The sequence below is a fragment of the Pseudomonas sp. Y24-6 genome (genome assembly GCF_020295325.1).
In the GTDB taxonomy this organism is placed as follows: Bacteria; Pseudomonadota; Gammaproteobacteria; order Pseudomonadales; family Pseudomonadaceae; genus Aquipseudomonas; species Aquipseudomonas gregormendelii.
In genome coordinates, this window is sequence record NZ_JACBXG010000010.1 from 57544 (window position 1) to 265169 (window position 207626).

A 207626-nucleotide genomic window follows, 5' to 3' on the forward strand; every position below is an offset into this window, starting at 1 on the left:
GACATTCTGGTGATTGCGCGGTTGTCCGATGGCTGCCTGCTGGAGGTCAACGAAGCGTTTGAGGAGCAGATCGGCCTCAGCGCCGAGGAAGTCATCGGCCAAACCGCCACTGACCTGAACATCTGGGGCATCCCCGGCGTCGGGCCGGGCCTGCTGCAGCGCTTGCAGGCAGGCAGCATCCGCAATCTCGAGATGCCCTTTCGCCGCAACAACGGCCAAGTGTTCACCGGCCTGATCTCCGCCGAACCCTTCGACCTGGATGCCACCCCGGCGCTGGTCGTTGTCGTTCGTGACATCAGCCAGCTCAAGGAGACCCAACAGCAGCTGCAAATCTCCGAGGAGAAATTCGCCAAGGCATTCCACGCTTCCCCGGACGGCTTGTTGCTGTCGCGCCAAAGCGATGGCCTGTTGATGGAGGTCAACGATGGCTTCAGCCGCATCACCGGCTTCAACAGCGCGATGTCGGTCGATCGCTCCTCCCTGGAACTGGGCATCTGGGTCAACCTCAACGAGCGCAAGCAGATGCTCGACCTGCTCAACCGCGATGGTTTTGTTCGCGACTTCAGTTGCCACATCCGCCGCAGCGATGGGCAGATTCGCCTTTGCGAAGTGTCCAGCCGGCCGCTGCCGATCGGCAATGAAGATTGCATGTTGACCATCGCCCGGGACATTACCGAACGCCACCTGATGCAGGAGAAGCTGCAACAGGCCGCTACCGTGTTCGAGAGCACCGCCGAGGGCGTGTTGATCACCGACACCCAGCAGCACATCAGCGCGGTTAATCGCGCGTTCACCGAAATCACCGGTTACAGCGAAAGCGAAGCACTGGGTCACACCCCTCGCCTGCTCGCATCAGGTCTGCATGACAGCGCGTTTTATGCCGCCATGTGGCATCAACTGACCGCCGAAGGCCATTGGCAAGGGGAGATTTCCAACCGCCGTAAAAATGGAGAGCTGTACCCCAGCTGGCTGACCATCAGTGCAGTGCGCAACCGCGATCGATTCATTACCCATTTTGTTGCCGTGTTCGCTGACATTTCCAGCCTCAAGCACGCCCAGGCCAAGCTCGACTACCAGGCGCACCACGACCCACTGACCGGCCTGCCAAACCGCACATTGTTCGAAAGCCGGCTGCTGACTGCGCTGAACAACCAGCAGGAAAACGGCGGCCAGGGCGCAGTACTGTTCCTCGACCTGGACCGCTTTAAACACATCAACGACAGCCTCGGCCATCCGGTCGGCGACCTGCTGCTCAAGGGCATTGCCGTGCGCCTCAAAGAGCAGCTGCGGGACATCGACACCGTGGCACGACTCGGCGGCGATGAATTCATCATTTTGCTTCCAGGCCTTCAACAACCCAGCGATGCCGACTACATCGCCAACAAGTTGCTCAATTGCTTCTCGGCGCCGTTCCAGGCCGGTGAACATGAGTTCTTCATCAGCGCCAGCATTGGCACCAGCCTCTATCCCCGTGACGGCAGTGACGTGGCCACGCTGGTCAAGAATGCCGACGCCGCGATGTACCGCTCCAAGGCCAAGGGCCGCAACCGCGTCGAAAGCTACACCCGCGACCTGACCGCCCAGGCCAGTGAGCGGGTAGCGCTGGAACACGAGTTGCGCCGCGCCATCGAGCGCAATGAACTACACCTGCACTACCAGCCGAAGATCAGCCTCGACGACCATCGCCTGGTCGGCGCCGAAGCACTGATCCGCTGGCACCACCCGACTTTCGGTGATGTGCCACCAGAGAGCTTCATTGCCCTGGCCGAAGAAAACGGCATGATCCTGCAAATCGGCGACTGGGTACTGGAAACCGCCTGCCGCCAGATGTTCGAGTGGAATCAGCTCTACCAAAGCATGGGCCCGCTGTCGGTAAACCTGGCAGGCGCCCAGCTGCGCCAGCCCAACCTGCTCGGGCGCATCGAACAACTGCTCAAGGACAACCGCCTCAGACCGGATCTACTGCAACTGGAAATTACCGAAAACTTCATCATGAGCCAGGCGGAAGAAGCGCTGGCAGTGCTGCACCAGCTCAAAAACCTGGGCGTGCAACTGGCCATCGATGACTTCGGTACAGGCTATTCATCCCTGAGCTACCTCAAGCGGCTCCCGCTGGACATCCTCAAAATCGACCAGTCTTTCGTCCGCGGCCTGCCGGACGACCCGCACGACGTGGCCATCGTTCGCGCAATCATCGCCCTGGGCCGCAGCATGCAATTTACCGTGATCGCCGAAGGCGTCGAGACCCAGGCCCAGCAACAATTCCTCGCTGCCGAAGGTTGCGACCAGATCCAGGGTTACATCGTCAGCCTGCCCCTGCCACCCGACGAATTCGCCGCGACATTTCTTCGTACAACAGTTTCAAGCTTTTCGGATAGCACAGCCGAGAAACCATCGTTATAATCCGCGACCTACTGAGGGCCTATAGCTCAGTTGGTTAGAGCAGAGGACTCATAATCCTTTGGTCCACGGTTCTTATGTTGACTTAGGTTTTCGTGCACGTATCCTAGCGACCCGTGCGCCGTAGCATCAGGGCCTCTAGCTCATGTTGGTTAGAGCAGCGGACTTAACGCTTCAAAGCCTAAACCCCTCGGGGCATGGTGATGAGGGAATGGGTTGCCTTGGGGTAAGTTCACTCTGCTCCTTGGTAGAATCGCTCAAATTCGGGGAAGCCTCTGCTTTGGCGTGGTAATCCCGAGCCAAGCCTTGAGTTATCAAGGAAGGTGTAGAGACTGTACGGGCGAGCCGAAAGGTAAGAGACAGTCCAGACCACAAACCTGAAAGGGGCAGTGAAAACTGAAGTGGTACGCATAATCCGTTGGTGCCCGGTTCGACTCCGGGGAGGCCCACCATTTTGAAAGCCAGACCACCCGGTCTGGCTTTTTCGTTATCGCCATTCCGGCTGCCACGCTTCTCATCCCCAGTCTCTGTACTCCGTCATATCGGCGCCATTACTGACCTACATCTGGCCACGGCGTACATGGCGATTCCGTTGCGATTGGTTCACGCTAAAGGAAGCCAGTGATAGCCTTCATACTCATCGCAGCTATTCCAAGGCGGCCCTCGGAGCACCAATGAACAACCTCCAGAGACTTATTGCCTGGCTCTTCCCTGACCGACGCCCTGAGTGGGAGAAAGCGCGTGAGCGCGAGTTCATCGCTGCAGTGAACGGGTTGAAGACCCTTTCGGTGACTGACCGAGGTGGCATGGCCATCGACCCCGAAGAGCTTCGCGAGCAAATAGTCGCCTCACGTGAGCAGTTGAAGCATCTTGTCCACAAACCAGGAGCGCCTAGCCAGCCATTTAAGGCCGTGGCAGACCTCCAGGTGGAACGAGAGGCGAGTCCCGCCGTAGAGGCTCCAGTCGGTGCCCTGGATTGTATTGAGGTGGTGGCTTGGCGTCGGCTTTCCAACGGAGCAACAGTGCGTTACGTTTGCCTTCAGTCTACGAGCACCGGTGGTTACGCTGTCGCGACGGCAAGCCTGTTCTTAGGTAGCACGGAGAGTCTCCCGCCTTGGGTCGACGCCAACACAAACAGGCAAGTCGCAAGTGCCCTACAGAGCCCTGTACCCCAGTGGTTTACGACTGTAAGAGAGGCGATGGATGCTTGGGATGCAGAGCTCTGATGGCTCAATTAGGAAAGACTCACTGGCACCAAGGCCCCCAGGTAGGTGGATTCTCGATGATATCGATGGATGTACTGAGCTCGTCCTGCATGTGCTCGAAAACCTTATCTAGGCTCGGATGAGCTTTCGATTCTCGCAACTCGGTTACAAGCTTCAGTAGCTCCCGCCCAACCGGGTCGATCCGATGCTCGCTTGAAGGAAACGCTCCCTCCAAGGCTGCGGGATATTGAGCTCCAAGACTATGTCGATGCCGGAACGGTGGCGTTCCACCGAGACAGAATAACGAACCTCATTGAGCTCAGGTGGCTTATCGTTATGGAGGGTATCGTTTCGCTCCTTGTGGTCGAGGTCATCAAGGATGGCTAGTGCTTCGGATGCCTTCGGATCGCCTGGGGGAAGGCTGGCAAGCAACCACAGTGCCTTTCGCCTAGTGGCCTCTAGCTCGCGGAGTTCATCCTGGGTCATTTCAGCTCCCTCCGGGTTGGTTTGAAGCTAGGCAGCGGTGATGGCGTGCCGCCGTTGGCGGAGGGCTGTCGTGAACCGAGCCGTGGCAAGCCACGTCTCGGCCCTACGGGCTACCATCCCGCACGCCTGCGCGCTCCGCTTGCATAGATCACCGGGGCTATCGCTCAATATCAGACACAACTGGAATAGAGGGGTGGTGGATGGGTTATCTTCTTACGGCAGCAGCTCCGTGATTCGTGGGTGGCACTGCCATAATGCCCCGTCACGTGATGTTTCTCTCAACCATCCTAGGGATGGCTTACTTAACACTCATGGAAGGCGCCAAGGTGTCCCAAGCAGGCTTATTCACCTCGCGATCCCAGCGTCGACTTTTCCTGACGTTAAGCTGCGCTCTCATACTCATTAGCCTCTGTGTGGCTCTTAGTATCGCGTATTGGGCGCAAGCTACCCCTTTCTGGGGCACGCTAAATAACTTCCTGATTTCCATTGTGGCCAGCGGCGCGTTCGCGGTGTTCTCAGTCCTATTCATCGATTTTTTCGCAGACCCCGTGCAGGAGCACGACAAGATTGTGGTGCTTCCCCAGGACATCGGTATGCATCTGTCCAGGATCGCAGGAGAAGCTACGGATTACCGAGTTTACGTACGCACTGGTCGCTATTTCCGATCCGCTGTCCTGCCAAAACTCCTTGACCGCGCCAGGACGAGCAGACGGAAGATACGAGTAGAAATAGTGCTTTTAGACTTCCGAAACGAAGAGGTATGCAAACGGTACAGCGAATACCGTAGTAGCGCGTCCTTCGACACCACTCTTTGGGGTATTGAATACATCCAGACTGAGATCTTGGCGACAGCACTGGGAATTGCCAAGCAGGCGATTGAGAATCCGACGCTGCTTGAAGCACACCTGTTTCTCAGTTGTCGTCTATCTACCACCCGTATAGAGGGCAGCGCGGATGAGATCTTGATCACCCGTGAAGATCCAAAAGACTTCGCCTACAGGTTTCATAAAAGCCACCGCGACCACTCAGCATACCTAACCGAGTTCGAGTGGATACGGGATAGCGCCTCCGCCATTGCCTTGCCTAAAGTACCTGTTAGCGGAAGCCTATGCGAAGCTGTGTTTGGTCAGGATGCACTCGCGCTACGATTGGAATCAGCTGCCATTGCCGCCGCGACATCAAAGCCTCCATATGGCCGCTAACCTTGAATCGCTGCTCCAAGCAGATCGTGCATGGGACGCCGGTGTCTCCGAGCTATTGACCGCTCTGCGGCAATGGATTGGGGAGACAGCTCCGCTATGCCTACGCCACCCCCACGGCTTTTATGTGCTGCCTTTAAAACTGATAGATGAAGAAGAGTGGCGTCTGCATCTGTGGCCGAATGGGAATCGTGAGATCAAAGGAATGCCTGCTCGGATTCACACCCATGACCGCCACATTGACAGTCGTATCCTGTTGGGGGGCTTGACCAATATTTGCTATGACGCCCATGCCGCAGACGTTGATGGCAAGCCCGTTTACACCGTTGCATACCACGGCGACAAATATCAGAAGACCACGACTAACCGCCTCCAGCGATCAGCTGAGACACTACATCTAGAAGAGGTGACGCGCAGAGTTCTTGTCGCTGGCGAGTGCTACAGAATTGAGCGTCATACCTTTCATGAGGCCCAGGTGTCGGAAGCACTGACCACATGCACGCTAATTCGCATGCATTCTTACGAACCCGGTGCCATTAGGGTCGTGGGGATCGAGGGGTACCCGGACGAGGTCGCGTTTGAGCGCGAACAATTTGAGGGCAAACTATTTCTTCACTTCATATGAATCCATCACTGCCAACGCCAAGCGCTAATCCCGATATTTCCAGGTAAACGAACACTCTCATGACCCAGCCGCTGTTTGATTTTGATCTCAAACGCGTGTCACGCCAGCAATACATGACCGGGATGTCCGGTAAGTGATTTACCGTGTCGGCGCTGATTGAAAACTGACCCACCCTGCCGATTGAAAATTGACCCAGGGCGGATTGCTGATTGTTGCATCAGCAATTGTGGATAAGCTTAGCAGCAGTGTCCCGCTGACATCGGCACTAAGCCCCACCGCATGCAGGCATGCGGCAGGGTATTCCCGGTGTAGATCAAAACGGTTCATCGTCCTCTGTACCGTCATTGTCCTTGCGCTTTCGCTCACGTAATTTGATCTTTGTCTGGGCGACCAAGCTGCTGTGTTGCAGACGGTAGGACTCGTTGCCTGTTTCGACGATATGGCAGTGGTGCGTCAGCCGATCCAGCAACGCCGTGGTCATCTTGGCGTCGCCGAACACACTCGACCATTCCGAGAAGCTGAGGTTGGTGGTGATGACCACGCTGGTGTGCTCGTACAGCTTGGACAGCAGGTGAAATAACAGGGCACCACCGCTCTGGCTGAAGGGCAAATACCCCAGTTCATCGAGTATCACCAGGTCTGTCCGTAGCAGCCCTTGAGCGATTCGGCCGGCCTTACCCTCGTACTTTTCGCGCTCCAGCAAATTGACCAGATCCACCGTGGAGTAGAAGCGCACGCGTTTGTTATGCGTCGTGATCCCGGACACGGCCAAGGCGGTGGCCAGGTGGGTTTTGCCGGTTCCAGGCCCGCCGATGAACACGACATTCTGCGCGGTATCGGTGAACGCCAGGTTGGACAGATCCCTGACCAAGCGGGCGTCTGCGGTGGAGGCGCTGAAGTCGAAGCCTGCCAGATCACGATGCATGGGGAGTTTGGCCATGTTCATCTGATGATTCACAGAGCGTACGGCGCGATCTGCATGTTCCTGTTGAAGCAGGTGTTCGAGCAGCCATTTCGACGACGCCGTCGAGGCTTCGCCTTGGGAGGCCAGTTCTTCCCATGCGCTGGCCATGCCATGCAGACGCAGTTCTTTGAGTTCCGCCATAAGATCACGCATTGCGAGTCTCCTCATCGGTGGCACGGAGCCGGTCGTAGCGCGCCGTATTGGCGACAGGCGCTACCTTGAGTCGAAGGCTGGTTTCGGCGGATGGAGGGGCTGCGGTCGATGTCAGTCGAGCCAGGACATTCAGGATGTGGTCGGCGCTCAGGCTGCCCGACTCAAGCACCAACTCCACCGCCACCAACACGGCATCGAGCCCGGCGATGGGCACCGCCGCCAGTACCTGCGTCATGACTCGGTCACCATTGCTGTGCCGTCTCAGACCGCGCTTGAGCAGCAGCAATGGCTTCGGCAGATCGGCAAACGGCGCGCCATTGCGCAGCGCTCCAGGCTTGCGTTCGATAAGCGGGATGTAATGCTGCCAGTCAAAACTGACCTGATCTCGATCAAAGAGGCGCTCGTGACTGGCAATCATCGTTTCATCGGCGATGACCACCACCCTGGAAGGATACAGACGGCTGCTGACCCACTGGCCGACCCGCTCACACGGCACCGAGTAGCGATTTCGCGCCACGCTGATCAGGCAGGTGCTGGAGACCCGCACGGTGCGCTCGACGTAGCCGTCAAAGGCCGTGGGCATCGGCATCATTTCCACCCGCTCTAGCTCCAAGACCTCTGCCACCGTCAGCCCGTTGTACTGCGGATGCAGCAGCTCGCTCCAGAGTGCACGACAACGCTGGCCAAGCCAGGCATTCAGTTCTTCGAAGGTGTGAAACATGCAGTCTTGAGCGTCGAGCCAGATGCGTCGCCGGCTGTCTTGGACGTTCTTTTCAACGATGCCCTTTTCCCAACCCGAGGCGACGTTGCAGAAGTCCGGATCGAACAGGTAGTGCGCGCACATCACGGAAAACCGGGCATTGACCGTGCGGCCTTTGCCCTTGCTGACCTTGTCGACAGCCGTTTTCATGTTGTCGTAGATGCCACGACGCGGCACCCCACCTAACGCACCAAACGAGCGGGTATGGGCATCGAACAGCATCTCGTGGCCTTGGCTGGGATACGCAACCAACCAGAACGCGCGACTGGCGCACAGCTTCATATGGGAGACCTGGATGCGTCGGAACAGGCCGCCGATCAGCAGACCTTCTTCGCTCCAGTCAAATTGAAAAGCCTCGCCGAGTGCGAACGTCAGCGGTACGAAGGCCCGTAAAGACTTTCCTTGCTCACCGCGCCACGCGCGGATGAAGGCGGTGAGCTGGCTGTAGCCGCCGTCGTAACCCTCGGCCTTGATCTGCTCGAAGAGTGCTTTGGCGCTCCTGCGGTTGTGCTTTGCCCGGAACGAATCGGCCTTAAGCGCCTGCTCCAGCGTCTGGTGAAACGGACTGAGTTTGTTGAAGGCTGCGCAGCGCTGGTACGCCGGTTGAGTGGCTTCGGGCGCTCTGACCCATTTTCGGATGGTGTTTCTCGACAGCCCGGTACGCTTGGCTATCTGATGCAGCGACAGCTTGTCGCGAAAATACATGCGCCGAATTTTGCCCATCATTTCCATGCTGATCACCCTGTGTTCTCCTGCTCAAAAATTGAGCAGAAGCAGTTGAACACCTGGGTCAGTTTTCAGTCGGCAGAACAGCCTTTACTGGGTCAGTTTTCGGTCAGAGGCAACATTCTAGTACGCCAGAGGAATCCTATCCACTCGATCTCGATACTTATCCAGGATTTTTGCAGACGTACTTTCCGCCGCGACGCCAAGCTCCTCCAGCTTGACGCGAACAGGAACAGACAATCAACGCCGGGTGTTTCCGCTTTACGAACACACAGCTCATCTCCCGGAGCTACTTCAGCTACGCTTTTCTTTCCACGGAGGAAATCGCGATGCCCAGTTCAGACCTGCTCCCATCTCTGCTATTCAAGATCAATCAAAACCAGTTAGCCCTCGAGGCCGCCATCATGGAACTGACGCTGTGGGTTGAGCAGCGCGGATCTGCAGAGGTAGCTAGCAACGTTCGAGGTGCGTTGGACACCATCAGCAAGAACGAAGAGTTCATCAGCATGACTCTCGCGGTGCTCATGACGCCAGAGTAACCAGCCACGATCTAGGAATAGGATCACCAATCGGGCTCTGGCTCTGTACCCAAATGAATCGACATAATCAGCGCACGCCGGTAGTGCAACGGGGTGGCGTTCAACTCGAGGGACAGAAGTCGGTCAGCCGCACCAACCAGGGCGTCAATCCGCTCGCGGGGCATTGCTATATACGCAAACAACCGTGTCCCGCTTGCTGTCATAGACCCTATTCCTTTGGGTGGGTCTATGTCTTGCATCAATCGAGGATCTGCGTAGAGCTGGCATTCAACCTCTGGGTATTTGAAGCTCTCCGGGTAGAGAACTTCGCCCTTCAGCGTCAGGATCAGATGTTCATGATAATGACCTTCGTTAGCCCTCAAATTATTGGGCTGGGCTAGGCTTAGCGACCACGTAAAATCCCACCCGGACAACTTGATTTGATAAAGGGCTCGTTGCGTTTCGCGCCGAGGTCGGCCTCGTTGAGTTTTAGGTTTTTGCTTGGCTGTAGGAGACATAGTGATATCCCTCAGAAACGGCCAGCCAATGGAAAGGACTAGCTCCCTACCGGGTTGACCTCAAAGCATAGTCGTAGCGAATACTGGGCTGCTGCTCCTAATTCTTAAAGGTGGTAAACGCCTGTTGGTCGCGAAAGCCTTTGATCAGGAATTTTGCGGGGCAACGGCGCGCCGATGGATCAGTGGATCTGCCGAGCAAGCACTACGATCTAGACTTCACCCGACCACTTGGGAGGGGAACATCCGCTCGCAAACCAATCAATGAATATCCAATGTCGGGCATACCCACGTGCTGCCATTACAGCATAATGCCGCCCAGTTTTACTCATAATCGTGCTCCGCACCGCGTCAGCAACCGCCAAGCACTGCAAGGAATTTCAAATAATGTCGCAAGCCTCCAACAACCTGGCCGCCTACATCTGGTCTTTAGCCGATTTACTCCGTGGTGACTTTAGACAAAGCCAGTACGGTCGTATCATTCTGCCGTTCACCTTGTTGCGTCGCCTCGAGTGCGTGTTGGAGGCGAGCAAGGCGGCGGTGCTGGCGGAGCATGCACGCGTCCAGCAACTTAATACCTCCGAAGAAGCCCAGGAAAAACTGCTCCTGCGTGCCAGCGGTGGGCTGTCGTTTTTCAATACCTCGAAAATGGATCTATCCAAGCTCGGTGAATCCGGTATCAAGGCCAACCTGGAGTCCTACCTGCAGGGCTTTTCCAAAGATGCACGGGAGATTTTCGAACACTTCAAATTCACCGAGTTTCTCGGACAGCTGAACGATGCCAACCTGCTCTACAAGGTTGTGCAGAAGGTACGGAATACGGACTTAAGCCCTGCTGCTGTTTCCAACCACGACATGGGCCTGGTGTTTGAAGAGTTGATTCGCCGATTTGCGGAAAGCTCGAATGACACCGCTGGGGAGCACTTTACCCCGCGCGACATCGTGCGGCTCACCACCTCCCTGGTGTTTATGGAAGACGATGATGCGTTGACCAAGCCCGGCATCATCCGAACCATTTACGACCCAACAGCGGGTACTGGAGGTTTTCTATCTTCAGGCATGGAATACGTACATGAGCTCAACCCACATGCGGTGATGCGCGCCTATGGCCAGGAACTCAACCCTGAGAGCTACGCCATCTGCAAAGCGGATATGCTGATCAAGGGGCAGGACGTCAGCAACATCAAGCTAGGCAATACCCTCTCGAACGACCAGCTTTACGCCACTGAATTTGACTACATGCTCTCCAACCCGCCCTTTGGCGTGGATTGGAAAAAGATCGAGCAAGAGATCAGTGAAGAGCACACGCAAAAAGGTTTCAGTGGACGTTTTGGCGCAGGTTTGCCACGGGTCAGCGATGGCTCCTTGTTGTTCCTAATGCACCTGCTCAGCAAGTTGCGCGATGGCTCCCAGGGTGGCGGGCGGATTGGCATCATTCTCAATGGATCACCGTTGTTTACCGGCGGTGCCGGCTCTGGAGAATCGGAAATCCGCCGCCACATTCTCGAAGCCGATTTGCTCGAAGCCATCGTCGCGCTGCCCACCGACATGTTCTACAACACCGGTATTTCAACCTATGTCTGGGTGCTATCGAACAAGAAAGCCCAGGAACGCAAGGGCAAGGTACAGCTGATCAATGGTGTGAACCTTTGCGGAAAAATGCGCAAATCCCTAGGCTCCAAGCGCAATGAAATGGATGAGCGAGATATCGCCACTGTGATCCGCGCCTTCGGAAGCTTTGCCGCAATCGATGCCTACGAGCTAGACAAACAAAACGCACAAAAAAGCAATCGCGGTCGCCAGTCAGCCAATCCCAAAGCCGAAGCGGCCAAAACCTTCGCCAGCAAGATTTTTAGTACCTTTGAATTCGGCTATCGGCGTATCAGCATTGAGCGCCCGTTGCGGCTGTCCTGGCAGTTCAGTGACGAACGGGTGGCCACCTGTCGTTTCGCTCCCGGCGCCCTCAACAGTGCCATGCAGTGGCTCTACCAAGAGTACAGCGCAGTAGAGGGTGAGAGCTGGGATGATAGTGATACCTGTAAGCGTTACGGTGATCTGAGCGCACACGAAGACGCTATTCGCCGTTACTTCAAGCTGCACTTCGCCGATCTAAAAGAGAAGCACATCAAGGATCTGCTCAACAGAACAACGTGGATGGATCAGAAGCGACTGTTGCTCAAAGCAAGAGGCCTGCAGGCAGTTATCGGTACTGCCCAGCACGACGACTTAAACATCTTTGACGACGCACTCAAGGCCGCCTGCAAAAAACAGGGTATTGCCTTGGACGCAAAAGAAAAAAAACAGATTATCGATGCTGTGAGCTGGAAGAACCCAGCCGCCGCCAAGGTCATCAAGAAGATTCACAAAACCAAAGCCAGTCCCCTATATGGCTTGTTTGCTGTCAACGGCGAGGTGCTGGAGTATCAGGCCGACAGCGACCTGCGCGACAACGAAAACGTAGCGCTCGATCCGACCCAATCCGTTGATGCCGTTAATGAGGCTTACTTCCTCAAAGACGTGCAACCATACGTGCCCGACGCTTGGATTGATGCCGGCAAAAAGGATGCTAAGGATCAACAAGTTGGTATAGTTGGTTATGAAATCCCTTTTAATCGACATTTTTATCAATATCAACCACCAAGGGATTTGTTGGAGATCGATGCGGATTTGGATGCCGTGTCAGCAGAGATTATGCAACTACTGCAAGAGGTGCATTCCTGATGGCGGGGCGATATAAACCGTATACAAAGTATAAAGACTCAAATATTGATTGGATAGGCCGCGTGCCAGAGCATTGGAGCGCTAGTTATCTAGGCTTCGAGTGTTCTGTCAAAGCAAGACTGGGCTGGAAAGGACTTAAGGCTGAAGAGTACGTCGATGATGGTTATGTTTTTTTAGCAACGCCAAACATCAAAGATAGTGAAATTGATTTTAGCAATGTCAACAGGATCACCAAAGAGCGCTACGATGAATCTCCAGAAATAATGCTAGAAAAAGGTGACGTGCTTGTCACCAAAGATGGCTCTACGACTGGAACAACGAACATTATAAAGATGCTTCCAGAGCCGGCGACTGTCAATAGTTCAATTGCAGTATTGCGTAGCAATGGAAATATAATAAGTGAATATTTGTACTATTTTTTTGTGTCTGAATACACACAGAATCTTATTAACAGAATGCGCGGCGGCATGGGTGTCCCCCATCTGTTTCAAGCGGATCTTCGAAAATTTGACATATTAATTCCTGCCAAACAAGAACAGAAAGTTATCGCGAATTTTCTCGATCACGAAACCGCCAAAATTGACACCTTGATCGAAAAGCAAAAACAGCTTATTCATCTACTTAAAGAAAAACGCCAGGCAGTAATTAGCCGCGCGGTCACTAAGGGATTGATTCCCAATATCGAAATGCGCGACTCAGGCGTTGAATGGATAGGCGAAGTCCCGAAGCATTGGAAAGTAAGTAAATTTGGTTATGTTTCAATGGTCGTAAGAGGAGGTTCTCCGAGGCCGGCGGGAGATCCTGCGTTATTCAATGGTGATTACTCCCCTTGGGTCACCGTTGCAGAAATAACTAAGGATGATGAAGTTTACCTGACTCAGACAGAAACATTTCTGACTAGGAAGGGCAGTGAGCAGTGCAGAGTTTTTTCCTCTGGCACACTACTGATATCAAATAGCGGGGCAACTCTCGGAGTACCAAAGATATTATCCATCGATGCGAATGCAAATGATGGAGTTGTCGGCTTTGAGAACCTGAAATTAGATCGCGAGTTTTGCTATTTTTACTTGTCTGTCTTGACCGAAGACCTCAGAGAAAGAATAAAGCAAGGTTCTGGCCAGCCAAATTTGAATACTGATATAGTTAAAAATGTCGCTATCCCTATTCCTCCGGAAAATGAAGTTACTGAGATAGTGGCGTTGATACGGAATACGCGAAACCAATACGCCAATTTGATGGCCAGAGCTAGCGCTGGCATTGAACTACTTCAAGAACGCCGTACCGCCTTAATATCTGCCGCAGTTACCGGAAAAATCGATGTAAGAAACTGGGTCGCACCAGAGGAAGCTCAAACCAACAAGGAGGTAGCCGCATGAGTTCATTGGGTGGTGGAAAGGCCAACGAGCTGACGTTCCAGAATAACATGCTCCAGCATCTACTGGTTAACGGCTGGCTGCTGGGCAAAATGGAAAACTACAACCGTGAACTGGCCTTGTACCCCGAAGACCTACTGGGTTTTGTCAAAGAAACCCAGGATGAACAGTGGCAAAAATTCTGCGCGCTCTACCCGAGCAACCCAGAGCACCACTTTCTTGAGCGTGTTGCCACCCAGCTGAATAAAACTGATCCCAATGCCGCCAGCAAAGAAATGCGCACCTTCGGCACGCTGGGAGTGTTGCGCCATGAACTGCGTCACCGTGGCACCCGGTTCAGTCTGTGCCAGTTCAGACCTGAACACGATCTAAACCCCGATACCTTGGCTCGCTACGCTAAGAACCGCTGCCGTGTCGTGCCTGAGGTGGTTTATTCACCCTGGGCAAGCAAAGAACATCTCGAACAGTCCGGCAGCAAGGCCAAAGCCTGGCGAATTGACTTGGTGCTGTTTGTAAATGGCTTGCCGGTCGCCACACTAGAGCTGAAGTCCGAATTCAAGCAGGCTGTGCACAGCGCCATTAAGCAATACAAAACCACACGCTTTGCGACAGATCCTGTCACTAAGAAGCCCGAGCCACTACTGACCTTCAAGCGTGGTGCTCTGGTGCATTTTGCCGTGAGCCAGTACGAGGTTTATATGGCCACGCGGCTGGAAGGCGCGGAGACGTTCTTCCTACCATTTAACAAGGGCACCACTGTCGGCGGTGCCGGTAATGATGTGCCAGCAGACATCAACCAGTACGCCACCGATTATCTGTGGAACGAGGTGCTGCTGCCCGGCAATCTGCTGTCGATTCTCGGGCACTTTGTGCATCTGCAAATCGAAGAGAAAGAAGACTGGGAAGGCCGTAAATACAAAAAAGAAAGCCTGATTTTCCCGCGTTATCACCAGTGGGATGTGGTGAGTAAACTGGTCACTGCCGCTCGCACCGAAGGCCCTGGCCATAAGTACCTGATCCAGCACAGCGCTGGCTCCGGTAAGTCCAACTCGATTGCCTGGATAGCGCATCAGCTGTCGGCGCTTTACGACGCGCATGGCTGCAAACAATTCAACTCCGTGATTGTGGTGACAGATCGCACGGTGCTGGATGATCAGTTGCAAGACACCATCAACCAGTTTGAACATGTCGATGGCGCGGTTGGCCGCATCAATAATCAGGAAGGCGACGGCTCGAAATCAGAGAAGCTGGCAGCCGCACTGGAAAACTCACAGCCGATTATTATCGTCACCATCCAGACCTTTCCCTATGTACTGCGCGCAATCGAGAATAGTGTCAGCCTGAAAGAGCGCAGCTACGCAATCATTGCCGACGAAGCCCACTCCTCGCAAACCGGCTCTACAGCGCGTCAGCTGAAAGAAGTGCTGATGATTGAGGCCAAGGCTGATGGTGAGGACGAACTCAACTCTGAGGACATCCTCGATGCCGCCGTGGCGTCACGCAAGGCGTCAAAAAACCTGAGTTACTTTGCCTTCACCGCCACGCCGAAAACCAAGACGCTGGAGCTGTTTGGCCGTTTGCCCAATCCGGAAGAGCAACCCTCTAAAACCAATAAGCCCGAGGCCTACCATGTGTACAGCATGCGTCAGGCCATTGAAGAGGGCTTTATTCTGGATGTGCTGAAGAACTACACCAACTACAAGGTGGCCTACAACCTGGCACAAAAAATCGATAAGGCGGATCAGGAAGTCGAAAGCAAAAAAGCCAAGGTCAAGCTCAATCAGTGGGTGCGCCTGCATGAGTACAATATCGCGCAGAAGGTGCAGGTAATCGTTGAGCACTTCCGAAGCAACGTCATGGGCCTGCTGGGTGGGCAAGCCAAAGCCATGGTGGTCACCAGTTCTCGCAAAGAAGCCGTGCGCTACAAGCTGTGTTTTGACAAATACATCGTCGACAAGAGCTACCAAAAAATCCATGCCATGGTGGCGTTCTCGGGTGAGGTGGAATTTACCGAGAAAGACCCGAACGCTGTCGCGCTACTCGGCACCAAATATACCGAGAGCAACATGAACCCTAACCTCAAGGGTCGCGACATGCGTAAAGCCTTTGATAGCGATGATTATCAGGTGATGATTGTTGCCAACAAATTTCAGACCGGCTTTGACCAGCCCAAGCTCTGCGCCATGTACGTGGACAAAAAGCTCGGCGGCGTGGAGTGTGTACAGACCCTGTCGCGCTTGAACCGGACTTATCCGGGCAAGGCGGAAGTCGGCACCTTCATCCTGGACTTCTTCAACGAGCCGCAGGAAATCCTCGACTCGTTCCAGCCGTATTTTCAGACGGCAGAGCTAGCGGATGTTTCCAATCCAGACTTGATCTTCGATCTGTTTGAGAAGCTCAACGCCGCTGGTATTTATAAATCGACTGAGGTTGAGCAGTTCTGCGCGGCCTTTTTCGTCAAAAACAAAAGCAATGCGGCGATTGCCAACATTTGCAAGCCAGCGGTCGAGCGCTGGACGAAAAGCTACAAGCAGGCGGTTGAGGCCTACGCGCACTCGAAAGAAATATTTGAGCGGATTAAAAAGACCCAAGATGCGGTGTTGATCGCCAACGCGGAAAACGACCTCAAGGAATGCAAGCAAGCCAAGGACGCCCTCGACATCTTCAAAAAGGATCTGGGCACCTTCGTGCGCTTCTATGAATTCATGTCGCAGATCGTCGATTACGATGACAAACAGTTGGAAAAGCTCAGCCTGTACGCGCGCAATCTAAGCCCGATGCTGCGCGAAACCGCTGTGGACGAGGATGATATTGACCTCAACAGTATCGTGCTCAGTCATTACCGCGTTTCAAAAATACGCCAGCAAGACCTGAAGCTCATAGAAGACGCGCCCGACTATAAATTGGTGCCAGGTGAGGGGCTTGGTTCCGGAACAGCAAAGGACATCAAGGAAGAGCTGCTTTCACAGATATTAGAACGGCTCAACGAGCTGTTTGTGACTGATCAGCTGACTGAGAAAGACATGGTGAATTACGCCTACACCATTCGTGACAAGGTCAGTGAAAACCAATTGGTCATGCAGCAACTGGCCAACAATACCGCCGAGCAAGCACTGCTGGGCAACTTTGCCAACGCGGTAGATGACGCAATTATGGACAGTGGCGATGCTCACCAGAATCAGATGATGCAATTGTTATCTGACCCGGCTAAAGCTAGTAAATTTGCGAAGGTGGTTTTTGATTTACTTAACTTGACGGCGTAATGACTGGCTGGCCAAGTCAGGCCCGTGAACTCATCGATGCCAGTCGAAAAGGGACTTTAAATGTCGATCCTGAATTTCAACGTGCACGCCAAGGGTGTTGCAGACAAACCCGGCGAAAGGCTATCCAAAACCAATATGAAAATGGCAATCCTACACAAAGGGGGGCTCTTCGCCCTGGCTATGAGTGCGTTTGCACCGTTGGCAATGGCAGATAACTACGAACTCAGCGTGACGAGGAAGAGTGCCAACCTTTATAAAGTGGATGGGAAAGAAATCTTTATTCGCACCCAATACTGCTACGAATACGCTTACGGTGAGACCGCAATCCTCGAAGCCTATGGGACAGTTGGCGATCTAAAATTTCTCGACTCAAGCTCTGAATGCCCAGTCAAAGCAATTTTTGGTAAATCAAAGCAGACCGCCGGGAAATACGTAGTCCAAGTTAGACAAGACAATGACGACTGGTATGAAGTCTATCGGCAAGGCGTCTACATCCATACCGACGGCTGTTTCAGCATGGCGATGACCGAAGATGCGATCCTCGATCTCTCTGCCGGAGGCTACGGATCCCTCATAATTGATGGCGAGCAATGTTCAGTGGAAGGCGTCTACTCGAAGCTGAAGCTCTAGATCGGTCTCGCGATTTCGAAGCAGGTCAGAACGTCCGCTACGAACCTCGTGCCGATTGCTGCCCTTGGTGAGCTGCAGAATTCGGCCAACAGTAGTTATAGCCATGCATTACAGTACATTTCCTGATGGGCATGGGGCACTTTGGTTTTGCTCCCGACTTATTCGACCTCTAGAAGGAAATCACCGCCGATACTGAAATCTGCTACCTTGGTTTTCTACACCAGACCGCCGAATGCGTTCTTGCTCCTGGACGTACAGAAGACACGGATGAATTCAACCTTGTCTATGTACCCTCTCGCAAACGAGCGCAGGGGTGGCGCAAACACAGGGGTTGCGAAAGGCCTCAAAGCCGGTCAACACCCTGGTGCGTGTGACAGCAAGAAATTTCCCTGACCCTCCAGACATTTGCCGCATCTGCATGTGGCACGCTCAGACGTGCTTAGCCTAACGGCTCTCCTTACGTCAGCAAACTAAGGAGCATCGAGGGTATGGCAGATATGACTTCATGGGTGTCAGGCTCGGATCCAACATCTAGCCAACTTTACCGGCTCTTCCTGAGATCGGATTCGAGGAAAGTTCGGCATTACCGTGCAGCACGATCCTGTGACTTACTGACAGCATCACGCCATCGGTAGTTGTTTTTACGAGCACGTAAGATCTCGCACTTCAGATTCTCCGCAGCCTTGAGTATCTCCGCGAGAGGTGCCGGCTGCCCAGGCTCCAGCTCCCTGCTCGGAAAGTTATTGCCTGTACAGGCAATGTTAAATTTACCAAGCGCCGAGAGAATCTGCCTCCCATTGAAACCTGTGTAATCTTTATTCAGGGCATCAATGGCGACATTCAGGCTGGAGCTCAAGCCGAGAATATAATTGGACTCCAGCTTAAGCTTATCGGAACCCTTTCGATAGCGCCCGCTTGGGAACGGACACGAATGCCTTTGACTGAAAAAAACTACCCATTTAGCCCATGCTGGTGCTTTCATGAAATTAGGATTTTCTACCTAGTCTTCACTAATATCAGTGAAATAAAGCCACAACGTCTACAGCAAAGAGGGTTTTTCTCGATGCTTGTCCCACCAACCCAGAATTTATTGCCTCATCATGTAAAATCAAACCAAAACGCTCACGCATGGCTTTATTGTTTTCATTCAAACTTCACCCTCATCGAAAGCGCCACTAACTGACCATCCTGCCGCGTACAAGATATGCTTATCCTTATCTTTTAAATACTTAGTATGCGCATCAACCACTACATCGCGACTTTTAACTTTCTTATTTTTATAGGAGCTCTCAAGCCCAAAACCGATTTGAGGTGATGATCTTTTTTGCGCAATAAATGTTTCCACACATGGAGTGGTACATGCAATCGACGGATACAATTTTTTGGCTATATTAATTTTTCGTCCTGGATGGAATGGATCTTCATAATCCACGCGAGAAGGCTCATAAATTTTATCAGGCGCGAAATTCTCTTCGAATTGTTTCATTCGTGCGATAAAATTTTTGATATGCAAATCGTATTTCTTCTCATCCCTCATATAAAAAATCAATGAATTGTAAGCATGCACAAGCTTTTGCCATGACACTGGTTTTCGCTCTGCAAGTAATGGAAGAAACCAAATATCACTTTTAAAATCGATCAATAAGCGAGCCGGCCTCAGACGAAATAGCTCTTTGAAATCAATCTTGTCCTGAACTTTTACTCCATTATAAGTCTTTTCAAGATCGCACATCACTTCTAGTAAACCTTCAACATCTGGCAATATCCAGTGATCAGAAAGTTCGGCCTGTCTAATTTCGCAATATCGGGCCAAAACCCAAAGTGTTTTTTTGTACGGCCAAGAGGTGAATCCTGGAAAACCAAGACCTTTAATAAATTCACTCAGCTTTGGAGGCAGTCCTTGTTTTTTCATAAACCACCGTAAATTGAGAAATTAGACTTAAGTATTCACCACCTAACGAATCGCTTGTACACATTGGAAACGGCCCACCGGGCCCTTGTACTCAATCTAGCATCACTTTGCCCATCAGCACGGGTAGATCAATCATTTCGGCTCGGCCTTCCACTTCCAATTGTCCATCTCCACCTCCTCAGGTGCATTTCCAGGTGAGTCAGCTGGCAATGGACTGACCCATTTCGAGCCTGCGCCATGTACTCAAGGACTCCAAACTGAAGGCTGCTGATAGCCGACTTCCCACGGGTTCGTGGTGCTCCGGACTTGCAGGGGCGGCATGAGTGGCTGGGCTTTCGTGGGTTGGTAACGCGCTCTAACTCGGTATGGCGAAAAGCGCCGGCGCGTAGAGGAGTGGCTGCAGAATAACGAGAGTTACGCTCTGACACGGCGTTCTCACTTGGGACGGAGGGAGAGTGTTTTTACGTTGATCCATTTTTAAAATCAAAGACTATGAAGGTCGTCCAGCCGCCCACATTAAGGACAGCCAAGTCGCATCGATTTCACATTTAAGAGTGGTCGGCCACACTAAGCACCCTACGCAAGCGGAGCACGCAGGCCGGTACGGCCAAAGGTGTGAAGGATGGAAGCCCGTAGGGACGGGACATGGCGGGACGCCGGGGCCCGGTTCACGACAGCCTGCTCGCACACAGCGGCACGCTTACCGGAGGAAACTGCGTCAGACCTGACTGTGCGGTTTAGTATTGCCATTGTGGGCCGAACACGGAGTGCTAACCCATCGCCCTCCCACTATTGCGGTGATCATCAGTTACACGGCTTTCATCGAAAAGGCAGCAGCCACGCTAGCTTCTTTTTTCTGACCTGCACCTAAGAGCAAGTAGACGGTGTCCTTGGTTTCAAAAAAACAGCCTTCCGTGAATGATTTTCCGAAGTTGCTGCGTGCCCACATGGTCGGCTCGAATCGACCCTTGCTGTCCAGGACTACTTCATGAGCGAAAAGTGTCGCAGGAAGCAGCCCGAGCTGCGTCAGTTTTTCCGTCTCTTCAGGCGTCACGATGAGGTCGATCAAAATCCACCGCCGGACGACGCAGAATGGTTTGCTTGGAAACGTCTTTGCTGCCAAAGAGATCAGGTCATCTTGCGTGCCTGTCCAGCCAGGAACCTCTTCCCCCGCGCCGTAAAAGAGCTGCGAGATTTCATCCAACGTCACCATTAAAAAATCCTCACGTTCATTGAGCGCGGCCAGCCACGCGAGCATGTCTATTGACCAATCACTGGCAATCAGAGGTCGATCAGTAAATTAGGATCAAAGCCGGCGCGCTGCGTCGGATACATCTGCAGATGTGAGAGGATGCTGGACTCCAATGCACAGACATAAAAAGCCTCAGTGGAGGTGCCTATCTTGAAACGCATCCCTAGAAGTCTTCTTCCTCTTCCCTAATGTCGACTTCGCCCAGCGCTCCCAAGTGAATTTTCCGACAAGGCAGCTTGGTGATGAATCCGCTTTCGAAAAGCATCCTAGGGATATTCCAAAGCAAGCTCGGCACTTCCCATCTCTCGGTGAGCGGCGTCGTTGCCTCTGCAACGAATGAGTCGAGGTCGAAGTCCTGCGTTGCGACAAATGGCCCAGCGCGGTCATACCCTTCAAATATGCCCGAGGCTATGCAAATGACTTCTCCAGCCTTCACGATCATGACGTTACCTTGAGATTATTCAGGAGGCTTCACCCTCGGCGAAGACGAACACGACTATCACTGCAAAACTCGCGGGGTTAGATGGTTCTGCCCTTGTGAAAGGCGCAGAAACTCACGGAGGCTCGAGCGCCCGTTCCCTCGCTGAAATGTCGCGATCACGTACCGTGAGTTCACCGTTGTCAGCACCCAAAATCGTCCCTCGCGTTCAGCCTTAATAACGTCTGAAGTTCGGAGTAAATGACCATCGCCGAACCGACCGTACTGGTCTTCGCGTTTGTGACCAAAAACTACGCCTATTCCAGTGCGCGCCCTGATTGCGACTCCACAGAGGTAAGCGGTGACTGGCTCCTCAAATCCTTGCTCCTGAGCTTTTATGATTCGCAGAAGTTCGAAATCTGTATGGCGCTTTACGTGAAAACTTACCTCAATCGTGTTCGGCATAATTGCGTTCCTTTGACCGCTCGTATGGCGTGACCAAGAATCCGACACGGAATCATCCAAGCTGATGCCGTGCCGAAAACCTGATGGATTTCAGGCTGCGCGGATCATGCTCGCTAGAAAAATCGGGTTGAGATTGGTCAGCATGTTGCTTTCGAAAGCAGGGTTGTGGGAGCTGTGGTATGTGGAGCCTGTATCTACTTCTACTAGACACACCACGCACTCGTTCTCGTCTTCACCAAGTGTCACCTTGGTCAAAGTTTCCATGCGCCAACCTTTTGTGCCATTCATGTGGGCGGGCGTGACTACCTGAACATCGGTGACGATTGTCTCGGCGTCTTGGGCAATCAAAATTTGCTGTAGCCGGTTTTCGTTGTCGACCATCAGCGCCGCTTCGGTGATTCTGTCTTGGTACTTTGCTTGGACGGTCACGTGATACCAATGGGTTCGTAGCACTCTGGATACCTTCTGCCAATGGCATTGGCCTTCACCGAACATACCAGGGAGGCCAATCATCTCGTTGTCATGGGTTCTGAACATTTTGTGTCTCTAAAGCTCAACGGGCTCGACGTGGGAACCAAGGTTAAAAGAAGGAGAAAGCGGTCTTCAGACTCGCGGGTTGCTCATGTCCTGGGCCAATCAAGACGTAAATCGTGTTTCTAGTTTCGAATACGGCACCGTCATCGAAACTGGTGCACATGCTCGAACGAACCCAGTCGCCTCGTTGGAAACGCCCTTGGCTGTCCTCGATTACATTGTGGGCAAATACGATCATCGGGAGCTGGCCGACTGCATGAACTTTGGTGAGCTCTTCGGGCGTGACATCGATGCGAAAAACTGTCCAGTCTTCAACCAGGCAGTACGCCTTGCCAGAAAAGTTTTTGGAGACGAGAGCTCGAGCTTCTGAACTGCTTGGCAGACCAATACGCGGGGTACGTGGCCTACCTGCAACGTCGGACTCTTCGACGTTATCCATAGAATTTCCTTTCACTAATTTTCGTCAAATTGACAATACGACCCTTCTGGCCGCCGTTCACGGTGGCCGGGCTGACCCACGCCAGCGATGTCCTGGCCTCATGGGTAAGGCCATTAAACCGTTACGAAAGCCGATAGGCAATCATAACGAACCTTTTAATGCGTGTTATGACGGATTGGTGTGTGGCCTTATCCTCAAATTTGCTTGGGGAAAATACCGATGGATGCGGCAGAAGCGCTGGCTGTCGTGGTTCGTGGGATTCGCAGAGGACAAGGCCTGTCTCAAGAGGACGTCAATAGCATCGGGCGCTCTCACCTCAGTCGGATCGAGCGGGGGGAATTAAGCATCACGCTTGACGTCCTGGTACGGCTCGCCGGGATCCTAGATCTCGAACCGGCTGCGCTGATTCTGATGGCAAGCTCGCTGCAAGCTCACGAGTCATTCAATGACGGTCTTAAACGTCTCTCGAAACAGCTGAACAGAATCAAGAAGGCTGGGATCGATCTAGAAATTGAATCACTTGTTCGGGCTGGGAAGCTACCTCCTGGTCGACCAGCCCGATCTGAGGCGGCGGCTAATGCGCTTGAGGCCATTCGATTGAAGAATGACGGAGTGCCCGTTGTGGAAATCGCGGAAAAATTAGGGCTGTCTGAAGCTACTGTTCGCAGATATTTGAAAAAAACCTTACCCGAGCAGCCGTGATTTGGTATGACCAGTAACTTTCACCCCATGACAATGGCGCACGCTGTAATCGATGCCGCTCACATACTCTGGCGTGCTCAGCCCCAAAAATGCGAATAGCGAAGGATGCCTAGCAAGATGGATAACCTTGATCACCTCGATACATTTTTTTTTGGCGGGGAGGCAGAAGCTGAGGCCGAGATCCGGAACGACATATTCGTCGAACCGGGCGCGATTGATGAGCTTTTGAGCTTCCGGAGATCGAGATATAAGGTATTGATTGCCCCCAAAGGAGTGGGAAAAACGATCCTGCTGTCGGTACTGCATGAGTCGATATTGGAGCATGATCAAATTTCATTGCTTCTAACGCCACGCGATTTGGACTGCAAAGATATCTTTGATAAAGCCGCACTTGCAGATCGCATTAGTTGTGCATATAAGCAGTTGCTAATCGCTGCTGCGAGTCACATTGGATCACTGAGTAAAGATATCGCAGTTTCAGACGCTCTTGTTAATTTGCAAAATTTAAGTGTTGATCAAGGTCGTATACGTGAGGATCTGAAATCCAGAGTTACTACCTTTCTAGCAGCTATTGCACCAAAAGGTAAAGATATAGCTGAGGCTGCAAGGGGTATTCAGCGCTTAAACAAATCAGTAAATATTCTTAAAGGCGACGTGCAGTCAGTGCTAAAGCGTAATAAAAACAAGCTTTGGTTGTTGATCGATGATATCGACCTAGCTGCTGTGGACGCTGGGGATAATTACGACTACTCAGCTTGTTGGGCCATCATAAGTGCCGCTATTGACTTGGCCAACGATTTCGACGGTGTGCGATGCTTAATATCGATCCGCTCTGATATATGGCATGTAATGACCAAGGTTAAGCGATTAGGTTCAGAGCGGCTTGATAAAATAAAAAAGAACACCGTGCATCTTGCTTTCGGAGAAGAGGAATTGCGGGAAATGTTTAATCGTCGCGTGGAGTTAGCCAGTCGGGCAGCAGGTGCAGACGCTATCGATATGGATTTGTTTTTCGCTAATCGCTGGCTCGTCCTTCCAGGCGTTAAGGAGGGAAAAAGACCTTGGGATCAATGGGTTGCTAAAAACTCTAGAGATAAACCGAGAGACATGGTTCAGCTTGTACAATCTCTTATAGAAGAAGCTCGGCGGCGCAAAGCGTCTAAGATTGGGGATGCCCACGCTCATGAGATTGTCCTGAGTTTTTCAAAGGATTTAGTGGGAAACATCTCGGCTGAATATCAGCAAATTTGCCCCCAGATTGAAGGCCTAATGAAGTTTGTTGCTCGAAAAACGCTTTTTGAATTCGAGGAAATAGTCGAGTTATTGAAAAAGGCACCTTCAGCACAAAGAATCGATGTAGATGGATTGCGGATGAAGCCGGACGATAAGGCAAATGCGTTGAAGTTACTTGGAATATTGCACATGGCAAACTTCATGAATCCGCGAGTTGAAGTTGATCAACGATATAACCATCTGTTGTTTTCTGCCGTCCCGGATTTTGTGAGTGAAGAGAACTGGAATGAGATGCAAAAAACAAAATGGGAGATACATCCTGCGTTCCATGCATTTGTCAATGAAACCAGATCAAAGAGAAAATGAACAAGCATGTTGATTTAATCCTACCTCCCTACTGTTAGCAGGAGTTCTGGCCCTTTGCTGACTTTTTGAGAAGGCCAATTATTGGTAGTTGCCTGCATCTTTTCCAGGGCAATCTTCGGCCAACAGAAGGCGCTCGCGAACGATTGCTTCTGCGCGTTGCGCACGTGTAACACCTAGCTTCGGCATCGCTAGGAGATAAAGTGAATCGATCTCAGGACTTCTTCATCTTATTCAGCGGGAGCGCTGGGCCACTCTGCCGTTCGTCCATTGGGCGTACGCTTTAAATCTGTTTGAATTTTAGGAAGACCGGAAATCCTATGGTTGCTGAATGCGCGGGGCAGGAAACCAAATGGTGATGGCTTATTGACGATGGCTTTTGGCCTCGATGCCGGCTAGATTTGGTGCTTTCTACGATCAAGGACGGATATGAGAAAGCTCATCGCAGTTATGGGGATGTGTGTCGCACTGGGCGGTTGCGCAACTTCGCACTTCACCGCAGGTCGAGACTTTCCTTCGGCCAATGTAGCGAGCATCACCAAAGGTAAAACCACGACTACAGAGTTGAAGTCGCTGTTCGGTGAGCCCTACGCCAAAAGCGCAGTCACCGAGACCGACGAGAAGTGGGTCTACACATACACCAACGGCTCAGCCCACGCCCAAAGCTATGTCGTCACTATGAAGGTAACGACTACTGGCACTCAGAAAACGCTCGACGTCCTGATCCGCAATGATGTGGTCATCAACTACACATTCAGTGAAGGCCCAGCGCCCGGCACAACCACTGCTACGAACTAAAATCACCACCTTGTCACTGGGCGATTAATCGCGCTCATTCAGATGCTGATGGAGCATGCCCATGGATAGAACGTATGCCTTCGTGGATGAATCCGGGAATTCCGACCTTGATACGTCAAAGAGTGGAAGCTCGGGCTTCTTCATCGTGTGCTCCATTCTAGTGGCAGAGAACGATCTGGATGCTGCCTATGCCCAAGCTGAAGCAATCCGGAAGCTTCATTTTCAAAAAGGTGAGATCAAATCCAGCAACCTGAAGCCCAAGGATTCTGATCGCCGTGCTCGGATCTTGAGCGAGCTGGCCGAGCTCCCATTCAAGCTCTATTTCACCGTCGTTGATAAGTCCCGAATCCACAAAGATGGTGGCCTCCGTATCAAGACGTCGTTCGTTAAATACGTGAACGGGTTGCTCTATGAACGACTATTCAGAGCACACCCTGATCTCCGGATGATCGTAGACGAGCATGGTGGACAGGAATTTCAGGAGAGCCTCAAAGGCTACGTTGTAGAACGGTTCATTGACGACCTGTTTGGCGATGAGGATGCCTTTCAGACGAAGTCCAGTAAGGACAACGTTTTGGTTCAGGTTGCAGATTTTTTCGCCGGCTCGGTGGCTCAGATCTACGAAGAGAAAGCATCGGAAGAAGCAGTTCTCGCCTACAAGAAGATCCTTCGCAGCCAGACTCTCGGCATGCTGGAGTGGCCATCCAAGTACCAGTCTCTTCTGCCGCCGCCGACGAATGAGTCTGGCTATGCAGACTACCAAATACACCAGGAAGCTCTTCGCCAGGCTGACAGTTTTAGCGAGCGGGTTGGTAAGCACTCTGATGAGGATGAGCGCCTGCAGCTAGGCATCTTGCGGTTCTTGAGATTTCAAAGCGAATTCGTCACCAAGGACTACGTGCTGACTACCGAAATCATCGCCCATCTAAAAGACAGTGGGTTCGGAGTGGTTGACGGCCAGAGAATTCGCTCCAGCGGCATTGCCAAGCTTCGCGATGCAGGGGTAATCATCTCTAGCGCGGTCAAGGGTTACAAGATTCCCCAAACGCGTGCGGACATTAACGACTTCCTGCAGCGAGCATCGGGCATCGTCGTCCCTCTTCTCGAGCGCGTTAAAAAGGCACGCGAGGTTTATCGGCTGAGCAGTCGAGGAGAATACGACATCGTCACTGCGGCCAACCTTACTGAGCTAGCCAAACTTCTCACCGCGCTTGAGGCGTTTGCAGATGACTGAGCTATGCAGCAGTACCAACGCGTCGCCGGACGCTGAAATGATCCAAAGAGAAGTCCTGGAGGTGCTGAGCGAGGCCAAGGTGCTCGCACGGAGGTTCTATCGACTGACCGGTAAACCGCTGGGGATTACTGGCGAGGTGGCCGAGTATGAAGCGGCTACGAAACTTGGACTCGAACTGCACCCTGCCAGACAAGCTGGTTATGACGCTACAGAAAGCAAAGACGATGGCGTCGCAAGAATTCAGATCAAAGGCCGATGCATTCTGAATCCGCTAAAGATCACTGGGCGCGTGGGCTCGATTGATTTGAGGCAACCTTTCGATTCCGTGCTGTTAGTGCTGCTTGATTCGGAATTCAATGCCTTTGCAATGTACGAGGCGGGTCGCGCAAAGGTGGAGGCAGCGCTGACCTTGCCAGGGTCGAAATCCAGAAATGAACGGGGAGCATTGGCCATTAGGCAATTCATGTCGATAGCTACGTTGCGCTGGGCTCGCCATGAACCCATCGAATCGTAGAATTCATGACTGCCCGTGGGTCGAATGCAAGGTAGAATTTAGCCCTTACGTTGGACTCTCTGGGGCGAACATGCTGGCAATGATACGGGCATCCAGGAGAGCGTGAGGTGGAAGTGGAATCCCGTCGTTTATGGCATCTAGAGTGGTTGCGTCAGTGGGGTAATTCCGGACATTCCTTGGCCATTTCCCATCGGCATATGCGAGTTCGCAGAAAAGCTCCCAGTCATACTGTGGAGCGTCTGTGACAATTTCCAAGGCTTCGTCGAACGACGCAAGAAACTCCAACAACGCTGATCTTGCCCCAATGATCGGTAGTGCATAGCTTCCGCCCCAGAGCTGCGGAAGGACGATCTTTACGACGAAGTCGCTGCAGTCTGATTCCCGCCATGTGTTGAGTAATTCCACGTAGAACTCGCGCCCATCCTCGGCCACCAATGCGAGCGATATAAGCTTCGCTGACGCTGAGAGCTGGGAAAACTCGCAATCAAGAAAGAGCCTCATGCTGTTAGCACTCCATAATGACTAGGGCTCGCCTACATATGGCGCAGGAAGGTCACCCATGGGAGATGGCCCTCGAGCATCTGGGCTCAGACGGGCTGCTTCAAGCGGTCATAGATATGTGGAGTCGCGCCGCCCCTCCGCCCAGACCAGTCGTTGAGCACCTATCCACCGACAAGGTGAGCCAGTAAGTCCTGAATATACTGAAAATTGCCCAGCGAGTCGGTGCCTTTGTACCAGATCGAATGCCGGTTACAGGCACGGTCACGTTGTACGCTCGTCACGCGAGTGACTTCGTTGATGGGCTCTTACACGACTGCCGAAGGAGTAGTTTTCGCGAGCTGTGAGAGGCTCGCGTACTGAAATCGAGCTGGGAATTTGACGTTCATGCAGGTTCTCCAAGGACACCAGTCAGCAACAATCCTAGTAGAATTTGTGGAGCTAAGTGCCGCCCCTTTGAGATGTTCTATGAACTCTGAGTTAACTGAAGAAGAAATGCGTCGTGCCCTGTTCGGTACGGCTCAGCCCGACGAACAGGTGCCTGCTCCTCTAGTACAGGAGCCTGTGCCAGAGACTGTTTTAACGAAGCCGGCAGCCGCGCCCGTAGCCAAGAAAAAGGTGGCGAAAGCGTTTACGCCTAGGCTCAGGGTCACGCTCCGGGTTGGGAACGAATTTGAGGGGAAGATGCACGAGGTGATTCATGAGGCCGACACGTTGAGCTCGCTGCTTGCCGAACAAGAGGCAGTCAAGGCTGCCAGGAAGAAATACAAGTATGTGGAAGTAGTCTCGGTCAAATCGATGTAGACGCCCTCGCTTCCTTGGTTGGGCGGCTGATCGTGTGTTCGTCAGGATCATTGATGGCGCCTGCAGTGAACTGCTGTCATAAACCGAGTCAATTGGCGATGGCAGGCGTCTTGGCGCTACAGGCTTTCATCCTTATCTGAGAGATGTGCTGACGCGGCTGCTGACCCAATTAGCAAGTGAGATTTGGAAATTTGCTGCCCCGTCAGTGGGTATCTACCTGGGCCATCTGAAGTGGCTTCGGCAGATGCTTCCACTGTTTTTGACCGTTTTCTGGCTGCTCTGGATTGTAGTTGCCGATGCACAGCAACCACCTATCACCTGATCTAGCGACAGAGTGACAACATCTTATTTTTTTACGGGGCAGTTTCTGGCGTCGTGGTTTCTGCCGTTGCAAATGCTGCAGCGACGAGCCTCTGGGCATGTTTGCGCGTTATGCCCAGTCTTATTGCAGACTGAGCAGCGATTAACATTTGGACAATTTCTTAGAGTGTGGTTTCCCGCACCACAAGCACTACAAGACATAGTTTTTCCTCATTAAAAATGATTGTATTAATCGAGTCCGTATTAATTCTTTGCCATGATAACTTTTTGAATCGACTCCTGATCATAACCTCGACTTTTAAGTTCATTATTGGCCGCGCCAGCTTTCATAGGGGAGGAGCTGCGCTCTTTCTTCAAAATCGCCAGGAGCTCATCATCCGCAAGAGTTGGCATTAGCTCTTTGTATTCCCGAGACCGATCCCCAGCGGCTTTTACCTCTTTCACCGCGTAGGCGCCGGCCTTCAACGCGAGTCCCCCTGCCTTATCCCAGAAGCCCATATCCATCTCCCTGTTGAAAAATGCGAACTGGATCCACAGCCCAGTAGCACAATGCTACTAGAGTGATGGCATTTTGACTACGCAAGGCAGCAAGCACAAGGTGTGTTCCCTGGCCGCTCAGCAAAAGATGACAGGCAGTTACGAGCTGCTGTCTGCAACCATTTGGGGCGTCCGTTCAGCCTGACAGGCGACGCCGTCCAGCTCCGCCCAATTCAGCATCGACAACTTCACTAAGATCCGACCCGGAATGCGAGGAGATCGGACGTCTTCTCTCAGGTACACTCCAATTTTTGAGATTGTGGAGCCAGGATGACAAGGGAATGGCGAGCATCCGCTTGGGGGCGGCTGCTGACGAAATCCGACACCTGGCGCCTCTGGGTCGAAGATGGATGCCTTTTGCTGAAGTTGCGCGAGGCCACTGTGAAGATAAACCCCCACAATCTCGCAAGTGTGGAGGTGAATCGGGGGGTGCTGTGGACGGACTTAACATTCTTCCAAGACCGCCAATACCATATAGATGGTTTGCCCAACTCCAAAGAACCCTCGCTGACCCAGGAATTGGGGAGATTGCTTCAGGTAGCCAGGCGCAACCAGTTTGAGGGCTGCTATTCATCCATAAAGGGCTGGTTGGACGAGGTCGCGTCGGCCATTACCACTGCAGATTCCCAGCACCACTGGTTAACCCACGAAAAACAGCAAGCTCTCATTGATGCCAAACCGACTCTTAGTATTGACGACCAGGCATTAACCAAGCTCTTCCAAACTTCCGATGTTCAATCTTCTCTCGGTGAACGTGCCGAAGTAGTCCACCAGAATCTCGACGCCTGGATGTGTGATTGGAAAGAATCGTGGACTGCACGAAATGACGCACACATGCTGCGGGAGTTGGATGGATGCAAGGAGCTACTCGCAAACGTCGAAAGCAAGCCACTAACCGATGAACAATCACGGGCGGTCATATGCTTTGACAACCGAGTCCAAGTCATCGCATCCGCAGGCTCGGGTAAAACATCGACCATGGTTGCCAAGGCAGTTTATGCCCTGCACCGCGAGCTAGTTTCGCCCAAATCGATTGTCATGCTTGCCTTTAACAAGGATGCAGCCAGCGAGCTGCAGGCGCGGGTCTCAGCATCACTGAACCGGCTCGGCATCGAAGACGTGGAAGTAGAGGCCAAGACTTTCCACGCTTTGGGGCTATCCATAATTGCTGAAGCCACAGGCCGCAAACCTCATGTCCCAAATTGGGCAGTGGAAAGCCAGCTTGGATTCCAGAAGCTTTTGAGCATAGTCGACGACCTGAAGGATCAGTCCGAATTGTTCAGGACACAGTGGGATCTGTTCCGCTTGGTGCTAGGACGAGATGTACCTGCGGCTGCGGAGGAGCAGTCGTTTGAGGCATGGGACAAAGAGGGACAAGGCCGACTCGTCTCATTGAGCGGCGAGCTTGTCGCAAGCCAAGAGGAGCGAATAATCGCTAACTGGTTGTTCTACAACGGTGTCGAATATCAGTATGAAAGGTGTTACGAGCACGACACTGCCACGGCGATGCACCGTCAATACTTTCCCGACTTTTATTACCCCGCCATCGATCTCTACCACGAACATTTCGCTCTAGATTCTCAGGGCAACCCTCCCGAGCATTTCAAGGACTATTCACAAGGCGTGGTCTGGAAGCGCGACACACACAAACGGTTGGGCACAGCCCTGATCGAGACGACCTCACATCAATTACAGATCGGGGAGATTTTTGATCATCTATCCAAGGAATTAACCGCTCGCGGTATTGCTCTCGATCCAAACCCAGATCGACCAATTCCTGCGAAGGGCATGGTACCGATGGAGCATGTCGACTTGGTCAAGCTGCTTCGCATGTTCATCACGCACTTCAAAAGTAACAGCCTGAGCATGGAGCAAATGTCAGATCGCATTCGAGATTTGCCGCCAGGGGCATTCAAATACCGTTTCGAAGCGTTCCTTGATCTTGCCGGCCCTGTGATCGACGGGTGGAACATGGTTCTGGCCCAAGAGCGGGGAATCGATTTCGAGGACATGATTAACATGGCGGCTGAACGGCTGGAGCAAGGACATCCGTCCCCATACAGCCTTGTAATGGCTGATGAATATCAGGACGCCTCAAGGGCCAGAGCTCGCCTGTGCCGCGCCCTAGTCGCGGAACCCGGTCGCCATTTGTTTGCTGTAGGGGACGACTGGCAATCGATCAACCGTTTTGCTGGGGCGGACATATCCGTAATGACAGGGTTCCGAGACTGGTTCGGTCACGGTCAAATCTACCGTCTCGCCACCACATTTCGGTGTCCGCAACAGATATGTGATGTGTCTAGCCGATTCGTCTCAAAGAACCCAGCTCAGCTGGAGAAGATGGTCACGTCAGTGACACCTGCTATTGGCCCTGCTATCCAGGCATTCCAGGTTCTCGACAGAAACCAGATCCAAGACACCATTAACCAGTACCTAAAAAACCTCTATCACAAGCTGATTGATGGTGAGATACCTCCGGGCAAAAATGGCAAGGTGAGTGTTTTCATTCTGGGGCGTTATAAAAACGACCGACAGTACGTTCCAGATAGCTGGCAGTATCATTTCGGCGACCGTATCGAGCTCAAATTTAAGACGATCCATGCCTCCAAAGGTGACGAGGCAGAATACGTTCTGCTCCCTGGTATGGTGGCTCGCGGATTCCCGAATCTAAAAAGCGATGACTCAGTGCTCGAACTGGTGATGCCAGCCGGCGACACATACCCACACAGCGAAGAGCGTCGTCTGTTCTATGTGGCTCTGACTCGGGCTCGTCGATCAGTCGCGATGTTCACTGTGATGGGAAAAAATTCGCCGTTCCTGGATGAGATGGTTAAAGAGGGTGCCATCAAGCTCACCAGTATTCGCGGAGAGCCCATCCATGAAGACAGGTGCCCCTTATGCAAACAAGGAGTGATCGTCTCTAAGGAAGGCCCATATGGCCAATTCCGCTCATGCTCAAGCTATCCGATGTGTAATTTCAAGCCTAAGCAACAGAAGAGACCTGCCGCGCGGAGTACCGGGGCTTCCGACAGGGGCCCTTGGTGATCCATTTGTTTAGGGTCTTCCGCTCGGAAAACGAGCTCAGGAAAACTGGGAATGGCTAACAGGTGGCTACGAGATCCAATTTTCACCTGCAGCCAACGGGTCTCTATATAAGTTGCGGAGGCTAGCGTTTTGAATGGCCAGCTCTCAAAGCCGGCCACCACCTGGTCAGCTTGTAAGCGCTCGCCCAACACACCTTGCGTGGTTAACGGGCGCCCACCTAATGCGGCACAACGCTGTAATTTCACTGGTTCGACAGACTATGATTAGCATTTCACTAAGCCCGTCCACCTATCTCAGCAGGGAGTATCTATTGAAAGCCGCTTTTTTGTAGCGGTGTGGCCGCGCTTTGGGCGACCACCACTGTGAAAATTGTTACTGATGTTGAAAGTTTCGAACTATTGCCGCATTCGTTCGGTAGTAGCTGAGTGATCTAGGTCTAGTGAAATTGTCTAGGCTGTTTGGCTAAATTATCTATTAATTAGGTGGCTTATGTTTTTTTTGAAGATGCTTTTATGGGGGATGGGTGCAGTTGGCGTTTTGGCTCTTCTGATTTCATCCATTACCTCGGCAATGAAGGCTAAGCCTGAGGATGGCACGTCTTCCTTTTGGATGATGATATTCATGATAGTGGTCTCCTGTCCACTCTACATCTATATCATGCCAGAGGATAAAGAGGTGGCGACGCCCAAGGTCTATGCTGCTCCTAAGGTTGAAGTTGATCCTCTATTGGAGGCCCGTCGAGAAAGGGCTAGGGAAATTGATCGAGAGAACAAGCGCATGGAGGAGTATGCCGATAAAGAGCACAAGGAACTCTCAGCAAGGTCTACTAGAGTCGCAGTGAATCCTTCCTCTGTGAATGGAATGGCTGAGTATCGTTACTATCTGAAGAGCGGGAAAGTTGTTTCTTGCTTGCGAGGTTTCGATGGCGATGTTTTAGCGTTCAATTGTACTAAGTATAATTTTGATTGATAGTAATGCAGCTGTGCCTATGGTGCCGGTGTGGGGGGGTGCTACCTGGGCCACGGAAAGCTAAGCTGGTCAGAGTAGTGGCTTAGTTTAAATTTGGTTATCAACTGCATTTCTGCGGTCGGGTCATGCGACACGGCCCTATTATCGCTTGAGACATGCGTAAGCGTGTTTCTCCTACCTCTCTATGCCAAGTAGGCCAGTCGTCGTGCCAGCGGCTGTCTGAGGGCTCTACCGGGGCTTTCAAGCGCTGCGACAGTCGTAGTTTCAACGGTCGAGCGAAGAGGTTGCTCTCTCAGCTCCTGTGGGCGTGGAAAGGCCCTCAGGGGCGTCCTGGGTGATTTCCAGTATAGTTAGTCCCGCCATTCTCCCTGAATACCAACGTTTAGCTTCACGCCTCAATTGAGCGGAGATGAAGGTCTTTTTCCCCGGTGGTGAATCATAAACGTAAGCAATGGGATGGACGCCCCCGCCCATAATCGTATCGCCGTGCCAGAGTGAGTGGTGTCTCCGCTGATGCACCTGCGCCGGTGAAGACAACAACATGCTGAGCCTTCCGCAATTGCTGAGCCAGGGTATTGGTGGTCATGAGCATGCCTTGAGGCCGGAATTCAGTTCAGGTTTCCACATTACTTAATCTACAGACACCGGCCTAGGGTATCCCAGGCATAGCCAAACCTGGGTAGAGAATTATTCCTGAGCTGCTGAACTCATTTGAGTTGGTAGGCATGGGCCAACCTGCATCTGACGTTGTCGCGTGACTAAAGGACTAATTCAATTGAGCAGTCTCCAAATACTACATGCGCACGTCAGCGCAGCGACTAGCCGGATACTTCAGTAGTAAGAGAAATTTCCGCCGGGTACGAATCGCCCCGAAGGAACGATCTGAATGCATGGACGCATAAACATGAAAATCTCTCAAGTGTCAATTTATGCAAAATTATTAGAGATCATTGATTTTAAAAGGTTTTTAATAGTATCACTAGACTGACATGAAACATTTTCAATGTGGTTGTACATAAACTTTTTTCGCTTTAGCCTACAAAAATATGGCGTTTTGGGGACTTGCGATGAAGCTCTTGACAAAGGTAGGAAGCAAAAGGACTTTGAAGCTTCTAAATGATAAGGGAGAGGAGCTTACGCTTTTTACTCAATTCAGAGATGAGTTATACAACATCAGCAAACTCGCGCCAAACACAATCGCTCAATATCTTGACCATGTAACTAGATTCATCGAATTCATTTTTGCCTGCGTTTTGCTGAAATCCAAATACGGGGCATCACTTAGTTATATTTTTCCAACATATGAAAAATATCTACTCGGAAATTCTCAGGACAATCCTGGAGTTTCGTCACTAGCACGAGCGCTTACCGGGCGAACGCGAAATGCTCAGCAATACAGCCTAGTGCCTATTGAGGCCGCACTAAAACGATTTCTCTGGTTCTCGAGTATTTCTTGTGACCGCTCGCTAGGACTCGAAAGTTATCTAGACGGTTGCCTCCGAACTCGTCCTTTCACCTTCAACGAAATAAAGAGTCAGCGCGCGAAAGCCGAAGCATATGGTCTGCAAAAGGCCAGAGCGGCTGCGATTTCCGGTGCCACACGTTATGAAAACCTGTTCCAGTGCACTAAGCAATTCGATGAAAATCACGACCAAAATACTTGGCAGCCTGCTAAGGCTATTGCGTCGGATAAAACGGATCTTTTTGTCGACAGCTTACCAACATATCGAGATAAGGCTATCGCATGCGCCAAGCTCGCTTTCGGCCTACGGGGCAGCGAAGTTCTAGGGCTGACGGATGCTGACATAAATGCTGATACTCGAGAAGTTCGCTGCGTTGACAACAGGTCACTGGCGAGGAGCGAAGCTGACGCTGACAAGTACGGATACAAAGGGAGGGATACGCCCGAAACAATGGGCCATGATCCGTGGCTAGGACAGTTTTTCAAGTTCCTGGAATTATACGAGCGCTTCGAACGCGTTCCCAACGTCGGGCATTCCTTTTGTTTCCAAATACTTCACGGAGAGAATCGGGGCAAGCCCTTATATACCGCGCACAGGTCATCAGCAAACAGAATATTCCATCGAGCGGCAAGGAAAGCAGGCGTCGAACTTCCACCAGGAATTGCCGAACACTCAATGCGTCATCACTATGGCGTATATACCCGCCACGATGCTCCTACTTTATCCGGAAACGGGTTCCCGGAATTAGTCACTCAAACCTACATGGGTCACAAAAAAGCAAGTTCTACCAGAAAATACACCAAGAAATCTCATAGAGAGTGGATAGACACTGCCAATGAAATTCAGAACTCCTCACGCCCCTCGGATCTTTTGGATAATAACTAATGCTTAATCTTACCAACAACATAGTCTTCAGAGATGCCGGCGCTGACCTATCGATAAAAATCAATGAAGCGCTTGCAGATACATGTCAGGTGCTATACAACAGCCTTTATCCGGACACAGATATTAAGTATTTTGACCTTAATAAAATCTCTGGAACGTCAAGAAACCCTAACATCAAGCTTTCATTCTTGCTGGATTTTTATGGCAAGAACTTTGAGTTCGATCATAGCTGGGTTGCGATGATTTTTGATGTGGTTGTGAATATACCATCGAAACATTGGGGTTCCGACAGCCACAGTATCTTAAAAAAGTTAGGCATAACTGAAATTCGTCGCTCACAAGGTATTGGCTTACATGTCATACGTGGCCTGCATGTATTCCTTATTGCTCTATGGGCAAGGGGGGCAATATTACTCCCGATGTCATTTTCACTGCCGAAAAACAGGAAGACTCACGGGCATGTAAATATTGACTCGCACAAAGTCGATAGCGCATACGACTTCTACCCACCCCTGCTGAAAATCATCCGACTGCCTTTCCAAGGCGGCATGGTAGACGATAGAGTTATCAACATAGGCAATTGCATTCCGACCACCTCCAGAACAAACTACAACTACACAGCGTGGCGGCCAATCATAGCAAGTAGCTGGCATGAAACCTCTGACATTAACCTTGAAGAGCTCCAGCAATTATTTACCTACATACTTAATAATAGAAAGTCTGAAACACACCAAGATTACAGGATTAGCGCGATTGCATGGGCGCGCCCGTTTTTCGAGTATGATGAAGCCCTCTTGGACTTCACGAAAGCGGAGCTACGTGAGGCAATGCGCTCAGACGACAATGTATCTGTCCTTGAGAACCATGAGTATTCCTTACAAAGAGATACGTGGAGCATCTGGATAGATACCTACGTTGATATGCTATACGAAACAGGTCGAGTAAAGGATACGACATCTATAGCAACAGCCTTGGGAAAGCTAACATCCTATTTCTTTGAATACACCGTAGGATTAGGGGTAGAACCACCACCTCTTGAGGAAGTTACCAGGGCACACATTGATGGATCCGGTGTTGCTGACCCGCTGAGGAGTTTTATAAAAACCCAAAGTGAAATGTCGAAAATCATTAATTTTTTTGAATACGTCTCTGCCATATTAGGCACACAAGGAATCACCTTCACCAACCCTCTTACAAGGTATGACAAAAAAGCTGAATCAAAGCCAACAAAAACCAACAAAAAGACAATGGCATTCAATTCTTTTCGCCTTTTTTATGCGCTTTCCTATTCCATCTTAAGCTTGATCTCTTATCTAAACTCAACCATCAAAAGCAAACAGTACGATGTCATTGAGAAAATCTTACTTTCAGCATCAATAAGAAACCCGATAATAGAAACTGAGCTGCTAGGTTACGTACCGGTTGTAAACTACATTGACATCCAGGGCAAGCGGCATGTCATCCCACTCAAGTACATTCCATTTAACCTCCTGTGCCTGGAACAACTGCCGGTAGGTAGAGACACAGCTAAAAAATTCAAAAGCATAGCAACGCCAGACAACATTGGTGCAGTGATAATTGCACTGGAAACATCCATTAGATTTATACACATACGCTGGCTTGATAAGTACCTTATAGCCAAGGACTTCCCAAAGCTCAAAGATGACTTTACAGCTATGCTAAGCACTTTGGGTTCAGACCCTTTCTTTCAATTTTTCGTAAATACCGACAAAAGCGGCGCCCCATGGATTCGCCCAACTAGCACTCGCGTACTTTACGTATGCTCTGTAGTAAATAGCTATAAAAAATTAGTCGCTCGTAACCATTACAAAAAAAAGCTGCAATATACGCACCATGATTTGACTCATTACCCATGGATTGCTCCAATATTCCACGACAATGATAGGGATACAGTGCTCACTGAAGACCAATATCGTCAACACTTCAAACAGCTGATCTATTTCTTCAACCAGATCAAGGTGATAGACAATCAATCACCAACCGACCCGCTACCATTCTCGGAGTTAGACTTTACTCAAAAGCAATCGTATGAGGTAGCTTACTCTCTTAACAACAAATTTAAGACCGAATATACACCACATGGGATAAGAGCAACGGTAATCTCACTGAGCTCAACCTTTCTAAGTGAGGAGCACATCGGGGAAAACATCAGCGGCCATAAGAAAGCATCAGTAAATAGATATTGCGTTGTAACTAAGGAACTGGTACAGGATGTACACCTTCTAGCATCAGCGACGATCATGAATTCGATGATGTGGACGAAAGCATCAGATGTACCTGTGCCATCGAGCGCTGAAAGGTTATTACAAACCTCGTTCGCACTCAAACCTCCAGAAGGCAATTCACTCACCAATAAGGAAATTCTCCAGAGCTTTCACCAACTCTCTATATTTCCAACTCACTTCTGCATGGTTAGTGGAGTTTGTCCCACAAAGATCATTGAAACCATAGGTGAATACAAATGTGGGCAGTGCTATCTAGGATTAAAATCACCAGGCCATATCAATGCTATTCTAGCGCTTTTGAGAAACATCGCTGCTGAAATTGATGAAAGCAAAAACCATCTTAAATATCTTAACACCGATAGTTTGTCTGACGGTGCCTTCAGCGCCCTTGAAAAGAAGCACCTTGATTTGATTAATGAATTCAGTGCATGGTCGCTGACAGCAGAGCATATCATTAAACATAAAGGCACCCTGGAAGGAAAATTCCTTACCATTGCCGACGAAGATACAGAAATAGCACTCCTCGAGATTCCTGAGAATAACGCCCTGTTAAACCTCATGGCTCGGGCTAATGATGCGATCAGGTACCCTAGCTTATCTAACTCTAGCCTAAAGAAAGATATCTTCAGGATGACCGCGCAACTCATGCGCATGGACAAAAGCTTTGTTGAAATTCTCAACTACGAAAGCACTGACGAGTTAATCTCAGAATTTCGTGGAAAGCTGGAAACCCTACTTATCGCGACAGGCTCGACGCTTGAAAACCTATCATCTAGGCTCAAAAGTGATAGCACGCCTCACATCCCTATTCTGAACATTTAGGTCGACCATGAATCTTACAATTCATTATCTAGCGCAGATTCTGGCTCTTGCCAAGGAACATAGCTTGGCATTCAAAAACCTTACAAGGTTATGCGAGTTCTGTGCGACATACATTAGCAGCCAGCGTGCCGACTCCCCCCCTATCAGCGTAACAACTCTAACTAGAAACCCTGTATATCGAGCCATGATCGATCAGTATTTAGAGAATATGACGGATGGAGAGTCCCATATTATCATCAGGCACCTGCAGATAGCTAACGCAAACCTTCGTAATGATATTAAACGGCTCAAAACATATGCACTCTCCCTTGAGGACAGTCGCAAAAGCCCCACTTTGGCACATTCACCAGAAATTGCTTCAACAGTTGATCTTGAAAAATCAAGCCTGGTCAAAACAGTTGATTTGTTGCTTGCCTATTTTGCGGATCATGTAGAAATTGACTCCAAGACGTCTACTATTATTTGTCCATATTTGAAGTCTAGCGAAAGATTGATTGTCCCAGCTGTGTGGGCAAAAGCCTACCTGCTGTTGAAAAGCATCGAACGCGTCCCTTCCGGGTAAAAATACATTCACCAGCATCAACTCTGCTGATCATCAGTCACTGGTATCTTGAAGCTTCTTACACGGTTGTCCTGCGGCATGTGCGCAGGCCAACACCGGCTGCTCGACTCTCTCCCGCACCTTTCAATCCGCCCTACCCGCTGGCTTCGCTCCTTCCAAGCTTTCAAAGCCATAGCCTTATGCGAAAAATTCTTGCATATTCCGATGCAGACCGGTAAACACTATAAAGTCATATAAAACAACAGGTTATCTAGATAAGACTCGTTGTAAAATGCGGCAAGTCAACATAAAGGTTCAAGTCCGTGTGGGCCCACCAAACAAAAAAAGCCGCGCTTTGCGCGGCTTTTGCGTTTTTCTCTTCCAGGCTTGATTCCAGTCAGAACCTCACCGCACACTTCAGTGTGGTGGTGCGGCCAGAACCAATGGAATACCCCGCACCAACCCCAACCGCTCCAGCGTCGCCGCAGGCAACACCACCTCATACGTATCCCCCGGGCGGCCCCACTGTTCCACGATAGCCATGCCATCCACCAGCACGCTTGCTAACCCGCAAATCGTTTCGGCCCGTTCTTCTACGATTTTCTGAGTCCGGACCCACAAGTCGTCTGTTATCACCTTGAGCTGCGCCGCTACCTGGTCGGATGACACTGGATGGGTATCAGGGCAGGCGATATTGCGCAGCAGATGCTGAAGCTCTTTGACTTTTGCGTAGTCCTGCTCAGCGCCCTGCGCACCCTTGAGAATGCTTACGGCTTGCGCCTTGTCGACCCGCCTGGCAATCGAATGAGTTGAAGACAAGGTCTGCCCCATGGCCCCAGCCAGAAGAACCATCAGCCTGGCCTCCAGATGCGTTTTCATCGCCTCCATGGAGGCAATCGGGCGCGACAGGGTGATCGAAGCACCGCCCTGGTGGCGCAAGTCCATGGTCACGGACAAGGTCACTCCACCTGTTGCAAACCCCAACGCTCGGGCCACCACGTAGTGCCCCATTTCGTGATGCGCAATCTGCAGTGCGCGTTCCCGGATGACCGGGGGCAACTTGCTGGTCATTTTTATCGCCTCGCATCCATGGACAGTGCATTCGACTACGAGCGACAGCAGCTGTCCATCCAGCAGGCCGGATTGGGTGGCCAGGGAGGCGCCCAGAGTGGGCACGCCGAGCCGGATCGGCAGGTGCATGCGAATGACCAGCGGGCCGGTGTGCTGCACCGTCTTCACCGGGACAGTGTTGAGCCTGGATGAAACATCCGCGATGTGTGGCGGGCCTGTAACATGCAGCCCCAATGATCCATGCCGCTGGAGACGCCCCTTGTCCGACATTCGCCCGCCTGTCCTTGACGAAATCGACCGCCAATTGATCGCCGCACTGCAGATCAACGCCCGCGAAAGCGTGGCCATGCTCGCCAGGCAACTGGGCATTGCCCGCACTACAGTGACTTCAAGGCTGGCACGGCTGGAGAAGGCCAAGGTCATCACCGGCTATGGCGTGCGTCTGGGCCAGCGTGTGGTTGACGGCGGACTTCAGGCGTATGTGGGGATCACCGTGCAACCGCGTTCAGGCAAGGAAGTGCTGCGCCGTCTCAGTGCGATGGCGCAGGTCCAGCAACTGTGTGCGGTCAGTGGTGAATTTGATTATGTGGCCTGGTTGCGGACGGATTCGCCGGAGCAGCTGGATCAGTTGCTGGATCAGATCGGCAGTGTGGATGGGGTGGAGAAAACCACGACTTCAATCATTTTGAGCAGCAAGATTGATCGCGGGCAGCCGGTATGAGTTTTAGAAGTGCGGCGATCCTGCTGGCCTCATCGCGGGCAAGCCTTGCTCCCACAGATGGTCGATATGAAGCTTTAGGTCGTCATAGTGATCTATAAACTATCAAAACGACGACACATTGCGTCTTATTAACGTATTCAACGCTCTCTAGAATGGCTGCATCTTTTCCTATACTCAGATGCGCATTGCGCGTCGGGTCGCCAGCAAGGTCAGCCATGAACAAGAACAATCGCCATCCTGCAGACGGTAAGAAACCAGTCACCATCTTTGGCCCGGATTTCCCGTTTGCCTTTGACGACTGGATCGAACATCCGGCCGGCCTGGGCAGCATTCCTGAACACAATCACGGTGCTGAGGTAGCGATCGTCGGTGCGGGCATCGCCGGCCTGGTGGCGGCCTATGAGCTGATGAAGCTGGGCCTCAAGCCCGTTGTCTATGAAGCCTCGAAAATGGGCGGGCGTTTGCGCTCCCAGGCGTTCAACGGCGCTGACGGCATCGTCGCCGAGCTGGGCGGCATGCGTTTTCCCGTGTCGTCCACGGCGTTCTACCACTATGTCGACAAGCTCGGCCTGCAGACCAAACCGTTCCCGAACCCGCTGACCCCGGCGTCAGGCAGCACGGTGATCGATCTGGAAGGCAAAACCCATTACGCGCAGAAACTCGCGGACCTTCCTGCACTGTTCCAGGAAGTGGCTGACGCCTGGGCGGATGCGCTGGAAGCCGGCTCGCAGTTTTCCGATATCCAGCAAGCCATCCGCGACCGCGACGTACCGCGCCTCAAGGAGCTGTGGAATACCCTGGTGCCACTGTGGGATGACCGCACCTTCTACGACTTCGTCGCCACTTCCAAGGCGTTCGCCAAACTGTCGTTCCACCACCGGGAAGTGTTTGGCCAGGTCGGCTTCGGGACAGGCGGCTGGGATTCGGACTTCCCCAACTCGATGCTGGAAATCTTCCGCGTGGTCATGACCAACTGCGACGACCACCAGCACCTGGTGGTGGGCGGCGTGGAACAGGTACCGCTGGGCATCTGGCGCCATGTGCCGGAACGCTGCGTGCACTGGCCCCAGGGCACCAGCCTCAGCTCACTGCACAGCGGCGCTCCGCGTTCGGGGGTGAAAAAGATTGCCCACGCGCCGAACGGGCGTTTCACCGTCACCGACAATTATGGCGACTCCCGCGAGTACGCAGCGGTGCTGACCACCTGCCAGAGCTGGCTGCTGACCACCCAGATCGAGTGCGACGAAAGCCTGTTCTCGCAGAAAATGTGGATGGCCCTGGACCGCACCCGCTACATGCAATCCTCGAAAACCTTTGTGATGGTCGACCGGCCATTCTGGAAGGACAAGGACCCGCAGACCGGTCGCGACCTGATGAGCATGACGCTCACCGATCGACTGACCCGCGGCACCTACCTGTTCGACAACGGCCAGTATGAAAATGGCGTCGACAAGCCTGGGGTGATTTGCCTCTCGTACTCATGGATGAGCGATGCCCTGAAGATGCTCCCGCACCCGGTGGAGAAGCGCGTGAAGCTGGCGCTGGACTCCCTGAAGAAGATCTACCCGAAAGTCGACATTGCCGCGCGCATCATTGGCGACCCGATTACCGTGTCCTGGGAAGCCGACCCGCATTTCCTCGGCGCATTCAAAGGCGCCCTGCCCGGTCACTACCGCTACAACCAGCGCATGTATGCCCATTTCATGCAGGACGACATGCCCCCTGAGCAGCGCGGAATCTTCATCGCCGGTGATGACGTGTCGTGGACGCCGGCGTGGGTCGAAGGGGCAGTGCAGACCTCGCTCAATGCGGTGTGGGGCATCATGAAACACTTCGGCGGTGAAACTCACGCCGAGAACCCGGGTCCAGGAGATGTGTTCAACGAGATCGGTCCGATCGCCCTGCCCGAGTAAAAGGAGTTCAAATGCGCGTAGCTCTATACCAATGCCCGCCACTGCCACTGGATGTCGCCGGCAACCTGCAGCGTCTGCATCAACTGGCACTGGAGGCCAAGGGTGCAGATTTGCTGGTACTGCCGGAGATGTTCCTGACCGGCTACAACATCGGCATTGATGCCGTCAGCGTACTGGCCGAAGTGCACAATGGTGAATCGGCGCAGCAAATCGCGCGCATCGCTAAAACCGCCGGCATTGCCATCCTGTATGGCTATCCCGAGCGCACTGAGGACGGGCAGATCTACAACTCGGTGCAATTGATCGACGCCCACGGCGAGCGCCTGTGCAACTACCGCAAGACGCACCTGTTCGGCGACCTCGATCACTCGATGTTCAATGCCGGCGGCAACGACTTCCCGGTGGTGGAGCTCAACGGCTGGAAGCTCGGCTTTCTGATCTGCTACGACCTGGAGTTCCCGGAAAATGCTCGCCGCCTGGCCCTGGCAGGTGCCGAGTTGATCCTGGTACCGACGGCGAACATGATTCCTTACGACTTCATCGCCGACGTCACGGTCCGCTCACGCGCCTACGAGAACCAGTGCTACGTGGCCTATGCCAATTACTGCGGGGCAGAAGGCGACATCCATTACTGCGGCCAGAGCAGCATTGCTGCGCCGGATGGTAGCCGCGTGGCCCAGGCCGGTCTGGATGAAGCCTTGATCGTCGGCGAGCTGGATCGCCAGTTGATGCTCCAATCCCGGGCGGCCAATCGATACCTGATCGATCGTCGTCCCGAGCTTTATGGCGACCTGAACAAGCGCTGATCCACCGTTATCCGCTAGCATTAGCGCTTCTCTGTACTGGAAGTGCTCATGCCTGCGTCGAATCCCTCCCGCCCCCACACTGAAACCCTTGCCAACGGCCTGCGGGTGACGCTGCGCCACGCGCCGCATCTCAAGCGCTGCGCCGCAGTGCTGCGGGTGAATGCGGGCAGTCACGACGTGCCACTGGCGTGGCCTGGGCTGGCGCATTTTCTCGAACACCTGCTTTTTCTGGGCACCGAGCGTTTTCCCGCAGGCCAGGGCTTGATGGCCTACGTGCAAGGGCATGGCGGCCAGGTCAATGCGCGCACCAACGAACGTACCACCGATTTTTTCGTCGAACTGCCGCCAGCACTTTTCAGCGGTGGGCTGGAGCGCCTGTCGGACATGCTCGCTCACCCGCGTATGAACCTGGACGAACAGTTGCGCGAACGCGAAGTGCTGCACGCAGAATATGTCGCCTGGTCCCAGGACGCGACGGCGCAACAACAACATGCGCTGTTCGAAGGACTGTCGGCCACTCACCCGTTGCGGGGATTCCATGCGGGCAATCGCGACAGCCTGGCGGTCGAGCGGCCCGAGTTTCAGCGCGCCCTGCAGGACTTCCATCAGCATTTCTACCAAGCCGGGCAAATGACATTGAGCCTGGCGGGGCCGCAAAGTCTCGAGGATTTGAAGGCGTTGGCCGAGGTGTTCGCCCAACCTGTTGCCAAAGGTGAAAAAGTCCCGCAAACAGCTCCTGCCGCCCTGATGCAATCGGCAAGCAACAGTTATCAACTGGCCGGTGACGGGCATGCAGATCTGCTGTTCGCGTTCGAGGCACTGCCTGGTTCGTCCCGCGAAGCGCTGGCGTTCCTGTGTCACTGGTTAAACGCGGTCAAACCCGCAGGGTTCCTCGCAGAGTTGCGCAAGGTTGGGCTGGCGGAACAATTGACCGCCAGGCCGCTGTATCAATTCGCCGGACAAGCGTTGCTGCACCTGGGCTTCACGACCACTCAACCGCACCAGGTGCTCGTGCTTCGCGAGCAACTGCAGGACTGGCTGGGCTTTTTTGCCGCCCAGCAGCATCAGCCGCAATGGCGCGACGAATTCAGCGCCCTGCTGCAACGCCAGCAGCGAATCAGCAGCGCCCTGCGCCTGGCGCAACTGGACAGCGAACAGGCCGGGACAAGCGACCACGAAGCGCTCGCGCTTGAGCAAATCCTCGCTCAAATCGGCGCTGTGGATAAGTTCAGCGGCCCATGGCAACTGCCACCTCCCAACCCGTTCCTGCACACAGAAACTGCAGCGCCCAGCGCCGGACTGATTCGTGGGCAGACCAGCAAGCATCGCGGCCTGCGTACCTTTGCCCAGGATCGCTTGCGCAGTCGCCGCGAACAATCGCCCATGCAGTTCAGCCAGGCGTTGCCGGACAATACGGATGAAGGCGCGATCCATCTGCGCTGGCGGCTGCCAGCCAGCCCTCGGCCTGAGCTTCAGGCAAACCTGGAACAGCGTCTTCTGACCTTGCGTGAAGACGCGCGCCAGGCGGGTGTGGATTGCTCCTTCAGTGCCTGCGGCAATCAATGGCTACTGAAAATGACCGGCCTGCAGGACCCCATGCCGATCATCCTCGAGCATGCGCTGAAAGAACTGACAAAGGCCGAGACCGATGTTCCACGGGAATTGCCCAAGCGCCTGGCGCTGATGCCTATTCGACAGTTGCTCGAGGCGTTGCCCGAGCAATGCCTGGAGCCAGTCGAGGAATCGGCAGATTTGCAGCACCTCTGGGCGGGAGCGCGCTGGGACGGGCTGGCCACCGGTCTTTCCAGCCAGACCCAGGCGGCAATGGGCCTGCCCTTGAGTCGCGTGCCAGGCGTGGCGGACACCCAATTGACCGCACCCGCTTCGATCAATACCCAGCACCTGTGGACAACGATCGATACAGCCTCCAGTGAACACGCTCTGCTGCTGTTCTGTCCGGTCGCTAACCGGCAGATCGCTGACGAGGCAGCCTGGCGCCTGCTCGGGCACCTGTGCCAGACGCCCTTCTACCAGCGGCTTCGCGTGGAACAGCAGCTGGGTTATGCGGTGTTCAGTGCGCTGCGGCAGCTGCATGGCCAGGTGGGCATCGTCTTCGGGGTGCAATCGCCGAGCGTCGTTGCGCATGAGCTGCTCAAGCACATCGAGACCTTCATCAGCGACCTGCCGGCGATGCTTGAAAGCATCGACGAGGCAGCCATCGACACCCAGCGCCAGGCCTTGGCGGCTCAGTTCGACATCACTGCACTGGAGCAGTCCCAAGCCAGCGAACTACTGTGGCAGGGCAAACTGGGCGGCCACTCGTCGGATTATCTGGTGCAGTTGCAACGGGCACTTTTAACTACAGACTTACAGGCCCTGCTAGATGCAGCCCGCCGTCTTGATGAGGCCACCGGCGGGTGGCGCTGCCTGGCCAGCGCTGTGTCTCCCGGCCTGCCCTGGCAAGTGGCAAAATGATCATTACCGAGGCTGCAAAGAGCTTTCTCAAAGTTTCACGGGCAAGAGTTCTGTAATTTTGAGTAACATAGCCACCTAACTATCTGAACATCTCCAGCTGGAGGTGGACTATATGTATAGATCTCAACCGTCCCAACCACCTGAAGGAGCACCCCCATGTCCTGGTCCAAGCCTGCTTACACCGACCTGCGTATCGGCTTTGAAGTCACCATGTACTTCGCCAGCCGCTAATAAGTTGTTCTCGCGGTTCAGCGCCTCGGTTCACCGGGGCGTTTTTATTTTTCGGATTTGAAATGTTGGAGCGGCCATGTTTGTCCAGATTCTAGGTTCCGCCGCTGGCGGTGGTTTCCCCCAGTGGAACTGCAACTGCGCGAACTGCGCAGGCTTTCGCGACGGCAGCCTGAAGGCCACCGCGCGTACCCAGTCGTCCATCGCGATATCCGATGACGGCGTCAATTGGGTGCTGTGCAATGCCTCGCCGGACATACGCGCCCAGCTCCAGAGCTTCGCCCCGATGCAACCGGGCCGCGCACTGCGCGATACGGGCATCAGCGCGATCATCCTGATGGACAGCCAGATCGACCACACCACCGGCCTGCTCAGCCTGCGCGAAGGTTGCCCGCACCAGGTGTGGTGCACGGACATGGTTCATGAGGACCTGAGCACAGGTTTTCCGTTGTTCACCATGCTGACCCACTGGAACGGAGGGTTGAGCTGGAACCGCATCGAGCTCGACCGCAGCTTCAGTATCCCCTCCAGCCCGAACCTGCGCTTCACTCCGCTGCCTTTGCGCAGTGCGGCACCGCCTTACTCGCCGCACCGCTTCGACCCGCATCCGGGTGACAACATCGGCCTGATCGTCGAAGACCTGAATACCGGCGGCAAGCTGTTCTATGCGCCAGGCCTGGGCAAGGTAGATGCGCCGTTGCTGGAGATCATGGCCTCCAGCGACTGCGTGCTGGTCGATGGCACGATGTGGGATGACGACGAGATGCAGCGTCGCGGCGTTGGTACTCGCACCGGTCGGGAAATGGGCCATCTGGCGCAAAACGGCCCGGGGGGCATGCTCGAAGTGCTGGAACAGCTGCCTGATCAGCGCAAGGTGCTTATCCACATCAACAACACCAACCCGATTCTCGATGAAGATTCGCCGCAGCGTGCGGAGCTGGTTCGGCGCAAGGTTGAAGTGGCCTATGACGGCATGAGTATTGTGCTGTAAGAAATCGAGACCGCTGCGCGGTCTATCGCCAGCAGGCTGGCTCCCACAGTTGATCGCATTCCCCTGTGGGAGCCAGCCTGCTGGCGATGAGGCCGGTACAGACGCTAAAACTCTACGGTGATGCCCCGGAGAACCGAAATGCCCGACACCCCGATGTCCCCCACCGAATTCGAAGCCGCCCTGCGCGCCAAGGGCGCCTACTACCACATCTACCACCCCTACCACGTGGCGATGTACGAAGGTCGCGCCAGCCGCGAGCAAATTCAGGGCTGGGTCGCCAACCGCTTCTACTACCAGGTGAACATCCCCCTGAAAGATGCGGCGATCCTCGCCAACTGTCCGGACCGCGAAATCCGCCGCGAGTGGATACAACGCCTGCTTGACCACGACGGCGCCCCCGGTGAAGACGGCGGGATCGAAGCCTGGTTGCGCCTGGGCCAGGCCGTTGGCCTCGATCCGGACCAGCTGCGCTCCCAGGAACTGGTGCTGCCCGGCGTGCGCTTCGCCGTGGACGCTTACGTCAATTTCGCCCGCCGGGCCAGTTGGCAGGAGGCCGCCAGCAGTTCCTTGACTGAACTGTTCGCACCGCAGATCCACCAGTCGCGCCTCGACAGCTGGCCGCAGCACTACCCGTGGATCGACCCTGCCGGCTACGAATATTTTCGTACCCGCCTGGGCCAGGCACGGCGCGATGTCGAGCACGGGCTGGCCATTACCCTGCAGCACTACACGACGCGGGAAGGCCAGGAGCGCATGCTGGAAATTCTCCAGTTCAAACTGGACATTCTTTGGAGCATGCTCGATGCCATGAGCATGGCCTACGAACTGAACCGTCCGCCATATCACAGCGTGACCGCACAACGGGTCTGGCATAAAGGAATCATCTTATGAGTTTTGATCGCAGCAAAACCCCCACCTGGCGCCCGGGCTACCGTTTCCAATATGAACCGGCGCAGAAAGGCCACGTGCTGCTTTACCCCGAAGGCATGATCAAACTCAACGACAGCGCCGCCCTGATTGGCGGCCTGATCGACGGCGAGCGCGACGTGGCAACGATCATCGCCGAGCTGGACGCACAGTTCCCGGGCGTGCCCGAGCTCAGTGAAGACATTGAGCAATTCATGGAGGTCGCCCGTGCTCAGCACTGGATCGAACTTGCCTGACAGCGTGTCGGACAAGTTACCGCCCAAGCCTGAAATCGGCCTGCCTCTCTGGCTCCTGGCCGAGCTGACCTATCGCTGCCCCCTGCAATGCCCCTACTGCTCCAATCCCCTGGATTTCGCCGAGCAGGGCAAAGAGCTGAGTACCGAGCAGTGGATCAAGGTATTTCGCGAGGCGCGGGAAATGGGCGCCGCTCAGCTGGGCTTTTCCGGCGGTGAACCCCTGGTGCGCCAGGACCTCGCCGAACTGATCGCCGAAGCGCGCAAACTGGGCTTCTACACCAACCTGATTACCTCAGGCATCGGGCTTACCGAGCAGAAAATCAGCGACTTCAAGAAGGCTGGCCTGGACCACATTCAGATCAGTTTCCAGGCCAGCGACGAGCAAGTGAACAACTTGCTGGCCGGCTCGAAAAAGGCCTTCGCGCAGAAGCTGGAAATGGCCCGGGCAGTGAAAGCCCATGGCTACCCGATGGTGCTGAACTTCGTGACCCATCGGCACAACATCGACAAGATCGACCGCATCATCGAGCTGTGCATCGCCCTCGAGGCCGATTTCGTCGAGCTCGCGACGTGCCAGTTCTACGGCTGGGCGCAGCTCAATCGGGTCGGCCTGTTGCCAACCAGGGAACAACTGGTGCGTGCCGAGCGCATCACCAACGAATACCGGGCCAAACTGGAGGCCGAAGGGCATCCGTGCAAGCTGATCTTCGTCACGCCGGACTACTACGAAGAACGTCCGAAAGCCTGCATGAACGGCTGGGGCAGTATCTTCCTGACGGTCACCCCGGACGGCACCGCCCTGCCCTGTCACGGCGCGCGACAAATGCCTGTACAGTTCCCCAACGTGCGCGATCACAGCATGCAGCACATCTGGTACGACTCGTTCGGCTTCAACCGTTTTCGCGGTTACGACTGGATGCCTGAACCGTGCCGCTCGTGCGACGAGAAAGAAAAGGACTTCGGCGGCTGCCGCTGCCAGGCCTTCATGCTCACCGGAGACGCGAGCAATGCCGACCCGGTTTGCAGCAAGTCGCAACACCACGGCGTGATTCTCAAGGCCCGCGAAGAAGCCGAGCACGCGACCCAGACCATTGAACAACTGGCCTTTCGCAATGAACGAAACTCACGCCTCATCGCCAAAAGTTGAGCCTTTCAGCGCCGCCAGGGCCGTCGCCGCCGGTGTCGACTTTGCTGAGCTGCAGCTTGGCTCCCAGGGTTTGTTCTGGAACGAGTACCGTCCCGAGGATGGCGCGTGTCGCATCTGGCATTGGCGCAATAGTCAGGCCCGCTGCCTGACGCCTGCCGGGTTCAGCGTGCGCAGTCGTGTCTACGAATATGGCGGCGGCGCGTTCTGCCTGACCGATGACGGGATTGTTTTCGTCAACGAGGCTGACCAGCAACTGTATCGACAGTCGCTGGCCGGTGAAACCCCGGTCGGGCTGACTTCAGGTGAATGCCGTTACGGTGACCTGCAGTTCGCCGATGGTCAGGTCCTGGCCGTCGAGGAGCACCGGGACCGCCATCGACTGGTCGCCATCGATATTGCCAACGGCAGCCGTCACCTGCTGGCGGAAGGTGCCGACTTCTACGCCGCGCCGACCCTGAGCAAAGGCGCCCGGCGCCTGGCGTGGATCGAATGGAGCCGACCGCATCAACCCTGGACGGCTACCCGATTGATGATCGCCGAGCGCGACAGTGATGGCGGTTTCAACACCCCGCGCTGCGTGGCCGGTCAGCGCAACGACGAATCACTCCAGCAACCGCGCTTCGATACCCGTGGTCGCCTCTCCTGCCTGACCGATCGCGCCGGCTACTGGCAGCCCTGGATCGAGGCCGAAGACGGGCTGCGCCCGCTTCCCGCAGCCGCTGCCGACCACGCCCCCGCGCCGTGGCAGCTCGGTGGCTGTACCTGGCTGCCCCTGGCCGACGACAGCTACCTGGCAAGCTGGACCGAAGAAGGTTTTGGCAAACTGGGCCTGGCAGGCAATCAAGATGAAGATTTCACAGGCGGCTACAGTCGCTTTCGGCATCTCGCCCTTGATGAGCAATTCATCTATTGCATCGCGGCTTCGCCGGTCAGCCCATCGGCCGTGATTGCCATCGATCGCGCCACCCGCGAGGTCAACGTGCTGGCCGGAGGCATCGCGCCGCTGCCTGCCGATCAGATCAGCACTGCGCAAACCCTGCGCTATCCCAGCGGATCGGGTGAAGCCCATGGCTTCTTCTATCCGGCGATGAGCGCTGAGGCGAAGCCGCCGCTGGTAGTGTTCATCCACGGCGGCCCAACTTCCGCCTGCTATCCGATGCTCGATCCGCGAATCCAGTACTGGACGCAACGCGGCTTCGCCGTGGCCGACCTGAATTATCGTGGCAGCAGCGGTTATGGCCGAGCCTATCGTCAGGCGCTGCACTTGAGTTGGGGCGAAGTGGACGTCGAAGACGCCTGTGCCGTCGTTTCCCATCTGGCCGACAGCGGGTTGATTGACGGTGACCAGGCATTCATCCGCGGCGGCAGCGCCGGTGGCTACACCACCCTGTGTGCGCTGGCTTTTCACCACGTCTTCCGCGCAGGCGCCAGTCTTTACGGCGTGAGCGACCCCGTGGCCCTTGGCCGCGCCACTCACAAGTTCGAAGGTGACTACCTCGATTGGCTGATCGGCGACCCGGTGCAGGATGCCGAACGCTACGCCGCACGAACCCCTTTGCTGCATGCGGGCAACATTGGTGTGCCGATGATTTTTTTCCAGGGTGAACTGGATGCCGTGGTGGTACCGCAGCAGACCCGTGACATGGTCAAGGCGTTGCAGGACAACGGCATTGCGGTGGAAGCGCATTACTACGCGGACGAGCGCCACGGTTTTCGCAAGGCGAGCAACCAGGCGCACGCGCTGGAGCAGGAGTGGTTGTTCTATCGGCGGGTGCTGGGGCTGGACAAGTGCTGACACCGCAGTGCCAGCATCGTCGCCAGCTAGCTCCTACACCTGCAGGAGCTGGCTGGCTGGCGATTGCAATCTAGCTGACGCAACACATCTCAACGCTTGGCGATGATATAAACCGCATGCACGATCCCTGGAATATACCCGCACAGCGTCAGCAGAATGTTCAGCCAGAATGCCCCGCCGAAACCGACCTGCAGGAACACACCCAGTGGCGGCAACAGAATGGCGATGATGATTCGAATGATATCCATGGGTCAGCTCCTGATTGAAGTAGGCTCCGGTGAGCCGCACACCTAATCGACCCGCGCCGTTCGTCAGGGTTCACTGCTTCCCACGTTTAGCGCATCCATACAGGCAAAAAAACGCCCCACGCCAAAAAAATCAGGCCTGGGGCGATGCGTTATACCGCGAGACGGTTCGGAAATTCCTGCAGGAAGGGTCTGGTCAGACGGCAATCCCTTTGCGGCACTGCAGTTGCGCGGTGCGCACGCGAGAGAACGCACGGGCCAGGCGCAGGAGCATCTCGTCGACGTTGGCTTTGCTCACCGTGAGTGCCGGGGTGAAGCGCAGGCAAGCCGGCTGCGGGGCGTCGATCAGCAAGCCTTCGTACAGCGCGGCTTTGACCACTGCCTCGGCCGAGTCGTCGGACAGATCCAACCCCCAAAGCAGCCCTTGCCCGCGCAGTTCGCCGTGGCCGTAACGGTGCGCCAGACGCGCCAGGCCTTCGCGCAAGTGCTGGCCGACCGTGGCGACATGCTCGAGAAATCCCCGGTCCTGCAGCGCATCCATTACTGCCAGGCCCGCAGCGCTCATCAGCGCATTACCGTGATGGGTCCCCGTCAGCTCACCCAGGTCGAAACAACAGGCAGTGCCCCGGGCGAGTAAAGCGGCCAGCGGTACTCCCCCGCCCAAGCCTTTGCCCAGCACGACGATATCGGCACGGACATCACAGGATTGTTCCACGAGTAGCTGGCCGCATCGGCCGAGACCGGTCTGCACTTCATCGAAGATCAGCAAAATACCCAGCTCGCGGCACAAACGCTCGACGCCCTTGAGGTAATTCGCGGTGGCCGGGATGACGCCTGCTTCGCTCTGGATCGGCTCAAGCATAATCGCCACCGTTCTGGCGTCGACAGCCGCATGCAGGGCCGCGAGGTCGTTGAACGGAACGTGACTGAAGCCTGGCAGTTGCGGTTCGAACCGATTGGTCAGCGTCGAGCTGTCCGACGCCGAAATAGTCGCGAGACTGCGGCCATGGCAAGCATTGCTGGCCACGATGATGCGCGAGGCTCCGGCACGGTGCCGCTGCCCCCATTTACGCGCCAGCTTGATTGCCGCTTCGCAGGCTTCGGTGCCGGTGTTGAGCAAGTACGTCTGGTCGCTACCGGTGAGCTGGCATAGTCGTGCGGCCAGGCTGAGCATGGCGCGGTTGTGCAAGGCAAAGCCGGGGTTGATCAGCGCCTGCGCCTGCTCGGCAATCGCACTTACAAGCGCTGAAGGGCTATGACCCAGGCTGTTGGCACCTCGCCCCTGGGTGAAATCCAGATACGCCCGGTCGGCGCTGTCCCACAGCCAGGAGCCCTGGCCGCGCACGAATACTTGCTGAGGGCGCTCGACGCTGGGCATCAGGTACTCGCGGGAGGGGTTAACCGTTGTAGATGGCGCAATCGCGTCCAGGGCGAGGTCGTCAAGGTCCGGGAGGCCATGACGCATTTTGAACAGATTCATCAGATTTCACCTCGGTGGAGGTTTTTTGCATTGCCTATGTAAATGACTTCGACGTAATCGGTGTTCATCGTCCGCGCGGGCCCTGTAAGCCTTCTGATTGCGGTTAGACTAGGCGGATGCGCGACATTCGACCATTTCGATTTAGCAGTATTTTCGATAAGAGTTACTTATGGATTTCAAGCAATTGCGTTATTTCGTCGCGGTCTACGAAGAAGGTCATGTGGGCCGGGCGGCAGAGCGTCTGGCTATCTCGCAGCCCGCACTGTCGCAGCAGATCCGCCACCTTGAGGAAAACCTCGACGTCAGCCTGTTCGAGCGCAGCAGCAAGCGCCTGCTGCCAACCCTGGCCGCTCACACTTTGTACAACCACGCCCTGCCCTTGCTAGATGGCTTGCAACGCGCGCGTGAAGCACTGGGCAGCTTCAAGGGCCAGGCCCTGCGCACCCTGGCCATCGGCGTATTGCAGACCGTCCACACCAGCCTGGTGCCGCAGATGCTCGAACGGGTGCGCAAGGCCCAACCGCACCTGGTGGTGCAGATCTATGAATTGACCGGCCTGGAAATCGAACGACGCTTGCTCAATGGATCGCTGGATATCGGCATCAGCTACCTGCCGCCCCGCCAGCCAGGTTTACACGGGGTGTTGCTGTACGAAGATGAACTGACGCTGGTCATCCCGGCGGATCACCCGTTGCGTGAATTCAAGAAAGTCTCGATGAGCCAGGCCGCCGAACTGCCAATGTTATTGCTGGGGGAGGAGTTTCAGGTGCGGCAGATCTGGCAGACACAGCTAGCCAATCTTGGACGGCGCCCGCAAGTGCAGGCGGAACTGAATAATATGGCGGGGATTCTCGACAGCCTGCCGCACACCCGCCTGGCCACGGTACTTCCGGGACGCTCACAGAAGGCCCTGGGCAACGACGAACTGCTATGGAAACCGCTGACCGAGCCGCGGGTGCCGTTGAAGGTAGGCTTGGTGTGTCGGGATGTACAGCGTCAACAAGCCTCGCTGGCCTTGTTGCGTACACTGCTGGAAGAGGTCATCAATGGTCCGGTCGAGCGTTAGGCGCGCAGCCCGGCATTTTCTTGCGGACAAAGAAAACCCCGCCGAAGCGGGGCTTTGCAGACTGTTTCCCTGACATCCATTTCGCTCCGCCGTCCTGGCAGAATCCTACGTGTCCGTGTTGTTGCTTTGCGCTTCCTGCGCGACGTCCATGTGAAGTAGATTAGCTCTGGATCCAATTTTCGCATAGGGCAGATCGGCAGCACGTCGTGTAAGCAAATGCTTACATGGCGTTACATCTCTAAAATTGTGCTGCATCCAGCAGGAACAGCGACTCGCTGCCGGCCTTCACCGAAGCGCTCAACGAATGAATACGCGGCAGCAGACGTGCGAAGTAGAAACGCGCAGTGCCCAGTTTGCTCGCGTAGAAATCATCCTGATTTTCCTTGCCGAACGCGGCCTTGGCCATCAGCGCCCACATATAGGCGTAGGCTACATAACCAAAGGCCTGCAGGTACTCGACCGAGGCGGCGCCAATTTCATTAGGGTTGCTTTTGGCACGATCCAGCAGCCAGGCAGTCAGCTCGTCGAGTGTTGTCACGGCATCGTTGAGCGGTTTGGTGAACTCCGCAAGGTCGGCGCTCGCCGTCGCGGTGAAGTGACGGATCTCGTCAGCGAACAGGTTATAAAACGCCCCGCCGCTGCCGACGATCTTGCGGCCGACCAGATCCAGTGCCTGGATGCCGTTAGTGCCTTCGTAGATCTGCGTGATCCGCACGTCGCGCACCAGTTGCTCCTGGCCCCATTCGCGAATGTAGCCATGGCCACCAAAGACCTGCTGGCCATGCACGGTAGTCTCCAGCCCCAGGTCGGTCAGGAACGCCTTGGCGACCGGGGTCAGCAGCGCCACCAGGTCTTCTGCGCGCTTGCGGGTGACCGCGTCTTCGCTGAACTTAGCCGTGTCGAGTTGCATCGCCACGTAGGTGGAGAACGCACGGCCGCCTTCGTTCGAGGCTTTCATGGTCAGCAGCATGCGCCGCACGTCCGGGTGGACGATGATCGGGTCAGCCACCTTGTCCTTGTTTTGCGCGCCTGTCGGCGAACGGCTCTGCAGGCGGTCGCGAGCGTATTCAACGGCGTTCTGGTAGGAGCGTTCGCCTGTGGCCAGCCCTTGAATGCCGACGCCCAGGCGCTCGTAGTTCATCATGGTAAACATCGCCGCCAGGCCTTTGTTCGGCTCGCCGACCAGATAACCCACGGCTTCGTCGAAGTTCATCACGCAGGTCGCGGAGGCCTGGATGCCCATCTTGTGTTCGATCGACCCGCAATTGGCCGGGTTGCGCGCGCCCAGGCTGCCATCGGCATTGACCATGAACTTGGGCACCAGGAACAGCGAAATACCCTTGGGCCCCGCAGGTGCGTCCGGCAGTTTGGCCAGCACCAGGTGGATGATGTTCTCGGTCAGGTCGTGTTCGCCACCGGTGATGAAGATCTTCGTGCCGCTGACCTTGTAGGAGCCGTCGGCCTGAGGCTCGGCCCTGGTGCGGATGATCCCCAGGTCGGTACCGGCGTGCGGTTCGGTCAGGCACATCGAGCCTGCCCAGATACCGGCGTACATGTTCGGCAGGTAGGCCGCCTTGAGCTCTTCGCTGGCATGGGCATTGATCGACAGGCAGGCGCCGGCGGTCAGCATCGGGTACAGCCCGAAGGACAGGCTGGCAGAGTTGACCATCTCTTCGACCTGAGCCGACACCGCCTTGGGCATGCCCATGCCACCATAGGCCGGATCACCGCCTACACCGACCCAACCGCCTTCGGCGTACGTCTGATAAGCCTGGGGGAAACCTGCCGGTGTGGTGACGGCACCGTCCGCCCAATGGCAACCTTCTTCATCGGCCGCGCGACTGAGCGGTGCGATACTTTTGCTGGTGACCTTGCCGGCTTCCTCGAGAATGGCCTCTACAGTCTGCGCGTCGACGGTGTCGGCCAGCGCAGGCAACTCGGCCCAGAGTTTGGCGACCTCGAACACTTCATTGAGAACGAAGCGCATATCGCGCAGGGGCGCTTTGTAGTCAGCCATGGCAAACCTCGCAGTATCTTTACAGTTGATTCACGGAAAATATTTCGGTTGAATCGAGTGTAACCCAACAACTTTTACGACACATAGCGTCAGCTTGTGACTGTTTTGTAATTTTTGGTCACTGAAAACAACATCGCAGACACCGCCTGCCCCCGCAGGACCTGCCGAAGACTGCGATCATTACGACTTATAGCGCAAACAATTGTGCCGGCAACTTCATCAGGCAGTCGCTACCCGCCTCGATAGCCGCCCGGTGAGCCGATGTTCGCGGCAGCAATCGCTTGAAGTAGAACTCGCTTGTGGCCAGTTTAGCCCGGCAGTAATCGGCATCGCCCCCGCCCTCGTCCAGCTGCGCCTGCGCGACCAGCGCCATGCGCAACCACAGATAGCCAAGGATGATGTAGCCGCTGTACATCAGGTAATCCACAGAGGCGGCGCCGACTTCGTCGGGGTTTTTCATGGCGGCCATGCCCACCTGGGTGGTCACCTCGCCCCATTGCCGGTTCAAATCGTTCAACTGCGCCACGTAGCTGGACAACTGAGGATGCGCGGCGTTGGCGACGCAGAACTTGTGCACGACCTTGGTGAAGCCCCGCAGCAACTTGCCTTGGCTGCCAAGCACTTTGCGCCCCAGCAGGTCCAGCGCCTGGATGCCGTTGGTGCCTTCATAGATCGGCGCAATGCGGCAGTCCCGCACCAACTGCTCCATGCCCCACTCGCGGATAAACCCGTGGCCGCCGTACACCTGCATGCCGAGGTTAGTCACCTCCAGGCCAGTATCGGTCATGAACGCTTTGCAGATGGGGGTCAGGAACGCCAGCAAGTCTTCGGCGTCCTGTCGCGCCGTTGCGTCCGCGCTCAAGTGCGCGACGTCCAGCAACTGCGCGGTGAAATAGGTGAGTGCCCGATTGCCTTCGTTGAAGGCCTTCATGGTCAGCAGCATGCGGCGTACATCGGGGTGCACGATGATCGGATCGGCGGGCTTGTCCGGTGCTTTCGGTCCGGTCAGCGAGCGCATCTGCAGACGATCGTTGGCGTACTTGATCGCCCCCTGAAAACTCGCTTCTCCCAGGCATAACCCCTGCATGCCGGTGCCTAGGCGGGCATGGTTCATCATGGTGAACATGCAGTTGAGGCCCTTGTTAGGTTCACCGATCAGGTAACCCGTGGCGCCATCGAAGTTCAGCACGCAGGTGGCCGAGGCCTTGATGCCCATCTTGTGCTCGATCGAACCGCAGGTGACACCGTTGCGCTCGCCGGCTTCGCCTTGGCTATCGGGCAGGAACTTGGGCACGATGAACAGCGAGATCCCTTTGGTGCCGGCGGGTGCATCCGGCAGCTTGGCCAGTACCAGGTGAATGATGTTGTCACTCAGGTCATGCTCGCCGGCTGAAATGAAGATCTTGCTGCCAGAGACGGCATAGCTGCCATCCGCCGCAGGCACGGCGCGGGTCTTGATGATGCCCAGGTCCGTGCCGCAGTGGGCTTCGGTCAGGCACATGGTGCCGGTCCACTGGCCTGCGGTGAGTTTGCTCAGGTAGGTCTGTTTCTGCTCTTGAGTGCCGTGGGCGTGGATCGCCGACATGGCGCCATGGGTCAGCCCCGGGTACATGCCCCAGGACGTATTGCTGGAACCGACCATCTCGCTGATCACCAGCCCCAGGGAGCTGGGCAAACCCTGGCCGCCATATGCCGGATCTGCCGCGAGGCCATGCCAGTCACCTTCAACATATTGCGCGAAAGCTTGCTTGAAGCCTGCCGGCGTGGTCACCACACCCTTGTCGAAATGACAGCCTTCTTCGTCACCGCTGCGGTTGAGCGGTGCGAGCACGTTCTCGCAGAATTTCGCGCCCTCTTCGAGGATCGCACTGACCATGTCCGGGCTGGCGTCGGTGGCGCCGAGGGCCGCGTAGTTGCTGTGAAAGTCGAAGACGTGGTCGATCAGAAAGCGCATGTCGCGCAGGGGAGCTTTGTACTCGGGCATGGTCATTTCTCCGGCAGCAGATCATTGCAACCTACTGCCGCCGAACCCGCCGGACAATCACAGTCCAGACGCTGAATGCGCCATCATCACTCAATCCGTAGCGGCTTCCATGCGCACCGCGCCCCGGCGGTTCTGCCCAAAGACCACGACGCAGTTGCGCCCCGCGCCCTTGGCGCTGTAAAGCGCTTCGTCCGCCGACTTGAGCACGCGATCTGGCGTGCGCTGCTCCAGCCGTTCGGCCACGCCGATGCTGACCGTCACCGACACACTCGACGTGCCCGCCCCCGCACGCCGCTGGCGTCCTTGTTGATCATCCTGGGGGCGGCTGTCCGGGTTACGCAGATGGATATTGTAGGTGGCGATGGATTCGCGGATGAGCTCCAGGTGCGGCAAACATTCCTCCAGGGTTTTCCCGGCGAACACCACGGCAAATTCCTCGCCACCATAGCGATACGCCCGCCCGCCACCGCCGACCCTCGACAGCTTGCTGGCCACCAGCCGCAGCACCTGATCGCCGACATCGTGGCCATGGGTATCGTTGAATTTCTTGAAGTGATCGACGTCGCTCATCGCCAGCACATAATTGCGCCCCAGGCGTTGCATGCGTTCGTTCAGGGCGCGCCGACCCGGCAGGCCGGTGAGCTCGTCGCGAAAGGCCATTTGATAGGCTTCATGGGCCACCGCCGTCGCGATCATCAGCATCACCTGGCTGCACATGATGTTCAGGGTGAACGGCAGGATGAACGTCTCCGGCAACATCCAGAACAGGCCGAGCAGGCCGACCAATTGCGCGGCATGCAGGGGCCTGGGATGACGCCAGTATTGCCACGCCAGCAGCAGGAAAGCCGCGATAAACACCGGATACGCCAACTGGATCAGGCTCATCCAGGCGCCGTGCACGGCGGGCCAGCGAATTTCCGCCAGCCACATTAGCAGGGCCTGGGGATAACTTTGCTCCAGCGCCAGCGCGACACTGCCAACGGCCAGTAACACCGCGAAGCGCGCCAGCATGTCCTGGAACAGATGAGTGCGCTCCTGCCACGCGGCGAATACTGCGAACAGCAGCGGCAGTAACAGGCAGCATAGATGAAACACCACCGCCGCATCATCGCGGACTTTGCCGTTGTCGCGGTAGTAGTCGGTCTGGGTGTCGAGCAGATAGTAGGCGATGTACACCGTCAACATCAGGAACAATTCGCGCTGGCGCCGATAGACCGCGCAATAGGCGCCGCCGAGCAGCAATACCAGGGTTGGCAACACATTGAACAGCGAAGTGAAAAAGACGTTGAGATCCTTGACGTAAGCAGCCGAGAGCCCCGCAATCAAGAGCAGCAATGAAGGCAGGAAATGGCTGAGACGTACAGCGGATGGACGCGGCAAGGGTAAGTTCCAGCCTGTTAAGGTTGATGGCAGTGCGCGTGAATGATTGCAGTAAAACACAGCGCCAAAAGGGATGTCATATGGCCATCTTCTATAACGGCCGCAAAGGTGTATTTCTTGATGGATCGGGGCAAATATTTATGCGTCCCTTGGCTGCTCCCGGCAAATGACAGGCATAAAAAAACCGCTGCTCCCGAGGAAGCAGCGGTTTTGTCAGACCCGCCCGAAGCTTAGTAGCCCAGCGCGAAGTTCTCTTCTTTCATGTCCATCAGGTTGCCAGCACCCGACAGCATGGTTGCCACGTGCGTACGAGTACGCGGCAGGATGCGCTGGAAGTAGAAGCGCGCGGTCTGCAGCTTGGCGGTGTAGAACGCCTCGTCGGAAGTGCCGGCAGCCAGTTTTTCGGCAGCCAGGCGCGCCATATCAGCCCAGAAGTAGGCCAGGCAGGCGTAACCGGAGTACATCAGGTAATCCACCGAAGCGGCGCCGACTTCTTCGCGGTCCTTCATGGCGGCCATGCCGACCTTCATGGTCAACTCGCCCCACTCTTTGTTCAGTGCAGCCAAAGGGGTGACGAACTCCTGAACGGCTTCGTTGCCTTCGTTGGTCTGGCAGAACTTGTGGACAATCTTGGTGAAACCTTTGAGGGCTTCGCCTTGGGTCATCAGCACTTTACGGCCCAGCAGGTCGAGGGCCTGGATACCGGTGGTGCCTTCGTACAGCATCGAAATGCGGCTGTCGCGAACGTTCTGCTCCATGCCCCACTCGGCGATGAAGCCGTGGCCGCCATAGATCTGTACGCCGTGGTTGGCCGATTCAAAGCCGACTTCAGTCATGAAGGCCTTGGCAATCGGGGTCATGAACGCCAGCAGTGCGTCGGCTTTCTTCTTCTCTTCTTCGTCTACGCCGTATTTGACGATGTCGACCTGTTTGGCAGTGAAGTAAACCATTGCACGGTTACCTTCAGCGAAAGCCTTCATGGTCAACAGCATGCGACGTACGTCAGGGTGCACGATGATCGGGTCCGCGGCTTTTTCCGGCGCTTTCGGGCCAGTCAGCGAGCGCATTTGCAAACGATCGCGAGCGTATTTCAGGCCGCCCTGGAAGCCGATCTCGGCGTGTGCCAGACCTTGCAGCGCGGTACCCAGGCGTGCGGTGTTCATAAAGGTGAACATGCAGTTCAGGCCTTTGTTCGCCGGGCCGATCAGGAAGCCGGTAGCCGCGTCGAAGTTCATTACGCAGGTGGCGTTACCGTGGATGCCCATCTTGTGTTCCAGGGAACCACAGGTCACAGCGTTGCGTTCGCCGATTGAACCGTCAGCGTTCGGCATGAACTTGGGAACGATGAACAGCGAAATGCCCTTGGTGCCAGCCGGTGCATCCGGCAGGCGTGCCAACACGATGTGGACGATGTTGTCGGCCATGTCGTGTTCGCCGGCCGAGATGAAAATCTTGGTGCCGGAGACTTTGTAGGAACCGTCGGCCTGAGGTTCGGCCTTGGTGCGCAGCATGCCCAGGTCAGTACCGCAGTGTGGTTCGGTCAGGCACATGGTACCGGTCCACTCGCCGGACACCAGCTTGGTCAGGTAAGCCTCTTGCTGCTCAGGCGTGCCGTGCTCGGAAATGGTGTTCATCGCGCCATGGGAAAGGCCAGGGTACATGCCCCACGACCAGTTCGCTTCGCCGACCATTTCGCTGACTGCCAGGCCCAGTGACTCCGGCAAGCCTTGGCCGCCGTGCTCCACGTCGTGAGCCAGACTCGGCCAGCCGCCTTCGACGAATTGCTTGTAAGCCTCTTTGAAGCCAGTCGGGGTCTTCACGCCGGACTCGCTCCAGGTGCAGCCTTCGGTGTCACCCACGCGGTTCAGCGGAGCCAGTACCTGCTCACAAAACTTGGCGCCCTCTTCGAGAATGGCGTCAACCATGTCCGGAGTCGCGTCTGCGCAAGCCGGAAGGCTCGAATAGTGCGCTTCGTAGCCGAGCAGCTCGTCACGAACGAAGCGAATATCACGCAAGGGGGCCTTGTAGTCAGGCATAGCGATAAACCTCTGCTGATGTAACCGGGGATGAACGACCGCGTTGATTTGTTGTGGCGGTCAAACAGTTGTTTGAAACATACGTTTACGACCAAAACTTGTCAAGCGCCGATCTTTTGCCGTTCGTCATCATGGCTACGACGTTTTCAACACGCAGCCGAACCCGGCCGCTGGCGCATTGCAGCGTGTTACATGAAAGATTAGTTGAGGGAGAAGGACTTACGCACAAATACGCCGCGCGCAGGCGCGGCGTCAAGCTTGTAGCAGGAGGGGGCGATTCAGGCGTAAGTATCGATCAACGTTCCGAGCATTTCATCGGAAGCCTTGGCCACCTTCATACCCAGTTCGGCTTGAAGCCTGCCTTGGGACATTTCGATCAGGTTGCTGGCCAGATCCGACTGCTGACTGCTATCGACCGAACGCAGGCGCCCGGCCTGGAGTTCGGAAGACTGACTGAGCGCCGACCGCTCGAGGCTGGTGTTGGCAATTTGCCCGGCAGCCTGGTCGATGCGGTTCTGCCCGGCTTGAACCGTACCCAGTCCGGCATAAAAAGCGCTGTTACCTGAGATTTCCATCGCAAAATCCGTCCTTGTGCAGGATCAACAACCCTCATTGAAGCAGACCTGCCGGCAAAAGACCCGACAAAAACACTAATGGCACAGTGCCTTGTCATAGGCAAAACCTAGTCCAGCAGATCCAGCTGCAGATGCTCGGCCACGGCTTCAGCGCTCACCAGCTTGAGTTTTGGGACCCGGCCGAGGCAAGGCGCAGGGATTCGCTCGGCCAGTGTCGCGAGATTTTCCTCCAGGCGCGAAGTCTTCGGATCGATGATATTGGCCACCCAGCCAGCCAGCTGCAGGCCGTCGCGGGCGATCGCTTCGGCTGTCAAAAGCGCGTGATTGATGCAGCCCAGGCGCACACCTACCACCAGGATCACCGGCAGGTTCAGCGCCTTCGCCAGGTCCGACAGGTTGTCCTGGTCTGCCAGCGGCACCCGCCAGCCGCCGGCGCCTTCGATCAAGGTGAAGTCCGCCTGCATGTCCAGAATCTGCCGCATGGGAATGAACAGCGATTGCACGGTCAACGCCACGCCCGCTTCGCGGGCGGCCAGGTGGGGGGCAATGGCGGGCTCGAACGCTACCGGGTTGACCTGCACATATGTCAACGGCATGGAGCATTCCGCCAGCAATGCCAGGGCATCGGCATTGCGCAACCCCTTGGGTGTCACATCACAGCCGGAGGCTACCGGCTTGCCCGCTGCCGTGCTCATGCCCGCCGACCGCGCGGCATGCAGCAAGCCTGCGGCTACGGTGGTCTTGCCCACATCGGTGTCCGTACCGGTAATGAAATAGGCTGCACTCATAAGGGTTTCTCCAGGACCGCGTAGACCACTTGATAAGTCGCCGGCAGACCTTCGGCCTGACGAAACTGCTCATAAGCCTCGATCAAGCCGAGGATCCGCGCCCGACCGGTCAAACCACCAGGCCGACCCGGATTGATATTGTGGGCACCCAACGCCTTGAGTTCATGGGTCAAGCTGCGCACATCCGGGTAATGCAGTACATGCGCACGGGTTTGCAAGCTCGCGACACGCAATCCACTGTCGGTGCACAAATGCTGATAGATGCCCAGTTCGCGGAAGCGATTGACGTGCACCATGCCGTCCACCCGGCGCCAGCTGTCGCGCAACTCGAACAACGTGCCCACACACAGACTAGCAAACGCGAAAACGCCCCCCGGTTTGAGCACCCGCCGCGCTTCACTGAGCACCGAGGCGAAGTCTGCGCACCACTGCACCGCCAGGCTGGAGAAGATCAGGTCACAGCTCGCATCCTGCAGCGGCAGGCACTCTGCGTCACCGGCGATGAAATGCGTTGCGCCACCCAGAGGCCGAGCGTGCGCGAGCATGCCCTCGGCGATGTCCAGCGCCACACCCTGCGCGCCGGTAAAGCGTTCGCCCAGTGCACGACTGAAGTAGCCAGTGCCGCAGCCCAGGTCCAACCAGCGACCCGCAGAAAAGTCTTCCGGCAAGCGGCGCAGTAACTCGCTACCAACATCGCGCTGCAATTCGGCCACGCTGTCGTAGGTGCCCGCGGCCCTGGAAAAGGAGGCCGCCACCTGGCGCTTGTCCGGCAAACCGCCGGACAGGTTGGGAAGGGACAAATCAGTCATCGCCGCTCTCATGCAAAAAGGCCTGGATCGCCCCGGCCACTCCGTGCGGGTCCTCCAGAAGAAAAGCGTGACCGGCCTGTTCAATCAGACCGATTTCCACATCCGGCAGCAGCGCCAGCAAGTCGCCTGCCGCTTCAGCGGGTACCAGCCCGTCCAGGCCAGCGAACAGGTGCAACTGCGGACCGCGAAAAGCTTGCAATGCCTGGCGGGTATCCAGTTGCGCCAGCAACTCCAGGCCGCTCATCAACACCGCTGGCGAGCTGTGCGGAGCACCGCCCAGCAACAGCCGTGACAGACCGCGCGAATCCTCGGCGCCCTGGGCGCACAGCAGCGAAAAACGCTTGAGGGTCGTTCGCGGATCGTCGCGGCAACCGGCCAAAAAAGCATCGAAGGTCTCACCGGGCATCGCACTGGGCCATTGTTCATGGGCAACGAACGAAGGATTGCTCGCCAGCGTCAGCAGGCCGCAACAGCGATCACCGCGCCTGGCGGCCAATTCGGCCGCCAGCATGCCGCCCAGCGACCAGCCGCCCAGCCAGGCGTCTTGAGGTACGGTGGAGTCGAGTTCATCCAGCCAGTCGTCGAGATCACTCGACTCCAGCTCCGGCAGCGGCTCGATCTCGACATTCAGGTGTTCATCCAGCCCGTGCAACGCCGCAGCCAACGGTTCCAGGGGCGAAATTCCGAGGCCCCAGCCTGGCAGCAGAATCAGTCGATTACGCATGGCTTGGCTCAGCTCCCAATTGTTGAAAACAATCTGCCAGTGCGTTTAACAATAGCTGCACCTGCGTTTCGCTGTGCGCAGCGGTCAGGGTCACCCGCAACCGGGCGCTGCCGGCAGGCACAGTGGGTGGGCGAATTGCAGTCACCATCAGGCCGCGCTCGCGCAGCATTTGTGACAGGCGAACCGCACGCCCGGCGTCACCGATCATGATCGGCTGGATGGGGGTGAAGCTGTCCATCAACTCCAGGCCGATCTGCTGCGCCCCCTGGCGGAACTGGCCGATCAACGTCTTCAAGTGCGCCCGCCGCCAGTGTTCGCTGCGCAGCAGCTCGAGGCTTTTGAGGGTGGCGCATGCCAGGGCGGGAGGCTGACTGGTGGTGTAAATATAGGGGCGCGCGAACTGGATCAGACTTTCGATGAGCTCATCGCTGCCGGCAACAAAGGCTCCCGCTGTGCCGAAGGCCTTGCCCAGCGTGCCGACGAGCACCGGAACATCCTCCTGGCTCAGGCCGAAATGCTCGACGATCCCACCGCCGTTGGCACCCAGCGGCCCAAAACCGTGGGCATCGTCGACCATCAACCACGCGCCCTTGGCCCGGGCTTCACGCGCCAGGGCAGGCAGGTCGGCGATATCGCCGTCCATGCTGAACACGCCGTCGGTGACCACCAGGGTATTGCCGGTGGCTTTTTCGAGCCGCCTGGCCAGGCTTGTCGGGTCGTTGTGCAGGTAACGATTGAAGCGCGCGCCGGACAGCAGGCCAGCGTCCAGCAATGACGCATGATTGAGGCGGTCTTGCAGCACTGTATCGCCCTGCCCCACCAACGCGGTCACTGCACCCAGGTTGGCCATGTAACCGGTGGTGAACAACAAGGCGCGGGGGCGACCAGTCAGGTCAGCCAAGGCTTCTTCGAGTGCGTGGTGCGGCCCGCTATGGCCGATCACCAGATGCGAGGCACCACCCCCCACGCCCCACTTGGACGCGCCAGCACGCCAGGCTTCAATCACTTGGGGGTGATTGGCCAGGCCAAGGTAGTCGTTGTTGCAGAAGGCGAGCAACGGCTGGCCATCAACCACCACTTGCGGGCCCTGGGGGCTTTCGAGCAGCGGGCGGAGGCGGTAGAGGTTTTCGGCACGACGGGCTGCCAGGCGTGCGGCGAGATCAAAAGACATGCAGGCCTCGAAGGTCAAATCCCATAAAACAATGTGAGCACGCCCCCTGTGGGAGCGAGCCTGCTCGCGATAAGGCCAGAACACTCGATATCGATGTCGACTGGGTGGTCTAACGTATCGCGAGCAGGCTCACTCCCACAGGGTTTGTATTCCAATCAGCGGCAGCGGGATCTTCAAACGGCCGCGTTATAGAACTGCTCGCTGCTCTTCTGCTCCACCAGCGCCTGCTCGATCGCCGCCTGATGCACCTCATCGGCATGCTCTTCACGCGCTTCCGGCAGAATCCCCAGGCGCGAGAACAACTGCATGTCCTTGTCAGCCTGCGGGTTGGCTGTGGTCAGTAGCTTGTCGCCGTAGAAAATCGAGTTGGCTCCGGCGAAAAATGCCAGGGCCTGCATCTGCTCGTTCATCGCCTCACGGCCTGCAGACAGGCGCACGTGGGATTGCGGCATGAGGATGCGCGCGACCGCCAGCATGCGGATGAAGTCGAAGGGGTCGATGTCCTCGGCATTTTCCAGCGGCGTGCCGGCGACTTTCACCAGCATGTTGATCGGCACCGACTCCGGATGCTCCGGCAGGTTGGCCAGCTGGATCAGCAGGTTGGCGCGGTCATCGAGGGACTCGCCCATGCCCAGGATTCCGCCGGAACAGATCTTCATCCCCGAATCACGCACATAGGCCAGGGTTTGCAGGCGCTCGCCGTAGGTGCGGGTGGTGATGATGCTGCCGTAGAACTCCGGCGACGTGTCGAGGTTGTGGTTGTAATAGTCCAGGCCCGCCTGGGCCAGCGCCTCGGTCTGGTCCTGATCGAGACGTCCCAGGGTCATGCAGGTTTCCAGGCCCATGGCTTTCACACCTTTGACCATCTCCAGCACATAGGGCATGTCCTTGGCCGAAGGATGCTTCCAGGCCGCGCCCATGCAGAATCGCGTCGATCCGATGGCCTTGGCGCGAGCGGCCTCTTCGAGGACCTTCTGCACTTCCATCAGCTTTTCTTTTTCCAGCCCGGTGTTGTAGTGACCCGACTGCGGACAATATTTGCAATCTTCCGGGCAGGCACCCGTCTTGATCGACAACAGCGTGGAAACCTGGACGCGATTGGCGTCGAAATGCGCGCGGTGCACCGTCTGCGCCTGGAACAGCAGGTCATTGAATGGCTGCACGAAGAGCGCTTTGACTTCGGCCAAAGACCAATCATGACGCAGGTTTGCAGTGGTGCTGGCGCTCATGGGCGTTTCCTTGTTTTATGCTTGGCAGGCGCCGGTTATGGAATAACCACAGGCGCGACACGGATGTTCGGCATATTTAAGGAAGAGCGATGCGCTGTCAACCACGTTACGATGGACCGGTTTACATCTGGTTAAAAAACAAACAGCCTTGTTTGCTGTGCCAGGAAGATGTCGAAGAGACCGCCCCGATCTGCATGGCCTGTGAAACCGAGCTGCCATGGCTGGGCGATCAATGCCAGACCTGCGCACTGCCTTTGTTCGCGCCAGGCATGACCTGCGGGCAGTGCCTGAAGCAACCGCCAGCCTTTCAACAGGTCGCTGTGCCCTGGCTCTACGACTTCCCGGTTGACAGCCTGATCACCCGCTTCAAACACAGCGCAAAATGGCCATATGGGCGCCTGCTCGGCGAACTTCTCGCACACTACCTGCAGCATCGCTTTGACGAAGGCTTGCCGCGCCCCGACTACCTGGTGCCCGTGCCCCTCGCCAGAAAACGCCTGCGTCAGCGCGGCTTTAACCAGGCGGGCATGCTGGCAAACTGGCTGGGCACGTTCTTGAGTCTGCCAGTCAACGAACAATTAATAACGAGAACCAAGGAAACACCTGCGCAGCAAGGCTTAAACGCCAAAGCCCGGAAGCATAACTTGCGCGGTGCATTCACCCTGGTCAACGCAGAGCAGGTCCAAGGCTGCCATGTAGCACTTATCGATGACGTCCTTACCACCGCCTCCACCGCTGAGGCTATCTCTCGTCTGTTGATCGAGGCCGGCGCGTGGCGGGTCGACGTGTATTGCTTGGGACGGACGGCGAAGCCAGAAGAATGATCATCAGGTGGTACCCGATGCTGGAGCGTTTTTTAATGCAGATATTAATTTCGAGACTTTTCCTACACCGCATGAAGAAAAGGATGTAGTCCCTTACTGTTTTTTCGAAAAAGTATTGCATCCGAATATTTAAAAACTACCATCGATACGGCAACACAAAGATATAACTACTTAAACAACGGAGAAACCCATGCTAATCAAAACCAACAAAAAACCCACCATCAAACCCATTCAGAAACTTTCAGCTGAAGCAAAAAAATTGTTGAGTCAACGCAATAACAATGGTGGTGGCGGTCACTGCCAAGGTGGCGGCGGCTGGTAAAATTTCATTAAACAGCTGCCAGTTAAATCTGGCAGCTCAAGATGATAAAACAAGGACCCGCAATGAACAATCAATACAAAAATATAGCGAAAACTTTACCGCACAGCATGGAGTCTCCAACGAACGACGCGAACCATCCGACATTGGAAGAAGCAGTAAACTACATAAATAATATTGACTTCTCTTCTATTGCTGAAAAACTGTGCTCGGCAGACCCACTGCTGTGCAGAAAATGGTCACCCGCAGAAGCAGAGGTAGCTCTTCAATATTACAAAAATTTTTTATTCTTAAATAAAAAATATCTTGATGAATTTCCAATTATTCCACCGATGCTCGAAGTCGATGAAATTTGGCACCATCACATACTGGACACCCGCCAATACATCAATGATTGCAACCAAATATTTGGCTACTACTTTCATCATTACCCATACTTCGGCACTAGAAATCACGCCGACACTGCAAATCTCGACACAGCTTTTCAATTAACCCAAAAACTTCACGAATCTGAATTCGGAAGCAAAATGTTGAATATATGGAGTGCCGAGCGTGAACTATAGTGAGGCAGTCAGGAAATCACTACTCGCGTTTACGGTAGGTCGTTTGACGCCCGCGATTGGAATTTCAACCGTCTTTGTGCTGATGGCGCATAAAAGCGCTGATGATTTACCAGTTTTTTCTTATGTGCTTGCTGCCGCTACGATAATATCAGTATTTTTCTCTTTAATACTGGCCACTATTGGTAATAGGGCAGCTTCTCTAGCGCACAATCTTGCGGCACAACGTGAAGTATTTACCGGCGGTTTTACACTTGCATTGATCATTGCAATGATAACGTATTTAGCGTGTTTTTCAGCAACTTTTTTCATCAGTCGAGCAGACGGACTACAAGGCTTGGACAAAGACGCTTACTGGACGCTCGCGCTTATCTATATAGCCTGTACTCCACTGTTAGTAATCAATACTTATCTACAGCTTTTCCTTGAAGCCATAGGACAGGCTTCAAGCTGCGCAAGAGCAAAAACCACCATAACTTTACTTGGATGCATTTTACTAACAACCCTTGTTACGATCATCAGCGACAGCAACTTTAAATACTATGCCACATCCTATTTTCTAGGCTCTGAACTACTTACTTCATTGTATCTAATAAGCCTGACTAAAGACCAAAATTATTACTCTTTAAACTCAGCAAAAAAAGTGTGGCGCTTTTTTTTGGGCACAGGCCTTCCGATCGCAGCAGGGTTGAGCGGGCAAAAACTATATTTTTACCTGCTGACTGAAAGACTGGCGCGAATCGATACGCAGCTCGTCGCCCAGCTATCCGTATTTATGACAGTAGTTGGGCTGCTCATCATTCCATCGCTGGCCCTCAGCCAAATTCATAGCCTGGAAGTCAGTCGGCAGGTTAAACATTCCTCACAATTCTATCGGGCTGGATTGAGTTGGATAATCGGGATGATGATACTAAGCGGCACCCTTTTGTATTTTTTTGCCAGCTATATATTTCTTGCCGTCGGAGGATCCATCTTCGATTACACCATGAAGCTTTACTTCACGTTATTGATGTTCCTCACCTGCAGTTCATTGCTGTCGCTGGCCATTTCCCACCTTCGAGCCCGGGGGGAGACCTTCCTCCCGCAATTATCGACGAATGCAATCATGCTGTTGATTTTGACGCCCATCCTCTACGGTTTTCATTACAACACTACAGACCTTGAGACGTTCTTGCTGCTTCAAAGCGCAGCGGCAGGCGCAGGTTTTCTATTGTTGAATATGAGGATTCTTTTTGTTCACCGGCGCGACAAAAAATTGGCTAGTGTCTTGTTGGCAATGGAGCAAGCAACGGAGTAACGCTTCAAGAGGGCAAGCGGCCTCCCACCAGTTTGTGGCGTCAGGTCTCGCGTTAGAAACATTTCACTTACACTCGACGTCAACGCCTTCCATGAAAAGATCACTCGATGTCTCTACCAACACTGTTATCCCAGCACATCGTCCGACGCCCGCAGCGCATCGCCCTGCTGCAGCACATTGCCGAACAGGGCTCGATCACCCGCGCGGCGAAAAGCGCCGGGCTCAGTTACAAGGCTGCCTGGGACGCCATCGATGAGCTGAACAACCTGGCGCAAAAACCCCTGGTGGAACGTAGCGTCGGCGGCAAGGGCGGTGGCGGCGCCAGGCTTTCCAGCGAAGGTGAGCGGGTGTTGCGCCTGTATCAGAAGCTCCAGGTCGTGCAGGCCCAGGTGCTGGAAACGGCTGAGGAAGCCAGCGACCTGAACCTGCTCGGTCGCCTGATGCTCAGGACCAGCGCGCGCAATCAACTGCACGGCAAAGTCGTTGCGATCACCGCCCAGGGGCGCAATGACCGGATCCGCCTGGAGTTGGCCGCAGGACTGGTCATCGACACGCAGATCACTCACGACAGCACCCTGCGCCTGGAACTGCAGACCGGCACCGAGGTGGTGGCGCTGATCAAGGCCGGCTGGCTTGATTTGCTGGGCATGAATCAACAGCCCACACCCGGCACCAACTGCCTGCAGGGCAGGATCGAAGCAATATTCGACGCCGAGGACGGCCCGAGTGAAGTGCGCATCAGCCTGCCCAACGGCCAGACCCTCTGCGCGCTGGCCGAGCCGCTGCACCTGCGAACACTGGGCCTGGTCGTCGGCAAACCGGTACAGGTGCAATTTGCTCCCTCCAACGTACTGCTGGGTACGCCGCTCTGAAACATTAGCGTCATTAATGCGCTTTAAGGTGGCTGCAAAATCCTGCAGGGAGCCCGATGTGAACCTACTAGAAGAAAACCAGCCCACTGACCTCGAAAAAATGGTCGGCCTCAGCCGCCGCGGCTTTATCAGCGCCGGCGCCCTCTGCGGCGCGGCCATGTTCATGGGCGGTAGCCTGCTGAGCCGCAGCGTCCTGGCCGCCAGCGTCAGCGCCGGCACCAGCCAGCTGCTGGGTTTCGAGAGCATCCCTGCCGCGACCAACGACGCCATCAGCCTGCCAGCGGGCTACCGCTCTTCGGTGCTGATCAGTTGGGGACAGCCACTGCACAAGGACGGACCGGCCTTCGATCCAAGCGGCAACGGCACCGCCGAGCAACAGGAAATGCAGTTCGGCGACAACAACGACGGCATGAGCCTGTTCGAGTTTCCAGGCGAAAAAGACCGCGCGCTGATGGCGATCAACAACGAATACACCAACTACCGCTATCTCTACCCCCACGGCGGTATGCCGCAATCGGCGGCCGACGTGCACAAAGCCCTGGCCTGCGAAGGCGTGTCGGTGATCGAAGTGCAGCGCAAGGGCGGCCAATGGCACTTCGTCCAGGGCTCGCGCTACAACCGGCGCATCCATGGCAACGCGCCCATCGACCTGAGCGGTCCTGCAGCCGGGCATGCGCTGGTGAAAACCAGCGCAGACCCACAGGGCAAACATGTCCTCGGTACTTTCCAGAACTGCGCCAACGGCAAGACGCCATGGGGCACTTACCTGACGTGCGAAGAAAACTTCACTGACTGCTTTGGCAGCAGCGATGCCGGGCAGCCGTTCGATGCCGCGCAAAAACGCTATGGCGTGGTCGCCGCCAGCAAGGAAATCAACTGGCACCCCCACGACCCGCGCTTCGACATGGCGAAGAATCCCAACGAGCTCAACCGTCACGGCTGGGTGGTGGAGATCGACCCGTTCGACCCCCAATCGACGCCGAAGAAGCGCACGGCCCTGGGCCGCTTCAAGCATGAAAACGCTGCGCTGGCAGAAACTGCCGACGGTCACGCCGTGGTCTACATGGGCGATGACGAGCGCGGCGAGTTCATCTACAAGTTCGTCAGCCGCGACAAGATCAATCATGCAGATGCCAAGGCCAACCGCGACTTGCTGGATCACGGCACCTTGTACGTCGCACGGTTCGACGCCGGCGACAGCCATGCAGATCATCCAAAAGGTCATGGTGAGTGGATCGAGTTGACCCACGGCAAGAACGGGATCGATGCCAGCAGCGGTTTTGCCGACCAGGCGCACGTGCTGATCCATGCACGCCTGGCTGCCAGCGTGGTCCATGCCACCCGCATGGACCGCCCGGAATGGATCGTCGTCAGCCCCAAGGACGGCCAGGTCTACTGCACCCTGACCAACAATGCCAAGCGTGGCGAAGAGGGCCAGCCGGTGGGCGGCCCTAACCCGCGGGAGAAGAATGTCTACGGGCAGATCCTGCGCTGGCGCACTGATCGCGATGATCACGGCGCCAACAGTTTTGCCTGGGACCTGTTCGTCGTTGCCGGCAATCCGGGCGTTCATGCCGGTACGCCAAAGGGTGGTTCGTCGAACATCACGCCGCAGAACATGTTCAACAGCCCGGACGGCCTGGGATTCGACGATGCCGGCCGGTTGTGGATTCTTACCGATGGCGACTCGAGCAATGCCGGCGACTTCGCGGGCATGGGCAACAACCAGATGCTCTGCGCCGACCCGGTGACGGGCGAAATCCGCCGGTTCATGGTGGGCCCGGTCGGCTGCGAAGTCACCGGGATCAGCTTCTCGCCAGACCATAAAACCCTGTTTGTCGGCATCCAGCATCCGGGGGAGAACGGCGGTTCGACCTTTCCCGAGCATCTGCCGAACGGCAAGCCACGGTCTTCGGTAATGGCTATCAGCCGTGAAGATGGCGGCGTAGTCGGCGCCTGATAAAACGTCATCGCGGGCAAGCCTTGCTCCCACAGTTCCATGCGTCACTTTAGAGTCGGCGCTTACCCTGTGGGCGCTGGCTTGCCCGCGATGGCGTCCGCCCGGACGACACACATCTCAACCCCACCCCCTAAACAAGCCCCGTCTGCGCTACCATGCTTGGCCGGACGCGGCAGCCTGCTGCGCGCAGGAGTCAGCATGGCCCACCCGTTTGCAACCCTCACCCCAGATCTTGTGCTCGATGCCGTCGAAAGCATCGGTTTTCTCAGCGACGCCCGCATCCTGGCCCTCAACAGCTACGAAAACCGTGTCTATCAAGTCGGCATCGAAGACGGTGAACCGCTGATCGCCAAGTTCTACCGCCCACAGCGCTGGACCAACGAAGCGATTCTTGAAGAGCACCAGTTCACCTTCGAGCTCGCCGAATGCGATGTGCCCGTGGTGGCGCCAATGATTCATAACGGTGCCAGCCTGCACGAGCACAACGGTTTTCGTTTCACCCTGTTTCCGCGCCGTGGGGGCCGCGCGCCGGAGCCGGGCAACCTCGATCAGCTGTACCGCCTGGGCCAATTGCTCGGGCGTCTGCACGCCGTGGGCGCGACCAAACCGTTCGAACATCGCGAAGCATTGGGCGTGCAGAACTTCGGCCATGCCTCGTTGGCGACGTTGCTTGAAGGTAATTTCATTCCCAAGAGCCTGCTGCCCGCCTATGAGTCAGTGGCCAGGGACCTGCTCAAGCGCGTTGAAGAGGTCTATAAGACCACTCCACACCAGAACATCCGCATGCACGGCGATTGCCACCCCGGCAACATGATGTGTCGAGACGAGATGTTTCACATCGTCGACCTCGATGATTGCCGCATGGGCCCTGCAGTGCAGGACATCTGGATGATGCTTGCCGGCGATCGCCAGGAATGCCTGGGCCAGTTGTCGGAACTGATGGACGGCTATAACGAGTTTCACGACTTCGACCCACGGGAACTGGCGCTGATCGAACCGTTGCGTGCGCTGCGCCTGATGCACTACAGCGCCTGGCTGGCCCGGCGCTGGGATGACCCGGCGTTCCCCCACAGCTTCCCGTGGTTCGGCACCGAGCGGTATTGGGGCGATCAGGTGTTGGCACTGCGTGAACAACTGTCGGCGCTCAACGAAGAACCGCTGAAGCTTTTTTGAGATCAAAAGATCGCAGCCTCTGGCAGCTGTAGGAGCTGCCGAAGGCTGCGATCTTTTTGTTTTCCGACACGACACATCTATACAACCGCCCTACAATCCCCTCTTTGTTAGCTGCCTAAGCAAGGATTCTGCATGCAAGCCGCCAACCCGCGTCGCGGGTACATCCTGGGCCTGAGTGCCTACATCATCTGGGGACTTTTCCCGCTCTACTTCAAAGCCATCGCCAGCGTCCCCGCCGTGGAGATCATCATCCACCGCGTGCTCTGGTCGGCGCTATTCGGCGCCTTGCTGCTGATGGTCTGGAAGCACCCGGGCTGGTGGCGCGAATTGCGTGACAACCCTAAACGGCTGGCGATACTGGCCTTGAGCGGTACGCTCATTGCGGCCAACTGGCTGACCTACGTGTGGTCGGTAAACAACGGGCGCATGCTCGAAGCCAGCCTGGGTTACTACATCAATCCGCTGGTAAACGTGCTGTTGGGCATGCTGATCCTCGGCGAGCGCTTGCGACGCATGCAGTGGCTGGCGGTGGGACTCGCGGCGGTTGGCGTGGCACAACAGGTATGGCAAGTCGGCAGCCTGCCCTGGGTGTCGCTGGTACTGGCATTGACCTTCGGTTTCTACGGCTTGATTCGCAAGCAGGCGCCGGTCAAGGCCCTGCCCGGCCTGGTGGTGGAAACCTGGATGCTGGTGCCAATCGCCGTTGCATGGCTGCTGTTCAACCCCGCGGCAAGCAGTGCGCAAGCACAGTTCTGGACCACGTCCGAAGCCTGGTGGCTGGTGGCTGCCGGGCCGGTGACGCTGATACCGCTGGTATGCTTCAACGCCGCCGCACGCCACTTGCCCTACACAACGTTGGGATTCCTGCAGTACCTGGCGCCAACGCTGGTGCTACTGCAGGCGGTACTGTTGTTTGATGAGCACCTGTCTTCCAGCACCCTGGTGGCCTTCATCTTTATCTGGGCAGGCCTGGCGGTTTACAGCGTCGATGCCGTGATAAATTTGCGCCGGCGCAGCTGATCAAAAAACACTCAAACCTCTGCAGGCCACGACGCTCGTGGCTTGCAACCAACTGCCCCAAGGTTATCCACAGCGTGATCCCCTGCGATTGTGCGCAAGTTATTGAAACTGCTGGTTTTTTGATCAACTCTTGAAGAGGCCCGGCCCGCCTGGGCTGGCGGGCTGTCTCTACAGGTTATCCACAGGCAGGTGCACGTTTAACTTGGATAACCTTCTCAAGCCTCACTGCGCAGAACCAGTTCCACCATCAGATCATCGGCCAACGTTTCCAGGCGCGACTGCAATACATCCAGCGACAGAGTGAGCGGCACCGCCAGAATCGCCTCGGCGTGGAACAGCGGTTCGCTGCTCATGGGTGCAGGACGTACCTCGGTAACCAGCCGCTCGAGATTCACGCCCTGCTCGCTGAGCAGGCGAGTGATGTCGCGCACGATCCCCGGACGATCATTGCCCACCAACTCCATGGCGATCGGCTTCCAGGTGCAGGACTGTTCAATGCCACTTTCGGCGATCAGCACACGGATCCCGTGGGCGGACAAAGCTTGCAGCGCATCGACCAATTCGTCATAGGCTTCGGCCGGCACCCCCACCCGCAGGATCCCGGCGAACTGCCCGGCCATCCGCGACATTCGGCTTTCCAGCCAGTTACCGCCGTGCTCGGCAATGCACTGGGCAATGCGCTCGACCTGCCCTGGCTTGTCCGGAGCGAAAACTGTGAGTACGAGGTGGTCCATGGCGCAGCCCTCTTTTGTTATAGAAAAGGAAGTATAGGCAAGGGGAGATTCTGTGTTGGATCGTCTGCCGTCATCGCGAGCAGGCTCACTCCCACCCGGATTGCGTCCTGTGGTAGCGAGCCTGCTCGCGATTGGGTCACCCTCGAAAAACCTGAAAAGCACAAATCGTGTACAACTTTTTATATTTAGCTGGAACAATCCATCACTTTTTTGAGAACATCCCGTTCCCCGTCGCGACCGCAATGCGTCATGGGGTCGCATAACGACGCAATTAGTCTAATTTTCACAACCGCAATTCATCATGTAGTATGCCGCAGCGCGCACTACATAACGTTGGATCGATGTCTGCCAAGGCGCAGTCGCAACCCCTGAAAGCCCCATCAGCAAGGCTTCAAGCCGTTGATTGGACCAACCCCAGCCGCCCGCAAGGGCATGTACTGGCGCCAGGGTTTGTGGTTTAAATGGCCAGAGGCTTCATTGTCATAATTGAAGAGCTGAAAAGCGAAATAGCTGAGCAGAGTGAGGCAAGCAATGACTGAACACGTTCAAGTCGGTGGCCTGCAGGTCGCCAAAGTCCTGTTCGACTTCGTGAACAACGAAGCCATTCCCGGTACCGGCCTCACCGCCGATAAGTTCTGGGCCGGTGCCGACAAGGTCATTCATGACCTGGCGCCGAAGAACAAAGCCCTACTCGCCAAACGCGATGATTTCCAGGCTCGTATCGATGGCTGGCACCAAGCGCGTGCCGGCCATGCACATGACGCCGTGGCCTATAAAGCCTTCTTGCAAGACATCGGTTATCTGCTGCCAGAAGCGGCCGATTTCCAGGCAACGACGCAAAACGTCGATGACGAAATCGCCCGCATGGCCGGCCCGCAACTCGTGGTGCCGGTGATGAACGCGCGCTTCGCGCTCAACGCCTCCAATGCCCGCTGGGGTTCGCTGTACGACGCGCTGTACGGCACTGATGCCATCAGCGAAGCCGACGGTGCGGAAAAAGGCCAAGGCTACAACAAGGTCCGCGGCAACAAGGTCATTGCCTTCGCCCGCGCCTTCCTCGACGAAGCGGCCCCCCTGGCTGCCGGCTCGCACGTAGACTCCACCAGCTACAAGATTGTTGACGGCAAACTGGTGGTCGCCCTCAAAGGCGGCAGTAATTCCGGACTGCGCGACGACGCTCAGCTCATCGGCTTCCACGGCGATGCCGGGGCACCCACCGCGATCCTGCTGAAGAACAACGGCCTGCATTTCGAAATCCAGGTCGATGCCAGCACCCCCGTCGGCCAGACGGACGCGGCCGGCGTCAAAGACATCCTGATGGAAGCCGCGTTGACGACCATCATGGACTGCGAAGACTCCGTGGCGGCTGTCGATGCTGACGACAAGGTGGTGATCTACCGCAACTGGCTCGGCCTGATGAAGGGCGACCTGGCGGAAGAAGTTGTCAAAGGCGGCAAGACTTTCACCCGCACCATGAACGCCGACCGCACCTACACCGGCGTCGACGGCAAGGAACTGAGCCTGCATGGCCGCTCCCTGTTGTTCGTGCGTAATGTGGGGCACCTGATGACGATCGACGCCATCCTCGACAAGGACGGCAACGAAGTGCCGGAAGGCATTCTCGACGGCCTGGTAACGTGCCTGGCCGCGATTCACAGCCTCAACGGCAACAATTCGCGCAAGAACAGCCGCACGGGCTCGGTTTATATCGTGAAGCCGAAGATGCACGGCCCGGAAGAAGCCGCGTTCACCAACGAGCTGTTCGGTCGCATCGAAGACGTGCTGGACCTGCCGCGCAACACCCTCAAGGTCGGGATCATGGACGAGGAGCGCCGCACCACGGTCAACCTCAAGGCATGCATCCAGGCAGCCGCCGAGCGCGTGGTGTTCATCAACACCGGCTTCCTCGATCGCACGGGCGATGAAATCCACACCTCCATGGAAGCCGGGCCGATGGTGCGCAAGGCCGACATGAAGGCTGAAAAATGGATCGGTGCCTACGAGAACTGGAACGTCGATATCGGCTTGAGCACCGGCCTGCAAGGTCGTGCGCAAATCGGTAAAGGCATGTGGGCAATGCCCGACCTGATGGCGGCGATGCTTGAACAGAAAGTCGCTCACCCTCTGGCCGGTGCAAACACCGCCTGGGTACCGTCACCAACCGCAGCGGCGTTGCACGCATTGCACTACCACAAGGTCGACGTGTTCGCTCGTCAGGTGGAATTGGCCAAGCGTGCCCGAGCTTCGGTGGACGACATCCTGACCATTCCGCTTGCCGTGAACCCGAGCTGGACTGCGGAGCAGATCAAGAACGAACTGGACAACAACGCCCAGGGCATTCTCGGCTACGTGGTGCGCTGGATCGATCAGGGCGTAGGTTGCTCCAAGGTGCCGGACATCAATGACGTCGGCCTGATGGAAGACCGTGCGACACTGCGTATCTCCAGCCAGCACATCGCCAACTGGCTGCGTCACGGCATCGTCACCGAAGAGCAAGTGATGGAAAGCCTCAAGCGCATGGCGCCGGTGGTTGACCGTCAGAACGCCAACGACCCGCTGTACCGCCCGCTGGCTCCGGACTTCGACAGCAACATCGCCTTCCAGGCGGCGGTCGAACTGGTGGTGGAAGGTACGAAGCAGCCGAACGGTTACACCGAGCCGGTCCTGCACCGTCGTCGCCGCGAGTTCAAGGCTGCCAATGGCCTCTGAGTAAACGCTAGCGGCGAACAAAAAAAGGCCCTGATCTTCGGATCAGGGCCTTTTTGCATATGAATGAGACAGTTTGTGGGAGTTGGCTATGGCTCCATCCCCAACTCGTGCTTCACCAAACCCAGCAGCTTCACGGTATCAATGGGCTTGAGCAGAAAGTCCACCACGCTCAGGTGCATCGCTGCGATGGCGTCTTTCACATCGGCATCGCCGGACACAATGATGATCGGCATCGCCGCCCGCACCGATTCACGAACCTGGCGGATCAGGTCCAGGCCATCGACATGCCCCATCCGCAAATCGGTGATCACCAGGCCAATCGAGGGTTTCTCGTCCAGCATCTTCAGTGCGGTTTCACCGCTGGCTGCGGTCAGGCAGCGAATACCATCCAGCGCCAGGATCTCCGACAATAATTCACGTGCATCTTTGTCATCATCGACGATCAACACACGCTGGGGCGGTAGATCGGGTTCGAGCATGACCGCACTTAGCGCCTCGCGCTCGGCGTCACTCAGGATATCTTGGTCGGACATGGCTTTCTCAAAGGTTACAAATCGTTCCTGGCCCACTCGTGAGACATCGCCAGCCAGCGGTTCAATGTGCACTTCGTCGGATTTATTTCCAATAGGTGTTGAGTGGGATTTTTCCCAACGTTGCGTCGGACTCTTCCGATAGGTAATCCGGTCGTTGCCTACCTAGACTTACGTCCAATGGGCACCCTGCGCCCATGGGCCGACCATGTTGAAGTCATCCGACAACAATAATTCCAAACGACTGCGGTAATGGTTATGAGTAAAGCGGACGCCTTCACCCAGGCAGGGAAGACCGCGGTGTTGCAAAACATCCAGGGCACTTTGCAGTTCCTTCAGCGCTTCCCGCCGTTCAATCACATGGAACACGCTCACCTGGCGTATCTGGTCGAGCAATGTCAGCTGCGCTTTTACGGACCCGGCGAGAGCATCATCAAGCCTGACGATGGCCCTGTTGAGCACTTCTACATCGTCAAACAAGGCCGCGTCGTGGGTGAGCGCCCGCACACTGCCAAAGGCGGCACCGAAACCACCTTCGAAATCACCACCGGCGAGTGCTTTCCCCTCGCAGCGTTGCTGGGTGAGCGGGCCACTCGTACCGAGCACCTGGCGGCTGAAGACACCTTCTGCCTGCAACTGAACAAGCTGGCGTTCATCAAACTGTTCGCGCTTTCCCACACCTTTCGCGATTTCGCCCTGCGTGGCGTCAGCAGCCTGCTGGATCAGGTCAACCAGCAAGTCCAGCAAAAAGCCGTGGAAACCCTGGGCACCCAATACTCGCTCAATACTCGCCTGGGCGAGTTGGCCATGCGTCATCCGGTGACCTGCAGCCCGGTCACGCCACTGCGCGAAGCCGTGACCCTGATGCATGAACAACAGGTCGGCAGCATTGTGGTGGTCGATGGCGATAAGGCCCCGCTGGGGATTTTCACCCTGCGCGACTTGCGGCACGTGGTGGCAGGCGGCACCAATGACTTCAATGAAGCCATAGAACGGCACATGACCCGCGCACCATTCTTTTTAACCCCGGACCACAGTGCATTTGATGCAGCGATCGCCATGACCGAGCGGCACATTGCCCACGTCTGCCTGGTCAAGGACCACCGCCTGTGCGGTGTAGTGTCGGAACGTGACCTGTTTTCCCTGCAGCGGGTCGATCTGGTGCACCTGGCGCGGACTATCCGCGGTGCCCAGCGCGTGGAAAGCCTGGTGGCGCTGCGCGGCGAGATCGGCCAACTGGTGGAGCGCATGCTGGCCCACGGCGCGTCTTCCACCCAGATCACCCATATCATCACCCTGCTTAACGATCACACGGTGTGCAGGGTGATCGAACTCACACTGGCCGAGAAAGGCGACCCGGGCGTGCCATTCAGTTGGCTATGTTTCGGCAGCGAAGGCCGTCGCGAGCAGACGCTGCACACCGACCAGGACAACGGCATTCTGTTCGAGGCGAGGGATGCCGCCCATGCGGCAGAAATTCGCGGCAAATTGCTGCCCATCGCCCAACAGATCAACCAGAGCCTGGCGCTGTGCGGGTTTACCCTGTGCAAGGGCAACATCATGGCCGGCAACCCCGAGCTGTGTTTGTCCCGCGCTGAATGGGCGCGACGTTTCTCGGCGTTCATCCGCGAGGCCACGCCGGAAAACCTGCTGGGTTCGAGTATCTATTTCGACCTGCGCGTGGTCTGGGGCGATGAGCAAGGCTGTGAACAATTGCGCAGGGGCATTCTCGACCAGGTCGCCGACAATCGTTTGTTCCAGCGCATGATGGCCGACAACGCCCTGCGCAACCGCCCACCTGTAGGACGCTTCCGCGAATTCGTGCTGGCACGCAAACATGGCGAGAAAGCTACGATGGATTTGAAAGTCCAGGGCCTTACGCCCTTCGTCGACGGCGCCCGGTTGCTGGCGCTGGCCAACGGAATCGAGACCAACAACACCCTGGAACGCTTTCGCCAACTGGTTGATAAAGAGGTCATCGACCGGCTGGACGGTGCGGCCTACGAAGAGGCCTATCATTTCATCCAGCAAACCCGCATGCAGCAGCATCAGCTACAGACCCGGGAGAACCTGCCCTACTCCAACCGGGTCGACCCCGACAGCCTCAATCAGCTGGATCGGCGAATCCTGCGTGAATCCCTGCGCCAGGCGCAGCGTCTGCAAAGCAGCCTCACACTGAGGTATCAGTTGTGAGCCTGTTTTCCTGGTTGCGCCCCGCCGGCCCGGCGCTGTCTGGCGAAATACTGCAACGTCTGGGTCACTTGCCGCCGGCGATCGGGCTGAGCGAATGCAGCCTTCGCGAACAACGCTGGGTGGTGCTGGACCTGGAAACCACGGGGCTTAACCTGAACAAGGATCGGGTGTTGTCGATTGGTGCGGTAGTGATCGAGGACGGGGCCATCGACTTCAGTCAGCAGTTCGAACGAACCCTGCAGTGCGCCGACATGAAACTGGCCCCCAGTGTGCTGATCCATGGCCTTGGCCCAAGCGCCATTGCGGCCGGCAGCGATCCGGCGCAGGCGTTGCTGGAGTTCATGGAGTTCCTGGGGGACAGCCCGGTGCTGGCTTTTCATGCTCCCTTCGATCAGCACATGCTCGGCCGGGCACTGAAGGATCATCTGGGGTACAAGTTGCAGAATACCTTTCTCGATGTGGCAGACATCGCCCCGCTGCTGTGCCCACAGGCGCCTATCCGCGAGGCCGGACTGGACGAGTGGATAGACTGGTTCAAACTCGAAGTGTTCGAGCGCCATAACGCCAGTGCCGACGCGCTGGCCACCGCCGAACTGGCACTGATCCTGTTCAGCCGGGCACGCCAGCAGCAGATTCACAGCCCGTTGAATCTGCAGCAGCGGCTGAGTCAGTGGAAGCGGCGGCAGCAGTCTCCCTCCTTCTGATAGACGGCGCCTGGCTAAACCACCCGACCAGCGCCAATTGCTTACCTCCCCCGCCTCTGCCACAATCGCGAACAATTCTCGTTAGTTAACTCTTCCCAATCGGTGATGCTGCGTGCCGTCAGTCCAAAGCCCCCACAGTGAGCTCGTCGGTGCGCTGTATCGCGACCATCGCAGCTGGCTATTGGCTTGGCTGCGCCGCAACGTCGCCTGCCCGCAACGGGCCGAAGACCTCAGCCAGGACACGTTCGTACGACTGCTGGGGCGTGGCGAACTGCACGAGCCCCGCGAACCCCGGGCGTTTCTGGTGGCAATCGCCAAGGGTCTGCTGTTCGACTACTTCCGCCGCGCCGCCCTGGAGCAGGCCTACCTGACCGAGCTGATGCTCATTCCCGAGGGCGAACACCCCTCGGTGGAAGAGCAGCAACTCATTCTCGAAGACCTGAAAAACATCGATCGCCTGCTCGGCAAACTGTCGAGCAAGGCGCGTGCGGCGTTTCTGTATAACCGTCTCGACGGCCTCAGCCACGCAGAAATCGCCCAGCGTCTCGGGGTGTCGGTACCCCGGGTCAGGCAATACCTGGCCCAAGGCATTCGCCAGTGCTACATCGCGCTGTACGGTGAGCCCGCATGAGCCCCGTGAGCTCCAAACCGGTCTCGGCCCAGGTACTGGACGCGGCGATTGCCTGGCAGCTGTCACTGGATTGCGCCAACCCGGTGGAGCGCGAAGAGTTCGCCAAATGGCACGCCGCCCACGAAGAGCACGCGCGCGCCTGGCGTCAATTGGGCATGCTTGACCAGCGTTTCAGTGTCGCCAGTGGCCCGGCCCGCGCCGCGTTGCTGCAATCGCGTGAGGGCATCCGCCGACGCGTGCGCAAGCTGGGCAGCGGCCTGGCCAGCATCGTGGCGGTGATTGGCCTGGCATTGTTTGCGGGCGAGCGTTACCTGCCGCTCGACTATTGGCTGGCCGATCAGCGCACGGCCACTGGCGAGCAGCGCACCTTGCGCCTGAGCGACGGCACCGTGATCAACCTCAATACCCACAGCGCCGTGGACGTGCGGTTTGACGAGACGCAGCGTCGGGTGATTCTCCAGGACGGCGAAATCCTCGTTGAAACCGGCCACGGCGATGCCCGGCCGTTTATCGTCGAAACTCGCGAAGGCAGCCTGCGCGCACTGGGAACGCGGTTCCTGGTCAAGCGCGAAGAGGATGGCACACGCCTGAGCGTGTTGAAGTCTGCAGTGGCCGCCCACCCGCAGGCGAGTCGCGACGAACAGATTCTGCGCGAAGGCCAGCAGGTGCTGATGCGCAACAACGGCCTGGGCCCGGTGGTCGCGCTCAAGCCCGGCGTCGACGCCTGGACTCGCGGCATGCTGGTGGTGGACAACGCGCGCCTGGAAGACCTGGTGCATGAACTGAGTCGTTACCGGCCGGGTTATCTGGGCGTAGCGTCCGAAATTGCAGACCTGCGGATCACCGGCAGTTTCCCGTTGAAGGATACCGACAAGGCCTTGCGCGCATTGCTGCCAACACTGCCAGTGCAGATTGAGCAGCACACGCCGTGGTGGGTGACGGTGGCGAAGGCTGAGGCGGAGCCTTGAAACCTGTGGGAGCAAGGCTTGCCCGCGATAAGGCCAGCCGATTCACCGGAAAACCTGAATCAACATTATTTTCACCTGGCCCTATCACTTTTGGATTTTCGTTCGGCACCTAGGCAATTGAGAAGTATTCCCTTTCAGGAGCCGCGTTATGTCCCTTACGCTAGACACCTTGTTGCGCCCCAGCCTGTTGGCCGTGGCCATTGCCCTCAGCGCCCCCATGGCCAGCGGCCCGGTATTGGCCGCCGAGCAGGCCTCCAGCGTGCGCGCCTACAACCTGCCGGCGGCTCCCCTGGCCAGCACCTTGAACCAGATCGCCAGCCAGGCGGGCCTTGCGCTGTCGCTGAACCCCTCGCTGGCCGCCGGTAAAACCTCGGCACCCGTCCAGGGCCAGTTCGACGCCACCGGCGCCTTGCGCGAAGCCTTGCGTGGCACCGGCTTGCAACTGGAGCAAAGCAGCGCGGGCACGTTCAGCCTGGTGGCCGTGCCTGAGGACGTGTTGGCCCTGCCGACGACCAATGTGACAGGGGTGGAAAACACCGAGAGCGCCTGGGGCCCGGTTGACGGCTACCTCGCCACTCGCACTGCTGCCGGCACCAAGACCGACACTGCCCTGGTGGAAGCACCGCGCTCGATCTCGGTCGCCACTCGCCAGCAGATGGACGACCGCAACGTACAGAACATTGATGACGCCGTGCGCTACATGCCCGGCATCGTCGCCAGCAGCTACGGCAGCGACACCCGTGCCGACTGGTTGCGTGTACGCGGCTTCGAACCGACCCAGTTCCTCGACGGCCTGCCGCTGCCAAAAGGCGTATACGCCAACCCGAAACAGGAAACCTGGAACCTCGATCGGCTCGCCCTGCTGCGCGGTCCGGCCTCCTCCGTGTATGGCCAGACCCCACCGGGCGGCATGCTGGACATGGTCAGCCGCCGCCCCAGCGCCGAGTCGAGCAGTGAAATCCAGGTGGAATATGGCAGTGACAATCATCGCCAGATCAACTTTGCCAGCACCGGCAAGATCGACGAAGACGGTCGGTTCCTCTACGGCCTAAGCGCAGTCGTACGCGACAGCGGCACGCAAATCGACCACGTCGATAACAAGCGCTACAACATTGCGCCTAGCCTGACCTGGAACATCGACGACGACACCAAATTTACCCTGCTGACGCAGTTCACCCGCGACGATACCGGCATCACCAGCCAGTTCCTGCCGATACAGGGCACCAAAATCCGCTCGCCACTGGGTGACATTTCCCATCACAAGAACCTCGGTGATCCAGACTGGGAATACTACGACCGCACCTACTACGCCTTGGGTTATGCCTTCGAGCATCGCCTGAACGATGTCTGGCAGTTCAAGCAGAACCTGCGCTACACCAAATCAGACCTGTCGTTCCAGGCGCTTACCCCCGGCGCCTACCCGTTCACCCAAGTGGACGCCCAAGGCAATGTCGGTCGTTCGAGCACCAGTGTCGACGAAGACATCAGCCAGTTCGCCGTGGACAACAACTTCCAGGCCGATTTCGCCACGGGTGATGTAGGTCACACCTTGTTGATCGGCCTCGATCACCAGCGCACCAACACCAACTACACCTCGATTTTCGGCGATGGCCTGACCACCAACGTCAACAATCCCATCTATGGACTGCCCATCGTGCGCCCGCCGCGTTCCGATGCCTTCTACGACTACGATCAGAAGACCTACCAGACCGGCCTGTATGTGCAGGACCAGATGTACATCGATCAATGGCGCCTGACGCTGGGCGGTCGTGAAGACTGGGTGCACACCGGTACCAAATTTTTCAACAAAGGTGATGCCACCAACACCGAGCGCGACAAGAAATTCAGCGCCAATGCGGCCATCAGCTACGTGTTCGACAACGGCATCGTGCCCTACCTGTCCTACGCCGAATCGTTCCAGCCAACCAGCAACGCCACGGCCTCGCCCACCGATTCGTTCAAGCCTACCGAAGGCGAGCAATGGGAGTTGGGTATCAAGTATCAACCGCCTGGGAGCAACACCCTGCTGACCGCTGCGGTGTATACCCTGACGCAGAAGAACGTCTCCGTCACCACCACCAACTCCAATAATGTCTCGATCACGAGCCAGACCGGCGAAGTGAAAGTCAAAGGGCTGGAACTGGAAGCCGTCTCCGACGTGACCGAAAACCTCAAGGTCATCGCGGCCTACACCTTGGCCAAATCCGAGGTACAGGACGGCGCGTTCAAGGGCAATCGCCTGCAACTGATGCCCAACCAGCAGGCTTCGCTGTGGACCGACTACACCTGGCACACCGGTGTGCTCGACGGCTTTGGCGTAGGCGGCGGCGTTCGCTACACCGGCAATACCTATGGCGACCAGGCCAACACCGAGCTGGGCAAGGCGGACGCTTTCACCGTGTTCGACGCCGCTGTCCACTACGATCTCGGCCGCCTGGACAACAGCCTCAAAGGCGCGTCCCTGGCACTGAACGCAACCAACTTGTTCGACAAGGACTACATCTCCACCTGTGACAGTTTCTATTGCTACTACGGCGACCAGCGCAGTGTCGTCGCCAGTGCGACCTACAAGTGGTAAACGCTTGACCTGACACACCCAACACCGGGCCGTCCTTCGAGGACGGCTTTGGTATTTCTGAAGGGCTGCAAATGAAGAGTAAAACGATCCGCCGCTGGTCCTTCGTCCATACCTGGACCAGCCTGATTTGCACGGTGTTCCTGCTGATGCTGGCAGTGACCGGCTTGCCATTGATTTTTCACCACGAGATCGACCATCTCCTGGGCGATGCACCCGAGCTCAAGGAAATGCCCGCCGGCACTGCGCGGCTGAACTTGCAGCAACTGGTGCTGGCGGCGGAAAAACATCGGCCGGGCGAAGTCATGCAGTACTTCGGTTTCGACGAAGAAGACCCCAATGCCGCGTTCGCGATCATGGCGGCTACTGCCGGAACCGAGCCGAATTCGTCCCATACCTTCATGCTCGACGCCCGCACCGGTGAAGCACTGGAAATGCCTTCGGCAAACGGCGGTTTCATGATGATCATGCTGCGACTGCACGTGGACATGTTCGCCGGCCTGCCGGGCAAGCTGTTCCTGGCGTTCATGGGCATTCTGTTCGTGGTAGCCATCGTGTCCGGTACAGTGCTGTACCTGCCGTTCATGCGCCGGTTGAAATTCGCCACCGTGCGCCAGGATAAATCCACCCGCCTGCGCTGGCTCGACCTGCATAACCTGATCGGCGTCGTGGCCCTGACCTGGATGCTGGTGGTCGGTGTCACCGGAGTGATCAGCGCCTGTGCCGACCTGCTGATTGCGGCCTGGCGCAATGAGGCCTTGGGCGCGATGATCGCGCCCTATGCCGACGCACCCGCGCTGACGCAGCTCGCGCCACCGACTCGCCTGCTGGACATCGCCAGCGAGGTCGCACCGGACATGCAACCCGACTTCATCGCCTTCCCCGGCACGCGGTTCTCCAGCGAGCACCATTACGCCGTATTCATGAAAGGCAACACGCACCTGACCTCCCACCTGCTGACGCCAGTGCTGATTGACGCCAGCACCCTGCAAGTCACCGCCGTGGCGGAGCGGCCGTGGTACATGGACGTCATGGGCATGTCGCAGCCCTTGCACTTTGGTGATTACGGCGGCATGCCGATGAAAATCCTGTGGGCGACCCTGGATGTGCTGACCATCATCGTGCTCGGCAGCGGGGTGTACCTGTGGGTCGTGCGGCGCAAAGCGGCAAAGCCTGTGCTTGAAACTGCGGAGGCTCAAGCATGAGGCCGCGCCAGTCGAATTTCTGGAAAGTCTTTGCCATTCCCACGGTCATCGGCCTGTTCACCGCCGCCGGGTTGTTCGCGGCGTTGCTGGGCGATGGCGTGTGGGATGCCCTGAGCTGGCTGGGCCTGGGCATTCCCGCCGCCTTCGCCCTGCGAGGCCTGCTGCAGCGCCGATAACGCGACGTCTCCGGTAGGAGCTGCCGCAGTCCGCCACCTGAAAACGCGCAACCTGGGGCGGCGGGCTTGCTCACGAAAGCGGCATATCCAAGGCATCCAAGTTGGCTGATACAACGATGGCGGTGCATCAGCCACATCAAATTCAGATGTGCTACCGTCATCGCGGGCAAGCCTTGCTCCCACAGTTGCCCGCCACCACCACTGAACGAGACGCCGCCATGTCCACCCCGACCATGACCCTCTACCATAACTCCCTCTCGCCTTTCGTACGCAAAGTCATGGTGCTGCTGCACGAAACCGGTCAACAGGACCGAGTCGCCCTGCAGAACTGCGTGCTCTCCCCAGTCGACCCAGACCCGAGCCTGATCAACGACAACCCCCTGAGCAAAATCCCCGCCCTGCGCCTGGCCGACGGCAACGTCATCCACGACAGCCGGGTGATCCTCGATTACCTCGATCACCAGCACGTCGGTAATCCGCTGATCCCCCGCGAAGGCTCGGCCCGCTGGCGCCGCCTGACTCTCGCCTCCATGGCCGACGGCATCATGGACGCCGCCGTGCTCACGCGCTACGAAGTCGCCCTGCGCGCCCCGGAGAAACACTGGGATGCCTGGCTGGACGGCCAGCGCGACAAAATCCGCCGCGCCCTCGCATTGCTTGAAACGGATGCCATCGCCGAGCTGACCAGTCATTTTGATGTGGCGGCGATCAGTGTGGCTTGTGCCCTCGGTTATCTGGATCTGCGCCATCCGGACCTGGCCTGGCGCGAGGCGAATCCGCAGCTGGCAGCGTGGTATTTCGAGGTGAGCCAGCGGCCTTCGATGTTGGCCACAATGCCCAAGGTTTGAATTTCAGTTCAAAGCAATGGCCTCAAAAAATCGTCCGATTGGGGGCTCAACGGTTTGTTGCAACGCGAATATCAGGGTATCGGTGATGGCGGCTTCGTCTTCGACAATCAGGATATGGGGCATGGCGTGCGAGCCCGTCAGTTAAGTGGGCGAACGGTGAACCATGGTGGATGACGTCAATCGGCAGCCAATGCTCAGCAATCAGGCTTATCCGCGGTAAAACGCCGAGCCGGATTCACCGCCGCACCAAACTCACGCAGCGCCTTTGCCCCAATCAACAACGGATAGTTAAAACTGCTGCGATCCGTCAAATTGACCTCGACCGTGCGCTTGACGTTACCCAGGCACAGCTCCAGATCCACCACCGGACGCTTGGTCGGCGCCGCCGACTCATCATCGTCCGCATCCTCTTCCGAGCGGGTCTTGATCTTGCTGATCCGCGCAATCTTGTGCTCGTAGACCTTGTTGCTCGCGTCCTTGGTCGCAAGGCGGAAACGCACCCACTCATCACCGTCACGGGTGAAGGTCTCGATGTCTTTGGCCGACAGCGACGCGGTCAGGGCGCCGGTGTCCATTTTGGCCTTGAGCACTTCGCCGCCGATTTCCGGCAGCGCGATGTATTCGTAGCGACCGTACAGGGTCGGCTCGGCGGCCATCACTGGCAGGGCCACCAAGGTCAGCAGGGCAAAGAGGGATTTCACGTAGTGGGCATCCTTGAAAAGTGGGCAGCGCAATTTTAGACAGCCAGTGGGCAATTCGTTCGTTCTTACGATCGCTTCGCGGGCAAGCCCGCACCCACAGGGTTTTGGGTGGTTCAAAAAATCTTGCACACCTCAATCTACTGTGGAAGCGGGATTGCCCGCGAAGAGGTCTGATCAATCACCACAAGACCTGAGGACCGTTATTGAGGTCAAGCATACCGCCAGCAAGGTGAAACATTTGTCATCGCCGATTTGGCCTCGAGTCCGAAGCTGCTTATCATGACGCGCCCAAATGATTTCAAGAGTGACTTATGCGCCGACTGCTCACCGGCTGTTTCGTTACCCTGCTGCTGTTGCTCAACACCCTGGTCCTGTTCGGGCCGCTGATGGTGTTTGCCTTGCTCAAGCTGGTACTGCCAGGGCGCCTGCGCGACTACGCGTCGGGGGCGGTGATGTGGATCGCCGAGACCTGGGCGGAAGTCGACAAGCTGATCTTCCGGCTGTGCATCCCCACGCAATGGGACATCCGTGGCGGCGATAACTTGCGCACTGACACGTCCTACCTGGTGATCAGCAATCATCAATCCTGGGTCGATATTCCGGCGCTGATTCAGACGCTGAACCGGCGCACGCCGTTCTTCAAGTTTTTCCTCAAGAAAGAACTGATCTGGGTGCCCTTCCTGGGGCTGGCGTGGTGGGCACTGGATTACCCGTTCATGAAGCGCTATACCAAAGCCTTCCTGGCGAAGAACCCGGAGCTGGCCGGCCAGGATCTGAAAATCACCAAGGCGGCCTGCGAGCTGTTCAAGCGCCAGCCGGTGACAGTGGTCAATTACCTGGAAGGTACCCGGTTCACTGCCGCGAAAAGCGCCCATCAGCAATCACCGTTCACCCACCTGCTCAAACCCAAGGCGGGCGGTGTGGCGTTTGTTCTGGCGGCGATGGGCGAGCAGCTGGATGCGATTCTCGACGTCACCGTGGTCTATCCGCAGCAGAAAATCCCGGGCTTCTGGGATCTGATCAGCGGCAACTTGCCGAGGGTCATCATTGACATCAACACCCGCGAACTCGACCCCGCGCTGTGGCAGGGCGATTACGAGAACGATCCGGTTTTTCGCGAAACAATCCAGAACTGGGTCAACCAGCTCTGGATCGAAAAAGATCAGCGCATCGACGCCTTGCGCGCCGGGCGCCGCTGAATCAAGTGCCGGTACCTGCGCCCCAGATGCCGCCGAGGCTTTGCAGCAGCGAACCACCCACGCCCTGTTGACCGAGGTATTGCAGGATCAAGGGGGCAAACTGGCCGATCATGCCGGTGTCCATGCCCAGTGCGCTGAACGCATTGTTCAAGTCGTTGGTGTCTTTGACGGTGCCCAGGGCATTGTCCAGCCCTGCCGCCTTGCCGTTCGAGCCGAGCAAACCGGCCAACGCGCCCAGCTCACCACCGCCCGACAACTTGTCGATCCCCGGAACGCTTTTGGCCAGTTCGGAATAGTCGGTCGAACTCAGCTGATTCTTCGCCAGGCCGAGCATCGCCGCGGTGCCGCCGACGGCTTGCTCGGGTTTTACATTCAACTGCGAAGTTAACGCGCCGAGCAGACCCGCCGTTTCCGAGGTCGGCGCCGCATTCGTGGCCGCATCACCGCCCTGCATGCTCGACGCCGCTTTGGTCAGATCGTCCAGGCTGAACCCGGCGAACACCGGGCTGGCCGCCAGGGTCATGAGCGAAGCCAGTGCAAAACCGCGTGAAATCTTCATCGAGACAACCTCTTTAGGCATAAACCGCCCACCCATGAACGGCGAAAAACTGTGCGTTCGACTGGATTCCCGGAGGATTGTTCCCGCATCTGTAAGCCTGTCGCAGCTTCTGTAGAAGCTGCCGAAGGCTGCGATCTTCTGATTTTCAGCGCATTCAAGCCCGCCCAAAATCAAGATCAAAAGATTGCAGGCTCCTGCAGGGTCCGGCGTTGTGCCTCTTAAAAATAGTTTCTTCGTGGTGCATCCAGTCTGGACCCCGCCGCGTATATCAAGCACGGACAGACATTCCTGGCCGATTCCATCCTCAAGGATCACTACCATGAAACGCACTTCGATGAAAACGCCGTTGATTGCCAGCCTGCTGACCCTGGCCCTTGGCGGCGGATCCGCCCTGAACATCGTGCAAGCGGCAACCATGAGCCATGACGCGGTGATGGTCGGCGGCCAAAGCATGCTGCCGAGCAAAGACATCGTCGATAACGCGGTGAACTCCTCAGACCACACCACGCTGGTCGCCGCCGTGAAAGCCGCCGGCCTCGTCGACACCCTCAAAGGCAAAGGCCCATTCACTGTGTTCGCACCGGTCAATTCGGCCTTCACCGCCCTGCCCGCCGGCACCGTCGATACTTTGCTCAAACCTGAAAACAAGGCCACCCTGACCAAAATCCTCACCTACCACGTCGTCGCCGGCAAACTCGACATGATGACCCTGACCGAGAAGATCAAGGCCGGTGGCGGCAAGACCGAACTCACCACCGTGGCGGGCGGCAAGCTCTGGGCGATGATGAACGGCCCGCACAACATCACCATCAAAGATGAAAAAGGTGATGTCGCCGACATCACCACCTACGACGTGTACCAGTCAAACGGCGTGATTCAGGTCATCGACAAAGTGCTGATGCCGAAAGGTTAAGTTGTACCGCCGGCCCTGCGCATCGGGGTCGGCGGATTTTTCCGAGGTGTCTGCCCGTGAATGGAACAACTGCGCGCCGTGAACTAACCTCTGCCTGCAACCGGCACCGCACGCAGCCTCACCTCACCACCTCGACTGATTGGAGAACCGTTATTTCCATTGCCGACACCGATCAGCTCAGGCAGCTTCTGGCCCAGTGTTCGCTGGGTGACCGCCGCGCATTCGAGACGCTTTACCGCAGTGTCGGCCCGCGTTTGCATGGTGTTGCCCTGCGATTCATGGGGCGTCAAGACCTGGCCGAAGAAGTGCTACAGGAAAGCTTCGTGCGCATCTGGAACAGCGCCTCGCGCTATGAATCGAACCTGTCGGCACCGCTGACCTGGATGATCAACATCACCCGCAATCAAGCCATCGACCAGTTGCGCAAACACCGCGACCGGCCGTTGACCGATCAGGAAGAACTGGCGCTCGTGGATGAAAGCCCATCCGCCCACGAATTATTGAACACCGCCCGCGAGGCCAACGCCTTGAACCGCTGCCTGGAAAGCCTCGAAGGCAGGCAGCGCCAATCGATTACCGTGGCGTACTTTCAAGGGCTGTCCTGCTCGGAACTGGCAGAACACCTGGCCGCGCCGCTGGGCTCGGTCAAATCCTGGATCCGCCGTGGCATGGAGCGCCTGCGCAGGTGCCTTGAATCATGAACTATCAAACCCCGAGCCTGCGCCGAACCCTCGCCGCCGACTACGCCATTGGCGTGATGCCCGCAGCAGCTCGTCGGCGCTTTGAACAGTTGCTGCTGGAAGACGCGGCATTACGCGCAGAACTGGCGCACTGGCAGGACAGTCTCGCCAGCCTGACCGAAGCGTTGCCCGAGCAACCGGTGCCGGAACGCGTGTGGCAAGGCATCACGGCGCGTATCGACCCACAAAAACTGCATGTGCCACAGAAGCGTTCCTTCTGGAACTGGATGCGGGTGACGGCGGCGTTGTGTTCGCTGGTGGTCATCGTGTTCCTGAGCGTGCTCTACAACCGTGATGAGGCGCGATACAGCGCGACATTGCTGACGGCCGATTCGCAACCGGCGCTAAGGGTTCTGGCCCACGACAACTATCTGCAAGTGGAGCCGCTGGCGTTGGCGGCGGTTGATCCGGAACGCAGCCTGGAGTTGTGGGCGATACCGGCGAACGGCAAACCGATGTCCCTCGGCGTGATTCCGGCGAGCGGCAAGGGCAAGGTTGAGCTGAGCGATGCGCAAAAGGTGCTGATCGGCAAACCGATTGCGTTGGCGGTGAGCCTGGAGCCCAAGGGTGGCTCGCCGACCGGACAGCCGACGGGGCCGGTGTTGTATCAAGGGTCGTTAGCGGTGTTGTGAGCAAACGAAAAGATCAAAAGATCGCAGCCTTCGGCAGCTCCTACAGGGTTACGCGTTCGGCATAGGAGCTGCCGAAGGCTGCGATCTTCTGATGTAAAAACGGCGACCCGGAGGTCGCCGTTTTGTTTTGCGTAACCGCTTACGCCGCGCTGAACAACTTGTGCGGATCGATCACAAACTTCTTCGGCACACCTGCATCAAACTCGCCGTAACCTTCCGGCGCCTGATCCAGGCTGATCACCTGCACGCCCACCACTTCGGCAATGTTGATACGGTCCCACATGATCGCCTGCATCAGCTGGCGGTTGTACTTCATCACAGGCGTCTGGCCGGTGTGGAAGCTGTGGGATTTGGCCCAGCCCAGACCAAAGCGAATGCTCAGGCTACCCATTTTCGCTGCGGCATCCACTGCACCGGGATCTTCGGTCACGTACAGGCCCGGAATACCGATTTTGCCGGCTACACGAACCACGCCCATCAACGAGTTGAGCACCGTGGCCGGGGCCTCGTGCTTGACCCCGTCGTGGCCATGACCGCGCGCTTCGAAGCCCACGGCGTCGACGGCGCAGTCCACTTCGGGCTCGCCCAGCAGTGCAGCGATCTGTTCATGCAGTGGGGTGTCCAGGGACAGGTCAGCGATTTCGAAGCCCTGGGCCTTGGCGTGTGCCAGGCGCACGGTGTTGACGTCGCCGATGATGACCACAGCGGCGCCCAGTAGACGAGCGGAAGCTGCAGCGGCCAGGCCGACTGGACCCGCGCCTGCAATGTACACGGTGCTGCCCGGGCCAACGCCGGCAGTGACTGCGCCGTGGTAACCGGTCGGCAGGATGTCGGAGAGGCAGGTCAGGTCGCGGATTTTTTCCATTGCGCGATCACGGTCTGGCAGTTTCAACAGGTTGAAGTCGGCGTAAGGCACCAAGGCGTATTCAGCCTGGCCGCCGGTCCAGTCGCCCATGTCGACATAACCGTAAGCACCGCCCGGACGTGCCGGGTTAACGCTGAGGCAGACACCGGTGTGCATTTCCTTGCAGGAACGGCAGCGCCCGCAAGCCACGTTGAACGGGACGGACACCAGGTCACCGATTTGCAGGTTCTCGACGTCGCTGCCCTTCTCGATCACTTCACCGGTGATTTCGTGCCCCAGCACCAGGCCGGTTTGAGCGGTGGTCCGACCGCGCACCATGTGCTGGTCGGAACCACAGATGTTGGTGGACACCACGCGCAGGATCACAGCGTGGTTGATCTTCCTGCCGCGCGGGTCCTGCATTTTCGGATAGTCAATTTTCTGTACTTCGACCTTGCCAGCGCCGAGATACACCACACCACGATTGCCAGACATGCTTTCACCTCGCTGTTGTTTTTATGTAGCACTCACGTCGCCTTTTAGCGGCGGCGCGTTGATTGCTCGGGTTATTGCCTGTGTGTCTTGTGTCTTGTGTTGTGTTTGAAGGCCTCATCGCGGGCAAGCCCGCTCCCACAAGGTCAGGGTCGTGCACATTTCCTGAGCGACCTCAGCCCTGTGGGAGCTGGCTTGCCAGCGATAGCGATTTAAAGAACGACGGTGCGATTGGCGTTCAGGAACACTCGCCGCTCAATGTGATAACCCACCGCTCGCGCCAAGGTCAGCCCTTCGATATCCCGGCCCTTGGCGATCAGGTCTTCCGGGTAGTGACTGTGATCCACGGCCTCCACGCCTTGGGCAATGATCGGCCCTTCGTCCAGGTCGTTGTTGATGTAGTGCGCCGTGGCGCCCACCAGTTTCACGCCCTTGTTATAGGCCTGGTGATACGGCTTGGCGCCCTTGAAACCGGGCAACAGGGAGTGATGGATATTGATCGCCTTGCCATCGAGCTTGCGGCACAGCTCCGGTGACAGGACCTGCATGTAGCGCGCAAGAATCACCAGCTCCGCACCGCACTCTTCGATCACTTGCCACACCTGACGCTCTTGCGATGGCTTGTCGTTCGGGTCGAGCGGGAAGTGGTAGTAAGGAATCTGGTGCCAGTCGGCCAGGGGCTTGAGGTCCGGATGATTGGAGACCACTGCGGCCACGTCCATGGACAGTTGGCCAATGCGTTGGCGATAAAGCAGATCGTTGAGGCAGTGATCGGCCTTGGACACCATGATCACCACTTTTGGCCGATAGTTCGGCGCAGTCAGTTCGAAGATCATGCCGAACGCTTCACCGCGCTCCTGCAAGCCGGCGCGGAATGACTGTTCATCGAACCCGTCAGGCTGACGGAATTCCACCCGGATGAAAAACCGTCCCGAGAGCCGATCATCGAAGGAGTGGTGCTCGGTGACGTAGCAGCCCTGCTCGAAAAGAAACCGCGTCACCGCGTCCACGGTGCCGAGGACGCTAGGGCAGTCGGCGGTCAGAATCCATGTGTCTGGGGCGCGGCTCATAGTGCAGTGACTCCTGAGGTATCGGTAAACGACGCTACCTCTGTAGGAGCGAGCTTGCTCGCGATGGGCGCCAACGATAACGCGTACTGCCTGGGTTAACGCGTCGTCCTCAAGTCCATCGCGAGCAAGCTCGTTCCTACAGGTGAGCGGTTGTGATCAAGCCTGGACGCTGAGGCCGTACTCGGCTGCGGCATCCTGCAACCACAACCACCAGTAATCGGAGAAACTGCGACGGATCAGCAGCTCCCAGGTGTCTTCGGCGGTATGGCGGATCACCAGTTGCGACTTGGCGAACACCGTGCCCACGGCCTTGCCCACGGGGAAGCTGTTGGGGTGCACGTCGTAGCTGGTCGATTTCATCAGGACCTGGCGCACATTCGGGCCGCTCAGTTCGAGGATCTGCTGGCCGCCGCTAACGTTGACGATCTGGATGTGCAAATCACCCAGCGCTGCACGCAGCTTTTGCTCGGCGGCAAATTCTTCACCGGTTGGCACGATCAGCAGCCATTCATCCGGTCCCATCCACTGCAGGCTGGTCTCGCCTTTGACGATCACGCTCAGAGCGCCCGGCAATTCAATGCCAAGGGCCTTGTGCACCCCTTCGGAAAACGCGGCATCGTGGCCATCGCCACGGATGGTCAGGTGGCCGAGGAGTTTCTTCTCACGCACGATCACGCCGGCATTCTTGCGACCCTTGCCTACCAGGCTGGCGAGGTCGGCATGATGCAACGACGACTCGGCCTTGGCGCCGGTGGTTGGGCGTTGTTGGTACACATTGGCTGCGGTCATAAAGCACCTGTTCCTGAATTCGTGTGCCCTGTGGGAGCGGGCTTGCCCGCGATGGGAGCGACGCGTTCTGCCTGAAGCACCGCGTTATCGTTCATCGCGGGCAGGCCACGCTCCCACAGGTACTGTGGTGTTACACGTTCTGACGATCCCCTTTCGGATCAAAGAACACCGAAGAAACGATTTCCGCCTCGATCACGCTGCCATCCGCCAGCGGGGCGAACACTCGCTCGCCCATGCGGTTCAGGCCGCCCTTGACCACGCCCATGGCAAACGAATAGCCCAGGGAGTTGTGCGCGTAGCTGGAGGTCACGTGGCCGACCATGCTCATCGGGATCGCCTGCTTGGTGTTGAACACCAGCTGCGCACCCTCAGGGAGCCATTTGGTCGGATCGATCGGTTTCAGGCCAACCAGCTGTTTGCGTTGATCGCGCACGCAGTCCTCACGGTTCATGCCGCGCCAGCCGATCCACGAGAACGGTTTGGTGCGACCGACACACCAGCCCATGTTCAGGTCATCCGGGGTCATCGAACCGTCGGTGTCCTGGCCGACGATGATGAAGCCCTTCTCGGCCCGCAGAACGTGCATGGTTTCAGTGCCATACGGGGTCAGGTTGTATTGCTTGCCCGCCTCGACAATTTTCTCCAGCACGCCCATCGCGTAGTCGGCTTGCACGTTGACTTCATACGACAGCTCGCCGGTGAACGAAATCCGGAACACCCGCGCCGGCACGCCGCCGACCACGCCTTCTTTCCAGGTCATGAACGGGAAGGCTTCGTTGCTCAAGTCGATGTCCGTGACCTGGCTGAGCAGCTTGCGGCTGTTCGGGCCGGACAGGGTCATGGTTGCCCAATGATCAGTCACTGAAGTGAAGTACACCTTCAGGTCTGGCCATTCGGTCTGCTGGTAAATTTCCAGCCATTGCAGTACCCGGGCGGCGCCGCCGGTGGTGGTGGTCATCACAAAATGGTTGTCGGCCAGGCAAGCGGTCACGCCGTCGTCGAACACCATGCCGTCTTCTTTGCACATCAGGCCGTAACGCGCCTTGCCCACATCGAGCTTGGTCCAGGCGTTGGTGTAGATGCGGTTGAGGAATTCGCGGGCGTCCGGGCCCTGGATGTCGATCTTGCCCAGGGTCGAAGCATCCAGCAGACCGACGCTGTCGCGTACGGCCTTGCATTCGCGCTTGACCGCGGCATGCAGGTCTTCACCGTTTTTCGGGAAATACCATGGGCGTTTCCATTGGCCGACGTCTTCAAACTCGGCGCCGTTTTTCACATGCCAGTGATGCAATGCAGTGAAACGCACAGGCTCGAAGATGTGCCCACAGTGACGACCGGCTACGGCACCGAAAGTCACCGGCGTGTAGTTGGGACGGAACATCGTGGTGCCCATCTGCGGGATGGTGACGTTCAGCGAGCGGGCGGCGATGGCCAGGCCGTTGACGTTACCCAGCTTGCCCTGATCGGTGCCGAAGCCCAGTGCGGTGTAGCGTTTGACGTGCTCCACCGACTCGAAACCTTCGCGGGTCGCCAGTTCGATGCCACCGGCGGTGACGTCGTTCTGGAAGTCGACGAATTGCTTGGGCGCACGGGCCGAATTCTTCTCGTGGGGCACCTGGAACAGCGCCAGGGTTGGCTCTTCGAGGCGGCTCAGGGCTTTAGGCAAAGTACCTTCGACCACCCCGAAACCGGCTTCGCTGGCGGCACGGGCGCCACCTTCAAAGCCATCGGCCAGGGAATCACCCAGACCGTAGACGCCATTGATACCGCCGACGCATACGCGTTTTTGCGGTGCCTCGCCCGGTACAAAACCGAGGATGTCTTCACGCCAGGTCGGCTTGCCTCCCAGGTGCGACGCCAGGTGCACCACCGGGCTGTAGCCGCCGGAGCTGACCACCAGGTCGCAGTCCAGCCATTCGCCGGGGCTGGTGACCTTGTGCCCTTTAACGTCAATGGCAGCAATGCGCGCGCCAGTCACGCGCTTGGTGCCGCGAGCCTCGATCACGGCACTGCCGGTCAGGATGCGAATGCCTTTGGCGCGCGCCTCTTCCACCAGCGCGCCGCGCGGATTGCTGCGCGCATCAGCGATAGCCACGACCTGCAGGCTGGCATCGAGCCAATCCAGCGCCACGCGATAGGCGTGGTCGTTGTTGGTGCTCAGGACAAGCTTTTTGCCCGGTGCGACGCCATACCGACGAACGTAAGTCGAGACGGCACCGGCAAGCATGTTGCCCGGCACGTCGTTGTTGCCGTAGACCAGCGGACGCTCGTGAGCACCGGTCGCCAGCACCACGCGCTTGGCGCGGACGCGATGAATGCGTTGACGCACCTGGCCGATCGGGGCGCGATCGCCGAGGTGATCGGTGAGGCGCTCGTGAATGGTCAGGAAGTTATGGTCGTGGTAACCGTTGACCGTGGCACGCGGCAACAGCAGCACGTCCGGGGTATTCTTCAGTTCGTCGATGACGCTGGCGATCCATTCCACGGCAGGCTTGCCGTCCAGGCTTTCGCGGGAATCGAGCAGGCTGCCGCCGAACTCTTCCTGTTCATCGGCCAGGATCACCCGGGCACCGCTGCGCGCAGCCGCCAGTGCCGCGGCCAGGCCAGCAGGGCCACCGCCAACGATCAGCACGTCGCAGTGCTGGTTCATGTAGTCGTAGGTGTCCGGATCGTTCTCGGTCGGCGAGCGACCAAGACCTGCGGCCTTACGAATGTACTTCTCGTAGGTCATCCAGAACGATTGCGGGTACATGAAGGTTTTGTAGTAAAAGCCCGGCGGCATCAGCTTGCCGCCGACCTTGCCCAGAATGCCCATCATGTCGTTGTTCACACTTGGCCAGCCGTTGGTGCTGGTGGCGACCAGGCCTTGATACAGCGCCTGTTGCGTGGCGCGTACGTTGGGGATCTGCGTGGCTTCGGTTGCGCCGATCTGCAGCACTGCGTTCGGCTCTTCAGCACCTGCGGCGAAGATGCCGCGTGGGCGGGAATACTTGAAGCTGCGACCGATGATATCCACGCCGTTGGCGATCAGCGCGGCGGCCAGGGAGTCACCTTCATAGCCCTTGTAGGTCTGGCCGTTGAACGTGAAGCTCAGCACTTTGTTGCGGTCGATGCGTCCGCCGTTGGACAGGCGATTGATCTGGCTCATACCTTCTCTCCCAGAGCCGTGGCGGCCGCTTTCGGGCTGTCGGTCTTGTCGGTGAATTGTGGCTTGGTGCCGATCTTGTAGGTTTCGAGAATTTCGTAGGTCACGGTGTCGCGGGTGGCGTTGAAGTACTGACGGCAACCGGCGGCGTGAATCCACAGCTCATGGTGCAGGCCGCGAGGGTTATCGCGGAAGAACATATAGTCGCCCCACTCCTCGTCGGTGCAGGAGGTCGGGTCCAGTGGACGCGGTATGTGCGCCTGGCCGGATGCGTGAAATTCCTCTTCGGAGCGCAGCTCGCCGCAGTGAGGACAGAAGATATGCAACATGGGTATTTCTCCTGTTAGTGGGCAACCGCAGCAGCGCCGTGTTCATCGATCAACGCACCGTTGTGGAAACGGTCGATGGAGAAAGGTGCAGCCAATGGGTGCATTTCACCCTTGGCCAGGCTCGCGGCAAATACGTTGCCCGAGCCGGGTGTTGCCTTGAAGCCACCGGTGCCCCAACCGCAGTTGAAGAACATGTTCGGCACCGGAGTTTTTGAAATGATCGGGCAGGCGTCCGGCGTGGTGTCGACGATGCCACCCCACTGCCGGTTCATGCGCACGCGGGACAACACCGGGAACATCTCGACGATGGCCTGGATGGTGTGCTCGATCACCGGGTACGAACCGCGCTGGCCGTAGCCGTTGTAGCCGTCGATACCGGCGCCGATCACCAGGTCGCCCTTGTCGGACTGGCTGATGTAACCGTGTACGGCGTTGGACATGATCACGCTGTCGATAATCGGCTTGATCGGCTCGGATACCAGCGCTTGCAGCGGGTGGGATTCGATCGGCAGACGGAAACCCGCCAGCTTTGCCATGTGTCCGGAGTTACCGGCTGTCACCACGCCAACGCGCTTGGCGCCGATGAAGCCCTTGTTGGTTTCCACGCCGATGCATACGCCGTTTTCCTTGCGGAAGCCGATCACTTCGGTCTGCTGGATCAGGTCCACACCCAGTGCATCGGCGGCACGGGCAAAGCCCCAGGCCACGGCATCGTGACGGGCCACGCCGCCGCGACGCTGGACAGTGGCGCCCATCACCGGGTAGCGAGTGTTTTTCGAGCAGTCGAGGTACGGAATCTCGTCGGCCACTTGCTTGGCATCGAGCAGTTCACCGTCCACGCCGTTGAGGCGGTTGGCGCTGACCCGACGCTCGGAATCACGGATGTCCTGCAGGGTGTGGCACAGGTTGTAGACGCCGCGCTGGGAGAACATCACGTTGTAGTTCAGGTCCTGTGACAGGCCTTCCCACAGTTTCATCGCGTGTTCGTACAGGTGCGCCGACTCGTCCCACAGGTAGTTGGAACGAACGATGGTGGTGTTGCGCGCGGTGTTACCGCCGCCCAGCCAGCCTTTCTCGACCACGGCCACATTGGTGATGCCGTGTTCCTTGGCGAGGTAGTAGGCGGTCGCGAGACCATGCCCGCCACCGCCGACGATGACCACGTCATAGACCTTTTTAGGGGTCGGCGTGCGCCACATTTTCTGCCAGTTTTCGTGATGGCTGAGGGAGTGTTTGAAGAGGCCGAAGCCCGAATACCGTTGCATAGTCATTTACTCCAAAACCGCGCTCAGCGATAAACCGGGAAGTCCGCGCACAGGGCCGTCACTTGCTGGGCAACATTTGCTTCTACGTCGGCGTCGCCGAGGTTGTCGAGGATGTCGCAGATCCAGCCGGCCAGCGTGACGCACTGCGTCACCTTGAAGCCGCGAGTCGTCACCGCCGGAGTGCCGATGCGCAGGCCAGAGGTCACGAACGGCGACTGTGGATCGTTCGGAACAGCGTTCTTGTTCACGGTGATGTGAGCGCGGCCGAGTGCTGCATCCGCTTCTTTGCCGGTTAGGCCCTGACGGATCAGGCTGACCAGGAACAGGTGGTTATCGGTGCCGCCGGACACTACATCGTAGCCGCGATTGATAAATACGCCGGCCATGGCCTGGGCGTTGTCGATCACTTGCTGCTGGTACGCCTTGAAACCTGGCTCCAGCGCTTCCTTGAAGCACACCGCCTTACCGGCGATCACGTGCATCAGCGGGCCGCCCTGGCCGCCGGGGAACACGGCAGCGTTGAATTTCTTTTCCAGCTCTTCGTTGGCCTTGGCCAGGATCAAGCCACCCCTTGGACCGCGCAGGGTCTTGTGGGTGGTGGTGGTGACCACGTCGGCGTATGGCAGAGGGTTCGGGTACAGCCCGGCAGCGACCAGACCGGCGACGTGCGCCATGTCGACGAAGAAGTAGGCACCGACTTTGTCAGCGATCTGGCGGAAGCGCGGGAAGTCCAGAGTCTTGGAGTAGGCGGAGAACCCGGCGATAATCATTTTCGGCTTGTGCTCGACCGCCAGGCGCTCGACTTCGTCGTAGTCGATCAGGCCGGTGGTGGTGTCGATGCCGTACTGCACGGCGTTGTAGAGCTTGCCGGAGAAGCTGACCTTGGCGCCGTGAGTCAGGTGACCGCCGTGGGCCAGGCTCATGCCCAGCACGGTATCGCCTGCGTTCAGCAGGGCCAGATAGACAGCGGCGTTAGCCTGGCTGCCGGAATGCGGCTGGACGTTGGCGTAATCGGCACCAAACAGTTGCTTGGCGCGCTCGATGGCCAGCGCTTCAACCTTGTCGACGTGCTCGCAGCCACCGTAGTAGCGCTTGCCTGGGTAGCCTTCGGCGTATTTGTTGGTCAGGCCGCTGCCTTGCGCTTGCATCACGCGCTTGCTGGTGTAGTTTTCGGACGCGATCAGCTCGATATGATCTTCCTGACGTTGCTCCTCGGCATTCATCGCCGCCAGCAGTGCATCGTCGTAACCCTGGATCTGGTCTTGCTTGCTGAACATCGCGTCTCTCCCAGCGGCATCTGTGCGCCATTCGTCTCGGTGAGGCACTGGTGTTGCGACAGTGCCCTTTGATGCGATGGTATGACCGGCGCAGACAGGCCAAATGCCTACGGACGCCACGCAAAGGTGCGTTTACGACATGGGCGCAAATGGCATGCCGAACACAATCCTCAAATCAACGAAAAACCCTGTGGGAGCTGGCTTCCCAGCGATGGCGGTGTGTCAGCCGCCATCAATGCTGGATGTGACGCCGCTATCGCTGGCAAGCCAGCTCCCACAGGGTTAAGCGATGATTTCGCGGACGAGTAACAGCACAAGGAAATGCAGCGGATACAACGCATACGCCCAGCGTCGCATTGGCACAGGCTTGAGATGTTTGGCATGTTGCAACAAGACCATCCCCAGCCATGGCGCGATCAGACAAGTGACAATGCCCCAGATGGCGGCGACATTGCCAAACTGCGCCGCCGGATATAGCACTTGCCATTGATTCGCCGCCAGGCCCACCACCCCTGGCAACAGGCTGTAATACCAGGGCCGCCTGATCACCAGCAGCATCGCCAGCGGCAACAGCACGCCGAAGAACCCGAACATCAGTCGTTCCGGGAACAATGCAGCCAGTACCAATGCACCCAGCGCGAGCAGACGCGATTCCAGCGTTTGCTGCTGCCAACCGCGCGCCACCAACAACCCCAGAACCAGCGTGGGCAGCACGTTCAGCGTGTCGGGCGCCGGCATGAACAGCCGATACGGGATCTCGCTGATGGCGCTGAACACCACCAACCACAGCAGATACCGCCACGGAGTGCCGGCGCGGGATACGCCCATGCGCGCCAGGTTCGCAGCCATTGCCAGGCAGAACCATGGGAACGCCAATCGCCCCGGCGCAAACAGGATATCAATGGAATAGCCGACATATCGCAGGTGATCGAGCACCATGCTCAAAAGCGCCAGCCACTTGAGCAGATCGAGTGCACCATCGCGCCGAGTCATGTGCATAATTGTCCGCCAACGCTGTATTTTTTCGAAAGCAGCATCCCGTGTGCTCCCCGGACGATCTTCGGTAAAGTGCGCACCATCATTGACCACGAATGCTCTTCACCATAAGAGCTTCGATCACGGAAGCCGGCCATGACCGACAAGAGCCAACAATTCGCCAGCGACAACTATTCCGGTATCTGCCCTGAAGCCTGGGCTGCCATGGAGCAGGCCAACCACGGCCACCAGCGTGCTTATGGCGACGATGAATGGACCGCACGCGCGTCCGATCAATTCCGCAAACTGTTCGAAACCGACTGCGAAGTGTTCTTCGCCTTCAACGGCACTGCTGCCAACTCCCTGGCCCTGTCGTCGCTGTGCCAGAGTTACCACAGCGTAATCTGCTCGGAAACCGCCCACGTCGAGACCGACGAATGCGGCGCGCCGGAATTCTTCTCCAACGGCTCCAAGCTGCTGGTTGCGCGCACCGAAAATGGCAAGCTGACCCCGGCATCCATTCGTGAAGTCGCTCTCAAGCGCCAGGATATTCACTACCCAAAACCCCGGGTCGTGACCCTGACCCAGGCCACTGAAGTCGGCAGCATCTACACCCCTGAAGAAATCCGTGCCATCAGCGCCACTTGCAAGGAGCTCGGCCTGAACCTGCACATGGACGGCGCGCGATTCTCCAACGCCTGCGCTTTTCTCGGCTGCTCTCCAGCGGACCTGACCTGGAAGGCCGGTGTCGACGTGCTGTGCTTTGGCGGTACGAAAAACGGCATGGCGGTGGGTGAAGCGATCCTGTTTTTCAACCACAAACTGGCCGAAGACTTCGACTACCGCTGCAAGCAGGCCGGGCAGTTGGCCTCGAAAATGCGCTTCCTCTCGGCCCCCTGGGTCGGGATCCTGGAAAACGACGCCTGGCTCAAATACGCCCGCCACGCCAACCATTGTGCGCAATTGCTGGCCGAGCTGGTCAGCGATATTCCAGGAGTGGAACTGATGTTCCCGGTGCAGGCCAACGGCGTGTTCCTGCAACTGTCGGAACCGGCCATCGCCGCACTGACCGCCAAGGGCTGGCGCTTCTACACCTTCATCGGCAACGGCGGCGCGCGCTTCATGTGCTCGTGGGACACCGAGGAGGAACGGGTACGTGAATTGGCGGCGGACATTCGCGAGGTCATGTCCCGCTAAGCTTTCCCTGTGCAGGCCTGCGGAGCTACTTGCTTGTGGACCTGCGCACCTGTAGGACCCGTAGGAGCTGCCGAGTGCAACGAGGCTGCGATCTTTTGATGTTGTTTTGAAGTCAAGATCAAAAGATCGCAGCCTCGTTGCACTCGGCAGCTCCTACAGGTTTCGTCACCCATGGTCCGCAGGGTCAATCAGCAGTCATCACCAATACCGATTAAAACTCAATGCGCACGTCCCCTTTCGGCACGCTGCAGCACGACAGGATGAACCCTTCCGCTTCGTCCTCTTCGGTAATTCCGCCGTTGTGGTCCATCTCCACCTCGCCCCCCAATTTCAACACCTTGCACGTACCGCAAATACCCATCCCGCAGGCCTTCGGAATCAGCAAACCGAGCTTGGCCGCCGCCGCATGCACGGTTTCACCGGGTGCCACACGAATGCTCTTGCCGGACGAGATAAATTCGACCTGATGCAGATCCGCCAAATCGACTTCCGGCGCGTCGGCAGCAATTTCCGCCTGCTCCACCGCATCCGCCCGGGCTTCCGGTGGCGTCGCGCCGAAGGATTCCTCGTGATAACGCGACATGTCGAAGCCGACCGCTTCAAGCATGCGCTTGACCGCATTCATGTACGGCGTCGGGCCGCAGCAGAACACCTCGCGCTCCATGAAGTCGGGTGCCATCAGTTCCAGCATCTTGTGGTTCAGGTAACCGCGATACCCCGCCCAAGGCTCACCCAGACCATGCTTCTCGCAAATCAGGTGCAGGCTGAAGTTGTCGATCCGCGACGCCATGTGTTCCAGCTCACGGTGGTAGATGATGTCCTTGGGTGAACGGGCGCTGTGAATGAACACCATGTCGACGTTGCCGTTGGTGTCGTAGAACCAGCGCGCCATGGACATCACTGGCGTGATGCCGACCCCACCGCTGAGGTACAAGACCTTTGGCGCGGTGAAGTCCATCGCGTTGAACAGCCCGACCGGACCGTGTACCGCAAGCTCCTGGCCTTCGTGCAGGGTGTCGTGCAACCAGTTCGACACCTTGCCCCCCGGCACGCGCTTGATGGTCACGGAAAAGCTGTACGGCACCGAGGGGGAACTGGAAATGGTGTACGAACGCATGATCGGCACGCCTTCGATTTCCAGCTCAAGGGTAACGAACTGCCCCGGCTTGAAAAAGAACAGGATCGGCTGGTCCGCCATAAAGCAGAAGGTGCGCACGTCCCAGGTTTCCTGGATGACTTTGACGCAACGCACGATGTGTCGACCATTGGCCCAGGTCTGCGTGGTTACCGGGTTCAGGAAGCTGTTGGACATGCTGTTCTCCACCGCCGATGGTCGGCCTTGTGTTGGCGATTCTGCGTATAGCGCGGAACACCCATTTACCTATCTGCGACATTCACATACTTATCGCGACCAGCCCTTGGTTACCGGGGGTTGCGCGTCGGGAACAGATTGGGCCATGTCGCCCATGGATAAGGTTCTGGGCAGCGCCGGCCCCACACTCGCTCCACACAAAGACAGATTCTTTACACCTTGCGTAGCAAACCCGCTAAACCGGCCACATAGCCACTTTCGCCGGCCACACAGAATGGCCTTGAGGATCAAATCGATGGACGTCACCGCAAAAATCAGCCTGGGCGATCCGCTGGAACCCGCACGCAAGGCCACCGCACAGATGCTGCAAGAGCGCGAGCGCACTTTCTCGCTGCCGCAGCCGTTTTACTCTGACGAGCGGCTGTTTGATATCGACATGCAGGAAATTTTCCAGAAGGAGTGGCTGATCGCCGGCATGACCTGCGAGATCCCGACCAAGGGCAACTACCTGACCCTGCAGATCGGCAAGAACCCGATCATCGTCATCCGCGGTGCCGAGGGTGTGGTGCATGCGTTCCACAACGTCTGCCGTCACCGGGGTTCGCGTTTGTGCACCAGCGAAAAAGGCAAGGTCGCCAAGCTGGTCTGTCACTACCACCAATGGACCTACGAGCTGGACGGTCGCCTGCTGTTCGCCGGCACCGAAATGGGTGCCGACTTCGACATGAAGCAGTACGGTCTCAAGCCGGTGAACGTGAAGACTGCGGGCGGCTACATCTTTATCAGCCTGGCGGAAAATCCGCCGGCCATCGATGACTTCCTGTCGACGCTGAATCACTACATGGAACCCTACGACATGGAGAACACCAAGGTGGCGATTACCACCACCCTGGTTGAAAAAGCCAACTGGAAGCTGGTGCTGGAAAACAATCGCGAGTGCTACCACTGCAACGCCTCGCACCCGGAACTGCTCAAAACCCTGCTGGAATGGGACGACGTCACCGACCCGCGCGCCGACCAGGGGTTCAAGGACCACGTGGCCGCCTCGGCCGCTGCCTGGGAAGCCGAGAAGATCCCTTATGCCCACGCCAGCTTCGGCCTGCGTAACCGCATCGTGCGCATGCCGCTGCTCAAGGGCACCGTCTCGATGACCCTGGACGGCAAACAGGGCTGCGCAAAACTCATGGGCCGCATCAAGAACCCCGATCTGGGATCGATGCGCATCCTGCACCTGCCGCACTCATGGAACCACTGCATGGGCGATCACATCATTGTGTTCACCGTGTGGCCGATCAGTGCCCAGGAAACCGTGGTCACCACCAAGTGGATCGTGCACAAGGACGCCGTTGAAGGCGTGGACTACGACGTTGATCGCATGCGCCAGGTCTGGGATGCCACCAACGACCAGGACCGTCGCCTGGCGGAAGAGAACCAGCGCGGGATCAACTCCACGGCTTACCAGCCTGGGCCGTATTCCAAGACCTATGAGTTCGGTGTGGTGAACTTTGTGGACTGGTACAGCGAACGCCTGCTGAACAATCTGGGGGCTGAGCCTGCGCCGTATCTCAAAGGCGTTCCCGTTCAAGGTTGATCAAAGTCAAAAGATCGCGGCCTGCGCCAGCGCTTGCAGTTTTGTTGTGTCCGATAAATTATCGGTGCACACGTCACTGCAGGCGCTGACACAGGCTGCGATATTTAACGACAACACCCGACCCAAGTTATAACTGTACGAAATATGATCAATTGCGTTCAGCGCTATACAGTGCGCAGCTCGTGGCCTTCCGCCAACAAGTTATCCACATCTCCACCCACAGCAATTGGGGACAACTGTGGATAGGCGCAAATCATCTGCGCATAAACTAAATAAAATCCGTGACTTATCCGAAACCTGCATTTCTCGAAGCAGCTGGTCGTTTTTTGATCTAATGCTTCAAAGCCACGCCCTGCGTGGCTCGCAGCGGATCGCAAACACCTTATCCACAGAAGCGCCAACAGACTTTGGGGGCAACTATTGGAGATCTGTGGAAAACCCGGGGCGACCGCGCCAAATCAGCGATTTCGAAGGATATTCAAGTGGACAATGACAGATTGGCTATTTTTTAATCAAACGCTTGAGAAGCCCGGTTTATGGCGCCCGTAGCCGACAGCAAACAACTTATCCACAAAAGCGCCAACAGCGATTGTGGGCAAGTAGCAAGCACCGGATTAACTGAATCGTTTGACGTATTGAAGCCACAGCATCCTCCGGCCCAGAGCTCGCGGCTCGCGAGGAATGGCTGGCAAGCCTTAGCGAACGACGCCTTCTTCGATCAACAACTTCAGGATCGCGTCGGCGCCGGCTTGCGCAGTCAATCCCTTCAAAACCTGCCCGCCCCCGCCACTGGCCTTGGCCGTCGCGGCCTTCATGCGATCAGCGCCACTTTTGGCCTTGATCACCTTCAAGCGTTTCGGCCGTGGCTTGGCCGGTTGCAGGGTCGCTACTGCGAGTAACTCATCGTCGAATACTTCGACTTCGTCCGCCTGCAACAAGCCGCGTCGCGCCGGGCCGTAGGCGCTTTGCCGTGGTTTTGGCGCAGCGTTATCCACAGTCGCCAGGAACGGCAGGCGAACCTTCAAGCGACGACGCTGGCCTCGCGGCAATGCCTGCAGCACCAGTGCGCAATTACCGTCGATGGATTCCACTTGTGCCAGCCCTACTACCAGCGGCCAACCAAGGCTTTCAGCCAGCAGGAACGGCAGCATGCCCGACCCTTCGCCGGTTTCCGCCTGGCTGCCGGTGAGTACCACTTGGGCGCCGGCTTCACGCAAGTAGGCGGTCAATGCGGGCAATGCATCGGCGCCCTGCGGTTGTTCCAGTACATGCAGTTGCTCAAGGCCCATACCCAGATAGGCACGTAAGGCAGGCTCGGCGACGTCGCCTGCGTGCAGGACTTGCAAGTTATCCCCAGCCAGTTGCAGGCCCAGTTCTACCGCGCGCGCATCCTGCTCAGCGCGACGTGGCCGGCCGGAGGTCGGGTGGGCGCCGATGGACACCAGGCTGATGATTTTCGTGCTCATGACCTTTTCCTTCCCTTAAGCCGCATCGCGCTTGGCGTCGTTCCGGTAAGCCGCTACCGCATCGATCAAGGCTTGTAGAATCTCGGCACTCTCGCCGATCACCGACAGGTCGGCCCGTTTGATCATGTCGCAACGGGGGTCGAGATTGATCGCCACCACCTTGTCACAGGCACCAATGCCTTGCAGGTGCTGGATCGCCCCGGAAATCCCCACCGCTACATAGACCCGTGCGGTGACCCAGGTGCCGGACGCACCGACCTGACGGTCGCGCGCCATGAAGCCGTCGTCCACCGCTACCCGCGATGCGCCTTCGGTAGCGCCCAACGCTTGGGCGGTACTGTGGAAAAGTCCCCAATCCTTGACGCCGTTCCCGCCAGAGAAGATGAATTCCGCTTCGGCCATGGGAATAGCTGCCGGATCGACAGCCACTGCGCCCAGATCTTCGATGCGCGAAAGGCTGCGCGCCACGGCTGTGGATAACTCCACCGGCAAGACTTCATGACGGCTTTCACTGACCGGTTCGGCACATTCGACGGCAGCCAGAATCAGGCGCGCAACCGGTCGGGCAAGATCCTGCAGGCCAGCACCGGCGCGGCCGATGCACTCCTGGTCCTTGACCTGCCAGACCCTTGTTGCGGGGCGTTCGCCCGAGGCTGCGGCAAAGCGACGGCCTAGTTCGCCACCACCGGTACGGCTGTCCGGCAACAACCAGTGACGCGGATTGAACTGGTTATCCACAGCCCGCAGGCCCTGCACTCGTTGTTCCGGTGCATAACCGCTGAATTCCTCGCCGTCCAGCACCAACAGGCGATCCACGCCAGCGGTGGCAAATGTGCTTTCCTTGTGTTCACCGAACACCACAGCCAATACCGCGCCGTCCGAGCCGGCCAATTGATGAGCCAGCCCCAGCAAGTCACGGTCGTGACTGCTCAGGCGGCCACCGACCATGTCCGGGACCACGCAAATATAGAACGCCGGCGCAGGCACCTGATGCAGCGGCAATTGTACTTCTACAGCGGCGGTACGCTTGGTCGCCCCACCTTGCTGGGCCCCGCTGCGGTCGATGCGCTTCAGCCCGTTGGGCCCGATAAAGCCGACGCCGTGGGGGTTCTTGCGGATGACCCCGTTAGGCCCCATCCAGCTGTGTTGCGCCGGTTGCATGGCCGCGTGCAGCGGGTGCAGGCGGTTGCGGGCGATCCATTCGGCGCGCGGATCGCGGCGGATAATGTCGCTCATCAGTGGGCCTCCGCAGGTTCTTCATGTTGCACCGGTGCATTGGGCTTGTTCGGCACCGCCTCTTCGAGCAGCGCGTCGGCCACCAGTTCAGCGATGTCCTTGATCAGCGGTCGCGGTTCGACCACGCCCTCAAGCATCGCGGTGCACTGTGGACAACCGACTGCCACCAGTTCGGCGCCGGTTTCGCGAATGTCTTCCATGCGCATGTCGGGGATTCGTTGCTTGCCCGGGATGTCGGTGATCGGCGCACCGCCACCGCCGCCGCAGCAACGGGAACGGAAACCTGAACGCTGCATCTCTTTGACTTCGATGCCAAGGGCACGCAGCACTTCACGGGGCGCTTCGTACTCGCCGTTGTATCGACCGAGGTAGCACGGGTCGTGATAGGTGACGCTGCTGCCTTTGTGCTGACCGAGGCTAAGGGCGCCGGCAGCAATTATTTCTGCCATGTAGGTGCTGTGGTGCTGCACGAGGTAGTTGCCGTCGAAGGCGCCGTACTCGTTCTTCAACACGTGGAAGCTATGGGGGTCACAGGTGACGATGCGGTTGAAGCTGTACCTGGCCAGGGTCTGGATATTGCGTTTGGCCAACAGCTGGAACGTCGCTTCGTCACCCAGTCGCCGTGCCACGTCTCCGCTGTCGCGTTCTTCAAGGCCCAAAACCGCGAAGTCGACCCTGGCCGCTTTCAGCACTTTGACAAACGCACGCAGGGTGCGCTGGTTGCGCATGTCGAAGGCACCGTCGCCGACCCAGAACAGCACGTCGACGGATTTTTTCTCGCTCATCAGATTGAGGTTCAAGTCCGCCGCCCAGTTCATCCGGCCTCCCGGGGCGAAGCCGCCGGGGTTGTCGGTGGCAATCAGGTTTTCCAGGACTTCGGCGCCCTTGTTCGGGGTCGCGCCTTTTTCCAGGGTCAGATGGCGGCGCATGTCGACGATGGCATCGACGTGCTCGATCATCATCGGGCACTCTTCAACGCAGGCGCGGCAAGTGGTACAGGACCATAGGGTTTCGGCGTCCACCAGACCGTTGACGATCGGTTGATGCGGATTGCCGGCGTGCTCACCGATGGGCTTGCCTGGGTATGGGCTGCCGGCAAACTTGGCATCGGTGCCACCGGCCAGGCCAACGACCATGTCCTGAATCAGTTTTTTCGGGTTCAACGGCTGGCCGGCAGCAAATGCCGGGCACGCAGCCTCGCACTTGCCACACTGTACGCAAGCGTCGAATCCGAGCAACTGGTTCCAGGTGAAATCCTTGGGCTTTTCCACACCCAGTGGCGCGGTCGGATCGTTCAGATCCAGCGGTTTCAAACCGGTGGAGCGACCGCCGCCAAAGCGCTCGGCGCGACGGTGCCAGGCCAGGTGCAGAGCACCGGCAAAGGCGTGCTTCATCGGGCCGCCCCAAGTCATGCCGAAGAACAACTCGCAGACGCCCCACAACACGCCGACAAACAGGATTGCCGCCAGGATCCAGCCGCCGAAATTTTCCGGGAGGATGCCTGCGACTGGCAGGGTCACCAGGAAAAACGAAGCGGAGAACGCCAGGAGACTTTTCGGCAGGCGCATCCACGGGCCTTTGGACAAACGGGCCGGAGGATTGCGTCGGCGCAGGTAGACGAAAATCGCCCCCACGAACATCACGGCAGTCATCAGCAGCAGTGCATACCCGAGGAAGCGGTTATGCAGGCCGAAACCGTGAACCAGGATCGCCAGCACGGCGGAAGCCACCGCACCACCGGCGGTGGCGACGTGGGTATTGGCGATGTATTTGTCCCGCGCCACCACGTGGTGCAAGTCGACCATGTAGCGCTTTGGCATGGCAAGCAGGCCGCCGATCAGGTCGACTTTGGAAGCCCGGCCCCGACGCCACATGGCCACCCGCCGCAACGCGCCAAGGACAGCCAGGCCCAAGGCGGCGAACAACAGGATTGGAAGAAGGGTGTTCAACATGGTGAAGCTCCCACCAGTACATCTTGGAGAAACGCGTTCGGCGTAGGAGCTGCCGCAGGCTGCGATCTTTTGATCTTGATCTTGAAAAACACGAGCAAAAGATCGCAGCCTGCGGCAGCTCCTACGCAGGTGACGTCAAAAACTTAGAAATCCTTGCACAACCGCAATGCGTCATAGATCGCCGCGTGCACGTTGCGCTGGGCTACGCAGTCGCCTATGCGGAACAGCAAGTAGCCATCGCCGCTCTGTTCCAGACAAGGCTGAGGCTTGATCGCGAACAGGGCTTCGACGTCGATCTGGCCCTTGTTGCGCGAACCTTCCTTCATCGCGTAATAGATTTCTTCGTCCGGGCGCACGCCGTTTTCCACGACTACCTGATCCACCACCCGCTCCTCCTTGGCGCCGGTGTATTCGTTCTCCAGCACCGCCACCAGCTTGTCGCCTTCGCGGTAGACCTTATCCAGCATCATGTCCCCGGTCATGATCACTTCTTTGGGGTACATGCTTCGGTAGTAGGTCGGGAACGATGTGCCGCCAATTGCCACGCCTGGCTTGATGTCGTCGGTAACGATCTCGACCTGGCTGCCTTTGTCCGCGAGGAAGTCGGCGGTCGACATGCCGGTAAACTCGCAAATGGTGTCGTACACCAGCACGTTCTTGCCCGGTGCAACCTTGCCATCGAGGATGTCCCAGCTACTGACCACCAGGCCTTCAGCCGCGCCCCAGTGCTCGTTCTGCTCCAGGAAGGGATGACCGCCGACGGCGAGCACGACAACGTCCGGGCGCAAATCCATAATGGTCGGCGCATCGGCCGCCACACCCAGGCGCAGGTCGACTTTCAAACGCGCCAGTTCCAGCTGATACCAGCGAGTAATGCCGGCGATCTGGTCGCGCTGCGGCGCTTTCGACGCCGTGGTGATTTGCCCGCCGATGAATTCCTTCTTCTCGAACAGGGTCACGTCGTGGCCGCGTTCGGCGGCCACGCGCGCTGCCTCCATACCGGCAGGCCCGGCACCCACTACTACGACCTTGCGTTTGAGCCCGGTAGTCTTTTCGATGATGTGCGGAACGCCCATGTATTCACGGGAAGTCGCTGCGTTCTGGATGCACAGCACATCCAGGCCCTGGTATTGCCGGTCGATGCAGTAGTTGGCACCGACGCACTGTTTGATCTGGTCGATCTGGCCCATCTTGATCTTGGCGATCAGGTGCGGGTCGGCGATGTGCGCGCGGGTCATGCCGACCATGTCGACGTAACCGCCTTCGAGAATGCGCGTCGCCTGGTTCGGGTCCTTGATGTTCTGCGCGTGCAGAACCGGGGCCTTGACCACTTCCTTGATACCGGCTGCCAGGTGCAGAAACGGCTCCGGTGGATAACTCATGTTCGGGATCACGTTGGCCAGGGTGTTGTGGGTGTCGCAACCCGAGCCCACCACGCCGATGAAGTCCAGCATGCCGGTGTCGTCGTAGTACTTGGCGATCTGCTTCATGTCCTCGTGGGACAAACCATCCGGATGGAATTCATCGCCGCAGAGGCGGATGCCGACGCAGAAATCGGGACCGACTTCGGCGCGCACGGCTTTCAATACTTCCAGGCCGAAACGCATGCGGTTCTCGAAGCTGCCACCCCACTCATCAGTTCGCTTGTTGACGCGCGGGCTCCAGAACTGGTCGATCATGTGCTGGTGCACGGCGGACAATTCGACGCCGTCCAGGCCACCGGCCTTGGCACGGCGTGCCGCTTGCGCGTAGTTGCCGATAACCCGCCAGATTTCTTCCGGCTCAATGGTTTTGCAAGTAGCACGGTGTACCGGCTCACGCACCCCGGACGGCGACATCAGGGTCGGCCAGTTGAAGCCGTCCCAGCGCGAACGCCGGCCCATGTGAGTAATCTGGATCATGATCTTGGCGCCGTGCTTGTGCATGGCGTCAGCGAGATTCTGGAAGTGCGGAATGATCCGGTCGGTGGACAGATTCACCGAGCTCCACCACTCCTGCGGGCTGTCGATGGCCACCACTGAAGAACCGCCGCAAATGGCCAGACCGATCCCGCCCTTGGCTTTCTCTTCGTAATACTTGACGTACCGGTCGGTGGTCATACCGCCGTCGGTCGCGTAGACCTCGGCGTGCGCGGTGCTGAGCACGCGGTTGCGGATGGTCAGTTTGCCGATCTGGATCGGCTGGAACATTGCTTCGAAAGCCATGGAGGGTTCCTCGACTTACAACGGCTTGACGGTGAACAAACCGTCGTCGTGGCCTTCTTCGGAGCCACCGTAGACTTGCTCGGCAACCGTGCGGATCTGGCTGCCGCGGGCTTGCAGAATCTGATCCATGGCACCGGCAAACCAGCCGGTGAACATGTAGTCGACCTTGCGCCCGACCTTGCCGTACACGTAGACGAAGGCGGAGTGCTCGAGCTTGACGCTGGCGGTGCCTTTATCGAGGTCGATGTCCTGGATTTTGAACAGGCCCCAGCCACGTTGCGACAGGCGCTTCATGTAGTGCTCAAACACCGCGACGCCTTCAAGGCCGTGGCATTCGGCTTCTTTTTCGCACCAGTGCCAGGCGGACTTGTAGCCGGCCTTGTAGAGGATTTCGGCATAGGCGTCGGCGCCCAGCACTTCCTCGATGCCCATGTGGTTGTTGACGAAGAAATGACGTGGCACGTACAGCATCGGCAGGGCATCGGAGGTCCAGACACCGGTTTCGCTGTCGACTTCGATAGGCAATTGCGGGGCGATCTTGGCCATGGAAACTTAACTCCAGAAAAATTGGGGTGTTGCCTGCGGCGCGGATGGCCCCAGGTAAGGATTCAGAAGTGCGGCGGCTTATTCGCCCCAGACGTCTTTGAGCACGTTGACCCAGTTCTCGCCCATGATCTTGCGCACCACGCGCTCGCTATGGCCGCGCTTGAGCAGGGTTTCGGTGAGGTTCGGGAACTCGCCGACAGTGCGGATGCCCAGCGGGTTGATGATCTTGCCGAAGCTGGTCAGGCGGCGGGCGTAACCCTTGTCATGGGTCAGGTACTCGAAGAAGTCCTGGCCGTGCCCCTGGGTAAAGTCGGTGCCGATGCCGATGGCGTCTTCGCCGACGATGTTCATGGTGTATTCGATGGCTTCGGCGTAGTCGTCGATGGTCGAATCGATGCCCTTGGCGAGGAACGGCGCGAACATGGTCACGCCGACAAAGCCGCCGTGATCCGCAATGAACTTGAGTTCTTCATCGGATTTGTTGCGCGGGTGAATCTTCAGGCCCGACGGCAGGCAGTGGGAGTAGCAGACGGGTTTCTTCGATTCGAGAATCACCTCTTCAGAGGTTTTCGATCCGACGTGGGACAGGTCGCACATCACGCCAACTCGGTTCATCTCGGCGACGATTTCACGACCGAAACCTGACAGGCCGCCATCGCGCTCGTAGCAACCGGTACCGACCAGGTTCTGGGTGTTGTAGCACATCTGCACAATACCGACACCGAGCTGCTTGAACACCTCGACATAGCCGATCTGGTCTTCAAAGGCGTGGGCATTCTGGAAGCCGAAGAGGATACCGGTCTTGCCCTGCTCCTTGGCCTTGCGGATGTCGGCGGTGGTGCGAACCGGAATGACCAGGTCGCTGTTTTCACGAATCAGCTTCTGACTGGCGGCGATGTTGTTGACAGTGGCCTGGAAGCCCTCCCACACCGACACGGTGCAGTTGGCCGCCGTCAGGCCGCCTTTGCGCATGTCCTCGAACAGCTCACGGTTCCACTTGGCGATAATCAGCCCGTCGATAACGATGCTGTCGGCGTGCAGTTCGGCTGGGCTCATCAGGCTGTCCCCTATTGTCGATTCATGCGCCGAATCGTGTGCCGGCGCTTTGGAGCCAGCATATGCCTGAGCACCGGGACAGCCGGGTGCAAAAACGACAGGGGAATTGCCGAAAGCGTCAATCCGCGACAAAGCGTCGTCGCCACCCCTGCTCGCCCGCCTGTTCAAGCCCGTCAGGTTGAGCCAGAATCCGCTGCACGACTGGATGCTTCACTGAGGTTCAACTGGAATGAGGGACGGCAGCGCAATGAAAATGATCTTTCTGGTTCTGGCATTGACCGCCACGGGCGTACACGCGCAAGAAGAATCCGAGACCACCCCCTGCGACGCTGTCGAAAACGACGTCCAGACCCTCGAATGCTCGGTTTATGGCCGAACCGCCGCCGAAGACCTGCTCAAGGACAACTACCAGACCCTGGCCGAGCGCATGCAAATACTCTACGGCAAGAACCCGACCCAGCTGGCAGACATCACCGCAAAAATCAAAGCGGCGCAGCACCAATGGCTGAAGACGCGAGACGCCGATTGCGCAGTCGAAGCGTTCCCGGCGACGAGTGGCAGCAAGGCGTTCACCATTGCGCAAAATGACTGCATTGCACGCATGAGTGATGAAAGGTCGGAGTTTTTGGAGTCGATCGGGCAGGAGTGAGTTAGAAATGCGGAAAGTGCCCATACAGCAGCGGTGCAGGAGCTGTGTAGGAGCTGTCGAGTGCAACGAGGCTGCGATCTTTTCCACCATTAAACCCCAGCATCAAACCCCAAAGCCAAGGGAGGCAGCCCCGCCTCCACTCAGCAAAAACCGCCCTACCCAGTCACGTCCAGAACCCTTCATGCGCGCGCGCAGCCTCTGCTTCCAACATCGGCCCGAATGTCGGAATCTGTCGCTGGCCGCGCGCGAACACTTCCCGGCACGGCAACGAGAACGTCGGGTTTTCCGGGTGGCCACCCGTGAGCCCCAGCAAGGCATGCTCGGACAGCGCGTAGACCACTCGGCCAATGCCCGTCCAGTAAATCGCCCCCGCACACATGCAGCAGGGTTCGGCACTGGTGTAGAGCGTGCATTGCGCCAGGTCTGCCGGGCTTAGCAGCTTGGCAGCCTGCGCGGCTGCAGCAAGTTCGGCATGCTGGGTGGGATCGCCTTCCGGCGGCATGGAATTATTGCCCGCCGCCGCAATGATGTTGCCGGCCCCATCCGCGACCAGTGCAGCAAACGGATGACGACCACGGGCTTTTGAGTCCTCTGCCAGTTCGAGTGAGCGGCGCAGCAGTTGCAGATCAAGTTCGGTGATGCCGGCAGGTAAAGCGCAAGTGAAGCTTGTCATGTGAAACTCCTTATTATTTTCAACTGTGCCCCTGACCGCGTCGCCCAGGGGCTAAACACCTGTCAGTCGGCCAGCTCGGCGGCTGGTGCCACCGGCTCGCGCCTGCTCTGCGGATTGAGCAGGATATTGAGCACGATTGCAGTGATCGCACCGAGGAAGATTCCGCTTTCCAGTACCAGTTTGAGAGTGCCGCTGGCGTGTTCGAACAGCGCCGGGAACGACATCGGCAGCACACCGACGCTGATCGATACGGCAACGATGATTGCGTTGCGAGTCCCCTCGAATGTCACCCGTGAGAGCTCCTGGATACCGGCCACCGTGGTCATGCCGAACATCACCACGGCGCAACCGCCCAACACCGGCGTCGGCACTGCTGCGATCAGCGCACCCAGCTTGGGGAACAGGCCCATCAGCACCATGATTGCCCCCGCCGAAGCCACGACATACCGGCTCTTGACGTTGGAGAGCGCAATAAGGCCGGTGTTTTGGGTAAAAGCGTTGTAGGGGAAGCTGTTGAACAACCCGCCGAGCATTGTTGATAGCCCATCGGCACGGAATGCATTGCCAAGGGTTGTTTGTGTGGTGGTCTTGCCGGTCAATTTGCCGATCGCCAGGCAGTTACCGGTGGTTTCGGCCATGATCACCAACATCGCCAACGTCATGACCAGTATCGGCATCAGGGAAAACTGCGGCATGCCGAATGCCATGGGCGGGCTCAGCTCGAACCAGGCTGCGCTGCTCACCTGCCCAAAGTGCGTCATGCCGAACGCTGCCGCTATCAGGCTGCCCACGAACAAGCCGATCAGTACGCTGAGGTTGCCAATGAAACCGGAAAACCTGGCATAGATCACCAATGTAACGATGACCGTGGCCAGCCCCAGCAGCAGGTTCGATGGCGCACCGAAATCTGCGGAATCAGGATTGCCGCCACCTAGCCAGATTGCCGCGGCAGGCATCAGGGAAATGCCGATGATGGTGATCAGGCTGCCGATCACCACGGGCGGAAAGAACCGCAGCAACCTACTGAACACGGGCGCCATGGCAATTGTGATCGCCCCCGCCGCGATCACCGCGCCGAACACTTCAGTGAGCCCGAACTCCTTGCCGATCATGATCATCGGTGCCAGCGCAATGAATGAGCAGCCCTGAATCAGCGGCAGGCGCGCCCCGAACTTCCAGAAGCCGAGGGTCTGAATCATCGTGGCGATGCCCGACGTCAGCAGATTCGCATTGATCAACGTCACTACCTGCGCCGACGTCAGCCCCAGTGCGCTGCCCAATATGAGTGGTACCGCCACCGCACCTGCATACATCACCAGCACATGCTGCAAACCGAATGTCACCAACTGGCGAACCGGCAGAATTTCGTCCACCGGATGAACCTGTGAATTGCTCATATCGAATGTCTCCTGAAGTGCTTTTTTCTTGTAGTCCTGGGAGGCGTCCACAGGCCAGGCACAGCGCAAATCGATGCAGCAGAAGAGCTCGTTTCAAGGCCGATATTCTCTGCTTGTAAACGATGGAGCAAATGAGCAACCATCGTTTTTAACGATAGCTATAGTCGCTTGAGGTCACCCCCATGCAGTTCTCTCTGGACCAGTTGCAAACATTCGTCCAGGCCGTGCACAGCGGGTCGTTCTCAGCGGCCGCGCGCAAGCTGGGCAAGACTCAGTCAACCGTGAGCGTGGCGATTTCCAATCTGGAACAGGACCTGGGCGTGGAACTGTTCGATCGCTCGAATCGAAACCCGGTGCTGACCCAGGCCGGCCAGAAAATGTTGTTGCAGGCGCAGTCGGTGCTGGAACGTTGCCTGACCCTCCAGGCCCATGCGGATTGCCTGTCCGACGCGATCGAACCCAGCGTGTCACTGGCCATTGAAACGCCCTACAACGCCGTCATGCCGGTGCTGCTGGAGTTCGAAGAGGCTTTCCCCTATGTCGATCTGGTGATCAGGCACCCCGTATATGGGGATGTCAGCGAACTCGTAGCTCAGGGCCAGGCCGTGCTGGGGATCGCCTTCTCCCAGCCGCAGTACCCGCCGCAGCTCGAATTCCAGCAGATGGGCAAGCTGATCATGCTGCACGTCTGTCACCCCGCACATGCGCTGGCGAAATTGAGCAGCGTGACTTTCGAAGACCTGCACGTGCACCGCCGCCTGGCGTTTAGCGCACACGCCGAAAAGCTGCCCAGCAGCGAGTACCTGCGTTCCACTCGGATCTGGCAGGCCGAAAACTACCTGGCGCTGCTGGAAATGGTCCGTGCCGGCCTCGGTTGGGCCACGTTGCCGCGCCAGTTGATCCAGCGTGAACTGGCCAATGGCGAACTGGTCGAACTGCAATTGGGTGCGTATCCCCACACCGACTGGCATGTGGGTGTTGACCTGCTCTGGGCCCGTACCCGCAAGATGGGCAAAGCCGAACGCTGGCTGAAGACGCGCCTGCAACAGAACAAAGTGTTTGAACTGGATCGTCGGGGGCAGTCCACCACCCTGTAACACTCATGCCGTGACTTCACCTCAAGGCTGCGCCACCATCACACTTTACCGACTTGGAAGCGCACGAAATGAAAATCTGTGGCATTGAAATCAAAGGCAGTGAAGCCATCATCGCCGTCGCGTCCCTCGACAATCAGGCGCTCAGCCACCTGCCCCTGGCCACCAAGAAAATCGCCCTGGACGATGACGACGAAGCGGCCAACGTCAAAGTGTTTGCCGCACAGGTGGCATCGTTCATTCGGGAGAACTCAATCGACCGGATCGTGATCAAGAAGCGCAGCAAGAAAGGCGAGTTTGCCGGTGGGCCGACCACCTTCAAGATCGAGGGGGTTTTTCAGTTGCTGGACAGTTGTGAGGTGACGCTGCTGTCGCCACAGACGATCAATGCCCAGGCCAAAAAGCACAATTTTGAACTGCCGGGGACGCTGAACAAATACCAGCATGAGGCCTACAAGGCGGCGTGTTCTGCGCTGATGAAGAAGTAATAGCGCACGCAGATCCTACATTTTCTGTGTTCATGCTTTTGCGGTACGTCGGTCTTCCCGCGGGCACCGCTCAAACTTCGCTCGATAGCTGCGAGTGAAGTACGACGGCGATTCAAACCCGCACGCAATGCTCACTTCAAGCACGCTCATGTCCGTCTGGCGCAACAGCTGCTGCGCCTTCTCCAGCCTCAACCGCAGATAGAAGTTGCTCGGTGTGTCATTCAAGTGCAAGCGAAACAGGCGCTCCAGCTGGCGCCGCGTCACTTTGATCGATTCGGCCAGGGCCAGCGTACTCAACGGCGGCTCACTGTGCTGTTCCATCTCGCCGATCACCTGCACCAGTTTCTTGTTGCGAATACCGTACCGACTGGCAACTTCCATGCGCTGGTGATCCTTGCGCGGACGGATGCGACCGAGTACGAATTGTTCGCTGACCTGAATCGCCAGTTCCGGTCCGTGGGCCTGGCCGATGAGGTCGAGCATCAGGTCAATTGACGCCGTGCCGCCCGCCGAGGTAATGCGTCTGCGGTCGATCTCGAAAAGCTCCTGGGTGACGCTGAGCAGCGGATAGTATTCCTTGAACGCGTCGATGGCTTCCCAGTGCAGGGTCAGGCGATGGCCCTCAAGCAACCCTGCCTCGGCGAGGACGAAGCTGCCGGTGTCGATGGCGCCCAGGGTCACGCCGTCGCTGTCCAGCCGGCGCAGCCAGTGCTCAAGCGCAGGCGTAGCGAATTTCAGCGGTTCGAAGCCGGCGACTACCAGCAACGTCGCCCCTTTGCCGAGCGGCTCCAGCGCGGCATCGGCGTTGACCGACATGCCGTTACTGGCCAGAACAGCACCGCCATCGGCGCTCAGCACATGCCAGCGATAGAGTTCACCGCGAAAGCGATTGGCCACCCGTAGAGGCTCGATGGCCGAGATAAACCCGATGGCCGAAAAACCCGGCATCAACAAGAAGTAGAAATCCTGGGACATGGAGCGCACTCGACTGGCAGGTAACGAGAGGGCGGGAAGCGTGTGGACGTTGATACGCCAGTTGCAAGCGGCATTCAAGGGGCAGGTCGCTCCAGTGCAAGAGCTGGTCGCCATAGTGCGTGTTGGCGGGGGCTTAGCTGCGTAACTTGGCATCACCGGTGCACATAGACACCGGAACCCACAATAACGTCTGCCGAGGAACCCGACATGAAACGACTCATCAGCAGCTGTGTTCTTGCACTGAGCGGTACCGCTTTCCTGAGCGCCAGCGTCATGGCGGCCGAACCCGCTTCTTGCCAGAACGTACGCATGGGCGTGGTGAACTGGACCGACGTGATCGCTACCAGCGCCATGACTCAGGTGCTGCTAGACGGCCTCGGCTACAACACCAAACAAACCAGCGCGTCCCAGCAAATCATCTTCGCCGGGATCCGCGACCAGCGCCTGGACTTGTTCCTGGGGTACTGGAACCCGCTGATGACCCAGACCATCACTCCTTTCGTCGACGCCAAACAGGTCAAGGTGCTTGATGCGCCAAGCCTCAAAGACGCCCGCGCGACCCTTGCCGTGCCGACCTACCTGGCAGACAAAGGCCTGAAGACTTTCGCCGACATCGCCAGGTTCGAGAAAGAACTGGGCGGCAAGATCTACGGGATCGAGCCAGGCTCGGGCGCCAATACCCAGATCAAGGCGATGATCGCCAAGAACCAGTTCGGCCTGGGCAAATTCCAGCTGGTCGAGTCCAGTGAGGCCGGTATGCTCGCGGCAGTAGATCGTGCCGTGCGGCGCAAGGAGGCCGTGGTGTTCTTCGGCTGGGCGCCGCATCCAATGAACGTTAATGTGCAGATGACCTATCTCACCGGCAGCGACGATGCGCTCGGCCCGAACGAAGGCATGGCCACCGTATGGACCGTTACCTCGCCGAACTATGCCCAGCAATGCCCGAACATCGGCCGCCTGCTCAGTAACCTGACCTACTCCGCCGAAGACGAGAGCCGGATGATGCAGCCGCTGCTGGATCACAAGGACGCGTTCGAATCGGCCAAACAGTGGCTCAATGATCACCCCCAGGACAAACAGCGCTGGCTCGAAGGCGTGACCACCTTCGACGGCAAACCGGCAGCTGAACACCTGAAACTGACCAGTAAATAAACCCTGACTGAACGCCGAATCGCAGCCCCCAACGGGCTGCGAACGGACTCATCACGCCCGCCATTCCCCTACAGAACAGGAACCTGCCTCATGAACCACGACGTCATCATCACCTGCGCACTTACCGGTGCTGGCGACACGACCGCCAAGAGCCCACACGTACCGGTCACCCCGAAGCAAATCGCAGCCGCTGCCGTGGAAGCCGCCAAGGCGGGCGCCACCGTGGTGCATTGCCATGTGCGCAATCCCGAAACCGGCAAGTTCAGCCGGGATGTGGCGCTGTACCGCGAAGTGATGGAGCGCATCCGCGAAGCGGACGTCGACATCATCGTCAACCTGACCGCCGGCATGGGCGGCGACCTGGAAATCGGCGCTGGCGAAAACCCGATGGAATTCGGCACCAACACTGACCTGGTCGGCCCCCTGACACGCCTGGCCCACGTCGAAGAGCTGCTGCCGGAAATCTGTACCCTGGATTGCGGCACGCTGAACTTCGGCGATGGCGACACCATTTACGTATCCACACCGGCGCAACTGCGCGCGGGCGCCAAGCGCATACAAGAGTTGGGCGTCAAGGCCGAGCTGGAAATCTTCGACACCGGGCACCTGTGGTTTGCCAAGCAGATGATCAAGGAAGGCTTGCTCGATGATCCGCTGTTCCAGCTGTGCCTGGGCATTCCGTGGGGCGCACCGGCCGATACCACCACCATGAAAGCCATGGTCGACAACCTTCCAGCCAACGCGGTCTGGGCCGGCTTTGGCATCGGACGCATGCAGATGCCGATGGCTGCGCAAGCGGTACTGCTCGGCGGCAATGTGCGGGTCGGCCTGGAAGACAACATCTGGCTGGACAAAGGCGTGTTGGCCACCAATGGCCAGCTGGTGGAGCGCGCCAGCGAAATCCTCAGCCGCCTCGGCGCCCGTGTCCTGACCCCAGCCGAAGGCCGGGCAAAAATGGGCCTGACCAAGCGCGGCTGAGCCCACACATATCCCCTGTAGGAGCTACCGAAGGCTGCTCCTACAGGGGATCACCGAATTTTTTTAGGAAGTCGCCATGACGTTCATCACCGAAATCAAAACCTTCGCCGCCCTGGGTAGCGGTGTCATCGGCAGCGGCTGGGTGTCCCGCGCCCTCGCCCACGGCCTCGACGTAGTGGCCTGGGACCCCGCGCCTGGTGCTGAAGCCGCCCTGCGCAAACGCGTCGCCAACGCCTGGGGCGCCCTGGAAAAACAAGGCCTGGCCCCGGGCGCTTCGCAGGATCGCCTGCGCTTTGTCGCGACCATCGAAGAGTGTGTGCGCGATGCCGATTTCATTCAGGAAAGCGCCCCCGAGCGCCTGGACCTGAAGCTCGAATTGCACAGCAAGATCAGTGCAGTAGCCAAACCCGACGCCTTGATCGGCTCCAGCACTTCGGGCCTGTTGCCCAGCGAGTTCTACGAGAGTTCGACCCATCCGGAACGCTGCGTTGTTGGCCACCCGTTCAACCCGGTTTACCTGCTGCCCCTGGTGGAAGTGGTGGGCGGTAAAAACACGGCGCCGGAAGCTGTTCAAGCGGCGATGAAAGTCTACGAATCCCTGGGCATGCGTCCGCTGCATGTGCGTAAGGAAGTACCTGGTTTTATCGCCGACCGATTGCTCGAAGCGCTGTGGCGTGAAGCGCTGCATCTGGTGAACGATGGTGTGGCGACCACCGGTGAAATCGATGATGCCATTCGCTTTGGCGCCGGTTTGCGCTGGTCGTTCATGGGCACGTTCTTAACCTATACCCTCGCGGGCGGCGACGCGGGCATGCGTCACTTCATGGCACAGTTCGGTCCGGCGTTGCAGTTGCCGTGGACCCATCTGCCGGCCCCGGAGCTGACCGGCAAGCTGATTGATGATGTGGTGGACGGCACCAGCGATCAGTTGGGCAAACACAGCATTTCGGCACTGGAGCGCTATCGTGATGATTGCCTGCTGGCGGTGCTGGAGGCGGTGAAGACCACCAAAGAGAAGCATGGGATGGCGTTCGCCGACTAAACCCCAGCGCTTTCTGTAGGAGCCAGCTTACTGGCGATCGGATAGACGCGGTGTTTCAGAGTGACCGCGTTATCGTTCATCGCCAGCAAGCTGGCTTCTACAGGTTCTCGTTATTTCAGGACTTGATGACATGCCTGCACTGACCACCTACCAAACCACAATCATCCCCGATTGGGTCGACTACAACGGCCACCTGCGCGACGCGTTTTACCTGCTGATTTTCAGCTACGCCACCGATGCGCTGATGGATCGGTTAGGCATGGACAGCAACAACCGCGAAGCCAGCGGCCATTCGCTGTTCACCCTCGAGCTGCACCTCAATTACCTGCATGAAGTGAAGCTCGATGCCGACGTTGAAGTGCACACCCAGATCATCGCTCACGACAACAAACGCCTGCACCTCTATCACAGCCTGCATCTGGCCGGTGACGACAAAGAGCTGGCGGGCAACGAACAAATGCTGCTGCACGTCGACCTTGCCGGTCCCCGCTCCGCGCCGTTCAGCGAAGAAACGCTTGGCAAGCTGCAAACCATCGTTGCGCAACAAACCGACCTGCCCACCCCGGACTACATGGGTCGAGTGATCGCGCTCCCCCCAAAAAAATAACAAGGAGATCGCCATGAACACCGCCGCCGCTTTTGCCGACTTCCGTACTTATCCGTTGATCAGCGCGCTGAGTGGCGTGCAGGCCCTGGCGGATCGCGTTCTTGTGACATGGGCTGATACCCGAGTCAGCCCTTTTCATCATCAATGGCTGCGGGACAACTGCCCGTGCCCGCAATGCGTCTACACAGTGACCCGTGAACAGGTGCTGGAAATCGTCGATGTTGCAGAGAACCTGACGGCGGCAAATGTGGGTGTCGATGCTGAAGGTTGCCTGTGTGTCGATTGGCAGGACGGTCACCGGAGTCGCTTCGATCCGGGCTGGTTGCGGGCCCACGCTTATGACGACGTCTCCCGCGCCGAACGCCAAGCCAGCAAGCCGAAATCCAGCCTGTGGAAAAGCGACTTGCCGCTGCCGGTGTTCGACTATCAGGCGCTGATGAATGACAACGACGCCTTGATGCAGTGGCTGCTGGCCGTGCGCGATATCGGCCTGACACAAGTGCGTGGCGTACCCACCGAACCCGGTTCGCTGAAACTGATCGCCCAGCGGATTTCCTTCATCCGCGAGAGCAATTTTGGCGTGCTGTTCAACGTGCAATCCAAGGCCGATGCCGACAGCAACGCCTACACCGCGTTCAACCTGCCATTGCACAGCGACCTGCCAACCCGTGAATTGCAACCGGGGCTGCAATTTCTACATTGCCTGGTCAATGACGCGGATGGCGGCGAGAGTATTTTTGTCGACGGTTTCGCGATTGCCCACGCGCTGCGCGAGGAAGATCCCGAGTCGTTCAAAGCCCTGTGTGAAATCCCCGTGGAGTTTCGCAACAAGGACCGTCACAGCGACTATCGCTGCCTCGCGCCGATCATCGCGTTGGATGCCTTGGGGCAGACATCTGAAATCCGCATGGCGAACTTTTTGCGCGGTCCGTTCGATGCGTCTGCAGAGGAGATGCCCAAGCTGTATCGCGCTTATCGGCGTTTTATTGCGATGACTCGCGAAGCGCGATTCCGGGTGATGACGCGGCTCAATCCGGGGGAGATGTGGTGTTTTGATAACCGCCGCACGCTCCATGCGCGCAATGCGTTCGATCCCGCCACGGGTGCCCGGCATTTCCAGGGATGCTATGTGGATCGGGATGAGTTGTTGTCGCGGATCCTCGTGCTCCAACGCTAGACCGCATCATCGTTCATCGCGGGCAAGCCACGCTCCCACAGGTTTGGCGTCGTTCGCCAAATCTGCGCCCCCACCCCAGTCCTGTGGGAGCTGGCTTGCCAGCGATGGCGGTCGCACAGGCAACACCCAATTCCCGCACTCACAGGCAAAAAAAACCCCGATCAAGCCGTGACAGGATCGAGGCAGAGGTGGGTACTGTTGAGGAGCCGTTGCGCGAGGGTGACCAACCTTCGTGAAGTCAGCTGTAACCAGTGTGCCCACTCCTCTGTGAACGCAATTAGCCGAAAACGACCTGTTCATAGGTATCGCGGCCATTACGACAGATCGCCCTTGCCGCCACCGCGCCCCCCGATGAGAATCGAGACACGACACCGTTCCCTGAAGAAGGATTGCGTCATGATGCACGCCGATTTGATTGACCAGGAAGACCTGCTGGGCCAGCTGAAATCATTGGGTTTTCAAGTACCCAGCGGCTCTACAGCCGAGCAGGCTTGCGAATGCGCGGTGCGCGGTTTGAACGATGAACGGGCGATAACGCTACGGACAATGGTCAAGCAGATGTACACCAGCAGCGCTACCATCCTGCCGGCTGTGCGCCAGGCGATCGACAGGCAATTGCTGCCGGCATTGGCGGCGTACCAGCAGAGCCGTAGCGCCTGAGCAAAAATCAAAAGATCGTCCGATCGGACGATCTTTTGAAGTCGACTCGGTTTAGAGCCTTACACTGGCAAAAGTCGACTCATTACGCGCCTGACTCAATGCCGACAACGGCCCTGACAATGGCGACAGCACCAGTGCCTGCGGCAGCGGCATCATTGCTACCTGCTGGGTGGTGTTGGACCCTACGCGCTCGTCACGCGGCGGAATGCCGAAGTATTCGCGATAGCACTTGGAAAAGTGCGGAGTGGACACGAAGCCACATACCGACGCCACTTCGATAATCGACATCGGTGTTTGCTTGAGCAACTGCCGGGCGCGGATCAGGCGCAGTTTCAGGTAGTAGCGCGACGGCGAACAATGCAGGTACTTCTGGAACAACCGCTCCAGCTGACGACGCGACACCGCGACGTATACCGCCAGCTCATCCAGGTCGATCGGCTCTTCCAGATTGGCCTCCATCAGTGCGACGATTTCCTGCAACTTCGGCTGGTTGGTGCCAAGCATGTGCTTGAGCGGCACACGCTGGTGATCCTGCTCATTGCGGATGCGCTCGTAGACAAACATTTCCGAGATCGCGGCCGACAGTTCGCGTCCGTGATCACGGCTGATCAGGTGCAGCATCATGTCCAGCGGCGCAGTGCCACCAGAGCTGGTGAAGCGATTACGGTCGAGGGTGAACAACCGGGTGCTCATGGCCACGCGCGGGAAAGCTTCCTGCATCGATGCCAGGCATTCCCAGTGCACGCTGCAATCAAAACCGTCCAGCAGCCCGGCGCACGCCAGGGCCCAGCTACCCGTGCACACTGCGCCGAGACGACGCGACTGGCGCGCCTGGCTCTGTAGCCACGAAACGTGTTCGCGGGTGACCGTGCGCTGGATACCGATACCACCGCAGACAATGATGGTGTCCAGCGCGGGAGCCTTGTGCATGGAGCAATCGGGGGTAATCTGCAGGCCGTCACTGGCCCAGACCTGCCCGCCATCGACGGTGAGTGTGGTCCAGCGATACAGCTCGCGACCGGACAACTGGTTGGCCATGCGCAGTGGTTCCACTGCGGACGCCAGAGAAATCAGCGTGAAATTGTCCAGCAGCAGAAAGCCGATGGATTGAGGCGCACGGTTCTGGGGTTGAGTCCCGGAGTTGAACGTCGTCATCGCAATATCTCCTCACACAAAGCGGGTGATGGCCTCAGGCGGAGGCTCTTGTTATTGCCATCGTTCTCGCGTGGGAGACGGGCTTTGTAATGACAGAGCAATTGCCATGCCTAAAATTGAATGCGCGTTCAATAACTCCTGAAAACGACGTCGGAATGTGTCTGTATATGACCGCGTAGAGTGGGGGGATATAAGTGCCATCAATAGCAGCAAGGGCTCTGTCCCTTAGCGTGTGAGCAAATCGGTAGCACTTGTGGGAACAGGGCTGCGGCGTGCATTGAAAGAGTGTCACCACAAGCACAGGTGACAGGCGGTCAGCGACGATTGGGATCCCTGATCCTGTCGAAGTCGCTTATCTGTAAGCGACGCGCCAAAAGGTGGCGTATCAGGGAAGGTGTGTTCACTTTGCGCGCAGTTTTGACTGATCTGGCAACATCGCGGGCAAGCCCGCTCCCACAGGGATTTGTGGTGTGCTCCACTTCTCGGTTGCACGACAAATCCTGTGGGAGCGGGCTTGCCCGCGATGGGATCAACCCGATATCAGCACTCCACCGCACTGACCGCTAATCCACCGCGCGAGGTTTCCTTATATTTGTCATGCATGTCCGCCCCGGTATCACGCATGGTCCGGATCACCCGGTCCAGCGAGATAAAGTGCTGCCCGTCACCGCGCAACGCCATCTGCGCCGCATTGATCGCCTTCACCGCAGCAATTGCATTACGCTCGATGCAAGGCACCTGCACCAGTCCGCCCACGGGGTCACACGTCAGCCCCAGGTTGTGTTCGAGTCCAATCTCAGCCGCGTTGCACAGCTGCTCCGGCGTGGCACCGAGGATCTCCGCCAACCCCGCCGCCGCCATGGCGCAGGCCGAACCGACCTCACCCTGGCAGCCGACTTCGGCCCCGGAGATGGAAGCGTTCTTCTTGCACAGGATCCCCACAGCCGCCGCGCTCAGGAAATAGTCGACGACATTGGCGTCAGTCACCGCTTCGCTGAACTTCATGAAGTAATGCAGCACCGCAGGAATGATCCCCGCCGCGCCGTTGGTCGGCGCCGTGACCATGCGCCCACCCGCCGCATTCTCTTCGTTGACGGCCAGGGCGAACAGGTTGACCCATTCCATGGCACTGAGCGTCGAGCCGATCACATTCGGCTTGCCCAGCTCCTGCAAGCTGCGGTGCAATCTGGCGGCGCGACGTCGCACATTCAGGCCACCGGGCAGGATGCCTTCATGCTTGAGGCCTTGCTCGACGCAGTCCTGCATGGCTCGCCAGAGCTTCATCAGGCCGGCACGAATTTCGTCTTCACTGCGCCAGACCTTTTCGTTGGCCATCATCAGTTCGGCAACTCGCAGGTTGTGCTTCTGGCACAAGCTCAACAACTCGACCGCGCTGGAAAAATCGTAAGGCAACTCGGTGCGATCCATGTCCACCACGCCGCTACTGGCCTGCGCCTGATCCACGACAAAACCGCCACCCACTGAATAGTAGGTATCGCGGTGCATTTCTCCCGCATCACCTTCAACCATCAACGTCATGGCATTGGGATGGAACGGCAGGTTTTCATCGATCAGGCGCATGTCCCGGGCCCAGATGAACGGCACCGGCAGATGACCATCGAGCAATAACTCGTCGGTTTCGCGCAGGGTGGCGATACGAATGCCGATTTGCGACGGATCGATCGCGTCCGGCCACTCACCCATCAGGCCCATGATCACCGCATTGTCGCTACCGTGACCGATGCCGGTGGCCGACAGCGAACCATACAGCTGCACTTCGACGCGCCGGACCTGATCCAGCAGCCCCTTTTCTCGCAGGCCCTGCACAAACAGTGCGGCTGCACGCATAGGCCCCACCGTGTGCGAACTGGAAGGGCCGATGCCGATTTTGAACAGGTCGAAAACGCTGATAGCCATTACTGCCGAACTCCTGGATATGCCCAACTCCAGACGCAAAAGCGCCCAGTGACGGAGCTGCTACGCTCAAGCTGCAATCCGCCGATATGGCTGCATCATCAGGCTTTTACCCGGTCGTTCGACGTCTCGAACCGACGCACTCTTGTCCACCAACGCCGCGAGTCGCCAACGCTATGGTTCCGCCGTTTTTTTACGGCGCAGAGGGACAAACAGGGCAGAAAAAAGCTGTAAACGACGTCACCGACACTGGATGCGACCATCCCTGTACTGGTTACGACGCACCCTGTAGGCGTCAGATTTTCACTGGTACATGATCGTATCGACTCGATTGCAAGGCGCCGTGGTAGAGCTGTCTGAAAACGCCATCCAACCGCAACCTATAAGTGCGGTGGTCCAGTCGGAACACTGCCGAAAAAAACACCAAGGAGTCAGTCAATGAAAGGTTCCCCGTCGTTGTTGTTGGCCGCCATGCTTAGTCTGCCGGTTCTGGCGCAAGCTGCAGAACCGGCCCAGTGCAGCACTGTAAACTTCTCCGATGTCGGCTGGACCGACATCACCGTCACCACCGCTACCACCAGCGTCGTGCTCGACGCACTGGGGTACAAGACCAAAACTACAATGATCTCCGTGCCGGTGACCTATAAGTCGCTGGCAGATGGCAAGAACATGGACGTGTTCCTGGGCAACTGGATGCCGACCATGGAGAACGACATCAAGGCCTATCGTGATGCCGGTACCGTGGAAACCCTGCGCGCCAACCTGGAAAACGCGAAATACACCCTCGCCGTTCCCGAAGAGTTGTATAACAAGGGGCTGAAAGATTTCGCCGACATCGCCAAGTTCAAGAAAGAGCTCGATGGCAAGATCTACGGCATCGAACCTGGCAACGACGGCAATCGTCTGATCCAGAGCATGATCGACAAGAACGCCTTCGGCCTCAAGGAAGCCGGCTTCAAGGTCGTCGAGTCCAGCGAGGCAGGCATGCTCTCGCAAGTCGATCGCGCGCAGCGGCGCAATACCGCCGTGGTATTCCTGGGCTGGGAACCACACCCGATGAACACGCGCTTCAAGATGAAGTACCTGACCGGCGGCGACGATTACTTCGGCCCCAACTTCGGCCAGGCGACCATCTTCACCAACACCCGCAAGGGCTACGCCCAGGAATGCAGCAACGTTGGTCAGCTGCTCAAGAACCTGGTGTTCAGCCTCGACATGGAAAGCACGCTGATGGGCAACGTCCTGGACGACAAGATGAAGCCTGACGCGGCTGCCAGGGCGTGGCTGAAAAAGAATCCACAGGTGCTCGATACCTGGCTCGCTGGCGTAACCACCATTGACGGTAAACCAGGCCTGGAGGCCGTGAAAGCCAAGCTCGCGCAGCCTTGAGTTCAGGAGCATCGTTTATGCCGGGTGAGCGTGCTCACCCGGGCTGTTATTTCCTTGCATGCGGACGTTCAATACCATGCTGATTGATCAGAAAATCCCTTTAGGCCAGTACATTGCGGGCTTCGTCGAATGGTTGACGCAACATGGCGCCAACACCTTCGACGCCATCGCCGTGTCTCTGGAAACGATGATCCACGGCGTGACTTTTGCGCTGACCTGGTTCAACCCGCTGGCATTGATCGGCCTTATCGCACTACTTGCGCATTTCATTCAACGAAAGTGGGGACTGACAGTTTTCGTCATCGCCTCCTTCCTGCTGATCCTCAACCTGGGATACTGGCAGGAAACCATGGAAACCCTCGCCCAGGTGTTGTTCGCCACCCTGGTCTGCGTGGTCATCGGCGTGCCGCTGGGCATTGTTGCCGCGCATAAGCCGATGTTCTACACCATGATGCGTCCGGTGCTCGATCTGATGCAGACCGTGCCGACCTTCGTCTACCTCATTCCTACCCTGACCCTCTTCGGGCTGGGCGTGGTGCCGGGGCTGATCTCCACGGTGGTGTTCGCGATCGCCGCGCCCATCCGCCTGACTTACCTGGGTATCCGGGATGTTCCACAGGAACTGATGGACGCCGGCAAAGCCTTCGGCTGCTCGCGTCGTCAATTGCTCTCACGGATTGAACTGCCCCACGCGATGCCAAGCATTGCGGCCGGTATCACCCAGTGCATCATGCTGTCGTTGTCGATGGTGGTGATTGCCGCACTGGTGGGCGCCGATGGCCTGGGCAAACCCGTGGTCAACGCACTGAACACTGCTGATATCGCCCTGGGCTTCGAAGCGGGCCTGGCGATCGTATTGCTGGCGATCATGCTCGACCGTATCTGCAAACAACCCGACGCTAAAGTAGGGGGTGACGCATGAGCATTATTCGCTTCGAAGACGTCGATGTAATCTTTTCCAAGGACCCGCGCGAGGCGCTCAAGCTGCTCGATCAGGGCATGACCCGCGACCAGATCCTGAAAAAAACCGGGCAAATTGTCGGCGTGGAAAAAGCCAGCCTGGATGTCGATAAAGGTGAAATCTGCGTATTGATGGGCCTGTCCGGTTCCGGCAAATCCAGCCTGCTGCGTTGCATCAACGGCCTCAATACCGTGAGCCGTGGCAAGCTGTTCGTCGAACACGAAGGCAAGCAGATCGACATCGCTTCCTGTACCCCGGCAGAGCTGAAGATGATGCGCACCAAGCGCATCGCCATGGTGTTCCAGAAGTTCGCCCTGATGCCTTGGCTGACGGTGCGGGAAAACATCAGCTTCGGCCTGGAAATGCAGGGGCGTCCGGAGAAGGAGCGCAAGAAGCTGGTCGATGAAAAACTCGAGCTGGTCGGCCTGACCCAGTGGCGCAATAAAAAGCCCGACGAGCTATCCGGCGGCATGCAGCAACGCGTCGGCCTGGCGCGCGCGCTGGCCATGGACGCCGACATTCTGCTAATGGACGAACCCTTCTCGGCCCTCGACCCGCTGATTCGCCAGGGCTTGCAAGATGAATTGCTGGAACTGCAGAGCAAGCTCAGCAAGACCATCGTCTTCGTGAGTCATGACCTTGATGAGGCCCTGAAGCTGGGCAGTCGCATCGCGATCATGAAAGACGGCCGGATCATCCAGTACAGCAAGCCGGAAGAGATCGTGTTGAACCCTGCGGACGATTACGTGCGCACCTTCGTCGCCCACACCAACCCGCTGAACGTGCTGTGCGGCCGCAGCCTGATGCGCACCCTGGACAAGTGCAAACGCATTAACGGTTCGGTCTGCCTCGACCCGGGCGGCGATTCATGGCTGGACCTGGCCGAAGGCAACACCATCAAGGGCGCCCGCCAGAACGGTGCGAGCCTGGATCTGCAGAACTGGGCACCCGGGCAGGCAGTGGACGGCCTGGGTCGTCGGCCGACCCTGGTGGACTCCAATATCGGCATGCGCGATGCGCTGCAGATTCGCTACCAGACCGGCAACAAACTGGTGCTGCATGACAACAACAAAGTGGTAGGGATCCTCGGTGACAGCGAGCTATACCACGCGCTGCTCGGCAAGAACCTGGGGTAACACAACAGACACAAAAACGCCGCGAGAGGATCGCGGCGTTTTCGTTTATGGGATATCGGGTGATGCAGTCGTTGAAGTAGAAGCCCCCATCGCCAGCAGGCTGGCTCCCACATTGGAATGCATGCTCTTGTGGGAGCCAGCCTGCTGGCGATAAAGCCGATGCGGTGCTTCAGACAGCAACACCGCTTACTTGACTACTCAGCTATAGACCCGGCCAAGGAGCTGCCGATGGCTTTCAAACTGATCGAGCACGTCACGGGTGATCTGATCCTGAGTGAAACCCATCAGATCGTAATCCTGGCTGCCATTGTGCAGGTAAACCTCGGCGCGGTAGTAGCGTGCCCGGGGCTCATCGACACTTTCAGCCGAGACCGTCTCGCTTGCCGCCGCCAGGTAGCCATCCAGGCTCACTTCGTAGACAAACGGGTTACCCTCTTCCATCTCGATCCGCAGGCCCATGCAGCGCTTGGCCTTGCCCAGCAATGTCTGCACATCCAGGCCCTGGCCACGCAACAGAACCGCCGCCTCTTCCAGCGCCGGGGTCACCTGTTTGTCCATGAAACGTTGAACGATCGACTGGTTCGGTTGCAGGTCCAGCTGGGTCAGGCGCTCGCTGAAACCGCGCCGACCACGGGCTGCCAGCTCCGCCTGCTCCTGTTCGATTTGCACGTCCTGGCGCATGGCCTTGTGCAAGCCGAACATGAAGAACACCAGCACCACCGAGAACGGCAGGCCAGCCAGCACCACCATGGTTTGCATGGCTTCGAAGTTACCGGCGAACAGCAGGCCGATGGTCACCAGCGTGATCACCGCAGACCAGAAGATCCGCAACCAGTGCGGCGCATCTTCATCAACGTTGCCACCCTTGCACGACAGGTTCGCCATCATCACCGCGCCGGAATCCGCCGGCGTCAGGAACAGCACAAAACCAACAAAGATCGACACGCCGATCACCACTTTCGACGCCGGGTAATGCTCCAGAAGCTGGTAGATCGCCATGGACGGCTGTTCCAGCGCGGTCTTGCCGAGTTCCACTGCACCATGATTCATCACCAGGTCCAGGGCCGAGTTACCGAAGATCGACAGCCACGCCAGGGTGAAGCCCAGGGGAATCAGCAATACGCCGGCCACCAGTTCACGCACCGTGCGCCCACGGGAAATACGCGCGATGAACATGCCCACGAACGGTGCCCAGGAGATCCACCAGGCCCAATAGAACAGGGTCCACAGGCCCATCCAGCGCTCGGTCTTGTCAGCGTCGCCCTCATACACATAGAGGTCGAAGGTCTTCAGCACCACGCCGTTGAGGTAGTCGCCAATGTTCTGCACAAAACCGTTGAGCAGGTGCAGCGTCGGGCCGAACAGCAGGACGAAGATCAACAGGCCGCTGAACAGGATGATGTTCAGGTTGGACAGCCGACGAATGCCATTCTCCACACCCGACACGGCAGCAATGGTCGCCACGGTGCTCATCACGATGATCACAATCAGCAGGTTGGTGTTGCTGTGCTCCATGCCGAACAGGTTTTCCAGTCCCGACGACACTTGCAGCGACCCGATCCCCAGATTGGTCACCAGGCCCAGCAGGGTCACGAACATCCCGAAGCCATCCACCGCATGACCGGCCGCGCCCTTGACCCAGCGCTCGCCCACCAGTGGATACAGCGCCGAACGCAGCGCCAGCGGCTGGTTATGACGGTAGGCGAAGTACGCCACGGCAAGGCCGACCAGCGCATAAATCGCCCAGCCATGCAGGCCCCAGTGCAGGAACGTCAGCTGTACCGCCTGACGTGCAGCCATGTTGCTGCCGGCCACGCCTTCCGGCGGGTTGAAGTAGTGATCCAGCGGTTCAGAAGCGCCGAAGTACAACAGCGAGATGCCAATACCCGACGAGAACAGCATGCCCGCCCAGGCGCCATAGCTGAAGTCCGGGGTGTCGTCCTTGCTGCCCAGTTTGAGTTTGCCGTAGGACGAGAACGCCAGGCCGATGACAAACACCAGGTAAGCGGCAATCACCACCATGTAGTACCAGCCGAAGCTGCGGGACAACCAGGCCTGGGCGACGCCGAGCACTCTGCCGGCCTCTTGCGGGGCAATGATCAGAATGGCGGTCAACAACAGGATCAGCGCGGTAGAGGTGTAGAACACCCAACCGTTGACCGTCACCTTCTCGGGTGGGGTCTTTATAAGAGAGGCAGAACTCATGGCACAGATGCTCCGGGCAGTGCGAGAGAAGAACACAAGGCAAAGCGGTACCCGACCAATCGGTTAGTTGGCAGCCGACCAGCGGGTGATATAAAGACACCCCGAAAATGCCTGAAAGTCCGCAAGCACCGGGGCGCACAGGTTTCGAGCGATTTTGGATGTCGGTTTATCGCCATTTACACGCAGGCAAAAAACTGTAAATAGCGACGATTTGTCGCAGAGCTTATTCTTTATTGATTGAACGTTCAATCAAAACAAAATAGACTGGCCTTCAATCCGATAGACGTTCCACGTCTGCCGGAAGGCCTAAGGAGATGTGCAAGATGCCCAAGGTCGGTATGCAACCCATCCGCCGTCAGCAGTTGATCGAAGCCACTTTGCAGGCTGTCGATCAGGTTGGAATGGGGGACGCCAGCATTGCGCTGATCGCCCGTTTGGCCGGTGTCTCGAACGGCATCATCAGTCACTATTTTCAGGACAAGAACGGCCTGATCGCTGCCACGGCGCAGTATCTGATGAGTGTCCTCAGCGAGAACGTCACCGCGCGCCGTCAGGCGCTGGCAGATGACAGCCCGCGGGCACATCTGCAGGTGATCATCGAAGGCAACTTCGACGCCAGCCAGGTCAATGGCCCGGCAATGAAAACCTGGCTGGCCTTCTGGGCCACCAGCATGCACCACCCGTCATTGCACAGGTTGCAGCGGATCAACGATCACCGCCTGTATTCCAACCTGTGTTGCCAGTTCCGCCGCGTACTGCCGCTGGATGACGCGCGCAGTGCAGCCCGCGGCCTGGCGGCGCTCATTGACGGTTTGTGGTTGCGCGGTGCGTTGTCCGGAGATGCTTTCGACACTGCCCAGGCGCACCAGATCGCTTACGAATACATGGATTTCCAATTGGCCAAGCAGGTGAGTTAGAGCACACATAAACGCTCAACCCCTGAACTGCTACTGACCGGTGTTGCCACAACCTTAGGGAACTGGCTACACCAGCGGTGGTTACCGCCAACCCACTTATGCTCTTGCGAGGACTTTATGGCCCGTTTCGAACTGCAAAAACTCTACATTGATGGCGGCTACAGCGATGCCAGCAGCGACGCCACCTTCGAAGCCATCAACCCGGCTAACGGTGAAGTCCTCGCAAACGTGCAGCGCGCGACCAAGGAAGACGTGGAACGCGCCGTGGTCAGCGCCGAAAAGGGCCAGAAAATCTGGGCCGCGATGACCGCCATGGAGCGTTCGCGCATCCTGCGTCGCGCCGTCGACATCCTGCGCGAGCGCAACGATGAACTGGCGGCCCTGGAAACCCTCGACACCGGCAAATCGTTCTCCGAAACCAAGTACGTCGACATCGTCACCGGTGCGGACGTGCTGGAATACTACGCAGGCCTGGTACCGGCCATCGAAGGCGAGCAGATCCCGCTGCGCGACACTTCCTTCGTGTACACCCGTCGCGAGCCGTTGGGCGTAGTGGCCGGTATTGGCGCGTGGAACTACCCGATCCAGATCGCCCTGTGGAAGTCTGCCCCTGCCCTGGCAGCCGGCAATGCAATGATCTTCAAGCCAAGTGAAGTCACTTCCCTGACGACCCTCAAACTGGCCGAAATCTACACTGAAGCCGGCGTTCCGGCTGGCGTGTTCAACGTTCTGACCGGCAGCGGCCGTGAAGTCGGCACCTGGCTGACCGAGCACCCGCGCATTGAGAAAGTGTCCTTCACCGGCGGCACTGACACCGGCAAGAAAGTCATGGCCAGCGCTTCGAGCTCGTCGCTCAAGGAAGTGACCATGGAGCTGGGCGGCAAATCGCCCTTGATCATTTTCGACGACGCCGACCTCGATCGCGCCGCCGACACCGCGATGATGGCCAACTTCTACAGCTCCGGCCAGGTCTGCACCAACGGCACTCGCGTGTTCGTACCGACCCATCTGAAAGCTGCGTTCGAAGCCAAGATCGCCGAGCGTGTGGCGCGCATCCGCATCGGCAATCCGGAAGACGAGAACACCAACTTTGGCCCGCTGGTCAGCTTCGCCCACATGGAAAGCGTGTTGGGTTACATCGCCAAGGGCAAAGAAGAAGGTGCTCGCGTTCTGTGCGGCGGCAGCCGTCTGACCGAAGGCGAATTCGCCAAAGGCGCCTTCGTGGCACCGACCGTGTTCACCGACTGCACCGACGAGATGACCATCGTTCGCGAAGAAATCTTCGGGCCGGTGATGGCGATCCTGACCTACGACAGCGAAGAAGAAGTGATCCGTCGTGCCAACGACACCGACTTCGGCCTGGCCGCCGGCATCGTCACCAAGGACCTGAACCGCGCTCACCGCGTGATTCATCAACTGGAAGCGGGTATCTGCTGGATCAACGCCTGGGGCGAGTCCGACGCGAAGATGCCGGTGGGTGGCTACAAGCAGTCGGGTGTTGGTCGTGAGAACGGCATCAGCTCGCTGAACAACTTCACACGCATCAAATCGGTACAGGTCGAACTGGGCGATTACGCCTCGGTGTTCTAAGGCGGCATCTGCTTCGCCTGCGAGGCCGTCATCGCCAGCAGGCTGGCTCCCACAGGAGTACGCATTCCAATGTGGGAGCCAGCCTGCTGGCGATCGAGTGCGCAGCACTCGCAACGGTCTGACCTGACCTACTTCAAAGAGGGTGCATTCAATGTCCCAAGAATTCGATTACATCATCATCGGTGCCGGCTCTGCCGGTAACACCCTGGCGACCCGTCTGACTGAAGACGAAGGCGTCACCGTCCTGCTGCTCGAAGCCGGTGGCCCGGATTACCGTCTGGACTTCCGCACGCAGATGCCAGCCGCCCTGGCGTTTCCGCTGCAAGGCCGTCGCTACAACTGGGCCTACGAAACCGATCCTGAACCACACATGGACGGTCGCCGGATGGAATGCGGTCGCGGCAAGGGCCTGGGTGGCTCTTCGTTGATCAACGGCATGTGCTACATCCGCGGCAACGCCATGGATTACGACAACTGGGCCAAGCTGCCTGGCCTGGAAGACTGGGATTACTTGAACTGCCTGCCGTATTTCCGCAAGGCGGAAACCCGTGACATCGGCCCGAACGACTACCACGGTGGCGATGGCCCGGTCAGCGTGACCACGCCAAAGGCCGGCAACAACCCGCTGTTCCACGCGATGGTTGAAGCAGGCGTGCAAGCCGGTTACCCGCGCACCGAAGACCTGAACGGTTACCAGCAGGAAGGCTTCGGCCCGATGGACCGCACCGTCACGCCGAACGGTCGTCGCGCCAGCACCGCTCGCGGCTACCTGGACACGGCCAAGAAGCGTTCGACCCTGACCATCGTCACCCACGCCCTGACCGACAAGATCCTGTTCGAAGGCAAGCGTGCGGTCGGCGTGCGTTACCTGATCGGCGCCGCCGAAGAGCGCGTTGAAGCCCGTGCCCGCAAGGAAGTGCTGCTGTGCTCCGGCGCCATCGCCTCGCCGCAAATCCTGCAACGCTCCGGCGTCGGCCCGGCCGAACTGCTGAACAAGCTCGACATCCCGGTGGTCCACGACCTGCCAGGCGTTGGCGAAAACCTGCAGGATCACCTCGAGCTGTACTTGCAGTACGCTTGCACTCAACCGGTTTCGCTGTACCCATCGCTGCTCTGGTACAACCAGCCAGCCATCGGTGCCGAGTGGCTGTTCAACGGCACCGGCATCGGCGCCAGCAACCAGTTCGAAGCCGGCGGTTTCATTCGTACCCGCGAAGATTTCGATTGGCCGAACATCCAGTATCACTTCCTGCCGGTGGCGATTAACTACAACGGCAGCAACGGTGTGAAAGAGCACGGTTTCCAGGCACACATGGGTTCCATGCGTTCGCCGAGCCGCGGTCGCATCCAGGCCAAGTCCAAGGATCCGCGCGAGTACCCGAGCATTCTGTTCAACTACATGGCCACCGAGCAGGACTGGCAGGAATTTCGCGACGGCATTCGCCTGACCCGTGAAATCATGCAACAGCCGGCGCTGGACCAGTACCGTGGCCGCGAAATCAGCCCGGGCATCGAAGTGCAAACCGATGAGCAGCTCGACAAGTTCATCCGCGAACACGCTGAAACCGCGTTCCATCCGTCCTGCTCGTGCAAGATGGGCACCGACGAAATGGCTGTGGTCGATGGCGAAGGCCGCGTGCATGGCATGCAGGGTCTGCGAGTGGTCGATGCCTCGATCATGCCGATCATCACCACCGGTAACCTGAATGCGCCAACGATCATGATCGCCGAGAAAATCGCCGACAAGATCCGCGGCCGCCAGCCTCTGCCGCGCAGCACGGCGGATTACTATGTGGCCGGCGATGCTCCGGTACGTGGCAAGCCGATGCGGGATGTGAGCCTGACTGCTCAGTAAGACAGTCAGACTGCGGCGCGGCCATCGCGGGCAAGTCGAACGTCGCACCGCCGCTCCCACAGGGATCTCGGGTGTTCACATAATCTGTGCTCACTGAATATCCAATGTGGGAGCGGCGGTGCGACGTTCCACTTGCTCGCGAAAGGGCCCGGCCCAACCACCCATCTGCACCCTGATACACCCGGCAACCCCTGCCCTCTGCGCCCCCGCCCTTGATCTACCCCAGGCCCAGGCCTAATCTAGCGCCACGCAAACGTTTCACCCCCTTCGCGACACCGCGTCACCGCCACTCCATCCAGGGAGGTTCCCGAATGTTCGATTTCCACCCCCAGCTCAAGCAGCGTTTTGCTGCCTTGCGCACGGGCGCCGAGTTCTTTTCGCTACGCTATGTGCGCGAGTCCGGCCAGTACCTGTCAGTGCGCAAGAACGTCGCCGAACCGCCGAGCCTGAGCCGTGACGAAGGGGCGATGCTGACGGTGCGGGTCAATGGCGTTGAAGCCTATGCGGCGACCAACGACCTGTCGCAACCAGGCCTGCAAGCAGCACTCGAAAAAGCCGAGCAACAGGCCCGACTATTCAAGCCCCATGCCTTGCTCGACCTTCGCGAGCAGGCCGTTTCCAGTGATCGCGCCGACTATTTTTCGCCCAATCTCGACCAGCCCTTCCCCTCGCTCAGTGATTGCTATCAGTTGCTCGGCGCCGAATCCGCCGCTGTGCCCAAGGATGAGCGGCTGGTGAACTGGCAGGTCAGCATCGGCGTCACCCACGTCGAGCAGATCTACCTCAACAGCGCCGGCGCCGAGTTGCGCCAGGCCCAGCGCTTCGTCTACCCGGGCCTCGACGTCACTGCCTACGATGGGAACGACAGCCAGACCCGCAGCCTGGGCCGCGAGAACTTTGGCCAGCAGGGCAGTGCCGACGTGATCAGCCGCTGCGGACTGGTCGGCGCCGGTCCGCAAGTAGCAGATCAGGCCCTGCAGTTGCTGCTGGCACCCAACACCCCGCAAGGCCCGCGTGACCTGCTATTGATGCCCGACCAGATGATGCTGCAAATCCACGAGTCCATCGGTCACCCCCTGGAACTGGACCGCATCCTGGGCGATGAACGCAATTACGCGGGCACCAGCTTCGTCAAGGCGCAAGACTTCGGTCAACTGCAGTACGGCTCGCACCTGCTCAACGTGACCTTCGACCCGGACATTCCCGAACAACTCGCAAGCTACGGGCATGACGACGATGGCAGCGCCGCCAGCAAGCAGTTTCTGATCAAGCAAGGTTTGTTGCTGCGGCCATTGGGTGGTGCTCTCTCGCAGTTTCGTGCGGGCATGGAGGGCGTGGCCAACAGTCGCGCCTGTAGCTGGAACCGTCCGCCGATCGATCGCATGGCCAACCTGAACATTGAGCCTGGGGATCAACCGCTGGAGCAACTCATCGGCACTATCGAGCACGGCATCCTGATGAGCACCAACCGCTCCTGGTCGATCGACGATGCACGCAACAAATTCCAGTTCGGCTGCGAGTGGGGCCAGTTGATCGAGAATGGCGAACTCAAGGGCGTGGTGAAAAACCCTAATTACCGGGCAATCTCCGCACAGTTCTGGAAAAACCTCAGCGCCGTCGGCGACGCCAGCACCTTCAAGGTATTAGGCACACCGAACTGCGGCAAAGGTGAACCGAATCAGGTGATCCGCGTAGGCCATGCCTCGCCCGCCTGTGTATTCAGCAACGTGGATGTATTCGGGGGAGACGCCTGATGAGTATTCCAGTCAATCAGGCCGAGTCGTTCAGGGCACTGGTGTCCTGGCTGCAGGGCGCCATTCGCGAGCCGGAACAGTTCACCCTGAGCTACGCCGCCGAGTCCTCGGCTTTCGTGCGCTTCAACCATGGCAAGGTGCGCCAGGCCGGACAGGTGCAGCAGGCCAGTATCGGCTTCAAGCTGATCGACCAGGGGCGCCACGCCGACCTGGACATCACCCTGTCGGATGACCCCCGGACAGATATCCAGCGTCTGGCCGAGGGCCTGCAGCAGCTGCGCGAGACCCTGCCGCTGTTGCCCGAAGACCCGTACCTGCTGCTCAACTTCAACGACTGGCAGAGCCAGAACGTGCAGGATCATCCGCTACCGGAGACCACACAGGCCGTGGCTGAAATCACCCGTGCGGCGGCAGGCCTGGACCTTGTGGGCTTTTATGCAGCGGGTCCGATCAGCCGCGGTTTCGCCAGCTCTTCGGGAGCGTTCGGCTGGCATCAGGCGAACAGTTTCAATTTCGATTTCAGCCTGTTTCACGAAAACGGCCAGGCGGTAAAAGCCAGCTATGCCGGGCATGAGTGGAACAGCGAGGGTTTTGCCAAACGCTTCGAGCAAGCCCGCGAGCAACTTGAATTTCTCGGCCGCCCGCTACGCACCCTGGCGCCGGGTCAGTACCGCGCCTACCTCGCACCTGCTGCGCTGGAAGAAATCATCGGCATGCTGTGCTGGGGCGGGTTTTCCGCGCAGTCGATTGCCAGCAAGAGCAGCCCGCTGCAGAAGCTCTATGCCGGCGACCAGGCATTCAGTGCGCTAGTGTCGCTGGATGAACACGTGAGCGGTTCGTTGAGCCCGGCGTTTTCCGGCGAAGGTTATCCGCGCAGCGACCTGAAGCTGATCGTCGAAGGCCGGGCGGGCGAGCAGTTGGTGGGCTCACGCAGCGCCGCCGAATATGGCCTGGCCGCCAACGGCGCCGGCAGCGGTGAATCGCCCAGCGCCGTGAACATGGCGGCAGGGTCGTTGCCGGACGCCGACATTCTCAAGCAATTGGGGACCGGCCTGTACATCAGCAACCTGTGGTATCTGAATTACTCGGACCAGCCAGGTGCCCGCATGACCGGCATGACACGGTTCGCCACCTTCTGGGTCGAGAACGGCGAGATACAGGCACCGGTGAGCACCATGCGCTTTGATGACACGGCCTACAGCTTGCTCGGCTCTCAGTTGGAAGCGTTGACGCAGGAGCGGGAACTCCTGCTGTCCGCCAGCACCTATAGTCAGCGGGCAACGGCCTCGGCGTTGTTGCCGGGCGCGCTGATCAGTCGGTTAACCCTGACCCTGTAAATCCACAAATCCTTGTAGGAGCGAGCTTGCTCGCGAAAAACCGGAGAGCGCTGAGGGGCATCAGATGCCCCGCGTTATCGTTGACAACCATTGCGAGCAAGCTCGCTTCTACAGGTGCGTTGTTCCAATTGACAAGAGGTCCCATGCCCAATCGCCCGCCTCTGGATCCCGTCACCGCCCGCTGGCTGCCTTGGGTGGTGGCCATCGCTTTTTTCATGCAGTCCCTCGATGGGACCATCCTCAACACCGCACTGCCGGCCATGGCCCGCGATCTGGCGGAAGATCCGTTGCGCATGCAAGGCGTGATCATTGCCTACATGCTCACCGTCGCCCTGCTGATCCCGGCTTCGGGCTGGATCGCCGATCGTTTTGGCACCCGCAAGATATTCTTCGGCGCCATCCTGCTGTTCAGCATCGGTTCGTTGCTGTGCGCACTGTCCAATAGCCTGGGCATGCTGATCGGCGCCCGGGTCATCCAGGGCCTGGGCGGCGCGCTGATGCTGCCGGTCGGACGCCTGGTAGTGCTGCGCGCCTATCCGCGGTCAGAGCTGGTGCGGATCATGGGCTTTATCACCATCCCCGGTTTGCTCGGCCCACTGCTGGGCCCCACCACTGGCGGCTGGATGGTTGAGTATTTGTCCTGGCACTGGATCTTCCTGCTCAACCTGCCGGTGGGTGTCATCGGTTGCTACGCCGTGTGGAAATTCATTCCCGACCTGCGCGGCACCGAGCGTACCCGCTTCGACAGCCTTGGCTTCCTGCTGTTTGGCGCCGCGATGGTGCTGATCACCATCGCCATGGAAGGCCTGGGCGAGCTGCACCTGCCGCACCTGCGCGTGATGTTGCTGCTGTTCGCCGGCATGGCCTGCCTCGCTGCGTATTGGCTAAGAGCCGGGCACATCGATAATCCGCTGTTTGCGCCTTCGCTGTTCAAGACCCGGACCTTCGCCGTGGGCATCCTCGGCAATCTGTTCGCCCGCCTCGGCAGCGGCGCCTTGCCGTTCCTTGTACCGCTGCTGCTGCAAGTGGCGCTGGGCTACTCGCCCTCCCAGGCCGGCATGAGCATGTTGCCACTGGCCGCCGCAGCCATGGTGGCCAAGTCGGTGGCTCGGCCGCTGATCGAACGCCTGGGTTATCGCATCGTGCTGACCGGCAACACCCTGGCTCTGGGGGTGATGCTCGCGAGCATGGGCCTGGTCAGCGAGCAGACGCCCTATTGGCTGCTGTTGGGCATGCTGGCGATCCTGGGTGCAATCAACTCGCTGCAATTCACTGCAATGAACACCGTGACCCTGATCGACCTGGACGATGCCAGCGCCAGCAGCGGCAACAGCTTGCTGTCCGTGGTTGCGCAATTGTCCCTGAGCCTGGGAGTTGCTTGCGCCGGCGCTTTGCTCGGCGGCTTCACCGCCGAAGTCGGCAATGACGGCGTGGACACAGTGCTGGGCGCCTTCCAGCTGACCTTCGTCACCGTGGGAATCATGGCGATGCTGGCGGCTGCCATCTTCTCGCAGCTATCAAAGGAAGACGGACGGCGTGTCAAACGTCCAGAGGAGCACATCGAACCTTAGTTTGCGGACGACAAGTGGCTGCGCCTGGCGACTTTCCGTCCGGAAAATACAGGCCAGTAGCCACGGGACTGATACACTACGCGACATTTTGTTTTGCAGGCCAGTCCCGTGACCACCATCGCCACCGCTTTTAATACTTTGCCGCTGTCCGCCGCCATGCTGGCTAACCTCGACTCCCTCGGTTATGCCCAGATGACGCCGATCCAGGCGCAAAGCTTGCCGGTGATCCTCAAGGGGATGGACCTGATCGCCCAGGCCAAGACCGGCAGCGGCAAGACCGCAGCCTTCGGTATCGGCCTGTTGAACCCGATCAATCCGCGCTTCTTCGGTTGCCAGGCACTGGTCATTTGCCCGACTCGCGAGCTGGCCGACCAGGTGGCCAAGGAAATCCGTCGCCTGGCCCGTGCCGAAGACAACATCAAAGTCCTGACCTTGTGCGGCGGCGTGGCTTTCGGCCCGCAGATCGGCTCGCTGGAGCACGGCGCGCACATCATCGTCGGCACACCGGGTCGCATCCAGCAGCACCTGCGCAAGGGCTCGCTGGTGCTGCATGGCCTGAATACGCTGATTCTCGACGAAGCCGACCGCATGCTGGACATGGGTTTCTACGATTCCATCGAAGAAATCATCATGCAGGCCCCGGAACGTCGCCAGACCCTGCTGTTCTCGGCTACCTACCCGGTCGGCATCAAGCAGCTGGCGTCCAAGTTCATGCGCAACCCTCAGCAAGTGAAGGCCGAGGCATTCCACGACGACACGCAGATCGAGCAGCGCTTTTACGAAATCTCCCCGGAAGAGCGTATGGACGCGGTCGTCAAAGTCCTCGCGCATCACCGTCCGGCTTCCTGCGTAGCCTTCTGCTTCACCAAGCAGCAAGTTCAGGAAACGGTTGATCACCTGACCTCCAAAGGTATCTCCGCCGTCGGCCTGCACGGCGACCTGGAACAGCGCGATCGCGACCAGGTATTGGCGATGTTCGCCAATCGCAGCACTTCGGTACTGGTTGCCACCGACGTCGCCGCACGCGGCCTGGACATCGATGCACTGGACATGGTGATCAACGTCGAGCTGGCACGTGACTCGGAAATCCACATTCACCGTGTTGGCCGTACCGGTCGTGCTGGCGAGAAGGGTATCGCAATCAGCCTGGTCGCTCCGTCCGAAGCGCACCGCGCCCAGGCCATCGAACAACTGCAGAAATCGCCGTTGAGCTGGGATCAGCTGGACAACCTCAAATCCCAGGGCGGCGCCCCACTGCTGCCGGTGATGAGCACGCTGGTGATTGGCGCAGGCCGTAAAGACAAAGTTCGCCCTGGTGACATTCTGGGCGCACTGACAGGCGACGCCGGCATCCCCGGCGCCCAGGTCGGCAAGATCGCCATTTTCGATTTCCAGGCCTACGTGGCAGTGGAACGAGGCATTGCCAAGCAGGCTTTGCAGCGCTTGAACGACGGCAAGATCAAAGGCCGCTCGCTGCGCGTGCGTATCTTGTAAGAGATCATCTGCCCAACGAATATCCCCTGTGGGAGCGAGCTTGCTCGCGATGAGGCCAGCACATTCAGCATCAATGTTGTCTGTCAGTCCGCCATCGCGAGCAAGCTCGCTCCCACAGTTTGTTTTGTGGTGACACATCTAGAGGACACCGTTTTGCGCTCTACCGAAGTCGTGATCATTGGCGCTGGCGCCGCAGGTTTAATGTGTGCGCTGACCGCCGCCGGGCGCGGGCGCAAAGTGATGTTGCTGGACCACGCGAACAAGGCCGGCAAGAAAATCCTGATGTCGGGCGGTGGTCGCTGCAATTTCACCAACATGTACACGGAACCGGGCAATTTCCTGTCCCAGAATCCCCATTTTTGCAAATCCGCACTGGCGCGTTACACCCAGTGGGATTTCATCGCCATGGTCGCCAAGCACGGCGTGCCGTACCACGAGAAAAAGCTCGGCCAGCTGTTCTGCGATAACAAATCCAGTGACATCCTCGAGATGCTGCTCAACGAGTGCGACCAGGTCGGCGTCAGCCTGCACCTGGACACCTCGATCCAGACCATCGAGAAAATCGAAAGCGGCTATCTGCTGGACACCACGCTGGGCCAGTTGAGCTGCCAGTCCCTGGTCATCGCCACGGGCGGCCTGTCGATTCCGACGCTGGGTGCTACCGGTTTCGGTTATCAGGTGGCCAGGCAATTCGGCCACGAATTACTGCCTACCCGCGCCGGCCTGGTGCCCTTCACCATCACCGATCAGCTCAAGGAGTTGTGCACCGAGCTTTCCGGCACGTCGGTGGATTGCCTGGTGAGCTGCAACGAGCAAAGCTTTCGCGAGAACATCCTGTTCACCCATCGCGGCCTCAGCGGGCCGGCGATTTTGCAGATTTCCTCGTTCTGGGAGTCTGGCGACGCCGTCGAGATCAACTTGATGCCCGACCATGATGTACCGGCCTGGTTGCAGCAACAGCAAGCCGAACGCCCGAACAGTGAGCTGAAGACCTTGCTGGGGGAAATCTTCACCAAGAAGATGGCCAACCTGCTGGCCGACAACTGGTTCGTCTCCAAGCCGATGAAGCAGTACACCCATGGAGAATTGGCCGAGATTGCCGAGAAACTGGCCAGCTGGAAGGTGGTACCGGCAGGGACCGAAGGGTATCGAACGGCAGAGGTGACTCTGGGCGGCGTCGACACCCACGAGGTGTCGTCGAAGACCATGGAATCACTGAAAAGCCCTGGGCTGTATTTCATCGGTGAAGTGCTGGATGTCACCGGCCACCTGGGCGGCTTCAACTTCCAGTGGGCCTGGGCTTCAGGCTACGCCGCCGCGCAGTACGTCTGAAACACCGCGCGACGCACCCTGCAGGAGCTGCGTAGGAGCTGCGTAGGAGCTGTCGAGTGAAACGAGGCTGCGATCTTTTGATCTTCAAGATCAAGATCAAGATCAAAAGATCGCAGCCTTCGGCAGCTCCTACGGTCCCGTGTTCTGCCGGACACGGGACCGTGTTCTGCCGGACAAGGAACAGATTTTGCTGTCAGATGTGATCGACGCCATTGCGTCTACGTCATTACTGGCTCAATTTAGCGTCATTGCCTCGGAAGGCCTTCGCACTTCATGCCATCAAGTTCATTTCGTCAGTCTCTGCGCCGCCTCTGGGCATTGGATAAATTCAGCTACAGCGTGCGGGTGTTCATTGCCCTGACCGGCAGCATGGCACTGTGCTGGTATCAGGATGAAATGGGCCTACTGATTCCGCTGTTCCTGGGGATCATCGCCAGCGCCCTGGCCGAGACCGACGACAGTTGGCAAGGCCGCCTCAATGCCCTGGCGGTTACGCTGGTGTGCTTCAGTGTTGCCGCACTCTCGGTCGAGCTGCTGTTCCCCTATCCCATCGTCTTTGTCATCGCCCTGGCCCTCGCCAGCTTCGGCCTGACCATGCTCGGCGCTCTGGGCGAACGCTATGGGGCGATTGCCTCGGCGACCCTGATTCTGTCGGTCTACACCATGATCGGCGTGGACCAGCGCGGGGGCGCGGTCACCGATTTCTGGCATGAACCGCTGCTGCTGGTGGCCGGTGCGGCATGGTACGGCCTGCTCTCGGTGCTGTGGCAGGCGATGTTTTCCAATCAGCCGGTGCAACAGAGCCTGGCGCGACTGTTCCGTGAACTGGGTTTCTACCTGAAGCTGAAATCTTCGCTGTTCGAACCGATACGGCAAATGGACGTGGAAGCTCGTCGCCTGGAGCTGGCACAGCAGAATGGTCGGGTGGTCGCCGCCCTCAATGCCGCCAAGGAAATCATCCTGCATCGGGTCGGCAATGGTCGCCCCGGCTCGAAAGTCAGTCGCTACCTGAAGCTGTACTTCCTCGCGCAGGACATCCACGAGCGCGCCAGTTCCTCGCATTATCCCTACAACGCCCTGGCGGACGCGTTCTTCCACAGCGACGTGCTGTTCCGTTGCCAGCGTCTGCTGCGCCAGCAAGGCAAAGCCTGCCGCGCCCTGGCCGAGTCGATCCAGATGCGCCAGCCGTTCGTCTACGACGCCAGTTTCGCCGAGGCCCTGAGCGACCTGCACGCTTCTCTCGAACACCTGCGAGTGCAGAGCAACCCGGCCTGGCGCGGCCTGCTGCGCTCGCTGCGGGCGTTGGCGGCCAATCTCGGCACCCTCGACCGCCTGCTCAGCGACGCGAGTAATCCCGACGCCCTGGCCGACGCCACCGACAGCAGCCTGCTCGACCGTTCGCCCCGCAGCCTCAAGGATGTCTGGATTCGCCTGCGCACGCAGCTGACACCCACCTCGTTGCTGTTCCGCCACGCCTTGCGATTGCCCCTGGCCTTGAGTATCGGCTACGGCATGGTGCATTTGATCCACCCGTCCCAGGGTTACTGGATCATCCTCACGACACTGTTTGTCTGCCAGCCCAACTATGGCGCCACCCGGCGCAAGCTCGGCCAGCGGATTATCGGCACTGCCATTGGCCTCACCGTAGCCTGGGCGCTGTTCGACCTGTTCCCCAACCCGCTGGTGCAGTCGTGCTTCGCGATCGCCGCAGGCGTGGTGTTCTTTATCAACCGCACCACCCGCTACACCCTGGCAACCGCCGCGATCACCCTGATGGTGTTGTTCTGCTTCAATCAGGTCGGCGACGGTTACGGTTTGTTCCTGCCCCGGCTGTTCGATACCTTGCTGGGCAGCCTGATCGCCGGCCTGGCGGTGTTCCTGTTCCTGCCGGACTGGCAGGGTCGACGCCTGAACAAAGTCCTGGCCAACACTCTCACCTGCAACAGCATCTATCTGCGTCAGATCATGCAGCAGTATGCCGCCGGCAAGAGCGATGACCTGGCCTATCGCCTGGCCCGACGCAATGCCCACAACGCCGATGCGGCCCTGTCCACGACATTGGCCAATATGCTGATGGAGCCTGGGCATTTCCGGAAGGAGGCCGATGTCGGCTTCCGCTTCCTGGTGCTCTCGCACACCTTGCTCAGTTATCTGTCCGGCCTCGGCGCCCACCGCGAGACGCAGTTGCCGGCGCAGATGCGCGAGTACTTGATCGAGGGCGCCGGCATCAAGCTGGCCGCCAGCATCGACGAAATCGCCCAGGGTCTGGCAAGCAAGACGCCCATCGCTATTCAAAGCGATGAAGAAGAGGCGCTGGCCAATGAGCTCGAACAGATGCCGGACGAGATCGATGAAGGGCAGCGCCTGGTGCAGACTCAATTGGCACTGATCTGCCGTCAGCTCGGGCCGTTACGGACCCTGGCGGCGCATTTGATCAAGGACGGCAGCGAAGTTTAAAGCCTGGAGCGGCTTCCCCCTTCACATCCCATGCTGCTTGAACAGCCGCGCATAGCTTCCATCCGCCTTCATTGCCGCAATCTCCCGATCGAATCCCGCGACGATTTGCTCATGCTGGGGGTTCTTCAGGCTGACCAGGATATGCAGGCTGTTCTCGCTCAAAGGCTTGGGCAGGAACTCCACTGAGTTGCGTACCTTGGCGGATTCGCGCGACAGGTAGTAACGTGCCACGAATTCATCTTCCAGCGTGAGTTTTACCCGGTCGGCAACGAGCATCCGCACCGCCATGGCAAAGCTGTGCACCGGGACTTTCTGCAACGACACATCGTCGTCGAATGCCGTGGAATAGGCGTAACCCCGCACCACCGCGATCGGGTAGGTGTGAAGCTGCTGCAGGTTGTTGTATTCGATGGGGGCGTCTTTGCGCTTGATGAAGCGCACCCGGTTCAACAGATACTCACCGGAGAATTGCCCGATCCGGGTGCGTTCCTCGTTGTACCAGGCATTGACCAGCACGTCATAACGCCCCTCGCCAACCCCGAGCATGGCCCGCGCCCACGGCACCTGCTCGAAGTCGCTGGCATAACCGGCGCGCGCCAGTGCAGTGCTGACAATGTCTGTGGCCAAGCCGCCATTGATCAGCGTGGCATCGGTAAACGGCGGCCAGGCATCCGCCACCAGCCGCAGCTTTTCCGCCTGAGCATTCTGAAACAACAACAGCAATCCGATCAGAGCAAAGGCATGAGGCACTCGCGGCATGCTGGAAAATCCTTGGCGGGCGGGCTGTCATCGAAGATTACACAAAGAAGAGTGAGCCGCACGAATTGAATGATGGCATTTTGGCCTTTGTCACAGAATTCTGCGTCATCAAGACATCTTCCCTCGGGGCGCTTAGTATCAGAGCAATGTTGAACAAGGAATTTGAAGATGACAGTTGAATGGGTCTGCAAACACCACAGCGATCTGGGTAAAGAGCAGCTGTACGCCATCTTGCAACTGCGGGCGGAAGTCTTCGTGGTCGAGCAGAAGTGTGTGTACCAGGACATCGATGGCCAGGACCTTGAAGGCGACACCCGCCATCTGATGGCCTGGAGCGAGGACCGACTGGTGGCCTATCTGCGCCTGCTCGACCCGGAGCTGCAGGGCGGCGATGTAGTGATCGGGCGAGTGATCATTGCACCTCAGGTGCGCGGCACCGGGCTGGGTCATGACCTGATGGCCCAGGCGCTGAAACAGGCAGAAAAGCATTGGCCGGATGTGCCGATCTATCTGTCGGCCCAGGCGCATTTGCAGGGGTATTACGGGCGGTACGGGTTTGTGGTGGCAGGTGAAGAATACCTGGAGGATGACATTCCACACATAGGCATGCGTCGTCCTTAGGATAGTCGCGAGCAAGCCCGCTCCCACAGTTTTTTGCCAGAGTTCGGGATCTGCGGCGTTGCGCACATCATTTTGGGAGCGGGCTTGCTCGCGAAGAGTTCAGCACCAGCACCGCACAATCAGGGATACTCAAGCACCGCCTTGACCTGCTGCAAATTGCGCTCAATCCACCCCCGATCAATCGCCCCCCAATCGCGAATGCGATAGCGGCCGGCATGATTGCGCGCGCCCTCCTCCTGCTCGAACTCGCAGACGATATCCAGGTCGGCCAGCGCTGCGATGGTGTCCTGCGCCGTACGCCGGGGCATGCCTGTTGACTCGGTCAGCGCCGGAACGCTGCTGGCGAGTCCGCTGTCGATCAGGTAGGCCACATACAGGCGGCGGTAGAAACTGGTTTTGGTCTTGCTCACGTTCGGTCCTTGTTGTTAGAAGATCAGAGAATCGCAGCCTTCGGCAGCTCCTACAGCATATCCCGCCAAGTCAGGTACACCCGCAGGTCAAACTCCACCTGGTGATACCCTGGCAACATGTGTTCGCACAACTTGTAGAAAGCCTTGTTGTGATCCGATTCCTTGAAGTGCGCCAGTTCGTGCACCACGATCATCTTCAGGAACTCGGACGGAGCCTCCTTGAACAACGAAGCCACCCGGATCTCTTTCTTCGCCTTGAGCTTGCCGCCCTGCACCCGGGAAATGGTGGTGTGCAGACCGAGGGCGCGATGGGTCAGGTCCAGACGGTTGTCGAACAGCACCTTGTCGATGGAAGGGGCGTTACGCAGGTATTCCTGTTTGAGGTCCAGCGCATAGGTGTACAGCGCCTTGTCGCTCTGCACACCATGTTTGTCCGGATAGCGCCGGGTCAGGTACTCGCCCAGCCGCTTCTCGGCGATCAGCTGGCGAACCTGATCCTGCAGCGCGGCGGGATAGGCCTGGAGGTATTTCAACGCGGTCATGAAAAGGGCAACATCAATGACGAACAGGCCGCCAGTGTAGCGAATTCACGATGCCAGCGTGTTCCAGTCGAACGGCAGGACAAATTCGCCGACGTCCTCGGCCACCATCGGTCGCGCTACCAGGAAGCCCTGCACATATTCGCAACCGTGCGCCTGCAGCCATTCATATTGCGCAACGGTTTCCACGCCTTCGGCGATGACCAGAATCCCGTACTGGCGGCACAAATCAATCACATTACTCACCAATGCCGCATCCCGGGACGACTGCGGCAACCGGGCGATCAGGTGCCTGTCGATTTTCAAGGTGTCCAGCTCCAGGTCGCGCAGATGCGACAACGAACAAGCTCCGGAGCCGAAGTCATCCAAAGCGACCCGCACCCCCAGGTTGCGCAGCAAGCGCAGTTGCTTGCGAGTTTCCTCGGGGTTTTGTGCCAACGCCGCCTCGGTGATTTCGACTTCCAGATGGCGAGGCTTGAGCCCATGACGCTCCAGCACCTGGCGCAACTCGGTGGCCAGGTTCGGCATGCCGAACTGGGTACTGCTCAAACTCACGCCCAGTACCAAGTCCTCGGCAAACAAGGTTTCCCACGCCTTGCGCTGTCCCGCACCGCACTGGTAGATCCAGCTGCCCAGGCGACTGATCAGCCGCGCTTCTTCCAGCAACGGCAAAAACAGCCCCGGCGGCACGTCACCAACGCTGGGGTGCTGCCAGCGCAACAGGGCTTCGAACCCGCGAATCTGCCCACCGTTAATGGCCACCTGGGGCTGGTAGACCAGGTTGAAATCACGGTTCTCGATGGCATCGCGCACGCTCTCCTCAAGCATCAATCGTGAGCGCGCGCGGCCGTTCATTTCATGGTCATAAAAGCGGTACTGCTGGCGACCGGCACGCTTGGCTTCGTACATGGCGATGTCCGCCGCACGCAACAAACCATCAAGGTTGGAACCGCAGTCCGGGAACGTGGCGATGCCGATACTGGCACCCAGCGCGACGTCCAGTCCATCAATCTGCTGACAGACCGAGACCCGCTCGATCAGCTTTTCGGCAATCCGCGCTGCCTGCTCGGGAAACTCCAGGTCCAGCAGCGCGGTGAACTCGTCGCCGCCCATGCGGGCGAGAATATCCAAGGGTTGCAAACAGGCCTTCAATTGCTCGGAAACCCAGCGCAGCACCCTGTCCCCGGCATCATGACCGAGCGAATCGTTCACCCGCTTGAAGCCATCAAGGTCCAGGTACAACAACACCCAGGCGCTGTCGGAGCGCTCACCGCGCAGCAGCAGATTCTCAACCGTCTGATAGAAACCTCGACGATTAAGCAGCCCGGTAAGGGGGTCGGTAATGGCCTGGAACTCCAGTTGCTTATGCAGATGGCGCACCACTGACATGTCGAGCACCGTCACCACCATAGCGCGCTGTTCAGGAGGCAATGGTGCACAGGACAGCGCAACCGGCACCTGCTGATTGGGGGCTGTTCGCAGCAGCGCATCGTGCAGACGCAGGGTTTCACCGCGCCTGTAGCCGGCCAGCAGTTCGGAGTCGGCCCAGAGGGGAATATGCGGTTTTTGCAGGAAATCCAGAAACTCCTTGCCCTCCAGTTCCTGCACAGTAGCACTGAGCATCCGCGACATCGCCGGATTGGCAAAGCGAATCAGCCCCCCCTCATCGACCACCAGAATGCCTTCGGCGGCGTTATCCAGCACCGACGCATTAAACGCGCGAGCGAGCTCCAGATCATGGCTCAGGCGTTGCAGCGCCCGGCGATTGCGTTGATGCTCGAGTAGCGCCTGAACTTTTGGCTTGAGGATCTGCGGGTCGAAGGGTTTAAACAGGTAATCCACCGCGCCGCTGGCATAGCCCTTGAGCACGGCGTCCTGAGACTGTTCGTTAGCCGTGAGGAAGATGATCGGGGTAAGACGGGTTCGCTGACTGCCCCGCATCAACTGCGCGACCTCAAAACCGTCCATGCCTGGCATCTGCACATCCAGCAGCACCAGGTCGACATCATGCTCCAGCATCAACCCCAATGCCTCGAAACCCGAGGTGGCGGTCATGACCTGCCAATCCTCACGTTCGAGCAAGGCCCGCATGCTAATCAGATTTTCCGGGTAATCATCGACGATTAACAGAATCGAATTGCCTTCACCTGGCGTAAGTGGCCCGCATTCCATGCTGCTTCTCTTCGTTCGGGGAGTCAGGCCGGTTGTTTTTGGAAAAACCGGACAAATACTAAGCCCTCACTCTAGACCTGGATCCAACAAAGCAGTAGCTGTCAGAGCGCCATCATCTAACTAAAGCGTTAATTCACCGACTAACGGTCACGGCTGTAGCCCGCTGAAACCGGGGAAGATGGCTTTTTGACAGGATTTTGACGTCACCCATCTGTCAGCTTTGCGTTAACAAGGAGGGCTTACGCGCTTATAAAGACCCACCTCCGAGCTGCGTGCCAGAGCGTCTGGTACGTGCGTGCAAGAAAACTGTGGAAGCTTTGTCTATGATCGATCTCGCAACCTGGAACCTGAGTGTTCCTGTCGGCAATCCGCCCTACACCGTTGAAACAGCCAAATTGGTGAAGGGGTTCAAGGATCAATACTTCCACTCCGACACCGGCACATTATTTTTCTGGTCCCCGGTGACCGGTTCACGCACCGAAAATGCCAAATACCCGCGCACTGAACTTCGTGAAACCTATAGCAATGGCACGCTTCGCAACTGGTACTACCCCGACGCCGACAACTCCCTGCGCGCAACCCTGGCGGTCAATCAGGTGCCCAGCTCAGGCAAAGTGGTCATCGGTCAGATCCATGCCTACGAAAGCCAGAAACCCATGGTGAAACTCGAATACCAGTACAAGACCAAGACGCAAACCGGGAATATCGTTGCCAAAGTGCGCATGCACCCGGATGACGGCGAAGGCCGGGTCATTACCCTGGCGACCGGCATCAAGCTCGACCGGCAGTTTTCCTACCTGATTCACCTCAGCCCCGGCGGCGCATTGGGTATCAGTGCTGCGGGATATCAATGGGACACCAACATCAGCGCCACCTGGCGCGACAAGCCGCTGTATTTCAAGGCGGGTGTTTATGTCCAGGACAATACGGGATACACCAGCGAAGGTGCCAAGGTGACGTTCAGCAAACTGGATATCGATCACGACAAGTAGCGCGAACACATTCTGTGTTGTGCCGGCGGCCTTGCGTGCGCTGGAGTGCAGGACATCCCGGAACCTCGGAACGACAGGCAAAAAAAACCCGCATCGCTGCGGGTTTTTCAATGCTGACTGAAGCCGGACTCAGTTGACCTTGGCGTTCAACTCGCCCTTCAGGTAACGCTGGTACATACCTTCCAGGGAGATCGGCTTGATCTTCGAAGCGTTGCCGGCAGTGCCGAAGGCTTCGTAGCGCGCGATGCACACGTCGCGCATGGCGGTGACGGTAGCGCCGAAGAATTTACGCGGGTCGAACTCGCTTGGGTTGGTAGCCATCAGGCGACGCATCGCACCGGTGGAAGCCAGGCGCAGGTCGGTGTCGATGTTGACCTTGCGCACGCCGTGCTTGATGCCTTCGACGATTTCTTCAACCGGTACGCCGTAGGTTTCTTTAATGTCGCCACCGTACTGGTTGATGATCGCCAGCCAGTCCTGAGGCACCGAAGACGAGCCGTGCATCACCAGGTGAGTGTTGGGGATGCGTTTGTGGATCTCTTTGATACGGTCGATCGCCAGCACGTCGCCGGTAGGCGGCTTGGTGAACTTGTAGGCGCCGTGGCTGGTGCCGATGGCAATTGCCAAGGCGTCGACCTGAGTGCGCTTGACGAAGTCAGCAGCTTCTTCCGGGTCGGTCAGCATCTGGCTGTGATCCAGTACGCCTTCGGCCCCGATGCCGTCTTCTTCACCGGCCATGCCGGTTTCCAGGGAGCCCAGGCAACCCAACTCGCCCTCAACCGAAACACCGCAGGCGTGAGCCATGGCAACGGTTTGCTGGGTGACCCGAATGTTGTAGTCGTAGTCAGTTGGGGTCTTGCCGTCTTCGCCGAGGGAGCCGTCCATCATCACCGAGCTGAAGCCCAGCTGGATCGAGCGCTGGCAGACGTCAGGGCTGGTGCCGTGGTCCTGGTGCATGCACACCGGGATGTGCGGGAATTCTTCGATAGCCGCCAGGATCAGGTGACGCAGGAACGGCGCGCCGGCGTATTTGCGAGCACCGGCCGAAGCCTGGACGATCACCGGGGAGTCAGTCTTGTCAGCGGCTTCCATGATGGCGCGCATCTGCTCAAGGTTGTTGACGTTGAAGGCTGGAACGCCGTAGCCGAACTCGGCTGCGTGGTCCAACATCTGGCGCATGCTGATAAGTGCCATTGTGTGTGTCTCTCCCGGTTTGGGTCGTTAATCGTGCCAGCCTGCCGTAGCGGCGGCGGCTATTCAAGTTATTGCAGATCGGGGGTTGGCCCTGCCTGCGAATTCGGTGTTGCATCGGCCCCCTGTAGAAGCGAGCTTGCTCGCGAAGATGGCCCAGACAGCGCGGGCACTCAGGCACCCAGCGTTATCGTTAACGACCATCGCGAGCAAGCTCGCTCCTACAGATGGCAACCGCGGCCAATCAAATCATTGGTGGCGACCCAGTACACCAGGCCTTCCTCACCTTTCATGTGAAACGCCAGCATGTCGTTGCTGTACAGCGCACCCGAGGCGCCCTGTTCCTGCTTCAGGCGATAGACCTGATCGGCCCCGCCGAGGCGCACATCCACCGCCTCACGGCTGGCATCGGTATAGCGCCACAGCACCTTGGCCTGGCTGTCACAGGTCCAGCTCGTCCAGCTGTCAGTCGGTTCGGCAGGCGTGAACAGGTTGAAGTTCGAGCAACCTGCCAGCAGTGCCAATGCCGTAACGGCGATAAAACCTTTCATCCATGTTCCTCGACTGGCGGCACGCGCCGCCAGCGCTGGGTAAAGAGTCAGACCCGTCAAGGGCAACCATGTTCCTTGGCCGGGGTCCGGGTCTCATATTTCTCCAGGCCATCAGGCCCGGAACGCTTGTTGATCACCGGGTTGGTCTCGGCCTGCCAGTCAGCCTGGTAACAGCCTTTTTCCACCTCGGACGGTGCAGGCTCCGGCTTGGCCTTGGGATTACTCCCGCAGGCGGCCAGCGATGCCACGACGACCAACAGCGCCAGTGTCTTGACCATCTGAACACTCCCTTTCCTGGTCAACAGAGCAGACCTCAGGCCTTGGCCCGGCTTTCCAGGACTTCAACCGCCGGCAGCACTTTGCCTTCGACGAATTCGAGGAACGCACCGCCGCCGGTAGAAATGTAGGAGATCTGGTCGGCAACGCCATATTTATCGATAGCGGCCAGGGTATCTCCGCCACCGGCGATGGAGAAGGCCGAGCTTTCGGCGATGGCCTGGGCCAGGACCTTGGTGCCGTTGCCGAACTGGTCGAACTCGAACACGCCCACCGGGCCGTTCCACAGGATGGTTTTGGACGATTTCAGCAACTCGGCGAAATTCGCCGCGGTCTGCGGGCCGATGTCCAGAATCATGTCATCGGCGGCCACGTCGGCGATCAGCTTGACGGTGGCGGTCGCACTTTCGGCGAACTCCTTGGCCACCACCACGTCTACCGGCAGCGGCACGCTTACCTTGGCGGCGATTGCGCGAGCGGTGTCCAGCAGGTCCGGCTCGTACAGGGATTTACCAACCGGATGGCCGGCTGCGGCCAGGAACGTGTTGGCAATGCCGCCGCCGACGATCAGCTGGTTGCAGATCTGGCTCAGGCTGTTGAGTACGTCGAGCTTGGTCGACACCTTCGAGCCGGCGACGATGGCGGCCATTGGCTGGGCCGGTGCACCCAGGGCTTTGCCCAGAGCGTCCAGTTCAGCCGCGAGCAGCGGACCTGCAGCGGCGACTTTGGCGAATTTGGCCACGCCATGGGTCGAGCCTTCGGCGCGGTGAGCGGTGCCGAAGGCGTCCATCACGAACACGTCGCACAGTGCGGCGTATTGCTGGGCCAGTTCGTCAGCGTTCTTTTTCTCGCCCTTGTTGAAGCGCACGTTTTCGAACAACACGATGTCGCCGGCCTTGACGTCAACGCCGCCCAGGTAATCGGCAACCAGTGGCACTTCGCGGCCCAGGGCCTTGCTCAGGTAATCGGCGACTGGCTTGAGGCTGTTCTCGGCCGAGAACTCGCCTTCGGTCGGACGGCCAAGGTGCGAGCAGACCATCACGGCTGCACCTTTCTCCAGGGCCAGCTTGATGGTCGGCAGCGAAGCCAGGATTCGCGCATCGCTGGTGACAACACCGTCCTTGACTGGGACGTTGAGGTCTTCGCGAATCAGTACGCGCTTACCTTGCAGATCGAGGTCGGTCATCTTCAACACGGTCATGGGTCGCATTTCCTGAGTTACGGCTTTTGAGAAGCAGAGAGTGGAGAAGCTGCTTGCAGATAGTGCTCTGCAACGTCCAGCATTCGGTTGGCAAAACCCCATTCGTTGTCGAACCAGGCCAGGATGTTCACCAGCTTGGGGCCGGAGACCCGAGTCTGACTGGCATCGACGATGGCAGAATGTGGGTCGTGGTTGAAATCACAGCTTGCGTGAGGCAACTCGGTATAGGCGAGCAAGCCCTTGAGCGGACCGCTGGTGGCCGCCTCCCGCAGGATCCGGTTGATCTCGGTGGCATCAGTAGCGGTAGCGGTCTGCATCGTAATGTCGAGGCAGGAGACGTTTACCGTCGGCACCCGCACGGCTTTGGCCTGAATTCTGCCGGCAAGTTCCGGCAACAGGCGTTCGATGCCACGCGCCAGACCAGTGGACACCGGAATCACCGACTGAAACGCCGAACGGGTGCGGCGCAGGTCTTCGTGGTGATAGGCGTCGATCACTGGCTGATCGTTCATCGCCGAGTGAATGGTGGTGATCGACACGTAATCCAGGCCGATGGCCTTGTCCAGCAGGCGCAACAGCGGCACGCCGCAGTTGGTGGTGCAGGACGCGTTGGACACCAGCAGCTCGGCGCCGGTCAGGCAATCCTGGTTCACACCGTAGACGATAGTGGCGTCAACGTCGGCCTCGCTGGCCATCGGCTGGGAAAACAGCACTCGCGGCGCGCCGGCATTGAGGAAACGCTGGCCATCCTCGCGGGTGTGGTAGGCACCAGAGCATTCGAGCACCAGATCGACGTCCAGTGCCGCCCAATCGATGCCTTCGGGCGTAGCACTGCGCAGGACCTTCACGCAGTTGCCATTAATATGCAGACAATCGCCGTCGACTTTCACTTCGCCGGGAAAACGCCCGTGCGTGGAGTCGAAGCGTGTCAGGTATTCGATGCTGGCCATGTCGGCCAGATCGTTGATCGCGACAATCTCAAACCCGGCCTTGTCGCCTCGCTCGAACAACGCACGCAAGACGCAACGACCAATCCGGCCGTAGCCGTTGAGTGCAACTTTGTAAGGACGCGGTTGGGGCATGGGGTTCTCGATTACTGTGGTGAATCCTTTCATTGCACCGTTGCCTGATCGACCGCTATCGCGGGCAAGCCCGCTCCCACAGGACCGATGGAGATCCTTGTGGGAGCGGGCTTGCCCGCGATGGCGTCAGAACAGGCAATACATCACCTGCACTCAGTCTTCCAGCAGCTCTTCAGCCTGACCCAGGATGTTTTCCAGGGTAAAACCGAACTCTTCGAACAAGGCAGGGGCAGGCGCCGACTCGCCGTAGGTGGTCATGCCGATGACGCGGCCTTCCAGGCCCACGTACTTGTACCAGTAGTCCGCATGCGCGGCTTCGATGGCGATACGGGCGCTGACCTGCAACGGCAATACCGATTGCTTGTAGTCGGCATCCTGGGCATCGAACACGCTGGTGCAAGGCATAGACACCACACGCACATTGCGACCTTGCGCAGTCAGCTTGTCGTACGCCTGAACAGCCAGGCCCACTTCCGAACCAGTGGAAATCAGGATCAGCTCAGGCTCGCCCACGCAGTCCTTCAACACGTAGCCGCCACGGGCGATGTCGGCGATCTGGCCGGCATCACGATCCTGATGCTGCAGGTTCTGACGCGAGAAGATCAGCGCCGAAGGGCCGTCCTTGCGCTCGATTGCCAGTTTCCAGCAAACCGCCGATTCAACGGCATCCGCTGGACGCCAGGTATCGAGGTTCGGGGTGCTGCGCAGGCTGGTCAGTTGCTCGATTGGCTGGTGAGTCGGGCCATCTTCCCCCAGGCCGATGGAGTCGTGGGTGTAGACGAACACCACGCGCTTTTTCATCAGCGACGCCATGCGCACTGCGTTGCGTGCGTATTCCATGAACATCAGGAAGGTCGCGCCGTAAGGCACCAGGCCGCCGTGCAGGGCGACGCCGTTCATGATCGCGCTCATGCCGAACTCACGAACGCCGTAGTACATGTAGTTGCCGCTGGCGTCTTCGCCGGTGACACCTTTGCAACCTTTCCACAGGGTCAGGTTGGAACCGGCCAGGTCAGCGGAGCCGCCCAGCAGTTCAGGCAACAGCGGACCGTAGGCATTCAGGGCGTTCTGGCTGGCCTTGCGGCTGGCGATGGTCTCGCCTTTGGCCGCGACTTCAGCAATATAGGCAGAGGCTTTTTCGGCGAAGTCAGCTGGCAATTCACCGCTCAGGCGACGAACCAGTTCGTTGGCCAGGTCAGGGAAGGCAGCGGAATAGGCGGCAAAACGCTGATCCCACTCGGCTTCAGCGGCAAGACCGGCTTCCTTGGCATCCCACTCGGCGTAGATGTCAGCCGGGATTTCGAACGGACCGTGGTTCCAGTTCAGCGCGGTGCGGGTCAGAGCGATTTCCGCATCACCCAGCGGGGCACCGTGGCAGTCTTCTTTACCCTGCTTGTTCGGCGAACCGAAGCCGATCGTGGTCTTGCAGCAGATCAGCGTCGGCTGGTCGCTTTTGCGAGCGGTGTCGATGGCCGTCTTGATTTCTTCAGGGTCGTGACCATCGACGTTGCGGATCACCTGCCAGTTGTAGGCTTCGAAACGCTTTGGCGTGTCGTCGGTGAACCAGCCTTCGACTTCGCCGTCGATGGAAATACCGTTGTCATCGTAGAAGGCGATCAGCTTACCGAGGCCCAAAGTACCGGCCAGGGAGCCGACTTCGTGGGAAATGCCTTCCATCATGCAGCCATCACCCAGGAATACGTAGGTGTGGTGATCAACAACGTTGTGGCCCGGACGGTTGAATTGCGCCGCCAGGACTTTTTCTGCCAGGGCGAAACCAACGGCATTGGCCAGGCCTTGGCCCAGTGGACCGGTGGTGGTTTCAACGCCAGGGGTGTAGCCGAATTCCGGGTGGCCCGGGGTGCGGCTGTGCAGTTGGCGGAAGTTTTTCAGGTCATCGATCGACAGGTCGTAGCCGGTCAGGTGCAGCAGCGAGTAGATCAACATCGAGCCATGGCCGTTGGACAGCACGAAGCGGTCACGGTCAGCGAACGATGGATTGCTCGGGTTGTGCTTCAGGTAGTCACGCCAAAGTACTTCGGCGATATCCGCCATACCCATAGGGGCACCGGGATGGCCGCTGTTGGCTTTTTGCACGGCATCCATGCTGAGGGCACGAATGGCGTTGGCACGCTCACGACGGCTGGGCATCGCTGTTCTCCTGCGGATATTGAATCGAGAGTGAATAAAACGAATCGGAAAAAAGGCGAGCATTTTCCCTCACCGACCGGCCTCGGGGCAATGACAGATAGTCATATGAGGACGTTTTTCCCATGACAGGCGGCGGTTTCGCTTGGTGAAACCTTTCCGCTGTACGTTTGTAGAGTAAAGCAGGCGCCGGGAAGTGCCATCTATCGAGCAATATCAAAACTTTTTGATATTGCTCTTGCGGTGTTTTCGACCCGTGACTAGACTGCCGGCCTTATGAATTTACGCGTGCCATCCATTCAACATGACGACTGCGACGAGCTGGCGGCCCTTTGCAAGGCCGGCGGCGATCCTTTGCGCCTGAATGTGTTGCGCGTGCTGGCCAACGATTCGTTTGGCGTACTGGAACTGGCGCAGATTTTCGGCATGGGTCAGTCGGGCATGAGTCACCACCTCAAAGTACTGGCCCAGGCCGAACTGGTGGCGACTCGCCGTGAAGGCAATGCGATTTTCTATCGTCGCGCCCTGCCCCACACTGAACTGCTGGGCGGCAAGCTGCATGCCGCCCTGCTCGAAGAAGTGGATAACCTGACCCTGCCTGCCGATGTGCAGTCGCGGATCGGTCAGGTCCATGGGCAACGAGCAGCTGCCAGCCAGGACTTCTTCTCGCGGGTCGCAGAAAAATTTCGCGCCCAGCAGGACCTGATTGCCGGCTTGCCGCAGTACCGCGACAGCGTGGTGGCACTGCTCGACAAGCTGGGTTTCGGCGAGAGCGCCACGGCGATCGAAGTGGGCCCCGGTGACGGCGCCTTCCTGCCGGAACTGGCGCGGCGTTTCATGCACGTAACGGCACTGGATAACAGCCCGGCCATGCTTGAACTGGCACGCCAGGTCTGTGAACGCGAAGCCCTGGGCAATGTCAGCCTGCAGCTCGCCGATGCGTTGAACGGCGTCAGCCTCACGGCTGATTGCGTTGTATTGAACATGGTACTGCACCATTTTGCCGCACCGGCTGATGCCCTGAGGCACATGGCCGTTTTGCTGAAACCAGGCGGTAGCCTGTTAGTGACAGAGTTATGTAGCCACAACCAGAGTTGGGCCAAGGAGGCCTGCGGTGATCTCTGGTTGGGGTTTGAACAGGACGATCTGGCCCGTTGGGCCACCGCTGCGGGACTCGTTCCCGGGGAAAGCCTCTATGTAGGCTTACGTAATGGTTTCCAGATTCAGGTCCGCCACTTTCAGCGGCCGGCTGGCGACACTCACCATCGGTAAATTCAGGAAAACATCGAGATGAGCGAATACTCCCTCTTCACCTCCGAGTCCGTGTCTGAAGGGCATCCGGACAAAATCGCCGACCAGATTTCTGATGCGGTGCTGGACGCAATCATTGCTGAAGACAAGTTCGCCCGCGTGGCGTGCGAGACGCTGGTGAAAACGGGCGTGGCGATCATCGCCGGCGAAGTCACCACCTCGGCCTGGGTTGACCTGGAGCAGATCGTTCGTGATGTGATCACCGACATCGGCTACACCAGCTCCGACGTTGGTTTTGACGGTGCGACCTGCGGCGTGATGAACATCATCGGCAAGCAGTCCCCTGACATCAACCAGGGTGTCGACCGTGCCAAGCCTGAAGATCAGGGCGCCGGCGACCAGGGCCTGATGTTCGGCTACGCCAGCAACGAGACCGACGTGCTGATGCCGGCACCAATCACCTTTTCTCACCAGCTGGTACAGCGTCAGGCTGAAGCGCGCAAATCCGGCCTGCTGCCGTGGCTGCGCCCGGACGCCAAGTCTCAGGTCACCTGCCGTTACGAAAACGGCAAAGTCGTGGGCATCGATGCCGTGGTCCTGTCGACCCAGCACAACCCTGAAGTGTCGTACAAAGACCTGCGCGAAGGCGTGATGGAGCTGATCGTCAAGCATGTACTGCCTGCCGAGCTGCTGCACAAGGACACCCAGTTCCACATCAACCCGACTGGCCAGTTCATCATTGGTGGCCCGGTTGGCGACTGCGGCCTGACCGGTCGCAAGATCATCGTCGACACCTACGGCGGCATGGCTCGTCACGGTGGCGGTGCGTTCTCCGGCAAGGATCCTTCCAAGGTTGACCGTTCGGCCGCCTACGCCGGTCGTTACGTGGCCAAGAACATTGTGGCTGCTGGCCTGGCCGAACGTTGCGAGATTCAGGTTTCCTACGCAATCGGCGTGGCCCAGCCTACGTCGATCTCGCTGAACACCTTCGGCACCGGCAAGATCAGCGATGAGAAAATCATCAACCTGGTGCGTGAAGTGTTCGACCTGCGTCCTTACGCCATCACCACCATGCTCGACCTGCTGCACCCGATGTACCAGGAGACCGCCGCTTACGGCCACTTCGGCCGTACCCCGGAAACCAAGACCGTGGGCGAAGACACCTTCACCACGTTCACCTGGGAAAAAACCGACCGCGCCGACGCCCTGCGTTCCGCTGCTGGTTTGTAAGACTTCCCCGGCGGTACCCAAAGCCCCGCACGGTTCGCCGTGCGGGGCTTTTTTTGGCTGTGTCTCAAGCTCAGCACTGTGGGAGCGAGCCTGCTCGCGATGGGGCAGGCCCATTCACCGCGGGAAATACCAGGCAAAACACTCACCCTCCGGGCCTGGCAATACTGACTAATCTTCAACAACCCCCAATGAGCAAGGACGCTCACGATGCGCTTGTTGATCGCTATTCTCCTGACCTTCCTCTCGCTCTCCGTCCACGCAGCCCAATGCCCCGACTGGCCCCCCGGGCGAGGCCAGGAAGAAATCAGCGCCCTGCAAAAACAGATCGACCTGTGGGACGACAGCTACCATCGCCAAGGCCAGTCCATGGTCGCCGACGAACTTTACGATCAAGCCCGCGCTCAACTGACCAACTGGCAGCAATGCTTCAATCTGGACGCGCCGGCAGATCCACTACGCACCGCTGGCGGCTCGATTACCCATCCCATCCCGCACACCGGCCTGGCCAAACTCATTGATGGCGCAGCCATTGAAGACTGGCTGAAAAATCGTAACGAAGTCTGGGTTCAACCCAAGGTCGATGGCGTGGCAGTGAGCCTGGTGTATGAGAAAGGTGTACTGGTGCGCGCGATCAGTCGCGGCAACGGGGTGCAGGGCAAGGACTGGACCGCATCGGCGCGGCGGATTGGCGGCATCCCGCAACAGCTTTCGCAACCCCGGGACCTGGTGGTGCAAGGTGAATTGTATTGGCGCCTGGATGGCCACGTTCAAGCCAGTGCCGGCAGCCTCAATGCTCGGGGCAACGTCGCCGGGCTGATGGCGCGCAAGCAACTAAGCGCGCAGGACGCCGCAGGCATCGGCCTGTTCGTGTGGGAATGGCCAGAAGGCCCAGCCAGTCTTTCCGCGCGCATTGCCGCCCTGGACGCATTGGGATTCGATAGCACCGCGCCCTTGAGCCACCCGATCGCGGAACTGGCCGACGTCGTGCGCTGGCGTGAGCATTGGTACCGCTCACCCCTGCCTTTCGCCAGCGATGGCATTGTCCTGCGCCAGGACGAGCGCACCTCTGCCGATCGCTGGCAAGCCAAGGCGCCCTACTGGATCGCGGCCTGGAAATACCCTTTCGCCCAGGCGCTGGCCGAAGTTCGCAAGGTCCATTTCAACATCGGACGCACTGGCCGGATCACTCCAGTGCTGGATGTATCGCCGATATGGCTCGATGATCGCCAGATCAAGCGCGTCAGCGTCAGTTCCCTGCCACGCTGGCAAGCGCTGGATATCCGCCCTGGCGACCAGGTGTCCATCAGCCTGGCCGGCCTGACCATTCCAAGGCTGGACGGCGTCATACTGCGTAGCGTCGAGCGCGTTCACATGGAGGTTCCAGAAGCTGCGGATTTTCATCAGCTCAGTTGCTGGCAACCCACTCAGGGCTGTCAAAGCCAGTTTCTCGCGCGACTGACCTGGCTCAGCGGCAAGCAAGGGCTGGACATGCCAAACATCGGCCCGGGCACCTGGGAGAAACTTCTGGAAACAGGCCGACTGAAGGGACTGCTGGATTGGTTGACCCTCGATGCTCAAGAGCTTGCTAACATTAACGGTTTCGGCGAGCGCAGCACGGCTCAGCTTTTAAACAGCTTCAACAGCGCCCGACAACGTCCGTTCGCACGCTGGCTCAATGCGTTGGGCATGCCGCCAATCGGTCAGGCACAGCTTGCTGATTCGTGGCGGGAACTGGCGCAACGTGAAACCGAACAATGGCAGGCCCAGGCCGGTATAGGCCCGGGACGCGCGGCGCAATTAAGCGCGTTTTTCCGTGACCCGCAGGTCCTGGCCTTGAGCGAAACATTACGTATGGCGGGAGTTGACGGTTTTTAGCGGCCGGCAATACCGTGCATACGGGAACCCATAGGTGCCGATCCGGCTCAAACGGCCCGTCGTCACACCGACACGATTGCCTTTACACATGGAGCTTTTATGAAATTTCTTTCTCCACTCGCCCTGTTGACGCTTTGCAGCGTCATGGCCGCTCCACTGATGGCCGCTGAAGAGGCTCCCGGCCTGACCGGTTGCGCGGCCAAGAAACAGGGCATCATGAACCAGATCGAACTGGCCAAGTCCCACGGTAATGCTGATCAACAGGCCGGCCTGGAAAAAGCCCTGAGCGAAGTCACCACCCACTGCACCGACGCATCGCTGCAGAAAGAACGGGAAAACAAGGTGCTGGACGCCAAGCATGAAGTCAGCAAGCGCCAGGCAGACCTGGACAAGGCCATGAAGAAAGGCGACCCGGAGAAGATCAACAAACGCAAAGACAAGCTCGCCGAGTCCCGCAAGGAATTGCAGGAAGCGCTGGATGAGCTGGATAAATAAATATAAAGAATGACCGAAGCTTTCGGTTGCTCTGACTGGCCTCTTCGCGATCAAGTCGAATCGTCAGCCAGAGCGCTGCAAATCAATGATCCCGAAATTCTTTATGGCACGCACTGCAGGCATCTTCGACTTTCTGCACCGCCGGCCCCAGGTTGCTGGCCTTGTAGGGTTGAACCTTGCTGGCAACCACCAATTCACCGGTGGCGGCTTCAAGCGTGCGAGCCATTTCCTGGAAGCGTGCCTGTTTCTGCCAGACATCATCTTTGGCGCTGGTGTGATCTTCTTCGCGCACCTGCGGGAAATGTTTCCAGGGCTCATGGGACAAGGCATCGAGCTTCACGGCACCGTCAGCGAACTTCGCGCCATCGAATGCAATGCGACCCCGCAACATGCCACCCAGGTCTTCAGCGGTCTTGAGCATCTGTTTGAAAATCGCCTTGCGCTGGCCCAGCGGCGAATCCGGGTCGACGCCGCCACAAGCAGTCAACGTCAGGCAGGCGAGCAATACAACGGAAAGTCTTTTAAGAGTCATGGTGGCTTCAGGTCACGGGAACGGCGGCCAGTATCCTCGCGTCATCCGTAAAGACCAATAGCCCTATTATCAATATGGGTTGTTCGAGCGCATGGAGCACTCAGGCAACCGGCAAAGGAATTACTCCATGATCAGCTGCATCAAGGCATGGCGCCCTCGCCTGTCCTGGACTCTCCCGATAGTCGCCGTGCTCGCCGGCTGCACCGGGGGCGAAAACACCCCACCCAAAACCCACGCGCTGGCGACTTACTCCAGCGCCACCTGGGAAGCGTTGCCAACGGTGTCGGACAACGACCTGATCGCCGGCTTCGGTTCGTGGCGCAGCGCCTGTAACCGACTCAAGGCCGACGCGGTCTGGGGCGCCACTTGTGCGGCCTCCGCCAACGTCCCGGCAACCGCCAACGAAATCCGCGGATTCCTCAAGCAACACCTGGACGTCTACGGCTTGCGCGCTGCCAATGACAACCCCAACGGCCTGATCACCGGTTATTACGAACCGGTCTACCCTGGCAGCCTGACTCAGACTGCAGTGGCGAATATTCCGGTGTACGGCGTGCCGGAGGACATGATCATTGTCTCGCTGGACAGCATCTACCCGGAACTCAAAGGCAAACGCCTGCGCGGAAGGCTCGAAGGTCGCGTACTCAAGCCCTACGACGATGCAGCCACCATCGAAACCAAAGGGGTGAAGGCACCCGTCGTGGCCTGGCTGACCGACCCGATGAATCTGCAATTCCTGCAGATCCAGGGTTCGGGTCGCATCCAGCTCGATGATGGCCGTCAGTTGCGCATTGCTTACGCCGATCAAAACGGCCACCCCTATCGACCGATCGGCCGCTGGCTGGTGGAACAGGGCGAGCTGAAAAAAGAAGATGTGACGATGGGCGCCATCAGTGATTGGGCCAAGGCCAATCCGGCTCGCATACCGGAGCTACTTGGCAGCAACCCGAGCTACGTGTTTTTCACCCGCAATCCGGACAGCAACGAAGGCCCTCGCGGGTCGCTCAACGTACCGCTCACCGCCGGCTACAGCGCGGCGGTTGATCGCAAGGTGATCCCGCTGGGCAGCCTGTTGTGGCTTTCCACCACCCGACCTGACGGAACGGCGCTGGTTCGACCGGTAGCGGCACAGGATACTGGCGGAGCGATTGCCGGCGAAGTACGCGCGGACCTGTTCTGGGGCACCGGTGAAGCTGCCGGGCAGTTGGCCGGGGATATGAAACAGCAGGGTCAGATCTGGATGTTATGGCCCAAGGGCGCGGCGTTGCCGCAGGTGCCTCAGGTGGCTGACAAACTCTAGACGATGACAAAGATCGCAGCCTCGTTGCACTCGACAGCTCCTACACAGCTCCTGCAGGGATCTGCGTAGGAGCTGTCGAGGGCAACGAGGCTGCGATCTCCTGATCTTACGCCGACACCACAAACAAACTGATAATCAGGCCCATCCCCACAAACCACACCAACGACCGCAAGATCGCCCAATCTGCCAGGTAGCAGATGATGTAGAGCAAGCGGCTGGTGATAAACAACACCGACAGCACATTGATCGTCACCAGTTCCGCATTGCCGGCCAGGTGCGCCACGATCACCGCAGCTGCAAACGCTGGGGTCACTTCGAAGCTGTTCAGTTGCGCCGCATGCGCGCGTCGACCAAACCCATTCAACGATTCAAGAAAGTCCCGAGGGTCGTGGTTGTCTTTCAACCTGTACCCACCACTGATCTTGGCCACGCCGACGCAGACGTAGGGCAGAAATATCGCGATCAAGATGCACCACAGAGCAACCGTCATAAAGCAGTCCCTTTTCAAGTTCCAGAATTGTTATCAGCGTTAAAACTTCATCACCAGCATGCCGATCAGTACCAGCCCACAGGCTAAGAGCCGCGGCCGGCCGAAAGGTTCTTTCAGGTAGCGCATGCCGAACAGCACCACCAGGATCACACTGATCTCGCGCAACGCCGCCGCTTCGGCAATCGAGCCCAGCTGCATGGCCCACAGCACCAGAGCGTAGCTGAACAATACGCAGAATCCGACAGCCAATCCCAGCCGCCATTGTTCGCGCCAGAACAGCATGAACGTCGGTCGCTTGCGCACCAGTGCCAGCAATGGAAAAGGCCAGGCGCTGATCAGCGTCACCCACACCAGGTAATCCAATGGATGTGACCAGCGCCGCAAAGCCTGGCCGTCGATAAAGGTGTAGCAGCCAATACACAGGCCGATCAACGCCACCACCGGCAACATCGACCACGGCAGCCGCGCCCCGCCTCCGCCTTGCCACAGCAGGCACAGCATGCCGAGCGGGATCAGCAAGATGCCGAAGATCTGCTGATGGGTCAGTACCTCTCCGGCGAAAATCAGTGTCAGCGCCAGCACCACCAACGGCGACAATCCGCGCATCAGTGGATACACCAGCCCGAGGTCACCGACCCTGTACGCCTGGATCAGCAGATAACGATAGAGCAACTCGAAGGCCGCCGACGCAAGAATCCAAGGCCAGATCTCCTGCGGCGGCCACTCCACGAAAGGCAACATGACGGCCACGAACAACAGGGCCACGCTGTCCATACAGGCAACTACCAGCAGCCGTTCGGCGCTGAATTTGATCAATGTATTCCACGCCGCGTGCAACAGCGCCGCCACTAACACCAAAGCCGTTGCAAGCACGGCATGCTCCTTTCGTTACCCACTCCCCTGTAGGAGCGAGCTCGCGATGGACGTCAACGATAACGCGCGCCTTCTGGATCAACGCATCGCCATCATTTTTTTTGCGAGCAAGCCTCTCCCAAGGGAAACGGGAGAATTGATTCGCCATATGTCAGCAGCTGTTTATACTGCAAGCGACCACGCCGCACTCAGTTGCGCACAGACTAATTCCAATAATTTTTGCCCGCGCCCCACTCTGTTCCAGAGCGGTCTCTGGCATGCGTATGCCTGATCACAGCGTCAAGACTACCGACAGAGAACTTGCGCATGCCACTCGCCTTATTCGCCCTCGCTGTTGCCGCATTCGGCATCGGCACCACTGAATTCGTCATCATGGGGCTGCTGCCCGACGTCGCCCGCGACCTTGCAGTAAGCATCCCTCACGCCGGCCTGCTGATCACCGGGTACGCCCTGGGTGTGGTGTTCGGCGCGCCGATCCTCGCGATCGGCACCGCCAACATGCCGCGCAAGGCGACGCTGCTGGGCATGACGCTGATGTTCATCCTCGGCAACATTCTGTGTGCCCTGGCGCCGAACTACGCGACGCTGATGGCCGCTCGCGTGGTCACGGCCCTGTGCCACGGGGCGTTTTTCGGCATTGGTTCGGTGGTCGCCGCCGGCCTGGTAGCACCGAACAAACGCGCCCAGGCGATTGCCATGATGTTTACCGGCCTGACTCTGGCCAATGTGCTGGGGGTACCACTGGGCACCGCCCTCGGACAATACGCCGGCTGGCGTTCGACGTTCTGGGCAGTCTCGGTGATTGGTGTGATTGCGGCCATCGCCCAGTGGGCTTGGCTGCCTAAGGACATCGCCATGGACAAGGCCAACCTTGCCAGCGAGTTCAAGGTGCTGGGCAAGGCCAATGTGTTGATGGCGCTGGGCATGAGCGTGCTGGCGTCAACCAGTCTGTTCAGTGTGTTCACCTACATTGCGCCGATCCTGCAGGACATTACTGGCGTCAGCCCCCATGGCGTGACCATCATGCTGCTGTTGTTTGGCGTCGGCCTCACGGCAGGCAGCATGCTCGGCGGCCGGCTGGCGGACAGCCGCCTGCTGCCGTCATTGGTGGGCATGGCACTGGCGGTAGTGGTGGTGCTTGCAGCTTTCACGCAGACCAGCCACTCGGTCATCCCGGCAGCCATCACGCTGGTGTTGTGGGGCATTTTCGCTTTCGCGCTGTGCCCGATCCTGCAACTGCTGATCATCGACCAGGCTCATGAGGCACCGAACCTGGGTTCGACCCTGAACCAGAGCGCATTTAACCTGGGCAACGCCGCCGGCGCCTGGATCGGCGGGCTGGTGGTCGCCAGCGGCGCCGACCTTGCCGACCTGCCCTGGACCGGCGCGCTGGTCAGTGGCCTGACAGTGGTGATGGCGCTGTACTTCATCTATCGGCAACGACGTGAAGTCCGGCTGGCCAACGCCACCAGCTGATAACGGGAGTCTTCAGCCGAACAAATCCCTGCACGAACTCACCGAAAAACCGACTACCGCCCAGCGCTCGACTCAGCCAACGCGGCCGCCACCTGCCGCTCGATGTCCCGCTCATCGAGCCCGCGGCCGAAATGCTTGAGGTAGCGGCCCTGGCTGTCCAGCAGAAACAGGATGGTCGAGTGGTCCATCATGTACTGGTCCGGTTTATCGCCAGACGGCACTTTCTTGTAGTAGACGTGGTAGGCGTCGGTGATTTTTGCGATCTGCTGCGACGTTCCGGTCAGGCCGACAAAGTCATTGGCAAAATATTTCACGTACACCTTGAGCTTGTCCGGCGTGTCGCGCTCCGGATCCACCGTCACGAAAACAGGGCGCACCTTGATGCCCTGCTCCTGCTGCAGCTGCCGACTGATACGCGCCATTTTCGCCAGATCGGTAGGGCAAATGGCCGGGCAGGTCATAAATCCGAAGTAGAGCAGTACCGGCGCCCCAAAGCTCTTTTCGGTGACCCGCTGGCCATTTTGATTGGTCAGTTGAAAGGGCCCGCCGATGTCGGTTCGGGCTGCGGCAACTACATCGGCCGTGAGCCCCATCAGCAGCAGGACGCCGGCCGCCATTAACAGCTTCATTGATCAGAACCCTCCCGAATAAGTCAGCGCCAGGCCCACCAGTTCGGACATTTCACCGTCCTGTTTCTGCGTGCCGGCGGACAACCCGAGCTTGATCTGGCCGGTGATGTCGTAGGTCACGCTCAGTTCGTTGAGGTAATCCTGGCGACTCGCGCCGCCCGTGGAAGGCCGATGCTTATCGGTGCGCGTCGCACCCACCGCCCAGTCGCCGAAATCGAAGGTCAGGGAAGTGGTCAGGTAGCGCGTGTCATTGCCCTCGATCGCGTCTTCGTTATCGACGTCGGCAAACTCGATGAAGGGCACGATATCGAAGTAGCGACCGGCCAGCGTCGGTGCCAGCTCGGTGCTCGGCGCATAGGCCCAGATGTAGCGAGCGGAGGCGATCTTGATTTTCTCATCCGCCGCACCGCCAAAGGGTGGCGAGGTTTGCTCCACGTCATCCCCGGCCTTGTTGAGCATGTAGCCAACCTGCATTTCCAGGAACGGGATAGCCGGTATCGCCAGCCAGTTTACCGACACGGCATACGAATCGAGCTTGCCGGTGTTCGAGGGACCGCCGTCAGAACGCTGCAGCTTCTCATCATGGCGCAGGTAGGGTCGCCCGAGAAACGAATTGTCAGCGGTATAGAGGCTGACATTGGGCTCGATCATCCCCAGTTGCTGATCGAAGAAACGATAGGCCACTGTGCCACCGAGCATGCCGTCCAGGTCGTAGGTGCTGACGAAATCCTCGGTGTAGAGGCCTGGCGCCTGGTCCTGGGCGCGACCGAACGGCACGTGGTATTTGCCGATCATGAACGCGCAATTGGCATTGTTCTGGTAGTAGTTGAGGTCATTGATGACCAAGCCCACGTCCTCGAAAAAACGCTTTTGACCTGGCTCGGGCCCCTGGACCGGATTGATCTCGGTGGACAGCTGGATCTGCTGGTCATGGGTCAAGCGAAAGTAAAACGTGCTGTTGATATCCGGGTAGGCATCCGTGCTGTTGCGATTGCCACCCTGGGGCGAGTCGCCATGTACATGGTCATATTGGAAGGTTGCGTCGTAATCCATGCCAACATTGGGATACTGCCCGTCATCGGCCGACACCAGATCGCCGCCGCACACCGACCCCAGCAGCACGACAGCCAATCGATAGTTACTCATGGCGCCCCCTCTTATTTAGCTGACGGGACCAGCGGGCTGGACGTTTTCGGGTCCTGTCCGGTGTTGCGCAGGTAGGTGCACAACTGGTTGTTTTCACCATAAAGTCCGCCCAGGGGTTCGAGCTTGACCGCCTGCTCATAATCCACCGGCCTGACCACCTGAATCGCCTGCATCATGCCGCCGTCTTCATGCTCGAGGATGTGGCAGTGGTAGACGAACTTGCCAAGAATCACCGGGTCCCGGAACGGAATGCGCACGGTGATTGAGCCGGTCGCCGGGATGAAAACATTGTCCCGGTAGCCGCTGAACTGCACTGGCTTGCCGTTGATCTCGGTGACCTGGAAGTCCACCTGGTGGATATGGAACTGATGCAGTTCCTGGGACGGATTGAGCAGTCGCCACTCTTCGACGTCACCGAGTTTCACCGTGGTATTGACCCGATCCAGCTCGAAGCGGGTGCCATTGATCAGGAACGCGCTGGAGTCTGTGGCGGAGTCCTGGAACACGAACTGCCGGGTCTTGTTCACCGCCTGTTTGCTGAAGTCTTCGGCAGGCGGATAGGCGCTGGTGATCTGGCGGGTGGCGACCGGCTGCCCGCTGGAGCGCAGGATGGCCAGTCTGGCTGCGGGATAGCTATCACCCGCTGGCCCGGTGTCAGCGTCGCCCGACTCAATATTGTAGGAACCCGCCGGCGGCCCGACCACCAGCACACTGAAACGCGCCGAGGGCCCAATCAGTACTTCGTCATCATCCACGCGGCGGGTCACGGTATTGCCGTCCCGGGACAGGATCTGCATGGTCTGGCCATTGATACGAATGCGGAAATACTGGTTGGCGGCGATATTGATGAAATGCCAGAGCTGGGTTTCGCCCGGCTTGATGTCGATGGTGGGCACTTCCTGGCCGTTGACCGTGCGGATCGAGGGGGCGCTGGTGATGATTTCGCTCGCTACCTTGCCAGTCAGGGTTTTCTGGAAGTTGCGCAGCACCAGCACCTGTTCCTTGATGCCTTTGAGTTCGGGAAACGGATCGAGCATGCCGTCCACCAGAATGGGCCCCGCGATACCCGCCGAGACCTGACGCTGGGAGCCGCCGTGAAAATGACTGTGGTACCAATACGCCCCGGGGCTGTGGGCCATCGGCAGCTTGACGTTGTATTCGCCGACCTGATGCGGCCTGGTGATGCGGAAGATGTTGTCGCCAGTGTCCAGGGGCGAAACCTGCATGCCATGGAAATGCAGGTTGGTGATCTCGTCCATGCGGTTATCCAGGCGGATCGCCATGGTTCCGCCCGGTCGCGTGCGAATCAGCGGTGAATCGTAATCGCCGTTGAACACCAGTGACACGTAGCGCTCATTGCCCACATTGACCTGCTGCTCAGCCGCCGTCAGCGTCGCGTGGGTGACGCCGCTGGCATCGTAGGAAAACTCCGGATTTTTGCGTAGCGGCTGGGAGACTGGTTCGTTTTCACTGTGGTTCGCACAACCGGCCAACGCCAGGACAACCAGGCTCGCGTAAAGCGAAAAGGGACGGACGCTGGTGGCTCGAGGCATGATCGCGACCTTCAGTGGCGTGGCTGGGATGACACATGTAATTCAATCCGCCTGCGCGTTACCGAAGATGACAGGGCACATCCCTAACCGCTCAAAGCCAAGCTCTACAGGGCTTTCGGTCATTTTCGTGCAACTTTTGGAGTTTAGGACAGGTCTAGTTGCGCGCAAGTTTTCGGATCCAGGAACGCCATCCAGGCGATAATCGGTCTGATTTCGATCACGCTTTCCTTTTAAACAGTCTTTCCACCTCCTGCCAAAGGACCCCGGATGCTTGAGCTTGTCGCTGCATTTATCTGCCTTACCTCGCTGCTCACCTACGTCAATTTCCGCTTTATCGGCCTGCCACCCACCATCGGTGTCATGGTCACCGCCCTACTGTTTTCCCTGCTCCTGCAGGGACTGAGCTTCCTGGGTTATCCCGGTCTTGAAGAACGCATTCAACAACTGATTGGACAGATCGACTTCGGCGATCTGCTGATGAACTGGATGCTGTCATTCCTGCTGTTTGCCGGCGCCCTGCACGTCAATCTCAATGACCTGCGCAGCTATCGCTGGCCCATTGGCCTGCTCGCGACTTTCGGCGTCCTGATTGCCACCGCAGTGATCGGTAGCCTGGCCTATTACATCTTTGCCCTGTTCGGCTGGCACGTGAGCTTCCTGTACTGCCTGCTGTTCGGCGCGCTGATTTCGCCGACAGATCCAATCGCGGTGCTTGGCGTATTACGGACGGCCAACGCCTCCAAGCCGCTGAAAACAACAATCGTCGGCGAGTCGCTATTCAACGACGGCACGGCGGTGGTGGTGTTCACCGTACTGTTGGGTATCGCGCAACTGGGTGAGACGCCAACCGTCGGCGCAACCGCCATGCTGTTCGCGCATGAAGCTGTTGGCGGTGTGCTGTTTGGCGGGCTGATCGGTTATCTGGTGTACCTGATGATCAAGAGCATCGAGCAGCATCAGATCGAAGTAATGCTGACGTTGGCGCTGGTGATCGGTGGTTCGGCGATGGCCTCGGAGTTGCACGTGTCCGCGCCGATCGCGATGGTGGTTGCCGGCCTGATCATCGGCAACCTGGGCCGCAACCTGGCGATGAACGACATGACCCGCAAGTACCTGGACGGTTTTTGGGTTTTCCCAAAGGCGCCAAAAAGGCCTGCATCTTTGTCACATTGAAGGCGGCTACGCAGCGCCACTGAAAGCTGAGATGCGCCTCTGTTCCTGCCGAGCTATCTATTCTGGTCGCTCCCCTTTATCAGAATCCACATCATCAAGACATCAAGGTGTGGGCATACCACCCGCGTCTAGGATTCAACACGCCCACCAGTGAGCCTTCCATCGGACAATTGATCCTGGATGGGGCAAACGGCAGCCAACCGCTTTCTCTATGTGTATATTCATACAGTAATTCGCATGCTACGCCCTGTGGGGGGACGCTAGGCATAACGCTGAAAAGGTGCTTACATCAATGCTTAATGTCATGTCGCCACCAGCAAGGATGAGGATTTAACTTGGCCACTCTTACGGATAAAGAAATCGAAGCCCTGAAAATCGAGAATTTCATTTTTCACGTGGTGCATCATCGAGCCGATGATCCGATCCTGTTTGACGACACCCCCTTAAGCACCTTCGAGCCGTTCTTCATTGACCGCATCAAAGAAACCCTCAAGGGCAATAAATTTTCTTTCGCTGAAATATCTCAAGTAAAGGCTAAATTGAATAGTTGGGAGAAGGGCGAGTCGAATTTTGTCGATATCTCCAAGAGTTTGGCTCGACAGTTCCATCGCCTTGGCGACAAACGTATGAAGTCAGGCGTATTGATCGTAATTGGTTTAGTTACAGGTGCTAAAAAGTTTTATTCGTTAATTAAGTATGACTCTGAAAAAGTCGTTACATTTGAAACTAAGGGCGCCCAGGCAATACTTCAGGCAGTTACCAACAACTTTACTGAATCACCAAAAGCGCTCCAGAAATCAGCTCTTATTGATTTGGATTCCAAAGACTCAGAAGTAGTGATCATTGATAAAATGAGCCGCTCAGGAATCAGTGATTTCTTCAAAGAATTCCTGGGAGTAGAGCGCCTCCGAAATTCAAAGGAAATGACGGTAGATTTGGTTAAGGCAATCAAAAAAACTGTAAGGACACACCTGGGTGATCTGCCGCCGGCTATCACATCGAAGGTCGCTGAGAAAGTCGTTGAGATTGCGAAAAAGCGTAAAGACTTTGAAGTCGACGAATTCTTCACAGATTTTTTCGGCATCAATGGCCAAGATGAAATCCGGGCGACCTTCGACAAAGAATTGGAAAGCCTAAATTTGACTGGTGAGGTGTTCTCCTACGATGAGGAAGAGCTACCTACCAATGAGGCAAAGAAATACGTAACAAGTGAAGGCATAACCATAAATATGCCTGCGCGGGCAAAGGGAAGCTTAACTATTGAAAATGGAAAGGATGAAACTGTTATTACTATTCGTACAAGTCGCTTGCGTGAATCATGAAACAGATAGCGCTGGAACTTCGCAACTTCTTTGAGCGACTTACGGCGTCGGGTGGTTCTGCGCAGGTTGAAACTACGCATATTTTTCGAATTGATGAAGTGAGCGTTACATCTTCCGGGTTTGTTCGAGAATTGAAAGATCTTGCCCAGCGTGTTTGTTCTATGGGCATCGGAAAGATAGAGCTTTTTGGAGAAGTTTCCGACAGCATCGAGATCAAGGATTTCGATTTGGAGGATGTGGAAAATGACAGACTAACAGTCATCTTGGAGAAGCCAGCGGATGATGGTTGGTGTTATTTCCTAACTTTAAAAGGTTTCGAAAACTGGTTGAGAACAAACCAATTTTCAGCACAGAACTCACAGAAAAAAATGTGCGTGTGGGTTGCAAGTGAAACCTTTGAATTTTCCACTCATCAGTTTCTAGTGAAAGAAATGGGTGGAGATAAAAATTTACCGACCGCCACTCAACATCCTGAAAAACCTTGGAAAATGGTACGGGATCTTACCCACTCCCTTACCCCTCCGTCGCTTGAGCCATGGCTGCTGACTGCTGAGCCAATTGCTGAAAGCGAATCTTTTACAGCCTGGAAACGCGTGGCTGTGGAAAAGCTTTCCTTTTGCTTGCCTGCCGAGATTCGCAAGGAAGATGATGAGACTCATGTAATATTTCGAGGCGGGCGCTCACTCCCCATAGCTATAGACCAGCCTATTAACTGGGCTGATATCAATTTTGAAACACTCCACGACACCTGCCAGTGGATCTACTCCACCCCTAGGGAGTGTGAAACGAAATTCCAACTTTTCAACAACCACATTGCTATCAACTGGAACAGTGGGACGACGTGGCCCTCTGGCTCAACGCCACTCTTAAAAAATAGCCTCTCGGGGGCCAAGGAAGCGTTCGCCTTTCATCTCCAAGATCAGAGCAAGGAGGCTGTCAAAAGCCTGGGAGATCTGCGCAAGGGTTTGCAGGACGAGGTTAATAAGACACAAACTGCGACAAGGGATTTAATATCAGCTCTCTGGCGTGATTTCGCGGTGGCGGGTGTTGTCTTAGCTCTCAAGACTCCGATAGCGACTACAGGCGTAGCCGATACAGCCACCACGATTCTGTATCTTGGTGTTTCTGTGCTTCTCATATTGAGCCTAGTTATCAACACTCTTTCAACCTTGCGTTTTAACAGTCTTGCTGACAGCAGTAGAGAAGGATGGCGGAAGAAGATCTACAACTTTATGTCATCCGACGACTGGAGGCGATTGGTTGAAAAACCTATATCGTCCGGACGCACCGTTTACTGGCTTGCTTGGACTGTGTGCTTCTGTCTATACGCAGCCATTGTCCACTACTTCCTATCGCTCGCGGCACCTAGCTTCGTGGCGAACCACATTGATTATTATTTTTTCTGCGCGTGGAACTACATCACCGCCTTTCTTTTATAAACTATAAGTCTAACTACCATTGAATCTTTATGGCGCAGTGTTACTACACAGATATTTAGAAACTATGCCGAAAACCATCAGGGCTTTGCTTACACAACAGAAGCCGGTCTGGCTGAGGTAGGGGCTATAGCCATCATTGTCCGCATTCCGTTGCTCAGCGTAATGTACCCAAATACGGCCATTAAGCCTAAAAGTGATGGTTAATGTGCCGTATTGGGGACATTAAATATGCATCTCAGAGCAACGTACCACCAGCGTTCAATTCTAGGAGGGTAGTTGACTCTCGGATTCGCTGGCCTCATGGCGAGCCCAGCGCAACGCAGCTATCGACATGAATTGCCTAATCGCCAGCGCTCCCCTTTCATTTCTAGCTTTGGAGCCTGGCAAGGTCAAAGCTGCCTCAACCTTGGCACGGCTAGCTTCGTACATTGCAAATGCGTTGAACTCAGAATCAAGCAGCACCAAGAGCACAATATCGAAGGGTTGTCGTAGATCAATTGCACCCATACGGCCCGTAATCTTTTGCGAGTTCAGGATACATCGCCCCTTGATCTGGATTCTCGCGACGCCATCTTCCAGCGTCTCTGTAGCGTCGTAACCTGCCTGCCTTGCAGGATGTAGTACCAGGCCGAGTCGAGTAGCAGCTTCGTACTCTGCCACCTCGCCGGTCACGCCCAGCGGCTTGCCGGTCAGGCGATAGAATCTACGCGCGAGCACCTTGGCTTCTTTCAGAATCTCTAGGATTTCATCCTGGATCAATGCAGCCTGGTGAGGTTCCTGGCCATGACTGAGTTCAGTCATCTGCAAATGCCTCGAGCGCAGCGAGCAGCTTGGCTAGTTCAGCCAAGTTGGCCGCCGTCACGATGTCATATTCTCCTCGACTGCTCAGCCGATATACCTCTCGAGCCTTTTTGACCCGTTCCAGTAGAGGAACAACAATGCCTGACGCTCTTTCAAGAAATTCGTTAATGTCTGCCCGTGTTTGAGGGATCTTGTAGCCTTTGGCCGCGCTTGTGATGATGACGTCCGCATCCCGAAGCTTGGCGATGCCACTTGATCGGATTCTCTGGCCGTTGACCTCTCCAAGTCCGCTGTCTTTTAGATGCGCCATGATCTCCGTAGTCAGCACGTAATCCTTGGTGACGAATTCGCTTTGAAATCTTAAGAACCGCAGGATACTCAATTGCAGGCGCTCATCCTCATCAGGGTGTTCGCCAGCCCGCTCGCTAAAACGATCAGCCTGGCGGAGTGCTTCTTGGTGTACTTGGTAGTCTGCATACCCAGACTCATCCGTCGGCGGTGGCAGAAGAGACTGGTACTTGGATGGCCACTCAAGCATTCCAAGAGTCAGGCTGCGTAGGATTTTTTTGTAGGCAAGGACTGCTTCTTCCGAAGCTTTCTCTTCGTAGATCTGAGCGACTGATCCAGCAAAAAAATCTGCAACCTGAACCAAAACGTTGTCCTTACTGGCCATCGTCTGGAACGCATCCTTATCGCCAAATAGGTCGTCCACGAATCGTTCTGCAACGTAGCTTTTGAGGCTCTCCTGAAATTCCTGGCCACCATGCTCGTCAACGATCATCTGGAGGTCAGGGTATGCGCGGAACAAGCGTTCATAGAGCAACCCGTTCACGTATTTTATGAACGAGGTCTTGATACGGAGGCCGCCGTCTTTGTGAATTCGGGACTTATCAACGACGGTGAAATAGAGCTTGAAAGGCAGCTCAGCTAGCTCGTTGAGGATTCGGGAACGGCGATCTGAATCCTTCGGCTTCAGATTGCTGGATTTGATCTCGCCTGTTTGAAAGTGACGCATGCGGAGTGCTTCAGCTTGGGCATAAGCAGCTTCCAGGTCTTTCTCTGCCACCAGAATGGAGCACACGATGAAGAAGCCCGAGCTCCCTCCCTTTGACGTATCAAGGTCGGAATTCCCGGACTCATCCACGAAGGCATAGGTTCTGTCCATGAGCTTGCTCCATCAACAACGTACTGAGCGCGGTGGGTCGCCCAATGGCAAGGTGGCGAACTTAGTTCGTCGCAGTGGTAGTGCCTGGAGCGGGGCCTTCGCTGAACGTGTAGTTGATGACCACGTCATTACGGATCAAAACGTCGAGCGTTTTCTGAATGCCCGTAGTCGTCACCTTCATGGTGACCACGTAGCTCTGGGCATGGGCTGAGCCGTTGGTGTAGGTGTAGATCCACTTTTCGTCAGTCTCGCTGACAGCACTCTTGGCGTAGGGCTCACCAAACAGGGACTTCAACTCAATAGTCGTCGTTTTGCCTTTGGTGATGCTCGCTACACTGGCCGACGGAAAGTCTCGCCCTGCGGTGTAGTGGGACGTAGCGCAACCGCCAAGTGCGACACAGATCCCCATTACTGCGATGAGCTTTTTCATATCCATCCTTGATCGTAGAAAGCTCCAAATCTAGCTGGCATCGAGGCTAAAAGCCATCACCAAGGTGATCAGCTACTTTCGTGCATTCGCAGATAATGCCTTGCACATGTAGCAAGCCGAGCCAGGGTAAAGCCCCCTGAACTGCTCCGTCTGAGAAATAAGAGGTGGGGCAGAGCCTCGTTGATTTACTGCATAGCCCTGCTGCTCAAAAAAGCCTGACGCAGTTGTTGTCAGCAAATGAAATCGAGCGATTCCCTGCTCGGCGGCTTTCGCTTCAATGATCTTAAGCACCGTGACACCGATCCCTTTCGATCTGTATGTCGAGACTACGACCAGGGAACGCAGCAACCCGTCCGTACCATGCGTTTCGAAACCTCCCCATGCGACCGTCTCACTATCCTGTGTGAACTCAAAAAAGGTTCGGCCTGGAAGATCAATACCGTCTCCTAGAAGGTCAGCAGATTTCAGTGCATCGCGAAAGCGCTGCCATTGACCTCCGGCTATTTCCGTTGCCTGGATCATCATCTCTTTGCCCATCCCCTTATCTCCTTTGTGCCGCTTTGTAAGAACTGTCACGGCTCAAGCCGAAGCAGCAGTCATCATATTCGCTTTACCGCATATTCGCTAAAGCGTATATTCGATTTTCCATATGCATCGAGTTTAACCATGAGCCTTGCTATCAAAGTGCTTTTCGTGTGCGTTGCCAACTCAGCCCGATCCCTGCTTGCAGAGGCTTTGCTGCGTCACACCGATCAGCGCTTCGAGGCCTTCAGCGCAGGGTCTGAACCGTCTGAGGTTGATCCGCGCACAACTCAGGCATTGGAGGCTGTTGGAGTCGATGCAACGGGCCTGCGCAGCAAGTCCATCAGCGAGTCTCAAGCTGATCGATTCGATTACGTAATCACTCTTTGTGATAAATCCGCAAGCGAGTGCCTACCAATGCCCAATGCAGGTGAAATCATTGCCTGGGATTTTCCTGACCCAGTAACTAGCGATGATCCTGGCGCATTTCGCCACACGCTCCACGACATCCACGAGCGCATCAAGCTCTTCGTTTTGGTCAAGACCAAACACCTGGAGGATCTATGACAGAACCCTTGAACCCCACCACCTTATTCAAGTGCCTGGCGGATGACACCCGAGCAAAAATTTCGCTGCTTGTCGTCAGTGAAGGTGAGCTGTGTGTATGCGAGCTAACGGCAGCACTCGACCTGAGTCAGCCGAAGATTTCTCGTCATTTGGCGCTGCTGCGCTCTGCCGGTTTGTTGTTGGATCGTCGCCAAGGCCAATGGGTGTACTACCGACTGAATCCTGATTTGCCCGCGTGGGTGACTGCAGTTTTGAAGGAAGTGGTAGACGCCAATCAGCAATGGCTGGAAACCGAGGCTAAGCGCCTCTGCGGCATGAACGACCGTCCGATCAACCAAGCCGTGTGTAGCTGATTCACGCCCAACCGGATTAATTAAATGCTGATTGCCGTATTGATCTTTATCGCCACCATTGTCCTTGTCATCTGGCAGCCCAAGGGGCTTGGGGTTGGCTGGAGTGCGATGTTCGGTGCCATCGTGGCGTTGCTGGCAGGTGTCGTTACCCTTGCCGACATACCAGAGGTTTGGCGCATTGTCTGGAATGCCACTGGGACTTTCATCGCGGTCATCATCATTAGTCTGCTGCTTGATGAGGCAGGTTTTTTCAAGTGGGCTGCGCTGCATGTGGCCCGATGGGGAGGCGGGAGCACCCGCAAGCTGTTCGCATTTATCGTCCTGCTGGGCGCAGCGGTGTCGGCCCTGTTCGCTAATGACGGAGCAGCATTGATCCTCACACCCATTGTGATCGCGATGTTGTTGGCGTTGCGTTTTTCTCCTGCGGCTACTTTGGCATTCGTCATGGCAGCCGGTTTTATCGCCGATACGGCGAGCTTACCGCTGGTGGTTTCCAACCTGGTAAACATCGTTTCTGCCGACTACTTCGATATCGGCTTCAACGAATATGCTTCGATCATGGTGCCGGTAAACATCGTCAGCGTGGCGGCGACATTAGCCATGTTGCTGTGGTTTTTCCGCAAAGATCTACCAAAGACCTATGACCTCAATCAACTGGACAATCCGGACGAGGCAATCCACGACCGGGCCACTTTTGTAGCTGGTTGGTGGGTGTTGGCACTACTGCTGATCGGCTTCTTTGTCATTGAGCCATTGGGGGTGCCAATCAGCGCCATTGCAGCAGTTTGTGCATTCATTCTTTACGTCATCGCGGCTCGTGGTCACGCCATCAACACAGGCAAGGTGCTCAAAGAGGCGCCATGGCAGGTGGTGATTTTTTCTTTGGGTATGTACCTGGTTGTATATGGCCTGAAGAACGCCGGCCTGACCGACCACATCGCGCAGATCCTGAACGTGTTCGCCGGTTATGGCGTTTGGGGCGCGTCCCTTGGTACAGGGCTGCTAACAGCGTTGCTGTCTTCGATCATGAACAACATGCCCACCGTTTTGGTAGGCGCCTTATCCATTCATGCCGCCGAAGTCGATGGTGTAGTCCAGCAAGCGATGGTTTACGCCAACATCATCGGCTGCGACTTGGGCCCGAAGATCACCCCAATTGGGAGCTTGGCAACTCTGTTGTGGCTGCACGTGCTCGCCCGGAAAAACATAACGATCAGCTGGGGTTACTACTTCAAGACCGGGATCGTGCTGACCGTGCCCATCCTCGTCGCCACATTGTCCGCCCTGGCACTGCGCCTCAGTTTCTGAATCAAGGAATCGTCTGATGAAAGTCTTGTTCATGTGCACTCACAACAGCTGCCGCAGCATTCTGTCCGAGGCGCTTTTCAACCATTTGGCGCCCGAGGGTGTAGAAGCAGTCAGCTCAGGAAGCTTTCCTAGTGGCCGGGTGAATCAACGGGCATTGCAAACGCTGGAGGCGGAGGGTATCTCCACTGTGGGCTTGAGCAGCAAGGCTTCGGATGCTTTTGAAGGCTCGCCTCCAGACATCGTGATCACTGTCTGCGACCGGGCAGCGGGTGAAGCGTGCCCAATCTTCTTTGGGCCAGCTTTGAAGGCGCATTGGGGGCTGGCCGACCCGTCTGAGGCTAGCGGGTCGGAAGCCGAGATCACCGCAGCGTTTGAAGCCACACTGGCCAAAATTCACGAGCGGGTGAGTGCGTTTCTTATGCTGCCGCTCAAGACCATGAGCCCTGACCAGCTCAAAGCTGAACTGAACCGCATCGGTTCGCTTTAAAGATCAACCGAGGCGGCGTCCTAGCCGGCGCCGTGGTAGGAGTTTATATGCAAGACACATTGCCGAACGTACACACCGACCTAATCGACATTCCGTCGCTGGAGCAACTGGAGCCGCGTATACCGTCACTCCATAAGCCTCGAATTCTGCTTTTGTACGGATCGACGCGAGAGCGCTCTTTCAGCCGTATGGTAACTCAGGAAGCAGCCCGTTTGCTGGAGAAGTTTGGCGCCGAAACCAAAACCTTCGACCCCTCGGGTTTGCCGCTTCCGGATGACGCTCCCGATACACATCCCAAGGTCACTGAGCTGCGCGAGCTGATGCAATGGTCTGAGGGACAGGTGTGGTGCTCCCCTGAGCGTCACGGCTCCATGAGTGCAGTATTCAAAGCCCAAATTGACTGGGTTCCGCTTGCGATAGGTGCTGTACGACCTACGCAAGGAAAGACCCTTGCAGTGATGCAGGTCTGTGGCGGTTCCCAATCCTTCAACGTGGTTAACCAACTGCGGGTACTTGGACGGTGGATGCGGATGTTTACCATCCCTAACCAGTCTTCCGTGGCCAAGGCGTTCACCGAGTTCGATGAAGCAGGCCGTATGAAACCTTCCTCGTACTACGACCGTCTCGTGGACGTGATGGAAGAACTGATGAAGTTCACCCTGCTGTTGCGGGATCGCCAGGATTATTTGGTTGATCGGTACTCCGAGCGTAAAGAGTCCGCCGAAGAGCTGTCCAAACGCGTCAACCAGCGCTCCATCTAACGTCAGCACGAGGAAGCGATATGAGCCAGATCACGATCTACCACAACCCCGAATGCGGCACTTCTCGCAATACCTTGGAGCTGATCCGTAATAGCGGGGAAGAACCGACGGTTATCGAGTACCTGAAGACCCCGCCTGATCGCACCACACTTGCCAGGCTCATCGGGGATATGGGTATCGGGGTGCGGGCTCTTTTGCGTATCAAAGGAACTCCGTACGAAGAGCTGGGATTGGGTGATGCATCGCTGACGGACGAAAAGCTCATCGATGCCATGATGGCTCACCCTATCCTGATCAATCGCCCCATCGTCGTGGCGCCTTTGGGGACACGCTTGTGTCGTCCCTCAGAGGCAGTCCTCGACCTGTTACCGCAAGAGCAGCGTGGGAGTTTCGTCAAAGAGGATGGCCAAGTGGTCATTGATGAGCACGGTCGCAGAGTCTGATACGACGACGGTGAGGTGCCGCGATTGAGCCTGGAGGATGCTGGTGATTCAGAATTCGAAACTTGATGTTGTGGTTATCGGCGGTGGTCAATCCGCGCTGACAGTCGCCTATTTTTTGAAGCGGACAAGCTTGTCTTACGTGCTGCTCGATGCGGAGTCGGCACCAGGAGGAGCCTGGCGGCATGGCTGGGATTCGTTGCGACTCTTCTCTCCATCGGCATGGAGCTCGATTGCAGGCTGGCCGATGCCTGCCGTATCAGAAGAAACGCCTCACCGTGATGATGTTATCGACTATCTGACTCTGTACGAGCGTCGATATGACTTCCCCATCATGCGATCCACCAGGGTGACCCGTGTCGAGAAAATCGAAGAAGGATTACGGGTTGTCTCCGGGGATAGAAACTGGGATGCCAAAGCGGTTATCAGTGCAACAGGCACCTGGAGCCGCCCATTTACCCCGAGCTATCCCGGACAGGAGTTGTTCGTAGGGCAGCAGCTTCATTCCGCTCATTACGTTGGGCCGGATGAGTTTGAGGGGAAAGCCGTCCTTGTCGTGGGTGGTGGCAACTCGGGAGCCCAGATTTACGCCGAGGTTTCTAAAGTGGGTCAGGCAACCTGGGTAACTCAAGAGGCCCCAAAGTTTCTACCTGATGAGGTTGATGGGCGTGTCCTGTTCGAACGAGCTACTGCTCGATTGAAGGCGCAACAGGATGGCGTGGAGCCTGAAAACCCCGCTGGGGGGCTGGGCGACATCGTAATGGTGCCATCGGTGAAGGACGCTCGTGAACGCGGTGTATTGAGCGCAGTACGGCCATTCACGCACTTCACTTCAACAGGCGTTGTCTGGTCATCAGGAGACGAAACAGCGGTGGATGTCGTCATCTGGTGCACTGGGTTTTCTCCAGCGCTCGACCACCTGAACAGCCTGGGCATTGTAGGCCAGGATGGCAAAGTGGCTGTGAACGAAAACCGGAGTGTTGCTTCACCCAGTCTGTGGCTGGTGGGTTACGGCGATTGGACGGGGCTCGCCTCTGCGACATTGATCGGAGTAACCCGCACCGCTCGAGATGTAGTCAACCAAGTCCAAAGCTATCTCACTAGCGAATCCTGATGGCTCGCGACGCAAATCGAGTGTACCTACTGTGATGCGGCTTCAAGCTCAGGAAAGAGGATAGGCTCCAGTGGCGGAGTTGCCTGGCACAGCCCGAGCCGCCAGTAGCCGACGTCGTGCCATTTCCCAAGCTTGAAGCCTACCTCCGGATATGTGCCGATATGGACGAATCCCAGCGACTCGTGCAGCCCCACACTGCCTTCATTGGGCTGTGCGATTCCGGCATAAGCTGCACGAAAGCACTGTTTTTCAAGGATCGGAAGCAAGGTCTCATAGAGTTCACGGCCAACACCCTGACGGCGAGCCGATTCGGCTATGTACACCGTTACGTCAACGGCCCATCGGTATGCCGGACGTGCACGGTGTTGGCTGGCATAGGCGTAGCCCTTGATCTCCCCACCTTCTTCGGCCACCAGGTAGGGATATGTCTGAAGTGTCGTCGCTATTCGCTGAGCGATTTCCTCAGCGCTTGGCGGAATCTCTTCGAACGAGATCGCCGTTGTCGAAACGATGGGAGCGTAAATACGCTGGATAGCTTGTGCATCTGCAACAACTGCAGCGCGAATTGTGACTGGCATGTAAGTCGTCCATGAATAAGAATTTGAACATTACCTTTCCCGGATCAGTTTTCGCCATTAGCCCATTTGAAAAAAATGCGCAGTCTGAAATCTGAGTACCTCACCTGGGGACTTCTCTTTCGTCTAGTTCTAGCTCAGACCGTAGAAGGCTAATCGCGAAATTCAGGTCGCAATGCATGTTCTCAGTTCTGCCCCCTTCGGCTCATCAAATCCATCGGCTGCATCAACAACTCAGCACACTGTAAGCGTGCGCTAAACAACCCGTCCTGACGGAATCGCTTAGTCGACCTCAAAACTCAATGCCGAGTAACCATCCGAGGAGACCTCCCGCCAGGACGACCAACCATGGAGGAGCCTTCCAGAACATCAAAGCCACAAGCGCTATCAGCGCTAAGCCAAAGTCTGCAGGAATCAATATGGCGCTCGTCCAGACTGGGTTATACAAGGCCGCCAGGAGAAGGCCCACAACTGCTGCGTTTACGCCTGAAAGTGCAGCTTGGGTGCGTAAGCTTTTCCGCAGTTGCTCCCAAAATGGCAGCACGCCGATTACGAGCAAGAACGAAGGAGCAAAAATAGCAATGACGCAGGCAGTAGCCCCGAGCCAACCAGAAGGTTGGGCACTCATGGACGCGCCAAGAAATGCTGCGAAGGTAAAAAGCGGGCCTGGTACGGCCTGTGCTAAACCATATCCGGCAAGAAACGTGTCATTGGCTACCCATCCGTTCGGTACGGTCGCCGACTGAAGCAACGGCAGCACAACATGCCCACCTCCGAAAACTAATGACCCAGCGCGGAAGAAGGCGTTTACCACAGCTAATGCTTGTGAGGGCCACAGCTGAACCAGCAATGGCAGACCAACTAACAAGCCGAGGAACACCAGCAAAGACACCACACCGACTTTCCTACTCACCGATACCGGCAAAGACTCCGTAGCCTGGTTCTGATCGGTTCTGAAGAGGATCAATCCTATGATGGCGCCGAAGAAAATCACGCCGATCTGTCCCCAGGCATGCGGCCAAAGGAGTGCAGCATAAGCAGCAAACACGGCGATAGTTATTCGAGGCGCGTCAGTGCAAAGACTACGGCCCATACCCCAGACGGCTTGAGCAACGACAGCCACCGCGACAATTTTAAGACCGTGCAAAAGACCGCTCGGAAACGCGCCTCCCCACGCGGACATACCCTGAGCGAATAAAACCAGGATTATTGCCGAAGGCAATGTGAAACCTGCCCACGCAGCGACTGCTCCAAGAAACCCGGCGCGAGATAGTCCTAAACCTATGCCAACCTGGCTACTGGCGGGCCCCGGCAAGAACTGGCATAGGGCAATCAAATCCCCATAACTGCGCTCGCTCAGCCATTGGCGTCGAGCAACGAATTCTTCGCGAAAGTAAGCTAGATGCGCAATCGGGCCTCCAAAAGAGGTGAGTCCTAGTCGCAGGAACACCAGAAAAACCGTCCAAGGGGAGTCAGTCTTGACCACCGTTGCACTACCTTCGGCTGACAATATTCACCCCTCCCAAAATGATTGCGGTACGAAACCAAATACTATGGAGCCAACTAAACATGGGCTAAACGATGGCCTTCCTTAGACATACGAGGCTAACCCTGCGAGTGAATGTGAACTTGGTTTCATAATGTACCAACCTAATCGAAAAGCCAGCTAGAGACCTAAGCGGGTCTCGCGAGATACTTAAGGCTATCCCCTCGCATCACTCGCAAACTTTGCTCAAAAACCTGCTCTTCAGCTAGCTCTCTTTCAGCATTCAATGCTCGTGGAGCTTGACACGGAGTCGCAATCAACGGCGGCTTCAATGTATACTGACGGTTCTGCATACCCTTTGAGCTACAGGAACATCAGCATGACTGTACTCCAAACGATCTACTGGCAGCCTACGCCGCCTTAGCGCTACGCCCCCTCGCAACACCTTGCTTCCGCTAGCTTCGCTCGCGGGTGCGCACTGCTGTACGCCCGGTTTTACACCTAAAGCACACAGCGAAAAAATCCTCAAAATTTGAATTTGTATCGATTCGCTCGCCGTCCGTTTGGCGTGCGCGATGCTTTGCCTTGGATATTTCTATGCTGCAAAAAATTAAACAAACGTGGTTTTCCAACGTTCGCGGAGACGTGCTCGCGGGAATCGTAGTCGCACTCGCGCTGATTCCGGAAGCTATTGCCTTTTCCATCATCGCCGGCGTCGACCCTAAGGTCGGCCTCTACGCATCCTTCTGTATCTGTGCCGTGATTGCCTTCATCGGCGGTCGCCCTGGCATGATCTCGGCGGCTACCGGTGCCATGGCACTGCTCATGGTTACCTTGGTAAAAGATCACGGGCTTCAGTATCTGCTGGCCGCAACCTTGCTCTGTGGGGTTCTTCAGATACTTGCTGGATATCTCAAGCTGGGCTCACTGATGCGCTTTGTCTCGCGCTCAGTAGTCACAGGCTTTGTGAATGCACTGGCGATTCTGATTTTCATGGCGCAGCTGCCCGAACTCACCAACGTAACCTGGCACGTCTACGCCATGACCGCAGCGGGCCTCGGAATCATCTACCTGTTTCCGTATATACCGAAGATCGGCAAGCTGATTCCTTCGCCGCTGGTGTGCATCCTGACACTGACCGCTATCGCGATTTACCTGGGGTTGGATATCCGCACCGTAGGTGACATGGGCCAATTGCCGGACACGCTGCCGATTTTCCTGTGGCCTGAAGTCCCGCTGAACTTTGAGACTCTGCGGATCATCTTCCCGTACTCAGCAGCGCTTGCCGTTGTAGGCCTACTGGAGTCCATGATGACCGCGACCATCGTCGATGACCTGACCGATACCACCAGTAACAAAAACCGGGAGTGCAAAGGCCAGGGCGTTGCCAATATCGCAGCAGGGATGCTCGGTGGTATGGCCGGCTGCGCCATGATTGGCCAGTCGATCATCAACGTGAAGTCTGGTGGCCGCACCCGTCTCTCGACATTGTGTGCCGGCGTTTTTCTGCTGCTGATGGTGGTGTTCCTTGGCGAATGGCTCTCCAAAATCCCCATGGCGGCACTCGTCGCTGTGATGATAATGGTGTCCATCGGCACCTTCAGCTGGGATTCCTTGCGCAATCTGAAAGAGCATCCGCTGTCGACCAACCTTGTCATGGTGGCGACCGTCGTGGTCGTCGTGGCCACTCACAACCTTGCATACGGCGTACTGGTAGGTGTGCTGCTGGCCTCCCTCTTCTTTGCCAATAAGGCCGGGCACTACCTGGATATCAAGAGCACTCTGGAAGAGACGGAATCACATCGCACTTACCATGTTGTGGGCCAAGTGTTCTTCAGCTCAGCAGACAAATTCACCAACGTTTTTGACTTCAAGGAAGCCCTGAACAAAGTCACCATCGACCTGACCCAAGCCCATTTCTGGGATATCACTTCGGTTGCAGCGCTGGATAAGGTGGTTATCAAATTCCGCCGCGAAGGCGCAGAGGTTGAAGTGCTCGGTCTCAATGAAGCCAGCGCAACAATCGTCGACCGCTTCGGCGTGCATGACAAACCCGATGCCATCTACAAGCTCATGAGCCACTAAGGAGAACGACAATGACCCACGTAATGGCCTGCATTGATAACTCACAATCCTCATTGGCGGTCTGCGACTACGCAGCATGGGCGTCGCAACAACTTAACGCGCCCCTTACCTTGCTGCATGTATTGGATGAGGAGAAATACCCCGCATCTGCAGACCTGAGCGGTAATATCGGCCTTGGCAGTCGAGAGCATCTGCTGGAGGAGCTGGCTACATTGGATGCCCAGCGCGCCAGGCTTGCTCTGGAGCAAGGTCAACACATGCTTGAAAAGGCCAGGGAGCGAACGGTCATTTGCGGAGCTGCATTTCCTGAGCTAAAGCAGCGCCACGGACACTTGATAGAAAGCCTGGTTGATCTTCAGGACGATATTCGACTCTTGGTCATTGGACGAGTGGGTGAGGACAGCACACGTAGAGTGCACAGCCTTGGCAGCCAAATTGAAGCTGTCGTGCGCACAATTCACCGTCCAATTTTGATCACGAGCAGCAGCTATAAAAAGCCAGAAAAAGTAATGCTCGCTTTTGACGGCAGCCCCACAGCCCACAAAACCGTTGAGCTGCTTGCCGCCAGCCAGCTCTGCAAAAATCTACCAATTCATCTCGTTATGGTTGGCGCTGACTCGGAAGGCAACCGAGAAGCGTTGGAGAAAGCCCAGAGCACGCTCATGAGTGCTGGCTTTGTCGTCCAAGCTCAGATCGTAAAGGGGGAAGTGGAAGCGGCGCTCCACGTGTATCAGGCCGAGCACGGAATTGATCTGCTAGTCATGGGGGCCTACGGCCACTCGCGCATCAGACAATTTCTGGTAGGTAGCACAACTACAACCATGCTCCGCACAGCTACCATGCCGGTATTGCTGCTCCGCTGAATTGACTCGCCTGACCGCAGTGTTTCCAACACTCTGGAAACACTGCGGTCATCCTAGTTAATGAATATCTGAACATGTCCTGTTGAGACCTCATGCAACTCATTACTGAAATCCTTCACCCGGATCTGAAATCTATACAAGGGAAAGTATTCCGTCGTCATGCCGCACGCGGAATCGTGTTGCGGAACGAACAGATCCTGTTGCTGTTCACTGAGCGCTATAACGACTTTAGCTTTCCTGGGGGCGGCCTTGATGCTGGCGAGGACATTATCGTAGGTCTTAAGCGTGAGCTTGAGGAAGAGACTGGTGCACGCGAGATTCGGGTGCTCCAGCACTACGGTTACATCGAGGAGTACCGGCCCTATTGGAAGCCACAGTACGATCTGATGCACATGACCTCGCATTTTTATCAATGCGAAGTCGCGCCCCAGCTAGCGCCCGTGAGAATGGAAAGCCACGAAATCGCTAATGGTATGCGGCCTGTCTGGATCAACCTGCATGAAGCCATAACGCATAATGAAGCCGTGATGCAGCGTCAGGAGTCATCGATGGGGCAGTCCATTCAGCGCGAAACGTTCATGCTGAAAAAAGTCGCGTCCGAGTTGCTGATGTCAACCAGCCGATGAGAAGACGTCTCGGCAGCCTTTGTTGCGACGTCCGCAGACCACAATGACCAGTAGATTCAGAAAAGGAGGCCATATGAACCTCCTTTTTGAATTTTATAAGTCCTTATGCAACTGTCTTTGCGTGAGTCTCATTCGACTGATACGGAGATGATCTCAACGGCTCTGAGGGACTTAAGCTACTCACCGCATCAAGCTTGCAAACCTGTTCGTGTGAAAGGCGTACGTCTAAAGCACCGAGGTTATCGGTAAGTTGCTGCTCTGAGCGTGGCCCTATGATCGGTACCGCCCCATGTGTGCCAGCCCAAGCAATAGCAATCTGACTAGCACTCACGCCTAATTCGCTCGCAATCTCCAAAACAGTGTCCAGTATCAATGTGCGCTGTGCTGAATTTTCTGCCTGAAATACTTTTCCACCAAAACCTTCGGCGCGTCCTTTTTCACCTTGGCGATATTTACCGGTCAGCATGCCGCCTCCCAACGGAGACCAAGTGACTATGCCGAGACCCAGGGCGTTTGACGCCTGGAAGAGGTCTGCTTCGGGCTCACGATGCACCAAGCTGTGTTCAAACTGAGCCGCTGCAATAGGCAGCGCGTTGGTGAGTTCGGCCAGTGTGACCGCGCGGGAAAGTCGCCATGCTGGGAAATTAGAGAGTCCTGCGTAAAGGATTTTCCCTGCACGTGCCAGATCTTCAAAGCCTCTGACGATTTCCTCGACCGGCGTCACGCCATCTGGGTGATGCGCCCAGTAGATATCTATCCGGTCTGTCTTCAGGCGCCTCAGGCTGGCTTCTACCGATGTCACCAAAGCCCTACGACTGTTACCTGTGGCGAGCCGATTAGCGTTGGCTGCTGCTCCGTTGGTAAATTTTGTGGCGAGGACGAACTCATCGCGTCGTCCTTGGAGTAGAGTTCCGAGCAACTCCTCGGACTGACCAAATTGATAAGCGTCTGCCGTGTCAATGAAGTTACCACCTGCTTCAGCGTAAGCATTAAATATTGCCTTGCTGGAGTCGGGATCTGCTCCATAACCCCAGCCAGTGCCGAAGTTGCCTGTGCCGAGCGCGAGTTCCGAAACGCTGAGCCCGGTACTGCCGAACGATTTGTAGTTCATATCTATCTCCACATAGAACGCTATGTTGATTGAGTCCAAGATCAAAGCAGTTGGTACTTAGCTGTTACGGATCGAGCATTAAACTGCGCCACACAATGTTGACCGGATTTTGGAGGCTGCTGGAAACAGGATTCTCCTGAGCGCCCGAAGGTTGTTCCAGTGGCGCATTCGTCACATTTCCTTTTAACGCTTCTAGTTTTTCATCGTCAGCATTTAATGCTTGCTGTCGATTGGTTGAGTCGTCGTTGGGCAATATAGGGGCACTGGTCAACAAATCGGTTGCAGAGATTTCCATGAGCGCATCCTCAGGGCGTATGCACCCTTCCGGAGATTTCTCCCCAGTAGTTAGAACAACGGCCAAGCCCTTTTCTTTAAAGTTTTTATGTCCCATTTACTGTCTTACCCAAGGGCGGGTTACGCGACGGTGATGACTACTTTTCCCTTTGATCGCCCTTGTTCTAAGTACGTGAGTGCATCAGCGGTTGAGGCGAATGGATAGACTTTATCGATAATCGGTTTGATTGCGCCCGATTCGACCAATGCAGTAATTTCACTTAGTTGTGCGCCGTCTGAGCGCATGAAAACGAATGAGTATTTCACCCCGGTTTTGCGAGACGCTCTACGGATGCCAAGGCTAAGCAAACGTAGGATTGGCTTGACGGCCCAAGACAGCCCCTGCGCCTCTCCGAACTCAGGCGTCGGCGGGCCAGAGATGGATATGAGCTGACCTCCAGGCTTGAGGCACTGCAGTGATTTTTTGAGAGTGTCTGCATTCAGGCTGTTAAGTACGACGTCGTAGCCGTCTAGGACAGTCTCGAAATTCTGTTTTTTATAATCAATTACTATGTCTGCCCCAAGCGCTTTTACCCACTCAACGTTCGACGTGCTTGTGGTAGTAGCAACGAAAGCGCCCAGGTGCTTGGCAAGTTGAATAGCAATGCTCCCCACACCTCCCGAGCCCGCGTGAATCAGCACCTTTTGGCCCTTCTTCAAGTGGGCACATTCCACTAGAACCTGCCATGCCGTCAGCGCTACCAAGGGTAGCGAGGCCGCTTGTTCCATACTGACGTTCCGAGGTTTCAGCGCTAAAGATTTCTGATTTACAGAAATAAACTCGGCAAAAGTCCCAATACGATTCTGCGGAGGCCGCGCATACACTTCGTCGCCGGCTTTGAACTGGCGAACACCAGGCCCGACGCGAACCACAACGCCGGCCAAATCATTCCCCAATATCAAAGGAAATTTGTAAGGAAGAATTTGTTTGAATTCTCCTGTTCTGATCTTGGAGTCCAGAAGATTGACGCTTGTGGCCTTTATTTGAACCAAAACGTCGTTGGTGCCTACAACCGGATCAGGTAATTCACCGATACGTCCACCGCTCTTACCATATCGTTCGATAAAAAAAGCTTTCATGATGATGTAACTCTTAAAAGATGAGCGTGGGCGTGGAAGCTGGCGATACCTAACTGCCTTGAGGTTCTTATTCAGGAGTCTAGGAATGCCAAGGCTTTGGTGACGAAGTCAGCGTGGTACTGAAAAATTCCGCCATGCCCAGCGTCCTCGTAGATAATCAGCTTCGAGTTTGGGATGCGTCGCGCCAACTCAGTCGAGTTCACAGTGGGCACCATGATGTCGCTGTCACCGTTGGCAATCAGTGTTGGAGTCTTTATGAGACTGAGATCTTGGGGCATCTGGCGACCCCATGCGGTGATTGCCTTGAGTTGTCGCAAGAAAGCTGATGGGGTTGGGCCTTTATCACGCTCTTTTTTTCGCTCTTTCAGCCGCTTCAAAAACGCGTGCGCGGCTTTCTGACCATTAGCCGACTGAGTGAAGAAAAGATAAAACTTAGGATCGCGAAATGTAATAAGCCCCTTCAGCATCAAAAGCCACGAGACAGACCACACTTTGTCGATGCCTTGGCCGCCCGCTGGCCCTGTTCCGGTCAGAATGAGCTTTCGCACTAGCTCGGGGGCTTTCAATGCAATTTCCTGTGCCACGAACCCGCCCAGTGAAAAGCCCAGAAGGTCGACTTTCTGAAATCCTAGCGTGCGTATTAAGGCGATTGCGTCGCTTGCCATTTCACTGATGGTCAAAGGGGCAGTGCCACCAGAAGCGCCGATTCCTCGATAGTCGATGGCAATGATGCGTCGGTTATGAGCCAAACCATCAACGATGCGAGGGTCGAAGTTATCCAAGACTGCGCCCCAGTGATTCAACAGAACAAGTGGCGCACCTTCTCTAGGCCCCACGTCCCGGTAGGCAAATGTTGTTCCTTCGACATTGACCCACAGATTCGCGGTACGGGTGTACAGCGTTTGCGATTCAGTGGGACGAGTTTTGGCTTCAGTGATCATGTGCACACCGTGCCCGGGGGCAGATAGGTGAGTAAAGAAAGTGCGCAACAAACACTCTTGGTTTCAGAACAGCAGATGAGCGTCTGTTGCATGACAAATCACACCTCTGCTTTATAGCGTTCGGCTACTGGCGGATTGGCGGATCTCTGACAGCAACGCTTGGCGAGCAGTCTGCAAAGCATCCCAGTGAGCGGCTTCTTGTAGGGGCGGAATAGTCACCGGCTCGCTACGATCAAAACCGACCAGTGCGGCATCGACCAGATCGCCCACGTCCATAATTTCGCTCAAGGTGTTGATGTCGATGCCTGCACGTTCCCAGATTTCAGTGCGGGTGGCCGCAGGGAGCACAGCTTGCACGTAGACACCTTTAGGTGAGAGTTCTAGGCTTAGTCCTTGCGAAAGAAACAGGACAAAAGCCTTTGTCGCGCCGTAGACGCTCATCCCGAATTCCGGTGCCAGGCCTACGACCGAGCCAATATTGATAATTGAGCCATTACCCGCCAGCGCCAAGCGCGGCGCGATGGCGCTGGCGAGTCGCACCAACGCAGTCGTGTTAAGTGCGACCAGGTTTGCAACGCTGTCCGTGGATTGCTCAATAAAGGTGCCTGATTGAGCGGCTCCGGCATTGTTCACAAGGATGCCGATACTGGCGTCATCGCGAAGGCGAGCTTCGACCGTCGTTAAATCGTTGGCTTGAGTCAGGTCAGCCTGGATCACGTCAATGGCAACACCGTGTTGCTCGCGCAGGCTTGAGGACAAAGCTTCTAGACGGCTTTTGTCACGGGCGACCAAAACAAGGTTGTGCCCGCGCCGGGCAAAACGCTCGGCGTAAGTCGCACCAATGCCAGTAGATGCGCCAGTAATCAGTACGGTTTCAGGGAGGCTCATAAAATGATGCTCTTCAATGGATGTCGATAGACGATTCAGTCTCAGCCATGTACAGAGCTGGAGTCGGCGAGCGTTGGATAGTCGGTATAGCCCGCTGCACCGCCGCCATACAGAGTAGTAGGGTCGAATGCAGACAAGGTGGAGTTGCTCTTGAGGCGCTCTACCAAATCAGGGTTGCCAATAAACGGACGTCCGAAAGCGATCAAGTCAGCTTTGTCTTCGTTGAGTTGGGAGGTGGCTAGATTCAGGTCGTAGCCGTTGTTGGCAATGTAGGTATGTTTGAAGCGCTGGCGTAGGGAACCAAAATCGAAAGGGACGACGTCGCGTGGCCCGCCAGTCGCACCTTCAACCACATGCAGATAAACCAGGTTCAGAGCATTGAGCTGGTCGACGACGTACTCAAACTGTTGCTGCGGATCGCTGCTGGAAACGCCGTTGGCAGGAGAGACTGGGGAAATACGAACTCCCGTTCGATCAGCACCGATCTCGTCCACGACAGCAGCACTGACCTCAAGCAGTAATCGAGCACGGTTTTCAATCGAGCCACCGTATGCATCCGTGCGAATGTTGGAGCCGTCCTTGAGGAACTGATCAAGTAAATAGCCGTTTGCGCCGTGGATCTCTACACCGTCGAAACCAGCTGCAATTGCGTTCGCCGCAGCCAGACGGAAGTCGTTAACAATTCCTGGCAGCTCGCTGATATCGAGGGCTCGCGGTTCTGATACATCCTCGAAGCTATTGTTAACGAATACCTTTGTCGCAGGGCGTAAGGCAGAAGGTGCTACCGGAGCAGCACCGTTTTGCTGAAGGTCGACGTGGGAAACACGTCCGACATGCCATAGCTGCAGGAAGATGTGTCCGCCTTTCGCATGAACGGCTTCAGTTACTGCACGCCATCCCTCTACCTGCGCCTGGGTGTAAATCTCTGGCGTGTCTTGATATCCCTGACCTTGCTGCGAGATCTGGGTCGCCTCGGAAATCAACAAGCCTGCGGATGCTCTCTGACTGTAATAAGTTGCGGCCAATTCGCTCGGCACAAAACCCAACCCAGCACGGTTTCGTGTCAGCGGTGCCATTACGATTTTGTTAGAAAGTGTCAGCGAGCCGAGCGTGCAGGGCTCAAACAAGGTCTTTTCGGGCATATCGATTCCATAGTCGTTTATCAATGACTGCCATCTGCGAATTCGCAGCAATGACGCCTGCATGGAATTAATGATGTCGATCATAATCAAAGGTGTCAACTGTTTTGATTGTGATCGACATCAGAGTATAGTCCGGGCATTGTCTACCATGCCTAGGAGTAAGGAATGAAGGTCACCAAGGCGCAATCAATCGCCAATCGAGCTCATATCGTGGAGACAGCTTCAGAGCTATTTCGTGAGCGTGGCTACGATGGCGTGGGTGTTGCGGAACTGATGGCCACTGCCGGTTTTACTCATGGAGGGTTTTACAAACACTTTGCTTCCAAGTCTGATTTGATGGCCGAAGCAGCTCAAAATAGCTTGGCAAAATCCTTATCTAGTACCTGCGATCTCGACGTTGCGGATTTTGTGAATCTTTACGTGTCGAGGGATCACAGAGATGGGAGAGGAATGGGCTGTACCATGGCAGCGCTTTGTGGTGACGCGGCCCGTCAGTCAGATGATCTGAAGGCTACTTTCGCCAATGGTGTTGAAAACACGCTTTCAGCCCTCGAGGAAAAGTACCAAACGTGCCTGGGTGTGACGAAGCAAGAAGCCCGAGCGAAGATGATCGACCTGCTAGCGCATGCAATCGGTGCGGTCATGTTGTCGCGGGCTTGCCCGGATGACTCTCCTCTCGCTGATGAAATACTCGATACTTGTCGCACCGAAATAGTTACTTCGCTGCCTTCATCTGCGGCGAAAAATAAGCAGCTGAGCGGTTAGACCTAAGCCTACGGATACGAATGTTGCCTGCTGCCTCGTAGCGATTTACAAGCACTCTCGTGGAGGAGATGCAAGATGAGCATTGATTGGATCAACTTCACACCTTGGGCTTCATTAGGCGGAGGCGTCCTGATTGGGTTGGCTGCGAGCTTGTTCGTTCTCGCAAATGGTCGCATCGCAGGCATCAGTGGTTTGATTGGAAGCGTGATGCAATTTGGCAGTGAGGGTTGGAGCGAAAAGGCGCTATTTCTTCTTGGTCTGTTGCTTGCGCCATTGTTATGGGGAGCATTTAACGTTTTGCCGCAAATCGAGATTAGGGCTGAGTGGCCCACTCTGATTATTGCGGGGCTGCTCGTAGGCGTTGGAACTCGTTACGGCTCTGGCTGTACTAGCGGTCATGGAGTTTGTGGGATCTCTCGACTGTCAGCCCGATCCATCACGGCAACGATGTGCTTTATGTTCGCCGGCTTTGCAACGGTGTACGTCATTCGTCACGTGGTGGGAGCATGAACTTGATCAAGTTGGCCGCATTTTTATCTGGCTTGATCTTCGGCCTTGGCCTTCTCTTGGCAGGCATGGCGAACCCCGAAAAAGTATTGGCTTTTCTTGATGTGGCCGGGGCTTGGGATCCGTCACTCGCACTGGTGATGGGAGGGGCTATCGCAGTGGCGGTTATCCCACTGAATTGGGCGCGTAATAACAAGCAGTCCTTGCTAGGTGCCCCCATCCAGTTACCGATGAAGAGGGAGTTGGATGCCCGCTTGATTGGCGGCAGCCTGGTGTTCGGTATAGGTTGGGGAATTGCGGGGATCTGCCCTGGGCCTGCCGTCGCTATTCTGCTTACGGGGCACGGAAAGATCATCATATTCGCATTGGCCATGTTGGCCGGTATGTACTTGTTCTCTCTATTAGAGCATCGGCGCAAACCATCCAAGTAATCCTCCCACCAAAACAACCAACCATGGAGGAGCCTTCCAGAACATCAAAGCCACAAGCGCTATCAGCGCCAAGCCAAAGTCTGCAGGAATCAATATCGCGCTCGTCCAGACTGGGTTATACAAGGCCGCCAGAAGAAGGCCAACAACTGCTGCGTTTACGCCTGAAAGTGCAGCTTGGGTGCGTAAGCTCTTCCGCAGTTGCTCCCAAAATGGCAACACGCCGATTACGAGCAAGAACGAAGGAGCAAAAATTGCAACGACGCACGCGGTAGCCCCGAGCCAACCAGAAGGTTGGGCATTCATGGACGCGCCAAGAAATGCTGCGAAGGTAAAAAGTGGGCCTGGTACGGCCTGTGCTAAGCCATATCCGGCAAGAAACGTGTCATTGGCTACCCATCCGTTCGGCACGGTCGCCGACTGAAGCAACGGCAGCACAACATGCCCACCTCCGAAAACTAATGACCCGGCGCGGAAAAAGGCATTTACCACAGCTAACGCTTGTGAGGGCCACAACTGAACCAGCAATGGCAGGCCAGCTAACAGGCCGAAGAACAGCAGCAACGACACCACACCGACTTTCCTGCTCACCGGTATCGGCAAAGACTCAGTAGTCTGGCTTTGATCGGTTTTGAAGAGCATTAGTCCTATGACGGCACCGAAGAAAATCACGCCGATCTGCCCCCAGGCATGCGGCCAAAGCAGTGCAGCATAAGCCGCAAACACAGCGATGGTTATTCGAGGGGCATCATTGCAAAGACTACGGCCCATTCCCCAGACGGCTTGAGCAACGACAGCCACCGCGACAATTTTAAGACCGTGTAAAAGACCGCTGGGAAGCGCGCCTCCCCAGGCGGACATACCTTGTGCTAATAAAACCAGGATTATTGCTGAAGGTAATGTGAANTAAAAGACCGCTGGGAAGCGCGCCTCCCCAGGCGGACATACCTTGTGCTAATAAAACCAGGATTATTGCTGAAGGTAATGTGAAACCTGCCCACGCAGCGACTGCTCCTGGAAACCCGGCACGGGATAGCCCTAAACCTATGCCAACCTGGCTACTTGCGGGGCCCGGCAAGAACTGGCACAGGGCAATCAAATCCCCATAACTGCGCTCGCTCAGCCATTGCCGTCGAGCAACGAACTCTTCGCGAAAGTAAGCTAGATGTGCAATCGGGCCTCCGAAAGAAGTGAGACCTAGGCGCAGGAATACCAGAAATACCATCCATGGGGACTCAGTCGTAACACCCTTTGAACGTCCCTCGGCTGACAAGATTCGTTACTCCCCACATGACTGCTATAGAAAACCAAATACGACAGCCTCCCTCACCGGCATATCTCGGCTTCGATATGCCGTCGCACACTGTATCTTGATCTTAACGACAAAATGATGGCACTTCGTTAGACGGTGCTCCTACAGCAGAAATTCTGATGGAGAGAAATTCTGCTGTCAGCTCATTTCTGATCACCTCGATAGAGTGGCTGTGGCAACGGCAGGCGCAGCGCTGCGACGCAAAATCAGGACTCCACCGATTGCAGCCAAGGTCGAACCGATCAACACGCCGACTTTTACCTCGTCAATCAGGTGAGCTGATCCAGCAAACGCCAGGTTTCCGATGAACAGGCTCATGGTGAAGCCGATGCCACACAAGAGCGCAACGCCGTAAAGCTGTGCCCAATTGCTGCCTTCCGGCAGTTTGGCCAAGCCCATACGAATGGCCAGAGCAGCCAATAGGAAGATGCCAATCTGCTTGCCCACCAACAAGCCGAGCGCAACACCCAGCGGAACCGGATCGACTAGGTTTTCCATCGAAATACCGGCCAATGAAACACCCGCATTGGCGAAGCCAAAAATCGGCACCACAGCGAACGCTACCCACATATGCAGCTTTTCTTCTAGGAACAGCAGTGGAGACCGGGCTTCCTCTTCAGGCTTACCCATTGGAACGCACAGCGCTACAGCGACACCCGCAAGGGTGGCGTGCACTCCCGATTGCAGTACGAAGAACCACAGCACACCACCTACCAGCAGATACGGGAACAATCGTCTGACACCCAATCGATTCATTGCGATCAGAATGGCCAGCGTTGCGAGCGATGCCAGCAACATGGGCATGGAAAGACCAGTGGTGTAGAAAAAGGCAATGATGACTACAGCACCTAGGTCGTCAATGATCGCCAAGGCGGCGAGGAAGACCTTAAGCGACTTAGGGACTCGCTTACCTAGGAGCGACAAGACGCCCAGGGCGAACGCGATGTCGGTAGCGGCTGGGATAGCCCACCCCTTCAAGGTCTCAGAATTACCCCAATTGATTGCGATGTAGATCAACGCAGGCACAACCATGCCGCCTAAAGCACCAAATCCAGGCAAAGCACGCTGGCCCCAAGTGGAGAGCCCCCCGGCCAGAACCTCTCTTTTGATCTCGAGTCCGACCATCAAGAAGAAGATCGCCATCAGGCCATCATTGACCCAATGCTCGACAGACATGCCCAACCAAACGCTATGCAAGGCTGCAAAATAACCTTGAGAGAGAGGCGAATTGGCCACAATCAGAGCCGCGAGTGCTGCGCCCATCAGTACAAGACCGCCAGCGGATTCCGAAGACAGGAAGCGAGCTAAAATTGCAGCTGCTCTTGGGGTTTCTGCAGGAGTTCTATTGTCGGTCATCAGTGTCCTAGCGCTTCGATCTAAAGAGAATATTTTAACATCCGAGGTATACCACTGCGGGTGTCCAAATAGCCTGTAACGATTATTGTCACAGGCGAAAATCAGCCTACAGCCTGTTCACTAAGCCCATGGCGCGGACTTTTTCACGAGATTTAGGAGCACGCCCAAGCGGATAAAGCCTCACTTTTATATCTCCTCAGCGAGTACCAATCATTTGGTAGGACAGAAGCCCGGCAGCGGTCATCGCTAACGAGCCTGCAACGTGCAACGAAATTGAGCCAAGCGCCCAGACCAGTCTGCCCTCCTGAATCAAGGCAACTGTTTCGGCTGAAAATGTAGAGAAGGTGGTAAGCCCACCACAGAAACCCGTGATGATCAGGAGACGCCACTCTGGACTGAGGGTAGGAGAAGCAGCCAAGAAGGCGATGGCCAGGCCGATGATGTAGCCCCCAACCATGTTCGCGACCACAGTACCTGGAGGAATCGTAGGAAAAAGAGCATTCAGCTTCATGCCCAACAGCCAGCGCAACCAGGCTCCAAGTGAAGCGCCAACGGCAATGACGATTAATGACTTCAGCACGGAGAGTCCTCCTCATCAGATCTGAGTGGACTAACTGGCAAGCGGCTCGCGCTGAAGGAAAAGGGAAACTCGAAGGGTAAGATCATAGCCTGTCCTAAATTGGAGGACAGGGAGACACACCTACGCACCCTGTCCAGGGTTCACGTAGGCATCATCAGCACGAAGGCGGTTAAAGGAGGAATGCCATCTCCTGTTCTGATCCTATAGCATCAGCGCCAATGGCATCAAGAGCAGCTACACGCGAGCGATCTGGAGGCCCCTTCGGCCAGGCAAGATGGTTGATCAATGATCCAGGCAGGGGTCGCCCCTTCGCCCAACCAGATTAGTTGGCGCGTCTACATCGATTTAACCGATACCACTTCCACATACTTGTACTTTTTCCTAGCAGCCTTCACAGCCTCCTGCTCAGCAAGCAACGAGCTCAACGTATCAGCCTCGTGAATCAGCTCGACCATTTTCCCTTCAAACTCGTTTCCAACCCGTAACGTAACCCTCAGCCTGGGCGTAAAAGCTTTCGCTTTCTTCTTGGCTGCTGGAGCAACCACCGGTTTCGCGGGCACAACTTCTTCCACAGGCTCTTTTACTAGAGGTGCGGGCACCTGCTCTTCGGGCTGAGGCGTACCGAATAGGGCACGACGCATTTCTTCTTCAGTTAATTCAGAGCTCATAGAACATCTCAACGGGACGCATTTCGCTGGGCAAGTGTTAATAAGATTGTTGCTGACTGGTATTCGTGGAGCCTGTGCGGACGTCAAATCCCCAGTTCGATTTCAAGACAAGAGCCTCGTAAGGCTTGCGAAAGCTTCACCTTTGGCAGCAGTGTAATGAGCCCATCAACTAAGTTGCTAGCGTGACGAGCGTACAGCGTGACTGTGCCTGCATCAGGCGTTCGACCTGGCACGATGGCCCCTACCCGCTGCTGGGCAATTTTCAGTATGCTCAAGACGTCCTGACTCACCTCATTGGTGGACAGGTGTTCAACCAATGGTCTGGGTGGAGGGGCGGCGCGGCTCCACAAATTTACAACCACCTGAAGCAGTCCGTCTGAGCCAAGATGTTCAAGAGCTATCTCCCACAGCTGGCCTTCCTGCGCCATATCCAGGCGAGCCCTAGTCATAACGGAGTTCCAGCAAAATGAGGCTCTTTCTTGATTGCGAGTTCACCAAGCTCTCAGCCACAGCGAAGCTGATATCACTCGCACTGGTAGCTGAAAATGGACGCGAATTCTACGTGGAATTGCTCGACACATGGCGAGAGGAAGATTGCAGCGACTTCGTCATAGAGATCGTTCTTCCGCAGCTCTGGGGCGGTGGCAATGCACAACCCATTATCAGGGCAAGAACTGCACTGCTCGATTACCTAGCCTCGTTCGACGAAGTCCTGGAGATTGTCACAGACGCTCCACAGTACGACTGGGAGCTTTTCTGCGAACTCGCATATGACAATGGTACATGGCCAAGGAACGTTCGGAATTACCCCACCGATGCAACCACTCTAGATGCCTCAAGTGACGGGGCTCCGCTTCCGCATCACGCTCTTCTTGACGCCCGTATCATCGCTAGCATGTTCACCGAAAGCGATCTGAAGAAAGGGTAATGAAGTCCTAAGAGGCCAAGGTGAGCTAAAGCTGTCTTTCACAGCAAACCTTCCTGAGGCATTTTCAACCTGGTGCTGGTCATTCAAAAATCAGGCCTGTTCGGACTTGCTGGTCAAATACCTACGAATAGTAGTTTTAGACAGACCCAACGCTTCCGATATCTCAGTCACTGACACTCCCTCACTGTTCAGGCGATTTGCCTCTGCGGCTTTCTGCGCTGCTCCGGATCGCGCCGGTCGACCAGGAGGAAGCTTCCCTGCACTTACCAACGACTCCATCTCAATATCTACGCTGTCCTTTTTTATCCTATTTAGTTGCTTATTCAGACGCTTCAGCCCCTCCCTAAGCGGCTCGTTGGACTGTAGACACGTCGCCATGAGAATCAATGAGGCCGGCTCAACCTCAAGCAGCGCTGCGAGACGAATGAGCACATCAATCGTGATGTTCACCTCCCCACGCTCAATCCGGCCCCAATAGGAACGGTCAATAGTGATCAGGTTTTCTTGCGTAAGACCTTTTTTTCTACGCAGTGCTCGCACCACTACAGCTAGGGCTTCTGCGGCCTCCATGACATTTCCCCACGCAAATCGAGGATAAGGCCATATTGCGACGCACCATAACACGGGCTATGATCCGTATTACGGCGCTATCAGCGTTTTTGAGGCCTGCTTTTCGATGCATATACATCCGTAAGCGGAGCTAAGCACCTTGCTTGCGGCAGCCATCTGCTCGAGTGCGAGCGACAACAAGCGGGATTGAATTGTCAATTTCCCGGTTATTAATGAAAGGAAGCCCTATGGCTAGCGTCGAAGAACCCGACTTCATGAATGCGCCACGGACACCACTTGAGGGCCTGTCGAGCACCTCTGCAGCTCGAGCTTTAGCAGTCGAACGCTTTCCTAAAAAGCCTTACTGCCTAGTCCGCGACTGGACAATATTTCGCATTGAAGTCACCCGCGACGAACTCTTCAAATGTCATGCAGCGGGCCAGCTCCCGATGATCCTGTTTGCTCACAACGTGGCCGAGGACAGCCAAGGCCGTTTCGAACGCGGCGATTGGGTTCGTTCAAGCATGTGCACCGGTCTCCACGACGGTGTTGCGTTCGAGACCAGAAACTCTGTTTACGTATTGATTGGCCCTGGTCATGAACAGCTCGCAAGCCTGAAAGACGTTTTCTCCCTCTTCTAACCTGCGCTCTGTATCGGAGCCCCTTCAGGCCAAGGACATACGATGTTTAGAACACACGACGCCGACATGCTGGGCCTACCGGGCATGTTCGGTGAGGGTCAATACCAATGGCAACAGGTATCCAAAGTGCTTCGTAATCACTGGTATCACGTAACTGTCCAAGCCATGTACGAGGACAGAACTTCAGAGGCGGTTCTGATGATCGACAGCGAACCACGGCTTCAGCAACTGCTGATTGCCCAGGACTCGGAGACGATCATCACAGAGGTGCAAGTTGTCACACCTGCCCACATGAATGGCACGGGAGTTTGGCGCATGGAGAAGCTGACCAAAGTGACGCTTGGTGAAGACCAAAACGAGTGTGTTGTGTGCCTGCTAGAGGTGGAGACCGGCTCCAAATACCACAGCTCTCACCAACCTAGCTTCAACACTGATGTGCTGAGCAACCTTCGTCCGATCTATCACGCAAACATGATTCGTACAGCCTGAGATTTACCAAGATTTCTGCACGATACCAGCACAGATGGTTGCGTGTGGAATTCCTGGTTACGCCGTATATACCGCCAACGGAGTGCAACAATGCTGAACATGATTGGCTTGGATTTTTATGGGAAGCGCCACACAGAATTCGACCTAATACGAATCAAAAAAGCTCAGGCGCAAGGCTTCGATAGACCGATCACAGCGTATCTTTGCAGCGCCTCCATCAAAGCCCGAACGGGCATAGGCGTAGTGTTTGGTCACAACCGTAAAGACCAGTATGGGCGGTTCGGCGACGGCCATTTGATCCGCACTTCTGATGTGATCAAAGTCGAGCGTGAAGGCAGGTTTTGGGTGATGACGACGGAGAATAGTCGTTACGTCTTGGCGACGTTCCAGAGGGGTAATGGACGTGCAAGCCTGCGTGAGTTTCTGCGGCTTTCACGGGGGATGCACCACTTCACCCCGCGAGGGTTACAGTAATGGTCGTGGTCTTCTTCCACTGGCGAACCCTCCTGAATGGCTTCGAGGTGGTGTCATGATCGTCAAGGCAGGCGAAGTCATCTGCATTGCCTCGGGCATTTTTGAGAATTACGACCGCGCTGGGCCCTTTGTTGCAACGCAGGACTTCGACCTCGATTCATTAATAGCAGAGGCAGTGAAGCCGCTCACAGAGAAATGGGAAGTGTCGAGTTTGTTTGGCGATATACCCAGGATGCTTTTCGAAAACGGGCTTATCACCAAGCTTCCTTGTCGCAAAATTTACCTAGGAGCGATGGGCGAAGTCGACATTCGGGAAGAGCAGGATGACCTTTGATGACGACGCTTCAAGCATTTTACTAAAGCGTCATGATGGTAGCGATAGAGCTGAGATGGTTTGCCTTGCAGTAGCCGCAGTTAGGATCGCGGTAAACGTCGATGACTTCAGCGGCTTGTGCCGCTCCGGTCATGGGTAGTGTCGTGAACGCGGCAATTCGCAGACTGGCATTCATGCGAGTTCTCCAGTTTATTACTAATTCTTACCGGCAGCAGCAACCGCCGCCGTTCCCGCCACAGCCCGAGTTTTTCTTACTCGCTACGCTTTCCACTGTCGCCAGCTGTGCTGGATAGCCCGCGTTCTCCAGGGCTGTAAGCAGCGCATGGCTGTGCGAATCGCCGCTGACCTTCACCCGTCCGGCTTTTAAATCCACCGATACGTAACTCACGCCTTCAACTGGGCGCAGCGCTTCGGTGACATGTTTGACACATGAACCACAGCTCATGCCTTGGACTTGCAGTTCAACAATTTTCATTGGTGACTCCTCACAACAAAGTTGATCATGGAAAGACTAACGCATGAGGCTTTTTTGCGGCGTTGGCTTATCCTCAACCTTGCCGCCATGGCAAGGTCAAGCGGTCGTTGTCACTCAATCAATGGAAGCCTGGCGCAGACGTAAGGCGTTGAATACTACCGACGCCGAGCTCACGCTCATGGCCAGTGCGGCAATGAGCGGTGACAGAAGGTGACCGGTAAG

186 protein-coding genes, 5 pseudogenes and 1 riboswitch (1 of these 192 running past the window's edge) are annotated in these 207626 nt (G+C 57.3%); of the genes and pseudogenes, 104 read left to right on the top strand and 87 right to left on the bottom strand.

Features of this window, described 5'->3' with window-relative positions; translation table 11 throughout:
* Window positions 1-2403 carry the 3' portion of an EAL domain-containing protein gene (locus tag HYI44_RS19305; protein WP_225570216.1) on the top strand. The gene continues 1341 nt to the left of window position 1, outside the view, so only the last 2403 of its 3744 coding nucleotides appear in the window; the start codon falls outside the window, past its left edge; its stop codon occupies window positions 2401-2403.
* Window positions 2404-3779: 1376 nt separating this feature from the next.
* Here HYI44_RS19305 and HYI44_RS19320 read toward each other — a convergent pair.
* The gene (locus HYI44_RS19320) at window positions 3780-4091 is read right to left on the bottom strand and encodes a hypothetical protein (RefSeq protein WP_225570283.1); all 312 of its coding nucleotides are present in this window, start codon (window positions 4089-4091) and stop codon (window positions 3780-3782) included.
* 254 nt (window positions 4092-4345) lie between these two features.
* Between HYI44_RS19320 and HYI44_RS19325 the strand changes: the two genes are divergently transcribed.
* A complete protein-coding gene (locus HYI44_RS19325) occupies window positions 4346-5293 on the top strand; it encodes a hypothetical protein (RefSeq protein ID WP_225570219.1) in 948 nt (315 codons plus the stop codon).
* Window positions 5283-5915, top strand: a complete 633-nt coding sequence (locus HYI44_RS19330; RefSeq protein ID WP_225570220.1) for a hypothetical protein — start codon at window positions 5283-5285, stop codon at window positions 5913-5915. Before HYI44_RS19325 ends, HYI44_RS19330 begins: the two co-directional genes overlap by 11 nt.
* Window positions 5916-6228: 313 nt before the next feature.
* Here HYI44_RS19330 and istB read toward each other — a convergent pair whose 3' ends face one another.
* Both istB and istA read right to left on the bottom strand, forming a co-directional pair.
* Window positions 6229-7032 (bottom strand): IS21-like element helper ATPase IstB, encoded by an 804-nt coding sequence (gene istB, locus HYI44_RS19335; RefSeq protein WP_225570221.1) that lies wholly within the window; start codon window positions 7030-7032, stop codon window positions 6229-6231.
* Window positions 7025-8524, bottom strand: coding sequence for an IS21 family transposase (gene istA / locus HYI44_RS19340; RefSeq protein WP_225570281.1), 1500 nt, complete (start codon window positions 8522-8524; stop codon window positions 7025-7027). The genes istB and istA overlap by 8 nt, the downstream gene beginning before the upstream one ends.
* Before the next feature lie 323 nt (window positions 8525-8847).
* On the opposite strand from istA, the gene HYI44_RS19345 reads away from it, so the two are divergent.
* The 5 genes from HYI44_RS19345 (at window position 8848) to HYI44_RS19365 (ending at window position 17538) form a co-directional block, all read left to right on the top strand.
* Window positions 8848-9057 (top strand): hypothetical protein, encoded by a 210-nt coding sequence (locus HYI44_RS19345; RefSeq protein ID WP_225570222.1) that lies wholly within the window; start codon window positions 8848-8850, stop codon window positions 9055-9057.
* Between the two features lie 878 nt (window positions 9058-9935).
* The gene (locus HYI44_RS19350) at window positions 9936-12272 is read left to right on the top strand and encodes a type I restriction-modification system subunit M (RefSeq protein ID WP_412548500.1); all 2337 of its coding nucleotides are present in this window, start codon (window positions 9936-9938) and stop codon (window positions 12270-12272) included.
* A gap of 62 nt (window positions 12273-12334) precedes the next feature.
* Window positions 12335-13648: a restriction endonuclease subunit S gene (locus HYI44_RS19355; protein WP_225570224.1), complete on the top strand. Its 1314-nt coding sequence runs from the start codon at window positions 12335-12337 to the stop codon at window positions 13646-13648.
* The gene (locus HYI44_RS19360; RefSeq protein WP_225570225.1) at window positions 13645-16908 is read left to right on the top strand and encodes a type I restriction endonuclease subunit R; all 3264 of its coding nucleotides are present in this window, start codon (window positions 13645-13647) and stop codon (window positions 16906-16908) included. The genes HYI44_RS19355 and HYI44_RS19360 overlap by 4 nt, the downstream gene beginning before the upstream one ends.
* A 60-nt stretch (window positions 16909-16968) precedes the next feature.
* On the top strand, window positions 16969-17538 hold the full coding sequence (locus tag HYI44_RS19365) for a hypothetical protein (protein ID WP_225570226.1): 570 nt from the start codon (window positions 16969-16971) through the stop codon (window positions 17536-17538).
* Window positions 17539-18554: 1016 nt separating this feature from the next.
* On the opposite strand, the gene HYI44_RS29315 is transcribed toward HYI44_RS19365, so the two are convergent.
* From HYI44_RS29315 to HYI44_RS19395, 7 genes are all read right to left on the bottom strand, one after another.
* Window positions 18555-18689 carry a hypothetical protein gene (locus HYI44_RS29315; RefSeq protein ID WP_263868765.1) on the bottom strand — a complete coding sequence of 45 codons (135 nt, stop codon included), beginning with the start codon at window positions 18687-18689 and terminating at the stop codon, window positions 18555-18557.
* Window positions 18686-19450, bottom strand: a complete 765-nt coding sequence (locus tag HYI44_RS19370; protein ID WP_225570227.1) for a hypothetical protein — start codon at window positions 19448-19450, stop codon at window positions 18686-18688. The genes HYI44_RS29315 and HYI44_RS19370 overlap by 4 nt, the downstream gene beginning before the upstream one ends.
* An 808-nt stretch (window positions 19451-20258) precedes the next feature.
* Window positions 20259-20708 carry a DUF6957 family protein gene (locus tag HYI44_RS19375; RefSeq protein WP_225570228.1) on the bottom strand — a complete coding sequence of 150 codons (450 nt, stop codon included), beginning with the start codon at window positions 20706-20708 and terminating at the stop codon, window positions 20259-20261.
* Window positions 20709-20865: 157 nt separating this feature from the next.
* Complete coding sequence (locus HYI44_RS19380) at window positions 20866-21144, bottom strand: hypothetical protein (RefSeq protein ID WP_225570229.1); 279 nt, start codon at window positions 21142-21144, stop codon at window positions 20866-20868.
* Window positions 21145-21201: 57 nt separating this feature from the next.
* Entirely contained in the window at window positions 21202-21585 is a 384-nt protein-coding gene (locus HYI44_RS19385) for a hypothetical protein (protein ID WP_225570230.1), read from the bottom strand.
* Window positions 21586-21675: 90 nt separating this feature from the next.
* The gene (locus HYI44_RS19390) at window positions 21676-22122 is read right to left on the bottom strand and encodes a hypothetical protein (protein WP_225570231.1); all 447 of its coding nucleotides are present in this window, start codon (window positions 22120-22122) and stop codon (window positions 21676-21678) included.
* Between the two features lie 43 nt (window positions 22123-22165).
* Window positions 22166-22558, bottom strand: coding sequence for a DUF6957 family protein (locus HYI44_RS19395; RefSeq protein WP_225570232.1), 393 nt, complete (start codon window positions 22556-22558; stop codon window positions 22166-22168).
* Between the two features lie 219 nt (window positions 22559-22777).
* On the opposite strand from HYI44_RS19395, the gene HYI44_RS19400 reads away from it, so the two are divergent.
* From HYI44_RS19400 to HYI44_RS19420, 5 genes are all read left to right on the top strand, one after another.
* Window positions 22778-23260, top strand: a complete 483-nt coding sequence (locus tag HYI44_RS19400; RefSeq protein WP_225570233.1) for a helix-turn-helix domain-containing protein — start codon at window positions 22778-22780, stop codon at window positions 23258-23260.
* A gap of 117 nt (window positions 23261-23377) precedes the next feature.
* Window positions 23378-24859, top strand: a complete 1482-nt coding sequence (locus HYI44_RS19405; protein ID WP_225570235.1) for a P-loop ATPase, Sll1717 family — start codon at window positions 23378-23380, stop codon at window positions 24857-24859.
* A gap of 426 nt (window positions 24860-25285) precedes the next feature.
* Window positions 25286-25654, top strand: coding sequence for a hypothetical protein (locus HYI44_RS19410; protein ID WP_225570237.1), 369 nt, complete (start codon window positions 25286-25288; stop codon window positions 25652-25654).
* Between the two features lie 61 nt (window positions 25655-25715).
* Window positions 25716-26888, top strand: a complete 1173-nt coding sequence (locus HYI44_RS19415; RefSeq protein WP_225570238.1) for a DUF3800 domain-containing protein — start codon at window positions 25716-25718, stop codon at window positions 26886-26888.
* Complete coding sequence (locus tag HYI44_RS19420) at window positions 26881-27402, top strand: hypothetical protein (RefSeq protein ID WP_225570239.1); 522 nt, start codon at window positions 26881-26883, stop codon at window positions 27400-27402. The genes HYI44_RS19415 and HYI44_RS19420 overlap by 8 nt, the downstream gene beginning before the upstream one ends.
* 45 nt (window positions 27403-27447) lie before the next feature.
* On the opposite strand, the gene HYI44_RS19425 is transcribed toward HYI44_RS19420, so the two are convergent.
* A complete protein-coding gene (locus HYI44_RS19425; protein WP_225570240.1) occupies window positions 27448-27903 on the bottom strand; it encodes a 3'-5' exoribonuclease in 456 nt (151 codons plus the stop codon).
* Window positions 27904-28368: 465 nt separating this feature from the next.
* Between HYI44_RS19425 and HYI44_RS19430 the strand changes: the two genes are divergently transcribed.
* Window positions 28369-28704, top strand: a complete 336-nt coding sequence (locus HYI44_RS19430) for a hypothetical protein (RefSeq protein WP_225570241.1) — start codon at window positions 28369-28371, stop codon at window positions 28702-28704.
* A 564-nt stretch (window positions 28705-29268) separates the two neighbouring features.
* On the opposite strand, the gene HYI44_RS19435 is transcribed toward HYI44_RS19430, so the two are convergent.
* Window positions 29269-29523, bottom strand: coding sequence for a hypothetical protein (locus tag HYI44_RS19435; protein WP_225570242.1), 255 nt, complete (start codon window positions 29521-29523; stop codon window positions 29269-29271).
* 309 nt (window positions 29524-29832) lie between these two features.
* Between HYI44_RS19435 and HYI44_RS19440 the strand changes: the two genes are divergently transcribed.
* From HYI44_RS19440 to HYI44_RS19460, 5 genes are all read left to right on the top strand, one after another.
* On the top strand, window positions 29833-32607 hold the full coding sequence (locus HYI44_RS19440) for a UvrD-helicase domain-containing protein (protein ID WP_225570243.1): 2775 nt from the start codon (window positions 29833-29835) through the stop codon (window positions 32605-32607).
* Window positions 32608-33096: 489 nt separating this feature from the next.
* The gene (locus HYI44_RS19445; RefSeq protein ID WP_225570244.1) at window positions 33097-33576 is read left to right on the top strand and encodes a hypothetical protein; all 480 of its coding nucleotides are present in this window, start codon (window positions 33097-33099) and stop codon (window positions 33574-33576) included.
* Between the two features lie 1067 nt (window positions 33577-34643).
* The gene (locus HYI44_RS19450; RefSeq protein ID WP_225570245.1) at window positions 34644-35924 is read left to right on the top strand and encodes a site-specific integrase; all 1281 of its coding nucleotides are present in this window, start codon (window positions 34644-34646) and stop codon (window positions 35922-35924) included.
* The gene (locus tag HYI44_RS19455; RefSeq protein WP_225570246.1) at window positions 35924-38992 is read left to right on the top strand and encodes a hypothetical protein; all 3069 of its coding nucleotides are present in this window, start codon (window positions 35924-35926) and stop codon (window positions 38990-38992) included. The genes HYI44_RS19450 and HYI44_RS19455 overlap by 1 nt, the downstream gene beginning before the upstream one ends.
* Before the next feature lie 7 nt (window positions 38993-38999).
* Window positions 39000-39554, top strand: a complete 555-nt coding sequence (locus HYI44_RS19460; protein ID WP_225570247.1) for a hypothetical protein — start codon at window positions 39000-39002, stop codon at window positions 39552-39554.
* A gap of 396 nt (window positions 39555-39950) precedes the next feature.
* On the opposite strand, the gene HYI44_RS19465 is transcribed toward HYI44_RS19460, so the two are convergent.
* Window positions 39951-40604: a peptidase M41 gene (locus HYI44_RS19465; RefSeq protein ID WP_122841288.1), complete on the bottom strand. Its 654-nt coding sequence runs from the start codon at window positions 40602-40604 to the stop codon at window positions 39951-39953.
* 259 nt (window positions 40605-40863) lie between these two features.
* Here HYI44_RS19465 and HYI44_RS19470 point away from each other — a divergent pair, with 259 nt between their 5' ends.
* From HYI44_RS19470 to HYI44_RS19515, 10 genes are all read left to right on the top strand, one after another.
* Window positions 40864-41325: an Lrp/AsnC family transcriptional regulator gene (locus tag HYI44_RS19470; RefSeq protein WP_122841248.1), complete on the top strand. Its 462-nt coding sequence runs from the start codon at window positions 40864-40866 to the stop codon at window positions 41323-41325.
* A gap of 215 nt (window positions 41326-41540) precedes the next feature.
* Window positions 41541-43238 (top strand): flavin monoamine oxidase family protein, encoded by a 1698-nt coding sequence (locus HYI44_RS19475; RefSeq protein WP_122841247.1) that lies wholly within the window; start codon window positions 41541-41543, stop codon window positions 43236-43238.
* Between the two features lie 11 nt (window positions 43239-43249).
* Window positions 43250-44044: a carbon-nitrogen hydrolase family protein gene (locus HYI44_RS19480; RefSeq protein WP_045059952.1), complete on the top strand. Its 795-nt coding sequence runs from the start codon at window positions 43250-43252 to the stop codon at window positions 44042-44044.
* 48 nt (window positions 44045-44092) lie between these two features.
* The gene (pqqF, locus tag HYI44_RS19485; RefSeq protein WP_225570248.1) at window positions 44093-46519 is read left to right on the top strand and encodes a pyrroloquinoline quinone biosynthesis protein PqqF; all 2427 of its coding nucleotides are present in this window, start codon (window positions 44093-44095) and stop codon (window positions 46517-46519) included.
* A gap of 156 nt (window positions 46520-46675) precedes the next feature.
* Window positions 46676-46750: a pyrroloquinoline quinone precursor peptide PqqA gene (pqqA, locus tag HYI44_RS19490; RefSeq protein ID WP_009045898.1), complete on the top strand. Its 75-nt coding sequence runs from the start codon at window positions 46676-46678 to the stop codon at window positions 46748-46750.
* A 76-nt stretch (window positions 46751-46826) separates the two neighbouring features.
* A complete protein-coding gene (gene pqqB / locus HYI44_RS19495) occupies window positions 46827-47738 on the top strand; it encodes a pyrroloquinoline quinone biosynthesis protein PqqB (protein ID WP_122841245.1) in 912 nt (303 codons plus the stop codon).
* A gap of 138 nt (window positions 47739-47876) precedes the next feature.
* Window positions 47877-48629 carry a pyrroloquinoline-quinone synthase PqqC gene (gene pqqC / locus HYI44_RS19500; protein ID WP_122841244.1) on the top strand — a complete coding sequence of 251 codons (753 nt, stop codon included), beginning with the start codon at window positions 47877-47879 and terminating at the stop codon, window positions 48627-48629.
* On the top strand, window positions 48626-48901 hold the full coding sequence (pqqD, locus tag HYI44_RS19505; RefSeq protein ID WP_045059948.1) for a pyrroloquinoline quinone biosynthesis peptide chaperone PqqD: 276 nt from the start codon (window positions 48626-48628) through the stop codon (window positions 48899-48901). Before pqqC ends, pqqD begins: the two co-directional genes overlap by 4 nt.
* Before the next feature lie 4 nt (window positions 48902-48905).
* Entirely contained in the window at window positions 48906-50048 is a 1143-nt protein-coding gene (pqqE, locus tag HYI44_RS19510; protein ID WP_163019526.1) for a pyrroloquinoline quinone biosynthesis protein PqqE, read from the top strand.
* Window positions 50014-51843, top strand: a complete 1830-nt coding sequence (locus HYI44_RS19515; protein WP_225570249.1) for an alpha/beta hydrolase family protein — start codon at window positions 50014-50016, stop codon at window positions 51841-51843. The genes pqqE and HYI44_RS19515 overlap by 35 nt, the downstream gene beginning before the upstream one ends.
* 89 nt (window positions 51844-51932) lie before the next feature.
* Here HYI44_RS19515 and HYI44_RS19520 read toward each other — a convergent pair whose 3' ends face one another.
* Together HYI44_RS19520 and HYI44_RS19525 are read right to left on the bottom strand one after the other, a co-directional pair.
* Window positions 51933-52091, bottom strand: coding sequence for a YqaE/Pmp3 family membrane protein (locus HYI44_RS19520; RefSeq protein ID WP_033050408.1), 159 nt, complete (start codon window positions 52089-52091; stop codon window positions 51933-51935).
* 193 nt (window positions 52092-52284) lie between these two features.
* Window positions 52285-53568: an aspartate aminotransferase family protein gene (locus HYI44_RS19525; protein WP_225570250.1), complete on the bottom strand. Its 1284-nt coding sequence runs from the start codon at window positions 53566-53568 to the stop codon at window positions 52285-52287.
* 169 nt (window positions 53569-53737) lie between these two features.
* Between HYI44_RS19525 and HYI44_RS19530 the strand changes: the two genes are divergently transcribed.
* Window positions 53738-54634: a LysR family transcriptional regulator gene (locus HYI44_RS19530; RefSeq protein ID WP_122841240.1), complete on the top strand. Its 897-nt coding sequence runs from the start codon at window positions 53738-53740 to the stop codon at window positions 54632-54634.
* A gap of 238 nt (window positions 54635-54872) precedes the next feature.
* On the opposite strand, the gene HYI44_RS19535 is transcribed toward HYI44_RS19530, so the two are convergent.
* The 10 genes from HYI44_RS19535 to bioB form a co-directional block, all read right to left on the bottom strand.
* Window positions 54873-56651 (bottom strand): acyl-CoA dehydrogenase C-terminal domain-containing protein, encoded by a 1779-nt coding sequence (locus HYI44_RS19535; RefSeq protein ID WP_225570251.1) that lies wholly within the window; start codon window positions 56649-56651, stop codon window positions 54873-54875.
* 187 nt (window positions 56652-56838) lie between these two features.
* On the bottom strand, window positions 56839-58635 hold the full coding sequence (locus tag HYI44_RS19540) for an acyl-CoA dehydrogenase C-terminal domain-containing protein (RefSeq protein ID WP_225570252.1): 1797 nt from the start codon (window positions 58633-58635) through the stop codon (window positions 56839-56841).
* 90 nt (window positions 58636-58725) lie between these two features.
* On the bottom strand, window positions 58726-60015 hold the full coding sequence (locus HYI44_RS19545) for a sensor domain-containing diguanylate cyclase (RefSeq protein ID WP_122841237.1): 1290 nt from the start codon (window positions 60013-60015) through the stop codon (window positions 58726-58728).
* Window positions 60016-60245: 230 nt separating this feature from the next.
* Window positions 60246-62051 carry a phenylacyl-CoA dehydrogenase gene (locus HYI44_RS19550; protein ID WP_122841236.1) on the bottom strand — a complete coding sequence of 602 codons (1806 nt, stop codon included), beginning with the start codon at window positions 62049-62051 and terminating at the stop codon, window positions 60246-60248.
* A gap of 278 nt (window positions 62052-62329) precedes the next feature.
* On the bottom strand, window positions 62330-62626 hold the full coding sequence (locus HYI44_RS19555; RefSeq protein ID WP_122841235.1) for a pyrroloquinoline quinone biosynthesis protein PqqE: 297 nt from the start codon (window positions 62624-62626) through the stop codon (window positions 62330-62332).
* A gap of 107 nt (window positions 62627-62733) precedes the next feature.
* Window positions 62734-63414, bottom strand: a complete 681-nt coding sequence (bioD, locus tag HYI44_RS19560; RefSeq protein WP_122841234.1) for a dethiobiotin synthase — start codon at window positions 63412-63414, stop codon at window positions 62734-62736.
* Window positions 63411-64223, bottom strand: coding sequence for a malonyl-ACP O-methyltransferase BioC (bioC, locus tag HYI44_RS19565; RefSeq protein ID WP_122841233.1), 813 nt, complete (start codon window positions 64221-64223; stop codon window positions 63411-63413). The genes bioD and bioC overlap by 4 nt, the downstream gene beginning before the upstream one ends.
* Window positions 64216-64947, bottom strand: coding sequence for an alpha/beta fold hydrolase (locus HYI44_RS19570; RefSeq protein ID WP_045059936.1), 732 nt, complete (start codon window positions 64945-64947; stop codon window positions 64216-64218). Before HYI44_RS19570 ends, bioC begins: the two co-directional genes overlap by 8 nt.
* The gene (gene bioF / locus HYI44_RS19575) at window positions 64940-66118 is read right to left on the bottom strand and encodes an 8-amino-7-oxononanoate synthase (protein WP_122841231.1); all 1179 of its coding nucleotides are present in this window, start codon (window positions 66116-66118) and stop codon (window positions 64940-64942) included. The genes HYI44_RS19570 and bioF overlap by 8 nt, the downstream gene beginning before the upstream one ends.
* Before the next feature lie 173 nt (window positions 66119-66291).
* A complete protein-coding gene (gene bioB / locus HYI44_RS19580) occupies window positions 66292-67347 on the bottom strand; it encodes a biotin synthase BioB (protein WP_045059934.1) in 1056 nt (351 codons plus the stop codon).
* Between the two features lie 89 nt (window positions 67348-67436).
* Here bioB and HYI44_RS19585 point away from each other — a divergent pair, with 89 nt between their 5' ends.
* From HYI44_RS19585 to rarD, 8 genes are all read left to right on the top strand, one after another.
* Complete coding sequence (locus HYI44_RS19585; protein WP_122841230.1) at window positions 67437-68171, top strand: ComF family protein; 735 nt, start codon at window positions 67437-67439, stop codon at window positions 68169-68171.
* Between the two features lie 190 nt (window positions 68172-68361).
* A complete protein-coding gene (locus HYI44_RS29320; protein WP_263868766.1) occupies window positions 68362-68493 on the top strand; it encodes a hypothetical protein in 132 nt (43 codons plus the stop codon).
* A gap of 62 nt (window positions 68494-68555) precedes the next feature.
* Window positions 68556-69053: a glycine-rich domain-containing protein gene (locus HYI44_RS19590; protein WP_225570253.1), complete on the top strand. Its 498-nt coding sequence runs from the start codon at window positions 68556-68558 to the stop codon at window positions 69051-69053.
* A complete protein-coding gene (locus HYI44_RS19595) occupies window positions 69043-70347 on the top strand; it encodes a hypothetical protein (protein ID WP_225570254.1) in 1305 nt (434 codons plus the stop codon). Before HYI44_RS19590 ends, HYI44_RS19595 begins: the two co-directional genes overlap by 11 nt.
* Window positions 70348-70454: 107 nt before the next feature.
* The gene (locus HYI44_RS19600; RefSeq protein ID WP_225570255.1) at window positions 70455-71219 is read left to right on the top strand and encodes a TOBE domain-containing protein; all 765 of its coding nucleotides are present in this window, start codon (window positions 70455-70457) and stop codon (window positions 71217-71219) included.
* A gap of 58 nt (window positions 71220-71277) precedes the next feature.
* A complete protein-coding gene (locus HYI44_RS19605; RefSeq protein ID WP_225570256.1) occupies window positions 71278-73179 on the top strand; it encodes a PhoX family protein in 1902 nt (633 codons plus the stop codon).
* Window positions 73180-73377: 198 nt separating this feature from the next.
* Window positions 73378-74352, top strand: a complete 975-nt coding sequence (locus tag HYI44_RS19610) for a serine/threonine protein kinase (protein WP_225570257.1) — start codon at window positions 73378-73380, stop codon at window positions 74350-74352.
* A 132-nt stretch (window positions 74353-74484) separates the two neighbouring features.
* A complete protein-coding gene (gene rarD / locus HYI44_RS19615) occupies window positions 74485-75372 on the top strand; it encodes an EamA family transporter RarD (RefSeq protein ID WP_122841226.1) in 888 nt (295 codons plus the stop codon).
* Between the two features lie 215 nt (window positions 75373-75587).
* On the opposite strand, the gene HYI44_RS19620 is transcribed toward rarD, so the two are convergent.
* A complete protein-coding gene (locus tag HYI44_RS19620) occupies window positions 75588-76106 on the bottom strand; it encodes a glycine cleavage system protein R (protein WP_045059928.1) in 519 nt (172 codons plus the stop codon).
* A 531-nt stretch (window positions 76107-76637) separates the two neighbouring features.
* Here HYI44_RS19620 and HYI44_RS19625 point away from each other — a divergent pair.
* Window positions 76638-78815: a malate synthase G gene (locus HYI44_RS19625; RefSeq protein WP_122841225.1), complete on the top strand. Its 2178-nt coding sequence runs from the start codon at window positions 76638-76640 to the stop codon at window positions 78813-78815.
* 86 nt (window positions 78816-78901) lie between these two features.
* Here the strand turns inward: HYI44_RS19625 and HYI44_RS19630 are convergent, their stop codons facing one another.
* Window positions 78902-79348: a response regulator gene (locus tag HYI44_RS19630; RefSeq protein WP_122841224.1), complete on the bottom strand. Its 447-nt coding sequence runs from the start codon at window positions 79346-79348 to the stop codon at window positions 78902-78904.
* Between the two features lie 249 nt (window positions 79349-79597).
* Here HYI44_RS19630 and HYI44_RS19635 point away from each other — a divergent pair, with 249 nt between their 5' ends.
* The 8 genes from HYI44_RS19635 (at window position 79598) to HYI44_RS19670 (ending at window position 88645) form a co-directional block, all read left to right on the top strand.
* Complete coding sequence (locus HYI44_RS19635) at window positions 79598-81538, top strand: putative nucleotidyltransferase substrate binding domain-containing protein (RefSeq protein ID WP_122841223.1); 1941 nt, start codon at window positions 79598-79600, stop codon at window positions 81536-81538.
* The gene (locus HYI44_RS19640; RefSeq protein ID WP_122841222.1) at window positions 81535-82242 is read left to right on the top strand and encodes a PolC-type DNA polymerase III; all 708 of its coding nucleotides are present in this window, start codon (window positions 81535-81537) and stop codon (window positions 82240-82242) included. The genes HYI44_RS19635 and HYI44_RS19640 overlap by 4 nt, the downstream gene beginning before the upstream one ends.
* A gap of 112 nt (window positions 82243-82354) precedes the next feature.
* Entirely contained in the window at window positions 82355-82873 is a 519-nt protein-coding gene (locus tag HYI44_RS19645) for an RNA polymerase sigma factor (RefSeq protein WP_122841221.1), read from the top strand.
* A complete protein-coding gene (locus HYI44_RS19650) occupies window positions 82870-83841 on the top strand; it encodes a FecR domain-containing protein (RefSeq protein ID WP_122841220.1) in 972 nt (323 codons plus the stop codon). The genes HYI44_RS19645 and HYI44_RS19650 overlap by 4 nt, the downstream gene beginning before the upstream one ends.
* A gap of 148 nt (window positions 83842-83989) precedes the next feature.
* A complete protein-coding gene (locus tag HYI44_RS19655) occupies window positions 83990-86419 on the top strand; it encodes a TonB-dependent siderophore receptor (RefSeq protein ID WP_122841219.1) in 2430 nt (809 codons plus the stop codon).
* A 71-nt stretch (window positions 86420-86490) separates the two neighbouring features.
* Window positions 86491-87621, top strand: a complete 1131-nt coding sequence (locus HYI44_RS19660) for a PepSY-associated TM helix domain-containing protein (protein ID WP_122841218.1) — start codon at window positions 86491-86493, stop codon at window positions 87619-87621.
* Complete coding sequence (locus HYI44_RS19665; RefSeq protein WP_045059919.1) at window positions 87618-87797, top strand: hypothetical protein; 180 nt, start codon at window positions 87618-87620, stop codon at window positions 87795-87797. The genes HYI44_RS19660 and HYI44_RS19665 overlap by 4 nt, the downstream gene beginning before the upstream one ends.
* 218 nt (window positions 87798-88015) lie before the next feature.
* On the top strand, window positions 88016-88645 hold the full coding sequence (locus HYI44_RS19670; RefSeq protein WP_122841287.1) for a glutathione S-transferase: 630 nt from the start codon (window positions 88016-88018) through the stop codon (window positions 88643-88645).
* Between the two features lie 194 nt (window positions 88646-88839).
* On the opposite strand, the gene HYI44_RS19675 is transcribed toward HYI44_RS19670, so the two are convergent.
* A complete protein-coding gene (locus HYI44_RS19675; RefSeq protein ID WP_045059918.1) occupies window positions 88840-89346 on the bottom strand; it encodes an ATP-dependent zinc protease in 507 nt (168 codons plus the stop codon).
* A 311-nt stretch (window positions 89347-89657) separates the two neighbouring features.
* Here HYI44_RS19675 and HYI44_RS19680 point away from each other — a divergent pair, with 311 nt between their 5' ends.
* Complete coding sequence (locus HYI44_RS19680; RefSeq protein ID WP_122841217.1) at window positions 89658-90545, top strand: acyltransferase; 888 nt, start codon at window positions 89658-89660, stop codon at window positions 90543-90545.
* A 1-nt stretch (window position 90546) separates the two neighbouring features.
* Here the strand turns inward: HYI44_RS19680 and HYI44_RS19685 are convergent, their stop codons facing one another.
* On the bottom strand, window positions 90547-91104 hold the full coding sequence (locus tag HYI44_RS19685; protein WP_122841216.1) for a DUF2780 domain-containing protein: 558 nt from the start codon (window positions 91102-91104) through the stop codon (window positions 90547-90549).
* A 319-nt stretch (window positions 91105-91423) separates the two neighbouring features.
* On the opposite strand from HYI44_RS19685, the gene HYI44_RS19690 reads away from it, so the two are divergent.
* From HYI44_RS19690 to HYI44_RS19700, 3 genes are read left to right on the top strand one after another with little or no spacing between them, the layout of a single operon-like run.
* Entirely contained in the window at window positions 91424-92017 is a 594-nt protein-coding gene (locus HYI44_RS19690) for a fasciclin domain-containing protein (RefSeq protein WP_122841215.1), read from the top strand.
* 56 nt (window positions 92018-92073) lie between these two features.
* Window positions 92074-92718 carry a sigma-70 family RNA polymerase sigma factor gene (locus HYI44_RS19695; protein WP_122841214.1) on the top strand — a complete coding sequence of 215 codons (645 nt, stop codon included), beginning with the start codon at window positions 92074-92076 and terminating at the stop codon, window positions 92716-92718.
* A complete protein-coding gene (locus HYI44_RS19700) occupies window positions 92715-93389 on the top strand; it encodes an anti-sigma factor domain-containing protein (protein ID WP_122841213.1) in 675 nt (224 codons plus the stop codon). The genes HYI44_RS19695 and HYI44_RS19700 overlap by 4 nt, the downstream gene beginning before the upstream one ends.
* 139 nt (window positions 93390-93528) lie before the next feature.
* Here HYI44_RS19700 and fdhA read toward each other — a convergent pair whose 3' ends face one another.
* The 8 genes from fdhA to HYI44_RS19740 form a co-directional block, all read right to left on the bottom strand.
* Window positions 93529-94728 (bottom strand): formaldehyde dehydrogenase, glutathione-independent, encoded by a 1200-nt coding sequence (fdhA, locus tag HYI44_RS19705; RefSeq protein WP_053163059.1) that lies wholly within the window; start codon window positions 94726-94728, stop codon window positions 93529-93531.
* A 209-nt stretch (window positions 94729-94937) separates the two neighbouring features.
* Window positions 94938-95795 carry a formyltetrahydrofolate deformylase gene (gene purU, locus HYI44_RS19710; protein ID WP_122841212.1) on the bottom strand — a complete coding sequence of 286 codons (858 nt, stop codon included), beginning with the start codon at window positions 95793-95795 and terminating at the stop codon, window positions 94938-94940.
* Between the two features lie 156 nt (window positions 95796-95951).
* On the bottom strand, window positions 95952-96584 hold the full coding sequence (locus tag HYI44_RS19715) for a sarcosine oxidase subunit gamma (protein ID WP_122841211.1): 633 nt from the start codon (window positions 96582-96584) through the stop codon (window positions 95952-95954).
* 130 nt (window positions 96585-96714) lie between these two features.
* On the bottom strand, window positions 96715-99732 hold the full coding sequence (locus HYI44_RS19720; RefSeq protein WP_225570258.1) for a sarcosine oxidase subunit alpha: 3018 nt from the start codon (window positions 99730-99732) through the stop codon (window positions 96715-96717).
* Window positions 99729-100058: a sarcosine oxidase subunit delta gene (locus HYI44_RS19725; RefSeq protein ID WP_045059910.1), complete on the bottom strand. Its 330-nt coding sequence runs from the start codon at window positions 100056-100058 to the stop codon at window positions 99729-99731. The genes HYI44_RS19720 and HYI44_RS19725 overlap by 4 nt, the downstream gene beginning before the upstream one ends.
* A 14-nt stretch (window positions 100059-100072) precedes the next feature.
* Window positions 100073-101323: a sarcosine oxidase subunit beta gene (locus HYI44_RS19730; RefSeq protein ID WP_007947735.1), complete on the bottom strand. Its 1251-nt coding sequence runs from the start codon at window positions 101321-101323 to the stop codon at window positions 100073-100075.
* 23 nt (window positions 101324-101346) lie between these two features.
* Window positions 101347-102600, bottom strand: coding sequence for a serine hydroxymethyltransferase (gene glyA / locus HYI44_RS19735; RefSeq protein ID WP_122841208.1), 1254 nt, complete (start codon window positions 102598-102600; stop codon window positions 101347-101349).
* Window positions 102601-102882: 282 nt separating this feature from the next.
* Complete coding sequence (locus tag HYI44_RS19740; protein ID WP_225570259.1) at window positions 102883-103599, bottom strand: TraX family protein; 717 nt, start codon at window positions 103597-103599, stop codon at window positions 102883-102885.
* Window positions 103600-103731: 132 nt separating this feature from the next.
* Here HYI44_RS19740 and HYI44_RS19745 point away from each other — a divergent pair, with 132 nt between their 5' ends.
* The gene (locus tag HYI44_RS19745; protein ID WP_045059907.1) at window positions 103732-104772 is read left to right on the top strand and encodes a low specificity L-threonine aldolase; all 1041 of its coding nucleotides are present in this window, start codon (window positions 103732-103734) and stop codon (window positions 104770-104772) included.
* A 211-nt stretch (window positions 104773-104983) separates the two neighbouring features.
* Here the strand turns inward: HYI44_RS19745 and gbcB are convergent, their stop codons facing one another.
* Complete coding sequence (gene gbcB, locus HYI44_RS19750; protein WP_045059906.1) at window positions 104984-106084, bottom strand: glycine-betaine demethylase subunit GbcB; 1101 nt, start codon at window positions 106082-106084, stop codon at window positions 104984-104986.
* 295 nt (window positions 106085-106379) lie between these two features.
* On the opposite strand from gbcB, the gene gbcA reads away from it, so the two are divergent.
* Window positions 106380-107675, top strand: a complete 1296-nt coding sequence (gene gbcA, locus HYI44_RS19755) for a glycine-betaine demethylase subunit GbcA (protein WP_045059905.1) — start codon at window positions 106380-106382, stop codon at window positions 107673-107675.
* Window positions 107676-108370: 695 nt separating this feature from the next.
* Here the strand turns inward: gbcA and HYI44_RS19760 are convergent.
* The 6 genes from HYI44_RS19760 to HYI44_RS19785 form a co-directional block, all read right to left on the bottom strand.
* Window positions 108371-109141 (bottom strand): electron transfer flavoprotein subunit beta, encoded by a 771-nt coding sequence (locus tag HYI44_RS19760; RefSeq protein WP_225570260.1) that lies wholly within the window; start codon window positions 109139-109141, stop codon window positions 108371-108373.
* Between the two features lie 15 nt (window positions 109142-109156).
* Complete coding sequence (locus tag HYI44_RS19765; RefSeq protein WP_225570261.1) at window positions 109157-110377, bottom strand: electron transfer flavoprotein subunit alpha/FixB family protein; 1221 nt, start codon at window positions 110375-110377, stop codon at window positions 109157-109159.
* Entirely contained in the window at window positions 110377-112329 is a 1953-nt protein-coding gene (gene dgcB, locus HYI44_RS19770; protein WP_122841204.1) for a dimethylglycine demethylation protein DgcB, read from the bottom strand. The genes HYI44_RS19765 and dgcB overlap by 1 nt, the downstream gene beginning before the upstream one ends.
* A gap of 143 nt (window positions 112330-112472) precedes the next feature.
* A complete protein-coding gene (gene dgcA, locus HYI44_RS19775) occupies window positions 112473-114533 on the bottom strand; it encodes a dimethylglycine demethylation protein DgcA (RefSeq protein ID WP_225570262.1) in 2061 nt (686 codons plus the stop codon).
* Between the two features lie 15 nt (window positions 114534-114548).
* Window positions 114549-115079 carry a DUF5943 domain-containing protein gene (locus HYI44_RS19780; RefSeq protein ID WP_034116150.1) on the bottom strand — a complete coding sequence of 177 codons (531 nt, stop codon included), beginning with the start codon at window positions 115077-115079 and terminating at the stop codon, window positions 114549-114551.
* A gap of 78 nt (window positions 115080-115157) precedes the next feature.
* A complete protein-coding gene (locus HYI44_RS19785) occupies window positions 115158-116135 on the bottom strand; it encodes a dipeptidase (RefSeq protein ID WP_008033250.1) in 978 nt (325 codons plus the stop codon).
* Between the two features lie 247 nt (window positions 116136-116382).
* Here HYI44_RS19785 and HYI44_RS19790 point away from each other — a divergent pair, with 247 nt between their 5' ends.
* A complete protein-coding gene (locus HYI44_RS19790) occupies window positions 116383-116784 on the top strand; it encodes a lysozyme inhibitor LprI family protein (RefSeq protein ID WP_225570263.1) in 402 nt (133 codons plus the stop codon).
* A gap of 163 nt (window positions 116785-116947) precedes the next feature.
* On the opposite strand, the gene HYI44_RS19795 is transcribed toward HYI44_RS19790, so the two are convergent.
* A complete protein-coding gene (locus tag HYI44_RS19795) occupies window positions 116948-117457 on the bottom strand; it encodes a nucleoside deaminase (RefSeq protein WP_225570264.1) in 510 nt (169 codons plus the stop codon).
* Between the two features lie 62 nt (window positions 117458-117519).
* Window positions 117520-118854 (bottom strand): nucleobase:cation symporter-2 family protein, encoded by a 1335-nt coding sequence (locus tag HYI44_RS19800; protein ID WP_225570265.1) that lies wholly within the window; start codon window positions 118852-118854, stop codon window positions 117520-117522.
* Window positions 118855-119036: 182 nt separating this feature from the next.
* Between HYI44_RS19800 and HYI44_RS19805 the strand changes: the two genes are divergently transcribed.
* Both HYI44_RS19805 and HYI44_RS19810 read left to right on the top strand, forming a co-directional pair.
* The gene (locus HYI44_RS19805; protein ID WP_045059895.1) at window positions 119037-119951 is read left to right on the top strand and encodes a LysR family transcriptional regulator; all 915 of its coding nucleotides are present in this window, start codon (window positions 119037-119039) and stop codon (window positions 119949-119951) included.
* Window positions 119952-120019: 68 nt separating this feature from the next.
* Window positions 120020-120436, top strand: coding sequence for a DUF3010 family protein (locus tag HYI44_RS19810; RefSeq protein WP_045059894.1), 417 nt, complete (start codon window positions 120020-120022; stop codon window positions 120434-120436).
* A 30-nt stretch (window positions 120437-120466) separates the two neighbouring features.
* Here HYI44_RS19810 and HYI44_RS19815 read toward each other — a convergent pair whose 3' ends face one another.
* Entirely contained in the window at window positions 120467-121411 is a 945-nt protein-coding gene (locus HYI44_RS19815) for a GlxA family transcriptional regulator (RefSeq protein WP_122841198.1), read from the bottom strand.
* A gap of 207 nt (window positions 121412-121618) precedes the next feature.
* Between HYI44_RS19815 and choX the strand changes: the two genes are divergently transcribed.
* The 6 genes from choX to HYI44_RS19845 all read left to right on the top strand — a co-directional run bounded on the left by choX (window position 121619) and on the right by HYI44_RS19845 (window position 127027).
* A complete protein-coding gene (gene choX, locus HYI44_RS19820; protein WP_122841197.1) occupies window positions 121619-122563 on the top strand; it encodes a choline ABC transporter substrate-binding protein in 945 nt (314 codons plus the stop codon).
* 90 nt (window positions 122564-122653) lie between these two features.
* A complete protein-coding gene (locus HYI44_RS19825) occupies window positions 122654-123541 on the top strand; it encodes a 3-keto-5-aminohexanoate cleavage protein (RefSeq protein WP_225570266.1) in 888 nt (295 codons plus the stop codon).
* A 76-nt stretch (window positions 123542-123617) separates the two neighbouring features.
* On the top strand, window positions 123618-124583 hold the full coding sequence (locus HYI44_RS19830) for an L-carnitine dehydrogenase (RefSeq protein ID WP_225570267.1): 966 nt from the start codon (window positions 123618-123620) through the stop codon (window positions 124581-124583).
* Window positions 124584-124713: 130 nt separating this feature from the next.
* Complete coding sequence (locus tag HYI44_RS19835) at window positions 124714-125190, top strand: thioesterase family protein (protein WP_225570268.1); 477 nt, start codon at window positions 124714-124716, stop codon at window positions 125188-125190.
* A 13-nt stretch (window positions 125191-125203) separates the two neighbouring features.
* A complete protein-coding gene (locus HYI44_RS19840; protein ID WP_225570269.1) occupies window positions 125204-126367 on the top strand; it encodes a gamma-butyrobetaine dioxygenase in 1164 nt (387 codons plus the stop codon).
* A gap of 396 nt (window positions 126368-126763) precedes the next feature.
* The gene (locus HYI44_RS19845) at window positions 126764-127027 is read left to right on the top strand and encodes a hypothetical protein (protein ID WP_045059888.1); all 264 of its coding nucleotides are present in this window, start codon (window positions 126764-126766) and stop codon (window positions 127025-127027) included.
* Between the two features lie 51 nt (window positions 127028-127078).
* Here the strand turns inward: HYI44_RS19845 and HYI44_RS19850 are convergent, their stop codons facing one another.
* Both HYI44_RS19850 and HYI44_RS19855 read right to left on the bottom strand, forming a co-directional pair.
* Complete coding sequence (locus HYI44_RS19850) at window positions 127079-128182, bottom strand: GlxA family transcriptional regulator (protein WP_045059887.1); 1104 nt, start codon at window positions 128180-128182, stop codon at window positions 127079-127081.
* Window positions 128183-128722: 540 nt separating this feature from the next.
* Complete coding sequence (locus tag HYI44_RS19855; RefSeq protein WP_225570270.1) at window positions 128723-130099, bottom strand: L-serine ammonia-lyase; 1377 nt, start codon at window positions 130097-130099, stop codon at window positions 128723-128725.
* Between the two features lie 435 nt (window positions 130100-130534).
* On the opposite strand from HYI44_RS19855, the gene HYI44_RS19860 reads away from it, so the two are divergent.
* The 3 genes from HYI44_RS19860 to choV all read left to right on the top strand — a co-directional run bounded on the left by HYI44_RS19860 (window position 130535) and on the right by choV (window position 133582).
* Window positions 130535-131485, top strand: a complete 951-nt coding sequence (locus HYI44_RS19860; RefSeq protein WP_122841191.1) for a choline ABC transporter substrate-binding protein — start codon at window positions 130535-130537, stop codon at window positions 131483-131485.
* A 76-nt stretch (window positions 131486-131561) separates the two neighbouring features.
* On the top strand, window positions 131562-132407 hold the full coding sequence (gene choW / locus HYI44_RS19865) for a choline ABC transporter permease subunit (protein WP_122841190.1): 846 nt from the start codon (window positions 131562-131564) through the stop codon (window positions 132405-132407).
* Window positions 132404-133582, top strand: coding sequence for a choline ABC transporter ATP-binding protein (gene choV / locus HYI44_RS19870; RefSeq protein ID WP_045059884.1), 1179 nt, complete (start codon window positions 132404-132406; stop codon window positions 133580-133582). The genes choW and choV overlap by 4 nt, the downstream gene beginning before the upstream one ends.
* Window positions 133583-133780: 198 nt before the next feature.
* Here choV and HYI44_RS19875 read toward each other — a convergent pair whose 3' ends face one another.
* Window positions 133781-134140, bottom strand: coding sequence for a hypothetical protein (locus HYI44_RS19875; RefSeq protein ID WP_205940125.1), 360 nt, complete (start codon window positions 134138-134140; stop codon window positions 133781-133783).
* A gap of 44 nt (window positions 134141-134184) precedes the next feature.
* A pseudogene (locus HYI44_RS19880) lies at window positions 134185-135730 on the bottom strand (BCCT family transporter).
* A 380-nt stretch (window positions 135731-136110) separates the two neighbouring features.
* Between HYI44_RS19880 and betI the strand changes: the two are divergent.
* From betI to yccS, 9 genes are all read left to right on the top strand, one after another.
* Entirely contained in the window at window positions 136111-136704 is a 594-nt protein-coding gene (gene betI, locus HYI44_RS19885) for a transcriptional regulator BetI (protein WP_122841187.1), read from the top strand.
* Window positions 136705-136821: 117 nt separating this feature from the next.
* Window positions 136822-138294: a betaine-aldehyde dehydrogenase gene (betB, locus tag HYI44_RS19890; protein ID WP_045059881.1), complete on the top strand. Its 1473-nt coding sequence runs from the start codon at window positions 136822-136824 to the stop codon at window positions 138292-138294.
* Window positions 138295-138445: 151 nt separating this feature from the next.
* Window positions 138446-140149: a choline dehydrogenase gene (gene betA / locus HYI44_RS19895; RefSeq protein WP_225570271.1), complete on the top strand. Its 1704-nt coding sequence runs from the start codon at window positions 138446-138448 to the stop codon at window positions 140147-140149.
* 311 nt (window positions 140150-140460) lie between these two features.
* Window positions 140461-141903: a TldD/PmbA family protein gene (locus tag HYI44_RS19900; protein ID WP_225570272.1), complete on the top strand. Its 1443-nt coding sequence runs from the start codon at window positions 140461-140463 to the stop codon at window positions 141901-141903.
* Window positions 141903-143240 (top strand): TldD/PmbA family protein, encoded by a 1338-nt coding sequence (locus HYI44_RS19905; protein WP_225570273.1) that lies wholly within the window; start codon window positions 141903-141905, stop codon window positions 143238-143240. Before HYI44_RS19900 ends, HYI44_RS19905 begins: the two co-directional genes overlap by 1 nt.
* A 143-nt stretch (window positions 143241-143383) precedes the next feature.
* Window positions 143384-144811 (top strand): multidrug transporter subunit MdtD, encoded by a 1428-nt coding sequence (gene mdtD / locus HYI44_RS19910; protein WP_045059877.1) that lies wholly within the window; start codon window positions 143384-143386, stop codon window positions 144809-144811.
* A 156-nt stretch (window positions 144812-144967) separates the two neighbouring features.
* Entirely contained in the window at window positions 144968-146305 is a 1338-nt protein-coding gene (gene dbpA, locus HYI44_RS19915; RefSeq protein WP_236695861.1) for an ATP-dependent RNA helicase DbpA, read from the top strand.
* A gap of 153 nt (window positions 146306-146458) precedes the next feature.
* Window positions 146459-147637 (top strand): NAD(P)/FAD-dependent oxidoreductase, encoded by a 1179-nt coding sequence (locus HYI44_RS19920; RefSeq protein WP_122841183.1) that lies wholly within the window; start codon window positions 146459-146461, stop codon window positions 147635-147637.
* 273 nt (window positions 147638-147910) lie between these two features.
* Window positions 147911-150094, top strand: a complete 2184-nt coding sequence (gene yccS / locus HYI44_RS19925) for a YccS family putative transporter (RefSeq protein ID WP_225570274.1) — start codon at window positions 147911-147913, stop codon at window positions 150092-150094.
* 21 nt (window positions 150095-150115) lie between these two features.
* Here the strand turns inward: yccS and HYI44_RS19930 are convergent, their stop codons facing one another.
* Window positions 150116-150853, bottom strand: coding sequence for a substrate-binding periplasmic protein (locus tag HYI44_RS19930; RefSeq protein ID WP_122841181.1), 738 nt, complete (start codon window positions 150851-150853; stop codon window positions 150116-150118).
* Between the two features lie 168 nt (window positions 150854-151021).
* On the opposite strand from HYI44_RS19930, the gene HYI44_RS19935 reads away from it, so the two are divergent.
* The gene (locus tag HYI44_RS19935) at window positions 151022-151474 is read left to right on the top strand and encodes a GNAT family N-acetyltransferase (RefSeq protein ID WP_122841180.1); all 453 of its coding nucleotides are present in this window, start codon (window positions 151022-151024) and stop codon (window positions 151472-151474) included.
* 119 nt (window positions 151475-151593) lie between these two features.
* Here HYI44_RS19935 and HYI44_RS19940 read toward each other — a convergent pair whose 3' ends face one another.
* Genes HYI44_RS19940 through HYI44_RS19950 form a run of 3 tightly spaced genes read right to left on the bottom strand, consistent with a single transcriptional unit; the run spans window position 151594 to window position 154595 of the window.
* Window positions 151594-151884, bottom strand: coding sequence for a winged helix-turn-helix domain-containing protein (locus HYI44_RS19940; protein ID WP_045059871.1), 291 nt, complete (start codon window positions 151882-151884; stop codon window positions 151594-151596).
* A 50-nt stretch (window positions 151885-151934) separates the two neighbouring features.
* On the bottom strand, window positions 151935-152426 hold the full coding sequence (locus HYI44_RS19945; RefSeq protein ID WP_122841179.1) for a M48 family metallopeptidase: 492 nt from the start codon (window positions 152424-152426) through the stop codon (window positions 151935-151937).
* Window positions 152427-152471: 45 nt separating this feature from the next.
* Entirely contained in the window at window positions 152472-154595 is a 2124-nt protein-coding gene (locus HYI44_RS19950; protein WP_225570275.1) for a putative bifunctional diguanylate cyclase/phosphodiesterase, read from the bottom strand.
* Window positions 154596-154918: 323 nt separating this feature from the next.
* On the opposite strand from HYI44_RS19950, the gene HYI44_RS19955 reads away from it, so the two are divergent.
* On the top strand, window positions 154919-155587 hold the full coding sequence (locus tag HYI44_RS19955; protein ID WP_122841177.1) for a polysaccharide lyase family 7 protein: 669 nt from the start codon (window positions 154919-154921) through the stop codon (window positions 155585-155587).
* 129 nt (window positions 155588-155716) lie between these two features.
* Here HYI44_RS19955 and fba read toward each other — a convergent pair whose 3' ends face one another.
* The 6 genes from fba to tkt form a co-directional block, all read right to left on the bottom strand.
* Window positions 155717-156781: a class II fructose-bisphosphate aldolase gene (gene fba, locus HYI44_RS19960; RefSeq protein ID WP_008151974.1), complete on the bottom strand. Its 1065-nt coding sequence runs from the start codon at window positions 156779-156781 to the stop codon at window positions 155717-155719.
* Between the two features lie 218 nt (window positions 156782-156999).
* Window positions 157000-157329, bottom strand: a complete 330-nt coding sequence (locus HYI44_RS19965; protein ID WP_122841176.1) for an MliC family protein — start codon at window positions 157327-157329, stop codon at window positions 157000-157002.
* Window positions 157330-157385: 56 nt separating this feature from the next.
* Window positions 157386-157607 carry a lipoprotein gene (locus HYI44_RS19970; protein ID WP_045059866.1) on the bottom strand — a complete coding sequence of 74 codons (222 nt, stop codon included), beginning with the start codon at window positions 157605-157607 and terminating at the stop codon, window positions 157386-157388.
* A gap of 35 nt (window positions 157608-157642) precedes the next feature.
* Window positions 157643-158806, bottom strand: coding sequence for a phosphoglycerate kinase (locus HYI44_RS19975; protein WP_033060390.1), 1164 nt, complete (start codon window positions 158804-158806; stop codon window positions 157643-157645).
* A gap of 17 nt (window positions 158807-158823) precedes the next feature.
* On the bottom strand, window positions 158824-159888 hold the full coding sequence (gene epd / locus HYI44_RS19980; protein WP_122841285.1) for an erythrose-4-phosphate dehydrogenase: 1065 nt from the start codon (window positions 159886-159888) through the stop codon (window positions 158824-158826).
* Between the two features lie 153 nt (window positions 159889-160041).
* A complete protein-coding gene (gene tkt / locus HYI44_RS19985; protein ID WP_045059863.1) occupies window positions 160042-162039 on the bottom strand; it encodes a transketolase in 1998 nt (665 codons plus the stop codon).
* A 273-nt stretch (window positions 162040-162312) separates the two neighbouring features.
* Here tkt and HYI44_RS19990 point away from each other — a divergent pair, with 273 nt between their 5' ends.
* The 4 genes from HYI44_RS19990 to HYI44_RS20005 all read left to right on the top strand — a co-directional run bounded on the left by HYI44_RS19990 (window position 162313) and on the right by HYI44_RS20005 (window position 166887).
* Window positions 162313-163308 (top strand): ArsR/SmtB family transcription factor, encoded by a 996-nt coding sequence (locus tag HYI44_RS19990; RefSeq protein WP_045059862.1) that lies wholly within the window; start codon window positions 162313-162315, stop codon window positions 163306-163308.
* A gap of 18 nt (window positions 163309-163326) precedes the next feature.
* A complete protein-coding gene (gene metK / locus HYI44_RS19995; protein ID WP_045059861.1) occupies window positions 163327-164517 on the top strand; it encodes a methionine adenosyltransferase in 1191 nt (396 codons plus the stop codon).
* A gap of 207 nt (window positions 164518-164724) precedes the next feature.
* Window positions 164725-166392, top strand: coding sequence for an NAD-dependent DNA ligase LigB (gene ligB, locus HYI44_RS20000; RefSeq protein ID WP_225570276.1), 1668 nt, complete (start codon window positions 164725-164727; stop codon window positions 166390-166392).
* A 99-nt stretch (window positions 166393-166491) separates the two neighbouring features.
* Entirely contained in the window at window positions 166492-166887 is a 396-nt protein-coding gene (locus HYI44_RS20005) for a DUF1090 domain-containing protein (RefSeq protein WP_225570277.1), read from the top strand.
* Window positions 166888-166969: 82 nt separating this feature from the next.
* Here HYI44_RS20005 and HYI44_RS20010 read toward each other — a convergent pair whose 3' ends face one another.
* On the bottom strand, window positions 166970-167419 hold the full coding sequence (locus tag HYI44_RS20010; RefSeq protein WP_122841174.1) for a c-type cytochrome: 450 nt from the start codon (window positions 167417-167419) through the stop codon (window positions 166970-166972).
* 127 nt (window positions 167420-167546) lie between these two features.
* On the opposite strand from HYI44_RS20010, the gene HYI44_RS20015 reads away from it, so the two are divergent.
* Window positions 167547-168719 (top strand): murein transglycosylase A, encoded by a 1173-nt coding sequence (locus HYI44_RS20015; protein WP_122841173.1) that lies wholly within the window; start codon window positions 167547-167549, stop codon window positions 168717-168719.
* Window positions 168720-168825: 106 nt separating this feature from the next.
* Here HYI44_RS20015 and HYI44_RS20020 read toward each other — a convergent pair whose 3' ends face one another.
* Window positions 168826-169209 (bottom strand): MAPEG family protein, encoded by a 384-nt coding sequence (locus HYI44_RS20020; protein ID WP_122841172.1) that lies wholly within the window; start codon window positions 169207-169209, stop codon window positions 168826-168828.
* Window positions 169210-169248: 39 nt separating this feature from the next.
* Window positions 169249-170082: an EamA family transporter gene (locus tag HYI44_RS20025; RefSeq protein ID WP_122841171.1), complete on the bottom strand. Its 834-nt coding sequence runs from the start codon at window positions 170080-170082 to the stop codon at window positions 169249-169251.
* A gap of 46 nt (window positions 170083-170128) precedes the next feature.
* On the opposite strand from HYI44_RS20025, the gene HYI44_RS20030 reads away from it, so the two are divergent.
* Both HYI44_RS20030 and HYI44_RS20035 read left to right on the top strand, forming a co-directional pair.
* Window positions 170129-170353: a hypothetical protein gene (locus HYI44_RS20030; RefSeq protein WP_225570278.1), complete on the top strand. Its 225-nt coding sequence runs from the start codon at window positions 170129-170131 to the stop codon at window positions 170351-170353.
* 35 nt (window positions 170354-170388) lie between these two features.
* On the top strand, window positions 170389-171558 hold the full coding sequence (locus tag HYI44_RS20035) for an MFS transporter (RefSeq protein ID WP_122841169.1): 1170 nt from the start codon (window positions 170389-170391) through the stop codon (window positions 171556-171558).
* Between the two features lie 53 nt (window positions 171559-171611).
* On the opposite strand, the gene HYI44_RS20040 is transcribed toward HYI44_RS20035, so the two are convergent.
* From HYI44_RS20040 to HYI44_RS20050, 3 genes are read right to left on the bottom strand one after another with little or no spacing between them, the layout of a single operon-like run.
* Window positions 171612-172187, bottom strand: a complete 576-nt coding sequence (locus HYI44_RS20040; RefSeq protein ID WP_201148150.1) for an SCO family protein — start codon at window positions 172185-172187, stop codon at window positions 171612-171614.
* A 3-nt stretch (window positions 172188-172190) separates the two neighbouring features.
* On the bottom strand, window positions 172191-173333 hold the full coding sequence (locus HYI44_RS20045) for a hypothetical protein (protein WP_225570279.1): 1143 nt from the start codon (window positions 173331-173333) through the stop codon (window positions 172191-172193).
* Between the two features lie 11 nt (window positions 173334-173344).
* Window positions 173345-174886, bottom strand: a complete 1542-nt coding sequence (locus HYI44_RS20050; RefSeq protein WP_122841166.1) for a multicopper oxidase family protein — start codon at window positions 174884-174886, stop codon at window positions 173345-173347.
* Window positions 174887-175153: 267 nt separating this feature from the next.
* Between HYI44_RS20050 and HYI44_RS20055 the strand changes: the two are divergent.
* From HYI44_RS20055 to HYI44_RS20065, 3 genes and pseudogenes are all read left to right on the top strand, one after another.
* Window positions 175154-176014: pseudogene (locus HYI44_RS20055) on the top strand (cation:proton antiporter); the annotation flags it as partial.
* A 380-nt stretch (window positions 176015-176394) separates the two neighbouring features.
* Window positions 176395-177381: a nucleoid-associated protein gene (locus tag HYI44_RS20060; protein ID WP_032894897.1), complete on the top strand. Its 987-nt coding sequence runs from the start codon at window positions 176395-176397 to the stop codon at window positions 177379-177381.
* On the top strand, window positions 177378-178820 hold the full coding sequence (locus HYI44_RS20065; protein ID WP_047338026.1) for a hypothetical protein: 1443 nt from the start codon (window positions 177378-177380) through the stop codon (window positions 178818-178820). Before HYI44_RS20060 ends, HYI44_RS20065 begins: the two co-directional genes overlap by 4 nt.
* 264 nt (window positions 178821-179084) lie before the next feature.
* On the opposite strand, the gene HYI44_RS20070 is transcribed toward HYI44_RS20065, so the two are convergent.
* The 4 genes from HYI44_RS20070 to arsN2 form a co-directional block, all read right to left on the bottom strand.
* A complete protein-coding gene (locus tag HYI44_RS20070; RefSeq protein ID WP_032894895.1) occupies window positions 179085-179621 on the bottom strand; it encodes a hypothetical protein in 537 nt (178 codons plus the stop codon).
* Window positions 179614-180786, bottom strand: coding sequence for a DUF3800 domain-containing protein (locus HYI44_RS20075; protein ID WP_032894893.1), 1173 nt, complete (start codon window positions 180784-180786; stop codon window positions 179614-179616). The genes HYI44_RS20070 and HYI44_RS20075 overlap by 8 nt, the downstream gene beginning before the upstream one ends.
* A 61-nt stretch (window positions 180787-180847) precedes the next feature.
* On the bottom strand, window positions 180848-181216 hold the full coding sequence (locus HYI44_RS20080) for a hypothetical protein (protein WP_032894891.1): 369 nt from the start codon (window positions 181214-181216) through the stop codon (window positions 180848-180850).
* Window positions 181217-181288: 72 nt separating this feature from the next.
* The gene (gene arsN2, locus HYI44_RS20085) at window positions 181289-181753 is read right to left on the bottom strand and encodes an arsenic resistance N-acetyltransferase ArsN2 (RefSeq protein WP_032894889.1); all 465 of its coding nucleotides are present in this window, start codon (window positions 181751-181753) and stop codon (window positions 181289-181291) included.
* 129 nt (window positions 181754-181882) lie between these two features.
* On the opposite strand from arsN2, the gene HYI44_RS20090 reads away from it, so the two are divergent.
* From HYI44_RS20090 to HYI44_RS20120, 7 genes are read left to right on the top strand one after another with little or no spacing between them, the layout of a single operon-like run.
* Window positions 181883-182305, top strand: a complete 423-nt coding sequence (locus HYI44_RS20090; RefSeq protein ID WP_032894887.1) for an arsenate reductase ArsC — start codon at window positions 181883-181885, stop codon at window positions 182303-182305.
* Window positions 182302-182658 (top strand): metalloregulator ArsR/SmtB family transcription factor, encoded by a 357-nt coding sequence (locus HYI44_RS20095; protein ID WP_032894886.1) that lies wholly within the window; start codon window positions 182302-182304, stop codon window positions 182656-182658. Before HYI44_RS20090 ends, HYI44_RS20095 begins: the two co-directional genes overlap by 4 nt.
* 24 nt (window positions 182659-182682) lie before the next feature.
* Window positions 182683-183966 (top strand): arsenic transporter, encoded by a 1284-nt coding sequence (locus HYI44_RS20100; RefSeq protein ID WP_032894883.1) that lies wholly within the window; start codon window positions 182683-182685, stop codon window positions 183964-183966.
* 16 nt (window positions 183967-183982) lie between these two features.
* Window positions 183983-184453 (top strand): arsenate reductase ArsC, encoded by a 471-nt coding sequence (locus HYI44_RS20105; RefSeq protein WP_032894881.1) that lies wholly within the window; start codon window positions 183983-183985, stop codon window positions 184451-184453.
* A gap of 47 nt (window positions 184454-184500) precedes the next feature.
* Window positions 184501-185214, top strand: a complete 714-nt coding sequence (arsH, locus tag HYI44_RS20110; protein ID WP_032894879.1) for an arsenical resistance protein ArsH — start codon at window positions 184501-184503, stop codon at window positions 185212-185214.
* A gap of 20 nt (window positions 185215-185234) precedes the next feature.
* On the top strand, window positions 185235-185657 hold the full coding sequence (arsC, locus tag HYI44_RS20115; RefSeq protein ID WP_032894877.1) for an arsenate reductase (glutaredoxin): 423 nt from the start codon (window positions 185235-185237) through the stop codon (window positions 185655-185657).
* 37 nt (window positions 185658-185694) lie between these two features.
* The gene (locus HYI44_RS20120) at window positions 185695-186768 is read left to right on the top strand and encodes an ArsO family NAD(P)H-dependent flavin-containing monooxygenase (protein WP_032894876.1); all 1074 of its coding nucleotides are present in this window, start codon (window positions 185695-185697) and stop codon (window positions 186766-186768) included.
* 26 nt (window positions 186769-186794) lie between these two features.
* On the opposite strand, the gene HYI44_RS20125 is transcribed toward HYI44_RS20120, so the two are convergent.
* Window positions 186795-187346 (bottom strand): arsinothricin resistance N-acetyltransferase ArsN1 family B, encoded by a 552-nt coding sequence (locus tag HYI44_RS20125; protein WP_032894875.1) that lies wholly within the window; start codon window positions 187344-187346, stop codon window positions 186795-186797.
* A 289-nt stretch (window positions 187347-187635) separates the two neighbouring features.
* Window positions 187636-188829 (bottom strand): chromate efflux transporter, encoded by a 1194-nt coding sequence (gene chrA / locus HYI44_RS20130; protein WP_032894874.1) that lies wholly within the window; start codon window positions 188827-188829, stop codon window positions 187636-187638.
* A gap of 597 nt (window positions 188830-189426) precedes the next feature.
* Between chrA (HYI44_RS20130) and HYI44_RS20135 the strand changes: the two genes are divergently transcribed.
* The 3 genes from HYI44_RS20135 (at window position 189427) to HYI44_RS20145 (ending at window position 192403) form a co-directional block, all read left to right on the top strand.
* Window positions 189427-190914 carry a SulP family inorganic anion transporter gene (locus HYI44_RS20135; RefSeq protein ID WP_032894873.1) on the top strand — a complete coding sequence of 496 codons (1488 nt, stop codon included), beginning with the start codon at window positions 189427-189429 and terminating at the stop codon, window positions 190912-190914.
* A gap of 11 nt (window positions 190915-190925) precedes the next feature.
* Window positions 190926-191777 carry a universal stress protein gene (locus HYI44_RS20140; RefSeq protein ID WP_032894871.1) on the top strand — a complete coding sequence of 284 codons (852 nt, stop codon included), beginning with the start codon at window positions 190926-190928 and terminating at the stop codon, window positions 191775-191777.
* 92 nt (window positions 191778-191869) lie between these two features.
* Window positions 191870-192403 (top strand): NUDIX hydrolase, encoded by a 534-nt coding sequence (locus HYI44_RS20145; protein ID WP_032894870.1) that lies wholly within the window; start codon window positions 191870-191872, stop codon window positions 192401-192403.
* A 103-nt stretch (window positions 192404-192506) separates the two neighbouring features.
* On the opposite strand, the gene HYI44_RS20150 is transcribed toward HYI44_RS20145, so the two are convergent.
* From HYI44_RS20150 to HYI44_RS20175, 6 genes and pseudogenes are all read right to left on the bottom strand, one after another.
* Entirely contained in the window at window positions 192507-193514 is a 1008-nt protein-coding gene (locus HYI44_RS20150; protein WP_032894869.1) for an aldo/keto reductase, read from the bottom strand.
* A 64-nt stretch (window positions 193515-193578) separates the two neighbouring features.
* Window positions 193579-193809: a hypothetical protein gene (locus HYI44_RS20155; protein ID WP_144420576.1), complete on the bottom strand. Its 231-nt coding sequence runs from the start codon at window positions 193807-193809 to the stop codon at window positions 193579-193581.
* 119 nt (window positions 193810-193928) lie between these two features.
* Complete coding sequence (locus HYI44_RS20160) at window positions 193929-194927, bottom strand: NADP-dependent oxidoreductase (protein WP_032894867.1); 999 nt, start codon at window positions 194925-194927, stop codon at window positions 193929-193931.
* Between the two features lie 71 nt (window positions 194928-194998).
* Window positions 194999-195868 (bottom strand): alpha/beta fold hydrolase, encoded by an 870-nt coding sequence (locus tag HYI44_RS20165; protein ID WP_047338273.1) that lies wholly within the window; start codon window positions 195866-195868, stop codon window positions 194999-195001.
* Window positions 195869-195966: 98 nt separating this feature from the next.
* Window positions 195967-196756: pseudogene (locus tag HYI44_RS20170) on the bottom strand (SDR family NAD(P)-dependent oxidoreductase).
* 41 nt (window positions 196757-196797) lie between these two features.
* Window positions 196798-197898, bottom strand: coding sequence for an alkene reductase (locus tag HYI44_RS20175; RefSeq protein WP_225570282.1), 1101 nt, complete (start codon window positions 197896-197898; stop codon window positions 196798-196800).
* Window positions 197899-198063: 165 nt separating this feature from the next.
* Here HYI44_RS20175 and HYI44_RS20180 point away from each other — a divergent pair, with 165 nt between their 5' ends.
* From HYI44_RS20180 to HYI44_RS20190, 3 genes are all read left to right on the top strand, one after another.
* Window positions 198064-198663 (top strand): TetR/AcrR family transcriptional regulator, encoded by a 600-nt coding sequence (locus tag HYI44_RS20180; RefSeq protein ID WP_032894862.1) that lies wholly within the window; start codon window positions 198064-198066, stop codon window positions 198661-198663.
* 75 nt (window positions 198664-198738) lie between these two features.
* A complete protein-coding gene (locus HYI44_RS20185) occupies window positions 198739-199173 on the top strand; it encodes a YeeE/YedE family protein (RefSeq protein ID WP_032894861.1) in 435 nt (144 codons plus the stop codon).
* Window positions 199174-199175: 2 nt separating this feature from the next.
* Entirely contained in the window at window positions 199176-199601 is a 426-nt protein-coding gene (locus HYI44_RS20190; protein ID WP_032897737.1) for a DUF6691 family protein, read from the top strand.
* Here the strand turns inward: HYI44_RS20190 and chrA (HYI44_RS20195) are convergent.
* The 5 genes and pseudogenes from chrA (HYI44_RS20195) to HYI44_RS20215 all read right to left on the bottom strand — a co-directional run bounded on the left by chrA (HYI44_RS20195) (window position 199572) and on the right by HYI44_RS20215 (window position 203963).
* Window positions 199572-200823: pseudogene (chrA, locus tag HYI44_RS20195) on the bottom strand (chromate efflux transporter). The gene HYI44_RS20190 and the pseudogene chrA (HYI44_RS20195) overlap by 30 nt on opposite strands.
* Window positions 200824-201063: 240 nt before the next feature.
* Window positions 201064-202266 carry a Na+/H+ antiporter NhaA gene (nhaA, locus tag HYI44_RS20200; protein WP_032894858.1) on the bottom strand — a complete coding sequence of 401 codons (1203 nt, stop codon included), beginning with the start codon at window positions 202264-202266 and terminating at the stop codon, window positions 201064-201066.
* Between the two features lie 196 nt (window positions 202267-202462).
* On the bottom strand, window positions 202463-202846 hold the full coding sequence (gene crcB / locus HYI44_RS20205) for a fluoride efflux transporter CrcB (RefSeq protein WP_032894857.1): 384 nt from the start codon (window positions 202844-202846) through the stop codon (window positions 202463-202465).
* Window positions 202847-202984: 138 nt separating this feature from the next.
* Window positions 202985-203046: riboswitch (Fluoride riboswitch) on the bottom strand.
* 135 nt (window positions 203047-203181) lie between these two features.
* Window positions 203182-203514 (bottom strand): hypothetical protein, encoded by a 333-nt coding sequence (locus HYI44_RS20210; RefSeq protein WP_032894856.1) that lies wholly within the window; start codon window positions 203512-203514, stop codon window positions 203182-203184.
* An 83-nt stretch (window positions 203515-203597) separates the two neighbouring features.
* Window positions 203598-203963, bottom strand: coding sequence for a hypothetical protein (locus HYI44_RS20215; RefSeq protein ID WP_032894855.1), 366 nt, complete (start codon window positions 203961-203963; stop codon window positions 203598-203600).
* 17 nt (window positions 203964-203980) lie between these two features.
* Between HYI44_RS20215 and HYI44_RS20220 the strand changes: the two genes are divergently transcribed.
* Window positions 203981-204442, top strand: a complete 462-nt coding sequence (locus tag HYI44_RS20220) for a 3'-5' exoribonuclease (protein ID WP_032894853.1) — start codon at window positions 203981-203983, stop codon at window positions 204440-204442.
* A 90-nt stretch (window positions 204443-204532) separates the two neighbouring features.
* Here the strand turns inward: HYI44_RS20220 and HYI44_RS20225 are convergent, their stop codons facing one another.
* On the bottom strand, window positions 204533-205012 hold the full coding sequence (locus HYI44_RS20225) for a helix-turn-helix domain-containing protein (RefSeq protein WP_050499464.1): 480 nt from the start codon (window positions 205010-205012) through the stop codon (window positions 204533-204535).
* A 227-nt stretch (window positions 205013-205239) separates the two neighbouring features.
* Between HYI44_RS20225 and HYI44_RS20230 the strand changes: the two genes are divergently transcribed.
* From HYI44_RS20230 to HYI44_RS20245, 4 genes are all read left to right on the top strand, one after another.
* Window positions 205240-205632 (top strand): DUF6957 family protein, encoded by a 393-nt coding sequence (locus HYI44_RS20230; protein ID WP_050499463.1) that lies wholly within the window; start codon window positions 205240-205242, stop codon window positions 205630-205632.
* A gap of 42 nt (window positions 205633-205674) precedes the next feature.
* Window positions 205675-206121 (top strand): hypothetical protein, encoded by a 447-nt coding sequence (locus HYI44_RS20235; protein ID WP_032894852.1) that lies wholly within the window; start codon window positions 205675-205677, stop codon window positions 206119-206121.
* 90 nt (window positions 206122-206211) lie between these two features.
* Window positions 206212-206595 carry a hypothetical protein gene (locus tag HYI44_RS20240; protein WP_032894847.1) on the top strand — a complete coding sequence of 128 codons (384 nt, stop codon included), beginning with the start codon at window positions 206212-206214 and terminating at the stop codon, window positions 206593-206595.
* Window positions 206596-206650: 55 nt separating this feature from the next.
* Window positions 206651-206929, top strand: coding sequence for a hypothetical protein (locus HYI44_RS20245; protein WP_032894846.1), 279 nt, complete (start codon window positions 206651-206653; stop codon window positions 206927-206929).
* A 61-nt stretch (window positions 206930-206990) separates the two neighbouring features.
* Here the strand turns inward: HYI44_RS20245 and HYI44_RS20250 are convergent.
* Both HYI44_RS20250 and HYI44_RS20255 read right to left on the bottom strand, forming a co-directional pair.
* Window positions 206991-207104, bottom strand: a pseudogene (locus tag HYI44_RS20250) (DUF411 domain-containing protein); the annotation flags it as partial.
* A 27-nt stretch (window positions 207105-207131) separates the two neighbouring features.
* A complete protein-coding gene (locus HYI44_RS20255; protein WP_032894845.1) occupies window positions 207132-207404 on the bottom strand; it encodes a heavy-metal-associated domain-containing protein in 273 nt (90 codons plus the stop codon).
* Window positions 207405-207626: the final 222 nt, after the last annotated feature.

Excerpts from the sequence above, each read along its gene's own strand:
- HYI44_RS19370 (WP_225570227.1), bottom strand. The coding sequence starts at position 19,450 with ATGAAAAAACAAGGACTGCCTCCAAAGCTGAGTGAATTTATTAAAGGT.
- HYI44_RS20035 (WP_122841169.1), top strand. The coding sequence starts at position 170,389 with ATGCCACTCGCCTTATTCGCCCTCGCTGTTGCCGCATTCGGCATCGGC.
- HYI44_RS19625 (WP_122841225.1), top strand. The coding sequence starts at position 76,638 with ATGACTGAACACGTTCAAGTCGGTGGCCTGCAGGTCGCCAAAGTCCTG.
- HYI44_RS19460 (WP_225570247.1), top strand. The coding sequence starts at position 39,000 with ATGAATCTTACAATTCATTATCTAGCGCAGATTCTGGCTCTTGCCAAG.
- istA (WP_225570281.1), bottom strand. The coding sequence starts at position 8,524 with ATGGAAATGATGGGCAAAATTCGGCGCATGTATTTTCGCGACAAGCTG.
- HYI44_RS20040 (WP_201148150.1), bottom strand. The coding sequence starts at position 172,187 with ATGAAGCTGTTAATGGCGGCCGGCGTCCTGCTGCTGATGGGGCTCACG.
- pqqB (WP_122841245.1), top strand. The coding sequence starts at position 46,827 with ATGTTTGTCCAGATTCTAGGTTCCGCCGCTGGCGGTGGTTTCCCCCAG.
- HYI44_RS19785 (WP_008033250.1), bottom strand. The coding sequence starts at position 116,135 with ATGAGCCCAGCCGAACTGCACGCCGACAGCATCGTTATCGACGGGCTG.
- HYI44_RS19585 (WP_122841230.1), top strand. The coding sequence starts at position 67,437 with ATGCGCTGTCAACCACGTTACGATGGACCGGTTTACATCTGGTTAAAA.
- tkt (WP_045059863.1), bottom strand. The coding sequence starts at position 162,039 with ATGCCCAGCCGTCGTGAGCGTGCCAACGCCATTCGTGCCCTCAGCATG.
- HYI44_RS20050 (WP_122841166.1), bottom strand. The coding sequence starts at position 174,886 with ATGCCTCGAGCCACCAGCGTCCGTCCCTTTTCGCTTTACGCGAGCCTG.
- HYI44_RS19825 (WP_225570266.1), top strand. The coding sequence starts at position 122,654 with ATGAACCACGACGTCATCATCACCTGCGCACTTACCGGTGCTGGCGAC.
- HYI44_RS19975 (WP_033060390.1), bottom strand. The coding sequence starts at position 158,806 with ATGACCGTGTTGAAGATGACCGACCTCGATCTGCAAGGTAAGCGCGTA.
- betA (WP_225570271.1), top strand. The coding sequence starts at position 138,446 with ATGTCCCAAGAATTCGATTACATCATCATCGGTGCCGGCTCTGCCGGT.
- HYI44_RS19855 (WP_225570270.1), bottom strand. The coding sequence starts at position 130,099 with ATGGCTATCAGCGTTTTCGACCTGTTCAAAATCGGCATCGGCCCTTCC.
- HYI44_RS19930 (WP_122841181.1), bottom strand. The coding sequence starts at position 150,853 with ATGCCGCGAGTGCCTCATGCCTTTGCTCTGATCGGATTGCTGTTGTTG.
- HYI44_RS20125 (WP_032894875.1), bottom strand. The coding sequence starts at position 187,346 with ATGCCAGTCACAATTCGCGCTGCAGTTGTTGCAGATGCACAAGCTATC.
- glyA (WP_122841208.1), bottom strand. The coding sequence starts at position 102,600 with ATGTTCAGCAAGCAAGACCAGATCCAGGGTTACGACGATGCACTGCTG.
- HYI44_RS19650 (WP_122841220.1), top strand. The coding sequence starts at position 82,870 with ATGAGCCCCGTGAGCTCCAAACCGGTCTCGGCCCAGGTACTGGACGCG.
- HYI44_RS19945 (WP_122841179.1), bottom strand. The coding sequence starts at position 152,426 with ATGACCGCGTTGAAATACCTCCAGGCCTATCCCGCCGCGCTGCAGGAT.
- HYI44_RS20210 (WP_032894856.1), bottom strand. The coding sequence starts at position 203,514 with ATGAGCTCTGAATTAACTGAAGAAGAAATGCGTCGTGCCCTATTCGGT.
- HYI44_RS20005 (WP_225570277.1), top strand. The coding sequence starts at position 166,492 with ATGAAATTTCTTTCTCCACTCGCCCTGTTGACGCTTTGCAGCGTCATG.
- dgcA (WP_225570262.1), bottom strand. The coding sequence starts at position 114,533 with ATGGCTTTCGAAGCAATGTTCCAGCCGATCCAGATCGGCAAACTGACC.
- HYI44_RS19395 (WP_225570232.1), bottom strand. The coding sequence starts at position 22,558 with ATGGATAACGTCGAAGAGTCCGACGTTGCAGGTAGGCCACGTACCCCG.
- HYI44_RS20145 (WP_032894870.1), top strand. The coding sequence starts at position 191,870 with ATGCAACTCATTACTGAAATCCTTCACCCGGATCTGAAATCTATACAA.
- HYI44_RS20255 (WP_032894845.1), bottom strand. The coding sequence starts at position 207,404 with ATGAAAATTGTTGAACTGCAAGTCCAAGGCATGAGCTGTGGTTCATGT.
- HYI44_RS19730 (WP_007947735.1), bottom strand. The coding sequence starts at position 101,323 with ATGCAACGGTATTCGGGCTTCGGCCTCTTCAAACACTCCCTCAGCCAT.
- HYI44_RS19390 (WP_225570231.1), bottom strand. The coding sequence starts at position 22,122 with ATGTTCAGAACCCATGACAACGAGATGATTGGCCTCCCTGGTATGTTC.
- HYI44_RS19550 (WP_122841236.1), bottom strand. The coding sequence starts at position 62,051 with ATGCCTGACTACAAGGCCCCCTTGCGTGATATTCGCTTCGTTCGTGAC.
- HYI44_RS20105 (WP_032894881.1), top strand. The coding sequence starts at position 183,983 with ATGAAAGTCTTGTTCATGTGCACTCACAACAGCTGCCGCAGCATTCTG.
- HYI44_RS19525 (WP_225570250.1), bottom strand. The coding sequence starts at position 53,568 with ATGAATCTGTTCAAAATGCGTCATGGCCTCCCGGACCTTGACGACCTC.
- HYI44_RS19670 (WP_122841287.1), top strand. The coding sequence starts at position 88,016 with ATGTCCACCCCGACCATGACCCTCTACCATAACTCCCTCTCGCCTTTC.
- HYI44_RS19970 (WP_045059866.1), bottom strand. The coding sequence starts at position 157,607 with ATGGTCAAGACACTGGCGCTGTTGGTCGTCGTGGCATCGCTGGCCGCC.
- HYI44_RS19455 (WP_225570246.1), top strand. The coding sequence starts at position 35,924 with ATGCTTAATCTTACCAACAACATAGTCTTCAGAGATGCCGGCGCTGAC.
- HYI44_RS19630 (WP_122841224.1), bottom strand. The coding sequence starts at position 79,348 with ATGTCCGACCAAGATATCCTGAGTGACGCCGAGCGCGAGGCGCTAAGT.
- HYI44_RS19780 (WP_034116150.1), bottom strand. The coding sequence starts at position 115,079 with ATGGCCAAGATCGCCCCGCAATTGCCTATCGAAGTCGACAGCGAAACC.
- HYI44_RS20065 (WP_047338026.1), top strand. The coding sequence starts at position 177,378 with ATGAAACAGATAGCGCTGGAACTTCGCAACTTCTTTGAGCGACTTACG.
- HYI44_RS19850 (WP_045059887.1), bottom strand. The coding sequence starts at position 128,182 with ATGACGACGTTCAACTCCGGGACTCAACCCCAGAACCGTGCGCCTCAA.
- betI (WP_122841187.1), top strand. The coding sequence starts at position 136,111 with ATGCCCAAGGTCGGTATGCAACCCATCCGCCGTCAGCAGTTGATCGAA.
- HYI44_RS20155 (WP_144420576.1), bottom strand. The coding sequence starts at position 193,809 with ATGGAAATCTCTGCAACCGATTTGTTGACCAGTGCCCCTATATTGCCC.
- HYI44_RS20135 (WP_032894873.1), top strand. The coding sequence starts at position 189,427 with ATGCTGCAAAAAATTAAACAAACGTGGTTTTCCAACGTTCGCGGAGAC.
- pqqD (WP_045059948.1), top strand. The coding sequence starts at position 48,626 with ATGAGTTTTGATCGCAGCAAAACCCCCACCTGGCGCCCGGGCTACCGT.
- HYI44_RS19325 (WP_225570219.1), top strand. The coding sequence starts at position 4,346 with ATGCCCCGTCACGTGATGTTTCTCTCAACCATCCTAGGGATGGCTTAC.
- HYI44_RS20120 (WP_032894876.1), top strand. The coding sequence starts at position 185,695 with ATGCTGGTGATTCAGAATTCGAAACTTGATGTTGTGGTTATCGGCGGT.
- purU (WP_122841212.1), bottom strand. The coding sequence starts at position 95,795 with ATGAGCCGCGCCCCAGACACATGGATTCTGACCGCCGACTGCCCTAGC.
- HYI44_RS19745 (WP_045059907.1), top strand. The coding sequence starts at position 103,732 with ATGACCGACAAGAGCCAACAATTCGCCAGCGACAACTATTCCGGTATC.
- HYI44_RS19400 (WP_225570233.1), top strand. The coding sequence starts at position 22,778 with ATGGATGCGGCAGAAGCGCTGGCTGTCGTGGTTCGTGGGATTCGCAGA.
- HYI44_RS19600 (WP_225570255.1), top strand. The coding sequence starts at position 70,455 with ATGTCTCTACCAACACTGTTATCCCAGCACATCGTCCGACGCCCGCAG.
- HYI44_RS19405 (WP_225570235.1), top strand. The coding sequence starts at position 23,378 with ATGGATAACCTTGATCACCTCGATACATTTTTTTTTGGCGGGGAGGCA.
- HYI44_RS19765 (WP_225570261.1), bottom strand. The coding sequence starts at position 110,377 with ATGAGCGACATTATCCGCCGCGATCCGCGCGCCGAATGGATCGCCCGC.
- bioC (WP_122841233.1), bottom strand. The coding sequence starts at position 64,223 with ATGACTGATTTGTCCCTTCCCAACCTGTCCGGCGGTTTGCCGGACAAG.
- HYI44_RS19860 (WP_122841191.1), top strand. The coding sequence starts at position 130,535 with ATGAAAGGTTCCCCGTCGTTGTTGTTGGCCGCCATGCTTAGTCTGCCG.
- choX (WP_122841197.1), top strand. The coding sequence starts at position 121,619 with ATGAAACGACTCATCAGCAGCTGTGTTCTTGCACTGAGCGGTACCGCT.
- bioB (WP_045059934.1), bottom strand. The coding sequence starts at position 67,347 with ATGAGCGCCAGCACCACTGCAAACCTGCGTCATGATTGGTCTTTGGCC.
- ligB (WP_225570276.1), top strand. The coding sequence starts at position 164,725 with ATGCGCTTGTTGATCGCTATTCTCCTGACCTTCCTCTCGCTCTCCGTC.
- HYI44_RS19515 (WP_225570249.1), top strand. The coding sequence starts at position 50,014 with ATGAACGAAACTCACGCCTCATCGCCAAAAGTTGAGCCTTTCAGCGCC.
- HYI44_RS19725 (WP_045059910.1), bottom strand. The coding sequence starts at position 100,058 with ATGTTGCATATCTTCTGTCCTCACTGCGGCGAGCTGCGCTCCGAAGAG.
- HYI44_RS19320 (WP_225570283.1), bottom strand. The coding sequence starts at position 4,091 with ATGACCCAGGATGAACTCCGCGAGCTAGAGGCCACTAGGCGAAAGGCA.
- HYI44_RS19680 (WP_122841217.1), top strand. The coding sequence starts at position 89,658 with ATGCGCCGACTGCTCACCGGCTGTTTCGTTACCCTGCTGCTGTTGCTC.
- HYI44_RS19415 (WP_225570238.1), top strand. The coding sequence starts at position 25,716 with ATGGATAGAACGTATGCCTTCGTGGATGAATCCGGGAATTCCGACCTT.
- dgcB (WP_122841204.1), bottom strand. The coding sequence starts at position 112,329 with ATGTTGAACACCCTTCTTCCAATCCTGTTGTTCGCCGCCTTGGGCCTG.
- epd (WP_122841285.1), bottom strand. The coding sequence starts at position 159,888 with ATGCCCCAACCGCGTCCTTACAAAGTTGCACTCAACGGCTACGGCCGG.
- HYI44_RS19360 (WP_225570225.1), top strand. The coding sequence starts at position 13,645 with ATGAGTTCATTGGGTGGTGGAAAGGCCAACGAGCTGACGTTCCAGAAT.
- HYI44_RS20225 (WP_050499464.1), bottom strand. The coding sequence starts at position 205,012 with ATGGAGGCCGCAGAAGCCCTAGCTGTAGTGGTGCGAGCACTGCGTAGA.
- HYI44_RS19740 (WP_225570259.1), bottom strand. The coding sequence starts at position 103,599 with ATGCACATGACTCGGCGCGATGGTGCACTCGATCTGCTCAAGTGGCTG.
- HYI44_RS19330 (WP_225570220.1), top strand. The coding sequence starts at position 5,283 with ATGGCCGCTAACCTTGAATCGCTGCTCCAAGCAGATCGTGCATGGGAC.
- HYI44_RS20240 (WP_032894847.1), top strand. The coding sequence starts at position 206,212 with ATGCTGAACATGATTGGCTTGGATTTTTATGGGAAGCGCCACACAGAA.
- betB (WP_045059881.1), top strand. The coding sequence starts at position 136,822 with ATGGCCCGTTTCGAACTGCAAAAACTCTACATTGATGGCGGCTACAGC.
- HYI44_RS19555 (WP_122841235.1), bottom strand. The coding sequence starts at position 62,626 with ATGGAAATCTCAGGTAACAGCGCTTTTTATGCCGGACTGGGTACGGTT.
- gbcB (WP_045059906.1), bottom strand. The coding sequence starts at position 106,084 with ATGTCCAACAGCTTCCTGAACCCGGTAACCACGCAGACCTGGGCCAAT.
- HYI44_RS19385 (WP_225570230.1), bottom strand. The coding sequence starts at position 21,585 with ATGCCGAACACGATTGAGGTAAGTTTTCACGTAAAGCGCCATACAGAT.
- HYI44_RS19375 (WP_225570228.1), bottom strand. The coding sequence starts at position 20,708 with ATGCTCGCGTGGCTGGCCGCGCTCAATGAACGTGAGGATTTTTTAATG.
- HYI44_RS19425 (WP_225570240.1), bottom strand. The coding sequence starts at position 27,903 with ATGAGGCTCTTTCTTGATTGCGAGTTTTCCCAGCTCTCAGCGTCAGCG.
- HYI44_RS19835 (WP_225570268.1), top strand. The coding sequence starts at position 124,714 with ATGCCTGCACTGACCACCTACCAAACCACAATCATCCCCGATTGGGTC.
- HYI44_RS19380 (WP_225570229.1), bottom strand. The coding sequence starts at position 21,144 with ATGATCGTGAAGGCTGGAGAAGTCATTTGCATAGCCTCGGGCATATTT.
- bioF (WP_122841231.1), bottom strand. The coding sequence starts at position 66,118 with ATGTCTTTTGATCTCGCCGCACGCCTGGCAGCCCGTCGTGCCGAAAAC.
- HYI44_RS20020 (WP_122841172.1), bottom strand. The coding sequence starts at position 169,209 with ATGACGGTTGCTCTGTGGTGCATCTTGATCGCGATATTTCTGCCCTAC.
- HYI44_RS19840 (WP_225570269.1), top strand. The coding sequence starts at position 125,204 with ATGAACACCGCCGCCGCTTTTGCCGACTTCCGTACTTATCCGTTGATC.
- HYI44_RS19665 (WP_045059919.1), top strand. The coding sequence starts at position 87,618 with ATGAGGCCGCGCCAGTCGAATTTCTGGAAAGTCTTTGCCATTCCCACG.
- HYI44_RS19800 (WP_225570265.1), bottom strand. The coding sequence starts at position 118,854 with ATGAGCAATTCACAGGTTCATCCGGTGGACGAAATTCTGCCGGTTCGC.
- HYI44_RS19905 (WP_225570273.1), top strand. The coding sequence starts at position 141,903 with ATGAGTATTCCAGTCAATCAGGCCGAGTCGTTCAGGGCACTGGTGTCC.
- HYI44_RS19445 (WP_225570244.1), top strand. The coding sequence starts at position 33,097 with ATGTTTTTTTTGAAGATGCTTTTATGGGGGATGGGTGCAGTTGGCGTT.
- HYI44_RS20165 (WP_047338273.1), bottom strand. The coding sequence starts at position 195,868 with ATGATCACTGAAGCCAAAACTCGTCCCACTGAATCGCAAACGCTGTAC.
- HYI44_RS20030 (WP_225570278.1), top strand. The coding sequence starts at position 170,129 with ATGGACGTCAACGATAACGCGCGCCTTCTGGATCAACGCATCGCCATC.
- HYI44_RS19655 (WP_122841219.1), top strand. The coding sequence starts at position 83,990 with ATGTCCCTTACGCTAGACACCTTGTTGCGCCCCAGCCTGTTGGCCGTG.
- HYI44_RS19535 (WP_225570251.1), bottom strand. The coding sequence starts at position 56,651 with ATGGCTGACTACAAAGCGCCCCTGCGCGATATGCGCTTCGTTCTCAAT.
- HYI44_RS19715 (WP_122841211.1), bottom strand. The coding sequence starts at position 96,584 with ATGACCGCAGCCAATGTGTACCAACAACGCCCAACCACCGGCGCCAAG.
- yccS (WP_225570274.1), top strand. The coding sequence starts at position 147,911 with ATGCCATCAAGTTCATTTCGTCAGTCTCTGCGCCGCCTCTGGGCATTG.
- HYI44_RS19590 (WP_225570253.1), top strand. The coding sequence starts at position 68,556 with ATGAACAATCAATACAAAAATATAGCGAAAACTTTACCGCACAGCATG.
- HYI44_RS20160 (WP_032894867.1), bottom strand. The coding sequence starts at position 194,927 with ATGAAAGCTTTTTTTATCGAACGATATGGTAAGAGCGGTGGACGTATC.
- HYI44_RS19690 (WP_122841215.1), top strand. The coding sequence starts at position 91,424 with ATGAAACGCACTTCGATGAAAACGCCGTTGATTGCCAGCCTGCTGACC.
- pqqF (WP_225570248.1), top strand. The coding sequence starts at position 44,093 with ATGCCTGCGTCGAATCCCTCCCGCCCCCACACTGAAACCCTTGCCAAC.
- HYI44_RS20080 (WP_032894891.1), bottom strand. The coding sequence starts at position 181,216 with ATGAAAAAGCTCATCGCAGTAATGGGGATCTGTGTCGCACTTGGCGGT.
- HYI44_RS19450 (WP_225570245.1), top strand. The coding sequence starts at position 34,644 with ATGAAGCTCTTGACAAAGGTAGGAAGCAAAAGGACTTTGAAGCTTCTA.
- HYI44_RS19875 (WP_205940125.1), bottom strand. The coding sequence starts at position 134,140 with ATGGACAAACAGGTGACCCCGGCGCTGGAAGAGGCGGCGGTTCTGTTG.
- HYI44_RS19430 (WP_225570241.1), top strand. The coding sequence starts at position 28,369 with ATGAACTCTGAGTTAACTGAAGAAGAAATGCGTCGTGCCCTGTTCGGT.
- HYI44_RS20215 (WP_032894855.1), bottom strand. The coding sequence starts at position 203,963 with ATGACTAGGGCTCGCCTGGATATGGCGCAGGAAGGCCAGCTGTGGGAG.
- HYI44_RS19465 (WP_122841288.1), bottom strand. The coding sequence starts at position 40,604 with ATGACCAGCAAGTTGCCCCCGGTCATCCGGGAACGCGCACTGCAGATT.
- choV (WP_045059884.1), top strand. The coding sequence starts at position 132,404 with ATGAGCATTATTCGCTTCGAAGACGTCGATGTAATCTTTTCCAAGGAC.
- HYI44_RS19520 (WP_033050408.1), bottom strand. The coding sequence starts at position 52,091 with ATGGATATCATTCGAATCATCATCGCCATTCTGTTGCCGCCACTGGGT.
- HYI44_RS19475 (WP_122841247.1), top strand. The coding sequence starts at position 41,541 with ATGAACAAGAACAATCGCCATCCTGCAGACGGTAAGAAACCAGTCACC.
- HYI44_RS20230 (WP_050499463.1), top strand. The coding sequence starts at position 205,240 with ATGGCTAGCGTCGAAGAACCCGACTTCATGAATGCGCCACGGACACCA.
- HYI44_RS20185 (WP_032894861.1), top strand. The coding sequence starts at position 198,739 with ATGAGCATTGATTGGATCAACTTCACACCTTGGGCTTCATTAGGCGGA.
- HYI44_RS19540 (WP_225570252.1), bottom strand. The coding sequence starts at position 58,635 with ATGCCCGAGTACAAAGCTCCCCTGCGCGACATGCGCTTTCTGATCGAC.
- HYI44_RS19990 (WP_045059862.1), top strand. The coding sequence starts at position 162,313 with ATGAATTTACGCGTGCCATCCATTCAACATGACGACTGCGACGAGCTG.
- HYI44_RS20015 (WP_122841173.1), top strand. The coding sequence starts at position 167,547 with ATGATCAGCTGCATCAAGGCATGGCGCCCTCGCCTGTCCTGGACTCTC.
- HYI44_RS19410 (WP_225570237.1), top strand. The coding sequence starts at position 25,286 with ATGAGAAAGCTCATCGCAGTTATGGGGATGTGTGTCGCACTGGGCGGT.
- HYI44_RS19965 (WP_122841176.1), bottom strand. The coding sequence starts at position 157,329 with ATGAAAGGTTTTATCGCCGTTACGGCATTGGCACTGCTGGCAGGTTGC.
- nhaA (WP_032894858.1), bottom strand. The coding sequence starts at position 202,266 with ATGACCGACAATAGAACTCCTGCAGAAACCCCAAGAGCAGCTGCAATT.
- HYI44_RS20090 (WP_032894887.1), top strand. The coding sequence starts at position 181,883 with ATGAGCCTTGCTATCAAAGTGCTTTTCGTGTGCGTTGCCAACTCAGCC.
- HYI44_RS19810 (WP_045059894.1), top strand. The coding sequence starts at position 120,020 with ATGAAAATCTGTGGCATTGAAATCAAAGGCAGTGAAGCCATCATCGCC.
- HYI44_RS20075 (WP_032894893.1), bottom strand. The coding sequence starts at position 180,786 with ATGGACAGAACCTATGCCTTCGTGGATGAGTCCGGGAATTCCGACCTT.
- HYI44_RS20220 (WP_032894853.1), top strand. The coding sequence starts at position 203,981 with ATGAGGCTCTTTCTTGATTGCGAGTTCACCAAGCTCTCAGCCACAGCG.
- gbcA (WP_045059905.1), top strand. The coding sequence starts at position 106,380 with ATGGACGTCACCGCAAAAATCAGCCTGGGCGATCCGCTGGAACCCGCA.
- HYI44_RS19685 (WP_122841216.1), bottom strand. The coding sequence starts at position 91,104 with ATGAAGATTTCACGCGGTTTTGCACTGGCTTCGCTCATGACCCTGGCG.
- HYI44_RS20070 (WP_032894895.1), bottom strand. The coding sequence starts at position 179,621 with ATGACTGAACTCAGTCATGGCCAGGAACCTCACCAGGCTGCATTGATC.
- HYI44_RS19345 (WP_225570222.1), top strand. The coding sequence starts at position 8,848 with ATGCCCAGTTCAGACCTGCTCCCATCTCTGCTATTCAAGATCAATCAA.
- HYI44_RS19530 (WP_122841240.1), top strand. The coding sequence starts at position 53,738 with ATGGATTTCAAGCAATTGCGTTATTTCGTCGCGGTCTACGAAGAAGGT.
- HYI44_RS20140 (WP_032894871.1), top strand. The coding sequence starts at position 190,926 with ATGACCCACGTAATGGCCTGCATTGATAACTCACAATCCTCATTGGCG.
- mdtD (WP_045059877.1), top strand. The coding sequence starts at position 143,384 with ATGCCCAATCGCCCGCCTCTGGATCCCGTCACCGCCCGCTGGCTGCCT.
- fba (WP_008151974.1), bottom strand. The coding sequence starts at position 156,781 with ATGGCACTTATCAGCATGCGCCAGATGTTGGACCACGCAGCCGAGTTC.
- HYI44_RS20235 (WP_032894852.1), top strand. The coding sequence starts at position 205,675 with ATGTTTAGAACACACGACGCCGACATGCTGGGCCTACCGGGCATGTTC.
- HYI44_RS20150 (WP_032894869.1), bottom strand. The coding sequence starts at position 193,514 with ATGAACTACAAATCGTTCGGCAGTACCGGGCTCAGCGTTTCGGAACTC.
- HYI44_RS20180 (WP_032894862.1), top strand. The coding sequence starts at position 198,064 with ATGAAGGTCACCAAGGCGCAATCAATCGCCAATCGAGCTCATATCGTG.
- HYI44_RS19700 (WP_122841213.1), top strand. The coding sequence starts at position 92,715 with ATGAACTATCAAACCCCGAGCCTGCGCCGAACCCTCGCCGCCGACTAC.
- HYI44_RS20100 (WP_032894883.1), top strand. The coding sequence starts at position 182,683 with ATGCTGATTGCCGTATTGATCTTTATCGCCACCATTGTCCTTGTCATC.
- HYI44_RS20175 (WP_225570282.1), bottom strand. The coding sequence starts at position 197,898 with ATGCCCGAAAAGACCTTGTTTGAGCCCTGCACGCTCGGCTCGCTGACA.
- HYI44_RS19570 (WP_045059936.1), bottom strand. The coding sequence starts at position 64,947 with ATGCGTAATCGACTGATTCTGCTGCCAGGCTGGGGCCTCGGAATTTCG.
- HYI44_RS20095 (WP_032894886.1), top strand. The coding sequence starts at position 182,302 with ATGACAGAACCCTTGAACCCCACCACCTTATTCAAGTGCCTGGCGGAT.
- HYI44_RS19790 (WP_225570263.1), top strand. The coding sequence starts at position 116,383 with ATGAAAATGATCTTTCTGGTTCTGGCATTGACCGCCACGGGCGTACAC.
- HYI44_RS20245 (WP_032894846.1), top strand. The coding sequence starts at position 206,651 with ATGATCGTCAAGGCAGGCGAAGTCATCTGCATTGCCTCGGGCATTTTT.
- HYI44_RS19635 (WP_122841223.1), top strand. The coding sequence starts at position 79,598 with ATGGTTATGAGTAAAGCGGACGCCTTCACCCAGGCAGGGAAGACCGCG.
- HYI44_RS19420 (WP_225570239.1), top strand. The coding sequence starts at position 26,881 with ATGACTGAGCTATGCAGCAGTACCAACGCGTCGCCGGACGCTGAAATG.
- HYI44_RS19935 (WP_122841180.1), top strand. The coding sequence starts at position 151,022 with ATGACAGTTGAATGGGTCTGCAAACACCACAGCGATCTGGGTAAAGAG.
- HYI44_RS19830 (WP_225570267.1), top strand. The coding sequence starts at position 123,618 with ATGACGTTCATCACCGAAATCAAAACCTTCGCCGCCCTGGGTAGCGGT.
- HYI44_RS19795 (WP_225570264.1), bottom strand. The coding sequence starts at position 117,457 with ATGACAAGCTTCACTTGCGCTTTACCTGCCGGCATCACCGAACTTGAT.
- bioD (WP_122841234.1), bottom strand. The coding sequence starts at position 63,414 with ATGAGTGCAGCCTATTTCATTACCGGTACGGACACCGATGTGGGCAAG.
- arsH (WP_032894879.1), top strand. The coding sequence starts at position 184,501 with ATGCAAGACACATTGCCGAACGTACACACCGACCTAATCGACATTCCG.
- pqqC (WP_122841244.1), top strand. The coding sequence starts at position 47,877 with ATGCCCGACACCCCGATGTCCCCCACCGAATTCGAAGCCGCCCTGCGC.
- istB (WP_225570221.1), bottom strand. The coding sequence starts at position 7,032 with ATGCGTGATCTTATGGCGGAACTCAAAGAACTGCGTCTGCATGGCATG.
- rarD (WP_122841226.1), top strand. The coding sequence starts at position 74,485 with ATGCAAGCCGCCAACCCGCGTCGCGGGTACATCCTGGGCCTGAGTGCC.
- dbpA (WP_236695861.1), top strand. The coding sequence starts at position 144,968 with ATGCTGGCTAACCTCGACTCCCTCGGTTATGCCCAGATGACGCCGATC.
- fdhA (WP_053163059.1), bottom strand. The coding sequence starts at position 94,728 with ATGTCTGGCAATCGTGGTGTGGTGTATCTCGGCGCTGGCAAGGTCGAA.
- HYI44_RS19365 (WP_225570226.1), top strand. The coding sequence starts at position 16,969 with ATGTCGATCCTGAATTTCAACGTGCACGCCAAGGGTGTTGCAGACAAA.
- HYI44_RS19660 (WP_122841218.1), top strand. The coding sequence starts at position 86,491 with ATGAAGAGTAAAACGATCCGCCGCTGGTCCTTCGTCCATACCTGGACC.
- metK (WP_045059861.1), top strand. The coding sequence starts at position 163,327 with ATGAGCGAATACTCCCTCTTCACCTCCGAGTCCGTGTCTGAAGGGCAT.
- HYI44_RS19610 (WP_225570257.1), top strand. The coding sequence starts at position 73,378 with ATGGCCCACCCGTTTGCAACCCTCACCCCAGATCTTGTGCTCGATGCC.
- choW (WP_122841190.1), top strand. The coding sequence starts at position 131,562 with ATGCTGATTGATCAGAAAATCCCTTTAGGCCAGTACATTGCGGGCTTC.
- HYI44_RS20010 (WP_122841174.1), bottom strand. The coding sequence starts at position 167,419 with ATGACTCTTAAAAGACTTTCCGTTGTATTGCTCGCCTGCCTGACGTTG.
- HYI44_RS29320 (WP_263868766.1), top strand. The coding sequence starts at position 68,362 with ATGCTAATCAAAACCAACAAAAAACCCACCATCAAACCCATTCAGAAA.
- HYI44_RS19845 (WP_045059888.1), top strand. The coding sequence starts at position 126,764 with ATGATGCACGCCGATTTGATTGACCAGGAAGACCTGCTGGGCCAGCTG.
- HYI44_RS19950 (WP_225570275.1), bottom strand. The coding sequence starts at position 154,595 with ATGGAATGCGGGCCACTTACGCCAGGTGAAGGCAATTCGATTCTGTTA.
- arsN2 (WP_032894889.1), bottom strand. The coding sequence starts at position 181,753 with ATGGGCAAAGAGATGATGATCCAGGCAACGGAAATAGCCGGAGGTCAA.
- HYI44_RS19805 (WP_045059895.1), top strand. The coding sequence starts at position 119,037 with ATGCAGTTCTCTCTGGACCAGTTGCAAACATTCGTCCAGGCCGTGCAC.
- HYI44_RS19440 (WP_225570243.1), top strand. The coding sequence starts at position 29,833 with ATGACAAGGGAATGGCGAGCATCCGCTTGGGGGCGGCTGCTGACGAAA.
- HYI44_RS19760 (WP_225570260.1), bottom strand. The coding sequence starts at position 109,141 with ATGAGCACGAAAATCATCAGCCTGGTGTCCATCGGCGCCCACCCGACC.
- HYI44_RS19720 (WP_225570258.1), bottom strand. The coding sequence starts at position 99,732 with ATGAGCCAGATCAATCGCCTGTCCAACGGCGGACGCATCGACCGCAAC.
- HYI44_RS19620 (WP_045059928.1), bottom strand. The coding sequence starts at position 76,106 with ATGGACCACCTCGTACTCACAGTTTTCGCTCCGGACAAGCCAGGGCAG.
- arsC (WP_032894877.1), top strand. The coding sequence starts at position 185,235 with ATGAGCCAGATCACGATCTACCACAACCCCGAATGCGGCACTTCTCGC.
- HYI44_RS19435 (WP_225570242.1), bottom strand. The coding sequence starts at position 29,523 with ATGGGCTTCTGGGATAAGGCAGGGGGACTCGCGTTGAAGGCCGGCGCC.
- HYI44_RS20045 (WP_225570279.1), bottom strand. The coding sequence starts at position 173,333 with ATGAGTAACTATCGATTGGCTGTCGTGCTGCTGGGGTCGGTGTGCGGC.
- HYI44_RS19815 (WP_122841198.1), bottom strand. The coding sequence starts at position 121,411 with ATGTCCCAGGATTTCTACTTCTTGTTGATGCCGGGTTTTTCGGCCATC.
- HYI44_RS19480 (WP_045059952.1), top strand. The coding sequence starts at position 43,250 with ATGCGCGTAGCTCTATACCAATGCCCGCCACTGCCACTGGATGTCGCC.
- HYI44_RS19955 (WP_122841177.1), top strand. The coding sequence starts at position 154,919 with ATGATCGATCTCGCAACCTGGAACCTGAGTGTTCCTGTCGGCAATCCG.
- HYI44_RS19900 (WP_225570272.1), top strand. The coding sequence starts at position 140,461 with ATGTTCGATTTCCACCCCCAGCTCAAGCAGCGTTTTGCTGCCTTGCGC.